212 protein-coding genes, 2 other RNA genes, 1 riboswitch and 1 other annotated feature (2 of these 216 running past the window's edge) are annotated in these 230,686 nt (G+C 36.9%); of the genes, 161 read left to right on the forward strand and 53 right to left on the reverse strand.

Going from position 1 to position 230,686, the window contains the following annotated elements:
• The 12 genes from FA707_RS01340 to FA707_RS01395 all read left to right on the forward strand — a co-directional run.
• Nucleotides 1-1,548 carry the 3' portion of a glycoside hydrolase family 2 protein gene (locus FA707_RS01340; RefSeq protein WP_136952537.1) on the forward strand. The gene continues 222 nt to the left of window position 1, outside the view, so 1,548 of the gene's 1,770 nt are visible here — the last part of the coding sequence; the start codon falls outside the window, past its left edge; its stop codon occupies nt 1,546-1,548.
• Nucleotides 1,549-1,612: 64 nt separating this feature from the next.
• Nucleotides 1,613-2,863, forward strand: coding sequence for a competence/damage-inducible protein A (locus FA707_RS01345; protein WP_136954142.1), 1,251 nt, complete (start codon nt 1,613-1,615; stop codon nt 2,861-2,863).
• Nucleotides 2,864-2,951: 88 nt separating this feature from the next.
• The gene (gene recA / locus FA707_RS01350; protein ID WP_136952538.1) at nt 2,952-4,001 is read left to right on the forward strand and encodes a recombinase RecA; all 1,050 of its coding nucleotides are present in this window, start codon (nt 2,952-2,954) and stop codon (nt 3,999-4,001) included.
• A 374-nt stretch (nt 4,002-4,375) separates the two neighbouring features.
• Nucleotides 4,376-5,314: a 2-dehydropantoate 2-reductase gene (locus tag FA707_RS01355; protein WP_136952539.1), complete on the forward strand. Its 939-nt coding sequence runs from the start codon at nt 4,376-4,378 to the stop codon at nt 5,312-5,314.
• Nucleotides 5,315-5,360: 46 nt separating this feature from the next.
• Nucleotides 5,361-6,404 carry a PTS sugar transporter subunit IIC gene (locus FA707_RS01360; protein ID WP_136952540.1) on the forward strand — a complete coding sequence of 348 codons (1,044 nt, stop codon included), beginning with the start codon at nt 5,361-5,363 and terminating at the stop codon, nt 6,402-6,404.
• 445 nt (nt 6,405-6,849) lie between these two features.
• The gene (rny, locus tag FA707_RS01365; protein WP_136952541.1) at nt 6,850-8,415 is read left to right on the forward strand and encodes a ribonuclease Y; all 1,566 of its coding nucleotides are present in this window, start codon (nt 6,850-6,852) and stop codon (nt 8,413-8,415) included.
• Nucleotides 8,416-8,557: 142 nt separating this feature from the next.
• The gene (locus FA707_RS01370; protein ID WP_136952542.1) at nt 8,558-9,238 is read left to right on the forward strand and encodes a metal ABC transporter ATP-binding protein; all 681 of its coding nucleotides are present in this window, start codon (nt 8,558-8,560) and stop codon (nt 9,236-9,238) included.
• Nucleotides 9,211-10,029: a metal ABC transporter permease gene (locus FA707_RS01375; protein WP_136952543.1), complete on the forward strand. Its 819-nt coding sequence runs from the start codon at nt 9,211-9,213 to the stop codon at nt 10,027-10,029. Before FA707_RS01370 ends, FA707_RS01375 begins: the two co-directional genes overlap by 28 nt.
• A gap of 144 nt (nt 10,030-10,173) precedes the next feature.
• Entirely contained in the window at nt 10,174-10,998 is an 825-nt protein-coding gene (gene purR, locus FA707_RS01380; protein WP_136952544.1) for a pur operon repressor, read from the forward strand.
• A gap of 26 nt (nt 10,999-11,024) precedes the next feature.
• Nucleotides 11,025-12,398, forward strand: coding sequence for a bifunctional UDP-N-acetylglucosamine diphosphorylase/glucosamine-1-phosphate N-acetyltransferase GlmU (gene glmU / locus FA707_RS01385; protein WP_136952545.1), 1,374 nt, complete (start codon nt 11,025-11,027; stop codon nt 12,396-12,398).
• Between the two features lie 103 nt (nt 12,399-12,501).
• Nucleotides 12,502-13,473, forward strand: coding sequence for a ribose-phosphate diphosphokinase (locus tag FA707_RS01390; RefSeq protein ID WP_136952546.1), 972 nt, complete (start codon nt 12,502-12,504; stop codon nt 13,471-13,473).
• A gap of 130 nt (nt 13,474-13,603) precedes the next feature.
• Nucleotides 13,604-14,116, forward strand: a complete 513-nt coding sequence (locus FA707_RS01395; protein ID WP_168177325.1) for a recombinase family protein — start codon at nt 13,604-13,606, stop codon at nt 14,114-14,116.
• Between the two features lie 50 nt (nt 14,117-14,166).
• Here the strand turns inward: FA707_RS01395 and mscL are convergent, their stop codons facing one another.
• Nucleotides 14,167-14,604, reverse strand: a complete 438-nt coding sequence (gene mscL, locus FA707_RS01400) for a large conductance mechanosensitive channel protein MscL (protein WP_136952548.1) — start codon at nt 14,602-14,604, stop codon at nt 14,167-14,169.
• A 222-nt stretch (nt 14,605-14,826) separates the two neighbouring features.
• Here mscL and yfmF point away from each other — a divergent pair, with 222 nt between their 5' ends.
• Genes yfmF through pgsA form a run of 5 tightly spaced genes read left to right on the forward strand, consistent with a single transcriptional unit; the run spans nt 14,827 to nt 19,684 of the window.
• Entirely contained in the window at nt 14,827-16,092 is a 1,266-nt protein-coding gene (yfmF, locus tag FA707_RS01405) for an EF-P 5-aminopentanol modification-associated protein YfmF (RefSeq protein WP_136952549.1), read from the forward strand.
• Entirely contained in the window at nt 16,092-17,390 is a 1,299-nt protein-coding gene (gene yfmH, locus FA707_RS01410) for an EF-P 5-aminopentanol modification-associated protein YfmH (RefSeq protein ID WP_136952550.1), read from the forward strand. The genes yfmF and yfmH overlap by 1 nt, the downstream gene beginning before the upstream one ends.
• A 6-nt stretch (nt 17,391-17,396) precedes the next feature.
• Nucleotides 17,397-18,122, forward strand: a complete 726-nt coding sequence (ymfI, locus tag FA707_RS01415) for an elongation factor P 5-aminopentanone reductase (protein WP_136952551.1) — start codon at nt 17,397-17,399, stop codon at nt 18,120-18,122.
• 31 nt (nt 18,123-18,153) lie between these two features.
• A complete protein-coding gene (locus FA707_RS01420) occupies nt 18,154-19,056 on the forward strand; it encodes a helix-turn-helix domain-containing protein (RefSeq protein ID WP_136952552.1) in 903 nt (300 codons plus the stop codon).
• Nucleotides 19,057-19,105: 49 nt separating this feature from the next.
• A complete protein-coding gene (gene pgsA, locus FA707_RS01425; protein WP_136954143.1) occupies nt 19,106-19,684 on the forward strand; it encodes a CDP-diacylglycerol--glycerol-3-phosphate 3-phosphatidyltransferase in 579 nt (192 codons plus the stop codon).
• A 32-nt stretch (nt 19,685-19,716) separates the two neighbouring features.
• On the opposite strand, the gene FA707_RS01430 is transcribed toward pgsA, so the two are convergent.
• The 3 genes from FA707_RS01430 to FA707_RS01440 form a co-directional block, all read right to left on the reverse strand.
• A complete protein-coding gene (locus FA707_RS01430; protein ID WP_136952553.1) occupies nt 19,717-20,007 on the reverse strand; it encodes a hypothetical protein in 291 nt (96 codons plus the stop codon).
• A gap of 152 nt (nt 20,008-20,159) precedes the next feature.
• Nucleotides 20,160-20,527: a transfer-messenger RNA gene (gene ssrA, locus FA707_RS01435) on the reverse strand.
• A 64-nt stretch (nt 20,528-20,591) separates the two neighbouring features.
• Entirely contained in the window at nt 20,592-21,365 is a 774-nt protein-coding gene (locus FA707_RS01440) for a Cof-type HAD-IIB family hydrolase (protein WP_168177326.1), read from the reverse strand.
• A gap of 174 nt (nt 21,366-21,539) precedes the next feature.
• Here FA707_RS01440 and FA707_RS01445 point away from each other — a divergent pair, with 174 nt between their 5' ends.
• The 5 genes from FA707_RS01445 (at nt 21,540) to typA (ending at nt 26,855) form a co-directional block, all read left to right on the forward strand.
• Entirely contained in the window at nt 21,540-22,262 is a 723-nt protein-coding gene (locus FA707_RS01445; protein ID WP_136952555.1) for a response regulator transcription factor, read from the forward strand.
• Nucleotides 22,259-23,707, forward strand: coding sequence for a sensor histidine kinase (locus FA707_RS01450; RefSeq protein WP_136952556.1), 1,449 nt, complete (start codon nt 22,259-22,261; stop codon nt 23,705-23,707). Before FA707_RS01445 ends, FA707_RS01450 begins: the two co-directional genes overlap by 4 nt.
• Nucleotides 23,708-23,850: 143 nt before the next feature.
• Entirely contained in the window at nt 23,851-24,123 is a 273-nt protein-coding gene (locus FA707_RS01455; RefSeq protein WP_136952557.1) for a UPF0223 family protein, read from the forward strand.
• Between the two features lie 7 nt (nt 24,124-24,130).
• On the forward strand, nt 24,131-24,904 hold the full coding sequence (locus FA707_RS01460; RefSeq protein ID WP_136952558.1) for an inositol monophosphatase family protein: 774 nt from the start codon (nt 24,131-24,133) through the stop codon (nt 24,902-24,904).
• Between the two features lie 106 nt (nt 24,905-25,010).
• Nucleotides 25,011-26,855, forward strand: coding sequence for a translational GTPase TypA (gene typA, locus FA707_RS01465; RefSeq protein WP_136952559.1), 1,845 nt, complete (start codon nt 25,011-25,013; stop codon nt 26,853-26,855).
• 151 nt (nt 26,856-27,006) lie between these two features.
• Here typA and agaR read toward each other — a convergent pair whose 3' ends face one another.
• On the reverse strand, nt 27,007-27,720 hold the full coding sequence (gene agaR, locus FA707_RS01470; protein WP_136952560.1) for a transcriptional regulator AgaR: 714 nt from the start codon (nt 27,718-27,720) through the stop codon (nt 27,007-27,009).
• 133 nt (nt 27,721-27,853) lie between these two features.
• Between agaR and FA707_RS01475 the strand changes: the two genes are divergently transcribed.
• From FA707_RS01475 to FA707_RS01510, 8 genes are all read left to right on the forward strand, one after another.
• Complete coding sequence (locus FA707_RS01475; protein ID WP_136952561.1) at nt 27,854-29,638, forward strand: glycoside hydrolase family 35 protein; 1,785 nt, start codon at nt 27,854-27,856, stop codon at nt 29,636-29,638.
• On the forward strand, nt 29,638-30,138 hold the full coding sequence (locus FA707_RS01480; RefSeq protein ID WP_136952562.1) for a PTS sugar transporter subunit IIB: 501 nt from the start codon (nt 29,638-29,640) through the stop codon (nt 30,136-30,138). Before FA707_RS01475 ends, FA707_RS01480 begins: the two co-directional genes overlap by 1 nt.
• Nucleotides 30,138-31,058 carry a PTS mannose/fructose/sorbose/N-acetylgalactosamine transporter subunit IIC gene (locus FA707_RS01485; protein WP_136952563.1) on the forward strand — a complete coding sequence of 307 codons (921 nt, stop codon included), beginning with the start codon at nt 30,138-30,140 and terminating at the stop codon, nt 31,056-31,058. The genes FA707_RS01480 and FA707_RS01485 overlap by 1 nt, the downstream gene beginning before the upstream one ends.
• Nucleotides 31,048-31,848 (forward strand): PTS system mannose/fructose/sorbose family transporter subunit IID, encoded by an 801-nt coding sequence (locus FA707_RS01490; protein ID WP_136952564.1) that lies wholly within the window; start codon nt 31,048-31,050, stop codon nt 31,846-31,848. The genes FA707_RS01485 and FA707_RS01490 overlap by 11 nt, the downstream gene beginning before the upstream one ends.
• A gap of 216 nt (nt 31,849-32,064) precedes the next feature.
• Complete coding sequence (locus FA707_RS01495; RefSeq protein WP_136952565.1) at nt 32,065-32,469, forward strand: PTS sugar transporter subunit IIA; 405 nt, start codon at nt 32,065-32,067, stop codon at nt 32,467-32,469.
• 39 nt (nt 32,470-32,508) lie between these two features.
• Nucleotides 32,509-33,672: an SIS domain-containing protein gene (locus FA707_RS01500; protein ID WP_136952566.1), complete on the forward strand. Its 1,164-nt coding sequence runs from the start codon at nt 32,509-32,511 to the stop codon at nt 33,670-33,672.
• A 16-nt stretch (nt 33,673-33,688) separates the two neighbouring features.
• Nucleotides 33,689-34,666 carry a tagatose-bisphosphate aldolase gene (lacD, locus tag FA707_RS01505; RefSeq protein WP_136952567.1) on the forward strand — a complete coding sequence of 326 codons (978 nt, stop codon included), beginning with the start codon at nt 33,689-33,691 and terminating at the stop codon, nt 34,664-34,666.
• A gap of 169 nt (nt 34,667-34,835) precedes the next feature.
• Nucleotides 34,836-35,705: a class II fructose-bisphosphate aldolase gene (locus FA707_RS01510; protein ID WP_136952568.1), complete on the forward strand. Its 870-nt coding sequence runs from the start codon at nt 34,836-34,838 to the stop codon at nt 35,703-35,705.
• Nucleotides 35,706-35,761: 56 nt separating this feature from the next.
• Here the strand turns inward: FA707_RS01510 and FA707_RS01515 are convergent, their stop codons facing one another.
• A complete protein-coding gene (locus FA707_RS01515) occupies nt 35,762-36,517 on the reverse strand; it encodes an AAC(3) family N-acetyltransferase (protein WP_136952569.1) in 756 nt (251 codons plus the stop codon).
• Between the two features lie 166 nt (nt 36,518-36,683).
• Between FA707_RS01515 and FA707_RS01520 the strand changes: the two genes are divergently transcribed.
• A complete protein-coding gene (locus FA707_RS01520; RefSeq protein ID WP_136952570.1) occupies nt 36,684-38,120 on the forward strand; it encodes a glycoside hydrolase family 1 protein in 1,437 nt (478 codons plus the stop codon).
• A 93-nt stretch (nt 38,121-38,213) separates the two neighbouring features.
• Here the strand turns inward: FA707_RS01520 and FA707_RS01525 are convergent, their stop codons facing one another.
• On the reverse strand, nt 38,214-40,013 hold the full coding sequence (locus FA707_RS01525) for a M3 family oligoendopeptidase (protein WP_136952571.1): 1,800 nt from the start codon (nt 40,011-40,013) through the stop codon (nt 38,214-38,216).
• 139 nt (nt 40,014-40,152) lie between these two features.
• Between FA707_RS01525 and FA707_RS01530 the strand changes: the two genes are divergently transcribed.
• The 22 genes from FA707_RS01530 to FA707_RS01635 all read left to right on the forward strand — a co-directional run bounded on the left by FA707_RS01530 (nt 40,153) and on the right by FA707_RS01635 (nt 60,188).
• Nucleotides 40,153-40,650, forward strand: coding sequence for a VanZ family protein (locus tag FA707_RS01530; RefSeq protein WP_136952572.1), 498 nt, complete (start codon nt 40,153-40,155; stop codon nt 40,648-40,650).
• A gap of 71 nt (nt 40,651-40,721) precedes the next feature.
• Entirely contained in the window at nt 40,722-41,657 is a 936-nt protein-coding gene (gene comGA, locus FA707_RS01535; protein WP_136952573.1) for a competence type IV pilus ATPase ComGA, read from the forward strand.
• Nucleotides 41,654-42,718, forward strand: a complete 1,065-nt coding sequence (gene comGB / locus FA707_RS01540; RefSeq protein WP_136952574.1) for a competence type IV pilus assembly protein ComGB — start codon at nt 41,654-41,656, stop codon at nt 42,716-42,718. The genes comGA and comGB overlap by 4 nt, the downstream gene beginning before the upstream one ends.
• Nucleotides 42,715-43,002, forward strand: a complete 288-nt coding sequence (gene comGC / locus FA707_RS01545) for a competence type IV pilus major pilin ComGC (protein WP_136952575.1) — start codon at nt 42,715-42,717, stop codon at nt 43,000-43,002. The genes comGB and comGC overlap by 4 nt, the downstream gene beginning before the upstream one ends.
• Entirely contained in the window at nt 42,975-43,454 is a 480-nt protein-coding gene (gene comGD / locus FA707_RS01550) for a competence type IV pilus minor pilin ComGD (RefSeq protein ID WP_138420961.1), read from the forward strand. Before comGC ends, comGD begins: the two co-directional genes overlap by 28 nt.
• Nucleotides 43,429-43,764 carry a hypothetical protein gene (locus FA707_RS01555; protein WP_136952577.1) on the forward strand — a complete coding sequence of 112 codons (336 nt, stop codon included), beginning with the start codon at nt 43,429-43,431 and terminating at the stop codon, nt 43,762-43,764. Before comGD ends, FA707_RS01555 begins: the two co-directional genes overlap by 26 nt.
• Complete coding sequence (comGF, locus tag FA707_RS01560; RefSeq protein ID WP_136952578.1) at nt 43,751-44,206, forward strand: competence type IV pilus minor pilin ComGF; 456 nt, start codon at nt 43,751-43,753, stop codon at nt 44,204-44,206. Before FA707_RS01555 ends, comGF begins: the two co-directional genes overlap by 14 nt.
• A complete protein-coding gene (comGG, locus tag FA707_RS01565) occupies nt 44,190-44,540 on the forward strand; it encodes a competence type IV pilus minor pilin ComGG (RefSeq protein ID WP_136952579.1) in 351 nt (116 codons plus the stop codon). Before comGF ends, comGG begins: the two co-directional genes overlap by 17 nt.
• Nucleotides 44,541-44,685: 145 nt before the next feature.
• Nucleotides 44,686-46,686, forward strand: coding sequence for a methionine--tRNA ligase (gene metG, locus FA707_RS01570; RefSeq protein ID WP_136952580.1), 2,001 nt, complete (start codon nt 44,686-44,688; stop codon nt 46,684-46,686).
• Between the two features lie 84 nt (nt 46,687-46,770).
• Nucleotides 46,771-47,541, forward strand: a complete 771-nt coding sequence (locus FA707_RS01575; RefSeq protein WP_136952581.1) for a TatD family hydrolase — start codon at nt 46,771-46,773, stop codon at nt 47,539-47,541.
• 1 nt (nt 47,542) lies between these two features.
• Nucleotides 47,543-48,124, forward strand: a complete 582-nt coding sequence (rnmV, locus tag FA707_RS01580; protein ID WP_136952582.1) for a ribonuclease M5 — start codon at nt 47,543-47,545, stop codon at nt 48,122-48,124.
• A complete protein-coding gene (gene rsmA, locus FA707_RS01585; RefSeq protein ID WP_136952583.1) occupies nt 48,121-49,002 on the forward strand; it encodes a 16S rRNA (adenine(1518)-N(6)/adenine(1519)-N(6))-dimethyltransferase RsmA in 882 nt (293 codons plus the stop codon). Before rnmV ends, rsmA begins: the two co-directional genes overlap by 4 nt.
• Nucleotides 49,003-49,223: 221 nt before the next feature.
• Nucleotides 49,224-50,426 carry an acyl-CoA dehydrogenase FadE gene (gene fadE, locus FA707_RS01590; RefSeq protein WP_136952584.1) on the forward strand — a complete coding sequence of 401 codons (1,203 nt, stop codon included), beginning with the start codon at nt 49,224-49,226 and terminating at the stop codon, nt 50,424-50,426.
• 208 nt (nt 50,427-50,634) lie between these two features.
• Nucleotides 50,635-51,540, forward strand: coding sequence for a LysR family transcriptional regulator (locus tag FA707_RS01595; protein ID WP_136952585.1), 906 nt, complete (start codon nt 50,635-50,637; stop codon nt 51,538-51,540).
• 225 nt (nt 51,541-51,765) lie between these two features.
• A complete protein-coding gene (locus tag FA707_RS01600; protein WP_136952586.1) occupies nt 51,766-52,947 on the forward strand; it encodes an acetyl-CoA C-acetyltransferase in 1,182 nt (393 codons plus the stop codon).
• Nucleotides 52,948-52,974: 27 nt separating this feature from the next.
• Nucleotides 52,975-54,075: an acyl-CoA dehydrogenase family protein gene (locus FA707_RS01605; RefSeq protein WP_136952587.1), complete on the forward strand. Its 1,101-nt coding sequence runs from the start codon at nt 52,975-52,977 to the stop codon at nt 54,073-54,075.
• Nucleotides 54,076-54,141: 66 nt separating this feature from the next.
• Nucleotides 54,142-54,996: a 3-hydroxybutyryl-CoA dehydrogenase gene (locus FA707_RS01610; RefSeq protein WP_136952588.1), complete on the forward strand. Its 855-nt coding sequence runs from the start codon at nt 54,142-54,144 to the stop codon at nt 54,994-54,996.
• On the forward strand, nt 54,986-55,780 hold the full coding sequence (locus tag FA707_RS01615) for an enoyl-CoA hydratase-related protein (RefSeq protein WP_136954144.1): 795 nt from the start codon (nt 54,986-54,988) through the stop codon (nt 55,778-55,780). Before FA707_RS01610 ends, FA707_RS01615 begins: the two co-directional genes overlap by 11 nt.
• Nucleotides 55,781-55,821: 41 nt before the next feature.
• A complete protein-coding gene (locus tag FA707_RS01620) occupies nt 55,822-57,141 on the forward strand; it encodes an acetyl-CoA hydrolase/transferase family protein (protein WP_246032331.1) in 1,320 nt (439 codons plus the stop codon).
• A 27-nt stretch (nt 57,142-57,168) separates the two neighbouring features.
• On the forward strand, nt 57,169-58,035 hold the full coding sequence (locus tag FA707_RS01625; protein ID WP_210409626.1) for a YtnP family quorum-quenching lactonase: 867 nt from the start codon (nt 57,169-57,171) through the stop codon (nt 58,033-58,035).
• A 375-nt stretch (nt 58,036-58,410) separates the two neighbouring features.
• Nucleotides 58,411-59,514 (forward strand): ABC transporter ATP-binding protein, encoded by a 1,104-nt coding sequence (locus FA707_RS01630; RefSeq protein WP_136952589.1) that lies wholly within the window; start codon nt 58,411-58,413, stop codon nt 59,512-59,514.
• Nucleotides 59,515-59,645: 131 nt separating this feature from the next.
• Entirely contained in the window at nt 59,646-60,188 is a 543-nt protein-coding gene (locus FA707_RS01635; protein ID WP_168177328.1) for a P-loop nucleotide/nucleoside kinase family protein, read from the forward strand.
• A gap of 42 nt (nt 60,189-60,230) precedes the next feature.
• Here FA707_RS01635 and FA707_RS01640 read toward each other — a convergent pair whose 3' ends face one another.
• Both FA707_RS01640 and FA707_RS01645 read right to left on the reverse strand, forming a co-directional pair.
• Nucleotides 60,231-61,061, reverse strand: coding sequence for an endonuclease/exonuclease/phosphatase family protein (locus FA707_RS01640; RefSeq protein ID WP_136952591.1), 831 nt, complete (start codon nt 61,059-61,061; stop codon nt 60,231-60,233).
• 87 nt (nt 61,062-61,148) lie between these two features.
• Complete coding sequence (locus FA707_RS01645) at nt 61,149-63,323, reverse strand: PTS transporter subunit IIBC (RefSeq protein WP_136952592.1); 2,175 nt, start codon at nt 63,321-63,323, stop codon at nt 61,149-61,151.
• A 252-nt stretch (nt 63,324-63,575) separates the two neighbouring features.
• Between FA707_RS01645 and mdxK the strand changes: the two genes are divergently transcribed.
• Genes mdxK through FA707_RS01665 form a run of 4 tightly spaced genes read left to right on the forward strand, consistent with a single transcriptional unit; the run spans nt 63,576 to nt 68,531 of the window.
• Complete coding sequence (gene mdxK / locus FA707_RS01650) at nt 63,576-65,852, forward strand: maltose phosphorylase MdxK (protein ID WP_136954147.1); 2,277 nt, start codon at nt 63,576-63,578, stop codon at nt 65,850-65,852.
• A gap of 1 nt (nt 65,853) precedes the next feature.
• Nucleotides 65,854-66,525: a beta-phosphoglucomutase gene (pgmB, locus tag FA707_RS01655; RefSeq protein ID WP_136952593.1), complete on the forward strand. Its 672-nt coding sequence runs from the start codon at nt 65,854-65,856 to the stop codon at nt 66,523-66,525.
• A complete protein-coding gene (locus tag FA707_RS01660; protein WP_136952594.1) occupies nt 66,515-67,492 on the forward strand; it encodes an aldose epimerase family protein in 978 nt (325 codons plus the stop codon). Before pgmB ends, FA707_RS01660 begins: the two co-directional genes overlap by 11 nt.
• 22 nt (nt 67,493-67,514) lie before the next feature.
• Complete coding sequence (locus FA707_RS01665; RefSeq protein ID WP_136952595.1) at nt 67,515-68,531, forward strand: LacI family DNA-binding transcriptional regulator; 1,017 nt, start codon at nt 67,515-67,517, stop codon at nt 68,529-68,531.
• A gap of 103 nt (nt 68,532-68,634) precedes the next feature.
• On the opposite strand, the gene FA707_RS01670 is transcribed toward FA707_RS01665, so the two are convergent.
• Genes FA707_RS01670 through FA707_RS01680 form a run of 3 tightly spaced genes read right to left on the reverse strand, consistent with a single transcriptional unit; the run spans nt 68,635 to nt 73,700 of the window.
• On the reverse strand, nt 68,635-70,296 hold the full coding sequence (locus tag FA707_RS01670; RefSeq protein WP_136952596.1) for a glycoside hydrolase family 13 protein: 1,662 nt from the start codon (nt 70,294-70,296) through the stop codon (nt 68,635-68,637).
• 3 nt (nt 70,297-70,299) lie between these two features.
• The gene (locus FA707_RS01675) at nt 70,300-71,928 is read right to left on the reverse strand and encodes a glycoside hydrolase family 13 protein (RefSeq protein WP_136952597.1); all 1,629 of its coding nucleotides are present in this window, start codon (nt 71,926-71,928) and stop codon (nt 70,300-70,302) included.
• Nucleotides 71,929-71,930: 2 nt separating this feature from the next.
• Nucleotides 71,931-73,700, reverse strand: coding sequence for a glycoside hydrolase family 13 protein (locus tag FA707_RS01680; RefSeq protein ID WP_136952598.1), 1,770 nt, complete (start codon nt 73,698-73,700; stop codon nt 71,931-71,933).
• 372 nt (nt 73,701-74,072) lie between these two features.
• On the opposite strand from FA707_RS01680, the gene FA707_RS01685 reads away from it, so the two are divergent.
• The 3 genes from FA707_RS01685 to FA707_RS01695 all read left to right on the forward strand — a co-directional run bounded on the left by FA707_RS01685 (nt 74,073) and on the right by FA707_RS01695 (nt 77,607).
• Nucleotides 74,073-75,308 carry an extracellular solute-binding protein gene (locus tag FA707_RS01685; RefSeq protein ID WP_136952599.1) on the forward strand — a complete coding sequence of 412 codons (1,236 nt, stop codon included), beginning with the start codon at nt 74,073-74,075 and terminating at the stop codon, nt 75,306-75,308.
• A 101-nt stretch (nt 75,309-75,409) separates the two neighbouring features.
• Nucleotides 75,410-76,762, forward strand: a complete 1,353-nt coding sequence (locus FA707_RS01690) for a carbohydrate ABC transporter permease (protein ID WP_136952600.1) — start codon at nt 75,410-75,412, stop codon at nt 76,760-76,762.
• A gap of 5 nt (nt 76,763-76,767) precedes the next feature.
• Complete coding sequence (locus FA707_RS01695) at nt 76,768-77,607, forward strand: sugar ABC transporter permease (protein ID WP_136952601.1); 840 nt, start codon at nt 76,768-76,770, stop codon at nt 77,605-77,607.
• A 51-nt stretch (nt 77,608-77,658) separates the two neighbouring features.
• Here the strand turns inward: FA707_RS01695 and yjeM are convergent, their stop codons facing one another.
• Nucleotides 77,659-79,149: a glutamate/gamma-aminobutyrate family transporter YjeM gene (gene yjeM, locus FA707_RS01700; RefSeq protein ID WP_136952602.1), complete on the reverse strand. Its 1,491-nt coding sequence runs from the start codon at nt 79,147-79,149 to the stop codon at nt 77,659-77,661.
• A gap of 266 nt (nt 79,150-79,415) precedes the next feature.
• Here yjeM and FA707_RS01705 point away from each other — a divergent pair, with 266 nt between their 5' ends.
• Together FA707_RS01705 and FA707_RS01710 are read left to right on the forward strand one after the other, a co-directional pair.
• Nucleotides 79,416-80,471 (forward strand): DUF3114 domain-containing protein, encoded by a 1,056-nt coding sequence (locus tag FA707_RS01705; protein WP_136952603.1) that lies wholly within the window; start codon nt 79,416-79,418, stop codon nt 80,469-80,471.
• Nucleotides 80,472-80,492: 21 nt separating this feature from the next.
• Nucleotides 80,493-80,849, forward strand: a complete 357-nt coding sequence (locus tag FA707_RS01710) for an iron-sulfur cluster biosynthesis family protein (RefSeq protein ID WP_136952604.1) — start codon at nt 80,493-80,495, stop codon at nt 80,847-80,849.
• Nucleotides 80,850-80,910: 61 nt separating this feature from the next.
• Here FA707_RS01710 and FA707_RS01715 read toward each other — a convergent pair whose 3' ends face one another.
• The 4 genes from FA707_RS01715 to FA707_RS01730 all read right to left on the reverse strand — a co-directional run bounded on the left by FA707_RS01715 (nt 80,911) and on the right by FA707_RS01730 (nt 85,744).
• Nucleotides 80,911-81,894, reverse strand: coding sequence for a LacI family DNA-binding transcriptional regulator (locus tag FA707_RS01715; protein ID WP_342776075.1), 984 nt, complete (start codon nt 81,892-81,894; stop codon nt 80,911-80,913).
• 25 nt (nt 81,895-81,919) lie between these two features.
• Nucleotides 81,920-83,395, reverse strand: a complete 1,476-nt coding sequence (gene galT / locus FA707_RS01720) for a UDP-glucose--hexose-1-phosphate uridylyltransferase (protein ID WP_136952605.1) — start codon at nt 83,393-83,395, stop codon at nt 81,920-81,922.
• A 15-nt stretch (nt 83,396-83,410) separates the two neighbouring features.
• Nucleotides 83,411-84,577 carry a galactokinase gene (locus FA707_RS01725; protein WP_136952606.1) on the reverse strand — a complete coding sequence of 389 codons (1,167 nt, stop codon included), beginning with the start codon at nt 84,575-84,577 and terminating at the stop codon, nt 83,411-83,413.
• 141 nt (nt 84,578-84,718) lie between these two features.
• Nucleotides 84,719-85,744 (reverse strand): lactonase family protein, encoded by a 1,026-nt coding sequence (locus FA707_RS01730; protein ID WP_136952607.1) that lies wholly within the window; start codon nt 85,742-85,744, stop codon nt 84,719-84,721.
• 120 nt (nt 85,745-85,864) lie between these two features.
• Here FA707_RS01730 and FA707_RS01735 point away from each other — a divergent pair, with 120 nt between their 5' ends.
• Both FA707_RS01735 and FA707_RS01740 read left to right on the forward strand, forming a co-directional pair.
• A complete protein-coding gene (locus tag FA707_RS01735) occupies nt 85,865-86,221 on the forward strand; it encodes a PTS glucitol/sorbitol transporter subunit IIA (RefSeq protein ID WP_136952608.1) in 357 nt (118 codons plus the stop codon).
• Nucleotides 86,222-86,234: 13 nt separating this feature from the next.
• Entirely contained in the window at nt 86,235-87,407 is a 1,173-nt protein-coding gene (locus FA707_RS01740) for an AI-2E family transporter (RefSeq protein WP_136952609.1), read from the forward strand.
• Between the two features lie 24 nt (nt 87,408-87,431).
• On the opposite strand, the gene FA707_RS01745 is transcribed toward FA707_RS01740, so the two are convergent.
• Nucleotides 87,432-88,052 carry an FMN-dependent NADH-azoreductase gene (locus FA707_RS01745; RefSeq protein WP_136952610.1) on the reverse strand — a complete coding sequence of 207 codons (621 nt, stop codon included), beginning with the start codon at nt 88,050-88,052 and terminating at the stop codon, nt 87,432-87,434.
• Between the two features lie 288 nt (nt 88,053-88,340).
• Here FA707_RS01745 and FA707_RS01750 point away from each other — a divergent pair, with 288 nt between their 5' ends.
• Together FA707_RS01750 and FA707_RS01755 are read left to right on the forward strand one after the other, a co-directional pair.
• Nucleotides 88,341-88,895 carry a recombinase family protein gene (locus FA707_RS01750; protein ID WP_136952611.1) on the forward strand — a complete coding sequence of 185 codons (555 nt, stop codon included), beginning with the start codon at nt 88,341-88,343 and terminating at the stop codon, nt 88,893-88,895.
• A gap of 299 nt (nt 88,896-89,194) precedes the next feature.
• Nucleotides 89,195-91,351, forward strand: a complete 2,157-nt coding sequence (locus tag FA707_RS01755) for a glucosaminidase domain-containing protein (RefSeq protein WP_136952612.1) — start codon at nt 89,195-89,197, stop codon at nt 91,349-91,351.
• Nucleotides 91,352-91,469: 118 nt separating this feature from the next.
• Here FA707_RS01755 and FA707_RS01760 read toward each other — a convergent pair whose 3' ends face one another.
• Nucleotides 91,470-93,608 carry an LTA synthase family protein gene (locus FA707_RS01760; RefSeq protein WP_425471312.1) on the reverse strand — a complete coding sequence of 713 codons (2,139 nt, stop codon included), beginning with the start codon at nt 93,606-93,608 and terminating at the stop codon, nt 91,470-91,472.
• Between the two features lie 223 nt (nt 93,609-93,831).
• Between FA707_RS01760 and FA707_RS01765 the strand changes: the two genes are divergently transcribed.
• Nucleotides 93,832-95,010, forward strand: coding sequence for a class I SAM-dependent rRNA methyltransferase (locus FA707_RS01765; protein ID WP_136952614.1), 1,179 nt, complete (start codon nt 93,832-93,834; stop codon nt 95,008-95,010).
• A gap of 19 nt (nt 95,011-95,029) precedes the next feature.
• Complete coding sequence (gene ybaK, locus FA707_RS01770; protein ID WP_136952615.1) at nt 95,030-95,518, forward strand: Cys-tRNA(Pro) deacylase; 489 nt, start codon at nt 95,030-95,032, stop codon at nt 95,516-95,518.
• A gap of 59 nt (nt 95,519-95,577) precedes the next feature.
• Here the strand turns inward: ybaK and FA707_RS01775 are convergent, their stop codons facing one another.
• The gene (locus FA707_RS01775) at nt 95,578-97,347 is read right to left on the reverse strand and encodes an oleate hydratase (protein ID WP_136952616.1); all 1,770 of its coding nucleotides are present in this window, start codon (nt 97,345-97,347) and stop codon (nt 95,578-95,580) included.
• Between the two features lie 142 nt (nt 97,348-97,489).
• Here FA707_RS01775 and FA707_RS01780 point away from each other — a divergent pair, with 142 nt between their 5' ends.
• On the forward strand, nt 97,490-98,020 hold the full coding sequence (locus FA707_RS01780; RefSeq protein WP_136952617.1) for a TetR/AcrR family transcriptional regulator C-terminal domain-containing protein: 531 nt from the start codon (nt 97,490-97,492) through the stop codon (nt 98,018-98,020).
• 17 nt (nt 98,021-98,037) lie between these two features.
• Here FA707_RS01780 and FA707_RS01785 read toward each other — a convergent pair whose 3' ends face one another.
• Nucleotides 98,038-98,571 carry a hypothetical protein gene (locus FA707_RS01785; RefSeq protein ID WP_136952618.1) on the reverse strand — a complete coding sequence of 178 codons (534 nt, stop codon included), beginning with the start codon at nt 98,569-98,571 and terminating at the stop codon, nt 98,038-98,040.
• A 116-nt stretch (nt 98,572-98,687) separates the two neighbouring features.
• The gene (locus tag FA707_RS01790) at nt 98,688-99,995 is read right to left on the reverse strand and encodes a BaiN/RdsA family NAD(P)/FAD-dependent oxidoreductase (protein WP_136952619.1); all 1,308 of its coding nucleotides are present in this window, start codon (nt 99,993-99,995) and stop codon (nt 98,688-98,690) included.
• A 90-nt stretch (nt 99,996-100,085) separates the two neighbouring features.
• Between FA707_RS01790 and gdhA the strand changes: the two genes are divergently transcribed.
• The 4 genes from gdhA to FA707_RS01810 all read left to right on the forward strand — a co-directional run bounded on the left by gdhA (nt 100,086) and on the right by FA707_RS01810 (nt 104,255).
• Entirely contained in the window at nt 100,086-101,435 is a 1,350-nt protein-coding gene (gdhA, locus tag FA707_RS01795) for an NADP-specific glutamate dehydrogenase (protein WP_136952620.1), read from the forward strand.
• 71 nt (nt 101,436-101,506) lie between these two features.
• Complete coding sequence (locus FA707_RS01800; RefSeq protein WP_136952621.1) at nt 101,507-102,484, forward strand: ABC transporter substrate-binding protein; 978 nt, start codon at nt 101,507-101,509, stop codon at nt 102,482-102,484.
• Complete coding sequence (locus tag FA707_RS01805; RefSeq protein ID WP_136952622.1) at nt 102,477-103,484, forward strand: FecCD family ABC transporter permease; 1,008 nt, start codon at nt 102,477-102,479, stop codon at nt 103,482-103,484. The genes FA707_RS01800 and FA707_RS01805 overlap by 8 nt, the downstream gene beginning before the upstream one ends.
• Nucleotides 103,485-104,255 carry an ABC transporter ATP-binding protein gene (locus tag FA707_RS01810; RefSeq protein ID WP_136952623.1) on the forward strand — a complete coding sequence of 257 codons (771 nt, stop codon included), beginning with the start codon at nt 103,485-103,487 and terminating at the stop codon, nt 104,253-104,255.
• A gap of 50 nt (nt 104,256-104,305) precedes the next feature.
• Here the strand turns inward: FA707_RS01810 and FA707_RS01815 are convergent, their stop codons facing one another.
• Entirely contained in the window at nt 104,306-104,698 is a 393-nt protein-coding gene (locus FA707_RS01815) for a DUF2500 domain-containing protein (protein ID WP_171028920.1), read from the reverse strand.
• Nucleotides 104,699-104,958: 260 nt separating this feature from the next.
• Here FA707_RS01815 and FA707_RS01820 point away from each other — a divergent pair, with 260 nt between their 5' ends.
• The 3 genes from FA707_RS01820 to FA707_RS01830 all read left to right on the forward strand — a co-directional run bounded on the left by FA707_RS01820 (nt 104,959) and on the right by FA707_RS01830 (nt 108,715).
• Nucleotides 104,959-106,308, forward strand: a complete 1,350-nt coding sequence (locus FA707_RS01820; protein ID WP_136952624.1) for a glucose-6-phosphate isomerase — start codon at nt 104,959-104,961, stop codon at nt 106,306-106,308.
• Nucleotides 106,309-106,370: 62 nt separating this feature from the next.
• Nucleotides 106,371-107,108: a tRNA pseudouridine(38-40) synthase TruA gene (truA, locus tag FA707_RS01825; RefSeq protein ID WP_136952625.1), complete on the forward strand. Its 738-nt coding sequence runs from the start codon at nt 106,371-106,373 to the stop codon at nt 107,106-107,108.
• A gap of 245 nt (nt 107,109-107,353) precedes the next feature.
• The gene (locus tag FA707_RS01830) at nt 107,354-108,715 is read left to right on the forward strand and encodes an APC family permease (RefSeq protein ID WP_136952626.1); all 1,362 of its coding nucleotides are present in this window, start codon (nt 107,354-107,356) and stop codon (nt 108,713-108,715) included.
• Between the two features lie 417 nt (nt 108,716-109,132).
• On the opposite strand, the gene FA707_RS01835 is transcribed toward FA707_RS01830, so the two are convergent.
• A complete protein-coding gene (locus FA707_RS01835; RefSeq protein WP_136952627.1) occupies nt 109,133-109,399 on the reverse strand; it encodes a hypothetical protein in 267 nt (88 codons plus the stop codon).
• A 172-nt stretch (nt 109,400-109,571) separates the two neighbouring features.
• Here FA707_RS01835 and FA707_RS01840 point away from each other — a divergent pair, with 172 nt between their 5' ends.
• The 22 genes from FA707_RS01840 (at nt 109,572) to FA707_RS01945 (ending at nt 131,157) form a co-directional block, all read left to right on the forward strand.
• Nucleotides 109,572-110,138 (forward strand): LOG family protein, encoded by a 567-nt coding sequence (locus FA707_RS01840; RefSeq protein WP_136952628.1) that lies wholly within the window; start codon nt 109,572-109,574, stop codon nt 110,136-110,138.
• 9 nt (nt 110,139-110,147) lie between these two features.
• Nucleotides 110,148-110,822: an NAD(P)H-dependent oxidoreductase gene (locus tag FA707_RS01845; RefSeq protein WP_136952629.1), complete on the forward strand. Its 675-nt coding sequence runs from the start codon at nt 110,148-110,150 to the stop codon at nt 110,820-110,822.
• Nucleotides 110,823-110,829: 7 nt separating this feature from the next.
• A complete protein-coding gene (locus FA707_RS01850; protein WP_136954150.1) occupies nt 110,830-111,015 on the forward strand; it encodes a hypothetical protein in 186 nt (61 codons plus the stop codon).
• 174 nt (nt 111,016-111,189) lie between these two features.
• The gene (locus FA707_RS01855) at nt 111,190-112,473 is read left to right on the forward strand and encodes a PTS sugar transporter subunit IIC (protein ID WP_136952630.1); all 1,284 of its coding nucleotides are present in this window, start codon (nt 111,190-111,192) and stop codon (nt 112,471-112,473) included.
• Between the two features lie 10 nt (nt 112,474-112,483).
• On the forward strand, nt 112,484-113,542 hold the full coding sequence (locus FA707_RS01860) for a MupG family TIM beta-alpha barrel fold protein (RefSeq protein ID WP_136952631.1): 1,059 nt from the start codon (nt 112,484-112,486) through the stop codon (nt 113,540-113,542).
• On the forward strand, nt 113,539-115,098 hold the full coding sequence (gene nagZ / locus FA707_RS01865) for a beta-N-acetylhexosaminidase (RefSeq protein WP_154299879.1): 1,560 nt from the start codon (nt 113,539-113,541) through the stop codon (nt 115,096-115,098). The genes FA707_RS01860 and nagZ overlap by 4 nt, the downstream gene beginning before the upstream one ends.
• A 133-nt stretch (nt 115,099-115,231) precedes the next feature.
• Complete coding sequence (locus FA707_RS01870; RefSeq protein ID WP_136952633.1) at nt 115,232-116,071, forward strand: MurR/RpiR family transcriptional regulator; 840 nt, start codon at nt 115,232-115,234, stop codon at nt 116,069-116,071.
• Nucleotides 116,072-116,257: 186 nt separating this feature from the next.
• Nucleotides 116,258-116,989 (forward strand): metal ABC transporter ATP-binding protein, encoded by a 732-nt coding sequence (locus FA707_RS01875; RefSeq protein WP_136954151.1) that lies wholly within the window; start codon nt 116,258-116,260, stop codon nt 116,987-116,989.
• Entirely contained in the window at nt 116,986-117,837 is an 852-nt protein-coding gene (locus FA707_RS01880; RefSeq protein ID WP_136952634.1) for a metal ABC transporter permease, read from the forward strand. Before FA707_RS01875 ends, FA707_RS01880 begins: the two co-directional genes overlap by 4 nt.
• Nucleotides 117,834-118,754 (forward strand): metal ABC transporter solute-binding protein, Zn/Mn family, encoded by a 921-nt coding sequence (locus FA707_RS01885; RefSeq protein ID WP_136952635.1) that lies wholly within the window; start codon nt 117,834-117,836, stop codon nt 118,752-118,754. Before FA707_RS01880 ends, FA707_RS01885 begins: the two co-directional genes overlap by 4 nt.
• Before the next feature lie 60 nt (nt 118,755-118,814).
• Nucleotides 118,815-118,946, forward strand: a sequence feature (ribosomal protein L20 leader region).
• Nucleotides 118,947-118,975: 29 nt separating this feature from the next.
• Nucleotides 118,976-119,497, forward strand: a complete 522-nt coding sequence (gene infC / locus FA707_RS01890) for a translation initiation factor IF-3 (protein WP_136952636.1) — start codon at nt 118,976-118,978, stop codon at nt 119,495-119,497.
• Between the two features lie 26 nt (nt 119,498-119,523).
• The gene (gene rpmI / locus FA707_RS01895) at nt 119,524-119,727 is read left to right on the forward strand and encodes a 50S ribosomal protein L35 (RefSeq protein ID WP_135254455.1); all 204 of its coding nucleotides are present in this window, start codon (nt 119,524-119,526) and stop codon (nt 119,725-119,727) included.
• Nucleotides 119,728-119,781: 54 nt separating this feature from the next.
• Nucleotides 119,782-120,141: a 50S ribosomal protein L20 gene (gene rplT, locus FA707_RS01900; RefSeq protein WP_135254456.1), complete on the forward strand. Its 360-nt coding sequence runs from the start codon at nt 119,782-119,784 to the stop codon at nt 120,139-120,141.
• 251 nt (nt 120,142-120,392) lie between these two features.
• Nucleotides 120,393-122,108: a phospho-sugar mutase gene (locus tag FA707_RS01905; protein WP_136952637.1), complete on the forward strand. Its 1,716-nt coding sequence runs from the start codon at nt 120,393-120,395 to the stop codon at nt 122,106-122,108.
• A gap of 60 nt (nt 122,109-122,168) precedes the next feature.
• The gene (locus FA707_RS01910; RefSeq protein ID WP_136952638.1) at nt 122,169-122,486 is read left to right on the forward strand and encodes an ArsR/SmtB family transcription factor; all 318 of its coding nucleotides are present in this window, start codon (nt 122,169-122,171) and stop codon (nt 122,484-122,486) included.
• A gap of 244 nt (nt 122,487-122,730) precedes the next feature.
• The gene (locus FA707_RS01915) at nt 122,731-124,308 is read left to right on the forward strand and encodes a peptide chain release factor 3 (RefSeq protein ID WP_136952639.1); all 1,578 of its coding nucleotides are present in this window, start codon (nt 122,731-122,733) and stop codon (nt 124,306-124,308) included.
• Nucleotides 124,309-124,575: 267 nt separating this feature from the next.
• Nucleotides 124,576-125,217, forward strand: coding sequence for a L,D-transpeptidase (locus FA707_RS01920; protein ID WP_246032333.1), 642 nt, complete (start codon nt 124,576-124,578; stop codon nt 125,215-125,217).
• A 187-nt stretch (nt 125,218-125,404) separates the two neighbouring features.
• Entirely contained in the window at nt 125,405-125,956 is a 552-nt protein-coding gene (locus FA707_RS01925) for an NADPH-dependent FMN reductase (RefSeq protein ID WP_136952640.1), read from the forward strand.
• Nucleotides 125,957-126,176: 220 nt separating this feature from the next.
• Nucleotides 126,177-127,409 (forward strand): hypothetical protein, encoded by a 1,233-nt coding sequence (locus tag FA707_RS01930; RefSeq protein WP_136952641.1) that lies wholly within the window; start codon nt 126,177-126,179, stop codon nt 127,407-127,409.
• A gap of 120 nt (nt 127,410-127,529) precedes the next feature.
• Nucleotides 127,530-128,735 carry a M20 metallopeptidase family protein gene (locus FA707_RS01935; protein WP_136952642.1) on the forward strand — a complete coding sequence of 402 codons (1,206 nt, stop codon included), beginning with the start codon at nt 127,530-127,532 and terminating at the stop codon, nt 128,733-128,735.
• Between the two features lie 299 nt (nt 128,736-129,034).
• Nucleotides 129,035-130,477 (forward strand): proline--tRNA ligase, encoded by a 1,443-nt coding sequence (gene proS, locus FA707_RS01940; RefSeq protein ID WP_136952643.1) that lies wholly within the window; start codon nt 129,035-129,037, stop codon nt 130,475-130,477.
• 140 nt (nt 130,478-130,617) lie between these two features.
• A complete protein-coding gene (locus FA707_RS01945; protein WP_136952644.1) occupies nt 130,618-131,157 on the forward strand; it encodes a hypothetical protein in 540 nt (179 codons plus the stop codon).
• Between the two features lie 61 nt (nt 131,158-131,218).
• Here FA707_RS01945 and rlmD read toward each other — a convergent pair whose 3' ends face one another.
• Nucleotides 131,219-132,592, reverse strand: coding sequence for a 23S rRNA (uracil(1939)-C(5))-methyltransferase RlmD (rlmD, locus tag FA707_RS01950; protein WP_136952645.1), 1,374 nt, complete (start codon nt 132,590-132,592; stop codon nt 131,219-131,221).
• Nucleotides 132,593-132,746: 154 nt separating this feature from the next.
• Here rlmD and FA707_RS01955 point away from each other — a divergent pair, with 154 nt between their 5' ends.
• The 9 genes from FA707_RS01955 to FA707_RS01995 all read left to right on the forward strand — a co-directional run bounded on the left by FA707_RS01955 (nt 132,747) and on the right by FA707_RS01995 (nt 141,781).
• Entirely contained in the window at nt 132,747-133,103 is a 357-nt protein-coding gene (locus tag FA707_RS01955) for a GntR family transcriptional regulator (RefSeq protein ID WP_210409627.1), read from the forward strand.
• A gap of 8 nt (nt 133,104-133,111) precedes the next feature.
• Entirely contained in the window at nt 133,112-133,810 is a 699-nt protein-coding gene (locus tag FA707_RS01960; RefSeq protein ID WP_136952646.1) for an ABC transporter ATP-binding protein, read from the forward strand.
• Between the two features lie 21 nt (nt 133,811-133,831).
• The gene (locus FA707_RS01965) at nt 133,832-134,545 is read left to right on the forward strand and encodes a hypothetical protein (protein ID WP_136952647.1); all 714 of its coding nucleotides are present in this window, start codon (nt 133,832-133,834) and stop codon (nt 134,543-134,545) included.
• Between the two features lie 303 nt (nt 134,546-134,848).
• Entirely contained in the window at nt 134,849-135,583 is a 735-nt protein-coding gene (locus FA707_RS01970; RefSeq protein ID WP_136952648.1) for a hypothetical protein, read from the forward strand.
• A gap of 109 nt (nt 135,584-135,692) precedes the next feature.
• The gene (locus FA707_RS01975) at nt 135,693-136,127 is read left to right on the forward strand and encodes a GNAT family N-acetyltransferase (RefSeq protein ID WP_246032334.1); all 435 of its coding nucleotides are present in this window, start codon (nt 135,693-135,695) and stop codon (nt 136,125-136,127) included.
• Between the two features lie 17 nt (nt 136,128-136,144).
• Nucleotides 136,145-136,864, forward strand: coding sequence for an AAA family ATPase (locus tag FA707_RS01980; RefSeq protein WP_136952649.1), 720 nt, complete (start codon nt 136,145-136,147; stop codon nt 136,862-136,864).
• 74 nt (nt 136,865-136,938) lie between these two features.
• Nucleotides 136,939-137,036: riboswitch (purine riboswitch) on the forward strand.
• A gap of 90 nt (nt 137,037-137,126) precedes the next feature.
• Nucleotides 137,127-137,708, forward strand: a complete 582-nt coding sequence (locus tag FA707_RS01985; protein WP_136952650.1) for a xanthine phosphoribosyltransferase — start codon at nt 137,127-137,129, stop codon at nt 137,706-137,708.
• Complete coding sequence (locus tag FA707_RS01990) at nt 137,709-139,043, forward strand: nucleobase:cation symporter-2 family protein (RefSeq protein ID WP_136952651.1); 1,335 nt, start codon at nt 137,709-137,711, stop codon at nt 139,041-139,043.
• A 161-nt stretch (nt 139,044-139,204) separates the two neighbouring features.
• A complete protein-coding gene (locus FA707_RS01995) occupies nt 139,205-141,781 on the forward strand; it encodes an HAD-IC family P-type ATPase (protein WP_136954155.1) in 2,577 nt (858 codons plus the stop codon).
• Here FA707_RS01995 and mafR read toward each other — a convergent pair.
• The 3 genes from mafR to FA707_RS02010 all read right to left on the reverse strand — a co-directional run bounded on the left by mafR (nt 141,778) and on the right by FA707_RS02010 (nt 145,196).
• Nucleotides 141,778-143,247, reverse strand: a complete 1,470-nt coding sequence (gene mafR, locus FA707_RS02000; RefSeq protein WP_136952652.1) for a global transcriptional activator MafR — start codon at nt 143,245-143,247, stop codon at nt 141,778-141,780. The genes FA707_RS01995 and mafR overlap by 4 nt on opposite strands.
• Before the next feature lie 127 nt (nt 143,248-143,374).
• Nucleotides 143,375-144,367, reverse strand: a complete 993-nt coding sequence (locus FA707_RS02005; protein WP_136952653.1) for an alpha/beta hydrolase — start codon at nt 144,365-144,367, stop codon at nt 143,375-143,377.
• Between the two features lie 70 nt (nt 144,368-144,437).
• Nucleotides 144,438-145,196: a MurR/RpiR family transcriptional regulator gene (locus FA707_RS02010; RefSeq protein WP_136952654.1), complete on the reverse strand. Its 759-nt coding sequence runs from the start codon at nt 145,194-145,196 to the stop codon at nt 144,438-144,440.
• Between the two features lie 223 nt (nt 145,197-145,419).
• On the opposite strand from FA707_RS02010, the gene FA707_RS02015 reads away from it, so the two are divergent.
• On the forward strand, nt 145,420-146,739 hold the full coding sequence (locus FA707_RS02015) for a 6-phospho-beta-glucosidase (RefSeq protein ID WP_136952655.1): 1,320 nt from the start codon (nt 145,420-145,422) through the stop codon (nt 146,737-146,739).
• A gap of 53 nt (nt 146,740-146,792) precedes the next feature.
• Here the strand turns inward: FA707_RS02015 and FA707_RS02020 are convergent, their stop codons facing one another.
• A complete protein-coding gene (locus FA707_RS02020) occupies nt 146,793-147,635 on the reverse strand; it encodes a YitT family protein (protein ID WP_136952656.1) in 843 nt (280 codons plus the stop codon).
• A gap of 120 nt (nt 147,636-147,755) precedes the next feature.
• The gene (locus FA707_RS02025) at nt 147,756-148,568 is read right to left on the reverse strand and encodes a LysR family transcriptional regulator (RefSeq protein ID WP_136952657.1); all 813 of its coding nucleotides are present in this window, start codon (nt 148,566-148,568) and stop codon (nt 147,756-147,758) included.
• A 113-nt stretch (nt 148,569-148,681) separates the two neighbouring features.
• On the opposite strand from FA707_RS02025, the gene FA707_RS02030 reads away from it, so the two are divergent.
• Nucleotides 148,682-149,650: a TDT family transporter gene (locus FA707_RS02030; protein ID WP_136952658.1), complete on the forward strand. Its 969-nt coding sequence runs from the start codon at nt 148,682-148,684 to the stop codon at nt 149,648-149,650.
• Here the strand turns inward: FA707_RS02030 and FA707_RS02035 are convergent.
• From FA707_RS02035 to FA707_RS02045, 3 genes are read right to left on the reverse strand one after another with little or no spacing between them, the layout of a single operon-like run.
• Complete coding sequence (locus FA707_RS02035; protein ID WP_136952659.1) at nt 149,647-151,071, reverse strand: ABC transporter ATP-binding protein; 1,425 nt, start codon at nt 151,069-151,071, stop codon at nt 149,647-149,649. The two genes, FA707_RS02030 and FA707_RS02035, sit on opposite strands and share 4 nt — an antisense overlap.
• Complete coding sequence (locus tag FA707_RS02040; protein ID WP_136952660.1) at nt 151,068-151,763, reverse strand: energy-coupling factor transporter transmembrane component T family protein; 696 nt, start codon at nt 151,761-151,763, stop codon at nt 151,068-151,070. The genes FA707_RS02035 and FA707_RS02040 overlap by 4 nt, the downstream gene beginning before the upstream one ends.
• On the reverse strand, nt 151,744-152,355 hold the full coding sequence (locus tag FA707_RS02045) for an MptD family putative ECF transporter S component (RefSeq protein ID WP_136952661.1): 612 nt from the start codon (nt 152,353-152,355) through the stop codon (nt 151,744-151,746). Before FA707_RS02045 ends, FA707_RS02040 begins: the two co-directional genes overlap by 20 nt.
• Before the next feature lie 299 nt (nt 152,356-152,654).
• Between FA707_RS02045 and FA707_RS02050 the strand changes: the two genes are divergently transcribed.
• From FA707_RS02050 to FA707_RS02090, 9 genes are all read left to right on the forward strand, one after another.
• Nucleotides 152,655-153,971 (forward strand): amino acid permease, encoded by a 1,317-nt coding sequence (locus tag FA707_RS02050; RefSeq protein WP_136952662.1) that lies wholly within the window; start codon nt 152,655-152,657, stop codon nt 153,969-153,971.
• Nucleotides 153,972-154,102: 131 nt separating this feature from the next.
• Nucleotides 154,103-155,119 carry a pirin family protein gene (locus tag FA707_RS02055; protein WP_136952663.1) on the forward strand — a complete coding sequence of 339 codons (1,017 nt, stop codon included), beginning with the start codon at nt 154,103-154,105 and terminating at the stop codon, nt 155,117-155,119.
• A 258-nt stretch (nt 155,120-155,377) separates the two neighbouring features.
• On the forward strand, nt 155,378-156,727 hold the full coding sequence (locus FA707_RS02060) for an FAD-dependent oxidoreductase (RefSeq protein WP_136952664.1): 1,350 nt from the start codon (nt 155,378-155,380) through the stop codon (nt 156,725-156,727).
• A gap of 189 nt (nt 156,728-156,916) precedes the next feature.
• A complete protein-coding gene (murQ, locus tag FA707_RS02065; RefSeq protein ID WP_136952665.1) occupies nt 156,917-157,807 on the forward strand; it encodes an N-acetylmuramic acid 6-phosphate etherase in 891 nt (296 codons plus the stop codon).
• Nucleotides 157,808-157,936: 129 nt separating this feature from the next.
• Complete coding sequence (locus tag FA707_RS02070; RefSeq protein ID WP_136952666.1) at nt 157,937-158,800, forward strand: MurR/RpiR family transcriptional regulator; 864 nt, start codon at nt 157,937-157,939, stop codon at nt 158,798-158,800.
• A 69-nt stretch (nt 158,801-158,869) separates the two neighbouring features.
• Nucleotides 158,870-159,430 (forward strand): TetR/AcrR family transcriptional regulator, encoded by a 561-nt coding sequence (locus tag FA707_RS02075; protein ID WP_136952667.1) that lies wholly within the window; start codon nt 158,870-158,872, stop codon nt 159,428-159,430.
• A gap of 177 nt (nt 159,431-159,607) precedes the next feature.
• Nucleotides 159,608-160,729, forward strand: a complete 1,122-nt coding sequence (locus FA707_RS02080) for an ABC transporter permease (protein ID WP_168177329.1) — start codon at nt 159,608-159,610, stop codon at nt 160,727-160,729.
• A complete protein-coding gene (locus FA707_RS02085) occupies nt 160,729-161,418 on the forward strand; it encodes an ABC transporter ATP-binding protein (protein ID WP_136952669.1) in 690 nt (229 codons plus the stop codon). Before FA707_RS02080 ends, FA707_RS02085 begins: the two co-directional genes overlap by 1 nt.
• A 56-nt stretch (nt 161,419-161,474) precedes the next feature.
• Nucleotides 161,475-161,792 (forward strand): hypothetical protein, encoded by a 318-nt coding sequence (locus tag FA707_RS02090; RefSeq protein ID WP_136952670.1) that lies wholly within the window; start codon nt 161,475-161,477, stop codon nt 161,790-161,792.
• Between the two features lie 41 nt (nt 161,793-161,833).
• On the opposite strand, the gene FA707_RS02095 is transcribed toward FA707_RS02090, so the two are convergent.
• The 3 genes from FA707_RS02095 to FA707_RS02105 form a co-directional block, all read right to left on the reverse strand.
• Nucleotides 161,834-162,553: a hypothetical protein gene (locus tag FA707_RS02095; RefSeq protein WP_136952671.1), complete on the reverse strand. Its 720-nt coding sequence runs from the start codon at nt 162,551-162,553 to the stop codon at nt 161,834-161,836.
• A 96-nt stretch (nt 162,554-162,649) separates the two neighbouring features.
• Complete coding sequence (locus tag FA707_RS02100) at nt 162,650-163,717, reverse strand: HAMP domain-containing sensor histidine kinase (RefSeq protein WP_136952672.1); 1,068 nt, start codon at nt 163,715-163,717, stop codon at nt 162,650-162,652.
• On the reverse strand, nt 163,717-164,388 hold the full coding sequence (locus FA707_RS02105) for a response regulator transcription factor (RefSeq protein WP_136952673.1): 672 nt from the start codon (nt 164,386-164,388) through the stop codon (nt 163,717-163,719). The genes FA707_RS02100 and FA707_RS02105 overlap by 1 nt, the downstream gene beginning before the upstream one ends.
• Nucleotides 164,389-164,530: 142 nt before the next feature.
• Between FA707_RS02105 and FA707_RS02110 the strand changes: the two genes are divergently transcribed.
• The 3 genes from FA707_RS02110 (at nt 164,531) to FA707_RS02120 (ending at nt 171,000) form a co-directional block, all read left to right on the forward strand.
• Nucleotides 164,531-166,288, forward strand: coding sequence for an ABC transporter ATP-binding protein (locus tag FA707_RS02110; protein ID WP_136952674.1), 1,758 nt, complete (start codon nt 164,531-164,533; stop codon nt 166,286-166,288).
• Between the two features lie 91 nt (nt 166,289-166,379).
• Nucleotides 166,380-168,080: an ABC transporter ATP-binding protein gene (locus FA707_RS02115; RefSeq protein ID WP_425471313.1), complete on the forward strand. Its 1,701-nt coding sequence runs from the start codon at nt 166,380-166,382 to the stop codon at nt 168,078-168,080.
• A gap of 241 nt (nt 168,081-168,321) precedes the next feature.
• Nucleotides 168,322-171,000 carry a cation-translocating P-type ATPase gene (locus FA707_RS02120; protein ID WP_136952676.1) on the forward strand — a complete coding sequence of 893 codons (2,679 nt, stop codon included), beginning with the start codon at nt 168,322-168,324 and terminating at the stop codon, nt 170,998-171,000.
• Between the two features lie 75 nt (nt 171,001-171,075).
• On the opposite strand, the gene FA707_RS02125 is transcribed toward FA707_RS02120, so the two are convergent.
• Nucleotides 171,076-171,789, reverse strand: coding sequence for an MIP/aquaporin family protein (locus FA707_RS02125; protein ID WP_136952677.1), 714 nt, complete (start codon nt 171,787-171,789; stop codon nt 171,076-171,078).
• Between the two features lie 97 nt (nt 171,790-171,886).
• The gene (glpK, locus tag FA707_RS02130) at nt 171,887-173,395 is read right to left on the reverse strand and encodes a glycerol kinase GlpK (RefSeq protein WP_136952678.1); all 1,509 of its coding nucleotides are present in this window, start codon (nt 173,393-173,395) and stop codon (nt 171,887-171,889) included.
• A 170-nt stretch (nt 173,396-173,565) separates the two neighbouring features.
• Between glpK and FA707_RS02135 the strand changes: the two genes are divergently transcribed.
• The 5 genes from FA707_RS02135 to FA707_RS02155 all read left to right on the forward strand — a co-directional run bounded on the left by FA707_RS02135 (nt 173,566) and on the right by FA707_RS02155 (nt 177,850).
• Nucleotides 173,566-174,135: a glycerol-3-phosphate responsive antiterminator gene (locus FA707_RS02135; protein ID WP_136952679.1), complete on the forward strand. Its 570-nt coding sequence runs from the start codon at nt 173,566-173,568 to the stop codon at nt 174,133-174,135.
• 137 nt (nt 174,136-174,272) lie between these two features.
• The gene (locus FA707_RS02140; protein WP_136952680.1) at nt 174,273-175,727 is read left to right on the forward strand and encodes an NAD(P)/FAD-dependent oxidoreductase; all 1,455 of its coding nucleotides are present in this window, start codon (nt 174,273-174,275) and stop codon (nt 175,725-175,727) included.
• Nucleotides 175,720-176,982, forward strand: a complete 1,263-nt coding sequence (locus FA707_RS02145; protein ID WP_136952681.1) for an NAD(P)/FAD-dependent oxidoreductase — start codon at nt 175,720-175,722, stop codon at nt 176,980-176,982. The genes FA707_RS02140 and FA707_RS02145 overlap by 8 nt, the downstream gene beginning before the upstream one ends.
• Entirely contained in the window at nt 176,982-177,338 is a 357-nt protein-coding gene (locus FA707_RS02150) for a DUF1667 domain-containing protein (protein ID WP_136952682.1), read from the forward strand. Before FA707_RS02145 ends, FA707_RS02150 begins: the two co-directional genes overlap by 1 nt.
• 62 nt (nt 177,339-177,400) lie before the next feature.
• Complete coding sequence (locus FA707_RS02155; protein ID WP_136952683.1) at nt 177,401-177,850, forward strand: flavodoxin; 450 nt, start codon at nt 177,401-177,403, stop codon at nt 177,848-177,850.
• A gap of 61 nt (nt 177,851-177,911) precedes the next feature.
• Here the strand turns inward: FA707_RS02155 and FA707_RS02160 are convergent, their stop codons facing one another.
• The 4 genes from FA707_RS02160 to FA707_RS02175 form a co-directional block, all read right to left on the reverse strand.
• Nucleotides 177,912-178,754, reverse strand: coding sequence for a Cof-type HAD-IIB family hydrolase (locus FA707_RS02160; protein ID WP_136952684.1), 843 nt, complete (start codon nt 178,752-178,754; stop codon nt 177,912-177,914).
• Between the two features lie 20 nt (nt 178,755-178,774).
• Nucleotides 178,775-179,158, reverse strand: a complete 384-nt coding sequence (locus FA707_RS02165) for a VOC family protein (protein ID WP_136952685.1) — start codon at nt 179,156-179,158, stop codon at nt 178,775-178,777.
• A 135-nt stretch (nt 179,159-179,293) separates the two neighbouring features.
• Nucleotides 179,294-180,586: a PTS sugar transporter subunit IIC gene (locus FA707_RS02170; RefSeq protein WP_136952686.1), complete on the reverse strand. Its 1,293-nt coding sequence runs from the start codon at nt 180,584-180,586 to the stop codon at nt 179,294-179,296.
• 28 nt (nt 180,587-180,614) lie between these two features.
• Nucleotides 180,615-180,920, reverse strand: coding sequence for a hypothetical protein (locus FA707_RS02175; protein WP_136952687.1), 306 nt, complete (start codon nt 180,918-180,920; stop codon nt 180,615-180,617).
• Between the two features lie 151 nt (nt 180,921-181,071).
• Here FA707_RS02175 and FA707_RS02180 point away from each other — a divergent pair, with 151 nt between their 5' ends.
• From FA707_RS02180 to anmK, 4 genes are read left to right on the forward strand one after another with little or no spacing between them, the layout of a single operon-like run.
• Nucleotides 181,072-182,505: a glycoside hydrolase family 1 protein gene (locus tag FA707_RS02180; protein ID WP_136952688.1), complete on the forward strand. Its 1,434-nt coding sequence runs from the start codon at nt 181,072-181,074 to the stop codon at nt 182,503-182,505.
• A 16-nt stretch (nt 182,506-182,521) separates the two neighbouring features.
• Nucleotides 182,522-183,421, forward strand: a complete 900-nt coding sequence (locus tag FA707_RS02185; protein ID WP_168177330.1) for an N-acetylglucosamine kinase — start codon at nt 182,522-182,524, stop codon at nt 183,419-183,421.
• Nucleotides 183,418-184,509: a DUF871 domain-containing protein gene (locus FA707_RS02190; RefSeq protein ID WP_136952690.1), complete on the forward strand. Its 1,092-nt coding sequence runs from the start codon at nt 183,418-183,420 to the stop codon at nt 184,507-184,509. The genes FA707_RS02185 and FA707_RS02190 overlap by 4 nt, the downstream gene beginning before the upstream one ends.
• Nucleotides 184,510-184,519: 10 nt before the next feature.
• Entirely contained in the window at nt 184,520-185,644 is a 1,125-nt protein-coding gene (anmK, locus tag FA707_RS02195; protein WP_136952691.1) for an anhydro-N-acetylmuramic acid kinase AnmK, read from the forward strand.
• Between the two features lie 62 nt (nt 185,645-185,706).
• On the opposite strand, the gene asnB is transcribed toward anmK, so the two are convergent.
• The gene (asnB, locus tag FA707_RS02200; RefSeq protein WP_136952692.1) at nt 185,707-187,614 is read right to left on the reverse strand and encodes an asparagine synthase (glutamine-hydrolyzing); all 1,908 of its coding nucleotides are present in this window, start codon (nt 187,612-187,614) and stop codon (nt 185,707-185,709) included.
• A 101-nt stretch (nt 187,615-187,715) separates the two neighbouring features.
• Nucleotides 187,716-188,153: a GNAT family N-acetyltransferase gene (locus FA707_RS02205; protein WP_136952693.1), complete on the reverse strand. Its 438-nt coding sequence runs from the start codon at nt 188,151-188,153 to the stop codon at nt 187,716-187,718.
• Between the two features lie 144 nt (nt 188,154-188,297).
• Here FA707_RS02205 and FA707_RS02210 point away from each other — a divergent pair, with 144 nt between their 5' ends.
• From FA707_RS02210 to FA707_RS02245, 8 genes are all read left to right on the forward strand, one after another.
• Complete coding sequence (locus FA707_RS02210; RefSeq protein ID WP_136952694.1) at nt 188,298-189,440, forward strand: AI-2E family transporter; 1,143 nt, start codon at nt 188,298-188,300, stop codon at nt 189,438-189,440.
• A 177-nt stretch (nt 189,441-189,617) separates the two neighbouring features.
• Nucleotides 189,618-190,958, forward strand: a complete 1,341-nt coding sequence (locus FA707_RS02215) for a hemolysin family protein (protein WP_136952695.1) — start codon at nt 189,618-189,620, stop codon at nt 190,956-190,958.
• A 336-nt stretch (nt 190,959-191,294) separates the two neighbouring features.
• On the forward strand, nt 191,295-193,487 hold the full coding sequence (nrdD, locus tag FA707_RS02220; RefSeq protein ID WP_136952696.1) for an anaerobic ribonucleoside-triphosphate reductase: 2,193 nt from the start codon (nt 191,295-191,297) through the stop codon (nt 193,485-193,487).
• Between the two features lie 8 nt (nt 193,488-193,495).
• Nucleotides 193,496-194,089 (forward strand): anaerobic ribonucleoside-triphosphate reductase activating protein, encoded by a 594-nt coding sequence (gene nrdG / locus FA707_RS02225; protein WP_136952697.1) that lies wholly within the window; start codon nt 193,496-193,498, stop codon nt 194,087-194,089.
• Between the two features lie 121 nt (nt 194,090-194,210).
• The gene (locus FA707_RS02230; RefSeq protein WP_488153799.1) at nt 194,211-195,299 is read left to right on the forward strand and encodes a M42 family metallopeptidase; all 1,089 of its coding nucleotides are present in this window, start codon (nt 194,211-194,213) and stop codon (nt 195,297-195,299) included.
• Between the two features lie 225 nt (nt 195,300-195,524).
• The gene (locus FA707_RS02235) at nt 195,525-196,262 is read left to right on the forward strand and encodes an MBL fold metallo-hydrolase (protein WP_136952698.1); all 738 of its coding nucleotides are present in this window, start codon (nt 195,525-195,527) and stop codon (nt 196,260-196,262) included.
• Nucleotides 196,263-196,284: 22 nt separating this feature from the next.
• Nucleotides 196,285-197,289 (forward strand): lipoate--protein ligase, encoded by a 1,005-nt coding sequence (gene lplA / locus FA707_RS02240; RefSeq protein ID WP_136952699.1) that lies wholly within the window; start codon nt 196,285-196,287, stop codon nt 197,287-197,289.
• Nucleotides 197,290-197,669: 380 nt separating this feature from the next.
• Nucleotides 197,670-200,171, forward strand: coding sequence for a hypothetical protein (locus tag FA707_RS02245; protein WP_136952700.1), 2,502 nt, complete (start codon nt 197,670-197,672; stop codon nt 200,169-200,171).
• 53 nt (nt 200,172-200,224) lie between these two features.
• Here FA707_RS02245 and trpS read toward each other — a convergent pair whose 3' ends face one another.
• Nucleotides 200,225-201,235, reverse strand: coding sequence for a tryptophan--tRNA ligase (gene trpS / locus FA707_RS02250; protein ID WP_136952701.1), 1,011 nt, complete (start codon nt 201,233-201,235; stop codon nt 200,225-200,227).
• A 279-nt stretch (nt 201,236-201,514) separates the two neighbouring features.
• On the opposite strand from trpS, the gene spxA reads away from it, so the two are divergent.
• The 3 genes from spxA to FA707_RS02265 all read left to right on the forward strand — a co-directional run bounded on the left by spxA (nt 201,515) and on the right by FA707_RS02265 (nt 203,465).
• The gene (gene spxA, locus FA707_RS02255; protein ID WP_136952702.1) at nt 201,515-201,913 is read left to right on the forward strand and encodes a transcriptional regulator SpxA; all 399 of its coding nucleotides are present in this window, start codon (nt 201,515-201,517) and stop codon (nt 201,911-201,913) included.
• A gap of 150 nt (nt 201,914-202,063) precedes the next feature.
• Complete coding sequence (locus FA707_RS02260; RefSeq protein ID WP_136952703.1) at nt 202,064-202,726, forward strand: adaptor protein MecA; 663 nt, start codon at nt 202,064-202,066, stop codon at nt 202,724-202,726.
• Between the two features lie 61 nt (nt 202,727-202,787).
• On the forward strand, nt 202,788-203,465 hold the full coding sequence (locus FA707_RS02265; protein WP_136952704.1) for a YjjG family noncanonical pyrimidine nucleotidase: 678 nt from the start codon (nt 202,788-202,790) through the stop codon (nt 203,463-203,465).
• Nucleotides 203,466-203,525: 60 nt separating this feature from the next.
• Here the strand turns inward: FA707_RS02265 and nrdF are convergent, their stop codons facing one another.
• The 4 genes from nrdF to nrdH are packed head-to-tail and all read right to left on the reverse strand — an operon-like array spanning nt 203,526 to nt 207,259.
• The gene (nrdF, locus tag FA707_RS02270; RefSeq protein WP_136952705.1) at nt 203,526-204,494 is read right to left on the reverse strand and encodes a class 1b ribonucleoside-diphosphate reductase subunit beta; all 969 of its coding nucleotides are present in this window, start codon (nt 204,492-204,494) and stop codon (nt 203,526-203,528) included.
• Nucleotides 204,495-204,509: 15 nt separating this feature from the next.
• Complete coding sequence (gene nrdE, locus FA707_RS02275; protein WP_136952706.1) at nt 204,510-206,672, reverse strand: class 1b ribonucleoside-diphosphate reductase subunit alpha; 2,163 nt, start codon at nt 206,670-206,672, stop codon at nt 204,510-204,512.
• Complete coding sequence (gene nrdI / locus FA707_RS02280) at nt 206,650-207,030, reverse strand: class Ib ribonucleoside-diphosphate reductase assembly flavoprotein NrdI (RefSeq protein WP_136952707.1); 381 nt, start codon at nt 207,028-207,030, stop codon at nt 206,650-206,652. Before nrdI ends, nrdE begins: the two co-directional genes overlap by 23 nt.
• 1 nt (nt 207,031) lies before the next feature.
• Entirely contained in the window at nt 207,032-207,259 is a 228-nt protein-coding gene (gene nrdH, locus FA707_RS02285) for a glutaredoxin-like protein NrdH (RefSeq protein ID WP_136952708.1), read from the reverse strand.
• A gap of 380 nt (nt 207,260-207,639) precedes the next feature.
• On the opposite strand from nrdH, the gene FA707_RS02290 reads away from it, so the two are divergent.
• Both FA707_RS02290 and FA707_RS02295 read left to right on the forward strand, forming a co-directional pair.
• Complete coding sequence (locus tag FA707_RS02290) at nt 207,640-208,110, forward strand: RrF2 family transcriptional regulator (protein ID WP_136952709.1); 471 nt, start codon at nt 207,640-207,642, stop codon at nt 208,108-208,110.
• A gap of 14 nt (nt 208,111-208,124) precedes the next feature.
• A complete protein-coding gene (locus FA707_RS02295) occupies nt 208,125-210,848 on the forward strand; it encodes a YhgE/Pip domain-containing protein (protein WP_136952710.1) in 2,724 nt (907 codons plus the stop codon).
• 207 nt (nt 210,849-211,055) lie between these two features.
• On the opposite strand, the gene FA707_RS02300 is transcribed toward FA707_RS02295, so the two are convergent.
• Nucleotides 211,056-211,745, reverse strand: coding sequence for a hypothetical protein (locus tag FA707_RS02300; protein WP_136952711.1), 690 nt, complete (start codon nt 211,743-211,745; stop codon nt 211,056-211,058).
• A 133-nt stretch (nt 211,746-211,878) separates the two neighbouring features.
• On the opposite strand from FA707_RS02300, the gene tadA reads away from it, so the two are divergent.
• Together tadA and ffs are read left to right on the forward strand one after the other, a co-directional pair.
• Nucleotides 211,879-212,424: a tRNA adenosine(34) deaminase TadA gene (gene tadA, locus FA707_RS02305; RefSeq protein ID WP_136952712.1), complete on the forward strand. Its 546-nt coding sequence runs from the start codon at nt 211,879-211,881 to the stop codon at nt 212,422-212,424.
• Nucleotides 212,425-212,448: 24 nt separating this feature from the next.
• Nucleotides 212,449-212,543, forward strand: an RNA gene (ffs, locus tag FA707_RS02310) — signal recognition particle sRNA small type.
• 350 nt (nt 212,544-212,893) lie between these two features.
• On the opposite strand, the gene FA707_RS02315 is transcribed toward ffs, so the two are convergent.
• From FA707_RS02315 to FA707_RS02325, 3 genes are read right to left on the reverse strand one after another with little or no spacing between them, the layout of a single operon-like run.
• Nucleotides 212,894-213,715, reverse strand: coding sequence for a TPM domain-containing protein (locus FA707_RS02315; protein WP_136952713.1), 822 nt, complete (start codon nt 213,713-213,715; stop codon nt 212,894-212,896).
• Nucleotides 213,712-214,797 carry a TFIIB-type zinc ribbon-containing protein gene (locus FA707_RS02320; RefSeq protein ID WP_136952714.1) on the reverse strand — a complete coding sequence of 362 codons (1,086 nt, stop codon included), beginning with the start codon at nt 214,795-214,797 and terminating at the stop codon, nt 213,712-213,714. Before FA707_RS02320 ends, FA707_RS02315 begins: the two co-directional genes overlap by 4 nt.
• A 35-nt stretch (nt 214,798-214,832) precedes the next feature.
• The gene (locus FA707_RS02325; RefSeq protein ID WP_136952715.1) at nt 214,833-216,074 is read right to left on the reverse strand and encodes an SPFH domain-containing protein; all 1,242 of its coding nucleotides are present in this window, start codon (nt 216,072-216,074) and stop codon (nt 214,833-214,835) included.
• A 211-nt stretch (nt 216,075-216,285) separates the two neighbouring features.
• On the opposite strand from FA707_RS02325, the gene dnaX reads away from it, so the two are divergent.
• From dnaX to FA707_RS02405, 16 genes are all read left to right on the forward strand, one after another.
• Nucleotides 216,286-218,022 carry a DNA polymerase III subunit gamma/tau gene (dnaX, locus tag FA707_RS02330; RefSeq protein ID WP_136952716.1) on the forward strand — a complete coding sequence of 579 codons (1,737 nt, stop codon included), beginning with the start codon at nt 216,286-216,288 and terminating at the stop codon, nt 218,020-218,022.
• Between the two features lie 37 nt (nt 218,023-218,059).
• Nucleotides 218,060-218,374, forward strand: a complete 315-nt coding sequence (locus FA707_RS02335; protein ID WP_171028923.1) for a YbaB/EbfC family nucleoid-associated protein — start codon at nt 218,060-218,062, stop codon at nt 218,372-218,374.
• A 284-nt stretch (nt 218,375-218,658) separates the two neighbouring features.
• Nucleotides 218,659-219,255, forward strand: coding sequence for a recombination mediator RecR (recR, locus tag FA707_RS02340; RefSeq protein ID WP_136952717.1), 597 nt, complete (start codon nt 218,659-218,661; stop codon nt 219,253-219,255).
• A gap of 71 nt (nt 219,256-219,326) precedes the next feature.
• A complete protein-coding gene (gene tmk, locus FA707_RS02345; protein ID WP_136952718.1) occupies nt 219,327-219,962 on the forward strand; it encodes a dTMP kinase in 636 nt (211 codons plus the stop codon).
• A gap of 29 nt (nt 219,963-219,991) precedes the next feature.
• On the forward strand, nt 219,992-220,324 hold the full coding sequence (darA, locus tag FA707_RS02350) for a cyclic di-AMP receptor DarA (RefSeq protein WP_136954158.1): 333 nt from the start codon (nt 219,992-219,994) through the stop codon (nt 220,322-220,324).
• Complete coding sequence (gene holB, locus FA707_RS02355; protein WP_136952719.1) at nt 220,324-221,262, forward strand: DNA polymerase III subunit delta'; 939 nt, start codon at nt 220,324-220,326, stop codon at nt 221,260-221,262. Before darA ends, holB begins: the two co-directional genes overlap by 1 nt.
• 10 nt (nt 221,263-221,272) lie before the next feature.
• On the forward strand, nt 221,273-222,091 hold the full coding sequence (locus tag FA707_RS02360) for a PSP1 domain-containing protein (RefSeq protein WP_136952720.1): 819 nt from the start codon (nt 221,273-221,275) through the stop codon (nt 222,089-222,091).
• Entirely contained in the window at nt 222,091-222,432 is a 342-nt protein-coding gene (locus FA707_RS02365; RefSeq protein WP_136952721.1) for a DNA replication initiation control protein YabA, read from the forward strand. The genes FA707_RS02360 and FA707_RS02365 overlap by 1 nt, the downstream gene beginning before the upstream one ends.
• A gap of 86 nt (nt 222,433-222,518) precedes the next feature.
• Nucleotides 222,519-223,394: a 16S rRNA (cytidine(1402)-2'-O)-methyltransferase gene (rsmI, locus tag FA707_RS02370; protein ID WP_136952722.1), complete on the forward strand. Its 876-nt coding sequence runs from the start codon at nt 222,519-222,521 to the stop codon at nt 223,392-223,394.
• A gap of 493 nt (nt 223,395-223,887) precedes the next feature.
• A complete protein-coding gene (locus tag FA707_RS02375; RefSeq protein WP_136952723.1) occupies nt 223,888-224,841 on the forward strand; it encodes a WxL domain-containing protein in 954 nt (317 codons plus the stop codon).
• Between the two features lie 228 nt (nt 224,842-225,069).
• A complete protein-coding gene (locus tag FA707_RS02380; RefSeq protein WP_136952724.1) occupies nt 225,070-225,399 on the forward strand; it encodes an EF2685/EF0750 family sortase-dependent surface protein in 330 nt (109 codons plus the stop codon).
• On the forward strand, nt 225,392-225,892 hold the full coding sequence (locus FA707_RS02385) for a hypothetical protein (protein WP_136952725.1): 501 nt from the start codon (nt 225,392-225,394) through the stop codon (nt 225,890-225,892). Before FA707_RS02380 ends, FA707_RS02385 begins: the two co-directional genes overlap by 8 nt.
• Before the next feature lie 34 nt (nt 225,893-225,926).
• A complete protein-coding gene (locus tag FA707_RS02390) occupies nt 225,927-226,973 on the forward strand; it encodes a DUF916 domain-containing protein (protein WP_136952726.1) in 1,047 nt (348 codons plus the stop codon).
• Nucleotides 226,974-227,003: 30 nt separating this feature from the next.
• A complete protein-coding gene (locus FA707_RS02395; RefSeq protein WP_136952727.1) occupies nt 227,004-227,990 on the forward strand; it encodes a DUF916 domain-containing protein in 987 nt (328 codons plus the stop codon).
• A gap of 24 nt (nt 227,991-228,014) precedes the next feature.
• Nucleotides 228,015-229,052, forward strand: a complete 1,038-nt coding sequence (locus FA707_RS02400) for a DUF916 domain-containing protein (RefSeq protein ID WP_136952728.1) — start codon at nt 228,015-228,017, stop codon at nt 229,050-229,052.
• A 47-nt stretch (nt 229,053-229,099) separates the two neighbouring features.
• Nucleotides 229,100-230,686 carry the 5' portion of an L-type lectin family protein gene (locus tag FA707_RS02405; protein WP_136952729.1) on the forward strand. Its footprint extends 885 nt past the window's final position, so only the first 1,587 of its 2,472 coding nucleotides appear in the window; it begins with the start codon at nt 229,100-229,102; its stop codon lies beyond the right edge, outside the window.

Raw genomic sequence — 230,686 nt, forward strand, 5'->3', positions numbered from 1 at the left:
CAACGTTTAGTGACGCCAGCAGATACATTGTGGTATCGTCGAAAGTTGACAGTTGAGCAGCAAGACGATAAGCGTGTCTTGTTACATTTCGGTGCGGTCGATCAAATATGTCAAGTGTGGCTAAATGGGCGACTAGTTGGTGAGCATGTCGGGGGCTACTGGCCGTTTACGTTTGACATCACTAATTATTTACAATCGGAAAATGAACTGTTGGTCAAAGTCAAAGACGCAAGTGATAATCCGATTTATGCGTACGGCAAGCAAAAACTACAGCACGGTCAAATTTGGTACACCCCTCAAAGTGGCATTTGGCAGACGGTCTGGTTAGAACAAGTGCCAAGTAACTATGTAGAAAATTTAACTGTCACGCCTAATTTTGACGAAAGTAGTGTGACGTTATCGATTGAAACAGCACATGCCTTTGAGCAAGCCAATATCGTGATTAGTAAAGATGGGCGTGAAGTAGTGCGAGCAACTGCGGCTCATTCTGAGATTACAATTGAGTTGCCAGAATTTGACGCATGGACGCCTGATACGCCGCATTTATATGACGTTGAGGTGACGTTAGCTGAAGACCGCGTTCAAAGTTATTTTGGCATGCGCAAATTTTCGATTGGCAAAAATGCACACGGTCAGACGGTGCCATTATTAAATAATCAGCCGATTTTTCACAATGGCTTGTTAGACCAAGGTTATTGGAGTGATGGTTTATATACGCCACCGAGTGATGAGGCGATGATATGGGATATTGAGCAAGTGAAGGCACTAGGTTTTAATATGTTACGTAAGCATATTAAGGTCGAGCCGCTTCGTTGGTATTATCACTGCGACCGTTTAGGGATGTTGGTGTGGCAGGACTTTGTCAGTGGCGGTGCACCAGAATATAGTCGTTGGTTAATTCAAATTTTACCGTTCATCAATATTCAACTGAAAGACAATAAGTACAAATGGTTCCGTCGCGAGTCGCTTGCGAGTCGTCAACAGTTTGAAACAGAGATGCATCAAACGGTGGCTACTCTGAAAAATGTTACGAGTCTAGCGACTTGGGTACCGTTTAATGAAGGGTGGGGCCAATTTGATAGTACGCGCATAGGTGATATGTTGCGAGATCTCGATCCAACGCGCTTAATTGACTATGTCAGTGGTTATCATGACCAAGGAGAAGGTGACTTCAAGAGTCCGCATATTTATTACAAAAAGTATCGCTTGAAGCCTGATAAACATGAGCGGATTCAAATTTTGAGCGAGTTTGGAGGCTATAGTTTACCGACTGAGCATCACATGGGAACGGACAAATTATTTGGTTACAAAATGTACCAAACACCCGCTGAATTTTCAGCTGCTTATGAAAAATTGTTCGTTGAAGAAATCTATCCCGCGATTGAACAAGGTTTATCTGGAACAGTTTACACGCAAGTTAGTGATGTTGAAGAAGAGATTAACGGTTTGTTTACGTATGATCGTCGCGTGATTAAAATTGACCAAGCATTAGTTAGACGGGTGAATCAAGAAATTTATCGTCGATTTGCGACGCAACAGTCAAAATAGGGTAAAATATAATTAACAGATTTTTCATTAAATGACGTAACTAATAGTGAAGAGGGCAATTGAGATGCGAGCGGAGATTATTGCAGTAGGAACAGAGTTGTTGATGGGACAGGTAGTCAATACGAATGCCACGTTTTTATCAGATCAATTAACCGGTTTAGGCTATGGTGTGTATTATCAAACGGTAGTTGGTGATAATGTTGGACGTTTACGCGAGTGCTTAGCGTTAGCGAGTCAGCGAAGTGAGTTGATTGTTTTAACTGGTGGCTTAGGGCCAACCGAAGACGATTTGACGCGTGAAACATTAGCGGATTTCTTAGGGGTTGACTTAGAGATTGACGAAGTAGGTCTAACCAAGATTGAACGTCATTTTACGTTGCAAAAACGCGTCGTAACGGAGAATAACCGCAAACAGGCGTTATCGCTAGTCGGTAGTCATACGCTACAAAATCCGACTGGTTTAGCGGTCGGTGATTTTTATCAACAAGCTGGACAGCCGGCGTATTTATTGTTGCCTGGTCCACCAAGTGAAATGAAACCGATGTTTTTAGAGGCAGCAGTGCCATTATTAAAAGAATATTTACCGCAATCAACGAGTCTGTATTCGCGGGTTGTGCGTTTCTTTGGAATTGGTGAATCGCAACTCGTGACCTTGTTATCGAATGAAATTACGCAACAAACGAATCCAACAATTGCCCCGTATGCAGCGCCAAATGAAGTGCGTTTACGTTTGACGGTGCAAGCATCTGACGAAGCGCAAGCTAATCAATTGTTAGATACACTTGAAGCGCGTATTATGGCAGTAGCAGGCAATTATTTTTACGGTTATGGTGAAGATAACAGCTTAGTGCAAGAAACAGTTAAAGCCTTGCGTGAGGCGCATGCAACGGTTGCAGTAGCTGAAAGTTTAACAGCCGGTCTTGTTCAAAGTTCGCTAGGTAAATTATCGGGTGTTTCTGAGGTGTTTGTCGGAGGATTTGTGACGTATTCAAATGAGATGAAAGAGCAGTTATTAGGGGTTAAGGCCGCAACCTTGGCTGAGCATGGGGCAGTGAGTCGCGAGTGTGCAATTGAGATGGCTAGTAACACGCGTCGTTTGACAGGCGCGGACTATGCCTTATCGTTAACGGGTGTCGCAGGTCCTAATGAAGTTGAAGGTCAGCCAGTTGGGACGACTTGGCTTGCGCTAGCTAAACCTGATGGCAGCATTATGAGCGAAGCCTTTCGTTTCACGCGTCATCGTGAATATATTCAACATAGCGCGATGATGAATGCGTTAAATATGTTGCGTTTGGAATTATTGAATAAAAAATAATCGAATGTTTGTTCGCTTTTTGCTTGCTTTTTTGTTTGGAAGAACGTATCATAATAATATAATCGTGAATTAGAAGGAGGATCATATTTTGGCAGATGATCGTAAAGTCGCCTTAGATGCGGCGTTAAAGAAGATAGAGAAAAACTTTGGTAAAGGTTCTATTATGAAGCTAGGTGAAAAAGTTGATACGCAAATTTCAACTGTTTCAAGTGGTTCTATTGCGTTAGACGTTGCATTAGGTGTAGGTGGCTACCCTCGTGGACGTATTATTGAAGTGTATGGCCCAGAAAGTTCTGGTAAAACAACGGTTGCCTTACATGCGATTGCAGAAGTGCAAAAACAAGGTGGAACAGCAGCCTTTATCGATGCTGAGCATGCCTTAGATCCTGCTTACGCGGCTAAATTAGGTGTAAATATTGATGAATTATTACTTTCTCAACCAGATACTGGTGAGCAAGGTTTAGAAATTGCGGAAGCGTTAGTAACAAGTGGTGCAATTGATATTATCATCATTGACTCGGTAGCGGCGTTGGTACCACGTGCTGAGATTGATGGTGAAATGGGTGACTCACACATGGGTCTACAAGCGCGTTTAATGTCACAAGCCTTACGTAAATTATCAGGTACTATTAATAAAACCAAAACAATTGCCATTTTTATTAACCAAATTCGTGAGAAAATTGGGGTAATGTTTGGTAATCCTGAAACAACACCAGGTGGACGTGCCTTGAAATTCTATTCAACTATTCGTTTAGAAGTGCGTCGTGCTGAACAAATCAAAAACGGGACTGATATTATCGGTAACCGCACACGTATTAAAGTGGTGAAAAATAAAGTAGCACCACCTTTCAAACAAATTGAAGTGGACATTATGTATGGTCAAGGGATTTCAATGGTCGGTGAATTATTAGATATGGCTGCGGACATTGACATTGTTGATAAGAGCGGGGCTTGGTACTCATACAAAGAAGAACGTATGGGGCAAGGACGCGAAAACGCTAAACAATTCTTAATCGATAATCCTGAAATTATGTCGGAAATCTATAACGCAGTTCGTACAGCTTTTGGAATCGGTAGCAGCACGGTAGCGGCAACTGAAGAAGTAGAAGATGGTTTAGATTTAGACTTAGAAGATTAATCTGAAATTTGAATCGATTGATAAGAGCGACGGTATTAGGCTGTCGCTCTTTTTTTGTGCTTAAAACACGGATAGTTATTTGGTAAATTCACGAAAAAAATAAAAAACAGACCTAAAAAATGTTGAGATGAACAAATTAGATGAGAAATTTCTAATTTATTTATGAGGATATAAAGTGAGAAATATTAATATAATTATTGAAAATAAAGTAATGAAAGCGCAATAAAATTAGGTTATTATTAATTGTTGTTACTTAAAATGAGCGTTATCTATATAAAATGATTAAAAAAATCTCATTTACAGACAAATCTTTGTGAAATGTTTTACAATGGGTTTTGTTAAAAAAATCACAATTGTTATGGAGGAAATATATTATGAAGATTGTTATCGCAGGAGCTGGCGCAATGGGTAGTCGTTTTGGCTTAATGTTACATCGTGCCGGAAATGAAGTTATTTTAGTGGATGGATGGGCGGACCATGTGAACGCTATTAACGAAAACGGCTTGAAAGCTAACCTTAATGGTGAAGAAGTTGTAGCGAGCTTACCTGCTTTTCATAAAGATTATTTAGAAAAAGAATTCGCTGCTGATTTAGTGATTGTTTTCACTAAGGCGATGCAATTAGAAGGTATGATGCAATCAATTAAAGAATTGCTATATGATGAAACAAAAGTATTATGTCTATTAAATGGTATCGGCCATGAAGAAGTCATAGAAAAATATGTACCGTTAAACAATATTTTATTAGGAAATACCATGTGGACAGCTGGAATGGTGGGTCCTGGTGAAGTGAAATTATTTGGTAACGGAAGTGTTGATTTACAAAACTTAGCACCAGGTCAAGAAGAAATTGCCAAAGAAGTCGCAACAGTCTTGACTGAAGCGGGGTTAAACGCTAAATACTCAGAAAATATTCTTTATTCAATTTATAAAAAAGCGTGTGTTAACGGTACAATGAATGGTCTATGTACAATCTTAGATGTTAACATGGCTGGATTTGGTGAAACAAAAGAAGCAGATGCAATTGTTGAAGCAATTGTTGCAGAATTTGCTTCTGTTGCTAAAGTTGAAGGGGTAGAATTAAACGTTCCGGAAGTGTTAGCACAAATCAAAGGCTGTTATAACCGCGAAACAATCGGTGAACACTTCCCTTCAATGCATCAAGATTTAATTACTAACAATCGTTTAACAGAAATTGATTACATCAATGGTGCAGTAGCTCGTAAAGGTCTAAAATATGACATTGCAACGCCATATTGCACATTCTTAACACAACTTGTTCACGTAAAAGAACAAATATTAGGAGCTAAATAAGTTTATGTAAATTAGATTAATAGAGTAGGTAAAGGAGATTTTTAACATGAATAATAGTGAAACATTAAGTCCAAAAGTATACTTGAACAAAGTATTAGCCGGTACAGCGACAGGGATTATCGTAGGGTTGATTCCCAATGCTGTTCTTGCAGCCATTTTAAAATTTTTCGGAGATAACGTATTTGCGGTGACATTAACACAAGTCGCAGTTATTTTTCAAATCGGTACACCGTTAATTATCGGCGCGTTAGTTGCCATGCAATTTGGGTTAAATCCAATGCAAATGATGGTAACTGGTGGCGCGTCATTTGTGGGTTCAGGTGTGGTGAAGTTTAATCCTGAAGCGGGCGCTTATATTGGCGCAGGTACAGGAGATATTATTAATACAATGATTACAGCCGCTTTAGCTGTAGGGCTGATTTTATTAATCGGTAATAAATTTGGTTCAGTTGCAATTGTTGCAACACCAATTGTTGTCGGTTGTGGTGCAGGGATTATTGGCGTATGGTTGCTTCCGTATGTAACAAAATTGACAACAGCTATTGGTAACGTGATTAATACATTTACAACATTACAACCGATTCTTATGAGTATTCTAATTGCCTGTTCTTTTGCTTTCTTGATTATTTCACCTATTTCAACCGTTGCTATTGGTATGGCGATTCAATTAGGTGGCGTATCAGCCGGTGCCGCAGCGATGGGAGTAGCCGCTACAACAATCGTTTTAGTTGTTAACTCATGGAAAGTAAATAAATCTGGTGTAACAATTGCCGTTGCCTTAGGTGCGATGAAAATGATGATGCCGAACTTATTTAGAACTCCTATTATTTTATTACCATGTTTGTTCACAGCAATTATTTCAGCTATTCCTGTTGCGTTATTCTCAATCGCGGGATCACCTGCTTCAGCTGGCTTTGGACTAGTTGGGTTAGTTGGACCGTTAGCCTCATTAGATAATGGCTTATCAATTATTCTAGTGGTAATTTGTTGGTTACTTGTGCCAATCGGAGCCTCACTGTTAGGTCAATTTTTATTTGAAAAAGTCTTCAAATTATATGACCGTCAAGAAGTCTTTGGATTTAAAGGGTAATTTTATTAATTAAAATAGCTGCGGCTCTTTAAAGGCTGCAGCTATTTTTATGCCAAGTAATTTTGTACGAGGGGGTATGCATTCAATCAATTGGCTATCAATTCATACAAAGGAAGCAATGATTTATGTGCGATGCTACCAGTGTTTATTTTTTATTTACTTAGAGAATTATGCTTATGTTAATCTATCGTTCATCTGATTATATTCTGTTCTTTTTGTGCATAGAGGATTGCTGATCTGTCATAAAGATAAAAAATAGCCAACTTTTAACAAAAAGCCTACAATATAAGAGGGATATGTAGCTGTCAAGGACATACTCTTGATTGACAGTCTACCCGATAAATATTAGAATTAAAAGTGTAAGTTTAGCTCTGCCTAAACTTACACAGTAAGTGATAAAACACTTACATTTACAATTAAAAATTTCCGGAGGTGCCACAGAATAATGAATTCACTAATTATTATCATTGTTCTCGGTATCATCGCGTTAATTGTCGGTCTACTTATCGGTTCAATTATTGCAAAAGCGAATCATCAAAAAGCAATACAAAATGCCAGTGTGACAGCCGAAAGCATTTTAGAAGATGCTAAGCGTCAAGCTGAAACTTTGAAGAAAGAAACGTTAATCGAGGCTAAAGAAGAGAATCAGAAGTATCGTTTAGAAATTGAAAGTGAGTTGAAACAAAGCCGCAACGAAGTTAAAGAACAAGAAAACCGTTTGTTACAGCGTGAAGCTAATATTGATCGCAAAGATCAAGCTTTAGTGCAACGCGAAAATTCACTAACAGAAAAAGAACAGAGACTAGATTCGAAAATACAATTGATAGGTGAACGAGAGCAAGAAGTTCAAGAGTTGATTAATCAGAAAGCCTTAGAGCTTGAAAAAGTTGCTTCATTAAGTCGCAACGAAGCAAAAGAAATTATTATGACGCAAACTCAAGAAGAATTAGAACATGAGTTAGCAGTTATGGTGAAAGACAATGAGCGAAAGGTGAAAGAAGATTCTGATCGAATTGCGAAGAACATGTTATCTTTAGCAATGCAACGATGTGCTGCAGATCAAGTGTCTGAATCAACTGTCTCAGTTGTCACATTACCAAATGACGAAATGAAGGGTCGTATTATCGGTCGTGAAGGTCGTAATATCCGTACGTTAGAAACGTTAACAGGTATTGATTTAATTATTGATGATACACCAGAAGCAGTCGTGTTATCAGGATTTGATCCAATTCGTCGTGAGATTGCCCGTATGGCACTTGAAAAATTAATTCAAGATGGTCGAATTCATCCAGCAAGAATCGAAGAAATGGTCGATAAAGCGCGCAAAGAAATGGATGAGCGTATTCGTGAATACGGTGAAAATGCTGCGTTTGAAGTAGGGATTCATACGTTACATCCAGACCTAATTAAAATTATGGGACGCATGCGTTTTAGAACCAGCTATGGTCAAAATGTCTTAAACCATTCAATTGAAGTGGCGAAGTTAACGGGCGTTTTAGCTGGTGAACTGGGAGAAGACGTTGAAATGGCTAAACGTGCTGGTTTCTTACATGATATTGGTAAAGCAATCGACCGTGAAGTCGAAGGGTCTCACGTTGAAGTGGGTGTTGAGCTTGCTAAGAAATACAAAGAACCTGAAATTGTTGTGAATGCTATTGCCTCACATCATGGTGATACAGAAGCGACATCAGTGATTGCTGTATTGGTTGCAGCAGCAGACGCTTTATCAGCCGCTCGTCCTGGAGCGCGTAGTGAGTCATTAGAAAACTACATTAAACGTTTAGAACGTTTAGAAGGTATCGCGAATGAATTTGAAGGGGTTGACTATAGCTTTGCTGTTCAAGCAGGACGCGAAGTTCGTATTATGGTTAAACCAGACCAAATTTCAGACGATCAAGCGACATTATTAGTTCGCGACATTCGCAAACGTATTGAAGATGAATTAGAATATCCAGGACATATCAAAGTAACCGTTGTTCGTGAGACACGAGCAGTTGATTATGCTAAGTAAAAAATAAAAGAGGTTGCAGCATTTAGGTGCTGCAACCTCTTTTTGAGTACAAAAGATTGACGAGTTATCCATTAAATGTTAAGATTTTAAAGTTAAAACGTAATGATTACGGTTTTGAGTGAGCTGATAAAGGAGGCACACAATGCGATATATAACAGTTAAAGATTTAACTTTTTACTATGGTAAAGAACCCGTTCTTGAAAATGTTTCTTACCATGTCGATTCAGGCGAATTTGTTATTTTGACCGGTGAAAATGGGGCAGCGAAGTCGACGCTTTTAAAAAATACTTTAGGTCTATTAAAACCTTCTTCAGGCGAAATTGAAATTTCAAAAGTCAACCTAGAAGGTCAGCCGATTAGTATTGGCTATATTCCACAACAAATTGCTTCTTATAATGCGGGATTTCCAAGTACAGTTTTAGAACTAGTACAATCAGGTCGTTTTCAACGTGGACGTTGGTTCAAGCGGTTAACAAAAAAAGATCACGAACATGTTGAACGTGCCTTAATGGCGGTTAACATGTGGGAGATGCGCCATAAAAAAGTAGGCGAATTATCTGGTGGTCAAAAACAGCGTATCTCGTTGGCGCGTGTCTTTGCCACAGACCCTGATTTATTTATCTTGGATGAGCCTACAACAGGTATGGACGAAACGTCACGTGGCGATTTTTATGAGCTATTGCGTCATAATGCTCACGTGCATAATAAAGGTATATTGATGATAACTCATGATCATGAAGATATCAAGCAGTATGCTGACCGTCATATCCGACTAATTAGAAAGGAGGATTCACGATGGAGATGTTTTCATATCCGTTCATGAGGATGGCTTTAATGGCTACTGTCTTAATGGCAATTATTGCCCCAATGCTAGGTGTATTTTTAGTCGTACGACGTCAATCGCTGTTAGCTGATACCTTATCTCATGTATCATTAGCAGGTGTCGCACTTGGCTTTTTGGTTAACGTCAATCCGACTTTGACAACGTTCTTAGTCGTGGTTATTGCAGCATGTTTATTAGAATATTTACGTATGATTTATCAAACTTATTCAGAAATCAGTACTGCCATTTTAATGTCTGGTGGTCTGGCTCTTGCGTTAATTATTATGAGCTTTAGTGATGGGAGTTCCGGGGTTAAAATTAATGAGTATTTGTTTGGTTCAATCGTCACAATCAATGAATCGCAATTATTTATTTTAGCGGTGTTAGCGTTGATTTTAGTCGTAGCATATATTTTATTCCGTCGTCCGATGTATGTCTTAACGTTCGATGAAGATACGGCACATGTGGATGGCTTACCAGTAACTCTAATGTCAATTTTATTTAATGTCTTAACGGGAATAGCGATTTCAGTGATGATTCCAATCGCAGGAGCGCTACTTATTTCAGCCATTATGGTATTGCCAGCTGCGATTGCTATGCGAATTGGTAAAGGATTCCAACAAGTTATTATTATTAGTGTAATCGTTGGTTTAGTTGGTATGTTGAGTGGTTTAGTCGCTTCCTATCAATTCGATACGCCAGCTGGTGCTACCATTACGATGTTATTTATCGGTATTTTTATGATTGTTAATTTGGTTAAATGGTCAGTGACAAAACTAAGACAAAAATAGAAATCAATATAAAATAGAGTATTTTAAGGAAAAGACGAACTTTCTTTTCCTTTTTTTGTGTAAAAAAGGTATAATGAGAGGGATAAATGGAATTTAAGACTAGTTATAGATGACTTAATTTGTAAATAAGAGGAGAGGTAAATAATGAAAGTTCGTAGAAGTGAACGATTAATTGACATGACGTATTACTTGATGGAACATCCCCATACTTTAGTAACCCTAACGTCATTTTCAAAAAAATACGGAGCGGCTAAATCGTCAATTAGTGAGGATTTAACTATTGTGAAACGCACCTTTAGTGAGCGTGGTATCGGTATTTTAGAAACATTACCAGGTGCTGCTGGTGGGGTACGTTTTATTCCGAAAATGAGTGAGGAGCAAGCCTTGGTGATTGTGGAAGAGTTATGTGCGCAATTATCTGAAAGTAATCGTTTATTGCCGGGTGGTTATGTTTATTTATCTGATATGCTAGGTACGCCAGATATCTTAAGGAAAGTGGGCTTAATGATTGCTTCTAAATTTTACGATAAAAAAGTGGATGCGGTTATGACTGTGGCGACGAAAGGTGTGCCGATTGCACAAGCAGTCGCCTACAACTTAAATGTACCGTTTGTCATCGTTCGTCGCGATTCTAAAATAACAGAAGGTTCAACCGTGAGTGTGAATTATGTTTCAGGCTCATCAGAACGTATCGAAAAAATGGAATTATCAAAGCGTAGCCTAAAACGTGGTGCACGCGTCTTGATTGTGGATGATTTCATGAAAGGCGGCGGAACTGTTAACGGAATGAAAGGCTTGATTGAAGAGTTTGAAGCTGAATTAGCTGGGACAGCAGTATTTGCCGAAACACGTCATTCAGGACCACGTGTAGTGGAAGATTATATTTCGTTATTATCAGTTGACCGTGTAAACACGGCCGAACGTACAATCAGTGTGACACCGGGCACCTATTTTGATAATAAAGATTAGTTGTTAATTATTGGGAGGAAGAAACAATGAATAAACGTTATGCAATTATTTTAGCAGCGGGACAAGGTTCTCGTATGAAATCAAAAAAATATAAAGTCTTACATGAGATTGCTGGAAAATCAATGGTCGACCATGTGTTAACACAAGTTGAAACATTGGCACCAGAAGAAGTGGTGACAATTGTGGGGTTTGGCGCTGAAATGGTCAAAGAAACCTTAGGTGAGCGTACTAAATATGCGTTACAATCAGAACAATTAGGTACTGGCCATGCGGTGATTCAAGCTAAAGACATCTTAGCTGATAAAGAAGGCACAACGTTAGTTATTTGTGGTGATACACCGTTATTACGTGCCGAAACATTACAAGAATTATTCGAAACGCATGAGCAAAGTGGAGCAAAAGCAACGGTTTTAACGGCACATGCTGATAATCCATTTGCTTATGGTCGTATTATTCGTGATGAAAACGGCGCAGTTTTAAAAATTGTTGAAGAAAAAGATGCAACGGATGAAGAACGTAAAGTTCAAGAAATCAACACAGGCACGTTCTGTTTTGACAATAAAGCCTTATTTGAGTCATTAGCAAAAGTTGGCAATGACAATGAGCAAAATGAGTATTACTTACCAGACGTTATCGGTATTTTACAAGCACAAGGTGAGATGGTAGCGGCTTATCAAATGTCTGAATTCGCAGAGTCAATAGGGGTTAATGATCGTAAAGCGTTAGCTGTTGCAACGGCAGCGATGCGTCGTCGTATTAATGAAAAACACATGGTAAATGGTGTGACGTTTGTTAATCCAGAGGCTACTTATATTGATGTAGACGTGGTTATCGGTAACGATACGCTTGTTGAAGCAGGTGTTAACATCAAAGGGAAAACAGTCATTGGTTCAGAATGTGTGATTGGTGCTAACAGTGAGATTGTTGATAGTGTAATTCAAGACAACGTAGTAATTCAATCGTCTTCTATCAAAAATGCTGAGATTGCTTCAGGTGCCGATGTTGGTCCGTATGCACATATTCGACCAAATTCAAAAGTAGGGGAAAATGTACATATCGGTAACTTCGTCGAAATCAAAAATGCAACGCTAGATAAGGGAACAAAAGTAGGTCATCTAACATATGTTGGCGATGCTGACCTAGGCAAAAATATCAATATTGGTTGTGGAACAGTCTTCGTTAACTATGATGGCAAAAATAAATTCCGCTCAGTGGTTGCAGATGATGTCTTCATCGGATGTAATGCCAACTTGATTGCACCGGTAAATGTTGGCGAGAATGCTTACATTGCGGCTGGTTCAACAATTACTGAAGATGTACCAAGCAAGAATATGGCAATTGCTCGTTCACGCCAAATTAACAAGCCTGGTTATGCAGATAAATTACCATTTTCTAAATAATGAAAAATAAGCGAAAATAGTTGTCAAACACTTGATTTTATGTTAGAAAATGACTACTATTAAAAGAGAATAAATAAAGTTATAAAAGAAAGCGGAGGTCCTCATGACAAATCATTACTTTGATCCAAAGTTAAAAATCTTTTCTTTAAATTCCAATAAACCTTTGGCTCAAAAAATCGCAAATGCTATCGGAGTAGAATTAGGAAAATCATCGGTTAAACAATTTAGTGACGGTGAAATTCAAATCAATATTGAAGAAAGTATCCGTGGTGATCATGTTTACTTAATCCAATCAACTAGCTTCCCAGTAAATGACAATTTAATGGAACTATTAATTATGATGGATGCTTTAAAACGTGCAAGTGCTAAAACAATCAACGTTGTATTACCTTACTATGGTTATGCTCGTCAAGAACGTAAAGCACGCTCACGTGAGCCAATCACAGCTAAATTAGTAGCTGATATGTTAACAGCTGCTGGTGCGGACCGCGTCTTAACATTAGATTTACATGCTGCACAAATCCAAGGATTCTTCAATATCCCTGTTGACCATTTAATGGCAGCACCATTATTAGCTGATTACTTCATGGATAAAGGTTATGAAGGTGACGATATCGTCGTTGTATCACCTGACCATGGTGGTGTAACCCGTGCTCGTAAATTAGCTGATTTCTTAAAAGCACCAATTGCGATTATTGATAAGAGAAGACCAAAAGCAAACGTTGCCGAAGTGATGAATATCATTGGTAAAGTGGAAGGCAAAAAATGTATCATTATCGATGATATGATTGATACTGCTGGGACTATTACTTTAGCGGCTCAAGCGTTAAAAGATGAAGGCGCAACAGAAGTTATTGCTTGCTGTACTCATCCAGTTTTATCAGGACCTGCTTTAGAAAGATTAGAACAATCTGTGATTGAAAAAGTTATCGTGACAGATTCAATCTACTTACCAGAAGAAAAAATGATTGAGAAAATCGAAAAAGTAAGTGTTGGGGAATTAATCGGAGATGCAATCAAACGTATCCACGAAAATAAACCAGTTAGTCCGCTATTCGAATCGAAACGTATGTAATGAAAGGTTAGTTGGCTTCAAGGATACCGGGCTCGGTCGGGTGTCCTTGCGGTCGGCTTTTTTGTGGGGTTATGAACTTGGTATATTGACAAAAAAATATAATAAAGTTCGAAAAAAGGAAGAAATAAAAATGAAACTATATGTGAATAATGAGTTGGAACAAACGTTGAGTATGGAAGAGCTACAAGACTATCAAGTCATTGAGTTAGGACCGTTGAACGAAAGAGTTAATTATTTAGAATTGCTAGCAAAATTAGGTGAAGAAAAAGAGTTTTATGTTTGGAAATATGAAGCGCTAGATCTTAATTTGTTGGCAGTAAAGCGTTTGTTAGATAATCTGAAAGAACAAGGAATTAGTTTGCGTTTTGTTAATGAGGAAGAAAATTTCTTAGCATATTTAATGGATATTGGCGAACGTGAAAAAAATTATTTAGCTACTCGTACTAAACGTGGGTTAAAACGCGCTAGAGAAAAAGGTAATTTTGGTGGTCGTCCACGTGTGAATGAAGAAATTATCGAAAAAGTACGTAGTTTATATTTTGAGAAACGTTTGACTTACCGTGAGATTGCGACTGAGTGTAACGTTTCAATTGGGACAGTACATAAATACTCTAAAATGCTTAAAGAAGCAGAAAATCAATAACAAATAAAGCGTGTGACCTTATAGGGCTCACACGCTTTTTGTTTTTAGGGTTATTCTTTTGTTTCGTTAGAATCTTTTTTCAGTAAGTTAACAATTTCTTGTAATAACTCTTCTTGTGTTGGTTCAGCTTCTTCTTCCACTTCTTCTTCGATCGGTAAGACAGCAGTTCCTAAATCTCGTAATTTATTGATTGTTTTTACGATGAAGAATAATACCACCATTGTGATTAAGAACTGAATAATGGCACCAATAAATGCACCAAAGTCAACTTTCAAACCTGTTTCGCCAAGTGGGATGGCTAAGCCTTCAATATTTGTGCCGTCGCTGTTACTTTTTGTGATGACACGAATGAAAAATGAAATTAGAGGTGTTAGGACACTATCAGTTAAAGCTTTTACAATATTGTTAAAAGCCCCCCCAACTAAAACACCAATAGCTAGGTCAAAAGCATTTCCCTTTGTGATAAATTCTTTAAACTCTTTAATCATCAATAATTCCTCCCAAAAATGTTATCAATTAGCATTATAACGATAATTATTTAACTCGTCTTTAAATTTGCTTAAAGATGATAATTAAAACTTAAAATATTCGTTTAATTTGCTATCCTATTAATTCAGAAAGCCGCTGAATTATGATATGATTAATAAGATAGCAAAATAGTTTTATCTAAACTATTTTGTGACAAATTATCGGAAAGGTAGGCTTGATTTATGAGTAACGTATTAGCTAAAAATGTTAATCTACACGTAATTCCTACTAAAAAATATAAAACAATTCACGTCTTAATTCGTTTTGCTTCAGAATTGACGCGAGAAAAAGCGAGTTTAAGAACGTTATTAAGCAGTATTTTAGAGACGAACAGTTTAAACTATCCCCAACAAACGGATATTAGTAAAAAATTATCAGATATGTACGGTGCAAAGATGGGAATTGGTTCAAGTAAAAAAGGCAATCGTCATTATTTGAATGCGGTTTTTTCAATGGTTAATCCTAAATATCTCCCTAATGAAGCAGGTTTATTAGCTGAAGGCTTCAATTTTATGCAAGAAATTTTGCTTAATCCGAATGCTGATGGTATGCAATTCGATGAAGAAACGTTTCATCGTGAGAAGAAAAATTTGATTTCTTATGTTCAATCAATTTATGATGACAAACAAAGTTTAGCGTCATTACGCTTGCAATCATTGTATTATTCTGAGGATGAAGCACAACAAACGCCTGGCTTTGGCCGTGTTGAAGATGTCGAAAAAATTGAAAATTCGGAGTTGTTTAATTATTATCAACAAATGCTCCAAGAAGATGAAATTGACATCGTTATTTTAGGGGATATTGATGAGCAAGATGTTTTACCGTTAGTTCAACAATTTAACTTTGTCGATCGTGAGGCATTGGTAGCTAGTCCGATGTATCAACGTCAACGTCAACTTACTGTGGCAGAACGAGTAGAGAAATTACCTGTTCAACAAGGAAAATTAAATTTAGCCTATCAAACAGATGCTTACTTCCATGACACTCATTATTTTGCTATGCAAGTATTCAACGGTATTTTTGGTGGATTTGCTCATTCTAAATTATTTATGAATGTGCGTGAGAAGGAGAGCATGGCGTATTATGCTTCAAGTTCGCTCGACACGTTTAGAGGAATGATGACAGTTCAAACAGGAATTGACAGTCAAAACAAAGAAAAAGTATTGGCATTGGTCTCAGAACAATTAGATGCGATTCGTGAGGGAAACATTAGTGAAGAAGAAATGCAACAAACTAAAGCAATGATTCGTAATCAATTTATGTTGTCTCAAGATAACCCAAGCGCTAGTATTGAGTCGCTTTATTTAGCCAAAAAATTCCCACAATCAGATATTAGCGATGATGAATGGTTGAATCGATTAGAGGCAGTAACAAAAGAAGAAGTCCAAGCAATGGCACAAAAGATGGAACTACAAGCTATTTATTTCATGGAAGGGGGAGTAGCTTAATGGAAAAAAAAGTTTACGAGCTAATTAACGAAACGCTTTATACAGAAACCCTTCCCAATGGTTTGAAAGTAGCGTTGCTACCAAAAGAGGGCTTCCATAAAACGTATTCCTTATTTACAACCGATTACGGTTCAATTGATGAGGAATTTAAACCGTTAGGACAAGATGAATTTGTTAAAGTGCCCGACGGAATTGCCCATTTCTTAGAGCATAAAATGTTTGAAAAGGAAGACGGCGATGTTTTTCAGTTATTTGGTAAACAAGGGGCATCCGCGAACGCTTTTACAAGTTTTACTAAAACAAGTTATTTATTTTCAAGTACCGATCAGGTGGAGAAAAATTTAACGACCTTATTAGACTTTGTGCAAGCGCCATACTTTACTGAAGACACGGTAGAAAAAGAAAAAGGCATTATCGGACAAGAAATTCAAATGTACGATGATGATCCAAATTGGCGTACTTTCTTTGGATTATTACAAGCAATGTATCCAAAACATCCGCTACATATTGATATTGCTGGAACGATTGATAGTATCGCTGAAATTACAGCTGAGGATTTATATCTATGTTATAACACCTTCTATCATCCGAGTAATATGAATCTTTTTGTGGTTGGGAAGATGGATCCAGAAGCAATGATGGCGTTAATTCGTGAGAATCAAGCGAGCAAAGAATTTACAGCAATGCCGCCAATTGAACGTAAATTCCCAGAAGAAACAGCCGCAGACATCGTAAAAGAATCGACGATTTATCTAGATGTGACACGTCCTAAAGCGTATGTTGGTATTAAAGGTTTAGAAGCCTTACCAACAGATGGCTATGAGTTGTTGCGTAATCGAACAGCGGCCTCATTACTATTCCAGATGTTAATTGGCACAACATCAGATAATTATTTGGCTATGTATAACGAAGAGTTAGTCGACGATAGCTTTGGTTTTGAGTTTAATATGGACCGTGGTTTCTACTTTGCTGATTTCGGTGGCGATACAGATCAACCCGTCGAATTAGCTGAAAGATTAAAAGAGATCTTATTAACTGCTAAAGATAGTCCAGAATTAACAGAGGAACGTTTAAGTTTACTTAAAAAACGCATGATGGGAAATTACTTACAGTCATTAAATTCATTGGAATATATTGCCAATCAATTTAGTAAAGATAGCTTTGGCGAAGCAACGTTATTTGATATGGTAGATGTTATTGATTCAATCATGTTAGAAGATATTCAAGGGGTTATCAATCACTTTATTAAAGAAGAAGCGATGGTCACTTTATATGTTTACCCGAAAAATAAGGAGTAGAAGTTGATGAAACATGCGTTAATTTTAGGAGCGAGCGGTGATATTGGCACAGCCTGCGCCCGTGTTTTAGCAGCGCAAGGTTGGTCACTATATCTACACTATTTTCGTAATCAAGATAAAATTAGTGCGCTACAACAACAGTTAATTGCTGATTATCCGACGCAAGAATTTTTTGTGATTCAAGCTGATTTGAATCAAGCGGGTGCAAGTGATAAAATAACTAAGTCGCTCTTTAATATAGATGGCGTAGTGGTCGCTAACGGCCAAACCATTTATCAGCTATTGACTGAAACAACCAGTCACGCGATGGATGATTTGTGGACAAGTATGTTGAAAAATCCAGTCGAAATATGTCAGCAAGTGCAGGCTAAATTAAGTCGAGAACATCAGGGGAAAATCGTCTTTATTGGCTCAGTCTATGGCTTACAAGGTAGTGCGATGGAAGTGATGTATAGTACAGTCAAAGGCGCGCAACATGCGTTTGTTAAAGCATACGCCCAAGAAGTAGCGAGCCTTGGAATTACGGTGAATGCCGTCGCGCCAGGTGCGGTTGCCACACAAATGAATACTGATTGGACAGCAGAAGAGATGCAAGAATTATTAAACGAAATACCGCTAAATCGCATGGCAAAACCTGAGGAAATCGGTGCTGCAGTAGGCTTTTTAATGAGTAAATCAGCAAATTATATAACAGGAACAATATTACCAGTTACAGGTGGCTGGAAAGTATAATTAGTATAAAGAGAACGAAGGTGACGAATAAATGGAAACAATTGGAGAAAGACTAAGAAAAGCAAGGCTATCTAAAGGTATAACGATTGAAGATTTACAAAAAATGACAAAAATTCAAGCACGCTATTTATCGGCGGTCGAAGATAATCAATTTGAATTGTTACCTGGTACATATTATGCTCGTAATTTTATTCGTCAATACGCTCAAGCAGTCGGATTGGATGATGAGGAGCTAATTAAGCTATATGAGAACGGTGGAGAAGCGATTAATCCCGTTGGTGAAAGTGCAGGTGCCTCACGAACAGAGTTAAATCGTAGAAAGCACCGCACGAGCAATATCAGTAAAGATAGATGGCCGATGATTTTACTTAGTTTAGCGTCTTTACTAATTATTGCAACGGTCTTTTGGTTGACATTAAGACAGTCAAATCCTAAACAAGTGATTAAACCAAATGATAATGTCGTAGTAGAGGGAAGCTTTGAAGAGTCAACTGATAAGCCAGACAAAAACAAAGAAACAGCAAGTTCTGAATCTAAAGAAGCAACTAGGGAAGAAGAATCTTCTGAATCTAAAGAAAAAGAAGAACTTAAAACAACCATTGACATAGGGGAAGAAATAGGTCGTGATACAGAAATTGCGGTGAAATCGTCTGAAAAACAAGCCACAGTCAAAATCAAAAGTACTGGTGGTCGTTGTTGGATCGGTATTACAGCCGATGGACAAAGTGCTTATAACGCGACTGTCGAGGCCAATCAAGAAGCAGAAGTTAAGTTAGATGAAAACGTGAAAAACGCCGTGATTACATTAGGCGCTGCGAATGCAGTGGAATTATTTGTTAATGGTGAAAAAGTTGACTTTAATAAAACAGGAACAAATCTAGATATGCGTAACTTGAATTTAGCGTTAAGCTATTTAGATAAAGAGAACGATTAAGACGTGATAATCAAAAGCGTCTGAGCGAAATTCGAAGGGTGTGTTTAAAATTAATTTACCAAATAAATTAACCGTATTGCGAATCCTTATGATTCCAATCTTTATTATTGTTGTAGGAGCGAACATGGACTGGGGAAGTTTCTCAGTTGGTGGCACAGAAGTTGAATGGACACAATTTGTTGCAATGATTATTTTTGCAATCGCTAGTTTAACGGATTGGTTAGACGGTAAAATTGCTCGTTCCCAAGGTTTGGTGACAAATTTTGGGAAGTTTGCTGATCCATTAGCCGATAAAATGTTAGTAATGACAGCCTTTATCATGCTAGTGGCACAAGGCAAAGCACCAGCTTGGGTAGTTGCAATCATTGTGTGTCGTGAGTTAGCTGTCACAGGTTTACGTTTGTTATTAGTGGAAGATGGTGAAGTGATGGCGGCTGCTTGGCCAGGAAAAGTCAAAACCGCTACGCAAATGTTAGCGATTATTTTCTTACTAATTAACAATGTTCCATTTGAAGGGTTAGGGATTCCAGTTGCAACTATCTTATTGTATGCTTGTTTAGTTTTCACCATTTATTCAGGTGTTGATTACTTTATCAAGAATTCTCATGTTTTTAAAGGGTCAATGTAAACAAAAAAGAAGCCTGTCAGGCTTCTTTTTTGTTATGTATTATCGGTTGTTTCTTCAATTGCCGATGTTGTTTCTTCCGGTAATTCTTCGGTAGTTGTGACGTCATCTTTATTAAAAATGCCATCTAATGTTTCGACTAATTCAGGTGTCGCTTCTTTTACTTTATTTATTAATTCTTCAGCTTGTCCACCTAAATCTTTTAAGTAACCAGTGATTTGTGTTTGTGCTTCATCAACCGTGCCATCTTTAACTAATGTTTTTGCTTTCTCAATTAATGCTTCTAATTCTTTTAAACCTGCTGTGACGACTTCTTTATTATCCATACCAGTAAACCATCCCTTTCTTTTTGTTATTTAATATATATCATGATAGCCCATAATAGGCAAAAAAAGTGATTTAACTATTATAGAAAAGTTTGAAAACAAAAAAACACCAATCTGATGATTGATGTTTTTTACAACTGATTGAATTCGAAAAATGGAGGCGAGGGGAGTCGAACCCCTGTCCAAACATATTGCCACAAAAGCTTCTACGCTCATAGTCATGCTATTGGAATTTCACTTGATAAGCTGCCACATGACAGGCGTCTTATCTTGCTAGTCTGATGATCTCTTTTAGCACTTACAGACGGAAAGAGCTAACGTATCCCACTAAGTTTGAGACCCTTACCTGAGCACATGGGCGATGCCAGGAGGATCTTCGCTAACAGGTTATTAAGCTGCTAAAGCGAAAGTGTTGTTTTTATTGTTTGCAGTTATATTTAACTGTAACGTTTTATTGTAGCCGTAACCTACAGAACGCTACTCAAGCTCAAACTATGCCTGTCGAATCCATAACGCCCCCGTTTTATAACGTTGCCCTTTATTATAACATAAAAATTATGCTTGTAAAAGACAACGATAGTTTTTTAAATTAGATGATAATAGTTTAGCGCTTCAACGATTCCTCCGTTATTATGGTCGCTAGTAATATAATTCGCAATACGTTTCAAGTCGTCGATGGCATTGCCCATTGCGATGCTATAGTCGCAAGCACGTAGCAAGTCTAAGTCATTTGGTCCGTCGCCAAACGCAAATGTTGTGACATTGTCCAATCCTAGATAATGTAGCATTTCATTTACGCCCGTCCCTTTAGAATGGCCGCATGTTACGACATCAATCGAATATGGTGTGTTGCGGTAAAACGTTAGTTCAGGAAACGCTTTTTGATAAATCTCATCATGTCCTTGTCCTAAAATTAACAACATATTGTAGGTGTCTTCATCAAATGTTGGGACTTCAATAGGTGGGACTGGTTGAGCTAAATGCTCGTAATGATGCTGAGCCATTGTTGAATCACTGGCTAAAATAATGCCTGAATGTTTATAAAAAGCTAGTTGATGATTTAATTCATTGGCTTTTTCATGTAAAGCGTGGGCTTGGTCAGCTGAGATTTTATGATTGATAATTTCTTGTCCTTCAAACACAGCATATTGCCCATTCATTGTAATAAAAGAATTAATCCCTGTTTTTTTAAGAATATCGGTGATTTCGGTGTTGGTGCGACCAGTTGCGATAAAGGGAATAATGCCATTTTCACGCATTTTTTTAAGTGATTGTGCCACATCATCTGTGATTTGTGATTGATCATTTAATAACGTACCGTCTAAGTCAAAAAAAACTAACGCCTGGATTTCTGTCATGGAGCGAATCATCCTTTCTGTTTGACTATCATGTTCTATTATCATCATATCAAAATAAGTAAGCGGATACTAATGATATGTGCTATAGACCGCTTGGATTTTAAAAAACTAGTAAAGAAAAAAATATATAGTATAATAGAAAAAAAGGAAAAATAACATGACGGAGGTAGCCTAATGAGAATTTTGATGATTGAAGATAACGAATCGGTATCAGAAATGATGAAAATATTTTTCATGAATGAGAAATGGGATGTTGAGTTTAAAAACGACGGGAAAGAAGGATTAGATGCTTTCCTAGAAAACCCAAAAAGTTGGGATATTATAACATTAGATTTAAATTTACCATCAATGGATGGTATCGCAATTTGCCAAGAAATTCGTAAAGTTTCAAGAGATGTTCCTATTATTATGTTATCCGCCCGTGATTCTGAAAGCGATCAAGTAATCGGTTTAGAATTGGGAGCAGATGACTACGTTACCAAACCATTTAGTCCATTAACGCTAATTGCGCGTATCAAAGCACTTTATCGCCGTTCTGAGCGTGTAGAAGTGATGGAAGAAGCTCCTCGATTGCATAAAACGTATGATGTCGAAACTAATCACGTAAAGATGAATATTAGCACGCGTGAAGCTTATGTTGATGGACAGTTAATTGAAGGTTTGACACTTAAAGAATTTGATTTATTGTTAACTTTGGCAGGCAAGCCTAAGCAAGTATTTTCTAGAGAGCAATTATTAGAATTAGTATGGGATTACCAATACTACGGTGATGAACGTACGGTAGATGCACATATAAAAAAATTACGTAAAAAAATGGAAACGATAGGTCCTAGCATTATTCATACCGTGTGGGGGATTGGCTATAAATTTGATGATAGCGGAGTCGTTGAAGAATGAAATATTTAGCCCAACAAATGATTGGGTTCTTCATCGTTATTTTGACGGTTATGATTGTAATTGGCCTGTCATTTAAATCGTTGACACGTCAAACCTTGGTGGGAAATTATTATGAGCAAATGCTTTCGTATGCACGAAGTCTTGTGACGATGACGCATCATAGAAATGGTGAGTTGCTTGATAATGTAGAGAACGCTGAAGAATTTTTGAAAAATCAAAAAATTGGCATGATTTATTTTGATGATGAAAGGCGTCTAGTCTATCCAGAAATTTCAGAGCATCAAGAACTCAGAAAACATCCACTATCAGAAAGTCAATGGAAACAATTATCAAACGGGGAAGAACTCTCGTTTACTCAAAAATATAAGATAGATGAACATCATGAAAAAGACTATGCGATTATCGTTTATCCAGTTTTTACCCGTGAACTTGATAATGAACTGATGGGAGCCCTAGTGATTTATCATCCTGTCAGTTTAATTAACGCCAGTATTAATGCGTTAACCCGTAATTTATTAACCGCCTTTTTAATCTCTAGTTTATTAGCGATAGTGTTTAGTTTTATTTTTTCTCAGTATCAAGTTAACCGAATTAATTTACTTAAAAAAGGTACAGCCAAAATAGCGAATGGTGAATTAGATGTCCAAATTCCTATTAGAACGGGAGATCACATAGATGAATTAGATGAACTTGCGATTTCATTTAACAAAATGGCTCACAAACTGCAAATATCTGACGAGGAAATTAAGTATCAAGAAGAGCAAAGGCGACGATTTATGGCCGATGCCGCACATGAAATGCGTACGCCCTTAACGACCATAAATGGGTTGCTTGAAGGAATCTCATACAACATGATTCCAGAAAGTCAAAAAGAGAAGACGTTTGAGTTAATGAGCAAAGAAACAAAACGTTTAATTCGATTGGTAAACGAAAATCTAGATTATGAAAAAATTAGAACTAATCAGATTCAGATGAAGCTAACAGTATTTAATGCTACTGATGTTTTATATTCTATTGCCACACAGTTATCGCAAAAAGCTCAAGAATTTGGAAATGAAATCATCGTTAGTGCTTCTAGGGAAATCGAGGTGCATGCAGATTACGATCGATTCGTTCAAATTTTGATAAATATTACTCAAAATGCGATTCAATTTACTCAAAATGGTAAAATCTATTTAAAAGCTTCTCGTGTTAATAATAGTACAGTTATTATGATTAAAGATACGGGTATTGGGATGACAGAAGAAGAAGTCCGTAATATTTGGGAACGTTACTATAAAGTTGATCCCTCACGTAAGCATAACAAGTACGGTGAATCAGGTCTTGGTTTAGCGATTGTGCAACAATTGGTTCGTTTACATGAAGGTAAGGTTGAGGTAACAAGTAAAAAAGGTCATGGGACAGCATTTATTTTAACATTCCCAGATCATCCAGATGAAATTTGAATAGTCAGTTAATATCAAAAACGAAAGGGGAACGTAGACGAATGGCGTTTATCCTTTCGTTTTTGTTTCTTTTCACATGAAAACTGCCTATAATAAACAGTAATAGATGATAAATGCAAAACGCAAATAGAAAAGGTGAGAAAATGTCAGAAAATTATAGTTATCCATTAAATGTGGACTGGTCACATGAGGAAATTACGAAAGTAGTAACAATGTGGGCGATGTTAGAAGAAGTTTATGAGCGTGGGGTTGACATAGAACAATTGCAAGCAGCTTATCGAGACTTTAAAAGTGTCGTTAAAAGTATAGGTGAGGAACGCACGTTAGGTCGTCACTATGAAGAGTTATCAGGTTACTCATTGTATCGTGTCATGCAGCAAGCTAAAACGATGACAAAAGGCAAGGTCAAAATGTAAGGAGTACATGATGGAGACAAATAGACTAAGCGAGCTCGTAAAAAGTTGGCTTTATGAGGCTGGGGATCGGATTAAACAGGCACTGAGCCAACCATTAGAAATGACAGAAAAAACAGATCGTACAGATATAGTGACCAATGTTGATCGTGAAATTGAACAATTTTTTGTAAATAAAATCGTTGAATATTTTCCAAATGATCGAGTCTTAGGAGAAGAAGGAACGAATCGTTATCTTGAACAAGAAACTGAACGGACATGGATTATTGATCCAATCGATGGCACACTTAATTTTTATAAGCAGCAAGACTATTTTTGTTTGATGTTGGCAATTGAGCAAGAATCGGGTGAGTCATTAGGATTTATTTATGAATTAATGCGGGATGAATTACTATGGGGTGGAGAAGCTTCGGGCGTTTATTTGAATGATGTGTTAGTTAAGCCTCCAGCGAATCAAACGTTAGTCGAAGGAATTGTTAGTCTGAATTCTGGGATGTTATTAGAGAATACATTCGCGTTACAAACGGTTGCTAAACAGGCAATCGGTGTGAGGATGGTGGGCTGTGCCGGCATAGGTATCAAGGAAGTTTTATTAGGTAAGCAAGCTGCTTATATTTCCTATTTACAACCGTGGGATTTTGCAGCCGGACGAATTATGGCAAAATCCTTAGGAATTGTTGTAGCAGAGATGAATGGACAAGAACTGACGATGACACAACGTCAGGCGGTTATTTTTGCAACGCCAGCTACCTATGAAGAGATAAAGAAAATGCAAGAATTGTAATTTTCTGAAAGTTTTTTATTGTCATGTTACCTTCTTTGTTGTTATAATAGAAAGTCGAGTAAATTAGTCGTGAAATAAAGACCTTGAAAAAGTAAGGAGCAATCAAGTGAAATTAAGAGAAGATATTAGAAACGTAGCGATTATCGCCCACGTTGACCATGGTAAAACAACATTAGTAGATGAATTATTACGCCAATCACACACATTAGACGAGCGTAAAGAATTGCAAGAGCGTGCAATGGACTCTAACGATATCGAGCGTGAGCGTGGTATCACTATTTTAGCGAAAAACACAGCGATTCAATACAACGGAACACGTATCAACATCATGGACACACCAGGTCACTCGGACTTCGGTGGAGAAGTAGAACGTATCATGAAAATGGTTGACGGTGTAGTTTTAGTCGTAGATGCTTATGAAGGAACAATGCCTCAAACACGTTTCGTATTGAAAAAAGCTTTAGAACAACACATTACGCCAATCGTAGTAGTAAACAAAATTGACAAACCATCAGCACGTCCTGAAGAGGTTGTTGATGAAGTATTAGAATTATTTATCGAATTAGGTGCAGATGATGATCAATTAGATTTCCCTGTTGTGTATGCGTCAGCGATTAACGGTACATCAAGTTTATCTGATGATCCAGCAGACCAAGAACATACAATGAACCCTATCTATGATCAAATTATCGAGCACATTCCCGCACCAGTTGATAACAGCGACGAGCCATTACAATTCCAAGTATCATTATTAGACTATAGTGATTACGTTGGACGTATCGGTATCGGACGTGTATTCCGTGGAACAATCAAAGTAGGGGATCAAGTATCATTAATGAAACTTGACGGTTCTGCTAAAAACTTCCGCGTTACTAAAATTTTTGGTTTCTTAGGACTAGACCGTGTCGAAATCCAAGAAGCAAAAGCTGGTGACTTAATTGCCGTTTCAGGTATGGAAGACATCTTCGTTGGGGAAACTGTGACACCAGTTGACCACCAAGATGCGTTACCGATTTTACATATTGATGAGCCAACTCTTCAAATGACATTCTTAGTAAACAACTCACCATTTGCTGGTCGCGAAGGTAAATTTGTTACGTCAAGAAAAATTGAAGAGCGCTTAATGAGTGAATTACAAACTGACGTGTCTTTACGTGTTGAAAACACCGATTCACCAGATGCTTGGATTGTTTCAGGTCGTGGGGAATTACATTTATCTATCTTAATCGAAAACATGCGTCGTGAAGGTTACGAATTACAAGTATCACGTCCAAAAGTTATTGAAAAAGAAGTGGATGGTATTCAATGTGAACCATTCGAACGTGTACAAATCGACACACCAGAAGAGTACATGGGTAGTGTTATCGAATCATTAGGTCAACGTAAAGGCGAAATGTTGGATATGATTAATTCTGGTAATGGCCAAGTAAGATTAATCTTCTTAGTACCAGCTCGTGGATTAATCGGTTACTCAACTGAGTTTATGTCAATGACACGTGGTTACGGTATTATGAACCACACATTCGATCAATACCTACCTAAGATTCAAACACAGTTAGGTGGCCGTCGTAACGGTGCCTTAGTGTCTATTGATACTGGTAAAGCAACCACTTACTCAATCATGAGTATCGAAGAACGTGGTACAGTTTTTGTTGAACCAACGACTGAAGTTTATGGTGGTATGATTGTTGGTGAAAACAGCCGTGAGAATGACTTAACGGTTAACATCACACGTGCTAAACAAATGACTAACGTTCGTTCTGCTAATAAAGACCAAACATCAGTTATCAAAAAACCAAAAATCTTAACATTAGAAGAATCATTACAATTCTTGAATGATGATGAATATTGTGAAGTAACACCAGAAAGCGTTCGTCTACGTAAACAATTGTTAGACAAAGGTGAACGTGAACGTGCGGCGAAGAAAAAGAAAAACGCTGAGCAAGAATAATTAAAAAAGCCAAGGCTCTTGGAACTGCCCCATCAAAGTGGGACAGTATCGAGAGCCTTGGCTTTTTTAGTGGAAATCAGTATCGTCAGACACTGGTAAGTGGCAAGAATATTCTTTTGATTTGAACGACAATTAGTTTAGGAAAACGCAATTACAAATGAACATTTGAGAATTCAATTTTGAAATATTCTAATTTTTTGTAAGATTGTACTAATTCGATGACCTCGTCACTTTCTTGTAAACAAGTAATTTTTTCTTGTTTAACGACAGGCGTATTTTCCGGTAATTCCAATAAAGCATTTACAAGCTTTGGAGGTGTCATGGCAATCTCGTTAATCTCTGTACTATCCTGGTCTAACATATTAAGATTGAAGTCTTTTTTTAGACGATGATAGACACTTTGGAAGTAGTTTAAGTCGTTTATCTTATTTTTATTGATATATTTTTCAGGTAAATAAGTATTTTGTAAAAAATAAGGAGTATCTTTATCACAACGCAAACGAGTGATTCTGTAGTAGGTTTGATCAGCTTTTAGGTTTAGTTTATTTAATATTTCTTGGTTGTGTTCGGGTGTTATTTCTAATACTTGGACCTTATCATTTTTAGATGGGAATAGTTCAATATCTGAAAATTCAACTAATTTTCTTTTTCTTGATCTGGAAATATAAGTGCCTTTTCCTTGAATACGAATTAAATATCCTTCGGTAGTTAACTCCTGAATCGCACGGATCACTGTAATAGAACTCACAGAATATTTTTCAATTAATTCTTTTTCACTATAAAATTTATCACCGCTCACAAATTTTCCAGAGTTAATCTCTTTTAGCAAATCTTCTTTGATTTTTAGGTATTTTGGGGTTCTCATTTTATCATCCTCATTATTCATCTCTTTAAATAATATAGTAACCTAAATTAACGAAAAAAGAAATGTTGACATCGCTATCATAATATAATAATATGTTAATATATTAAGTGTAAACGTTTTATAAGGAGAAGTTATGAAAAAATTTGAAATCAAAGAAGAGTTTTATTTAAACGGGGAACCACTCAAAATCTGGTCTGGTGCTATTCATTATTTTAGAATTCACCCGGATGATTGGTATCATTCATTATATAATTTGAAAGCACTAGGATTTAACACCGTGGAAACCTATGTCCCATGGAATATGCATGAAAAGAAGAAAGGTGAATTTGATTTTTCAGGGATTTTGGATTTGGAAAAGTTTATTCGACTAGCTGAATCCTTGGATTTACTAGTCATTGTTCGCCCGTCTCCTTATATTTGTGCAGAATGGGAATTTGGAGGTTTGCCGTATTGGTTGTTGAATGATAAAGAAATGCGTATTCGTTCTCGTGATGAAAGTTATCTAAAACATGTGGGCGATTACTATCATGAATTATTTAAGATACTAACGCCTTTACAAATTACCCAAAATGGCCCAATCATTATGATGCAGATAGAAAATGAATACGGTTCATTTGGGGGAGATAAAGAGTACTTGCGTAAGATAAAACATTTGATGCTTGAAAATGGTGTAGAAGTACCATTATTTACCTCTGATGGAGCTTGGGAAGCGACATTACAAGCAGGTAGTATGATTGAAGACGATATTTTGCCAACAGGTAATTTTGGTTCTAAAGGTGAAGAGAATTTTTCGAATTTGAAAGCTTTCCACGAATCACACGGTAAAAATTGGCCGTTAATGTGTATGGAATTTTGGGATGGTTGGTTCAACCGTTACCATGAGCCAATTGTGACTCGCGAAGTGGATGAATTAGTAGCGTCTATGAAAGAGGTTATGCTACTAGGAAGTATTAATCTTTATATGTTTCATGGTGGAACCAATTTTGGGTTTATGAATGGCTGTTCAGCTCGTGGTCCAAAAGATTTACCACAAATTACTTCTTACGATTATGGAGCACCACTAGACGAACAAGGGAATCCAACTGAAAAATATTATGCTATGCAACAAATGATAAAAGAAACATTCCCAGAGACGAAGCAATTATCACCTAAAATTAAAGCAACGATGAAACATGCGGGGATGAACCTTAAAGAGAAAGTAAGTTTATTTAACACTTTAGAGAGCATACCTAAAAAACAAACGAATGCTTATCCTCTTACGATGGAAAAACTTGAGCAACACTCTGGTTATGTTCTTTACCGTACAACTTACCGTAAAGATACTGATCAGGAAAAATTCAGAATAATCGACGGACGAGACCGTGCTCAATTTTTCTTGAATGAGCAATTGATTAGTACACAGTATCAAGAAGAAATTGGAGAAGACATTGAAGTGTTGATTACGGAAGAAATGAATACGGTCGATGTCTTAATTGAAAACATGGGACGCGTCAACTATGGTCATAAATTATTGACAGAAACGCAACGTAAAGGGCTAAGACAAGGTGTGATGTCTGATTTGCATTTCATGTTAGATTGGGAACATTATTCTTTAGATTTTGAAACGAGTGATTTTATCGACTTTTCAGGAGAATGGCAAGCTAATCAACCAGCTTTTTATCGATATAATTGTGAATTGACAACTATCGAAGACACGTTTCTTGATGTTTCCAAATTTGGTAAAGGAATTGTGTTAGTAAATGGTGTAAATATTGGCAGATTCTGGGAAACAAGTCCAATGCAAAGTTTATATATACCGAAACATTATTTGAAACAAGGTCATAATGATTTAATTATTTTTGAAACAGAAGGCAAGTATGCCGAGGAGATTCAATTGGTTGAACGACCAATTTATAAAGAAATGAAGGAGAATGTGTAATGAATATTGTGGGAACAAGAATTGATGGTAGGTTAGTCCATGGGCAAGTAGCAAATTTATGGATTCCTAAATTACAAGTTGAGCGCGTGATTGTAATTGATGAAAAAGTAGCCAATAGTGATATTGAAAAAAGTGGTCTACGTTTAGCAACACCAATGGGCGTTAAATTGAGTGTTTTATCACCTCAACGTGCAGCGGAACAGCTAGTAGGAGGACGTTATGGCAACCAACGCTTGTTTATTTTAGCTAAAGGCCCACAAGCTTTTGCGGAGTTAGTCAACAATGGTGTGAAATTAGACGCATTAAATGTTGGGAATATGTCAAAAAATGATCAAACACAAGCCATGACAAATTCAATTAATATCACAGGAGAAGACTATGAGGTGTTCCAAGAGCTAGCACAACAAGGCGTTAAGCTAACCGCTCAAATGGTACCAGGTACAAAGGAAGAATCATTTTTAGAAATAATGAAAAAATTTAATAAGGAGGGTAACAACTAATGACAATCGCACTTTGGCAAATTTTGTTATTGACACTTTATGCAGGGTATCAAATTCTTGATGATTTAGGAATTTGGAGTTCGCTGGCGCAACCGGTTTGGGCAGGTTTAATTTCCGGACTAATTATGGGGGATGTTGGTGCTGGATTATTAATTGGTGGAAGTATGCAGTTAACTGTTTTAGGGGTTGGAACGTTTGGAGGCGCCTCTAAAATTGATGCAAACTCAGGGACTGTTTTAGCAACGGCTTTTTCAGTTGGATTAGGGATGGAACCTGAACAAGCTTTAGCAGCAATTGCAGTGCCTGTAGCAAGTTTAATGATTCAAATGGATATTTTAGGAAGATTCTGTAACACTTTCTTTGCTCATAGAATTGACGCAAAAGTTGAAGAAATGGACTACCGAGGAATTGAAAGAAATTATTTAATGGGGTCAATGTCATGGTTCTTATCTCGTGCATTACCTGTTTTCTTAGCTTTAACTTTTGGTGGTGAAGTGGTAGATAAAATCGTAACAGTTTTAAATGGCGATTTAAAATGGTTAGGTGATGGTTTATCAGTAGCAGGTGCTGTATTACCAGCAGTCGGTTTTGCGATTTTATTACGATACTTACCGGTGAAAAAACACTTTGCTTATTTAATTCTAGGTTTCGTTGTAACGGCATTATTAACGACCGTATTTGGTAATGTACAATTAATTGGTGGGAACATGGCAGGTTTAGTCGAAGGATTCACAGGTAATTTCATCAGTTTACCAATGCTAGCGATTGCTTTAATTGGTTTTGCAATTGCATTGTTACAATACAAACGTTCAGGTGCTGATCTTACAACAACGGGTAGTAGCGTTGTTCGAGAAGAAGTATTAGGAAATAACGTGGTAACAAAACAAGAAGAAGGAGAGATTTTGGAAGATGAGCTATAAATTAGAGAAAAAAGACTTTAAGCAAATTAATCGTCGAAGCTTGATTGCTTTCCAATTTGGTTGGAACTATGAAAGAATGCAAGGCTCAGGTTACTTATATACTATTTTACCCCAATTAAGAAAAATGTATGGGGATGGCACTAAAGAACTAAAAGAAATGATGAAAATGCACACGCAAGTTTTTAATACCAGTAACTTTGTGAATACGCTAGTTACAGGGATTGATTTAGCTATTGAAGAAAAAGAAGGGGTTCGAGGTAAGGAAACGGTTCAAGGATTGAAAGTTGGTTTAATGGGTCCTTTTGCAGCCATTGGTGATTCTATTTTTGGTTCATTATTACCTACTATTTTAGGTGCTCTTGCAGCTAACATGGCGATTGAAGGGAACCCGTTAGGTTGTATTCTATGGTTAGCTGCATCAATAGGCGTGATGGTACTACGTTGGAAAATGTTAGAGTTATCTTATCGTGAAGGTGTGACATTAGTCACAACAATGCAACACAAGTTGTCTGCGTTGACAGATGCTGCTACTTTACTAGGTGTTTTCATGGTGGGTGCGCTGATTGCAACAATGATCAATGTTAAGGTTTCTTGGGCTCCACAAATAGGAGATTTAACCATAAATGTTCAGAATAATTTAGATATGATTTTACCAAGGTTATTTCCAGCGATGATTGTTGGTGTGGTTTATTGGATGTTAGGTAAGAAAAATATGACATCGACTATTGCTATTTTCATTGTCCTAGTGGTATCAGTTGCTTTATCTGCCCTAGGTGTCATTTCAAAATAACGTAGTCATTTCATATGAAGATGGTACTCAGAAATTAGTAACCTTTATGGTGAAATTAACCTGAGTACCATTTAACTTTGTTTTTTTTATAAATGAATGAGATCGTATAAATAAGGAGGTCTCTTTCAACTAGGTATCATTGTGGCGGAGAAGAGGATTGCTATTTTAAAGTTTTTAATAAATAGCTAGATTTTAATTGTATAGAAGGAGTAAGAGATGGCGGATATCATTATAACAGGACACGGTAATTTTGCACAGGGGATGAAGCATGCAGTTGAGATGATTATGGGTGAACAAGAAAAAATAAAAGAAATTCCTTTTATAGGGGAAGAACCTTTAGAAAGTTTTTCTAATAATCTTAAGCAATCAGTTAATACTTCTTTAGAAAACAATCAAGAAATAATTGTTTTTACTGATTTAAAGGGTGGCACACCATTTAATCAATCGATGTTATTGCATATGGAAAGTTCTGGAATTTATGTAGTGGGTGGTACCAATTTGGCAATGTTAATAGAGGCAATCAGTTTAAATATGTCAGAAATGAAAACTGAAATAATTCTTGAAAAAGTGATTAATTCTTCGAAAGATAGTATTTATTCCAGTTTAGATTTTAGTAAATAAAATAATTAATCAAATAAAATTTTTCAAGGAGGGGTTAATATGTTTTTTAAAACAGATGAAGAATTGACAGACTTAGGAGCACTCATCACGACAAGAGAGATTGAACAGCAGCCTAAATTATGGCAAGAAACTTTTGATATTTATCAAAAAAATCAAGAGGAAATTAATAAATTTATTAATGACTTTGCAAAAGAGTCACAACAGAAGGTGCGAGTTGTTTTTACTGGTGCCGGGACCTCAGCTTATGTGGGGGATGTTGTTAAACCGCATTTAGTTCGCTATGGGGATAACGAGCGTTTTATTTTTGAAGCGATTCCAACAACTGATATTGTAGCAGCTCCTTACGATTATTTAAAACCTGAAGAGCCAACTATTTTAGTGTCGTTTGCAAGAAGTGGGAATAGTCCGGAAAGTGTAGCGACGGTTGATATTGCGAATCAAGTGGTGAAAAACTTACGACACTTAATCATTACATGTGCTCCAGAAGGACAATTAGCTCAATCCGGTGCTCAAGATGACAAAGCGTTTGTGATGTTAATGCCAGCTTTATCAAATGATAAAGGCTTTGCGATGACAGGAAGTTTCACGTGTATGACTTTAGCAAGCTTATTAGTTTTTGATGATACACATACCAATAAAGCCGAAATGGTTGAGCAAATGAGTGCCATGGGTGAACAAGGGATTAAACTTGAAAATGAAATTAAATCGTTAGTTGATTTAGAGTTTAATCGTGTGGTTTATCTAGGGTCAGGTGCGTTGTCTGGGTTAACGCGTGAAGCGCAATTAAAATTATTAGAATTAACTGCAGGTCAAGTGACGACAGCATTCGATTCTTCGTTAGGTTTTCGACATGGACCTAAATCATTTGTTGATGAAAAAACGCTAGTATTTACTTTCATTAGCAATGATGCTTACACAGCACAATATGATGTGGATATTTTAGAAGAAATTAAAGGGAATGAAATCGCTGTTGCTACAGTGGGAATTGCGCAAAATACGACCACGTATTCAGGTCAATCGATGATAATCGAGAGTGAACAATTGTTACCGGATGCGTATCTTGCTTTACCATATATTGTAATTGCTCAGACGTTTGCTTTATTAACATCAGTAAAGGTTGAGAATAAGCCAGATACACCATCTCCAACAGGGACTGTAAACCGTGTTGTTCAAGGCGTTATCATTCACGAATTAAATAAATAGATAAGAGGGAAGAAAGATGAAAAATTTAACAGAAGCTCAAAGAAAACATATGGATAATTTGTCAACCGAAGCAGGAGTTATTGCTGCTTTAGCAATTGACCAACGTGGTGCTCTACGTAAAATGTTAGCAGCTGAAGGATATGAAGGTGATGTTGAACAAGCTGCGATTGAATTTAAAAAATTAGTATCAGAAGAATTAACCCCTTTTGCAAGCTCAATCTTATTGGATCCTGAGTACGGATTACCCGCTTCGGAGGTACGAGCAGAAGAAGCAGGGTTATTATTAGCATATGAGCAAACAGGTTATGATGCTACCGAAGCGGGACGTTTTCCGGATTTAATCACAAATATGTCGGCTAAACGTATTAAAGAAGCAGGCGCAGATGCTGTTAAATTCCTATTATACTATGATGTAGATGAACAGGCTGAAATTAACGAACGTAAGCATGCATTTGTTGAACGTATCGGTTCGGAATGTGTAGCAGAAGAAATTCCCTTCTATTTAGAGTTGTTATCATATGATGCTACTAATGAGGATAATGCAAGTGCAGCTTTTGCAAAAGTAAAACCTCATAAGGTTAACAAGATGATGGAAGAGTTTTCAAAACCTCGTTATAATGTGGATGTTTTAAAAGTTGAAGTACCAGTCAATATGAAATTTGTAGAAGGCTATGCTGAAGGAGAAGTTGTTTACACTCGTGAAGAAGCTTTAGCTGCTTTTAAAGAGCAAACAGAATCAACAGATTTACCATTTATCTTCTTAAGTGCGGGCGTTAGTGCGGAATTATTCCAAGAAACGTTACGTTTTGCTAAAGAAGCAGGTTCAACATTTAATGGCGTATTATGTGGTCGAGCAACTTGGAAAGATGGCGTGGCAATCTTCGTTAAAGAAGGAGAAACCGCAACTCGTGAATGGTTAAGAACACAAGGTAAAGCCAACATTGTGTCATTAAACGAAGTGTTAAACGAAACAGCTACTTCATGGCGTGAATAAAATTTCAGACATTATAGAATTGTTAGCTAATCTAAGTGGAAGTGTATACTAAAAATACGCTTTCGCTTTTTTATAGGTAGTATTTACTGTAATTTTCTGATAAAATGAAAGAGTCAGTTAAGTGTGAAAAGCTTAACCAAATCAATTTCCATTTAGGAGGAATTTTCAAATGGCATTAGTATCAGCAGCAGAAATGTTGAAAAAAGCACGTGAAGGTAAATACGCAGTAGGAGCTTTCAACACAAACAACTTAGAGTGGACAAAAGCAATCTTACAAGGTGCGCAAGAATCTAACGCTCCAGTTATGATCCAAACATCTATGGGTGCAGCTAAATACATGGGTGGCTACCAATTATGTGTTCACATGGTGGAAGATTTAATCGAATCAATGGGAATCACTGTTCCTGTTGCATTACACTTAGACCACGGTGAATATGAAGATGCATTAAAATGTATCGAAGTTGGTTACACTTCAGTAATGTACGATGGTTCTCATTTAGACTTCGACACAAACATTGAACAAGCTAAAGACGTAGTTGCGAAAGCTCACGCTAAAGGCGTTTCAGTTGAATGTGAAGTTGGATCAATCGGTGGGGAAGAAGACGGTATCATCGGTTCTGGTGAATTAGCTGATCCTCAAGAATGTAAAGCAATGGCTGATACAGGAATTGACTTCTTAGCAGCAGGTATTGGTAACATTCACGGTTCATACCCAGAAAACTGGACTGGATTATCATTTGAAACTTTAGCTGAAATCGCTGAAATCACTGGTGGTAACTTACCATTAGTATTACACGGTGGTTCAGGTATTCCTTTAGAGCAAGTTCAAAAAGCTATCTCTTTAGGCGTTTCAAAAATCAACGTTAACACTGAATGTCAAGAAGTATTTGCAGCTGCAACACGTAAATACATCGAAGAAGGTAAAGACTTAGAAGGTAAAGGTTTTGACCCTCGTAAATTATTAGCTCCAGGAACTGAAGCGGTTGTTGAATTAGTTAAACAACGTATCGAATGGTTCGGTTCAAAAGATAAAGCTTAATTTATCTTTATTAATGGATAATGAAAAACTCCCTGAATTTTTCAGGGAGTTTTTGTTTATTCTTTTTTATCGACAAAATAATAAATATCTTCTTTTAATTTTGCTAAAGCTTTTTCCCAAACAGCTTCGGCTTCCATGACATAACAGTCTGCGTCTATAACTTTTCCGTATTGGTACTCATCAGGTGATAGTAAGTCTAAGACACGGTCATAGCGTTGTGTATGTTGGCTGAAGTCATGACGTAAACTATCAATCGTAATCGTTTTATCAGGTAAAATGACATCATAACGAAATGTTCCGTGTTTACGAAATAAATAATCAGGTTGAATCATTTCTTCTACGCCATGCAGGCTCGTGTTACGAGCTAGTGGGGCACCCAGCATTACAATTTTTCCTTGGCGTCGTTTGACCTCACGAAAAGGCGAGTTAGCCCCGACTGGTGAAAAATCATATTGATGTTGTTGGGCGATTTTCTCAGCATCTTTTCCCCAAATGGTGACGCTGTGTGTAGGATGAAGGCTTCTAAAGGTATTTGGAACGTGGCGCATTGTTTCTGGAATAATACCAATACAAGCTGGTGTTTCGTTTAAATTAAAAATAGGTTCCTCAGGGCGAACGCTTTCATAACTTAAGGTAGGAATCATCAAAGTTCCTTCGCTGACCGTGCACTGTAACGCTTTAATAACGTCTAATGGTGTGATTTGTGAGTTATTTTTTCCGCGGATAGCATTAAATGAAGAATGTACGACAATAATGTCAGACTTTTTAATTCCTAGTTGAGATAAATCTTTAACGAGTTGTTGATAGCGCATTAATAAATCTCCTTCTGTATATGTAGTACCTCTACTATAGTCATAATCTGTTTGATTTGTAAACGATAAATGTAATCGTTTTAAATTTATAGTTAAAATGATTGCACATTTAACTTTAAAAGTATAGACTATATTTATAAAGTATCAGTTAATAGGAGGAGAAAAAATGGAACACAAACAATTAAAAGCGTTTCCTAAAGACTTTTTGTGGGGATCAGCATCAGCGGCGTATCAAGTAGAAGGCGCATGGAATGAGGATGGTAAAGGGCCATCAGTTTGGGATGAATTTGTAAAAATTCCTGGTAAAACGTTTAAAGCTACAAACGGTGAGTTAGCGGTTGATCATTATCATCGTTATAAAGAAGACATCGCGTTAATGAAAGAACAAGGTTTAAAAGCGTATCGCTTTTCAATTGCTTGGACACGTATTTTTCCTAACGGCCGTGGTGAGCTCAATCAAGCTGGCTTAGATTTTTATATTAATTTAGTAGATGAATTGATTGCGAATGGTATTGAACCGTTAGTGACGTTATATCATTGGGATTTACCACAAGCTTTGCAAGATGAATATATGGGATGGGAATCTCGTAAAGTGATTGATGATTTCGTCAACTACGCGTCAGTTTTATTTGAAACATTCCGTGGTAAAGTAAAGTATTGGATTAGCTTGAATGAACAAAATATTTTTATTCAGTTAGGTTACTTAATGGCCGTTCACCCACCAGCAGTTATTGATCCTAAACGTATGTATGAAGCGAATCATATTGCCAATTTAGCGAATGCATCAGTCATTAAAAAATTCCATGAAATGAATATGCCAGGTCAAATCGGTCCAAGTTTTGCCTATACACCAAACTATTCATTTGATAGTAACCCAATGAATGTACTGGCAGCTGAAGATACCGAAGATATTATGGCGAATTTTTGGCTAGATGTTTATGCATGGGGTGAGTATCCAATCTTTGCGATGAACTATTTGAAAGAACAAGGCATCGCACCAACGATTGAACCAGGTGATATGGAGTTATTAAAAGAAGGGAAACCTGACTTCTTAGGCGTTAACTACTATCAAACAGCGACACATGTTTTCAATCCATTAGATGGTGTTGGCATGGGTAAAATGAATACAAGTGGTAAAAAAGGCTCAAGTGAAGAAACTGGAATGCCTGGTGTTTCTAAGAAAGTCGCTAATCCATTTATCGACCGTACAAACTGGGATTGGGAAATTGACCCGCAAGGTTTACGTGTCGCGCTACGTCGTATGACAAGCCGTTATCGTATGCCAATTTTAATTACGGAAAATGGTTTAGGAGAATACGACAAAATTACTGAAACAAATGAAATTCATGATGATTACCGCATTGCTTACTTAAGTAGTCACGTTAAAGCGATTCAAGAGGCAATCACAGATGGTGTAACAGTGTTAGGATACTGCACATGGTCATACACTGACTTATTAAGTTGGTTAAATGGCTATCAAAAACGTTATGGTTTTGTCTATGTTGACCAAGATGAAACGCAAAATGGTAGTTTAACACGTTATAAAAAAGATAGTTATTATTGGTATCAAAACGTGATTGCAACTAATGGAGAAGAGTTATAATAAATAAATTAAACGTGTAGAAGGCTAAGACTTCTACACGTTTCTTTGTGAAAAAACAAGCCGCTAAACTTGTAGCGACTTGTTTTAAACAGATTAAATATACTTCTCAGTCAAACTCATAAACTCCTCAATATCAGCTTTCAAGATATTGATACCATTTTGCCAGAAGTCTGGTTCGGTTAAATCAACATTTAAGTGTTTTTGTGCTAATTCTTCAGTAGTCATTGAAGCAGTATCACGTAGTAGGGCGATGTAATCTTCCTCAAAGTTGCCTTCAGATTGTTGGGCGTACGCGTAGATACCTAGGCTGAATAAGTAACCGAATGTATAAGGGAAGTTATAAAATGGTACATCATCAATATAGAAATGTAATTTGCTTGCCCAGAAATGTGGGTGGTAAGAAGCTAATGAGTCTTGGTAAGATTCTTTTTGCGCATCCAACATTAATTGCGTGATTTCTTCATCAGATAACACGTGCGATTGACGCGCTTCATGGAAATTGTTCTCAAAAATAAAACGAGCATGAATATTCATAAACATCGCAATCGCATTTTGCATTTTTACATCTAATAAATTGATTTTTTCTAAATCAGATTGTGCTTGTTTTAAGGTAGCGTCAGCAACGATTAACTCGGCAAAGGTACTAGCTGTTTCAGCTACATTCATCGCATAATCTTGGCTCATACCTGGTAAATCCCACATAACATGGCTATGATAAGCATGACCTAATTCATGGGCCAAGGTTGCCACTTCATTAATAGAACCGCCGTATGTCATGAAAATACGTGATTCTTGGCTTTCAGCTAAACCAGTACAGTAACCACCAGGACGTTTGCCAGGACGGTCTTCAGCTTCAATCCAGCTCTTTTCAAATGCCATTTGGGCAAAGTCAGCCATTTTAGGACTAAATTTAGCAAAGTTTTCGATAATAAACTCAGCGGCATCATCAAACGTATAACGTGTTTCTTCTAAATCCCCTAAGACGATAGGCGCATCTTGATCTTGCCACTCCATTTTTTCTTTACCGAATAGTTGGGCTTTGCGTGTTAAAAAGTCGATGAATAGTTGTTTGTTTTCGGTAATCACTTGCCACATCATGTCTAGTGTTTCTTTTTGCATGCGATTATATTTTAATGGTGTTTCTAAGAAGTCAGTTGTGTTATGTAATTCATAATTAGCTAAACGGAACCCTTGTAAGTGGTTTAGAGTGTCAGCGAAAAGTGGTGCTTTTTCGGCCCAAGTTTTTTCCCACAGCTCAAATAATTCGGCACGAACGCTTGCGTCGTTATCGCCCATCATACGGTTGAAGGCTTGACCGGCTGATAATTTTTCGCCTTTATAATCAATGATAATACTTGCGACGATTGTATCGTAATGTGAACTCCAAGCATTGAAACCATCGATTGATAATTGGTTAATGATTTTTTCTTCTGGTTTAGACAATAATTTTTTTCCTTTTTCACGAACTTCAGCCAAGTTAAATAAAAGCCCTTGTTGGTTGGCTAAGGGACTTGCTTCTAGTGTTGTCCATTCGTCATCGGTTAAGTTTGAAACTTTTTCCATAAAGGTATTGTAAGCATTTTGGAATGTCGCGCTTAATTGTTGAAGGCTTCCAAAAAGCGTGCCAGCTTTTTTATCGTGAACGTCAGCAGATTGGATGGCATTAATGAAACTGCCAGTTTGCGAAAAACCCTTGCTGATCTCGTCAATCGTTGCGATGACGTTAGTTAATTCGTTAAACGTTGGGGCATCTTGATGAATATCCCATGTTTCGACTAATTCTGTAAAAGATGTGATTTGTGTGTTAAGTTTGTCTAAACGTGCTTGTAGCTGTGGTGATGAAGAACCTCCTGGAAAAATTGATTCTAAATCCCAATTAATAGCATATGTCATACTAACACTCCTTTCGTATTAAGATAATTATAATGCAAGAAACGATATTTGATAACCAATTTGGTTAAAAAATTATCATTATTTTTTAATGCTTATATTAGATGTGTTATGATAGAAAAGGTAAAAGTGAGGTGTTTTTATGAAACAGTTAATGAAATCAGGTTATATTTATTTAATAGCAGCGCTTGCTATTATGGGAATTCTATTTTTTAGTTCATCTCAAACGTATGAACAACAGTCACAAATTGGCTTGTTGTCTCGATTATTAAAAAATGAACCGTTCAAAGAATCGTTGATGAGCATTAATTTTAGCTATGCTGGGAATGAAATTAGTATCGCTGCTAAGGGATACTTTAGCTTTGTTGAATTTTTTATTCGCAAAGGTGCACATTTCTTTACCTATTTTGCACTAGGTATTAGTTGGTTTTTGATTTTGAATAGGCAGATAAAAAGTGTGTTGTTAGCGAGTATTGTGAGTTGGCTATCAGCAACTGGTTATGCTGGCTTGGATGAATTTCATCAAATGATAACAGGTGGTCGCACACCACTTGTTGAAGATATTATGTTAGATAGTATCGGTGCATTAACAGGCGTAGTCATTTGTTTATTAGTGTTTGCGATTAAACAGAAAAAATAAAAGCATGTGAAATTAATTTTTCACATGCTTTTTTTGTTGGTTTGCATACTTATTAGTGAAAGGGGGATGACATGAAAGACTTGATGTTGGAATTGTTTGAACAAGCGGTGAGAAAACAGGCCAGTGATCTCTATATTTTTCCCTCGAAGACAGAGTATGAGTTGACCTTGAGATGTCAAAATCAAAAAGAGTTACTTAAAACATTAAGTTTTGAAGAAGCCGAGAAATTTATTTTGTATTTGAAATATTTAGGCAATATGGATGTCGGAGAGCGGCGCAAAATCCAATTAGGATCAGCCGTGGTGACATTATCGACGGGGCCAGCACGCCATATTCGTTTATCTTCGGTGGGTGATTATCAAAATCGTGAAAGTTTAGTGGTGCGCTTTTTGAATGATTTAGAGAATGAACGAGATTTTAGAGTAGTAAATACAGAAGCTTATCAGAAAATTCAAACGCTAATGGCAGGTAAAGGGTTATTTGTTTTTTCAGGGGCGACGGGTTCAGGTAAAACGACGATGATGTATCACTTAGCAAGAGAATTTGCGTTAGCCGGGCAGCAAGTGATTACGATTGAAGATCCCGTCGAATTAGCGATGCCGATGTTTTTGCAATTACAGGTTAATGAGAAAATCGAATTGAATTATCAACGGTTGATTCAACTATGTTTACGTCATCGACCGGATATTTTAGTGATTGGTGAAATTAGAGATAGTCAAACAGCGCATGCCGTCGTAAGAGCCGCTTTAACGGGACATACCGTCTTAACGACGGTTCACGCGATGGATACGATTAATGTGGTGACACGCTTGCTTGAGTTGGGTGTATCAACACATGATTTAAAGCAAGTGCTAAAAGTGGTGGTCTTTCAAACGATGACGGTGTTAGAGCAAGAAGAAACAGAACTTGAAGGGAAAGAAGGTGTGCTATATCAAGCAGTTGAATTAGAGTTGCTAAGGCTAGATGCTGCGTATTGGCAGAGGAGAGATGTAGGTGAGAAGAGGTGAATGATAAAACTAAGTATAGGGCGTCTAATTCAGTATGGAAAACGACGTTGCGGGGGAAATCCAGCAAATTATCAATTCAATTGCAGTTAAATGTCATGCGCATGTTAGCAGATATGTTAAACAACGGTTTTTCTTTTCAAGAAAGTTTAGCATTTTTGGGGTTGATATATGAGAATAAGGCAATCTTGTTTCAACAAGTTGGGCAAAGGGTGATTGAAACAGGAGCGATTGCGCCAGGGTTTAAATTGTTAGGGCTTAAATCACAGTATTTAGCTCAAATCAACTTAAGTGAGCGTCATGGTGATTTAGCCGGGACGTTCTCACGTATCGCAGGTCAATTAGCTGATTATCAGAAACAAAAGAAAAGTTTGATTAAAGTTTTATTTTATCCATCAGTATTACTTTTATTTTTAGCCATGATGCTGTTATTAATGAAATTCTACTTGCTTCCTTCAATGGCTTTCGTTAGTAGTAATAAAAACTTTGGGATTTGGTTAGTAGAAATGAGTCCATATGTGATGTTGAGCTTGTTTGGAGGAGTGTTAGGGCTTTGGATAGCGTTAGCTTATCACAAAAAAACACAGACAGCACGGGCACATTATCGACTCTTAGCCAAATTGCCGTTAGTGGGACGGTTGACGAAAGTTTACACGACCTCTTATCTCGCACATGAATGGGGCAAGTTACTAGCGCAAGGGATTGAATTGACGGAGATTGTGATTATTATGAAAGAACAAGAAAATACGAAATTAATGCAAGAACTGGGCCTGGTTTTTCAAGAAGCCTCACAAAGAGGGGTGGCTATTTATGAAGTGTTAGCGGAGTTTTCGTTTTTTTTACCAGGTTTCGCTATCATTGTGAGGCAAGGCGAGCAAAAAGGAAAATTGGCGGAAGAGTTGCATCTATACAGTCAAAAATTATGGGAAGAGTTGCTTAACAAAATTGAACAACTCACCAACTATTTACAACCATTGATTTTTTTATTAGTTGCGGTGATGATTATTGCCATCTATGCGGCGATGTTGTTGCCAGTTTATCAAAATATTGAGGTGTTCACATGAAAAAAAGAAACTATCAAGGTTTTACATTGTTAGAAATGATGGTAGTGCTGTTTATTATTTCGGTTTTAGTTTTATTATTTGTTCCTAATTTAACTAAACAAAAAGATAACGTCGATAAAAATGGAAAGGAGGCCCTCCAATCAGTAGTTGTTTCACAGTCAACGTTATTTAATATGAATGAATCTGCTGAATTGACGTATGAAAATTTAGTCTCATCAGGCTATTTAACTGAAGATCAAGCCCAAAAGGCCCAAGATTGGGGGATCAGATTACCATCAAATTAATAAAAGCAATTAATTACGAAGCTTTTACTTTGATTGAAATGCTTGTGGTACTAATGGTCGCTAGTGTAATGGTGACGTTACCCGTATTGAGTTATCAAAAATGGCAGCAAAAAATAAGCAATCAACAAGTGATAAGTGATTTTGAAAATGGCTACTATCGCACGCAGTTGTCGGCGATTCAAGTATCAAAAAGATCTTATATTTATCTTGAAAAAGCAGGATGTGTAACGTTTGTTTATTTTGATTTAGATGAGAATCAACGAACAGAAGTTATAGAATGGCCGGCTTCGATTAAGACAAGTGACGAGGCGACGATTACTTTTTTGGCTAATAGTGGTGGCGTCACCAAGGCACTGACTTATTCGTTGGTCGATAGTCTGAATGAAATAAAAATAATCTACACCATTCAATTAGGAAGTGGAAAACTTGTCAAAAAAATCGAAAGCTTATAAAGGGGTTATTTTGTTAGAAAGTCTTATGGGACTCATGATAATCGTTGTATTGACCGTACTGATTATGCCGATAATTGTCCAATTGAAGTTATCGGAAAGTCAGGCTAATCAGCAACTGCAAGTTAACCGTTATTTATATGAGGCCACCCGTGATAAATGTTTGAATACCGAACTAGCCAATCAATCTTATCGTCAAGACAATGAGTTCTACCAAGTTAAGATTGAAACGAGTCATCAAGTGATTTCAAAATTATCATTAATCCGTGGTACAAATGAAGAAGAGTCGGTGATGTTAATTGAAGAGAGATAACTATCAAGGGTTTACCCTAATTGAAAGCTTATATACTTTATTGGTGTTAGCTTTTATTTTGTCTTTTTTTCAACCGTTTATTCGTTATCTGGCATTGTATCAGGAACAATCAGCCAATCAAGCAGAAATGGCGTGGCAAATATTTACGGATCAATTAGAAGAAGAATTATTAACGGGAAAATTAGTAGCTTGTAGTGAGACAACGATTGATTATCGCAATAGTGAAGACAGTTATTTTATTATTGAGAAATATAACTACCAAATTAGAAAAAAGACAGTTACTACTGGTCATCAACCATTGCTTTTAAATGTTGCAAGTTGGCATGTGACACAACGAAATTCGCAACAATTATATATTGAGGTAACTTTTTTAGACGGGACGGTTCGTAGTTGCTATCAAGGATTTAAACAGGTGGTGGGTTCAGATGAAGCAACACACTAGCAACTATAAAGGGAGTATTCTTGTATCGCTTTTAATCTTAATGTTGATGTATATGACCGTTTTTAATTTTATCATGCATCGATACGACCAACAACAAGCGCTTGTCTCAACTAGTATTAAACGTAACAAAATCGAAACATTGGCTAATTTAGCTCAATTTTATTTAGAAAACAACTCTCCCCCAGAGACTGGAACACTGGTATATTCAACGGGACAAGTAATGTATGAAAGAAAAACAACAGATAGCTTTAGAATTGAAATTAGTCTGACAACCGGTGAAAAAAGAGCACGTAATCTTGTGATTAACCCTAAAGAAGAGTCAACAGATAAATAAACCTTTATTAGTGGTTTGCGTAAATGGCCATTAATAAAGGTTTTATTGGTTTACACACCAAAATTTAAGGAAGTTTTGTTCAAATTATGATATACTAAGAGGAAAATTGAACTTTTATTTTAGGGATTATTTAGGAGGGTAAACAATGGCGGACAAAAAGCCTTTTTATATCACAACACCAATTTATTATCCAAGTGGCAGATTACATATCGGTAGCTCTTATACGACGCTATTTTGTGATGCGATGGCTCGCTATAAACGTTTGACAGGACATGAGGTTTTCTTTTTAACAGGTCTTGATGAGCATGGTCAAAAAATTGAGCAAAAAGCAGAAGAAAACGGCATTACACCTCAAGAGTATGTTGACAGTATGGCGGTTGATGTTAAAAAATTATGGAAACATTTAGAAATTAATTATGATCATTTTATTCGTACAACTGATAAACAACACGTTGAAGTGGTTCAAAAAACTTTTGAGCGTTTACTAGCACAAGGAGATATTTATTTAGGAGAATACCAAGGTTGGTATTCAGTATCAGATGAAGAATATTTCACTGAAACACAATTAATGGAAGTTTACAAAGATGACCAAGGAAATGTCATCGGTGGTAAAGCGCCGAGTGGACACGAAGTAGAATTAGTCACAGAAGAATGTTACTTCTTCAGAATGGGTAAATATGCCGATCGTTTGATTGAACATTACGCTGCCCACCCAGAATTTATTCAACCAGAATCTCGTAAAACAGAGATGTTAAATAACTTCATTATTCCTGGTTTAGAAGACTTAGCGTTAACACGTACGACGTTCAAATGGGGAATTGAAGTACCAAGCAATCCAAAACACGTTGTTTATGTGTGGATTGATGCATTAATGAACTATTTATCAGCGCTTGGCTATTCAACTGATAATGACGCGAATTTCCAAAAATTCTGGCCGGCTAGCGTCCAAGTTATTGGGAAAGAAATCGTACGTTTCCATACCATTTACTGGCCAATTATTTTAATGGCGTTAGACTTACCTTTACCTGAAAAAATCTATGCTCATGGCTGGATTGTGATGAAAGACGGGAAAATGTCTAAATCTAAAGGGAATGTCGTTTATCCAGAAATGTTAGTGGAACGTTATGGTTTAGATGCGCTACGTTACTACTTACTACGTTCAATGCCTTTTGGTAACGATAGTGTCTTCACACCAGAAGATTTTGTTGCGCGCGTTAACTACGACTTAGCAAATGATCTAGGCAACTTATTAAATCGTACGGTTGCGATGATTAACAAATATTGTGATGGTTTCGTACCTAAATATGCGTCACACGTAACAGAATTTGATAGTGGTTTATCAACAACTGCTGCAAATGTGATTGGTAACTACCGTAAAGCGATGGAAAACATGGAAGTAAGTGTTGCCTTGCAAGAAATTTGGAGTTTAGTTTCTCGAGCTAATAAATACATCGATGAAACAGAGCCTTGGGTTCTTGCTAAAGATGAAGAGCGTCGCGCTGAATTAAATAGTGTGATGGTTCATTTAGCTGAATCACTACGTATTGTTGGGGTGTTATTACAACCAATGTTAACGCAGACACCAGGAAAAATCTTTAAACAATTAGGAATCGACCAAGTAGAGTTTAATATGGAAAGTATCCGTTTTGGAGAATTCCCAAATGATTGCAAAGTTATTAGCAAAGGGACACCAATCTTCCCTCGTCAAGACGCGGAAGAAGAGATTGCCTATATACAAGAAAAAATGAATGAAAAAGCACCTGCTAACTCAGTGGTTTGGAATCCTGAAGAAACAACTTTAGTTTCTTCTAAAGAAAAACCAGCTAAATTCGAGGACTTTGAAAAAGTTGAGTTAAAAGTAGCGGAAATCATTGATTGTCAAAAAGTAGAAGGAGCGGATAAATTACTACAATTCCGTTTAGATGCTGGGGATGAAGGTCATCGTCAAATCTTATCAGGAATCGCAGAGTTTTATCCAGATCCAAGTGAATTAGTTGGTAAAAAAGTGGCAATCGTGGCTAACTTGAAACCAAGAAAAATTCGTGGCCTAATTAGCCAAGGGATGATTTTATCTGCTGAATATGACGGAAAATTAAAAATGATTGAAGTACCAAAATCAATTCCAAATGGCTCAGAATTAGCATAAAAAAGATAAAGGGAGTGTGACAGACTCGTGTCACACTCCTTTACTTATGTGATTTTTTAACGATGAAGAAAGGAAGCATAGACGATGATTTTTGATTCACATACTCATTTAAATGTCGAACAGTTTAAAGATGATTTAAAAGAAACCATTGAACGAGCGCATGAAAATGGTGTGACTGAAATGGCGGTAGTTGGTTTTGATGAGCCAACAATTGAAAAATCTTTAGAACTGAGCCAAGAATATGCTAATATCCATAGTATTATTGGTTGGCATCCAACTGAAGCAGGGAGCTATACTCCTCAAATTGAAAGTAAGTTACAGCAATTATTAACCACACCAAAAGTGGTGGCACTTGGGGAAATTGGTTTGGATTATTACTGGATGGAAGACCCAAAAGACGTGCAAGAAAAAGTTTTTCGTCGCCAATTAGCGATTTCGCGTGAGATGAATTTACCGTTTAGCATTCATACGCGTGATGCAATGGAAGATACTTATAACATTTTAAAAGATGAAAACGTCCATTTAACCGGTGGCATAATGCACAGTTTTAGTGGCGATATTGAGTGGATGAAACGTTTCTTAGACTTAGGGTTACATATTTCATTGAGTGGCGTGGTAACCTTTAAAAAAGCAATAGAACTACATGAAGTGGCAAAAGTGGTGCCGCTAGAATCACTATTAGTGGAAACTGATGCGCCATATTTAGCGCCGGTGCCATTTAGAGGGAAACGTAACGAACCCGCTTATACGCGTTATGTTGTAGAGAAAATCGCTGAATTACGTGGTGTATCAGTTGAAGAAATCGCGCAACAAACGACCCAAAACGCGCATCGTTTGTTTAGATTAGGTGAGTAAGATGACACAGATAAAACCAACTATTCAAGAAATTGTTGTGGTGGAAGGTAAAGATGATACGAAGCGTTTAAAGCAGTTTTTTGAAGTCGATACAATTGAAACAATTGGCTCAGCCATCGATGAAGAAATTCTTGAACGGATTGCACATGCTCAAGAAGTTCGTGGGGTGATTGTGTTCACTGATCCTGACTTTTCAGGTGAAAAAATCCGCAAAACGATTACTAATTATTTACCTGAAGTGAAGCATGCCTTTATTTCGCGTAAAGAAGGTGCACCAATGAAACGTGGCAATAGTTTAGGGGTGGAACATGCCAGTGAAGCAGCACTGAAAGAAGCCTTAGCGAATGTGATGACGCCAAGTTTGAGTGTCGAAGATGAGATTCCTATAATCGAGCAGAAAACTCTAGTCAGACTAGGTTTATTAGCGGGACAAGGTAGTCGTGAAAAGCGTGAAAAGCTCGGTGATTATCTAAGAATTGGCTACACGAATGGTAAACAATTGCTAAAACGTTTGAATATGTTTAGAATAACGGAAGAAGAGTTAGTCGCTGCAATGCGTGAATTAGAAAGGAATAATGAATGACAAGAGAAGTAGCTAATCCTACCAGAACGAAAGAATTATTAAAGAAATATGGTTTTTCATTTAAGAAAAGTTTAGGCCAAAATTTCTTAACAGATTTAAATATTTTGAGAAATATTGTGGATGTGGCTCAGTTAAACGAGCAAACAAATGTGATTGAAGTTGGACCTGGAATGGGGTCGTTAACTGAGTTTTTAGCTAGAAGTGCTAATCAAGTATTAGCGTTTGAAATTGACCAACGCTTAATGGAAGTGTTAGCCGAAACGATGGGCCCTTATCCCAATGTTACAGTAGTCAATGAAGATGTCTTGAAAGCTGATTTAGAAAAAGTAACGTCAGAAGTGTTTGAAAACCCTGAGTTACCGATTAAAGTCGTGGCCAACTTGCCTTATTACGTGACAACACCCATCATGATGCACTTTTTAGAAGCGTCACTTGAAATTGATGAAATGGTCGTTATGATGCAAAAAGAAGTAGCAGATCGTATTACCGCAGGACCAGGCACAAAAGCATACGGTTCATTATCAGTGGCCGTTCAATACTTTATGGAAGCTGAAACCGCCTTTATTGTACCGAAAACAGCTTTTGTTCCACAACCTAACGTTGATTCTGCGATTTTACATTTAACCAAACGTGAAACACCAGCTGTTGAGGTGTACAACGAAGATAAATTCTTTGCGTTAGTACGTGCATCATTCCAACAACGTCGTAAAACATTATGGAATAACTTAACGAGCTATTTTGGTAAAGATGAAGCAACCAAAGAACGTTTAGAAGCTGCTTTAGCAGCGTGTGCGATTGATCCTAAGCGTCGTGGTGAAACATTATCATTACAAGAATTTGCTGATTTAACGAATTACTTGTACCCTGCTAACAACTAAAAAGTAACAATCTAAGACGAGGTCATGGGCCTCGTTTTTTTCTTTGTCAAAAAAAATTTCGTTAAAAACTCGGAGAATTATAGCTGAGAAACGTTGTTTTGTAAGGGTTTTCTTTTAGTATTAATTTTTCTAATACTTCTCATAATTTTTGTTAAGTATACGCTTTCATTTTCATAGTCTATCATGAAGATATCAAAAACAAACCAAAGGGGAGAAACAAAATGGCAAGAAGCGAAAAATTAAAAGAAATGTATCCTTTCGATATGTATGCGTTTGCAAACGGATTAACTGAAGGGGAACTAACTGTTTTACAAAATGTTCGCAACTTTTTAGAAAACGATATGAAGCCAGTTGTTAATGAACATTGGGAAAAAGCAGAATTCCCATTTGAAGCGTTCAAAGGGATTGCTGAAACTGGTATTATGAATAGCCCGTTATTATTTGAAGGGCGTGAAGGAGCTAGAAAACCTAGCGAATTATATAACGCGTTCTTATACTTTGAATTAGCAAAAGTGGATGCATCATTAGCAACTTTCTATACAGTACATGGTGGTTTATGTTATAACACGATTTTATTAGGTGGTAGCGAAGCCCAAATCGAAAAATATGCGCCAAAAATTGCGTCATGGGAATGGCAAGGTTGCTTCGGTTTAACTGAACCTGATCATGGTTCTGATATTGCAGGTGGATTAGCAACAACAGCTGAAAAAGTTGGAGATAAATGGGTTATCAATGGTGAAAAACGTTGGATCGGTGGCGCGTCAACTGCCGATGTTCTACCTATTTTTGCTCGTGATAAAGCCGATGGTAAAATTAAATGTTTCATCGTTAAAGGTGGCTCACCTGGTTTATCAGTTGAAAATATCAAACACAAAGTGGCATTACGTCAAGTTCAAAACGGACATATCACATTAGAAAATGTCGAAGTGCCTGATGAAGATCGTTTAGAAAATGTTAACGGCTTTAAAGATGTCGCAAGAATTTTACGTTCAACGCGTGCTGACATTGCTCATTTAGCAACAGGGATGACTATCGGCGCAACTGAAGCTGCTTTGAAATATATTAAAGAACGTGATCAATTTGGTCGTAAATTATCAGGTTTCCAATTAGTACAAGAAAAAGTTGCTCGCATGCAAGCTAACGTAGTAGCAACAATGGCTTACTCAATCCAATTAGCAAATATGCAGGAGCAAGGTCACTTCTTAGAAGAAAACTCAGCTTTAGCTAAAATGCATAACGCGATGAGAATGCGTGAAACAGTTGCTTGGGGACGTGAAGTTTGTGGTGGTAATGGTATTACGCTTGAAACAGATGTGGCCCGCTTCTTCGCTGATGGTGAAGCTATCTACTCTTACGAAGGAACACACGAAATCAATGCCTTAATCGTTGGTCGTTTCTTAACAGGCGTGGGGGCTTTCGTATAATCAAGTAACACATGAGTTAACATACAAAACATTCATTCAAACATTAAATAAAAACAACCTCTTTAGACATTTGTAAAAATTTGACATTCACACATAAAAAACCGCTGCTTAGTCACCAGCGGTTTTTTTGTATGAGCGCAATTTTATGAAAACGTATGCATTTATAGTAAGATGAGAGTATATAAACGCAATAGGGGAGTTTTGTCAGATGGATATTCAGCAGTTATATTATTTTATGAACATAGTCGAATGTGGGTGTAATTTATCGCTGGCCGCTAAGAAAATACATATCACGCAATCAGCGTTGAGTCAGTTGATTATTAATTTTGAAGCAAACGAAGAGTTGACACTTTTTTACCGTAAGAATGGTCGTTTAGACTCGTTGACACCGAGTGGGGAGAAGCTATATGCGTACGCACAGCAAATTACGAAATTACATGAACAGATGAATGAGATGGTCCGTAAAGAAGCGGCTAAACAAAAAGGGACGATTCGTATCGGGTTGCCGTCGCTTATTTTAAGGATTTTCTTTTCGTCGTTCTTTCCTAAGTTGATGATGGATAATCCTAATATTCAGCTAGAAATTGTCGAAGGTGGTAGTAATTATTTAAGAAAAATGTTGTTTCAAAACGATTTAGATTATGCGATATTAATTGAACCAACGAGTCTTGATCCGAAAAGTTTTGAGGAGCATGTCATTCAAATTGATGAAATGACGGCCTTCGTCTACCATACCCATCCGCTAGCGCATAAGAAAAAATTAGCGTGGCGTGATTTAGAGCCATTTCCAATTGCGACGTTTAATGAAACCTATACAACGTATGAATTAGTTACCGAAAAATTAGCAGCCGAAAAGAGTGAGGCTCAAATTAAATTAACTTCTTCATCGTGGGACTATTTAGTAGAGGCCACTCAAGAATCGAATATTGTAGCGGTGTTACCGTCACCAATTGAACGGACGATTGATCCAAACTTATTTGTCGAAATTCCGTTTAAAGACCCGATTCCATTTAACGTCTTATTATGTCGCCCAATTAAAGGAACCTATAACGATGTGGAAGGGTTAGTTTATGAGTCGATTTTAAGTTATTTTTATCAACCGATCGTCGATTAACACGTGCAATTTTTTCACAAACTTTATTTAGCAAAAAAATTAACCTTGAAATAGAAAACGTTTTCTTGTGGACGTTGCTATTTCAAGGTTTTTAAGTAACTATTAAATTTGCTAATAGTTTTGATAATATTTACTTGTTAGATTTTTTGTGAAAATGGCTTTATGATAAGAGTGTCAAAAGAAATAAAACGTTTTCATAAATATAAATCAGGGGGAAACATTAACATGAAAGAAGTAGTCATTGTAGCAGCAAGAAGAAGTCCAATTGGAAGTTTTGGCGGAAGTTTAAAGAATTTATCAGCCGTTGAATTAGGTCAAAAAGTGGTTGAAAAAACCTTAGCTGATCTTAAGTTGGATCCAAATTTAGTCGATGAAGTCATTTTAGGGAATGTTTTATCAGCCGGTTTAGGGCAAAATGTTGCGCGCCAAGTTGCGTTGAAGTCAGGTTTACCACAATCTTCATCTGCTTTAACGATTAATAAAGTTTGTGGTTCAGGATTGAAAGCGGTTATATTGGCAGCCCAATCGATTATGTTAGAAGAAAACGAAATCGTGATTGCCGGTGGAACTGAAAGCATGAGCCAAGCTGCTTATGTCTTACCAAATCATCGTTGGGGTGGCCGCATGGGCAATGGTGAAATCGTGGATACCTTATTAAAAGATGGTCTAACAGATGCATTTGATGGGATTCACATGGGAATTACAGCTGAAAATATTGCAGAAAAATTTGGCTTTACGCGTGAAGCACAGGATGCTTTTGCGGCAAGTAGTCAAAACAAAGCTGAAGCTGCCGTAACGTCAGGTCGCTTTAATGATGAAATCGTTGAAATTGAAATTCCCGTTAGAAAAGGTGACCCAATCAAATTTAATCAAGATGAGTTTCCACGATTCGGCTCAACGGCAGAAGGATTAGGAAAATTACGTCCGGCTTTCAAAAAAGATGGTACGGTAACAGCTGGTAACGCATCAGGTGTGAATGATGGGGCAGCGATTTTAGTGTTAATGAGTCGCGAAAAAGCTGAAGAACTAGGAATGGAAATTTTAGGAACAATTGCTTCTTATGCAACAGCAGGTGTTGATCCGACGATTATGGGGACAGGGCCAATTCCATCAACGAAACGTGCGTTGACAAGAGCAGGCTTAGAAGTAGCTGATTTAGATTTAGTGGAAGCTAACGAAGCTTTTGCTGCCCAAGCAATGAGCGTAGTCCAAGAGTTGGGTCTAGATGAAAGTATTACCAATGTTAACGGTGGTGCAATTGCTCTAGGACATCCAATCGGAGCAAGTGGGGCACGTGTCTTAGTGACGTTACTACATGAGATGAAAAAACGTGAAGCTAAAAATGGTTTAGCAACGTTATGTATCGGCGGAGGCCAAGGGATTTCATTAATTATTAAACGTGATTAAGCTTAAATAAAGCTAAGGGGGAAAACGATGATGAATGACACAGTTGATAAGATTGAAAAATATGCAGATGAGGTATTAGTTGGAGCAGCCAGATATTATGACCAAGTTGAAGAATTTCCAGAAGAACACGTAAAAAAATTGTTTGACCTAGGTTTTTTCGAATCATTATATCCCAATAATACGGTCACTAATTACCAAGCATATTTAGCAAACCTAAGCAATGTGAGTCATCATTTTCCTGCTTTAGCAAGCATCATGTTGACGCAAGAAAGCCACGCTCTATGGCCATTTAGTCAATTCGGTACGGAAGAGCAACAAGCGGACTATTTCAATCAATTACTGACCGGTCAACAATTTGGAGCCTTTGCTTTAAATGAAGAACATTCAGGGAGCGATTATACTGAAATGGAAACAGTCGCTCGTAAAGTTGAAGGGGGCTGGCAATTAACGGGTGCTAAACAATATATATCGAATGCACCAGTAGCCGAAGTTTTTTTAATCGCGGCTCGGATCGAACAAATAAATGAAGAAGATACTTATGGTGTGTTTATTGTTAGGCGTCAGGTTAAGGGGTTTGAAATAGGACTTACAGAAGAAAAAATGGGGATAAAAGCTTTGCCAGTTGCGAGCTTAGTCTTAAACGAAGTCTTTGTGGCAGAGAGTGCTTTACTAGGTGGGCAATTAAATGGTGAACAACAAATTCGCTCGATTTTAAATCGTAACCGTTTAGCCGTTACTGCCCAAGCCATCGGCATTTCCGAAGGGGCCATGAAACGAGCGTTAGGTTACGTGTCACGCAAGCGAAATATCGGTAAACGTCTAATTGATTTACAAAATACGCAATACAAATTAGCCGAGATTGAAACAAAGTTATTTGCAGCCAATGCGCTACTAAACCAAGTGGTGATGACTAATCCTGATGATGAGCGCTTAGTTGCAATGGCTAAATTAACAGCGTCAAACGACGCAATTGAGACGACGGAAACCATTATTAGTTTAGTCGGTGGCTATGGTTATATGAAACACAATGACATTGAACGTCTAATTAGAGACGCGAAAATTACTGCTATATATGGTAGTTCGTCAAATCGTTTGAGAAAAATTATTGCCGATCCTTGGACGAAATAAGGAGAATCATGAAGATGATTTAGGCAAAGGAAACTTAATTTAGGGAATATAAGAAAGGTGAAGAATATGACAATTGAAAAAGTAATGGTAATCGGATCAGGACAAATGGGTAGTGGTATTGTCCAAGAATTAGCAACAGCTGGCTACCATGTTTATATGAATGATATTAAAGAAGAGTTTGTGACACGTGCTTACGACAAAATTGAAAGCGCATTAAATCGCTTAGTTGAAAAGGGCAAGAAATCAGCCGAAGAGGTTCAAACGATTTTAGCCAATATTCAAACATCGGTTTCTTATGAAGATGCTAAACAAGTTGATTTAGTCATTGAAGCGGCGACTGAGAACAAAAACATTAAGTTAGATATTTTCCGTCAATTAGACGAGTTAACACCTGAACATGCGATTTTAGCAACGAATACTTCATCATTATCGATTACTGAGATAGCAGCAGTGACGAAACGACCAAACCAAGTCGTAGGGATGCACTTCTTTAATCCAGTGCCAGTGATGAAATTAGTCGAAATTAATCACGGTCTAGCAACGGATGAGGCAACGATTGCGACCATTAAAGAAGTCGCTGACAAAATGAACAAAGTGTCAATCGAGATTAAAGACTCACCAGGTTTTGCGGTTAACCGTATTTTAATTCCGATGCTAAACGAAGCCATTTTCGTGTTAGGTGAAGGCGTCGCAACGGTTGAAGAGATTGATAAATCAATGAAACTAGGCGCGAATCATCCAATGGGACCATTAGCTTTGGCTGATTATATCGGATTAGATACTGTGTTAGCGATTATGAATGTATTATACGATGGCTTCAATGATCCAAAATATCGACCAGCACCATTACTTAAAAAGTACGTTGAAGCAGGTTGGTTAGGTAAGAAATCAGGGAAAGGGTTTTATGACTATGGAAATTAATCAAACATATAACTATCTTTCGTTAGCGATTGAACAAGGAATTGGGACGTTAACAATTGAACGCCCAAAAGTGTTAAATGCTTTAAGTACCGAAGTATTAGAAGAATTAGAGTTGATGTTAGACGATATCGCGATGATGGAGACAATCGATGTCTTATTAGTAACTGGTGCAGGGGAAAAAGCCTTTGTAGCAGGAGCCGATATTGCTGAGATGAAAGAAAAACGCGTGTTTGAAGGCCGTGCCTTTTCAGAAGTTGGGAATCGCGTCTTCAGTAAATTAGCGAACTTGAGACAGCCAACGATTGCGTGTGTGAATGGTTTTGCTTTGGGTGGTGGTTGCGAGTTAGCTTTAGCGTGTGATATGCGTCTAGGAGCTGAAAATGCGAAATTTGGACAACCTGAAGTTGGTTTAGGCATTATCCCAGGCTTTGGTGGGACACAACGTTTAGCGCGTTTAGTTGGGACAGGTATGGCAAAAGAATTAATTTTTACAGGCAATATCATCGATGCCAAAGAGGCACATCGCATTGGATTATTAAATCGTGTGGTACCGGCTGAAGAATTAATAACTGAAGCCCAAAATTTAGCTAATCAAATTCGTAAAAATGCGCCATTAGCAGTTGAATTGAGCAAAGAAGTAATCGATCGTGGGTTAGAAATGCCAATCGAACACGGATTACGTTTAGAAGCGGAAGTATTTGGTTCACTCTTTTCAACGGAAGATCAAACCGAGGGGATGGACGCCTTTTTAAACCGTCGCAAAGCCTCATTTACTAAACAATAAAAAACTTAATGATAAAAATAATTTAAAGGAAGTGTACGAACATGATGAATGGAACATTAGTTGCTGATAGAGTAGATTTACAAGGATTATATCAAGAAAAATTGATGACGGCTGAAGAAGCAGTACGTTTAGTTAAACCAGGACAAGGAATTATTTTTCCGATTATGCCAGGTGAGCCTAAAGCGTTATTAGATGGTATTCGTGGATTAGAAACATTAGAGGATAATCGTTTATATCGTATGCTACCAAGTTTCCCTGTCGTTGATGCACCTAAAGATAAATTACGCCAAATCTCGATTTTCTTATCAGGGATGGACCGCAAAGCGATGAACTCAGGAACAGTTGATTTATTACCTAACCATTTTTCTGACATTCCTTCTATTTTATTAGAGCGTGAAGAAGGTCGGATGGTTATCATGGCAACCGTTGCGCCAATGGATGAAGACGGATATTTCTCATTAGGTACAAGTCCTTCTTACGTGGCATCATTAATTGATAAAGCTGATACGATTATTTTAGAAGTGAATGAATGCATGCCGCGTACGTTTGGTATCAATAACGGCATTCATATTAGTCAAGTCGCAGCGTTAATTGAAAATAATATCGATTTGCCAGAATTAGGTAGTCCATCTTTAAATGACAAAGATTTAGCGATTGGTAAAGAAATTGCCGCTAAAGTGAAAGATGGCGACACGTTACAAATTGGTTTTGGTGCCATGCCTAATGCGGTAATGGAGTACTTAGTCGACAAACGCCACCTAGGCTTACATACGGAGATGCTACCGGAAAGATTAGTTGATTTAGCTGAAAAAGGTGTAATTGATAACAGTCAAAAAGAAATCGATACTGGTAAGTCTGTGGCAACTTTTGCGATTGGGTCTAAACGTTTATATGAATTCATGGATAATAACCCAGATATTTTAATGAACCCATGTGACTACACAAATAGTTTTGAAGTTATCAGTAAGTTAGATAACTTAGTAGCCATCAATTCATCAGTTGAAGTCGATTTCTTAGGTCAATGTAATTCAGAACGTGTGAAGAGTACGTATTATTCTTCAACAGGTGGACAGTCTGACTTCATGAAAGGTGTACGTTTAACAAAAAATGGAACCGGTATTATCTGCTTGTATTCAACTGCTAAAAATGATGAAATCTCTACGATTGTTTCACATTTATTCAGTGGCGCACCGGTTGCAACCTCAAAAAATGATATTGATACGGTTGTCACAGAATTTGGAAGTGCTAAACTAAAAGGGAAAACAATTTCAGAACGTACTGAGAGCTTAATTAAGATTGCTCATCCTAAGTTCCGTGATGAATTAACGGAACAAGCTAAAGCGATGGGTTACTTAGCTTAGCCAGACGTCTAAGAAAAGAGGGGAACCATGAAGTTAGATCAATTAGTTTTTGGCGAGATGACACTGACATGGTTAGAAGGTGGTACAACCGCAATGGATGGTGGTGCAATGTTTGGTGTCGTACCCAAACCATTGTGGAGTCGTAAGTATCCTTTTAACGAAAAAAATCAAATTGAATTACCAACTGATCCGATGCTGATTCAATATCAAGGACAAAATATGTTGATTGATGCTGGAATAGGTAAGGGAAAGCTCACGGATAAACAACGTATGATTTTTGGTGTCTCTAGAGAGTCAGAAGTCGAGGAGAGTTTAGCGACGTTAGGCTTAACGCTAGCCGATATTGATGCCGTGTTAATGACCCATTTGCATTTTGATCATGCGAGTGGCTTAACGGCACAAGTCGGAGTAGGAGAGTATCGTTCAGTATTTCCGAATGCAACTATTATCGTCAATGAAATGGAATGGCAAGAAATGCAGCATCCTAATATTCGTTCTAAGAGTACGTATTGGGAATATAACTGGCAACCAATTGTTGAACAAGTGCAAACCTATCAGGAGAGTTTTGAATATTTACCAGGAATTGAATTAATTCATACGGGAGGTCATAGTGAAGGCCATGCGCTAATTAAACTGACGCAAGGAGACCAAGTGCTACTCCACATGGCAGACATTATGCCAACCCATGCGCACCAAAACCCATTATGGGTGCTAGCCTATGATGACTATCCAATGACATCCGTTTTTGCGAAAGAAAAATGGATGAAGGAAGCATATGAAAAAAATTATAGTTTTATTTTCTATCATGATGCATTTTATCGTATGGTGAAATGGGACACACAAGGCAAAGAAATAGTAGAATCACTGAAACGAACAAGAGCACGTGAAATTTAGGGAAAAAACTTATAATACCAGGAATTAAATCTGAAGTCGTAACTAGTAATAGTTGCGGCTTTTTATATGTCTAGGTAATTTTATTTAAATTATTTACTAAAAAAAAAGAAACTTTTGTGAAAAAGGACAAATTTTATATACAGCCAAATGAAAACGTTTTATAATCGAGTTATAAGTTAGTTATATTAAGCGAAAATAGGAGGGGAAACTAAGGTAGGTAAGCACTTTGTTGGTAGGTTTATCACGGTTTAACAAGTTAGAAGCAAGGAGCTGATTGTTAGAACGTTGTTTTATTTATTGGAAATGTAAGCGTATTATTTTTGATGGTGGATATATTAGCAATAAAAAATATAATGAGGAAGTAGGAAAGTCAACATGGTAGATATTAAATTAAAACACATTCAAAAAAAATATGAAGGAAATGATAAATATTCAGTAACAGATTTTAATCTGGATATTAAAGATAAAGAGTTCATCGTTTTTGTAGGACCATCTGGTTGTGGTAAATCAACAACTTTACGTATGGTGGCTGGTTTAGAAGACATTACAGAAGGTGAATTATGGATTGGCGACACATTAATGAATGATGTGGCCCCTAAAGACCGTGATATCGCGATGGTATTCCAAAACTATGCGTTATACCCACATATGTCAGTTTATGACAACATGGCATTTGGTTTGAAATTACGTAAATATGACAAAGCTGAAATTGAACGTCGTGTAAAAGATGCGGCTGAAATTTTAGGATTATCTGACTACTTACAACGTAAACCGGCAGCTTTATCAGGTGGACAACGTCAGCGTGTGGCGTTAGGACGTGCCATCGTTCGTGATGCGAAAGTATTCTTAATGGATGAGCCATTATCAAACTTAGATGCGAAATTACGTGTGGCGATGCGTGCTGAAATCGCTAAATTACACCAACGATTGGAAACAACAACTATTTACGTTACCCATGACCAAACAGAAGCGATGACAATGGCAGATCGTATCGTTATTATGAAAGACGGTATCGTCCAACAAATTGGTTCGCCAAAAGAAGTGTATGACACGCCAAACAACGTCTTCGTAGCTGGCTTCATCGGCTCACCAGCGATGAACTTCTTTGATGCACGTATTGAAAACGGGTATGTGGTAAATAATGATGGCTTAAACTTACGTATTCCAGAAGGTCAATACAATATGTTGAAAGCGAAAGGATACGAAGGAAAATCAGTAACATTTGGTATTCGTCCGGAAGATATTCATACTGAGCCAATCGCTTTAGATACCTACAACGAATCAATCGTTAACTCTAAAGTAGTCGTATCCGAATTGCTTGGTGCGGAAACAATGCTTTATACAACATTAGGCAACACTGAGTTTATCTCACGTGTCGATGCTCGTTCTGCTTATGTGCCAGGTCAAGAGGTTAAATTAGGCTTTAATGTAACAAAAGGTCACTTCTTTGATAAAGAAACTGAGCAAGTGATTCGCTAATAGTACCCCTAAATGAAAATATCCTCTTGATCAATCGAGAGGGTATTTTTTTATGAACTAAGAGTTCCGCTAGTGTTAAATATTTGTTTTAGTTATAATAAGTTAACACTTTTATAAAGGAGCGTATGCCTATGATTACGATTATCACCGGCAGTACACATGCTGGTAAGACAGCGCTAGCTCAAGCGTTACTTGAGCGTGAGCAAACCCCGTATTTGTCGATTGATCATCTGAAAATGGGGCTCATTCGTGCAGGCCATACGTCATTAACCCCATTGTCAGAAGATTCAGAATTAACGGCGTATTTATGGCCGATTGTGGCAGAGATGATAAAAACAGCTAGTGAGAATCGACAAGATTTAATCGTTGAAGGTTGCTACGTGCCAGCTGATTGGAAAAGTTATTTTACGACAGCGTATTTAAATGATATTCGTTTTGTCTGTTTAATATTATCTGAATCCTATATCAAGCAATCGTTTGACCAAATTGTTCAACAAGCATCGGTTATAGAGCAACGCCTGGATGATGAGTGGTTGACCCCAGAGTTATTAATTCAGGATAACAGACAGTGGTTAGAAGACTGTCAAATACACCAGTTACCATATATTTTAATTGAAGAGGTATATGATCAAGCGATGATTATTGAACAACTTATTCAACAGTCGGATAAATGAAAGAAGGAGATGACCGTTTTCAGACATCTCCTTCTTTTATTTTTATATAATAAACTCGCTTTCAATCCCGAAATGATCGCTAACTACGGGACTATCTTTACCGTCAAATTTGATTTGATAAGTATTGAATTTGATGTTGTGCCCAAAAATAAAATCGATACGTAATTGTTGCGTATTATTTTGCCAACCGTCGATGTTCTTTTCAACAGTAAATTCACCATAGGTTGCGGGGGCTTCGATAAAGGCGTCCGTAAGGGTTAAAGGGCTAGCCATTATTAATTCATAACCTTCATCAGGTAGGTGGGCGGGATTATTGAAATCACCAGCTAAAAGTAGACAATCGCTAGTTGGAAGCTGATTTGTTAAGGTTTGCCATTCATAAGCAAAGCCAGTGTGTTCATCTAACCACCAAGAATAATGACCGCTGACAATCGTTAAAGAATGATTGTCTAGTTCTGTTTGTCCGATTAAAACCGTACGTGTGCGGTAATCAGTTGGCTCGTGACTCTCAGAAATAGTGAGTTGTTGGGTAGTAAGTGGTGTTTTGGAAAGAAGCGCCACACCTTCTTCGTATTTGTCATAACCGATATGATTATACGCCCAGCCCCAGTAATAGTGCTGACCTAATTCTTTCAGACGTTCGACTAATAAGAGAGCGAAATTATCTGTTTTAATCATCATTTGTGCCTCATCAGTCGGGCAGAAGTACTCATCTGTTTTGGCAAGTGGTGACGTGATTAACTGATTGACTTCTTGTAACGCCACCAGTGAGTAATTTTGTTTGCTGATTACTTGAGCAAGTTGTTGGAGTTTTTTAAGTGGTTCTGTTTCCAACCAACTATGGATGTTTAGGGTAAGTAAGGTGTGCGTCATGGTTAAACTCCTTTAATTCAGTTGTGTTTATTATAGCAAGAAAAAGAGATGTGAGCACCATTGCCACATCTCTTTTTTTTTAGTAAGTTAAATGTGTAATGTTCCAACCGTTTGACCAGCAATGACTGGCGTGTTTACTTGTTCAATTGCTACGTGATTAACTTTGTCACTATTAGTGAAGACCACAATCATTGTGACTTGCTTACCTTCTGCTTTAATCGCGTTTAAATCAGCAATCGCAATTTGTTCGCCAGCTGTCACGTGTTGTCCTTCTTTGACCGTCACGCCAAATGAGTTGTTTTTAAGTGACACAGTATCGATACCCATGTGAACTAAGACTTCAATTCCATCCTCTGTTAATAAACCAATCGCGTGTTGCGTTGGGAAGATGCTAGTAACAGTACCAGAAACTGGGGCAACGATGTGGCCGTTAATAGGCTCTACGGCAAAACCTTCGCCCATCATTTTAGTTGAGAAAACAGGATCGTTAACTTGTTCAAGTGGTAAAACTTCCCCTTCAGCTACTGCTACTAAAGCAACAGCTTTGTTTACAAAGTTAGTTGTTGGTTCTTCAATGGATGAACTAACGGTTGTTGTCACACCAGTAACTGGTATTTCAACGTTTGAATCTAAGACATCTTGAATATCTGATTTTAAAATATCAGCTTTAGGACCGTATACGGCTTGAACACCGTTGTCTTTAACGATTAAACCTAAAGCGCCAGCTAATTTCCAAGCGTCTTCGTTGCCGACTTTCGTTTTGTCTTTAACGGAAACGCGCAAACGTGTCATACAAGCATCAACGTCTTCAATATTTTCTTTTCCGCCTAATAGATTGATGATTGAGACTACTTGACTGTCTAATTGATCGTTTGAAGTTGCTTGTTCAGTAGTATCACTACCATTATCGTAGTTACCGTTACGACCAGGTGTGGCAAAATTGAACTTTTTGATTAAGAAGTTTGCTAAGAAATAAGTTAAGACAGCAAAAGCAAGTGTAACTAAGACGAAATTTAATACATCGCCGCTTAGTCCGGCTTTGAAAGAAATAGGTAGGCGAGTGGCTAATTCGATGTTACCGAACGAGTGTAAACGTAATGGTAAAATATCTGCCATCGCAAAGGCAGCCCCTTGAATTACTGCGTAAACAGCGTATAAAGGAATCGCTGCGAACATAAACATGAATTCTAAAGGCTCCGTTACACCAGTTAAGAAAACAGCTAAAGCAGCTGAGAAGTACATTGATTTGTATTGTGCACGTTTGTCAGCATCCACGTTACGATACATAGCTAAGGCCATTCCCATTAAAATACCTGAAGCACCAATCATTTGTCCGACTTTGAAACGAGCAGGTGTCCAGCCGTTTAAGACTTCTTTATACTGTGCTAAATCACCAGCGCCTTTGAAGTTTACTAAGTCAGTCGCCCAAGCTAACCATAATGGATCTTGTCCGAATACTTGTGTCCCAGCTTGTGCGCCTGAAAGAATTGTGTAGCTACCACCTAATTGGGTGTAGTTAATAGGAATCGTTAACATATGGTGTAATCCAAATGGTAATAATAGACGTTCTAAAGTTCCGTATAAGAACGGTGCTAAAATTGGTGCAGTGTCTTGTGATTCAGCAATCCATAACCCGAAGTTATTAATACCTGCTTGAATATAAGGCCAAACAAGAGCTAAAACGATTGAAACAATCGCAGACCATAGAATAACGACAAATGGTACGAAGCGCTTACCGTTAAAGAATGATAAAGCTTCAGGTAGTTTACGGAAGTTGTAGTATTTGTTGAAGGCATTAGCTCCAACGAAACCAGCGATAATCCCCACAAAAACGCCCATGTTTAAAGCAGGTGCTTCTAATACGCTAGTAAAGAATCCGTTTACCATAATTTTTGTTCCAAACAAGGTATGAGTGAATGCTTCTGGATCTTTTAGCATATCACCAGTTACACCAAAAATTGAACCAGTAATACGGTTGATTAAGACGAAGGCAATCCCTGCAGCGAAAGCTCCACCAGCACGTTCTTTAGCCCAGCTACCTCCAATAGCTAAAGCGAATAATAGATGCAAGTTTCCGATAATTGCCCAACCGATATTTTCGATAACGCCTCCTGTTGTAACTAAAGCGGCCACGTCGGGGTTAATTAAGGGTAATGATTTCCCGATACTTACCATTAAACCAGCGGCAGGCATTACTGCGATAACAACCATCAAGGCTTTCCCAAATTTTTGCCAAAACTCGAAACTGAATAATTTTTTCATAAATAATTCCTCCTAAGTAAAAATTTAATCCACTGCATAATGTTGTGCAATCGATTTCGCTTATTGGAGTATAATATAATTTTTTTTTTTTGTAAACCCTTAAATTTAAAAGATAAAGATATTAGCACTTTATATAAGTAAAATAAGACTTCTTTTGGTTTGGGAAATAATTTTTATTAAAAAGATTGACTTTCGCAATCGGTTGCGTTTATTATTAAAGCAACAAGATATTTATAGCAGGAGGAGAACATGATGCAACATATAAAAAGATTATTTGATATTAACCCTTGGAAAATTAGTACAACACAGTTACACAAAGAAGATTTACGTTTACAAGAATCGCTAACATCTATAGGTAACGGTTATATGGGGATGCGTGGTAATTTTGAGGAAGATTATTCGGGTGACCATCATTCAGGTTCTTATTTAGCAGGTGTTTGGTATCCAGACAAAACGCGTGTTGGTTGGTGGAAAAATGGCTATCCGGAATACTTTGGTAAAGTGATTAATGCGGTAAACTTTATCGCAATGGATATTTTTGTTGATGGAATAAAAGTTGACTTAGCAACACAAGACGCAGAAGACTTCTATTTAGAATTAGACATGCAAAATGGTTTATTAACTCGTCAATACACATTAAAAACAGCGAATGCTACCTTAGCTTTTACCTTCAGACGTTTCTTAAGTTTGGCAACAAAAGAGCTAGGCGTGATGTCACTTGAAGTTAAAGCGTTAGCTGGTGAGGCAGTCGTTAAAGTGGTGTCTAAATTGGACGGCGATGTGCGTAACGAAGATAGTAACTATGATGAAATGTTCTGGGAACATAAAACAAGTAGCGTTGAAGGTGGCGTAGGTTTATTAACAACTGAAACGATTCCAAATAACTTTGGTATCGAGCGTTTTGCAGTGACAGCAGTGATGAAAAATGAAACAACTGCGGCTTTAATGTCAGAAACAGCAGAAGACTACTTAGTAACGCAAACGTATGAAGCACACGTAACACCTGATACTAGCTTCAACTTAACAAAAAAAGTCGTGATTGTCACAAGTCGTGATATTGAAGCACCGAATCAAGCTGAAAAAGCCATGACATTATTAAACGAGGTAACGGAAGATTTTGACACTTTGTTAGTAGAACAAACAAACGAATGGGCAAAACGTTGGGCGTTAGCAGATGTCGTGATTGATGGCGATGATGAAGCACAACAAGGTATTCGTTTTAACTTATTCCAATTGTTCTCGACTTACTACGGCGAAGACGCACGATTAAACATCGGACCAAAAGGCTTTACCGGTGAAAAATATGGTGGCGCTACTTATTGGGATACAGAAGCGTATGCTGTGCCATTATACTTAGCGCTAGCTGATCCAGAAGTAACGAAAAACTTATTAACTTACCGTCACAATCAATTACCGCAAGCACAACACAATGCGCGTCAACAAGGTTTAGCAGGTGCATTATATCCAATGGTAACCTTTACGGGTGTGGAGTGTCATAACGAATGGGAAATTACGTTTGAAGAAATCCATCGTAATGGCGCGATTGCTTATGCGATTTATAACTATACAAATTACACAGGCGACGAAAGTTATGTGAAAGCAGAAGGGTTAGAAGTGTTAACGGAGATTGCACGTTTCTGGGCAGACCGCGTTCACTATTCTAAACGCAAAGATGCATATATGATGCACGGAGTAACTGGTCCTAACGAATATGAAAACAATGTTAACAACAACTGGTACACGAACTACATCGCAGCTTGGGTCTTAAAATACACAGCTGAAATGTATGGGAAATTCCACGCTGAAGCAACGGTGACAATTTCAGATGACGAATTAGCGAAATGGTCTGAAATCGTGGAAAAAATGTACTACCCACAAGATGAAGAACTAGGTGTGTTCGTTCAACATGATACGTTCTTAGACAAAGATTTAATGCCAGTCGCTGACTTAGAGGCAGAACATTTACCATTAAACCAAAATTGGTCATGGGACCGTATTTTACGTTCATGCTTCATCAAACAAGCGGATGTGTTACAAGGCTTATATTTCTTTAACGACCAATTTACACGTGAGCAAAAACAAAAGAACTTTGAGTTTTACGAGCCAATGACGGTTCATGAATCATCATTATCACCATGTATCCACTCGATTTTAGCAGCGGAATTAGGCATGGAAGAAAAAGCGGTTGAAATGTATCAACGTACAGCGCGTTTAGACTTAGATAACTACAACAACGATACAGAAGATGGGTTACATATTACGTCAATGACGGGTAGCTGGTTAGCGATTGTGCAAGGTTTTGCGCAAATGAAAACAGCTAACGATACCCTAAGTTTCGCACCATTCTTACCATCGATTTGGAACGGCTATGCTTTCCACATTAACTACCGTGGTAGCTTGTTAGAAATCAATGTATCTAAAGCAGGTGTGGTGATGAACTTAGTATCTGGACCTAGTCTAGAAGTAACAGTTTATGACCAAGTGTATACATTAACTGATACTTTAACCGTTACGTTGAAGGAGGCATAAGATGTTTAAAGCAGTCTTATTTGATTTAGATGGTGTCATCACTGACACAGCCGAGTATCATTATCGTGCGTGGAAAAAATTAGGTGAAGAATTAGGGGTTTCAATTGATCGTGAATTTAATGAACGCTTAAAAGGTGTTAGTCGTGAAGATTCCTTGCAATTGATTTTAGAACATGGCGGGCGTGGTGCGGATTTTTCAGCAGAAGAATTCGCAGCGCTAGCTAAAAAGAAAAATGATAACTACGTTCAAATGATTGAAGAAGTATCACCGGCTGATGTCTATCCAGGTATCTTAGCGTTATTGCAAACCTTGAAAGCGCGCGATATTAAAATCGCGTTAGCTTCAGCTAGCAAAAATGGACCAAGTTTATTAGAAAAAATGGCGTTGACAGATTACTTTGATGCGATTGCGGATCCAGCTAAAGTCGCACAAGGTAAACCAGCGCCGGATATATTTGAACTAGCGGCAAAAGAAGTTGGTGTAGCAATTACTGAAGCGATTGGTGTTGAAGATGCTCAAGCTGGTATCGCTGCGATTAAAGCGAGTCGTGCGTTACCAGTCGGTGTCGGCCAATCGGAAGATTTAGGTGAGGATATTGCGCTTGTTGCCACCACAGCGGAATTGACTTTTGACTATTTAGTTGAGGTTTGGCAAGCAGCAAATGCGAATTAAAGAAGAACAACATGGTAAGCTAAACGTTGTGACACTGGATAACGGTGTCATAACGGCTAGCTTTGTTAATTATGGTGCGCGTATGCATACGTTATACGCTCCAGATAAGTTAGGAAAAAAAGAAAACGTTTTACTTTCGTTTGACTCATTAGAGGCACTCGAAGCTGATACGAGTTTTTTTGGAGCAGTTGTCGGACCGGTGGCAGGTCGAATTCGTCAAGGACAATGGCAGGACGTCGCACTTGAAAAAAATAACGGTGAACATCACATTCACGGTGGTTCAAATGGTTGGAGTTTTCGTTATTGGGAAACCCAAACGCAAGCTGAGGGTGAAAATCTAAGTGTAACTTTTCGTTTGAAAGATGAAATCTCGGGATATCCTGGTCCAATCGAAGTGAGCGTAACTTATCGTTTGATGGGGAATTGTTTGGAAATGAGTATGACCGGGCAATCAGAGCAATTGACGCTATTTAATCCAACCAGTCATACCTATTTCAATTTGTCAGGCGATGGTAAACGAGATTTAGATAGTCACAGTCTCCAAATTCAAACAGCTCAACAGTTAGTATTAGATGTGGATAAATTACCAACAGGCGATGTCATGATCCCTAAATTGGACTTTACTTGTCCTAAAGATTTCAATGATATTTTCAATGTTTATCCTCAAGGGTTGGATGATTATTTTATTTTTAATGAAGAAACGAAAGAAAGTCCACAATTAATTTTGTCAGAAAAAAATTCGGGAAGACAACTGGCGATAGTCACAGAACGTCAAGGTGTGGTATTATTTTCTACGACAGGGTTTGATGCTGATATTGATTTGAATGGTCGCAAGATGCATTCAAATTATGGTCTAGCAATTGAACCGCAAGCCGCTCCAGATAGTGTCCATTTTAAAAAATGGCCTTCAATTGAACTGGAAGCGAATCAAGAAAAAACATTAATCACTCGTTATTATTTTAATTAAACGAGTAGAAAGGGATGACAAGATGACAGTTACAGTAAAAGATGTGGCAAAAAAGGCTGGCGTAGCGACGTCAACTGTGTCGCGAGTTATTAACGATCATCCAAGTATTTCAGATGCTACCAAAAAACGTGTCATGAAAGTGATGGAAGAATTAGGTTATGTCCCTAACATCGCTGCTCAAAATTTAGGGAAACGTAAATCAAATGCAATTGGTGTTATTTTGCCGCCGCTTGATTCTAAAGAACGAATGGGGAATCCTTTCTTTTTAGAAATCATTGAAGCAATCAATGAAGAAGCGTTAACCCATAATTTAACCACGGCGGTTGCGACTGCGACTAATTATGAAAAACTGTTAGATAATGTAAAAAAAATGCACTCTCAACGGCAAGTTGACGGGTTTGTTTTAATTTATTCTGATAAAGATGATCCCGTTATTGCGTATTTATGTGAGAAAAACATTCCCTTCTCGTTAATCGGGCAACCGTATCGACAAGAAGATAATATTGTTTATGTCGATAATGATAATCAATTATTAGGAAAGCATGCGACGGACTTTTTGATTGAAAATGGCCATCAAGAGATTTTGTTTATTACCAATACGATTCATGAAAACATCTTTTTTGAGCGCTATTTTGGTTATCAAAAATCCATGATGATGAATGGATTACCACACCATCAGTCATTAAACTTAATTAAACCTGAAGATTATGAAGCGTTTGGCGATATGTTAGCAGAAAAAAAATATACGGCTGCGGTTGTGATTGATGATATGTTTGCGGTCCGAGTGATTCAATTGGTGCAAATGTATGGTTATAAAGTACCAGAAGACTTTTCGGTTGTGAGCTTTAATAATTCAATTATCGCCACGATGGTTCATCCTTATTTAACGAGCATGGACATTTCGGTTCAAGAATTAGGAAAACTTGGTCTACGTCAATTAGTGAAATCATTAGGTGATGAAGAAGCTTCAAGTTTACGCATGGTAATTCCGCATAAATTGATTCGTCGTGAAACGGTCATTGATTTAAATCAGGTATAACTGAATAATGAAAAAAATAGTTAGCAAAGTTCAGCTTGCTAACTATTTTTTGTGTACGATAAGACACCCCTGAGCTGTCATCCTTACTCAGGGGTGTCTTATCTTATGCTTGACGATAAATATGTAAATCGAAGCCATCAAGTGTCATTTCTTGAGTTAATGGTAGTGGCTCCGTGTTGCTTAAAATAGGTTGCCATGTTGGAACTAGTAATTCATCAGCTATAGTAACGGTCGTTGCGTCACTGGCTAAATTAGCGATAATGAACCATTTATCGTTGTCGGTAGTACGGGTAAACGCAAAAACAGTCGGGTGTTCTTCCAACAATAGGTCATAATGTCCGTAAATTAAGGCTTCATGCGCTTTTTTAAGCCGAATTAATTGTTGATAAAAGGCGAAAACTGAGTCGGAATTTTCTTGGGCTAGCTCGGCGTTGATCGTTTGGTAATTCGGGTTAACTGCTAGCCAAGGTGTAGTGTTAGAAAAACCACCAAATGACTCTTGGCTCCATTGGAACGGCGTACGACTGTGATCGCGTGACCAATTCATCGTGATTTTTAGCGCCTCATCAGGTGATAATGCGGGTTGTTCTTCTAATAACGCATGATAAGCGTAAAGAGTATCTTTTCCGTCAACTTGTTCTATTGAAGTAAACGGGAAGTTGGTCATCCCTAATTCTTGTCCTTGATAAATAAACGGAGTCCCTTTTAACATTAATAAAATTCCTGCCAATGCTTTAGCGGATTTTGGTGAGTCATCCCCATAAACCGATATGCTACGTGGCGTGTCATGGTTTTCGAGGTAAAGAGCGTTCCAGCCGTTATCGGCTAAACTATTTTGCCAACGGGTTAACGTTTCTTTGAGATGCGGAATAGAACCTTTTTGTTCACCAAGTTCGCCGATACGGCCACAATGTTCAAGTTCGAAAATCATGTTGACATAGCCATCAGTTCCAGTCCAAGCGACTGCTTCATCAGATGAAACGCCACTGGCTTCACCGACTGTTAACACATGATATTCATTGAAAAGAGCCTTTAGTTCGGTCATGTACGTTTCGATACCGTTGACATTCATGAAAGGTGCCCACTGATTGTCAGTAATTTTGAAATCCCATGGTTCTTTTTGGATATGGCTAATGGCATCAATTCGGAAACCATCGATCCCTAAATCCAACCACCAACGAATCATGTCGTAAATTTCGGCACGCATTTTCGGATTTTTCCAGTTTAAATCTGGTTGTTCTTTGGCAAATACATGGAAGTAAGCTTGCTCAGTTGTTTCATCATATGTCCAAGTCGAGCCACCAAAGAACGATTGCCAGTCGTTTGGTAAGTCTTCAGGTGTGGCATCGGCCCATAAATAGTAATCGCGGTAAGGGTTATCCTTACTTTTTTTTGATTCGATAAACCAAGGATGTTGGTCGCTCGTATGATTCACGACCAAATCCATTATAATTTTTATATTTAACGCATGTGCTTCATTTAGTAGTTCTTCAAACTCGGCCATTGTCCCAAAATCAGGATGAATTGCCTGATAGTCGGAGATGTCATAGCCGTTATCGACATTGGGTGACGCGTAAATAGGGTTCAGCCAAATAAAATCAATGCCTAATTCTTTTAAATAAGGCAATTTTTGACGAATACCGTTTAAATCTCCAATCCCGTCGTCATTACTATCATAAAAACTACGAGGATAAATTTGATAACCGATGGCTTGTTGCCACCATTCAACGTTATTCGTGTGACGTTCAACAATAAGATTGCTCATAGATTATGCTCCTAACTTCACGACAAAAGCTGCGTAAGGTGCTAAGTGATTGTCGCCTGTTACTAATTCAGTTTGTGGATAATTACGAATAATCGTGTTATCCACAACATGATTATTAGTGAAAAGTTGTTCTTGATCTGAGAAGTTCGCAACGACTAACCACGTTTCGCCTTGATAACGACGATAATAAGCGAAGACTTCAGCAGACGTATCTGTTAATAACTCAAAGTCTCCCCAAACCATTAATGGATGATCTTTACGTAGTTGTACTAACTGTTGATAAGTGTAGAAAATCGAATCTGGATTAGCTAAAGCATCTGCGACATTAATCTCGGTGTGATTCGGATTCACACTTAACCAAGGCGTACCTGTTGTAAAGCCAGCATGTTTGCTAGCATCCCATTGCATTGGCGTACGGGCGTTATCACGTCCTTTCGCATTAATAGATGTGAAGATTTCAGCTTCGCTATAACCTTTTTCAAGACGATTATGATAAAAATTACGACTTTCAATGTCTTCAATTTCTTCATAAGAGCTAATGGGTTTATTGGTCATGCCGATTTCTTCGCCTTGATAAATGTAAGGTGTTCCTTTCATCATATGCAGTAAAATGGCCAACATTTTCGCGCTTTCAACGCGGTAGTGTTGATCATTTCCCCAGCGTGAAACGATGCGTGGTAAGTCGTGATTGTTCCAAAATAGGGAATTCCAGCCATCGTTGCCAAGTTCCGTTTGCCACTTGTTGAAAACTTCCTTTAATTCTTGGATAACTAGTGGACGTAGGTCCCATTTGCTTTTGCCAGGGACTTCATCTAGGCCAACGTGTTCAAATTGGAAGACCATGGATAATTCTTTACGGTCAGGGTGTGAATAAAGTTTCGCAATTTCAGGTGTTGCCCCCCATGTTTCCCCAACTGTTAATAAGTCGTGTTTGCCAAAGGTTTGTTGGTTCATTTCTTGTAAATACTCATGTAATTTTGGACCATTACCGGTAATTTCTTGATCAGGAATTTTTCCAACTAGATCAATAACGTCCATGCGGAAACCGCCGATCCCTTTATCAATCCAGAAATTCATCATGTCATAGACGGCTTGGCGCATTTCGGGGTTTTCCCAGTTTAAATCGGGTTGTTTTTTACTGAATAAATGCAAGTAGTATTCGCCAGTTGTTTCATCGAATTCCCAAGCGGGTCCTAAGAAAGTTGATTGTAGGTTGTTAGGTACTTGACCATTAACGGGTTTGCGCCAAACATAGAAGTCGCGATACTTGCTGTCAATTGAAGATTTAGCTTCAACGAACCACGCGTGCTCATCGCTAGTGTGATTGACCACTAAGTCCATAATAATTTGAATACCACGTTTTTTGGCTTCAGCGATTAATAAATCCATTTCCGCCATCGTGCCGAATTCGTCCATAATCGCTTCATAATCAGAAATATCGTAGCCGTTGTCATCGTTCGGTGATTGGTAAACAGGGCTTAACCAAATAGCCCCGATACCAAGTTTTTCTAAATAATCTAATTTTTCGATAATGCCGTTTAAATCACCAATCCCATCGCCGTTGCTGTCTTTAAAGCTACGAGGATAGATTTGGTAAACAACGACTTCTTGCCACCAATGTGTTTGTTTCATGATTAGTTGTCCTTTCTTGTGTTGATTACACTAATGTTAAAGCCGTATGGTTCAATGATTGTTTGCGTCTCAGTTGAACGCGTAAGCTGAGTTAAGACGCCTGTTGGTTCGTTTAAGGTAATCGCCTCATTTCCAGAGTTGAAAGTCGCGCGTAATTCGCCTGACTTCGTTTGGTAGACGTATTCTACTAATCCGGTTATTTCATCGGCTTGTGTCCAAATTAATTTTCCTTCAGATAATAATGGTTGATACGCTTTACGTGTGTCGATTAACGCTTTGATAAATTCAAACATATCACGGTCTTGTTGTTCTTCCTTCCAAACCATACATTTACGACAGTCCGGATCTGGTCCGCCAGTCATGCTAAACTCATCACCGTAATACAAGCATGGCACACCTTTTTGTAAATAGGTGAAGGCTAAAACCTGTTTCATTAAGGCTTTGTTGTTGTTCGCCAATGTCAATAAGCGGGGCGTATCGTGTGAATCTAAGACGTTGAACATCACTTGATTCGTTTGTTCACGATACAACATTAACTGCGCGTTAATATTTTCCATCATACGTGGTAATGAAACGGTTTTGTGCAAGAAATAAGCCGTGATTGCGTCAGTAAATGGGTAGTTCATAACGGCATGGAATTCATCGCCTTCTAACCAACGCTGAGATGAGTGCCAAATTTCACCTAAAATGTATAAGTCGGGTTTGACTTCAGTGCACGCATCATAAAATTTCTTCCAAAAACGATGATCGACTTCGTTTGCCACATCTAAACGCCAAGCGTCGATGTCAAATTCTTTAATCCAATAGGTTGCGATGTTTAGTAAATGTTTTTGCACGTCTGGATGAGCTGTGTTTAATTTTGGCATGTGTGGCGTGAATGCAAACGTGTCATAGTTGATGTCGTTTGAAAATTCAAAATCTTCCGTTTCAGTATAAGAAACTGGGAACTCGTGAATATGGAACCATTCAGCATATGGCGAATTTTCGCCGTTTTCGATGACATCTTGCCATTGTGGTGAGATGTCTCCCATATGATTGAATACCGCATCAAGCATGACTTTGATACCACGAGCATGACATTCATCCACTAATTGTTTGAACAACGCTTTATCACCAAAGTCAGGATCGATTTCTAAATAATCAATCGTGTCATATTTATGGTTGCTATGTGCTTTAAAAATCGGACAGAAATAGATACCGTTAATGCCTAATTCGACTAAATGATCTAAATGATCGATAACACCTTGTAAGTCACCCCCAAAGAAATCTTCGCGGTCAGGATGTTCTTTGCTGCCCCAAGGTAAAGTACCTTCAGGGTCGTTAGTCGTGTCACCATTTGCAAAACGTTCTGGAAAAATTTGATACCACACAGTTTCCTTGACCCACTCAGGCGCCTTGAAACGATCGGCTTCGTGGAAGTAAGGTAAGCGGAAATAGTTGTTCGCAGCTTTAATCGTTTCTTCGTTAAAGTCTGAAAAACCAAATTCTCCAAATAATAAGGTAGAATCATCTAGCCCAGTAATTTTAAAAGCATAACTTAAACGACGATGAGTTGCTCCAATCTCGATTTCCCAGTAATCATGAGTGCTAGTCGTCAATCCTTTATTCATGGGAGTCATCACGAGTTGATCTAATTGATAGGGGTCTCCGTGAAGTAATTCAATTTGTTTAACATCATTACACGCAGTTCTAATGCGAATGTGCATCGTGTCTTTTTTGTAAAGGTAAGCATATTCGCTCTCTGGTCGATGTAAAATAGCAGCTGTATTCATATTTATTCCTCCTAAAGGCTTTCTGATTTTTATGATTAGTAATGTATGTAGTGAATTCACTTATTATTATGACATAACATAAAAACGGTTTCAACAATAATATCGCAATCGGTTGCGTTTAAACTATTAAAGAATTAGGTTGAGGATGTGAAGAAAAATTAAGTTGATAGATAAATAGCTTTAAATCAGTATTTACAAGATTTTTTTATTAATATCACTTGTTTTATTTTGTGTTTTCAGATGGTGTTAAAAGTGGTTCAGACCATTTTTTTGTAAAAAAAATAAGCTTTCGAGAAAAAGTAGTTGACATTTTAGACAAACGGTTGCACAATAGGTTTATAGAATTTAATAAAAGTTTTAGGGGAGGATATTATGAAAAAGCAAACAAAAAGATTTTTAGGTGTAGGTGCAACATTAGGTTTATCAGCGCTATTGTTAGCAGGTTGTAGTGGAGAAAAGGAAACGGAACAAGCGACAGATACTTCGAAAGTAAATGAAAACGCTTCTATTAAACTTTGGGTAGATGCGGCTCAAGTTGAAACATATCAAGGGATTGTTGATGAGTTCCAAAAAGAAAATCCTAATTGGAAAGTGACGATTAAACCAAGTGAATCAGCAACTGCTCAAGAAAACATTAAGAAAGATCCAAGTGCAGCAGCCGATGTCTTCATGTTCCCACATGACCATATTGGACAAATGGTTGAAGCGGGTATGATCTATCCAAATACAAAATATGAAGAAACTGTTAAAGCTAACAATATTGAAAGCGCTGTAGACGCGGCATCATATGACGGTAAATTATATGGTTATCCATACGGTGTTGAAACACAAATTCTTTATTATAATAAATCAAAACTTAGCGAAGACGATGTGAAATCTTGGAATACGTTAACATCTAAAGGTAAATTGGGTACAAACTTTGGTGAAGCAGGTGCTAACTACATCTTTACACCGCTATTCATGTCTAACGGAAACGTTTTATACGGTGAAAACGGTGAAGACTTGAAAGGGACAAACTTTAACAACGATAAAGGGGTTCAAGTATTAGAGTGGATTCGCGCTCAAAAAGACAATAAAGGCGTAGTTCAATCAAACGCTGAAGCATTGTCTAACTTAGAAAGTGGCAAAGTAGATGCGTTCTTATCTGGACCATGGTCTAAAAACGATGTTGAAAAAGCTTTAGGTGACAACTTTGCAGCAGCACCTTATCCAACAGTAGACTTTGGCGATGGCGAAGTACAACAAAAAGCATTCCTAGGGGTTAAATTATTCGGTGTTAATGCAGCGACTAAGAGCCCAGTAGCAGCGATGGCTTTAGCAGATTACATCACAAGTAAAGAAAGTCAATTAACTGTTTTTGAAGGTCATGGAACTATTCCATCAAACATTGAAGCACAAGCAGATGAGAATGTTCAAGCTGATGCTGTAACGCAAGCTGTTATGACCATGAGTGATGCTGATCATTCATTCGTAATGCCTAAATTACCTGCAATGGTAACATTCTGGGGTCCATCAGATGCGGTAATCAATGATACTTACAATGACAAAATTTCTGCTGATGAGTACCAAGCAAAATTAGACAAATTAGTTGAAGATACAAGTAAATAAGCAATAAATTGTAAAATTTAAGTAGGAAGGAAGTTGTTATTCCTTCCTACTTTCTACATTAATAGGGTAGAAGTCAAGAAAAGAATGGGATGTGAAAAGTTATGGATACGACTCATGTGAAAGGAAAATTATCATTTAGACAGTTGTTTAAAGAAGGCGATTTAGCGACAAAACTTTCTTATTTCGTAATGGGAAGTGCTAACTTTGCTAATAAACAATTTGTTAAGGGATTAGGATTTTTAGCATTAGAAGTTGGGTTTATTGCTTGGTTAGCAATGAATGGTATTAAGGCGTTATCAATGTTACAAACATTAGGAACAAAGACACAGGGCTGGATATTGGATGAGGAACTAGGAATTGAAATTCAACAACCTGGTGACAATTCAATGCTGTTATTATTATTTGGAATCGCTGCACTTATTGTTATCGCCATGTTCTTAGTAATGTATGTGATGAATTTAAAAAGCGCTCGCAAAATCCATTTATTAAAACAAGAAGGTAAAGCATTACCAACATTAAAAGAAGATTTACGTTCGTTACTAAATGAAAACTTCCACATCACATTGATGACTATTCCGTTACTTGGTGTTTTAATGTTCACGGTCTTACCATTGATTTATATGGTGTCTATTGCGTTTACAAGCTATGATCATAATCACTTGCCACCAAAAAATTTATTTAGTTGGGTAGGATTTGAGAATTTCGGTAAAGTGATTACCGGTGACATCGCCAGTACCTTCTTCCCAGTTTTTGGATGGACGATGGTGTGGGCTGTTTTAGCAACGGCTACAACGTTCTTCTTTGGAATTTTATTAGCGTTATTAATTAATGCTAAAGGCGTAAAAGGTAAAAAAGTTTGGCGTACAATTTTTGTGATTACAATGGCAGTGCCGCAATTTGTTAGCTTACTATTAATGGCTAATATGTTTAACGGAGCGGGTCCGGTTAATGCTCTATTGCAAAATTGGGGGCTGATTAGCGAGCCGATTCCGTTTTTAACAGATGGGTTACTAGCTAAAATTACGATTATCTTTGTTAATATGTGGGTTGGGATTCCTGTTACGATGCTAGTTGCAACGGGGATTATTACTAACTTGCCAACGGATCAAATCGAAGCGGCAGAAATTGATGGCGCAACGAAATTACAAGTTTTCAAAAACATTACGTTCCCACAAATTTTATTTGTGATGGCACCAAGTTTGATTCAACAATTTATTGGAAACATCAATAACTTTAACGTTATTTTCTTATTAACAGGTGGACAACCAGCCAACAGTAATTTTTATAATGCTGGGGAAACAGATTTATTAGTGACATGGTTATACAAATTAACGGTGTCCGCAGCTGACTACAACTTAGCGTCAGTAATCGGTATCTTAATCTTTGTTTTATCAGCAGTGTTCTCATTAATTGCGTATACACGCAGTGGTTCATACAATACGGAAGGGGCGTAATCATTATGCAAAAACAAAAACGAAATACCGCAATCTGGCAACATGCTTTATTAACTGTTTTAGCAATCGTCTGGATTTTCCCCATTGTATGGATTGTATTAACCAGTTTTAGGGGAGAAGGTGGGGCATTTGTCACTTACTTCATTCCCAAGGATTTTACGTTAGAAAACTATAAAATGTTGTTAACAAGTAATACGTATCCGTTTGTTAGATGGTTCTTCAATACCTTATTTGTCGCAATTTGTAGCTGTATTCTTTCAACGTTGATTACCATCGCTATGGCTTACTCGCTTAGCCGCTTACGTTTCAGAATGAGAAAACCATTCTTGAAAGTCGCGTTAGTCTTAAATATGTTCCCAGGTTTCATGAGTATGATTGCTGTTTACTACATCTTAAAAGCGATGAACCTAACAGGTAGTTTACTAGCGTTAATCATTGTCTATTCTTCAGGAGCAGCATTAGGGTTCTATATTGCTAAAGGTTTCTTTGATACGATTCCAATGGCGCTTGATGAGTCAGCGATGATTGATGGCGCAAGCAAATTTGAAATTTTTACTAAAATTACATTGCCATTAAGTAAACCAATCATTGTTTACACCGCTTTAATGGCCTTTATGGCACCGTGGATGGACTTTATTTTCGCCAAAATCATCTTAGGTGATAATGTTGAAAAATACACCGTCGCGATTGGTCTATTCACCATGCAGACCAAAGATAAAATCAACGAATATTTCATGGCCTTTACAGCTGGTTGTGTTTTAATTGCTATTCCGATCACTCTACTATTTATCTTCATGCAAAAATACTATGTTGAAGGTATCACAAATGGTTCGGTTAAAGGTTAAACAAAAAATCCGAAAACAGAGAGGATGAGCCCTCTCTGTTTTCGGATTTTTTTATTTAAGTTGTTGTTTTTTTTCGTAGTTTCCAAATAATATTAAAGCAACAACACTAAAGAAGACCGGTCCAACAATTGACCAAATTGTTTCGCTGAGATTACCATTCATAGCGGGATTGATAATCGTAAAGACGTTTGCAAAACCAACCACAAAAATTACCATGTACGCTGCTGCTTTAGCCTTTCCGGTTGATTTATACATTTCAAAAGGTTTGTTTATTGTTTGATTGTTTTTAAAACCAATAAATGCGATAGCTAAGAACATGTTAGGAATGGTCATCGATACATTAGTCATAGCAGTTAAAATTTGGAAAAATTTTGCGGCACTGTCACCACCAAATGATACAAATGCAATGATAACAGAGACAATTAGTGCTTGAATCCACATGGCATAAGTGGGCATGTCGTTTTTAGTTTGTGACCATTTAGCTGGCCAAATTTCACTAGGTGTGCCTTCAATGATTTGTTTTAATGGTGAGAAGATTAAAGTGAAGAACGCACCAGATAATGCTAAAAACATTGATAGGCCCATGTAACGACTGAACCAGTTACCAATTGTCATTGCAGTAGCATCTGATAAATTCAGAGCTAAACCTAGTTGATAGCCCATATTATTCATCGTGATGTAAGCAACATTTCCAAGTGTTGTTTCAGCTTCGCTAAATTGTGTATAGGCAAATGTCCAGTTAGTAAACGATCCGACAATGAAAATACCAATCGCATAACCAACAGCAATCACTATCGCTGAAATCGTTACTGCTTTAGGGAAAGTTACTTCCGCGTTTTCTGTTTGATCGACTAAACCACCAACAGCTTCAATACCGCCAAAAGCAAAAATTGCAAAAACTAAAAAGCTGAAAATCGAAATCATTGATTGATAACTCTCGTTGGGTGAGCTAATAAACGCTTTAGCACTGACAGGTTGCAGCATTTCGCCACCGTTAAGTGCTAAAATGATTAAACCACCAACGATTAATAAGACATTTAACAAAGCAATTGCAGTTCCGCCAACCGATGTGACTTTTTTGACTTTATCTAAGCCTTTTGAAGAAACAATTGTGATAAGTAAAATCCATAAAATAGCTAGTACACCTAATGTTTGGACCCCATTAAGGCCAAATAAGCTCCAAGACTGTGTTTTGTCTACACCAAAAATAAAATTTGAAAGAGGAATCCAAATGCCAGACCCTACATTAACCATCCAAATAATAAATGAGGCGTACCACATGAACGTTCCAACGAACGCGAATTTGGGGCTGATTGATTCCGCCATCCATGAGTAAATGCCACCTTTTGAATTTTTAAAAGCTGCACCAAACTCAGCCAACATAAAAGCGAATGGTAGGAAAAAAGTCAATGCTGCTAAAATATACCAAGGAATTGATGCGTATCCCATTAAGTAATAAGCTCGTGGTATATTAGTGAAGCCAAAAACTGATGTGAAAATCATTAATATAAGTGTAACAAGGGTTAGTTTTTTCTTTGCCAATATAAAAATACCTCCATTTTTATTTTTATTGTTATTTTACTTTTTTAGTATATAGTTTGCATGAGTGAATAAGTCGATTATTAAAAAAAATTAATTCGAATTTTTAATGAATAATTTGTTAATACTAATTGGCAGTATAACTAAAATGATTATTGTTAAAAGTGAAAATAAAGAGGACAGAGATAAAAGTAGTATGCGTGATAAAAATCAAGTTTTAGAGATTTTTTAGTATTTGTAATATAATAAAGTCAAAAGGAGGGAGCGAGATGATGGGGAGATGGATCCGGCAATATCTTTTGGGAACGTTTTGGTATCGTTATCGTTTGTCCGAAGATGATGAAGCAAGTCTCGCGCAACAACTTCCAACAATTGAACAGGTGTTAAAGCAACGAGATGGTTGGGATCAAAAAGCTACTAGCCGTTTTATCAATGAGATGGCAAAACGCTATTTGAAACAATCACCGGAGATAAAGTTTGATCACGTTATCTTAACAGGCTTAAAAGAAACCGAGCTAGTGGGCGGAGAACTTTATGAGAAAATGTTTCGTGCTGTAAAACGACCGCCAGCTAAAAAAATAGCCTTATTATTGGATCAAATGGGAGCGCAATTTGATGAGAATGGTATGTTGCAATTAGTCGGGCCCCATACGTTTGATGTGAAAATGGCTCCTCATGGGAAGTTTTTACATTATTTTGCTAAATTAGTCCAACGAGCGTATGGAAGTGAACTATTACAGGATAAGCGTCTTCATCAGTTTAGAATGTATCTTGATGAGCATAATATACGTTATATTCGTGTATATTTTAAATTACCACGAATGACCGATGAGCAAGCCTTACAACTATATGTGAAAACAGCACGTAAAAATGGTGGGCTAGGTGGTCGTCGATTAATTGCCGAACGTGGTCGATTTCATAATAAGTCTAAACCTAACGTACCACGAACGAGTGAAAATCGGAAACGTCTTTGTCCTAATTTTCACGGGGAGTTCATTATAGATGATGAGGGAGAATTTGTGAGCCAGTGGAATGTGCTACATCGTGATAATGAACACCGAGTCATCAGTGATTGGTCGTACTATCAAAGGATTTATCGTGATAAAATTGACTATTTTGAGGAGCAAATAATTAATGGTGAGTCATTTAATTATGCTAGTTGGAATGGTAAAATTCATCGGCATTTAGATGTATATCCAACTAGAAGACTAGATTATCCGATTAGAAGGAAAATTGCGAAGAAATGGCGTAGTCCAGGTTTAAAAGAGTATAAGTGGCGTCAGAAAGATCGTCAACGTACGAAGTATTATCGTCGTGGTTTATAATAAATTGAGAGGTGATTTGAGATGAGATTAACTATTACAGAAGCAGTTTTAGAAAAATTGGGTGAAAAAATAACACCGGACGCAGCATTATACTTGGATTTTATTGATGGTGATAGTCCCGGTTATCAAGGAGCGATTAGTTGTACATTAGCAGTTGCTTTTCGTTTCTTAATTGTAACGGAAGACAAAGAGCAACCAGCGTTTGATTTATATCAAACAAAATTAACGAGTAACGTAGGCGAAATTGGTGTCAAAGCTAGTTCTCTACGCTATTTAGAAGACGAAATGCGTCTAGATTTCAATCCATCAACTTATCGTTACCAATTAAAAGGGGATAGTGGTATTCTAGCAGATCAAGTGGCAATCGAATGTATGTAGCCATTGATAGAACGAAAAATAAGCCGACACATAATGTGTTGGCTTATTTTAGTTGTGGCTATTATAACGAATCTCGTTTAATTAATTCGGTTGCTACTTGCATTCGAACGGCAATCGCATCATCGTCTAAATGAATAGAACGAATTAAATCGATAGCTTGTTTCCCCATCCATTCGGTAGGGACTTTAATGGTAGTTAAAGCAGGGGTTAAATATTTAGCTGTGCTAATATCATTAAAACTAATAAGTTTGACATCTTCAGGTACGCGAATATTGACGTCTTTAAAGGCTTTTAAGGCACCAATAGCAATCGCATCACTGGAACAAAAGAAAGCTTCAGGTAAGGCAACATCCATCGCTAAAAAGGACATGATTTGTTGATAACTATCTTCGACAGAAAAGCGAGAGGTTAAATGCCATTCGCGGTAGAAACAACGATTTTCAATTAGTTTACGTTTCAAATGACGAAAACGTAAATCTTCTAATAAACGTTCATCGGTCTTCGTATATTCAGCACCGGAAATAATGCCTATTTTTTTTATATTTTCTTTGGTAAGCGTCTCATAAACTTGATGAATGGCGTATTCGAAATCGACAACGATAGAAGAATAGCCGTAAGGAAACCCATCGAAATCGACAAATACAAGATTTTCGTGATGTTCTTTTAATAGTGTGATTTCCGTTGCATCAAATTTACCAAGCGCAATAACTCCGTGAGATTTTTCATCTGAAAGTTGATGTAAACTTTCTTTGATTAAACTAATCCCTAATTCTTCCGCACGCTTTTCAATTCCTAAGCGAATCGATAAATAATACAAGTCTTCTAATTCTTCATGCTCATCAAACCATTGGATAAGTTTGAAGGTCAGACGTTGTTTTTGTAATTTTTTATGATGTTTTGTATAGTTTAACGCTTCAGCTGCTTCAAAAATCCTTTTTTTTGTTTCTTCACCAACCGAGATATCGTGGTCGTGGTTCAAAACGCGTGATACGGTAGCGGGGGAAACGCCAGCTTGGAGCGCGATATCTTTAATCGTCGCCATCATGTTACCTCCGTTCTGTTGTTCTACGTTAGCTCAGTGTTTGAATGAAACGCTCAAAGCCTGCTAAACCTGTTTCAGTTTGTTTGAAGACACCAGCGTCTTCTAGAACTTTCAAGAAGACCTTGCCAACACCTTGTTCAACAATGTTGCTAACATTTTTCTCTGTGATTTCTTCTGTTGCTTTTAATTTTTCTGCCCATGTTCTATGGTAGTCGGCAATCGGTTGTTGGTCATCTAAAAGATAGGCTTTCACCTCGTCTAATTCGTGTTTTAAACGTGGCGGTAAAATCGCTAGTCCCATTACTTCAATTAAACCGATATTTTCTTTTTTAATATGATGCAGTTCTTTGTGCGGATGGAAAATACCATCAGGATGTTCTTCTGATACATTGTTATCACGCAAGACTAAATCAAGCTGGTAGACCTGCTCTTTCATACGTGCGATTGGTGTTACCGTATGGTGTGGCGTACCATCTTCTGAAAAGGCAATGATGTCTAAACTTGGGGCAGAATACTGTTTCCAAGCGGCCAAAATAAATTCAGCACTACGTACTAAATCTTGTTTGTTGTTACTTTCTAGACGAATTACTGACATTGGCCATTTAACAATTCCTGCTTTAACCGTGGGGAAACCTAGTAAATCAAAGGTTTTAATCAAAGGTGCTTTAGCCATTGGGAATTCATGGCGGCCCCCTTGATAGTGATCATGACTTAAAATGGACCCCCCGACAATTGGTAAATCAGCATTTGATCCAACAAAGTAATGTGGGAAAATTTCAACAATTCGTAATAAATTTTCAAATAATTGGCGGTCGATTTTCATCGGACGATGTTCATCTGATAAGAAAATACAATGTTCATTGTAATAAGCGTAAGGAGAGTATTGTAAGCCCCATGCTTGATTATCTAAATTCAATCGGATAATACGGTGGTTCGATCGTGCAGGATGATTGATACGTCCGCGATAGCCTTCGTTTTCCATGCATAATAAACATTTTGGATAACCGCCGGCGGGAGCATTTTTTTCGGCCGCAATTTGTTTTGGATCTTTTTCAGGTTTGGATAAATTAATCGTAATTTCTAAATCTCCATAGTCAGTTGGTGTATGGAATTCAACGTTTTTTGCGATATCACGTGTTTTGATATAGTCGTTAATTTTAGATAATTCGTAAAAATAATCTGTCGCTAACTTCGGTTCCTTGTCATAGTATTTGGCAAAGAAGGCATTAATGACTGAAGGAGGTGGTGTAATGAGATCCATCAATTGCGATGCCAATAACTCCATTTCGTTAGCTGTTTGAGCGTGAGGAGCAGCTGCGACTAAGTCATCGACTAATTCGATTGCGGTTGCGTTAGTTTCAGCTAGTGCTTCATCCTCTGATAAGGTGTCTAAGCCAATTAAGGCTAAGACACGATTTTCTAAATAAATGCGATCTAATTCAGTCCAACCACCGTGTTGAATCGCGATGGTCACAAAGTGTTTGATGGTGTTTGTAAGTGTCATGTTATCGTCCTCTTTTTATGATAATACACGGGCGCCGTCGTCAACAGATGCAATATAGAAGTCTGCAGCGTAGCCGATTGTGTCTAAGTATACAGTATTAACAGCTTCTTTGAACGCTTCAACGTTATCTTTGTTAACTAAAGCAATTGCACAGCCACCAAAACCAGCACCAGTCATACGAGCGCCGTAAACGCCTGGTTGATTTTGAGCGGTAGCGACTAATGTATCTAGTTCAATCCCGGTTACCTCATAGTCCATTTTAAGTGATTCATGTGAGGCATTCAATAGGCGACCAAAAGTTTCTAGGTCGTTACGTACAAGCGCTTCTTTGGCTTTTAGCGTGCGTTGATTTTCTGTGACCGCATGTTTAGCACGGCGTTCTAGGATGTCATCGTTGATTAAGTGACGATTTGCTTCAAATGTCTCTTCGTCTAGTTCACCTAGAGATTGAATCGCTAGGTGTGTTTGCAAGCGTCGCAATGCTTCTTCACATTCAGCGCGACGTTCGTTATATTTAGAGTCGGCCAATTCACGGCGTTTGTTGGTATTCATAATAACAATCACGTTGTCACCAAAAACAGCCGGTACTAACTCATAGTTTAATGTATTAGTATCTAACAACATAGCTTGGTCTTTTTTTCCCATCCCAATAGCAAATTGATCCATGATACCAGAATTAACACCAATGAATTCATTTTCTGTTTTTTTTCCATATTTGACTAACTCTAATTGAGGAATACCCAAATCAAAGTGATGGTTAACGATTACTCCGGTTAAAAGTTCGATTGAGGCTGAAGAAGAAAGGCCAGCGCCGTTAGGAATATTACCGTAGAAGAAGATGTCTAAACCATGCGTTAATTTGTGCCCATCTTCTTGTATATACTTCATCATGCCTTTAGGATAGTTCGTCCAGTTGTCTGTTTTTTTATAGTCTAAGTCGTCAAGTGATACCGTAATGATACCTAAATCTGGGAAATTACCTGAATAAAAACGTAAAAGTTGGTCATCGCGTTTTTTTGTTAGACCATAGGTACCGATAGTAATGGCAGCGGGAAAAACGTGGCCGCCATTGTAGTCAGTGTGCTCACCGATTAAGTTGATACGACCAGGCGAGAAGAAAACGCCTTCATTTTTTGTGCCGAAAATTGTTTCAAATTGAGAAGTTAGTTGTTTCAAGTTCATGTGTAAAGCCTCCTATTAATTAATTTAGTAAATTAATTATAAAATATTTACTAAATAATTTCAATCCCAAATGCTAAATAAAAAGTGTCACAACCTGAAAACGGCTGTGACACTAAAAATATTGGTCTTAATGGTTTGTGATTAAATCATGTAGGTGCAAACACATTCAGGAGCTAATGTGTCTTGACTGATCATCGTTAACTTACCTGTTTCTTTTGAACGGCTGAATAAGACTAAATTATCTGACTCTTGGTGAGAACAAATTAAGAAATCTTCCGTTTTATTTAGAGTGAAGTCTCGTGGGAAATCGCCTGCTGAAGCAACCACGTCCACTAACGACAACTCTTCACCGTTTTCGCTAATTGAGAAGATTGCAATAGAGTTATGGCCACGGTTTGAGGCGTATAGGAAACGACCATCGCTAGAAATACGAATCGCACCGCCACTACTTTCAACATCAGTATTTGGTAACGTAGAAATAGTTTGTTTAGCAGTCATTTCACCAGTTTCACGATTATAAGTCACGACTGTGATAGTATTATTTAACTCACCGATAATGTAGGCTAAATTTAGTGTTGGATGGAAGACGATGTGACGAGGTCCTGCACCTACTTCGGTTTTAAATACTGCTGCTTCGGTTAAATGACCTTCTTCGCTCACGTCATAGACATGTACTTCATCCGTTCCTAAGTCACAAGAAACTAGGCGTTTGTCAGGTGTTAAGTCTGCGTAATGAGCATGAGGAGCATTTTGGTTTGGATGTGGACCTTGACCGCTATGGATTGCAGTATCGCGCAGTTCTAATGTACCGTCTTCTAAAATTTTGTAGGCATGAACTAAGCCACGATGATAATTAGCATCGAAAATTAAACCGCGCTCGTTATCAACACCAATATAGCAAGGAGGTGCCCCTTCTTCTAATAGTTGTTGACGTAAGTGATAGTCGCCTTCGACTAATTCATAGACAGCGACGCCACCGAACGTATCTTCTTTAGTTACAGCATATAAAAAGTTTTGATTACTAACTCCTAAATAAGTAGGGGAATCCGCAACCGCTATCAATTTGACATCTTTAATTAATTGGTTATCGGTATCAAGTGTTGCTTGGTAAATACCTTCACTCGTTCTTTTTGTATAGGTTCCTAAGAGAATTGTTTCCATTAACATAACCTGCCTTTCGTATCGTAGTTTTATTATAACATAAGCGAATTGAGTTGAGAGGTATTATTAAGCAGACCTTTTATGATACAATGGGGATAGTAACTTTAAGTAGGAAAGAGGGATTTTATGGTAGAAAATTCAATCGTTTCAATTGGCGAACAGGCCGTTTCAAGTCAAGATAATATGTTGATTTTATTTGATGAATCAGCAACGAAGGACATTAATAATGTAGCAGTTATTCACGTTAATAAACAAGAGCAATCGACTTATCAATTAGAAGTAGGTCACACATTGACATTTGGTGATCAAGATTACACAGTGATAGAGTTGGGTGAACGAGTGAATGCATCTTTAGAGATGATGGGGCATGCTACACTTTTCTTTAAAGAGAGAACCGATGAAGATTTATTAGCAAATGCGATTTATTTATCACCGGCTACGCTGCCAACTTTAGAAGTTGGTATGAAATTAACTTTTAACTAAGTGAGGTGTCGATATGGAAAAGTTTAAACGTCCAACGCCATCTTGGTTTTGGAAATTATTTTTAAATAGTAAAACAGTGACAGGGTTAGTTATTCTAATTTTAGTGTTGATTGCTATTTTCTTATTTAACAAGGTGTCATACTTGTTTACACCAATTTTACAATTTATTGGGATTATTGGTGCGCCGTTAGTATTTGCAGGAATTCTTTATTACTTGCTTGATCCTGTCGTCAACTGGTTAGAGAAAAAAGGTTTGTCGCGCGTTTGGGGAATTTCGCTAATTTTTGTCGCGATTATTGCCTTAATTGTTTGGGGAGTCGTAATCTTGGTGCCAATGTTACAGGATCAAATAATTAGTTTTAGTAATAACTGGCCAGGTTACTGGGAAACAATTCAGAATAAAGGTAGTGATATTTTAAAACATCCACTACTGGCGCAATATGCTGATCAAATTGAAAAAGTTAGCAAAAATTTCTTTGATTCATTTGGTTCTATGATTAAAGATTTTTCAAAAAATACAGTTTCTGGCATTGGTAGCTTTATTGGTGTGATGACGACGGTCTTTTTAACAGTTGCAACGGGTCCAATTATTCTTTTCTATTTACTTAAGGACGGTAATGAACTGAGTCACTACATTGAAAAGTTTTTACCAAGTAAATCTAGAAAGCCTATCATGCAAATATTAATGGATATTAATGAAAAAGTCTCTAGTTATATTCGTGGGCAATTATTAGTCGCGTTTGTGGTGGCTATTTTATTCATGGTTGGGTTTAAAATCGTTGGTTTAGAGTATGGCGTGACATTGGGGATATTAGCAGGATTTATGAACTTAATCCCATATTTAGGATCGTTCTTAGCGATGATTCCAGCAATCATTTTAGCGATTGTTGCAGGTCCGATGATGATTGTCAATGTGCTAATTGTTTTTTCAGTTGAGCAGTTTATTGAGGGACGTTTTGTTTCACCTTTAATTTTAGGAAATCAATTGGAAATTCATCCGATAACGATTATTTTTGTGTTGTTAACAGCAGGAAAAGTTTTTGGGGTAGCTGGTGTCATCTTAGGAGTTCCGGGATATGCAGCCGTAAAAGTTATTGCGACTCACTTATTTAATTGGTACGTTGAACGTTCTAAATTGTATGATCAAGAAGATAAAGAAAGATTAATTAAAAAACCAGAAGCATAGCTTCTGGTTTTTTTGTATCAATGATTAGAATTTAGCTGCAACTTCTTCAGCATTAGCTTTAGCTGCATTCATGATTTCTTCTTTTTGTTCTGGATGGTGATCGATACCTTCAACAGGAATCAATGTGTGATCCATTACACCAACGAAATTCATCATTGCTTTAACATATTGGCTAGCAAAGTCAGCGCCATCGTAGTTACCGCCACCTGATTGGATGTGAACGATTTTTTTACCTTCAGTCATAGGAACTGGACCAGTTTCAGTGTAACGGAAAGTTTTACCAGCTACGTTGATTGCGTCGAACCATGCTTTTAATTTTGTTGGAATGTTTAAGTTCCACAAAGCGTTAGCGATAACGATTTTATCTGCTGCTAAGAATTGATCTGTTAACTCACCAAAACGAGTGATAGCTTTTTGTTGATCAGCAGTTAAAGCTGAGAATTCAGTGCCGCCACCTAACGCGTACATTGCTGTTAACAATGTGTTGTCTAATTCTGGAATATATGAATCAAATAAATCCAAGACTTCAATAGTATCTGTTGGATTTAATTCTGTGTATTTATTTAAGAATACATCAGTTACTTCTAAAGTTTTTGATTGCGCACCAGTTAATGGGTGAGCTTTAACGAATAAAACATTTGCCATAAAATTTTTTACCACCTTACTTTTTGATAGTTATTATTATACTAAAAAAAAATAAGTGTCACAATTAAAAAAAGTCTAAATTAACAAATTTTTGTTTAATGTATGTAATTTAAACGGAGGTAACTTCTCAATAACAGATGGTAATAGAACGCTTTTATAGAGTCGCGTTTTCATATTTTTCATATCAACATGCAATTAGTGAACTAGTATTTTTATTATACATTAATTATAATTTATTTATAATAAAAGAAACGTTAATTGTAGTTCACTTTAAAGGAGAAGATTGGTATGACAAAATATGGTTACGCTTATTCAGCTACGGGAGATAGCTTGGAGAAGCAAGTGGAAACATTGAAAAAGTATGGGGTAGAAGACATTATCGTTGAAAGTGCTACGGAAGGTGTAGATAACGTACATGCAGATTTATATAATTTAGTTGAAAATTTAGCTGCTGGCGATCAAATTGTGGTGCAACGTCTAATTTGTATTGGCAAATCAATCATTCAATTGGCAGATTTCTTAACTGTTCTAGAAGAAAAAGGCGCTAGTTTAATCGTTGTTGAAAAAGCGACTGAATTAAGTGGACTAAGTGATGAAGCTTACGCACAATCAATTAAAAGTTTTGCAAAAATGGAAAAAGACATTATCCGTGAACGTACGTCTCGTGGGTTAGAATTTGCTCGTAAAAACGGTCGTATCGGTGGACGTCCAAAAATTTCTCAAGAAACAGTGGAAAAAATTCAATTCTTATATAATAACAACAAGTATACATTAAGACAAATCGCTGAAGAGTGCCAAATTTCTTTAGGTACTGCTTACAAGTATACGCAAGAACAAAAGTAGTCTTTAAAAATTTATCTCAATAAGTTAATAAAAAACATGAAGTGAAAGTTGATTCTTTTACTTCATGTTTTTTTGTTTATTCTTTATAGTTATTAAATTTTAGAAGGTGATATATCCCTCCCTTTTTTCTATTAAATGGGGTATAATAGAACCGTATGGATAATTCGTTTAAGAATATCTGAAACATTAATAATCATTTGTAAGACTACTTGATATAAATAATTTGAGTATGTGGGTAGTCGATAGGGAAATTAAGCGTAGCGAGTTTACGAAGAGAAAATTTTGGAGGAGGAAATCACATGAAAAAAACGATGAACACATTTTTGGTGTTCACAGTAGGGCTATATAGTACGTTTACATTTGGCAGTCCGGCAACGGTGGTGTTAGCTGCTACTCAACAATATGAAGCAAACGTGTCAGTAAGTGAAGAGGGCGTTAATGTGACATCGGATGAAGAAACCGAAGAAACGACCGATGAAACCAGTCAGGTAGTCCCTGAGGAACCACAAGAGCCACAAATTCCAGAAGAATCACAAGAACCTCAAATACCAGAAGAATCACAAGAACCACAAATTCCGGAAGAATCACAGGAACCAGAAACAACTCCTGAGGAACCACAAACTTCAGAATCTACCCCTGAAGAGAGTCAAGAGAAACCGACGCAACCGTCAAAACCAGTTGAAACAACTGATTCAAGTCAAGTAAGCAGTGAATCAAGTACAACGGAGACAACCTCGAATACTCCGACACAACCGGTACCAAGTACAAAACCAAGTACTGAGCCATCAACAGAAACAACTACCAGCTCAGAATCCAAAGCACCTAATTTTAAGCCAAGTAAAAAACCAGCTGAAAAACCAGCTCAATCAATTATAGCTAAAGAACAGTCTGGAGTAGATGCTACTCCAACGATTCAACAACCAATTTCAAATGCAATCATTGATTTAGGTGAAACGACAAAAGACTTTACTGCGTCTAATTTGTTAAATTATCGTTTGCCTTTATTATCAGAATTAAAAACAGATAAAGAAGCTGTTTTAATTTACGGTAGCTTATTATTAGTTGGTAAAGAGCGATTTGAAGATGAAAATAATCAAGATAAAAAAACAGGTGATCAAACAAATAAACAAGCACAAAAAGATAAAAAAGCTGAAAAAAATAAGCCGATTACTTCAAAAGAGTTAGTGACTTGGTTAGGCAAACAATATTTCAATCAAGATTTATTAAGTGAAAATGCACGTAAATTAACGGATAAAGACACCATACAAGTGGGTGACATTGTTGTTTGGACCAATTATCTAGGCCAAACCCAATATGGTTTATATATCGGAGATGATTTATTAATCACAGTTGAAAATGTTGATGATGAGCGCTTTGAAGTGGTGACACAATATTACGTTGAAAATGATGACCAAACGATTTATCGTAATGATAAACTTGAGTTAAACAAAGCAGGACAAGCGTTATTGAAACAATATCCGGCTTCAATGGATTTTAAAGCGAATCCTTTGACTGAAAAATTTATTCAATCAATTGGAGAAAACGCCCGTGAATTAGGTCTTAAATATGATGTGTTTGCTTCAGTGATGATTGCTCAAGCCTTATTAGAGAGTGCTTCAGGCACTAGTGGTTTAGCGCAAGCACCAAATCATAATTTATTTGGGATTAAAGGTCAATATCAAAATCAAAGTATTTCAATGGCAACGAGTGAAGATGATGGTAAAGGTAATCTTTATACTATTCAATCAGCCTTCAGAAAATACCCAAGTTATCAAGAATCGTTAAAAGACTATGTTTCGTTAATTAAAAACGGAACAGCTTGGAAAGATGATTTCTATAAAGACGCTTGGCGTTCAGAAGCCAATAACTATCTGACTGCTGCTCAAAGTTTAAAAGGTAAGTATGCAACGGATACACAATATGATAAGAAAGTTATTAGCTTAATTGCTACTTATAATTTAACGCAATATGACGAACCTAAATTAGATACATCCGTAACAGGAAAAACATCAGGTATCTTAACCTCACGAACTGAGATTCCAAAAGAATACCGTGACTTAATGAAATTCCCTGATTATAACCAAAAGAACTACAATACTTCAGGTTCTTATCCTGTGGGTCAATGTACATGGTATGCCTTTAACCGTGTCGCACAGCTAGGTATGTCAGTGGATGATTACATGGGAAATGGTGGCGAATGGGGTGCTAAGGGTAAACGTTTAGGCTACACAGTCACAAGCACACCTAAGGCAGGTTATCTCGTGTCTTTCCTACCAGGTGTCGCTGGTTCAAGTAGTCAGTACGGTCACGTCGCTTTCGTGGAAGCAGTGACTAAAGATGGCATCTTAATATCAGAAGGGAATGTAGTTGGAGGAACTCGTGTTTCTTACCGCGTTATTTCTAATGAGATTGCTCGTTCAAGTCAAGTGAACTATATAGTTGCAAAACAAAAATAAAACGTCTAACAGGCTTGTCTGATGCCCTCGATTGAGGTGATTGGTAAGCCTGTTTTTTCATGATAAGTAATGATAAATGATAAAAAAACCTCACTTGTTTTTTCAAGTGAGGTTTTGGTTATTTATTTTCGCTTACTTCAGTTGATTCAGTTGATTCAGTTGTTTTTTCATCCACTAAATCAGTTCTAACGTATTGATCAACCGTTGATTTATTCCCGTTTTTTGAGTAAAGGCTAGTTGAATTTTTGCCTTTTTCTTTTTCAATCGTTTCAAGTTGTTGTAACTGGTCACGATAGTTAACGGTAGTTGTATCGATTTCTTGAAGACCACTTGTACTATAGTAGCGCATTAGGTCACCGTTGTTGATAGCATCAGAAGTAGCTAATTGTAACTGAACTTTTTCTTTCAAACCATCAATGGTTTGTTGCTCGCTCTCACTGATGTTTGTTTTAAGCGCTCCAGTTTGATTGTCATAAACATTATCTCCAACAATAGTATAATCAGGTGTCATGACATCACCATTACGGAAAGCAACGACTTGATCATGCCCTTTAGAGAATAAGTCTTGGCCTAACATTAAATATTTAGAGTTATCAATCCCTAATAAATGTAATAATGTTGGTAACATGTCGACTTGGCCACCATAAGTGTGACTAATACCACCATCTGTTTCGCCAGGAATGTGATACATTAACGGCACACGTTGTAATTGTGCGTTATCGTATTCGTTCCAAGTTTCTTTGTCTTTGCCTAGTAACTCAGCTAATTCAGGGTTACGAGAGTTAGAAATACCATAATGATCACCGTATAACACAATGATTGAATTATCATATAGCCCTGTTGCTTTTAAGTAGTTGAAAAATTGTTCAATTGCTTGGTCAGCATAGTGAGCTGTTGCAAAGTAACCATTGATGGTTTCATCCGCTGTTTCTGGAAGAGGCAACTCATCATCAGAACCTTGGATTTTAGCATATGGATAATGGTTAGAAACAGCTAACATCTTAGCGTAAAACGGTTGTTGTAAATGCTCTAAGTATTGGACAGATTGGTCAAAGAATTCTTTGTCATGTAAACCATATTGGAATGAATTTTCATCGGTTACATCGTAGTAGCTTGAATCAAAGAAGTATTCATAACCAAAGTTTTTGTATGTATCATTACGGTTCCAGAATGAGCCTACATTACCGTGGAAGGCTGCTGTTGTGTAACCAGCAGTTTGGCTTAAAATATCTGGTGCCGCTTGGAAGGTGTTTTTGCCACCTAGTTGTGTAAATAGCGCGCCTTGAGTCAAACCAAACAATGAGTTTTCAATCAAGGTTTCCGCATCACTGGTTTTACCAGCACTTACTTGGTGGAAAACATTGTCAAAGCTGTAAGTTTGTTGATCATGGAATAGACTGTTTAAGAAAGGTGTTACTTCATGTTCGACACCGTCTTTATCGGTCAATTTATAATCAATCATAAACTGTTGTAAACTTTCTAAATGGATATAGATGACGTTACGACCAGCTGCTTTCCCAAACATTTCTGGATTTTTATCAGCGTGGTGTTTGTTGACATATTCTTCAACGGATACCAAATCATTTTCACTCGCTTGAGCGCGAATTTGGTTGGTTTGGTAGGTTTGAACCCCATCATAAGCCATAAAGAAGTTCAAGCCTAAATATTTCACGATATGGTCTTTAGAGAACGTACGTGATAATAATTGAGGGCGATCTGCTTCAGCTAAGGTTAAGTTCACAGCGAACATTAAAACGGAAAAAGAGGTCACCGCAAAAGCAAAACGACCTTTCACTGGTTGTTTATCCAGTTTGATTTTCTTCGCTGCTAAGCATCCCCCAATTGCGAATAAATCAACTAAATAAATTAAATCAGTGATTGAGAAAAGTTTCAACGCACTTTGGCCTAAGCCAGAAGAAACCTTTCCTGCTCCTAAAATGGTATTAATGGTGATAAAATCAGAAAATTCTCGGTAGTATACGACATTTGAAAATAGTAACAGGGTCATTAAAAAGTACAGAATTAAAGTGGTTGCATACGCTCTTTTTTCATTTCTTACGTATAAGCCAATTGACAAAATAAAAATAGTCGTTGCAATTGGGTTAATAAGCAAGATTAAATATTGTGTAATACTCTCAATTCCAAGGTTAAATGCTGTAATGTAAGCAAGAATGGTTTTTAGCCAAAATAAAATGGCAAGTAGAGAGAAAAAGCCCATACGTGTGTTAATCCATGATTCTTTGTAGGATTTTTTCAACATTATGACTTCCTTTCATGGTTGTTTTCATAAGTTTATATTCTAAAAAATGTTTATTAATGAACTATCGAAAATATTTTACCGATATTTTGAGGTAAAGTCAATCGAAAACGGCATAAATCAGTCTAAAGGAGTACGAATTATTAAGATATCGTGAGAAAGAGTTTTATGAAAAAAAATATGTTAAAATAGGAAAGCATATAATAGTAGAAAGGTGTTCAACATGAAAATCAAAATTAAAAAACAAGCGGCTCGTAAGATGATGTCAGGTTACCCTCTGATTATTGAAGGAGACTTAGTCAAAACACAAGACCAATTAAAAACAAAAGAATGGCATCAATTTGTCACCGATTCAGGTCAGTTTATCGGAACGGGCTATTTAGGGAAGCAAAATAAAGGTGTCGGTTGGGTTGTTTCTCAAAATGAAAACACAAAAATGGACGAAGCTTTTTTTACACAATTATTTTCAAAAGCTGGCGAGAAGCGTCAACAATTTGCAGACAATGAGTTGACCAATGCTTATCGTTTATTTAATGGTGAGGGCGATGGTTTAGGTGGCATGACTGTGGATATCTATGCGGATTTTGCAGTGGTTTCGTGGTATAACGAAACGATTAATACTTTTAAAACAGTATTAATCGCTGCGTTAGTCCAAGCTTTCCCAATGATTAAAGGGATTTATGAAAAAAATCGTTTCGAGCAAACTGGCTTACCAGAAACACAACTTATTTATGGACAAGAAGCACCCGAGCCGCTACTGGTGAAAGAAAACGGTGTATCGTTTGCGACTTATTTAAATGAAGGTATGATGACGGGGATTTTCTTGGATCAAAAACATGTTCGTGGTCGCCTGGCAGACGGTCTAGCGAGCGGTTTAGACGTGTTGAATACGTTTAGTTATACAGGAGCCTTTTCAGTGGCGGCCGCTATGGGTGGCGCTGCTAGTACGGTCAGTGTCGATTTAGCGAAGCGTAGTCTTGAAAAAACAAAAGAAATGTTTGACATCAATCAATTATCGTTGGACAACAATAAGATTGTTGTGATGGATATTTTTGATTACATTCGCTATGCTAATCGTAAAGAACTGGCATTTGATATGGTCATTTTAGACCCACCAGGTTTTGCTCGTAACAAAAAGCGTACGTTCTCAGTTGTTAAAAATTATGGTGAGTTAGTGGCGGAAGTCACACCGTTAATTCGAACTGACGGCTATTTGATTGCGTCAACCAACGTTGCCAATTTGCCTTATGACAAGTTTAAAGAAATGGTTGAAGACGGCATTCGTAGTGAAGGCCGCCGTTTCAAAAAAGTCGAAGAGTATCGTTTGCCAAGCGACTATGTAACAGCTAGCTCCTTTAAAGAAGGAAACTATTTGAAAGTTTTAATTTATCAAATTTTTTAACGAAAGAGTTGTGAGCTAAATGAAAAAGAAAAAAGTAACGAAAACGAACGCGTTACGCACACTTGATCAAAAGAAAATAGCTTATGAAGAACGCGCTTTTGCTATTGAAGAATTCGCCCACATGAGTGCGATAGATGTCGCAAATCAATTAGGGACACCTTTGGAATTAATTTATAAAACATTAGTTGCAATTGGTAATAAGACAGGGCCGATTGTGGCGGTAATACCAAGTAATGAAACGGTAGATTTGAAAAAACTTGCAAAAGTTAGTGGGAATAAAAAAGTTGAAATGTTGCATTTAAAAGATTTGGAAAGCACCACCGGCTACATTCGTGGAGGTTGTTCACCAATTGGCATGAAAAAACAGTTCCCGACCTATATCGAACAAGCGGCAGATGGGTTAGAATATTTTTATATTTCAGCAGGTAAACGTGGCTTACAAATGAAAGTTGATCCACATGAAGTGAAACAATTAGTGCATGCTGAGTTTGTGGATATTATAGAGTAGATAATAAAAAGTAGCAGTGATCAATTAATGGTCACCGCTACTTTTTTGCTATATTCTTGTTACCACAATTTATATTCTTTAATCAAGTCATAAATCACGGTATCTTCCAATTTATGTACGCCTTTATTCAATAACGTTTTCTTCAAGAATGATAGTTTCAAGTCGCTTAATTTAGCGCCATCCATCATTTTTTCTGTAGAATCTAATAACACGCGGATGTCATACGCTGACGCAAAGACTTCTGGTACGCCACGGTCGATATCAAGTAACGTATAAACAGCTTCCATAGCGGTTCTTACTGAGTATTCCGTTGTGAAGACTGTATCGCGAGGTGTTTCAGCAAAGTTACCGATAAAGGCTGCATTGGCACAGTTTTCAGGTACTACAAGTGGACGATCACCTGGTTTTCTTGGCATGAAGTAAGAAGTGACAAATGGCATCATACATGGAATACAACGGGCACTATTTTTCGCCATCTCATCGATTTCTTCAACAGGAACCCCAATATGATATAAAAATTCTTGGGTTATTTCTTCGCCGGTACAATCTTTTAAGGCTTTGTTAACGTAATTGCCTGGCACATCACAATTTAAACCATAAATCCAAACGACTAATTGATCTTTTGGTTGGGCCTTAAAGTGTGGTTGACGGTTTAAGGTAAAGCTCATTAACCAGTTAGAATCTTTAACACTGACAATCCCACCCGTCACGACTTTTCCACTGAACGGATCGCGTTTGCAAATTTTTTCGATGTAAGGTGGAATTTTATCGTCTAATGTAGTTAACGTTGCAGATTCCCAGCTACTTTCTTTGATATTACCGCAGAAGACTTCTGGATGACCGAAGGCTGAATCTTGCATGGCAATATTTTTCCAAAGGTTCCAGCTACCACCTAAATTAACGTTTAGTTTAGCAGGTGTATGATGATCACCTTCATCAGCGCTTTCTACGTTACTACCATTTGTGATGAAGACCAAGTCATTTTCGGTTAAATTTAAAACTTGTTGGCTATTGTTGATTGTGTATTCGATTTGTTTTGCTACTTTTTTATCAGGTGTAATATCAAATAACACATTGGTTACTGTAGTATTGTATTGAATAGTCACACCATGGGCTTCTAAATAGTTTTTTAGTGGTAACACTAATGATTCATATTGATTGTATTTAGTAAATTTCAAAGCTGAGAAGTCTGGTAGTCCACCAATATGGTGAATGAAACGAGCGATGTAACGACGCATTTCCATTGCACTGTGCCAAGGTTCGAAGGCAAACATCGTGCACCAGTATAACCAAAAATTAGATTCAAAAAATTCTTCAGTGAAGACATCTTGAATTGTTAAATCTGCCAGTTTTTCTTCAGGAGTGAAGAAAAGCTTGATAATTTCTTCTGAAGCGGTTTGTGACAAGGTGAATTTTCCGTCAGTATGTGCATCCTCTCCGCGATTAACAATGGCACGTTGTAGAGAATAGTTAGGGTCGCGTTTATTTAACCAATAAAATTCATCTAAAACAGAAGCGTCTTCTTCTTCAAGTGAAGGGATTGAACGGAATAAGTCCCATAGACATTCGAAATGATTTTCCATTTCACGCCCACCGCGAATGATAAAGCCTTTGCCGTCATCGTAAATACCGTCTAAGGCACCACCAGCAATATCACGTTCTTCTAAGATGGTGATGTGAGAACCTTTCATTTGACCATCACGAATTAAAAAGGCAGCGGCCGCTAGCGATGCTAAACCTGATCCAATTAAATAAGCATGTTTGTTTTCAACGCCTTCAGGTTTCACTGGACGTGCAAAAGCTTCATAATTTCCGTTACTATAGTACATAAAAAAATCCTCCTCTAATATTTCGAATTTTGTGACAAATTTATTGTATTATTGTTATAATAAAAGAACCATAAACAATCTTAATGATATGTTTAAAAAATAGACATTAAACGCAAATTGTCTAAAAAATAGGAGTGAACAGATGTCAAATTTCACAAGAGATGCTTTAGCCAGAACCTTGAAAGAAATGATCAAAACCCGACCATTAGAGAAAATCACTGTGACTGATTTAGCGGAAAAGTGTCAGGTGAATCGCCAAACATTCTATTACCATTTTCGTGATATTTATGAATTAGTAGATTGGATTATTGAAGAGGATTTTCTTAATAAAATTGAGCAAGTCATCGAATACGACTCGTTATCTCAACGAGTGAAGCAAGTTAGTGATTATGTTGATGAGCATAAAGCTTTTTGTTTGAATGTTTATCGTTCAGTGGGAAAGGAAAAAGCAGAACGCTATTTGAATAGCCAAATCGAGAAATGGTTATTAAGTTTTTTATTTTTTTCTAGTTCAGAAGAGTATGAAGAATATAATGAAGTGCAGTTAAAGTTTTATGTATTCGGATTAACCGGTTTGTTTACGGATTGGTTAGAAGAGAAAGTTGATATCTCAACAGAAAATTTATGTGGACAACTTATTTATATAGTAAAAAGCGAATTAATCGAAAAATGATTAATTCGCTTTTATATTTATCTACGAAAAACGTTTTTGGTTGGTAAAGGATAGTCTTCTAAATCATAGCCATCAAAAGCTAGTGTTTCTTTGAAATTATTGATGGAAAGATCTAAACGACGTGACAAGTCAAAGACGCTATGAAGGACGTCATGGAAATACATGGCATTACCTTGTTCAAAGTAATCTTTGTAGTCGCTACTTGTTTTGTTTAAACCGGTCTGTTCTTCGAATCGTTCGTATTCATGTTGATAGTCATGATAATGATTGGCTGTATAGTCCGCAAAGGCATTGAATATCTCAATGGACAAGACTAAATCATGGTGCCAATCAGCGTAAGGCTTCTTAGCAAGTCCATCTTGAGTTTGAATCAATTTGAACTCATCATTACGGATGTTTTGGGTCATTAACATGTCTAAGTTCAAGTTCAGTCCAGTGTAAGAAACCTCGTCAAAGTTTTGTTCCTTTAATAAGGCTAACTCATGAGCGAGTGTTTCTGCTGTGTAGTCACGATTTTTTTCAACTTTAAAAATTTTCTTTTGTGGAAACATAGTTCTCACCTCATTTAATTGATACGTCTATTATAGCCATAAGTATGTGCTTTCATCAATTGTTTTCGTACTTATATGTTTTATTACGGGTAATATATAACGATTGAAAGACATCGTTAGTAATGAAAGTAGCTAGCGATTTGGGCACTATTTTTACCTGCCACATAACCAGTTACAAATGCGGCCGTAATATTATAGCCACCGGTGTAGCCGTTAATATCTAACAATTCTCCAACAAAGAATAAACCTTCAACAAGTTTACTTTCTAACGTTTTTGGGTCAATCTCTTTCAAATTAACTCCACCACCGGTTACAAATGATTTTTCGATTGGATACGTGCCGATAGCGGACATTCTGAAATCTTTAATTAACTCCGCAAAACGTTCTAATTCGCTGGCTTCAACTTGACGGAATGGTCTGGCACCATCAATTTGTGCCTTTTCCAATAAAAATTCTAAATAACGCTCAGGTAACAAGCCTTTCAGCGCATTTTTAATGGCTTTATCACGTTGTTGTTCTTTGACTGTTGTCAGTTCATGAACTAATTGTTTAAAAGATTTATTGGGTAGCGCGTCTAAACTAAGGGTAGCGTTGTTATGTTTTTCGAGTGCTTGATTGACAAACATGCTGCAACGCAAAGCCGCTGGACCTGATACGCCAAAATGTGTGAACAACATGTCCATCGTATGACTCACGCGGATTTTACCTTTTTCATTTAGGACCGATAACGTCACGTCTTGTAATGATAGACCTTGTAAGACTTTCTTTTGGACAAAGGTATCAGCTAATTTGATCGGTGATTCTGTCGCGAAAAGTGGGGTGACGGTGTGACCAGCTTTTTTGGCTAGACGATAGCCAATCCCAGTTGAACCTGTGTAAGGATACGTTTTGCCACCTGTTGCGATAATCACGCAGTGCGCGGTGAATTCGCGTCCGTCTTTTAAACGAATCCCAATAATACGATTATCTTCTTTTAAGAGTTTTTCCACTTCAGCGTCTAATTCAATTTGTACTTTTTGTTTGTTTAATTCGCTCGTTAAGGCCTCAACAATCGTTTTAGAACGATTCGTTACTGGAAACATGCGCCCATGATCTTCTTCTTTTAATTTGACCCCTTTATCTTCAAAAAAGCGAATAATATCGTGATTATCAAACTGTGAAAACGCGCTGTATAAGAACCTACCATTACCAGGAATGTGTTGAATCACATCGTCACTCGGACGGTTATTGGTCACATTACAACGACCCCCGCCAGTTAGTAATAATTTCTTTCCTAAGCGTTTGTTTTTTTCGACTAACATGACGCTTGCACCATGTGTAGCAGCCGATATTGCGGCCATCATCCCACTAGTACCAGCACCAATTACGATGACATCTTTATCTACGTTCATTTTTATACCTCCAATTCTTAAGTAGTGTACCATATTTTTTTTGAAAGTTCTTTGTTTATGAGTTGGTATTTTTAAGAGAATAACGTATACTTTTATTATTATTTATGAAAGAAGGATGAGAAAATGGGTGTAGCCAATCAATATATTGAAGCCATTCGTCAAAAAGTTCAAACATTAAATGAAGGTCAAACTGAATATATTCAGGCAGTCGAGGAGTTTTTACCAACGATTGCGGCTTATTTAGAGCAAAATCCACAAGTTGAAGCCCATAATTTGTTGGATGTCTTACTAGAACCTGAACGTATTATCCAATTCCGTGTGCCTTGGCAAGATGATCAAGGAAAATGGCAAGTCAATCGTGGTTACCGTGTCCAATATAATTCAGCGATTGGTCCATACAAAGGCGGATTAAGATTCCATCCAACTGTAAATTTAAGTATTATGAAATTTTTAGCTTTCGAGCAAATTTTTAAAAATAGCTTAACTGGCCTACCAATTGGTGGTGGTAAAGGCGGTAGTGACTTTGATCCTAAAGGTAAATCAGATGCCGAAATCATGCGTTTTTGTCAAAGTTTCATGACCGAATTACAAAAATATATTGGAGCAGATACCGACGTTCCTGCGGGGGATATCGGTGTAGGCCATCGTGAAATTGGCTACTTATACGGTCAATACAAACGTCTAAATCAATTTAGTGCTGGCGTATTAACCGGTAAACCCGTTGATATGTGGGGAAGTTTAGCGCGTACGGAAGCTACTGGTTATGGTTTAGTGTACTTTGTTAAACATTTATTAGCCGACCGTGGTGATTCATTTGAAGGGAAAAAAGTCGTGGTGTCTGGTAGCGGAAATGTGGCGATTTATGCGATTCAAAAAGCACAAGCCTTAGGAGCGACTGTTTTAGCATGTAGTGATTCAAGTGGTTATATTTATGATCCAGAAGGTTTAGACTTAGCGATTATCAAAGAATTAAAAGAAGTGAAACGTGTCCGTATTTCTGAGTATATTAACGATCGTCCAAATGCTACTTTCTTTGAAGGACAATCTATTTGGTCAATTGATACAAAGTATGATATTGCCTTGCCATGTGCGACCCAAAATGAAATCAATGCTGAATTGGCGCAAACAATGATAACTAATGGTGTCTTTTTAGTCGCAGAAGGGGCGAACATGCCATCAGATTTAGCGGCCATTGAGATGTACCGAGAACACGGTATTTTATTTGGGCCAGCTAAAGCGGCTAATGCCGGTGGAGTCGCTGTTTCAGCACTTGAAATGAGCCAAAACTCACAACGTTTACCATGGACCTTTGAAGAAGTAGATACTAAATTAGATAATATCATGAAAAATATTTATGAAAACTGTCGCGATACCGCGGCTCAATATGGTGCAGAGGGAGATTTAGTAACTGGTGCTAATATTGCTGGGTTCTCTAAAGTAGCTGGTAACATGCTGGCGCAAGGGCTAGTCTAAAAAAGTCAACTGTTTAGGCAAATAAAACGACTCTAATCATTAGAGTCGTTTTTTGTAGATAAGGAGTAACAATGAAAAAAAATATTTTATTAGGTGTGTGCCTCTGTGTAGTTGGAGGACTGTTAGCTAGTTGTTCAATATCTTCTTCAACTATGGACGAAACAAGTCTCTCATCAACCAAAACAAATACAACAATTAGTTCGTTGCCAACAACCGACCGGGCCGGTGAAACCATCGTGATTCCGGAAAATTTAACAAAAATTGTATCGTTAGTGCCGTCAGTTACCCAAGTGTTGGAGGATTTAGGCAAAAGCCAAAAATTAATTGGTATCGACAATCAAAGTCAGTTAAAAAATACGAAACAAGAAGTGACACAATTCGATATGATGGCGATTGATCAAGAAACCTTGTTAGCGTTGGAGGCACAGGTTGTATTTGTGAGTGATATCAATCTATATGCCGATACAGAAATTTGGGACAAATTAAAAAAAGCTGGTGTAACAATTATTAATATTCCGACAAGTGACACGCTTGAGGCTATCGAAGAAGATGTTCAATTTATCGCTGATTGCGTCGGCCAACATGAACAAGGCGCGACCCTTGTCCAAAAGATGCAAGCTGATATTGAGCAACTAAAAACAATGGGTGAAAGCATTAAACAGAAAAAAACTGTTTCATTTGAAGTGGCAGCTTTACCAGGTATCTACTCATTCGGTAAAGATGTATTTTTAGATGATATGTTAGTGACTATTGGTGCCAAAAATGTTTATCACGATCAAACAGGATGGTTGGCAATTACCGAAGAATCAGCGATTGAACGCAATCCGGATGTGATTTTTACTAACGTAACGTATATCGACGATCCGGTTACTGAAATTTTAAGTCGTAAAGGTTGGTCAGAAGTAACAGCTGTTAAAGACAAAGCGATTTATCCCATTGATAATGCGGCAAGCTCGATACCGAATCATCATGTGGTTGAAGCAATGAAAGAGATGGCAAAAACTCTTTATCCAGAAGAATTTGCCAAATTGACTTTTAGCCATGACTAAAGGATTGAAATTAAGTGGGTTGGTTGTATTAGCCGTCGTTGTGATGGTGTTGGGTGTAGGAGTCGGTAGTGCATCGGCTAGTTTTTTAGAAGTGTTTCAAATCATGATCAATCGCTTATTAGGACATCCAAATGAAGGGATACTTGCCATGATTATTTTAGAAGTGCGCTTGCCACGCGTGTTGATGAGTTTTATTGTTGGGGCCATCATTGCCTTGTCAGGAACAGTTATGCAGTCGTTATTAAATAATCCTTTGGCCTCCACCTATACGCTAGGCATTTCGTCAGGTGCCTCATTTGGAGCGGCCTTGATGTTAACGATTGGCGTGCCTATTCTAGGATTATCGAGTTATTTCGTCCCAGTTAACGGTTTTGTTTTTGGCTGTTTAACGGTGTTATTAGTCTTGCTGTTTGCTAAAAAATCTAATCAGCAATTGGATAATCAAACAATCGTATTGGTCGGGATGATTGTTGGGTTATTCGTAAATGCATTATTAACGTTGCTATCGGTGTTTTCTGATGATTATTTAAAAGCCATTGTCTACTGGCAACTGGGGAGCTTTGCAAGTAGTCACTATGGTCAGGTACTGTTATTAATAGTCCTTTTAGTGTTCGGTTTATTAACGTTCATGCGCTTTGCAAGCGAATTAGATATTTTGACCCTCGGAGATGAGCAGGCACAAGCAACAGGTCTAGCCACTCAGCAATTAAAAGTTTTCTTCATTATCGTTTGTTGTTTACTAACAGGTTCAGCGATTTCATTTGTCGGGATTATTGGCTTTGTTGATTTGGTTGCTCCTCACTTAGTTCGAAAAGCGTTTGGTCATCATCATCGTTTGGTCATTCCATCGTCAGCTCTCGTTGGAGGAATTTTGATGGTGTTAGCGGATCTTTTATCTCGGACCTTAATTGCGCCTAAAGAAATTCCTGTAGGAGCTGTAACAGCTTTAATCGGGGCACCGTTCTTTACGTATTTATTCTTAAAGAAGGGGCGTGATTAAATGATTGATATCCAACAAGTTTCCGTTCAATACGGTCAGCATCAAGTCTTACACAATGTTTCTCTCCAACTAGCAGATAACGAGATGTTGTGTGTGTTGGGGCCAAATGGCAGCGGTAAGTCAACGCTTTTAAAAACGATTTTAAACGTTGTCCCGTTTAGTGGCGATGTATTGATCAATGGACAGTCGGTAAAAAAATATTCTCGAAAAACGTTAGCTAAAGAAGTGGCATTACTTAGTCAACATCAACACGTTCAAGCTGGTTATAGTGTTAAAGACATTGTGATGATGGGGTGCTTTGCTCGTCAAAAAACAGGCTTATTTACTAGCTATAAAAAAGAAGATGTTGCCTATGTTGAGAACATACTCGCTGATTTAGGTTTGTGGGAACTAAAAGACCAAGAAGTTCTCAAACTTTCTGGTGGGCAAAAACAATTAGTTTTCCTAGCTAAAACCATGGCGCAAGCTCCTAATTTACTATTATTAGATGAACCGAGCAATCATTTAGATATTAAATATCAATTGCAGATGATTGCTTTTCTTAAGAAATGGCAAGTTCAGCATCAATCACAAATTATCGGTGTCTTTCATGATGTTAATTTAGCTCTTAACTTATCAGATAATTTATTAATGATGAAACAAGGGGAGATTGTAGTTAAGGGTAACTTTTCTGAGATTGGCACGCAAAATAATTTTCAAACCCTGTATGATACTGAATTAGTCGAATATTACTTAGCAAGTTTAGAGAAATGGCAACAACTACTAAAATAACCCTAACCAATCACTTTCCTATAAACGAAAGTGATTGGTCGGGGTTATTTTTATGTGCGATTTCTTTCAAAGGCGACAAAGCGTGTGCCTTGAAAAGTGAGGTAGCCGTTATCGCCTTCTGCTAACTGACCGTAAACGTTCCCTTTAACTGTCAATTCTAAGCGCTCACCATTTTGAAATTCAAAGGTCGCGTAATAAGTCGTGGAACTACGTGAGCTTCCAACTGTATCGTTATTATTCGTGTTACTCATATGATGATTTACTTCTGTTCGTTTAGTGACGATAGTGGCTTTTTGAGTCTCTCGAGGCGCTTGATTGTTACGGTGCCATTGTCGAATATTTTTAAATACTTGGAATAAGATGAATAGCAGGGCCAAAGTGAAAAAGATACCGAAAATTAAAAAGATGGGATTCATCCCCATTTCAAAATATAATTCGCTCATTTACAAGTCTCCTTTTTTTGATGACTAATGTTGGATAATCATCGTCCTTATTATCGTTCGTTAAAACTACGTTAGCATATTTAACGTCTCTTTTCAAACGCTTTCTTATGAATGGTATAGAGGGGTTTCCGCTAGTTTATAAAGGTTCAGATAATTAATCGTAAATATTCCGATTAATTCATCTGTTTACTTGAAAAATATTGAAAAAAAACGTAAAGTAGAGGGGAAAGAAAAAAGTATCACAATCAGGAGGAAACATCATGACACATATTCAATTTGACTACTCTAAAGTAGTTGGCAAATTCATTGGTGAAAATGAATTAGGTTACATGCAAAGCCAAGTAACAGCTGCTCACAACGATTTACGTAATGGGACTGGCGCTGGTAGCGACTTTATCGGTTGGGTAGACCTACCAGAAAACTATGACAAAGAAGAATTTGCACGTATTCAACAAGCTGCTGAAAAAATCAAATCAGATTCAGAAGTATTAGTAGTAATTGGTATTGGTGGTTCTTATTTAGGCGCGAAAGCTGCTCTAGATTTCTTAAACAATACTTTCTACAACTTACAAAGCAACGAAGATCGTAAAGCACCACAAATTTTCTTTGCAGGTAACAGCATTAGTTCAACTTACTTAACAGACTTAATCGACATTATTGGTGAGCGTGATTTCTCTGTTAACGTGATTTCTAAATCAGGAACAACAACGGAGCCAGCGATTGCATTCCGTGTGTTCAAAGAATTATTAATTAACAAATATGGTAAAGAAGAAGCGAACAAACGTATCTACGCAACAACTGATAAAGCAAAAGGTGCGGTGAAAGTAGAAGCTGACGAAGAAGGTTGGGAAACATTTGTGATTCCTGATGACGTTGGTGGACGTTTCTCAGTATTAACAGCCGTAGGTTTATTACCAATTGCAGCAAGTGGTGCTGATATTACTGGTTTAATGGAAGGTGCTAACCAAGCACGTAAAGATTTCGCTAGTGATAAATTAGAAGAAAACGCTGCTTACCAATACGCAGCATTACGTAATATTTTATACCGTAAAGGTAAAGTCACTGAATTATTAATCAACTATGAGCCAAGTTTACAATACTTCTCAGAGTGGTGGAAACAATTATTCGGTGAATCAGAAGGTAAAAATCAAAAAGGTATCTACCCTTCAAGTGCTAACTTCTCAACTGACTTACACTCGCTAGGACAATACATCCAAGAAGGTCAACGCAATATTTTTGAGACAGTTATCAAATTAGACAAACCTCGTCGCAATATCAACATCCCAACAATGGATAAAGATTTAGACGGTCTAGGTTACTTAGAAGGTAAAGATGTTGACTTCGTTAACACTAAAGCTTTCCAAGGAACATTATTAGCACATACTGATGGCGATGTACCAAACTTCGTGGTAACTATCCCAGAACAAAATGCTTACACATTAGGTTACTTAATGTACTTCTTCGAAATCGCTTGTGGTATCTCAGGTTACTTAAACGGGGTTAACCCATTTGACCAACCAGGTGTTGAAGCTTACAAGAAAAATATGTTTGCATTATTAGGCAAACCTGGATTTGAAGAGTTAGCGCAAGAATTAAACGCGCGTCTATAATCAATAAATGAAAAGAATGAAGTCTTTTTAGGCTTCATTCTTTTTTAACTAAAGGAGTTCATATGAGAAATATTAAATTAACGATCGAATATGACGGTCGTCGCTACTTAGGTTGGCAACGTCTAGGCGATTCTGATAAAACCATTCAAGGGAAAATCGAGAGTACCTTGAAACAAATGACCGGTGAAACAATTGAAATTATTGGCTCAGGTCGAACAGACGCTGGGACACATGCTCGTGGTCAAGTCGCGAACTTCAAGACGACTTCAGACTTAACCCGTGAACAAATGTTGTCGTTTTTAAATCGTTATTTACCAAATGACATGGTCATTACTAAAGTCGAAGAGATGCCAGAACGTTTTCATGCCCGTTATAACGTCAAAGGAAAGCAATATTCATATTATGTTTGGAATAGCGAAGTACCAACAGCATTAGAACGCCACACTAGTTTTCATGTTAAGCAAGCACTCGATCTTGAAAAAATGCAGCTAGCTTGTCAAAAATTAACAGGTCAACATGATTTTATCGGTTTTTCTTCTCTGAAAAAAACTAAAAAATCAACGGTTCGCACGATTGAAGCTATCAACGTTAATCAGTATGGCAATTTGTTAGAATTTCAGTTTGTGGGGGATGGTTTCCTTTATAACATGGTTCGTATCATGATGGGCACGATTATCGAAATTGGTTTAGGAAAGTTACCAGTTGAAGTAATTGATGAAATTTTTGCAAAGAAAGTCCGTCAACAAGCCGGTGAAACTGTACCAGCCCACGCTTTATTTTTAGATGAAGTGTATTATTAAATAATTAAACATAAACCTTGCTGGATTCTTTTTAAGATAAGCAAGGTTATTTTATATCGTTGTAAACTTGCCTGATAGATGACGAGGAAACCTTGAGCCTCATTAATAATTTATTAAAAAGACGAATATGTCACGTTATGGCTATTAAGATACGTTATAATTGAATTATATATGGATGTATAGAGAAATCAGTATTTATATGTATAAAAGTTAAGAAAAATGAAGGTGTCTCTCAGGGGTGAAATATGTCAGAAAATAGTCATCAGTTAAAAAGAACATTAGGATTTACCGTTGCTTTAACCACTATCATTGGAATTGTTATCGGATCGGGAATATTTTTCAAACCTTATGCGATATTTCGAGCAACAGGTGGAGAACCGGGTTTAGGGATTTTAGCTTGGATCTTGGCGGGGCTACTGTCTTTAGCTGGCGCATTAACCGCGTCAGAAATTGCAGCCATGATTCCTAAAACAGGCGGAATGGTTACTTATTTACACGATATTTTTGGACCGAAAATTGGCTTCTTATCAGGATGGGTGGATTCATCGTTGTATCAAACAGGTTCCATCGCTGCTGTAGCAGTTGTTTTTGGCGTCCAAGCATCGAGTTTGCTCGGTCTTGATCCGAATGCCTACTGGCCTAAAGTCGTGATTTCCATTGTGACGATAGTTTTTTTAGGCTATTTATGTAATTTAGGTGCTGAGGCAAGTGGTCGCTTACAAATGGTCTTAACGCTATGTAAAATGATACCGATTACATTGATTGTGGTGGTGAGTTTTGTGAAAGGAACAGGACACGATGTGTTAACCCCACTCGTAGGACCAGAAATTGACCCAGGAAAAGCTTTTTCATTAGCGCTTTTAGCTGCCTTATTTGCCTTTGATGGTTGGATAAGTGTCGGTATGTTAGCGGGAGAAATGAAAAATCCCAGTAAAGATTTACCGCGAGCATTAATTCTTGGTTTAACCATCGTGTCATTAATTTATGTGGTCATTAATATCGCTTATTTATGGGTAATGCCAGCAAATCAATTGATGTTAACAGAAACGCCAGCTGCGGATGTTTCTAGAGTGTTATTTGGACGTTCAGGTGGACAACTTGTATCCATTGGCATTTTAATTTCTGTGTTTGGTAGTTTAAATGGTTTTATTATGACAGCTGCACGTTCCACGTATACGTTTGCTGAAACAAGAAAAATTCCTTTTAGTGAGGCATTGATGAAAGTCAATGATAACGGGTCACCAGTAAATGCGACGTGGTTTGTTGTTATCGTCTCAAGTATTTATTGCTTAACGGGCAAGTTTGATTTATTAACTGATTTATCTACCTTTATGGTATGGATTTTTTACTGCTTAACTTTTTATGGCGTGATTAAATGGCGTCGCGAACGACCAGATGCTATTCGACCTTACAAAGTGCCACTATATCCGGTGATACCAATAATTGCGATTATGGGAGGCGGCTATGTCGTTATTAGCACCTTGATTACGCAGTTTACTTATGCTATTTCAGGTATTATCATCATGCTGGCAGGTTTGCCAATTTATTATTATTACACCATGAAAGAAACGAAAGCAAGTGGCTACCCAGTGAAATCTGAAGATTAAGTAAAAACCTCGGGAACGTTTCTCGAGGTTTTATTGATGTTAAATAGGAGCTCTAATCAATGAACGACCATAGCTCTCAGCTGAAGATGATTAAGTTTTTTTATTAAAAAAGAAGTTAGTGAGGTGCCAAATATGACGAGTATAGTGATACGTTCGCCACGCCATGAAAATAAATAGTGCTAATAGGATGATGACTGGAAAAAGGGTACTTACCTTAAAATTATTAGCGTATGAAATTTTTAAGGTGCCAAAAAAAATAAGGCCGATAAGGCAAAAGAATATCAAATTTAGTAGATAGAGTAAACAAGAGGAGATATACTGCCTTTTTTTCCTTTTGTCGTATTCAGCTCTAAAAAATAGTTCATCTCCTAGAAATAACAAGAAATCGCCAATTAATTCGATAAGTATTGCCATTTGTTATTCTCCTTCGGTATAGTTATCATGTTTAGCAGCAAATGTACGCCCACGAAAATCAAGCATCATTAAGATGAATGTGATAATGGTGAAAACTGGTAAGACAACCCAATTAATTAATACAAGCCAACCACTCGTCGTGTTTGAGAAAGTGGCAAATGAAACAATAACTAACAGTGTTTCGATGACTTCAGCAATTTTACTTGCAGTCGTATAACGACTATGATAATTTTGATAGACATTTTTATGATAATTTCTATTTTTAAACATCTGATCTCCTTTTTATTCGTTCCTTTTTTGATAGGTTAACACGATTTCTTTGAGTATTCAACATTATCAATTTCTAAATTTTGTTAAACTAATGATTATTGGCTCGTCTTTTATTTGCCTTTTACTTTGACTATGGCTTATGCTATATAAGAAGAAAATAGGGGGTATTATGATGAATATTGCAGTATACTGTGCTTCAGCGATGGGGATTAACCCAATTTATGCTGAAAAATCCCGTGAGCTTGGCCAATGGATGGCAAGCGAAGGGTATGATTTAGTTTACGGCGGCTCAAAATTAGGGTTGATGGGTGTCTTAGCTAGAGAACTAATTGAAGCTAAGCGTCAAACAATCGGTGTCATGCCACATTTTTTGGCAGATAATGAGATTACGCAAGAGGGATTGACCGAATTGCTATATGTTGACACAATGCATGAGCGTAAACAAAAGATGATTGACTTGGCGGATGTCTTTATAGCGATGCCAGGTGGTCCGGGAACATTAGAGGAAATCAGTGAAGTCGTTTCGTGGAGTCGTATTGGCCAACATGATAAACCATGTATTTTTTATAATGTGAATGGTTATTACGATTTATTGGCGCAGTTTTTTGATCAGATGGTAACAGAAGGTTTTCTTTTTGCCAGTGATCGTGAAGCGCTCTTGTTCTCAGATTCGTTAATAGAGATTCAAGCATTTATAACAAATTATACCCCACCAACTAAACGGGTTTATGATAAATAAGGAGTCTCTATGAAAACATTAATTATTTTATCGCATCCAGATGTTAGTGGTTCAAGTACGCAACAATTTTTGATGGCGGCAACTCAGACATTAGAAAACGTCACACTGCATCATTTAGAAAAATACTATCCACAAGGAAATATCAATCGTGAGTATGAACAAACATTGATAGCTGACCATGACCGGATTATCTTCCAATTCCCATTGTACTGGTATAGTTCACCCGCCACGTTGAAAGAATGGCAAGATGTTGTACTAGATGAGAAAAAAATTGACGACTGGCAAGGTAAAGAATTCGGCATCGTTGTGATTGCGGGAGTGGCTAAAAAAGAATACCAAGCGGGTGGTCGTGAGATTTTTACCATGGATGAATTGATGCGTCCGTACCAAGCTGTTGCCAATAAATTTAAGTGGCAATATTTACCGATTTTTGGCATTTATCAGTTCGCCTATATGACGGAAAGCTGTAAGCAAAAATTATTGATTCGTTATCAACAATATATTATGTTAGGGAATTCGCAAAGTTTAGCAGATCGTATGGCTTGGTTTCAACATCAGCTAACTGAGGTTTCTAGAACTAAAGAAGCAAGTGTGCAACACAAAATTGACTTAATTAAAGAACAGCTACAAGCAAATCAAGAAGAACTAGAGATGTTGCGTTTTACCTTAGATGAATTGGAGTAGACCTGGTATGGAAGAAAAAAATTGGCTATTAACAGAGATTGATGATTTGTTGACACAAGTGACCTCTTATGAGGAAAAGGCGTTATATTTATCCTTAAAAAAATTAATTGCAGAGCAATACAATCGATTAGAACAACTAGAAGGCCAACTAGATGGAACACTTTGGAGCCCCAAAGAATGGGGCGGGAATTAATATTAGATTGATGGACTATAACTAATGCTTTCTCGATAATTGAGAAGCTAGTTATAGTTTTTTTAATCTTCGTTATGAAATGTTTTTTTAGTTTTTTCAAATAAAACTTGAAAAAACGTTTTACAATCTTTATAATGAAAGCGTAAACAAAAATATTATTTAAGGAGAAGGAAAATGGATAAAATTACACAATTTGTCGAAACTAAAATAGCACCACCATTAATTAAATTTTCACAGTTAAAATATGTACAGGTAATTCAGCGAACTGGTTTAGGGATTATGAGTCTTTTAGTTATCGGTTCATTATTTTTATTATTAGCATCATTTCCTAATGATACGTATTTAAATTTCTTAGGTGAGTTCAGATGGACATTAGCGGCAGCATCTGGGGTGGGTACGTCGTTTATTGCACTTTTTACTGTTATTACGACTTCATATGCTTTAGTTGAATGGTACAACCAAAATAAGAATGAGAAAATGGACATAGTTCAACCGATGATTTTAGCTGTTGCATCATTTTTATTAATCAATCCTGCTCAAACAGTCTCAACTATTGTTGAAGGTTCTAAAGAGCCTGGTAGTTTTTCAGGAGTGCCTTCAGCAGCATTAGGTGCTTTAGGGGTTTTCTCAGCTATTTTAGTGGGTATTGTAACAGTCGAAATGTATCGATTCTTTATTCGTAAAAAAATAGTAATGAAACTACCTGAAGGTGTACCAGCAATGGTATCAAATGCTTTTACAGCTTTAATTCCTTCATTCTTCGTTATTGTGTTTTGGTGGTTGATTAGTGCAGTATTACATATTAACATTAACGAATTGATTACATCAGTTTTCGAACCATTAGTAAAAGTTGGAGATAGCTCGATTGCAGTAATCATTGTCACTTTACTAAATCGAATCTTATGGTCAGTTGGTATTCATGGTAGTAATATTGTTTCGGGTGTTGCTGGTACATTCTGGACTCAAATGATGACAGCTAACCAAACAGCTATGCAAGCTGGAGAGCCGCTACCTTATACCTTTACAAGCGTCTTTATGGATAATTACATTTGGACTGGTTTATTCCCGTTAGCATTAATGCTAACACGTTCCAAAGTAGCACGTCTAAAAGGGATGGGGGCGTTAGCTCTACCTGCCGCTGTTTTTAATATCGGAGAACCATTGATTTTTGGTTTACCTATTATGATGAATCCGATTTTAATGATTCCATTTACTCTATCTTCATTAGTTTTAGCGATTACTTCTGTTATCGGTCGAGTATTAGGCTGGATTCCAGTTCCTGTTCTGAATGTTCCATGGATAACTCCCGCACCAATTAAGGCATTTTTAGCTGCTAATGGTAGTTGGGCAGCTTTAATCTTTGTTGTATTTGGTTGGGTTGTTTCATATTTTATATATTTACCATTTGTAAAAGCTTTAGAGAAACAAGAACTTGTTGTTGAAGAAACAATGGAGTAGAGGGGAAATCATGACATCAAAATTATTTGGAATTTCAGTTTATTTGCAAGATCTATCAGAGGAGTATATTAGAAGTGCTTCAGAAAATGGGGCTCGTTATATCTTTACTTCGTTACATATTCCCGAAGAGGATTTATCCCGGGCAACAGAACAGCTTGATGAGTTAATAACATATTGTCATCAATATAATATGTTATTAGTTCCCGATGTATCCCCCGTAACATTTGAAAAATTAAAAATTCCTGCGGGAGATTTCAAAGAATTAAAAGAGATGGGGATTAAAGCAATCAGGCTAGATTATGGTTTTGATGACATTGATCGTATAAAATCATTGCAAGAAGATTTTGAAATTATTTTAAATGCTAGCACATTGAATGAAACATTCATTACAGAAGCCTTGGCTTACGGCGTGGATTTACAAAGAATTATTGCTATTCATAATTTTTATCCTAAAAATGAAACAGGTCTATCACTACAATCAGTCAAACTTATGAATGAGATATTTTTAAAATATGAGATTCCAGTGATGGCTTTTGTGACAGGAGATGCATTGAAACGCTTTCCTTTGTTCGAAGGATTACCAACTGTTGAAAGTCACCGAACGAAACACCCTTACGTTGCAACAGTTGAATTAATTGAATGCACGAATTCTTCTGGTGTGATGATTGGTGATAGCCAAGCTTATGCCAGCACATTACGTTTTATTAGAGATTATCTTCAAAATAAAGTTATCACCTTACCTATTTATTTAGATAAACGTTATCATGACCTATTTAGTCAAACATTAACAAGTCGCCGTGATGTCTCTGAAAAGATTGTTCGTTTGACTACACCAAGATGCTCAGGGATTAGACCAGAAAATAATGGTGACCGTCAATTTGGCGATATTATTCTGTTAAATGATTTATCTAATCGTTACGGAGGAGAAATCCAACTTTGTAAAATGTCTTTACCATTTTATTCAGGCGGAAATAAAATTGGCTTTGTTCATCCTGATTTTAAAGAATTATTACATTTTATTGATGGATCCCATGTCATTAAATTTGTACCTTTGGAGGTGCTAGATTGATAGAGTTAAGTAAAAAAGTCGGTTCATTGTTTGTAATAGGATTTGAAGGAACCTCTGTTAGTCCGGAATTACGCCAATTAATGACTGATTATCATATCGGTAGTGTGATTTTATTTAGTCGAAATATTACATCGGCTGAACAATTAAAAAAATTAACTACTGAAATACAAGCGACTGCTCAAGAAGTTGGATATGAACATCCTGTATTAATTTGTCTAGATCAAGAGAACGGTGTGATTCGTAGGATAACAGAAGATATCACACTGTTTCCTGGACAAATGTCTCAAGCAGCTACTAATGATCCGAGTATAGCAAGAAAAATAGCAGAAGCAACGGCGATTGAATTGAAAAATCTAGGTATAAATTGGAATTTAGCGCCTGTTGCGGATATTAATAACAATCCTGAAAATCCAATTATCGGTGTGCGTTCTTTTGGTGACCAACCAGAAAAAGTTGCACAATATGTTGGAGAAGCACTAGCAGGCTACCAAGCGCAGCATATGATTAGTTCAGTTAAACATTTTCCAGGTCATGGTGATACAATGGTAGATTCACACTTGGCAGTGCCAGTGATTGAAAAAAGCTTGGACGAGTTAAAGCAAATGGAGTTAGTGCCTTTTGAACGAGCTATTACGTTGAATTGTGATACGATTATGATTTCTCATATAATATTCTCTTCATTAGATAGTCAACCCGCTAGTATCTCAAAGCTCTTAATTACTGATTTACTGCGCGATGAGTTAGGTTATAAAGGTGTGGTTGTTTCAGATTGTTTAGAGATGGACGCAATTAGTCAGACGGTAGGCGTTGTTGAAGGAAGTTATCAAGCGTTTAATGCGGGAGCAGATTTATTGATGATTTCGCATACATACGAAAAACAGATAGCTGCTATGGACCATCTAATTGCTAAAATCAAGCAAGGTGAAATTAGCGAGCAACGGCTAGAAAAATCACTAGAGCGTATGGAACAATTAATTTCTAAACACTCAATCGATTTTGATTTTGAGTTAAGTTCATTCGAAAAAAAAGAACATGAGGAATTAGCTGAAAAGGCTTATCAAATGGGATGTGTGAATATGGTACCATCATCTATTACATCTCCATTGATCACTGAAGATGATAAAATAGTGGTATTGTTCCCTGATGAGAAAAATTTATTGCGTGTGGAAGATATTCATAATGCGTATGATTTCGATAAAATTTTTAAGGAACTCACAAATGATACCACCTTTGTAACATACAATCACCAAGGTTTAATTGATTGTAAACATGAGGAATTATTAACAACTCTCGGTCAAAATGACAAAATAATGTTGTTCACAGTGAATGTTAACATGAATGACTGGTTGGTTAATTTTTCAAGTCAACTAATCTTACCAACTGTTCATTTCGTTATGAGAAATCCGTATGATCTTGATAAGTTATCTTTACCTAATCGCTTGGCAGGTGTAGTAATGTTTGAACCAACTCAAGCAGTGATAACTCAAGCGATGAACCATTTAGATGATTTGACCTATTTTACTGGCGAAATGCCTATTAGACTGCAAGATAATTAATTAGAAGTGATAAATGATAACGTAATGAGACTAGGTATCTATGAAGTCTTATAAATTCGTTACATTTATCACTTTTTTTGTACAAATAGCTTATAATGAAAGATAGAAAAACAGGAAACAGGAGTGGGTTGTAATGAGTGTTATAAAAAAAATAAACGTAATGATTGATGAAATGTCAAATTCTGAAAGGAAAGTTGCAGAATATATTTGTCAATTTCCAGAACAAGTAACAATGTTAACAACAACGGAATTAGCAAATTTAGCTGATACTAGTGCCGCTGCAGTGATTAGAATGTTAAAAAAAATTGGCCTTACTAGTTTTAGCGAGATGAAAATGGCTCTCTCTCTAGAGATCAGTAAGGGAGTAGAAGAGGGATACTCTGATATTACAGGTTCTGAATCATTAGAAGATATTAAGTACAAGCTGTTGGGAAATTCTTATCAAACTATGTTAGATACCGTTGAAAATATCGAGGGTAAAATGATTAGCCAAGCTATTGAGATAATTAAACAAGCCCCGGTTATCTATTTGTATGGCGTAGGCGCGTCCAAATTAGTCGCGATTAATTTACAACAAAAGTTTAGTCGAATCGGAAAAATTGTTATTTTTGAAGAAGATTTTCATTCGTTGCTCCCTATGATAATAAGTTCTTCGCCGGATAATTTGTTTATAGGTATTTCTAATTCAGGCGAGAATGATGAAGTGATTAAATTATTGAATCATGCTAAGAACAATCAGCTTAAACGAATAGGGGTTTCGAAATTTGGAAAACATCGTCTTAATGAGTTAGTTGATATCAATTTACAAATTATGAAACCAAATGAAGCGACCATAAGAAGTGGGGCGACAACTTCATTACATGCGTATTATATACTGATAGACATCTTGTTCTTTATGTATATGAACACGGATTTTGAAGGAAACTATCAATTAATAAAGCGTAGCTTTGAGGTGGGGAAAGGGAATTATTAACTTGATTTGCGTTGTTTGAAATTTATTTATAAAAAGTAGCTTAAAGAATCTTTTTGCTACTTTTTATTTTTTTGACAAAAAGTTTAGGGTTGCCTAAAACTTTTTTGTGGTATACAATTCAATTAAGAAGAGGAGGTGGTTTGATTGTTAGAAATCAAACACTTAACAGTGGCGTATCAAGGGAATATGATATTAAATCGTGTTTCAACTAATATTCCTTTAAATCAAATGATCGGTATTATCGGGCCAAACGGTTCAGGTAAATCAACATTCCTAAAAGGTCTTTTATCTTTGATAAAAACGGAAAGTGGTAGAGTGACGGTCAATGGTAAAGATATTTTGGCGCCAGATACTCATGTCGCTTATGTGCCACAAAAGGCAGAAGTTGATACAACGTTTCCGATAACCGTCTTTGAAACGGTTCTGATGGGGACCTATCCGACGTTAAAAAAATGGCAACGACTAGGTAAAGAACAAAAAGCTATTGCACAAGCGTGTATTGAACGACTGGGGTTAGAAGATTTCACCAAACGAGGATTGAATGAATTGTCTGGAGGCCAATTACAACGCGTTTTTATCGCTAGAGCTTTAGCACAACAGGCCGATTTATTATTATTAGATGAACCATTTGTAGGAATCGACATTGTTAGTGAGCAAGTCATCATGGAAGTTCTAAAAGAATTGGTTTCTCAAGATAAAACCATTTTGATGGTTCATCATGACTTGGCCAAAGTGCCTCAATATTTTGACTATGTCTTACTTATTAATCAAGGGATTGTCGCGCAAGGCCCGGTCGCTGATACCTTTACGAGTGAAACGTTGCAACAAGTTTATGGTACGTGGATGGGGGATATGATACCAACTAATGATGTTCCGACACTAAACGTCAAGCAAGCAGAAAGGAAGGTAGCAGGATGAGTGTTATTTTTAGTTTAGCAGATTTCTTTAATGTGCCAGTCAGTATGATGACGGCCTTGATTGCTTCGACGCTGATTGGTTTAACGAGTGGCATGTTGGGAAGTTTTATTGTCCTTAGAAGATTATCGTTGATGGGCGATGCGTTATCACATGCGGTCTTGCCAGGAGTGGCCATTTCCTATTTATTGGGACTTCCAATGATGATTGGTGCCACTTTCTTTGGTGTATTGGCAGCGGCTTTGATTGAGTTCATTACGAAGAAAAGCACGATTAAAACCGATAGTTCAATTGGCATTATCTTGAGCAGTTTTTTCGCTTTAGGAGTTATTTTGATTAGTAAAGCTCAGAGCGGCACAGACTTAAACCACATTTTGTTTGGGAATGTCTTAGCCGTAACCCCTCAAGAATTATTACAGTCACTTATTATTTTAGTTGTGGTACTAGCCTTAGTCATAGTGTTTTACCAAGGATTCTTTATTAGTTCATTTGATCCGGTAATTGCGCAAAGTTACGGGATTAACACTAACTTTTATCATTATTTACTGATGGTGTTGTTAACGATTTTTACGGTTTCTGCTTTATCGCAAGTTGGGATTGTGATGGTGATTGCGTTACTTGTGACTCCAGCAGCGACTATGTATTTATGGGTTAAAAATTTAAAACAGATGATGATTGGAGCCTCTCTTTTAGGCGTATTAATGGGCGTGTTGGGGGTCTTTGTTAGTTTCAACTATGACTTGCCAACTAGTTCAACAATCGTGTTAGTTGGGGCAGTTTTTTTCATCGTCTCATTTATTTTTTCTCCCAAAAATAACTTTATTAGAAGAAAGGAAACCATTGTCTCATGAAAAAACTTATAGGAATACTGAGTTTAGTTGCGCTGTTACTTATGGTGACGGCTTGTGGTAAAGAGTCAGATAGTGCAGATAAAAATAAATTAGAAGTTGTTGCCAGTTATTCGGTGATTGCGGATATGGTTCAAGAAGTAGGTGGGGATAAAGTCACAGTAACGAGTCTTGTAACGCGTGGTACGGATCCGCATAGCTATGAGCCAACGCCCCAGGATACGTTAGCAGTTGAAAAGGCCGATATTGTTTTATCTAATGGTTTGAATTTAGAAACAGGAAAAGGTTGGTATCAGAAATTAATCGAGAATAGTCGTAAAGAAGAGGTTAGCTTTGTTGTATCAGAAGGGGTGGCACCTAAATTTTTAACGACTAAGGGTGAAGAAGGGCAAGAAGATCCGCATGCTTGGTTGTCACTAAGCAATGGTCAACTGTATGTTGAAAATATTACCAAGTATTTAGGGCAAGTGGATCCTGACAATCAGGCTTATTATGAAGAAAATGCAAAAAATTATAACCAAACCCTACAAGAATTGTACGAAACAGGTAAGGAAAAGTTTGCGCAGATACCTGAAAAACAACGCGTATTAGTTACAAGTGAAGGGGCCTTTAAATATTTTGCGGAAGCCTTTAATTTGCAAGCAGAATTTATTTGGGAAATTAATACCGATACCCAAGGCACGCCGGAGCAAATTCAGCGCGTTGCTTCTATTATTAAAGAAAACAAGGTGCCGGCATTGTTTATTGAGACCAGTGTTTCACCCAAAACAATGGAAGCGGTCAGTCGTGAAACACAAACGCCTATCGTTTCAACCGTTTTTACCGATTCATTAGCTAAAGAAGGTGAAGAGGGCGATACGTATTATGACATGATGGCTTGGAATATTGAACACATTTCAACTGGTTTATTAGGTGATTAGCAAAAAATAAAGAATTATCGTTGACAACCATCTAGGAATTTGATATTATAGGTAGGTCGAGAAATCAAGCAGAAGCTCCCGCTTCTCGCCTTAGTGATTATTATTGCTGGGCTAGATAATTCTTTTGATAGGTAACTATCTATATGGAATAAATGGGGGTTCTTTGCGAAAAGAACTCTTTTTTTCTGCCATTTTCTCTAAAAAATATTATTAAGAGGTGAATGACCATAGCTAAAGATATGATGGTGAACGACGGCATTCGTGCACGTGAGTTACGATTAATTTCTCAAGATGGTGATCAATTAGGAGTTAAAACAAAAGCAGAGGCCTTAGCAATCGCTGAAGCAGCTAACTTAGATGTTGTGCTTGTGTCCCCTAATGCTAAACCACCAGTTGCTCGTATCATGGACTACGGAAAATTCCGTTTTGAGCAACAAAAGAAAGCCCGCGAAGCTCGCAAAAAACAAAAAGTAGTGAACGTTAAGGAAGTTAGATTAAGTCCAACGATTGAAGCTAATGACTTTAATACTAAACTACGTCAAGCACGTAAGTTTCTGGAAAGTGGAGATAAAGTTAAAGCATCTATCCGTTTTAGAGGTCGTGCCATTACGCATAAGCAGATTGGTCAGGACGTCTTAACACGCTTTGCAGAGGAAGCTAAAGATATTGCCGACATCGAAGTTAAACCTAAGATGGAAGGCCGTAGCATGTTTCTAATGCTGGCACCAAAAAACGAGAAGTAAGAATAGATTTTGAGGAGGAAATACCAATGCCAAAAATGAAAACTCACCGCGGATTAGCGAAACGTGTTAAACGTACAGGTGGTGGCGGATTGAAACGCTTCCGTGCATTTACAAGTCACCGTTTCCACGGAAAAACTAAAAAACAACGTCGTCAATTACGTCGTCCAAGTATGGTATCAAAAGGCGATTTCAAACGTATTCGTCAACAATTAACTTACTTGAAAAAATAGTAATCAGTAGAATAGTACAGAAAACAGAATTGAAAACCCGAGGAGGAATTTTACATGGCACGTGTTAAAGGTGGTTACACAACCCGTCAACGTCGTAAAAAAGTGCTTAAGTTAGCTAAAGGCTACTATGGCTCAAAACATACATTATACAAAACAGCAAAAGAACAAGTGATGAAATCTTACAGCTACGCTTACAGAGATCGTCGTCAGAAAAAACGTGATTTCCGTAAATTATGGATCGCACGTATCAACGCTGCTGCTCGCATGAACGGCTTAAGCTACAGCAAAATGATGCACGGTTTAAAATTAGCTGAGGTTGACATCAACCGTAAAATGTTAGCTGAATTAGCTGTTAACGATGCTGCTGCATTCACTGCATTAGCTGATACTGCTAAAGACGCTTTAGCTAAATAATTAAAAGATAGTTGATTTATCAACGTTTTAGGCTCTTCTCTTAATGAGAGGAGCCTTTTTGAATACCCTTTTGAATACCCCTTGACTCATTTTTCATAAAATTAGCAAACGTATGGGCAGTTTCCGCCTTTTCTCCTTGTTTTAGATGATAATGAATCATAGAATTATTAAGTAAATTAATAGAAATCGTTTTCTATAAGGTGTATTTAGTTTATAATAAAGGGTATAGAATCTAAATTGGAGTGTGTATAATGACAAATTATCAAGATGTATATCAACAATGGTTAGCTTACGATGAATTAGAGAACACATTAAAAATAGAATTAGCTGAAATGAATAATGATGAAGCAACGATTAAAGAAGCGTTCTATGCGCCTTTAGAATTTGGAACAGCAGGTATGCGTGGTATTTTAGGGGCAGGTATTAACCGCATGAACATCTATACAGTACGTCAAGCGACAGCTGGTTTAGCACAGTTAATTAAAGATAAAGGCGAGCGTGCGATGGCGCGTGGTGTCGTGATTGCTTATGATTCACGTCATCAATCACCAGAATTTGCACTTGAATCAGCTCGTGTTTTAGCAAAAGCTGGCATTAAAGCGTATGTTTTTGAAGGGTTACGTCCAACGCCAGAATTATCATTTGGTGTCCGTGAATTAAACGCTGTGGCAGGTATTATGATCACAGCAAGTCACAATCCTAAAGAATACAATGGTTATAAAGTTTATGGTGAAGATGGCGGCCAAATGCCACCACATGATGCCAATACAGTGATTAACTATATTCGTAAAATCGACAATCCATTAACCGTTGCAGTAGCTGCAGAAGATGATCAATTAATCGAAATGATTGGTTCAGAAATCGATCAGCGTTATTTAGCTGAAATGACAGCTGTTACGATTGATCACGAATTAATCGCCCGTATGTCTGAAGATTTACAAATCGTCTACACGCCATTACATGGTACAGGAAAAATGTTAGTGGAACGTGGTTTAGCACAAGCTGGTTTTGAAAATGTGACAATTGTACCAGAACAGGCTAATCCAGATCCTGATTTTTCAACAGTTATATCGCCAAATCCAGAAGAATATTCAGCGTTTGAAAAAGCGATTGAATTAGCTGAACGCGTCGGTGCAGATGTTTTAATGGCAACGGACCCTGATGCTGACCGTGTGGGGGCTGCTGTCCGTTTAGCTAACGGAGAGTATCAAATTTTGAGTGGTAACCAATTAGGCGTGCTAATGTTAGATTATATCTTAAATGCGCTGAAGGAAGAAGGCACCTTACCAATTAACGGTGTCGCGTTAAAATCAATCGTGTCAACTGAAATGGCGCGTGCTGTTGCGCAAAGCTATGATGTTGAAATGGTAGATGTCTTAACAGGTTTCAAATTTATCGCTGAAAAAATTCAACAATATGAAGATGATAAGAGTAAAACATTCTTATTCGGTTTTGAAGAAAGCTATGGTTATTTAGTAAAAGACTTTGCTCGTGATAAAGATGCGGTTCAAGCAGTTGTTTTATTAGCCGAAGTAGCAGCGTACTATAAAGAAAAGGGCCAAACATTACATGATGGCTTAATGGACTTATATACTAAATATGGCACATATCTAGAAGAAACGATTTCTGTTACGATGCCTGGTGTTGAAGGTGTTGAGAAAATTAAAAACTTAATGAGATCTGTTCGTGAATTGGGAATGGAAGGTTTTGGCGGGATTGGTGTAACAGTGACAGAAGACTTCTTAACTGGTACACGTACACACTTAGATGGAAAAGTTGAAACAATGGACTATCCAAGTTCAGATGTCTTGAAATACTTCCTAGTTGACGGTAGTTGGGTAGCCATTCGTCCGTCAGGTACCGAGCCAAAAATTAAATTCTATATTGCAGCAAAAGCGGGTAATCACGAAGAAGCATCAAATAAGATAGCTAAAATTAAAGAGACGATTCAAGAATTACAAAAATAGTCGTTTCATATGATGTTAGACAGTTTTTAGACGTTTATCTAGACAAAGGAAGTGATGATGATGTCTAAACAAGTACCACCACATTCTTTAGCAGAATGGATTCCGAATGTTAGTCAACTCTATAAAGTATTAGGAGATAACACACGATTAAGGATATTAACGTTGTTGCTTAAGCGAGAACTAAACGTTTCGGAAATTTGTGCGCAATTGGGGTTAGAACAATCAACGGTTTCTCATCAACTACGCGTATTAAGAGAAAATCATATTGTCACTAATCGACGTGAAGGAAAAATTGTTTACTATTCACTTGAAGATCAACATGTGAGAGATATTTTAGTTGAAACCTTCACCCATGTGGCTCATACAGCTCAAGAATAATTAGCCCAATTATTACTATCTACTGAACGATTTGTTTGGTAGGTAGTTTTTTGTTGTGGTTTTTGGGGGGAACAAAGAGAAAATCTTTATCCAAACGCTACTTCATGCTATACTAGGAAGGATGAAAATTTTATCAAACCGATGAAAATTAAAGGAAAAGGTGCCGTCTCATGTAAAATAACAAGCTTTGCAAGGACAGTTAGATAAAATATTACGTGTATAAAGATAAAGGAGCAAGCAATTAATGACAGAACAATTAAAACAAGCCGTTGACACGCGTCGTACGTTTGCGATTATTTCCCATCCGGATGCGGGTAAAACAACGATTACAGAACAATTACTTTTATTTGGTGGCGCGATTCGTAACGCTGGAACAGTTAAAGGGAAAAAAACAGGAAACTTCGCAAAATCTGACTGGATGGAAATTGAGAAACAACGTGGTATCTCAGTAACAAGTTCGGTTATGCAATTTGATTTTGATGGTAAACGCGTCAACATCTTGGACACACCAGGGCATGAGGATTTCTCAGAAGATACTTACCGTACGTTAATGGCGGTAGATGCGGCCGTGATGGTAGTTGATACGGCTAAAGGTATCGAAGCACAAACGAAAAAACTTTTCCAAGTTTGTCGTATGCGTGGCATTCCAATTTTTACCTTCATGAACAAATTAGACCGTGATGGACGTGAACCGTTAGACTTATTAGAAGAACTAGAAGAAGTCTTAGAAATTGATTCGTATCCAATGAACTGGCCAATTGGGATGGGGAAAGGCTTAGAAGGGATTTACGATTTATTCCATAATCGTATTGAGTTATATCACCCAGAAAAATATGATGGTGAACGTTTCATTCCACTAAATGAAGACGGTGAAATTGAAGGTGAGCATGCATTAGCGCAAGACAGCATTTATTCACAAGTGTTAGAAGAAGTTGAACTAGTAAGAGAAGCTGGTAATGAATTTGATGAAGAAGCCATTGCAGCTGGCGAATTAACGCCAGTATTCTTTGGATCAGCCCTAACCAACTTTGGGGTAGAAACTTTCTTAGAAACTTTCTTACAATTTGCACCAAAACCTTCTGAGCATAAGACTCAAGCAGGTGAAGAAGTAAGCCCCTATGAGGAAGAGTTTTCAGGCTTTGTTTTCAAAATCCAAGCAAACATGAATCCGGCTCACCGTGATCGTATCGCATTTGTCCGTATTTGTTCGGGTGAATTTGAGCGTGGTATGGATGTCTTCTTAGAGCGTACAGGTAAGAAAATCAAATTAGCGAATGTAACGCAATTTATGGCGGATACGCGTGAGAATGTTGAAAATGCTGTAGCTGGAGATATTATTGGTCTTTACGATACAGGGAACTATCAAATTGGTGATACTATTTTCACAGGTAAACTGAAAGTTGCTTATGAAGAATTACCACAATTTACGCCAGAGATGTTTATGAAAGTAACAGCGAAAAATGTCTTGAAACAAAAGTCATTCCACAAAGGGATGGAACAGTTGGTTCAAGAAGGTGCAATTCAAATGTATAAAACGTACCATACTGGCGATTATATTATTGGTGCCGTTGGTCAACTACAGTTTGAAGTATTCCAACATCGTATGTTGAATGAATACAATACAGAAGTGATTATGACACCGATGGGCAAAAAAACGGCTCGTTGGATTGATCCAGAAATTTTAGATGAAAAAATGAGCTCAAGTCGTAACATTTTAGTACGTGACCGCTTTGATCAACCTTTATTCTTATTCGAAAATGAATTTGCGATGCGTTGGTTTAATGATAAGTACCCGGATGTTGAATTAAAAGCTTTATTATAAGAAATGAGGAATGGTATGGCGATTTAGCCATACCATTTTTTATATGTTTTTTCGTAAAAAGGTGGATTTTTGGTGTGAAGTGCTATTATAATGAGCTTAGGGAAACAACTATTTGTTGAGGGAGTTGCTTGTTCAACTATCGAACATTAACGGTCTTGTTAGGAAGATAATAATGATTATGTGAATGAACAGTAAAGGAGTGGAGGAACTATTAAAGAAAGTCAAAAAAGAATAATAGGAAGTTTAAGCTTAGTTGTAGTCGTACTCATGGCAATATCGGTTTATTTTTTTAAGGAACATCGAGATCCGATGCAAAATGCCAAAGCGATGATAAGTAAAGCAGAAAAAAATAATAAGGGTACCAAGCAAAAAGCAAGTAAACATAATTCAAGTGAAAATAATAAAGAATCGTTAACAACTGATACAACACAATCAACCGTTGAAACAATTGATCAACTGAAAGAGACAGTGCACCCATGGAATGAACCGTCAGAGCCAGCTTATCCCAATATTCAACATCCAGAAGCTATAAGTATTGAGGTATCAATCGCAGATCAACGGGTCTATATAAAAGAACAAGATAAGACAATATATACAATGATTTGTTCAACTGGTGACAGTAAAGCAGGAACACCAACACCGACAGGAGAATTTGTGATTGAACCAGAGCGAGGGGATAAATTTTATTGGGCAGATGACGATGACTGGGCCTATAATTGGGTTTCTTTTTCAGGACATGGTATCTATTTGTTTCATAGTGTCTTAATGTGGAATGAACATGAAGTGGAAGAAAAAGAAGCTGTTCGACTAGGACAAGAAGCTTCTCATGGTTGTATAAGACTGCCACTTCCGGATTCAAAATGGTTTTATGATAATATCACAACAGGAACTCCGGTGACGATTAGTTAAAGATTTTTGTGAGTGAGATGAGGTAGAAAACTATAAAACAAACCGATTTTCAAAAATACTGACAAAAAGTAAGCATATCTTTCGACTTATTTTTTGTAAGGTGTTAAGATGAATTTAAGTTGTTACTCAGTAACAATTGTTAGGGAATCATAACCATAAAAAAACAAAATTCAAGGAGTGTATTTATATGTCAAAAAAAATTGGTATTTTAGTAGGTAGTTTAAGAGAAGGTTCATACAATCGTATCGTTGCTAACAAATTTGTAGAGTTATTACCAGAAGGATACGAAGCAAAATTTATCGAATTTGGTGATGTTGAATACTTCAATGAAGATATTGATACACCTGAAAAAACACCTGCATCATGGACACGTTTACGTGAAGAGATTCAATCAGTAGATGGTGTATTCTTCTTTACACCAGAATATAACCGTTCAGTACCTGCTGCATTAAAAAATGCGTTAGATGTCGGTTCTCGTCCTTATGGCCAAAATAGCTGGGCGAAAAAACCTGCATTAGTTGTGAGTGTTTCAATGGGAGCAATCGCTGGTTTCGGTGCAAACCATCATTTACGTCAAACCTTAGCATTCTTAGATATGCCAACACTACAACAACCAGAAGCTTACATCGGTTCAGTTCATGAATTAATTGATGAGAATGGTGAATTCAATGAAGGAACAACTGGATTCTTCCAAACAATTATTGATTCATACTTAGATTTCTTCAACAAATTAGTTTAATAATTAAATAAAATATTACGTATGAGATAAAGTGGGTCTTTGGACTCACTTTTTTGTTTTTTTATAAGTCAAGTGTTCTTGATTATTAAAAATACTAATAGTTTGTCTAATTTTTATTAATTTGTAAACGGTTACAACGGATGTTAAGTTTAAGTTGTTATTAGCGCAAGTAACGTATCAGAAAAAGTATAAAAAACAATATGGTTAAGGGAGAAGGGTTATGGAGCAATATAAGACAGTTAAAAGGTTTAAAAATCCGTTAATAAGCGGGGGAGTCTCGGTTATTTTATTACTGATAATTGCCTCAGTAGGCTGGGTTGTTTGGTCAACGATTTGGAAGGCGATTATTTTAGCGATTGGTGGAGAGACGATAACAATGCTTTCTGCCGAAACACAAGGACATTTCATGAAAGAAGCGGTGGAAGGTACGTTCTTTTGGTTTATCATTTCACCATGGGTTTGGTTTACGTTAAATTTAGGCAACTATGGAAAGAATAAAAAAACGTTAAAACAACCTCAAGCAGGTATTCGCTATTTACTATTAGCAATATTAGTTGGAATGTTAGGATTTGTGCTTTTTGTTGGGATGATGGGGATTTGGTGGGAACCTTTTAATTGGCAAGTATTACTACGACCTGCTAGCGAGGAACAAGCTTTATTAGCTATTAAAGGTTGGGGAGCGTTGAACTTTTTCACATTATCGGTGATCTTAGCGCAAATTCCTTTAGTGAGCTTATTTGAGAAATATCCTTTTAGAAAACACACGCAAGATTCTTGGGCTAGCGCTTTTGGAACGTTATTTTTAGGCTTATTTTTGGCATTATTTAATTGGATTATTTTTATTTTACCCAGCTTTATTCCGTTACAAACAGGTGGTCAAGCGATTACGGGTGTTCCGTTTGATGGCTGGTCAACTGCGATTGCGTGGTGTCAGTTATTTATTTTCTTCTTTTTGTTACCTGCAGAAGGAATGGGCGGTTATCCGCAAAAATTCTTTACAACTAGACAACCATGGGCTGGCTTAATTGGACTAGTTATTGCGATTAGTGCAGCTTTAGTGGCGTTGCCGTTACTAAGAACCGTTTTAACGCCGTTAGCTGAATCAGTAGGGATTGTGCCAGATATTGCGGTGGCATCATTTGCGTTAACTATCATTAATGTGTTATTAACGTGGCATCATCACTTTGATGATTATCCAAGCCAAACGTTGATATCCTCAACATTTGCAAGAAATCTCGTGCAACTACTAATTGTTTTAGTCATTGGTACAGTGCTTGGGATTTTGTGGATTAAAACCTTACATATTTGGCCGTTTGGAGGCAATGATTTAGGATTGGGTCATCCGATGTTAGGTATTTTAGGCGGACAATTCGTTTATATGATGCCAATGTTATATATGAATACGTTCTTTGACAAATGGCCAATGGCGAAAAGTGAAAGAGTCGCGGAGTAATTTAATTAGGTGTATAATACAAAACAGGGACGTTTCCATCAGGTGGAGCGTCTTTTTTCGGTTGACCGTTCGCTTAATAATCGCTACACTTAAATTACGTACATTAAAGGAGGATATTACATGCTATTAGAAGAAACGATTTTGAAAGAAGCACAAGCTTTATTTAATGAAATGGTTACAAATCGTCATCATTTACACAAACATCCAGAAACTGGGATGGATTTGGAACAGACCGTTGCCTTTGTATCGGAGAAATTGTCTGAAATGGGCTATGATAATATCAAACACGTAGGGCAAGCTGGTTTAACTGTAACAGTAGGGACAGGTGAAGGTAAGGTCATGTTACTACGCGGTGATATGGATGCTTTACCAATTCAGGAAGAATCAGGTGTCGACTATGCCTCACAAGTTCCTGGTAAAATGCATGCATGTGGTCATGACATGCACACAACTATGATGTTAGCAGCAGCGAAAATTCTTAAGAAGTACGAACAAGAAATTCCAGGAACAGTTAAGTTAATGTTCCAACCGGGTGAAGAAATCATGAAAGGTTCAAAAGATATGATCGATCATGGTGTCTTAGAAAATCCAAGACCTGATGCAGCCGTAATGCTTCATGTTTTCCCAGGCAATCCAGTTGACGTTGGGACAGTTGGGGTGATGAATCCTGGTAAAGCGATGGCATCAGTTGACTGGTTCACGATTACAATTAAAGGACGTGGCGGACATGGTTCAATGCCGTATTTGGCAATTGATCCGTTAGTTCCGATGGCGGCGATTCAAAATGCGCTTCATACGTTTCAATCACGCGAATTACCACCCAACGCGGTAGTTTCAGTGACAATTGGTGATATTAAAGGCTGCGAAACAGCCAATGTCATTCCTGATGAAATCTCTATGAGTGGGACCATTCGTGCTTACGATGAAGAACAACGTGCGCTGATTAAATCACGTATGGTAGAGTTATCAGAACATATTGCACAAGCGTATCGTTGTGAAGCCGAAGTAACATTTCCTGCAGGAGCTCCTTATTTTGAATCTAATCCTGAATTAGTACAACATATTGCTGATGTATTACCGCACTATTTAGGAAAAGAGAAAGTGTTACCTGTTATGATGCCAACGATTCCAACAATGGGGTCAGAAGATTTTGCGTATATCTCACATGAAGTACCTAGCACGTCCTTAATGTTAATGACGCGTGACTCTAGAGTTCATCCTGCGTATAACTTGCATCATCCTAAACTAGTGATGGATGATGAAGCTATGCCTTATGGTGCGGCAGCTTATGTCGCAGTAGCATTAAGTTGGTTAGAAGCTAATTAATGATGGTTGCCATTTGACACGATATTTTTTTGGTGATATAGTGAAGTGGATTAATGATACCAATTGAATATTTTTGTGGAATAGTAAAGGACAATGCTTGATTCAGAGAGAAAATCGTTAGCTGAGAGATTTTTATCAATGCTCCCTTGAACCTGCCCGTATGAATAGGTTTCGCTACCTTTATCAGCGACTAAAGACGTAAAGTGAAGCATACTTTAAAGCAAGGTGGTACCGCCAATATTGGTCCTTGCATTAAAGTATGTTTTTTTGTATAAAAAATTAAAAGTGAGGAATGCTAAATGGGAAAACAAGAATTTGTAAAAGAAATTACCAGTCGTGATGTTGATTTTGCACAATGGTACACGGATGTTGTCGTGAAAGGTGAATTAGCTGCCTATTCAGGTGTGAAAGGAAGCATGATTTTACGCCCGACTGCTACAGCAATTTGGGAAAATATCCGTAATGAATTTAATAAACACTTAGAGCGTTTAGACCACGAAAACGTGATGATGCCGTTATTAATTCCAGAAAGTTTATTATTAAAAGAAGCAGAACATGTTGAAGGTTTTGCACCAGAAGTTGCTTGGGTAACGGAAGGTGGTAACAATAAATTAGCTGAAAGACTAGCGATTCGTCCAACATCGGAAGTATTATTTGCAGAACACTTCCGTGATATTATCAAGTCTTACCGTGATTTACCTGTTTTGTATAATCAATGGGCAAATGTTATTCGTTGGGAAAAAACAACTCGTCCATTTTTAAGAACGACAGAATTCCATTGGCAAGAAGGACATACTTGTCATGAAACATTTGAAGATGCAGATATTGAAGCACGTCAAATGTTAACTGTTTACCGTGATTTGGTAGGAGATTTATTGGCAATACCAGTCGTATCAGGTATTAAAACACAAAGTGAAAAATTTGCAGGAGCATATGAAACTTACACAAATGAAACGTTGATGTATGATGGAAAAGCTCTACAATTAGCGACTTCTCACCATTTAGGCGATAATTTTGCCAAAGCAGCAGAAATTAAATTCTTAGACCGTGAAGGAAAAGAGCAATATGTTCAACAAACTTCATGGGGAATTACGACGCGCTCAATTGGTGCGATGATTATGGTTCATAGTGATGATCGTGGGTTAGTATTACCTCCACGTGTTGCGCCAACACAAATTATGATTGTTCCAATCATGCAACATAAAGAAGGCGTATTAGAAGCAGCAAATGAATTAAAAGCACAATTAAAAGCTGACTTTAAAGTGAAGTTGGATGATTCAGATAAAAAACCAGGTTGGAAATTCAATGAAACTGAAATGAAGGGTATTCCAGTACGTATTGAATTAGGACCTCGTGATATCGAAAATAAAGTCGTGACAGTTTGTCGTCGTGATACATTAGAAAAATCAACTTTACCATTAGACGAAAACTTGAACGAAAACTTAATGGCATTATTAGATGAAATTCATGAAAATCTTTATGAAACAGCTAAGAAACGTCAAAAAGAAAAAACACGTCATGCTTCAACGAAAGAAGAATTTATCGAAATGATTAAAGAGGGTGGCTTTGTCATTGCACCTTATTCAGGTTCTGAACAAGTTGAAGATGAAATCAAAGAACTAACAGGTGCAACGCCTCGTTGTATCGCATTTGAGAATATTGATTTAGATTTAACAGGTGTTAAAGATATTTGGAATGGCGAAGATGCTAAGTTAATGGTTCATTGGGCACGTGCGTATTAAAAATTCATAATTTTTTCACATCCTTGTTTTATTATTAAGACAAGGATGTTTTTTTCATACAAAATTCTCGAATCTATCATGGAGTATGCGAGTTTATCCTATATAATATACTTAAAATATGATGAAGGAGATTAAATATAATGCCGAAAAAAACGTTCCAATCAATTAAACAATTTGAATTGATGCAGTGTATCTTATTAGTTTTTCTAGGCTTAATATTCTTAGTACCGTTAATCCAGAAAGAAGAAACAGCTTATGTTATCATATCGCTATATTTTTTTTGGGTTGGTCTAACCTCAATGATACGTGGTAAAAAGTATCAAAAAGATGAAAATATTTTTCAAGTGACGGTTACAGGAGGGTTTATCTATATAATTTTAGCACTAATTATTGGAGTGTTAACCCAAATCGGGCCAACGTTGATTTCAATTGTTTTAGGATTATTTATCATTATCTATGCTTTTACGAGAGGTTTTTTTTATCAAGAAATAGCCAATATGCATGGAATAAGTCTATATAATTTAGTTTATGCTGGTTTGGGATTAATAGTGCTGTTTATACCAGATGAGCGTTTTGAATTAGTAAAACTATTATTTGGGGTGATAGTAATCTTAATGGGTATTATGAACTATTTTGTTATAGTAAAACAATTAACAAAAAACAGCCGAGAAGCAATATAAGCTTTAGGCTGTTTTTTATTATAGTTAAGTTAGAAGAGTTAGACATTTAGTCTCTAACTTTTTATTTTAGCGTTAATTTAGCCACCACTTCGGCACGTGCTGTTTGTGGGAACATATCGACTGATTGTAGATACTCGACGTTATACTTCTTAGTTAAGGTAACTAAATCACGAGCCAGTGTCGAAGGATTACAAGACACATATACTAGTTTTTTACTAGGATATTTTAGTAAGGTATTGACTAATTTCTTGTCCAATCCAGTTCTTGGTGGATCGACGATAATACCATCAGGGCGGAAGCCGTTCTCTAACCACTTCGGAATTAAGTCTTCAGCTGTACCTGCTTCATAATGCGTGTTAGTGACGCCTAAACGCTTGGCATTTTCTTTCGCGTCTTCAATGGCACTTGGAATGGTATCCATCCCACGAACTTCACCGACAAGATTCGCGACACTTAACCCAATTGTTCCAACGCCACAATAGGCATCGATAATCTTATCGCCAGGTTGCGCGTCTAAGGCTTTGCGTGCTTCTTCGTATAGTACAGCTGTTTGCTCAGGGTTCAATTGGAAGAAGGCACGTGGGGATAGATTAAAATGAACGTCTTCTAGTTGTTCGGCAATGCTTTCTTTGCCCCATAAGTGAATCGTTTGGTCACCCATAATAACGGAACTCTTAGTGGGCTGGACATTTTGCATAATAGAAACCAGCTGTGGGAATTCGTGTCTTAATTCGTTAATCATTTGATTTTTTTGTGGCAACTTGGGACTGTGGGTAATAAAGACCAGTTGGGTTTCACCTGTTTTCAGACCGGTTCGAATCATTAAGGTTTTGACAATACCGCTATTGCGACGTTCATCGTAGATTGGTACGTTATATTTTTCTAAAATACGTACGGCACCATTTAAAATGTTCATCGTAATCGGCTGTTGCACCACGCAGTCATCAATGCCGACTAAACGGTGTGAGTTGGGTTGATAAAGACCCGCCATCACGCCATGTTCATCTTTGCGAATTTGGAATTGTAACTTGTTACGATAATGCCATGGATTGTCCATGCCGATTGCTGGACGCATTTTGTAGTGTTGGTAGCCAGTTGGTTTGTGTTTTTCTAAAGATTGTTTTACGACGTCGTTTTTAAAGACGAGTTGCGCTTCGTAAGCTAAATGTTGTAGTTGGCAACCGCCACATGCTTCGTAAACAGCACAACGGGGTTGCACGCGTTCGCTTGAAGCTTTATTAACTTTATTCAAGGTAGCTTCAGCAAATTTTGGTGCGACATTTGAAATAGTTGCGGTTACTGTTTCATCTGGTAAGGCACCTGGTATGAAGACAATCGTTTTTTTGAAATAACCAATACCTTCACCGTTAATGCCTAAACGTTTAATTGGTAAGGTAATCTTTTGGCCGATTTTTAAATTATGTTGAGTTTTCATGTTCATCGTTCCTTTTTAGGTAGTCACTTGATTTTAGCATAGTTTGAAGATTAACGATAGGAACAAGTGGTTCACTAAATAATCGTTTAGTGTTGACAGGTTATGTGTGTCGGTGTATTATAACGGTAACACACCTAGACAGGAGGCGTCGCCGGTGGAATTTAATAATTCAGAGCCGATTTATTTACAAATAACCCGCTATATTATGTTTCAAATTATGTCGGGTGAATTAGTTTCTGGGCAAAAACTACCGTCAGTGCGCGAGTTGGCAGTTGCGTTACAAACTAATCCCAATACAATTCAGCGCGCGTTTGCTGAATTGGAAGCAAAAGATGTTGTTTATACCAAAAAAGGCTTAGGCCGTTTTGTTACGGAGGATGAGACAGTGATTACTTATTTGCGCAAACAAATGATTCAAGGTGAGGTTAGTGCCTTTATTCAGAAATTATTAGGACTGGGATTCACCAAAGAAGAAATTATCGCGTTAATTGAAGACTATCAAGGGGAGTAGGGAGCAGGATGATGACAAATATTGTAGAACTAAATAACGTGACGTACCGTTATGGGCGTAAAGTCTTTTTCAAAAATCTATCGTTAAATTTAGAACGTGGGAAAATTATTGCTTTATTGGGTGAAAATGGGGCGGGTAAGACGACCTTAATGCGTTTGTTGGCAGGTTTAAGTAAAAATTTTACTGGTGAGGTTAGCATTAACGGTGAGCAGGCATCTGAGAAAATAAAAGCATCGATTAGTTTTTTAGAAAGTGGGTTAGGCTTTGATAAAAGTGAAAAGTTAACACGGATTATTCAATTTTACGTCAATTTATATTCAGACTTTGATTTAGAGAAACAAACGGAATTGATGAAGTTCATGGAATTAGAGGCTAGCGAAAAAATTGGCAATTTATCGAAAGGACAACTTGAGAAGTTCATGTTGACGATTGCTTTATCACGACAAGTACCATTATATATTTTGGATGAGCCATTAAGTGGCGTTGATATTATGGCGCGGGAGAAAATTATTCAAGCCTTAGTTTCGTGGGTTGATGAAGACGCAACGGTCTTAGTTTCAACCCATCATATTGGTGAGATGGAGCGCTTAGTCGATGAGGTAGTGTTATTGAAAGAACAAGAAGTGATTGCGCAAATGAGTGCTGATGATATTCGCGAAGATTATCAATTGTCACTTGAGGATTATTATCGCAAAATGTACCGCTAATATGAAAGAAGAGTGAGTAAGATGTTGGCATTAATAAAAAGGTTATATATAGAGCGTGTAGGCTATATCAAAAAAATATTTCTGCTTAATTTGTTGGCTATTAACGGAATAATCATATCCTTATATATGATAAATAGTGGCAAATTAAGTGGACGTGAAATGATGGAAATCGTCTTTGGTTTTGGAATATCTTCTGTTATAGGCACGTCCTTACTATTAATCATTCGACAAAACTTTGTTTGGTACAAAGCTCGTTATCGTTTAATTCCACTAAAAGATTGGCAGTTGTTTATGGTTAATCTCATTGCAACGTTTTTATTAGTATGTTCGAATGTGGGATTGTTCTATTTGTTACTCGGTTTTGAAAATGTGGGTCTTTCTTTGATTGGTAAGAAGGTCTATTCAGTTAGGTGGCTTATAGAGAATATCCCAACATCAGGATGGTTTTATTTAGGATTTCTTTATATTATCTTATTTATTGTTTTATGTGTTTTTTTACTATTTCTACTTTCTTATATCATTTCGAAAACTTACATACCACCAAGAGCTCAAGGAGTGAGTATTGGGATTCTATTTGTTGTCTTATATAAACTTTATAACTGGATAGTTAGTAGTCAAACGTTGTCATTTGAACTTTCCAATCGTTCACTGTCGGTAGCTACTAATGTTTTGATCTTGGCGTGTATGTGTGGTTTTGCCATTATTTTATTAAGTCGAGTTGAGGTGCGTGAATAATCAATGAGTTTATGAGGGAAGATTAGACTATCTTGTTTTGTTTGTAGTAGATGGACTATTTGTCAATGATAAAGTGTCTAGGAGCGAGAAAACTAGTGGCTTTGAGTTATTACTTAGTTTTTAACTTATTAAAGGACGTTAGATATAGCCGATAAAGCAAAAACTTTATTGAAAAAACAAACAATTATTAGTCAAATGAGTGCAAATGATATTCGTGAAGATTATCAATTACCATTGGAGGAATACTACCGCAAGATGTATCGTTAAAATGGTGAATTTAATAAAATTTAGGAGTGATGATCTGTGATAAGTTTAATAAAAGAGATGTGGTGTGATCGAAAAAAATCGTGGCTTCTTGAGCTAGGCATTGCGCTAATTGCGAATATTGCTTTGTTATCGTTTTATTTGATTAGTAATAAAATGACTAATAATGATTTAATGATGATAACGTTAGTCTATGGCATAGTGTTTCTGTTTTTCTTGTTGATTCAACAAGTAGTTTATAGCACCAAAGTGTGGTTTTCAACTAGATATCGTTTAAGCTCTTTTAGAGAAAATAAGTTGTATCTTGCTAATTTAATTTGTTCGATTGGCATGATGATAGCAAGCGTCTTTTCAATTATTATAATCAATGTGATTAACTATTTTATTCTTCAACCTAAAGACTTTTTTATCTACGAAGGAGAGCCGTACAGTTTATTGGATTCGCTATTTGTTCAAGCGGGTTTTGTCATATTTGTGACTACTTTTCTAATATATGCTAGTTTTATTGTGTTGGTAGCTAATTGGATTTCATCTTATTTCCCAAAAAATTTCCAAAAGTTAGCAATTGTCCTATTTATTTTTTTCAGTTTTCAGTTTTTTAATTTAGTTTTTGGGTTACTCGGCTTATTTTCAAGTGGAATGTTAACATCTATCACATCATTTGTTAATGGACCGGGTAGTTTAGCGATTGTGTTAATTATTGGAGATGTATTAATGGGTTTGGTATCATTATATTTATTAAAAAATAAAATAGAAGTGAAAAATAAACAATGAAATTTTTAGAGGGCTGAAATGAGAATATCAGGCCTCTTTTTGTATGATAACTTGAATGTTGTTAAAAACCAACGTATAATGCGAGTAATAAATTCAACTGGAGGTTGAGATGATGATTCGAGAGGCTATGAAGTGTGATGGGCTAGCGCTTAATGAAATCAATGAGTTTGCTTTAGGTTATCCATGTGAATTAGAATTAACCAATCGTTTATTGTCAAAAGTGCTGATGCATCCTGACCATGTGTTACTAGTGTTTGAATTAGATCAACAAGTAGTGGGTTATGTTCATGCAGAACGATATTTAACGTTATATGAAGAGGAACTCTATAATTTGTTGGGAGTGGCAGTTCACCCGGATTATCAAGGACAAGGCATTGGAGGCGCACTATTAAGAGCTATTGAAAACTGTGCTAAAGACCAAGGTGTGGCTGGCGTTCGTTTGAATTCAGGGAGTCAACGTGTAAAGGCCCATCGCTTTTATGAAAATATGGGATATGATGGCAATAAATTACAAAAACGTTTTGTTAAATGGTTTGAGGATTAATTGATAAGGAGTAAAGGATGTCATTTATTAAGCGAGTGAGGATGAAAACCTCTGACAAATTTGAAGTGGAATACTATCATGAATTACCCGTTATTAAGTGGTTTAAACAAAATGAAGGGCTGGTTTTATCAGATAAGTTGACCATTATTTCTGGTGAGAATGGGCAAGGGAAGTCAACGTTTATTGAGGCGTTAGCAGTAGCGATGGGGATGAATGCCGAAGGAGGGAGTCAACAGTTTAATTTTGCGACGAAAGCAACCCATAGTCAGTTGTCAGAACAACTAGTTGTTCACAAGACGGGGCGTTTGCCACGTTTGAAGTATTTTTTACGGGCGGAGAGTTATTACAATTTAGCGAGTGAAATTGAAAAGCTAGCTGTTGGTGGCTATGGTGATAAAAGTTTACATCAGCAGTCGCATGGTGAAGGGGTGATGGCCTTAATTGAACACCGTTTTGAAGCGCAGGGGTTGTATTTCTTTGACGAGCCAGAAGCCGGCCTTTCACCAGCTAGACAGATGACCTTGTTGCGGGTCTTTGATGAGTTGTTGAAAGAAGGCAGTCAGTTAGTCGTTGCGACGCATTCACCGATTTTGCTTGCTCATCCAGAGGCGTTGATTTATCAGTTCGGGGAAGAGGGGATTAGTGAAGTGGGTTATCGCGAGACGTCTTGCTTTGACGATATGCGCGTTTTTATCGAAAATCCCGAACGAATGGTACATTATTTGCTAGAAGATTAGTCGTTTTATGAAAAAAATATGAGTATTTTAAAAATTTCACTTGTTTTTTTCGTTTTTTCATTCATAATAGAGATACAATCCAATTTGATACAACTTATATATGGTCATAATACGGTTGACCGTTTCTACCTAACCCCGTAAAGGTTAGACTATAAGTGGAAAATTCGTCGACGTTTAGGAGACCTTTTTTTGCTTATACGCAAGAAGAGGTCTCTTTTCTTTTATAGTTGTCATCAGTTGGGCAAAGGAAAGGAAGTTATACATGGAAGCATTAGTTAACAAAATTAAACAAGATGGACGCGTATTAAATCAAGGAGTGTTAAAGGTCGATAGTTTCTTAACGCACCAAGTAGATCCGTTATTGATGGCACAAATTGGCGAAAGTTTTGGTGAGTTCTTTAAAGAAGCAGGGATTACTAAAATTGTAACGGTGGAAACGTCAGGGATTGCACCTTCTATTTTTGCGGCTAAAGAATTAGATGTACCGTTAATTGTTGCCCGTAAATCAAAGAGTGTGACGATGGATGAGGAGTTATTAACAGCTCCTGTGTATTCATTTACTAAACAAGAAACGAATCAAGTTTCTATTTCTAAAAAATTTATTACTGATGAGGATCACATTTTAATTATTGATGACTTCTTAGCAAATGGACAAGCGGCCAAAGGCTTAATTGAATTGTGCGAACAAGCTGGAGCTACTGTTGCGGCGGTTGGGATCGTAATTGAAAAATCATTCCAAGAAGGTCGTCAATTGTTAGAAGAGATGGGCGTGCAAGTAGTATCTTTAGCGCGTGTTGCTTCGTTAGAAGATAATTCAGTCACATTTTTAGAAGGAGACGCTTAAATGGAAAATTCAGTAAACATCAAAACGAAAGCAAATCAAGGTTCTCAATCATCGGCTCAAACAGATGTTTCAAATGGTCAAGCAGCTGTTTTAGGTTTACAGCATTTATTAGCCATGTACGCAGGAGCGGTTGCCGTTCCGTTATTAATTGGACAGGCACTTAATTTTACGCCTGAGCAAATGACGTACTTAATTTCAATTGATATTTTCATGTGTGGGGTAGCCACTATTTTACAATTAGTCGTGACGAAATTCTTCGGTATCGGCTTACCAGTCGTATTAGGTTGCGCGATTCAAGCAGTTTCACCATTAATTATGATTGGTAGCAATAAAGGCATTGGTGCAATTTATGGGTCAATTATTGCAGCGGGTGTGTTTATCGTTTTGATTGCGGGAGTCTTCTCGAAAGTCAAAAAATTATTCCCGTCACTTGTTACAGGGACAGTTATTACCACCATTGGTTTAACATTGATTCCTGTTGCAATTGAAAAAATGGGTGGTGGTTCAGCAGCTGCACCAACCTTTGGGAGTTCACAAAACTTGATTTTGGCGTTCTTTACGATTGTCTTAATTTTAGTGACACAAATGTTTTGTAAAGGATTTGTTCGTTCGATTTCAGTTTTAATTGGCTTAGTCGGCGGGACGTTATTAGCGGCAGCGATGGGCTTAGTGTCAACAGAGATTGTATCGGACTCTCAGTGGGTACATGTGCCAACCCCATTTTACTTTGGGGCACCTATTTTCGATGTGTCGTCAATTTTATTAATGATTATTATCTCAATTGTGAGCATGGTGGAATCAACAGGTGTGTATTTCGCGTTAGGTGATATTACTGGTAAGAAAATTGGTCAAGATGAGTTGAAACGTGGTTACCGTGCAGAAGGATTAGCCGTTATTTTAGGTGGTATTTTCAATACGTTCCCGTATACTGGTTTTTCTCAAAATGTTGGGCTAGTACAACTTTCAGGGATTAAAACACGTAAGCCAGTTGTGTTCTCAGCGATTTTCTTGATTATTTTAGGTCTGTTGCCTAAGATGGGGGCTATTGCCCAAATGATTCCAGAACCAGTACTTGGTGGTGGAATGTTAGTCATGTTCGGGATGGTTGCTGTTCAAGGTATTAAGATGTTAACGAGGGTTGACTTCAATAACGACAAGAACTTATTAATCGTAGCGGTGTCAATCGGATTAGGTTTAGGTTTTGCGATTAAACCCGAATTATTCCAATTTATGCCAGAAACAGTTAAAATGTTCGCAAGTAATGGAATTGTCGTTAGTAGCTTAGTAGCAATTGTCTTAAATTTAGCGTTAAATGGTTTGAAAGAAGAAAAATAATTAATTAATAAGAAATGGAAGGTATGGCGTATGTGTCATACCTTTTTTTATACGTTTTTTTGTTAATTTTTTCAGAGTGTTGTGAAAAAAATGACCGTAAAATAATCGTTTTATTATTTATACTATTATTTGTAAGAACGAGTAGAGGAGTGATGAAAATGATGAAGTGGTACACATATTCAATTAATCAAGTAATGGAAAAATTAGCAGTCGATGCGAATGGTTTGAATGAGGCGCATCGTCAAGAACGTTTAACAACATATGGTCAAAATAATTTAACTGAAACCTTACAACTTCCTTTGTGGAAAAAAATTGGCAAGCATTTTGTTGATTTGTTAATGATTATTTTAATTGTAGCAGGAATTCTAAAAGGAATGACTGGTGATTATGTCGAGATGGGCATTATTTTTGCGGTTGTAATTATCAATGGTTTAATCGGTTATCTACAAGAACGTAAAGCTGAAGAGTCATTGAATGGCTTAAAGCAAATGATGGGACAAGAAACGACTATTTTAGTCAAAGGGTTGAAGCAAACGATTGATAATCAACAATTGGTTCCAGGTGATGTGGTCTTTTTACAGTCTGGTGATATAGTCCCAGCTGATTTGATGTTGATGGAGGTACATGATTTAGCAATTGAAGAATCAGTCTTAACGGGTGAGTCATTGCCCGTTGAAAAAGAAGTCAGTATCTTAGCTGATAATACGCCACTAGGTGACCGTCTGAATATGGCTTTTTCGGGAACTTTAGTCCAGTCAGGAACCGGTTTGGGTATTGTGGTTGAAACGGGTGACCGTACAGAAATTGGTCAAATTAATCAAGCATTACAGACTGTTGAAAAGCAAGAAACACCGTTGATTAAAAAAATGAATCAATTGAATCATCAAATTTTTAAAGGCTTGATATTTTTAGTTGTTTTCTTATTATTTTTTACAACGCTACGCTTTGGAATGGATGTTAAGACGCTAACCTCAGCTGTTATTGCGTTAATTGTGGCAGTTGTACCGGAAGGCTTACCAGCTGTTTTGACTATGATTTTATCGATGGGTGTTAATGAAATGGCTAAAGAACAGGCGATTGTAAAGAGTATGCCAGCTGTGGAAACACTAGGTGCGATGACGGTTATCTGTTCTGATAAAACAGGAACATTAACAAAAAATCAAATGTCAGTAGTAGAGGTCATTACAGCAAAAGGCGCGATGACAATCGATGAGTTAGCAAGTAGTGATGAAGCCATTTTGACTATCATGGCTAATTGTCAGGAGTTACGCTTAGACGCGACACAAAGTATTGACGCATTATCTGGCAACCCTACTGAGTTAGCTTTACTAACATATGCAGAGCAAGTAGACACATCGTTTTTACCAATTGAGCAAAAAATTCCATTTAGCTCGGACTATAAGTACATGGCGACGACGCATATGGTTGCTGGTAATAAGGAAATCATGTACATCAAGGGAGCGCCGGAAGTTTTGTTAGCGAAAGCTCAGTTAACGGCTATTCAACGTGATTATTGGTTAGCTCAAGCAGCTACATTAGCACAAAAAGGTCAGCGCGTATTAGGCTTGGCGAAGAAAAACATGGTATTAGGTACTGAGTTAACTCATGATGAAGTGGTAGATATTGAATTAATTGGGTTAGCTGGTATTATTGATCCACCGAAAGCTTCGGCAATCCAAGCGGTGAAAGAAGCAAGAGAAGCTGGGATTTCAGTTAAGATGATTACTGGAGATCATCGTGACACGGCACAAGCAATTGGACGAGAAATTGGTCTGGCACACACCTCGCAAGCACTTGAAGGCAAGGATATTGAAGCGATGGATGATGCAGCGTTACGCGAAATAGTTTCTAAGATTGATGTTTATGCCCGAACAACACCTGAGCATAAGTTGCGTATCGTTAAAGCTTTACAGGCAAATGGAGAAATTGTTGGAATGACCGGTGATGGAGTCAATGATGCACCAGCCTTAAAGAAAGCCGATATTGGGATTGCGATGGGAATTAAGGGGAGTGAAGTGAGTAAGCAAGCCGCTGACATGGTATTGGCGGATGATAACTTTGCGACAATTACGAAAGCTGTAAAAGAAGGTCGTCGTATTTTTGATAATTTAAAGAAGACGATTAATTTCTTCTTGCCAACGGCTTTAGCACAAGGGTTGATTGTTATTGTGGCACTATTAACGAATCATCCGTTACCATTAACACCTGTTCAGATTTTATGGGTGAACATGGTAACAACGATCACATTATCTTATGCGTTAGGTTTTGAGCCAGCGCATGAAGAGGTTATGAAGCGTCAACCACGCAATCCAGCTGAGTCAATTCTATCGAAGTATGCCTTGTTTAGAATTATCTATGTGTCATTGTTAATTACAATACCTTCCTACTTAATAGCAATGAATATCCAAGATATTGCGGTTCAACAGACCGTCTTATTACAGAGTATTGTGTTGTCACAAGCAGTGTACATGATTAACTGTCGTGAGTTACTAGATTTTTCATTAACAAGAAAAGTGTTAACTAATAAAGCATTATGGATTTCACTAGGAGCTCTAGCTATTGTTCAAGGAACAGTATTGTTTGTTCCATTTGCTCAACAACTAGTTGGAACAGCGCGTCTAAGTGGAGCGCAACATCTATTAGTTATTGCTATTGCTGCAATGGTCTTCATTCTCGTTGAAGTAGAAAAGTCAGTCACTAAGAAAATGATGGACAAAAAAGAAGAAGTAGTCGCTTAATGCGCTACTTCTTTTCCTTTTTCTAAAATACTAGGTTGAACAGTTTCTTTTATTGTTTGGAGCTCAGAGGGAGTTGGGATTAGCGATAAATAAATGACTTGTGTATGGTTGATGGGATGATTGGCAATAATGATATCATCACTGTCTAAATTTAAAGACGCTAATTCTGAGAGATTGGTTTCAATCAAGTTAATATGTGCATCGAATAGGTTGCTTAATTCGCGGTAGACGAAAATTTTCCAAGAAGGCTCGGATTGAAAAATAAAATAAGCATTTTTCTTTTTAAGTTTTATGGTTGATAGAGCTTCATTAATTAATAATATGAGATTATCAACGATATGCTCACTTAAATTCCATTCTGAATACGGGGCTTCCCGAGAAAAGGTCTCTCTTAATAAGTCTTTTAGTGTTTCAGAATGATTGAGTTCCATATTTAAGAGTTCAGGGTATTCACTTAAAAATTGTTGAAACAGTTCAGCTGATTCATAATACTTTAAGAACAAAAGCGCTATATTACGAGATAAATCTGTGTCGTTTAAAGCTGGAATTTGTAATGAATGGCTAATCTTTTTAGTAAGCGCAACGCTATGGTCAAAAATTTCGCCATAATTTTTTTTCAAAATATTCTTAACAGTGGGGTTAAAGGAATTGTAGTAATTCCAACTTTCTAAATAACAAAAGAAGGCAAAGAAGCTTTCAGTTGTATCAAGTGTTACACCTTCAGATTGATAGAGTTGGTGTAAATTGATTTGATAAGTATTACGTAATTCATCATGTTCGTTAGGAATGGTAATGACTATCGGACAATTAGCTTTAATGCGAATTGTATTGATAAAAAACCAACACAGTCCAAATGTTTCTTCGTTTTTGATACCCAACCCCTGACGCTCTAAACGTGCCAAAAATCGTTGATAGTTACTCGCATGGATAACGTAATCATCAAAGAAGAAATTGTTTGTTGTGAAAGGCAAAAGTAAGCGGTGGAAAAATAATCTAATAGATAATTCGCTGCTTGTTATTTGGATAATTCGTGAACTTATATGGAGTTTTAATTTAAATTCTTTAAGCGCTCGGTTTAATCTTTGAACATGCCTTTTCAGGGTCTCTTTGGAAATACCTACTTTTTGAAGAAACATTTGAACGTTGACTTCATTTGAATAGAGAAGTTCCTTCATTAATTGAGTGCCAATGGACATTTCAAAAAAATGCTCCCAAACATCATTTAAGGGCATGGAGTAGTCTGTTATAACTTTAAAGCCTGTTCGTTGTCCGGAGTCAATTGCCCAACCGTTTGGAAGCATGAATCGTAAAGATTGTATATCACTGAAAACCGTTCGTTCAGATGCGTTAATCATTTTAGCTAATTCTTTTCCAGACAATTCTTCATGTTGAACGAGTAATTCAAATAGATTTATTTGACGTAATAAGTCTTTTTCAATAACTAATTTTTTTGCCACTACGTACATTAAGAAGCACCTCTTTTATACGTTTATTTTAATGGTAGTATAACAAATTGATTAGTTGATGTATGTATTTTTGTATAAATTGTTGTAAAAAAACTAAAGACAAGCGAGCTTTTTCACTCGCTTGTCTTTAGTTTTTTATTTGCTTATTAATAAATTGGACCACTTGTTCAAATGCTACTTGCGCCTCTGGTTTAGTAAAGTCAAATTGATATTCATGACCTAGCTCTTTATTTTCTTCAAAAAATAGTGATTGATTCTCTATACCTAAGGCTTCTAAACGATCAATCAATGTTTTAGCATGATCAGGGAAAGATAGTTTGTTGCCGTCAGTAATAAAACTAGGTGGGAAATCCTCTGTTAAGTGAGCAGAGATTGACGCCTCATCGATTTGTGGTTCATTTTGCCAATCTTTTTTACCAATTAAGGCCCAGGCGACTGTTCGGTATAAAAACTTAGCTAATACTGATTTGCCATCTGTCTTTTTTAGTTGATTAATTTCATACGGACCACAAAATAGTAAGGCGCCTTTTAGCTGTGAATTATCGATTAGTTTGGGTACCCCTAGTTGTTTGCCGTAAACTAAATTTGTTTGGGTTAGGAGATATTGCGCTGCAATTTGCCCACCAGCAGAATCACCACCCACAAAAATTTTCTCAAGGTCTAGCATGGGAAACTCTTGTGCATTTTCAATAAAATAGCGTGCCATTTGACTAGTTTGGAGTAGCTGACTAGGATAGGGGGCACTTGGAGCTAATTCATAGTTCATAGAAATAATTGCGACTTGAGCACTATCCGCCAAATTAGCAGCATATTCAGCCACACTGTCTTTACTACTAGCAACATAAGCCCCACCATGTATCCAAAAAACAACGGGATATTTTCCGGGCGTTTTTGGGTAATAAATATCAGCGATATTGTTGTCATAGTCCGATGTATATTCGATATCTTTTAGTATATTTATTCTTGTTTGAACGTCTTTCAAGCGTTTTTCATCTGTTACTTCAGGCGTCAGTGAAAAAATATATTGAATGGCGTTGACGGATAATCCAAGGGAATTAACTGCGATAAAGGGTACTAGAATTATTAAGGGGATTAAGCCCCACTTTAGAAGCTTTAACATGATAGGTATCTCCTGTTACATTAGTTTTTTTTATTATAACGTAAATGATTAGAATCATCCGTTTGTTTGATTATTGACTGTCTCGAGTGATAAGATGATTAGCATATCTTCCAATCATTTCGATAATATAGGTCACCGGTAGTTGGGACGTGATATTTGTGTTTTTGTACATTTCAGTATTCGTATAGTAGGGGATATTAACCGTCGATAACTTTGAGATTGTTGAGTTACCACTATTTGTAATCGAGACAATGGTCGTGTTGGTCAAGCTTAATTGATTGATATATTCGATAATGTCACGATTTTCCCCAGAAACTGAGATAATCAGCAGACAAACTTTTTTATTTAATTGAGCTGAGATATTTTCAATTGGTAAATTCATGGGGTCAGTAATGGGTAAAGCCAAATTGAACAATGAGCTAAACAACATCGAAGCATAGCTAGCCATGACACCAGATGTGCCGATACCAATACATAGAATAAGATCGGAATCAGCTAAGATATTGGCTGCTTCTTCAATAGGTTGTTGAAAATCAAGCGAATTAGTTCGCTTTAAAAACTCAATATAAGGTAATTCGTCAGCTAACTGAATCGCCTCACTACGCTCTTGCTGTTCAGCGACGTACATTTGTAATTTTAATTTAAAATCAGCAAATCCTTGGCAACCAAATTTTTTACAAAATCGTAAAATGGTGGTGGTACTAACATGCGTCGCACTAGCTAAATCACGAATGCGCATGTAAATGACTTTATCAATATTTTGGGTGATGTAATGATAAATATCGATTTCTAATTGATTCAACTCAACTTGATGAGATAAAAATAACATCTTGTTACCTCCCTATTAAATATAACAACTTGTTTTATTATAAATGAGAGGAAAGAAGAGGTCAAATAAAGGCACAATTCGCCTGTTTAGTGTTGTAACAAGATGTTTTTTGTTTGTAACAAATTACAACTAATGTGACTTGTTAGTAAAAGGTTGCAAACGGTTTACTTTTGGTACATAACTTCATATAGTAGAGATAGCAGAACAACTAGGAGGTAAGCACATGGCAAAAAAATTAAAAATTGTCACAATTGGTGGAGGATCAAGTTATACACCGGAATTAGTGGAAGGGTTTATTAATCGTTATGAACAATTACCGTTAAGTGAATTATGGTTAGTCGATGTTGAAGCCGGAAAAGAAAAATTAGAAATCGTTGGTGAGATGGCCAAACGTATGGTTAAAGCGGCTGGCTTACCAATTGAGGTACATTTAACATTAGACCGTCGTGAAGCCTTAAAGGACGCGGACTTTGTTACCACTCAAATGCGTGTTGGGTTACTTGATGCACGTATTTTGGATGAACGTATTCCATTAAGTCATGGTCTAATCGGTCAAGAAACCAATGGAGCAGGCGGAATTTTTAAAGCGTTAAGAACGGTTCCGGTTATTTTAGAAATTGTGGAAGATATGAAAGAATTATGCCCGGATGCGTGGTTAGTTAACTTCACAAATCCAGCAGGTATGGTGACTGAAGCAGTGTTACGTTACGGTAACTGGGATAAAGTGATTGGCTTATGTAATATTCCAGTTAATGCCGTTTACCAAGAGACGGAATTATTGGGCGAACAACTAGGCGATGTTTTCTTCCAATTCGCAGGGATTAATCATTTACACTGGCATACGGCGGTGGATAAAAACGGCGTGGACCGTACCCAAGAGTTAATTAAAAAAATGTACGGTAACGATGAAAACCAATCAATTGTTGCCAATATTAAAGATAACAGCTTGATTTATGAACAAGTGGAAAACTTAGAAATGATCCCATGTCCATATCATAACTACTACTACTACACCGATAAAATGTTAGCCGAAGAATTAGAAGACTTCAAAGCAAATGGTACCCGTGCCGAAAAAGTGAAACAAATTGAGCATGAATTGTTTGAACTTTACAAAGATCCTAATTTAGATTACAAACCACAACAATTAGCTGAACGTGGAGGTGCACGCTATTCAGAAGCTGCGTGCGAAGTAATCAATTCTATTTACAATGACACACGTAAAGTGATGACCGTTAGCACACGTAATAACGGCACAATTAAAGACTTACCAGATGAGTCAGCCGTAGAAGTAACGTGTATGATGACCGGAAATGGTCCTGTGCCATTTAACTTTGGGCACTTCAGTCCAAAACAACGCGGCTTACTTCAAGTGATGAAGTCAATGGAAGAGTTAACACTTGAAGCAGCGGTAACGGGTGACCGTGGTACGCTACTACAAGCGTTCACGATGAATCCTTTAATTACAAGTGGTGATGTGGCAAAACAAGTCATGGATGAAATGTTAGAAGCACACAAACAATATTTACCAGCTTTTTTCAAATAAAATAAAAAGTAGCGCGGCTCGTTTAGCCGCGCTACTTTGCATTTTACTGTGAATTAAATATCGCTTGGGTGATAGGTTAAACCTAAATCACTGACTTCTGAAACATTGTAAGCCATCACGAAGGCTTGTGGATCGATTTGACTAATCGCTTGTTTCAAGACAGGATACTCTTTGTCTGATGTAACAATTAATTTCATCGTGTCGCGTTTGTTTTCTTCACCGGATTGGACGGTAAACATCACTAATGTCTGAACAGTGATGGCGTCCATTTTTTCACGGAATTCAGTTGGATCCATGCTAGTAACGATAATAATCGCTTTTTTGCGGTTAATCCCGGTTTCTAAATAGGTCATCACAACTGACGTAATCGCAATCGAAATAAGGGCGAAGAAGAACGATTCAATCCCGAAAATATATAAGCTTAGACAAACGACAATGGCATCTGATACTAATAGGCCAATTGATGGGCTAATATGGAAGAATTTTTCAAGAATTAGTGGTGGAATGGTTGTTCCGCCAATTGAGGCTTGAATGTTATACAAAATGGATACACCAATAGCCCAACCGATACTTCCAATAATAATTGATAAAAATCGATCACTAACGACCATATATTCCGGCAACATTCCTAAGAATACTGGGAAAGCAATCGCTCCAATTAAGGTATTAAAAAAGTATTCTTTTCCTAAAAAGAGTGCTGCAAGTACTAATACCACAATGTTGAAAATTAATACTGTAATGGAGCGGTCAATATTTAACGCATATTCTATGATAACCCCCAAACCACTTGCGCCACCTGCTGCTACATGATGCGGGCTCATAAATAAGTTAACACTGGCTGCTAAAATTAGCGCACTGATTAAAATCAAACCTACTCTTTTAATTTGTTTTACCATCTACTCATCCTTTATATGTTTATTTTTTGACACTTAAAGGTAAATTATACATTAACTTAAGAGTACTTGTTATTTATTTTTATTAATTGCTAAGAAAATTTAATAAATGGATGAGTGATTTTATTTTTCATGAGCTAAAACAGCGTTCTTAATTTGATGAACCAATGATTCCGTTTCATTTTGGCGTGTGATGAGATAAAGCGGTCGTTGTGCTACAACATGATTGATAGGGATTGTACTATCAGTTGGGATAAAAAGTTTTGAAAGAACCGTTTGTCCAATCCCTTCTTTTAGTAAGGCGAGCATCATCTCGTTACTATTGACGTGGATAAATTCGGGTTGTAAGTTATTTTTTTTTAAGTAATCATTTTGATAACGGTAAGTGCCTGAACTAGGTTCACGCAGTAGCCAATAAGGTGAGTGCACTTGACCACAATGGACTAATTGATCTTCATAAAAAAATTCGCGCTTAATCGCTGAATCAAGCAAGTCATCTTCAATAAAGCCAATATCCGCTTGATAGTGTTTAATCATTTTTTGAGCGGATTGTGAGTTTGTTTCAACTAAATGGAAATTAACTTGTGGAAATTTCTCGAGCAAACGAGTTAATAGTTTTGGAAAAACTTTCAGGGCATGGGTATTTGAAAGGGCTATGGTAATGTCTTGCTTAGTTAAAGGCATGTCCTTTGCTTCTAGTTCGAGTTGGTGCCAGGTCTGTTTTAAGACTTGGAGTTTTGGGTATAAATAATCGGCTTGTTCAGTTGGTATTAATTGATGATTACCTCCTCGCGTGAAGAGGGTGACATCGAAGTGCTGTTCTAATTTTTTGATATGGACCGAGACAGCCGGTTGAGAAATGAATAGTTGTTCAGCAGCTTTCGTAAAACTTCTTGTTTCGTATACAGCTAGGAACGTATCAATTAATGCAAACATGGGTAGACGCCTCCTATTATTAATAAATGTAATAATGATTATCGTAATTATTTTCTTTAATAATAACTCTCCTACTTTTATACTTCAAGTATACAGAAAAGGAAGTGAGCGGCATGAAAGAGTTATTAAAAATTATTCCGATACCAATGGGCGGCTTGATGTTGGGAATGGCCTCTTTAAGTTCGTTGTTAATGTCTGGGCCATTGAAAATATTAGCAGAATTATTACTTGTCTTTGCAACGTTAGGTTGTGCATTACTATGGTTAAAAATATTTTGGCTATTACCTGATGTGAGAGCAAGTTTAAAAAATCCAGTGATTGCGTCAGTTTTCCCCACGATTATTATGGCATCGATGATTCTAGTTTCACTCTGGGGAAAAGTCTTGTTAGTAACTACTCAGCCACTAATGAAAAATTTATGGCTAATACTTATAGTAGGGCACTATGTGTGGTTGCTGGCTTTTTTTTATCAACAAGTTATTAAGAAACAAGTTAAGATAAATGCGATTATGCCAAGTTGGTTTATTGTTTTTGTGGGAATCGGAGTAGCAGCCAGTACAGGCATGGTTTTTTATCCACTAGTTGCCAAAATAAGTTTAATCAGCGCTTTAATGGGTTATGTCCTATTGTTACCAGTGATGATAGTAAGAATTTTTAAAATAAAAACATTTGAACCAGAGCAATGGCCACTAGTTACGATTTTAGCGGCACCAGGTTCGTTATGTTTAGTAGGCTTACTGACGGTTTATGGCGCTCAATATACGAAGTTAGCGTTAGCGCTATTAGTTATTTCTCAAGGTTTATATGTTGTCGCATTATGCTTGCTACGTCTAAAATTTCAACCGACTTTTTATCCAAGTTACGCGGCGTATACATTTCCTTTAGTCATTTCGGCGATAGCTTTAACCAAATATACAGACTGTTTTCTACAAGGTAGTCGTTATTATTCGTTGATGAGAGTGTGTAGTTTGCTTGAACAAAGTCTAGCAATCGTGGCAGTTATTTTTGTGGCAGCTTGTTATGTTAATTATCTAAAAAAACAGTTACGAATAAATAAAAAAACGAAGGTGTCCTATCATTAGGCACCTTCGTTTTTGGTTTGAATAAGTTGACCATTTTCAAAATGTAACAAACGATCACAAGCTAGGGACATAAATTCTTGGTCGTGACTGATCACTAGGACGAAGACACCACGGTCACGGAGCCAGGTCAGTGTTTCACTAAATTCTTTCATGTGACGATAATCAAGTCCACTCGTTGGTTCGTCAAAAATAATCAGTTGTTTACCAGAAAGAAGTGCGCTAGCAATTGCGACACGCTGTTTTTCCCCACCTGACAAGGTTTGAGGGTGACGTGTTAACAAGTGAACCAAATTTAATTTTTCCACAACTTGGTCAAATAAATTCCCGTCAACTGGTGTCAGCGTAAGTTCTTTTTCCACAGTTTCAAAGAATAATTGTAAATTGACATCTTGCATAACTAAGAAACTTTGATTAATTAAGGCTTTTTTTGACAATTTTTTACCATTTAGGGAAATTTTCCCAGACTTAGGTTTTAATAGACCTGTTAATAACTTTGAAAATGTAGATTTTCCAGCCCCGTTATGCCCAACAATCCCGATGATTTCTTGGTTACTAAATTCTAAGAAGGGAATAGAAAGTGATCGTTCGCTCTTAGCGTGATAACGATAGCTAATGCTTTCTAACTGGATAACTTGGGCTTTTTTAGTCTCATTTGTTAGAGCTATATCATCTGTATTGTTTGAAGTAAAGGGATGAATGGCACGTAAGCCAAGCATATGTAGCTCATGATTGCTTAATTGTTGAAAGTTTTGAGCTGAGAATTCTTTTGTTATTTTTCCATGTTCCATCAAAATAAAACGATCCGCTAAGGGGAGCAAATAATCCAAGCGATGTTCCGCAATGATGATGGTGACACCAGCAGCTTTCATTTGTTGAAGCGCTACTAGTAGTTTTTGTTGCGTTTGGCTATCAAGATTACTTGAGGGCTCATCTAGTAAAAACAGTGAATGTGGCATCATACTACTAGAAGTAAAGGCAATTAATTGCTTTTCCCCACCGGATAAGTTTAACATCTGACGGTCAATAAACGGCTCTAATCCTAATTCAGCTGTTTTATCAGCTAGACGTTGTAACATGTCCACTCGTTCCATTCCATAATTCTCCATTGGAAAAGCCAGTTCTGAATATACATCGCTCGTAAAAAATTGTGTTTTTGGATTTTGAAAAACAACCCCAAGCTGTTCGACATAAGCATAAAAATCAGTTGGTGGAACAGTTTGTTTGCCAACTGTTAGTTTACCTGTTAGTTGCCCGTCATATAATTCTGGAATTAAGCCGGCCAATAGGTTGATTAGCGTAGATTTACCACTACCACTCGGACCGGTTATGATGACACATTCGCCCGGTGTAATAGCCAAATTCAGGTCATCTAATATCTTTGTGTTATTCATTGTAACGGAGAGATTGTGAGCGTTAATCATAAAGTAAATCCTCCAATCCCTAATAAAATAATGACTAGGCACAGCAGGTAGTCATACCAGGCGAATTTAATGGGATAAATACTTGATTGCGGCGCTGGATTTCCTAGACCTCGCGTTAAAGAAGCAGCCGATAAATCGAGTGAAATATTCTCAGTCGACATTAGTAACGGGACGACTAAATGTTCAATTGTACGAAACGGATGGCGAATCAAGTCCCAATAAGAATGAACAATCCCTCTAAATTTCATCGCGTTGTGTAGATGTTTGAAATCTTGCATAAAGGTTGGAAAAAATCGGAATAATACCGCTAGCGGGACAATAATTGAAAAAGGGAAGTGCCATTTTTTTAAAGTGGCAATCCACTGACTGGTTTTGGTCTTGTTAGCGGCAAACCCAGCGGCCATAATCGTCGGGAAGAAACGTCTTAAGACGATAAATCCAAACGAAATAAAGGTGATAAAGGGTTGGTTAATATAGTTCAACAACCAGTCACTAAACCATAGGATAAATAAACAACTCAGGTAGTAAAAAAGCCCTCGTTTCCAGCTACCTTCTAAACAGAATAATAGAAAGAGTAGGGTCATAAAGGCTAGTTCGATTGTTAAGTCAAAGCGAAACATCAAAAGTAAGCTAGCAAATAAAACAGTCACTAGCTTACTGCGGGGATCAAATTTAACGGATAATGTTCTCATTTTTTTGTCCTTTTGTTTTGGCAAAATGTTTTTGGTAAATTTTGTTAGCAAACCATAAACCAATCACGCTACATACAATAATAGATAAAATAATTAAGATAAACGTTGTCGTGTTAACAGGTTTCAAAATTTCAACAATGTAACTCGCATCTTTTCCTTTGTTTGCTAAGGCTTCTTTGTAAGCATCCTGCATGAACCACATTGGCAAAATAGGGCCCGTTAAGCTGAAGTTGAAAATAGTATAGCCTAAAAGAGTACGTGCTTTTTCAGGTAAAGTTGTTTTGTGTTGAATGATATCAGCTAAGAAACCACAAACAATACTTGGAATAAATGACAAGGCAAAATAACCAGAAAACATGAAGAAAGCGGCATTGACTAACCCTAAAATCGTAATGGCACCAAATTTAGGAATACGGTGAGTCATTAACAAATAAACAATTCCTGCTACAAGTGCTGTGCCACTAGGGATGAAGATGTAACTAAAAATACCAAATCCCATGTGTAAAGCAAAAACGGCTAGAGCCATTAATAAATAATAAATAGCGGCATAAATACCAACTGAGATTAAATCTTGAACTTTAAAGTGTTTCATAAATAAGTGTTCTCCTTTAACAAAATAAATAGTGCACAATCTGTAGTTTAACATAAATCATAAAAAGATAGGCAGTAAAAACGATTGAAATACGAAAAAAATATGAACAAAAAAAGTTTTTTTAGTGAACTCAGATGGATAAATCAACTTTTTTTTCAAATATGTCGTTTATAGTTATTAGAAAACCTTGATATCACGGTGCTTTATTAAAAAGTAATGTGCAAAAAGGTTTGATTTGCACAAAATTGCCATTAACGTTTAATTTTGATAGAATAACATATCGTTTAAGGGGGAAATCAATGGATAAAAAATTAGAAAAGAAAATGTCTACTAAACATATAACGATGCTCGCATTAGGAGGGGCAATTGGTGCTGGTTTATTTAAAGGGAGTGGTGAAGCAATTGGAATTGCTGGTCCTGCAGTATTAATTAGTTATTTATTAGGTGGCTTATTATTATTTGTTGTGATGTATGGCTTAGGCCAAATGGTTGTGCACAATAAAAACGGTGAAGGTGGCTTATCGGGTATCCTGAAACCATATTTAGGTGAGCGAACAGGCGACTTCATCGACTGGACGTATTGGATTGTTTGGATGGTAAATATTATCGCTGAAGCAGTCGCTGCTTCAAGTTTCTTGCAATTATGGTTTCCAAGCATTCCAACCTGGGTATTTGTCTTAATCATTGCTTTATTGACGACCATGATTAATTTGTATTCAGTTAGAGTATTTGCAGAGACAGAGTACTGGTTAGCAGTCGCTAAAATTTCGGTTATTATTGTCTTAATTGCTCTAGCTATTATCTTAGTGGTGGGTCAAGTATTCGATGTTGGCGTTCAATCAGCCTTTAGTAATTTGACGAATAATGGTGGCTTTATGCCAACTGGCTTCAAAGGAATCTTAAGCTCAATGCTGGTCGTGATTTATTCATATGCCGGTTCAGAGATGTTAGCTATTACAGTCAGTGAAACCGAAAATCCTAAAAAAGCTATTCCACAAGCTATTCGTGGGGTAATGGGACGTATCGTTTCATTTTATATTTTACCGTTATTATTCTTATTAGTTATTTACCCATGGGAAACATTGGCCACAAGTCCAGAAAGCCCGTTTGTCTTAGTCTTTGAAAAAATGCGTGTACCGTTTGCAGGTGATTTTGTTAACTTTGTTATTATTTTGGCATTGTTTTCATCAATCAATTCAGGTGTCTATGCCACGTCACGAACGTTATATTTCCGATTGAAAGATCAAACAGGATTTGGTGGAAAACTAGCACAATTAAACAAACAAAATGTGCCACAGCGTGCAGTGTTATTTTGTTCTAGTATCTTATATGCTGGTGTTATCTTATCAATGATTGTTGGCGATAACTTATTCAATTATTTAGTAAGTTCGATTTCATATTCAATGATCATTGTTTGGTTAATTATTACTGCAGCAAGTTTTAAATTATTTAGCGAATTAAAAGCAACCGCTAAACAATGGATGTCGGGGATTGTCATTTTAGTATTGTTTGGTTTATTAATTTCAGTTATTTTGACTAATCCAATCGCTATTACGATTTTCACTACAGCTTTATATATTCTTATTTTAGTTCGTTATCAATTGAATCGAAAATAAGAAGAAGATCGCATTTTTTTATGCGGTCTTTTTTGTTATTTTTTAATGAGCTTTAAAGTTGTTTAAAAAGCATGAATCACTTATACTTACTTTAAGTTAGTTACCTCTTAAAAAGAAAGTAGGAAAATAAGATGATTAAAGGTAAAGTTTATCCAGTTGAAGGTGCAAGAATCCCTGTTCAAAATCCGTATATTTTAGCGGCGCATCATTTAGATGCCTATCCAGCAGGTAATGGTGAAATGGCACCTATTGAGTTCCCTATTGATTGGGAAAAAGGCAATGATTTTAGTTCAACAAGAGGTTGGAAAATGTATCATGGTGAATATGTACCAGGATTTCCAGCTCATCCACACCGAGGTTTTCAAACGATTACTTATGCGAAAACAGGTTATATAGATCATTTTGATTCACATGGGAATTATGGTCGTTATGGTAATGGGGATGTTCAGTGGATGGTTGCAGGTAAAGGCATGCAACATGCTGAGATGTTTCCGTTAGTAAATACAGATCAACCGAATCCGTTTGAAATTGTCCAAATTTGGCTTAATTTACCGGCGAAAATGAAAATGGTTGAAGGTTCTTACGAGATGCACTGGCGAGAAGAGTTGCCAACTGTAGTATTGGATAAAGAAAAGCCAAGTGAGAATTATTTAAAAGTATTAGCTGGATCATATTTGGATGCGAGTGCACCCAAACCAAGCGAGGTGTCATACGGACATGATGAAAATCATTACGTTAATATTTGGGAAGGACAATTGGAACAGGGCAAAACCTTAACTATTCCACAATTTCCAGAAGAAGTACCGGTTCAATTATTCATCCGTTCAGGTGAAGTAAGCGTTGATGGTAATAAAATTACTGCCCCATCTTTATTGGTTTATACATCGGATAGTGATGTCGATTTTACAGTAACAGAGGCGCTTGACTTCATGGTGTTTACTGGCAAAACGATTGACGAAGAAGTATTTGCTTATGGTCCATTTGTTATGACAACACGTGAAGAAGTCGTTGAAGCGTATAATGATTTTGAGCGTACAGAATTTGGTGGTTGGCTGTGGGAAAGTGGTGCGCCGATTATTCCCGCCGATGAAGGAAGATTTTCAGTTAATAACCATGGACAAGAAAGAAGGACACCTCCTACACAATAAAGGGTAGTAATTTAATAAAAATAAAAAAAGTTTGTGATTTTTATTACACAAACTTTTTTTATTTGCTTTTATATAGGAAGAGTTAAATTAAACTTCTACGCTTGTGAAGAAAATCGTCAATTATAGTCTATTTTTTCTGCTGAATGAGCAAGCATCATCGATGAATCGTTTTTTTTATTTTGTTATAGTCAAGCTCGTTGGGGGAATTCAAAAAATATTTGAGGGAATTCAACTAATAAATATAAGGAGGTAAACAAAATGAAAGTAGTAGTAGTCGGCTGTACCCATGCTGGAACAGCAGCAGTCAAAAATATTTTAGCAAATAATCCAGAAGCAGATGTTACCGTTTTCGAACGTAATGACAATGTTTCGTTTTTATCATGCGGTATCGCATTATATGTTGGGGGTGTTGTGAAGAACGCTCAAGATTTATTTTATTCAAGTCCAGAAGAATTAGCTTCTTTAGGTGCCAAACTTCACATGGAGCATGAAGTAACAGCAATTGATGTGGAGCAAAAAGTTGTCACATCAAAAGATTTAACTACTGGAGAGGTATCGGAAACAGCATATGATAAATTAGTCATGACAACAGGCTCATGGCCAATCACACCGCCAATTCCAGGACGTGAATTGGACAATGTCTTACTATGTAAAAACTACAATCAGGCTAAAGAAATCATCGCCAAAGCTGATAACGCACAAAAAGTCGTCGTTGTTGGTGGGGGTTATATTGGGATTGAGCTTGTGGAGGCTTTTGTAGAATCGGATAAAGAAGTGACGTTAGTTGATGGTTTAGATCGTATTTTAAACAAATATTTAGATGCGGGTCATACAAATATTTTGGAAGAGTTCTTACGTGAAAAAGGTGTAAAGGTCGCGTTGAATGAAACAGTTTCAGAATTTGTAGCAGGCGAGAAAGGGCAATTAACAGCCGTAAAAACCAATGAGGGTGCTTATGAGGCGGATTTGGCGATTTTATGTGTAGGTTTCCGCCCACAAACAGAATTATTAAAAGATAAAGTGGAGATGTTACCAAACGGTGCGATTATCGTTGATGAATTTATGAAAACGAGCCAGCCAGATATTTTTGCAGCTGGAGATAGTGCTGTTGTGAATTACAATCCAACGAATAAGTCAAATTATATTCCGCTGGCAACTAATGCTGTTCGACAAGGAATGATTGTTGGCGCTAATATTAGTGGTGATCATTTAGCCTATCGTGGTACGCAAGGAACGTCGGGCTTGTACTTATTTGGTTGGACAATCGGTTCAACCGGAATGACTTTAGGTAATGCGTTACAAGCAGGGATAAATGCAGAAGCGGTTTGGTTTGAAGATAACTATCGTCCGGAATTCATGCCAACCACCGAAAAAGTTTACATGCAATTAGTGTATGACAAAGACACGTATGTGATTTTGGGTGGGCAATTAATGTCTAAATATGATATTACGCAATCAGCCAATACCTTATCAGTTGTTGTTCAAAATAAAATGACGGTAGAAGATTTGGCGTTACAAGATTTCTTCTTCCAACCACATTTTGATCGTCCGTGGAATTACTTAAATTTGTTGGCACAAGCAGCATTAAAGCAACTGTCAGAAGCATAATTTAGTCGTTAACCAATATTAAAGTGCCTGTTCTAAACGATGAACAGGCACTTTTTATGTCATTAATTATTTTTTTAAGTAGGTGGTTATTTTATGAAATATTATTTTCAAAACAATCTATTTATATTGAAATATTATTCCTTTTGTCTTATAATAAATGAAAAGAACGTTTTTATTAAGGAGACTAGGATGAATTTAGATAATTTAACAACTGAAAAAAGAAATTCACGAACCACTCATTTAGATGAAATGTCGACACAAGAGATTTTAATGATTATGAATGAAGAGGATGCTAAAGTACCATTAGCGATTAAAGAAAGCTTAGCTCAAATTGAACAAGTCGTACACAAAATTATTGAGTCTTTTAAACAAGGTGGGCGTCTAATTTATATTGGTGCAGGCACGAGTGGTCGACTAGGTATTTTGGATGCTGTAGAATGTGTGCCGACCTTTGGAACGAAGCCGGAACAAGTCCAAGGTTTAATTGCAGGTGGCTTAGATGCTATGATGGTTGCGGTTGAAGGAGCTGAAGATTCTGAATCTTTAGCACAAACTGATTTAGCAGCGATAGGATTGAATGAAACGGATATCGTAATTGGTATTGCAGCAAGTGGCCGTACTCCCTATGTCATCGGTGGTTTGGAATATGCCAAAGAAGTCGGCGCGACTCGAGCGACTGTAGCATGTAATAAAAATGCCAAAATCAGCCAATATGCGGAGTTCCCAATTGAAGTTGAAGTCGGCGCTGAAATCTTAACAGGTTCCACTCGTTTAAAATCTGGTACAGCTCAAAAATTAGTATTAAATATGTTATCAACTGCTTCTATGATAGGAATTGGAAAAGTCTATAAAAATCTGATGGTGGATGTCCAACCTACCAACGAGAAATTAGTTGAACGTGCTAAACGAATTATTATGGAAGCAACGGAATGTTCTTATGAAGTAGCGAGTCAAAAGTATCTTGAAGCTAATCAAGAGGTGAAATTAGCTATTGTGATGATTTTAACGGATAGTACGAAAGAAGTGGCGGCTGAAAAATTAATCGCGGGTCAAGGTTTTGTTAGAAAAGCGATCAACTAATTATTTTTGTTGTTAAAAAAAGTTTTTTTGTATTAATTTTTTTCGAATTTTAAGAGAAGTACGGTATAATGTTTAGGACTAAAACATTATACCGTTTTTTAGAATATAAATAGAACAAGGAGGGATTTTGTGAGTTTAGATGGTAAACATATCCATAATCGTGTACTAAGTGTCCAATCAACCTTATCAAAAGCAGAACGTAAAATTGCTGATTATATTTTGAATGAGCCACAAGCAGCGATTACGATGACTGCTAGTCAGCTAGCCAAAGCGTCTGATACATCACCAGCATCTGTTATTCGCTTTTGCCGTTCGATTGGGATTAGTAGTTTTACTGAATTAAAAGTAAAATTATCGGCTGAGCTAGATGCACCAAGCGTTTCATCCTATTCAGATATTACACCCAACGAATCACCTGATACCATTAAAAATAAATTATTGAACAATGCCATTCATACTTTGACCGAAACGGTCCAATTAATGGATGAGTCTGTGAATGCGACAGTTGATGCGCTTTATCAAACGGATATGTTATTTGTGTATGGGATTGGGGCATCTGGTATTGTAGCAGAAAATATTGCTCAAAAATTTAATCGTGTCGGCAAGACAGCAATGGCCTTTCAAGATCATCACTTACTATTAACGACAATGTCTTCGTTAGGTAAAAACGGCTTATTAATGGTCGTTTCTAATTCTGGTGAAACATCAGAGATTCTACACATTGTCAAAATCGCTAAACAAATAGGCTGTCAAACAGTAGGTGTCACACAATTTGGTAAAAGCCCACTAAATCAGCTAGTTGATTGGTCGTTACACACCTATAATGCTAACGAAGGAAACTTCAGAAGTGCCGCAACAAGTTCATTATTGAATCAATTTATGGTTATTGATATTTTGTTCTATAATTATGTGACGAAGTATTATCAGGAATTTGAAGAGAAAATTGTCAATTCACGTGAGATGATTCAATTATTTGAAGATTTAATTAAATAAGAATAAAGGAGTGGTTGTTGCCAAACGACCACTTTTTGCGTTAAGATTTAACTGAGAGGAGGGTTAAGTATGAAAATGACCAAGGAAGATATTCATCAAGCAACGAGAAATTTGCTTTTAATTGGAGGGTATGATTACTTAACCTTCGCTAAACTATCACAAGAGTTGGGAGTAACGCGTCCAGCTCTATATAAACATTATCCTACTAAAGATGAGTTGATTTTGGCGATGATGTCAGCTGAAATGACGTCATTTCTGGAGGATATGCCTGCTCTAATTGCTTCGAAGCCTACAGATATTTTGACAGTATTACTCAATAAGTTTTTAGAATTTGCGGATATTCACCGATTGTTAGAAAGCTTATACCGAATTGACTATGAAACGCGTCAAAAATTCCCTGATAGGATGTTAGCATTAAAACAGGCACATGAGATGTTTAAAGACTATTTAGATCAATTAATTGATCAAGCTAAAGCACAAAATGTCTTTAATAATGAGCTACCTAATGAATGGATTGTTAAGTTTTTAATGAACGCTATCCATATGATTGAAGACCGTCAAAACATTGAAGAAATTGATATTGTAAAAAAACTACTATTACATGGTCTAGCAAAACACGAAGATGAATAATATTAAGAAGTACAGTCTAAATGGGCTGTACTTTTTGTTTTTATAAGATGACTTGGCTGAAAAACTGTTGGCGAAAAAGTATATAACAGAAAAAACAAAATAATAGACAATGTTATCTTGCTTCTTTATAATAAAAGTTACGTTATAGTAACTTTTATTTTTATGAGGAGGAAAACAATGTATTTAGCATGGAACGAAATTAAACGCAACAAAGGCAAATATACCATGATTACCTTAATCGTCTTGTTGATCACGTGGTTAGTGTTCTTATTAACAGGGCTTGGTAATGGATTAAATGCTTTAAACGCGGCAGCAATTCAAAATATAAACGGGGATCATTTAGTATTTGCTAAAGATTCAGATAACAAATTCACCAAATCAACATTTTCTGGTGAAGACTTAACAGAGATTAAAGCAGTTAAGGGTATTGAAGATGCAACGTTAATGGGTTCACACATGTCTTCAGCTACTAATGAAACAAACGGTAGCGACAAAAAAGTCGATATAACGGTTGTAGGGATTACTAACAACTCATTTATCGAACCTAAGGTCACTGAAGGGGTAGCACTTAATAAAGCAAACCATAACGACGTGATTGTTGCGGATGCCATTAAAAACGAAGGCTACAAATTAGGCGATGAAATCAAAATTTCAGGTTCTGACGAGATTTTCACCATTGTCGGCTTTGTAGAAAAAAATACGTTCAACCATTTACCAACTGTTTGGTTACCGTTAGCAACATGGCAAGAAATGCGTTATGCAGCGCCAGGTTCTGATGATGGTCAAAAAAATCCAGTTAATACGGTTGTCTTACAAACAAATGACGACTTTAAACCTGAAAATTTAGAAAAAGAAGTAAAAGGTGTGCAAGTCGCTACAAGAAAACAAGCTGTAGCCTCAATGCCTGGTTATAAAGAAGAAAACGGGACCATCATGTTAATGTTAGCTTTCTTAGTTGCTATTTCTGCAGTGATTATCGGGGTATTCTTCTATGTGTTAACAATGCAAAAAATCCCACAATTTGGTGTCATGAAAGCTATCGGCGCAAGCAATGGCTTCATTTCAAAAATTGTGGTAGGGCAAGTAACCATCATTACCTTAATTGGTATTATCTTAGGTGCTTTAGCAACTTATGGTATCGCAGTGATTTTACCAGCCGGTATGCCATTTGCTTTAGATAACAAAATGGTCTTATTATATGGTTTACTATTGTTTGCTATCAGCTTAATTAGTACGCTATTTTCTGTTAGACAAATTGTCAAAGTCGATCCTTTAATCGCATTGGGGAGAGTGGAATAATGTCAAAATCATTAGAATTAATCAATGTAAGTAAAATTTATCAAGAAGATAATCAAGAACAAGTTATCGCGTTAGATAACGTGTCAATCGAAGTGGAGCCAGGTGAGTTAGTCGCATTAGTTGGTCCTTCAGGTTCAGGTAAAAGTACCTTCTTGTCAATTGCAGGTGCGTTATTACAACCAACAACGGGTGATGTTAAAATCGATGGTCAAAGTTTAACCAGCTTAAATGCTAAACAATTATCAACTTTACGTTTAGATAAAATTGGTTTCATCTTACAATCTTCAAACTTAGTACCTTACTTAACAGTCTTAGACCAATTATTAGTGGTTAGCCGTATGAAAGGCAAAAAAGCCAAAGAAACGGAAGACTTAGCCAAAGAATTATTAAGTGAGCTAGGTTTAGAAAAGCAATTACATAAATTACCACATGAATTATCAGGTGGTCAAAAACAACGTGTTGCCATTGGGCGAGCGTTAATGAATGACCCAGAATTAATTTTAGCCGACGAACCAACGGCAAGCTTAGATTCTAAAAAAGCTTATGAAGTTGTTGAGTTATTAAGAAAAGAAACGAAAAATCGTAATAAAGCCGCGATTATGGTAACCCATGATGAGCGTATGCTAGCGTTTTGTGACCGTGTTTATTACATGAACGACGGTCAGTTATCAACAAAACCTTCACACTAAGCTGTTTAAATCGCCTCTTTTTGCTATAATATACATAGTAAAAGGGGGCGATTTTTTTGAAACAAACTCAAATTAATTGGTTAAAAGAGCATTTTTCTGAAACAAGTGAATACCTAGGGGATGGCTATTATCGTTTTCGTAAGAGTGATGAAGCAAGCTACGAGCTAGCATTCCTAGTGCCATGCGCTTGTGGGTCTAATAATGTCCATCCACAAATTACGTTAGAAAATCACGGGAGTGAATATATTGCGACTAAGCTCATTGATATGGAAGTGACACCACCGATTGTTTTAACACGAAATGGTGAAACCAGTGAGGAAATCGATCAAGCTTTAGCTGACTTGTTGAAAAAATTTGAAGACGTAAAAAAATAAACCGTTGGGACTATAAATGTCCAACGGTTTTTTCTATTCTTTTAGTTATTAAAGGCTTCTTCATATAAGCCAGGTAAGGCTTCAAAATAGGTATCGTAAACTAAGTTAGCGCGGTCCACTAAATTTTCATCGGTTAGCGTCGTATCTGCTTGGTCAAAACGTAACCAACGATAATCACCAGTTTCTTGATCTTTTAAATAAATCATATGCATCATACTTGGTACGGCAATTTTATCTAATTTATAGCCGCTGTTGATAATAAAAACAGTCAACCAATCGGGTAATTGTCCATCATCCTGAACTTCAAACCACATTGTTTGATGGAAATCTTCACCAAAACTACGATTGATTCGGCCATCAGTCGCTTCTAATAATTCAGCAGCAACAGTCGGTTCTAATCGATGACAGTTAGTGCAGCCATGTTTACTAATGACTAATGTCACCACACGTGGTAATTCTGCGGGTAATTCCGGATTATCTTTAAAATTTACATCTAAGGCGTCACTTAATTTTTCTGGATCATAAGAGATATTCCCATAATTAGCGTGTGTGGTTGCATATTCTTCAACTGATTGAATTACGTGTTGGATATTATCAGTTTTATTTAATTGTTGGTAAGTTGCGGCAACTTTTACTTCAGATGTACTGGTGTCTGTTGCTGTAACACTTGATTCAGTAGTTGTTTCAACAGCGGTAGCACAACCGGTTAATAAAACGGTAATTGTTGCTAAGCTTAGGTACCCTATCCATTTCTTTTTCATTATTTGTTCTCACTTTCTAACTGTTAGTGTCCCGTTATTTAAATAACTTCTATTTTAGAATACCAAATTTGTCAATGGTGTCAATAAATCAGTTTCCTAAAGGTTAGGTTGTGATTTTATAACAGCTTGTTCGAACGGAAGAAGAATGGTAAAGGTTGTTCCGACGTGTTCGGCTGATTCTAAAGAAATCGTTCCATATGACATATCAATTATGCGTTTTACTAACGCTAGACCTAGACCATTTCCGAAAGTGTGACGAGTCCTATCACCTTGATAAAATTTATCAAAGGCTTTTTGTCTGACACTATCACTCATGCCAATGCCAGTGTCCCGAATCACGACTTTTATTTGCTCGTTTTCGGTGGTTAATTGCACGTAAATCGAGTCATTTTCTTCAGAAAATTTAATGGCGTTACTAATTAGGTTATTCCAAACTTGAAAAAGAAGAGATTTATTTCCGTAGTAATCGAGGCGGTCCAATTCAAGTTGCAAATCAATTTGTTTTGCGGACCATTCTGGTTCAAGAAAAACAATGACTTGTCGCAGTTGTTCATCCAAACGGAAAAATTCTTTGTCCAGTGGCATCGTGTTGTTTTCAATTTTTGATAATTGTAAAATGTTGCCGGTAAGTGTGGATAATTGATGGACGCTTTGAATAATCATTTGTGTATAATCTTGGCGTTCATAATCTTCAATATGTTCATCTTGCAAAAGTGTTGCATAGCCTTCGATCGCTGTTAAGGGTGTCTTGAACTCATGTGAGACATTGACGATAAAGTCATCGCGCAATGTTTCGATGCTACTTAATTCTTTGGTCATTTTGTTGAAATTCGTGTACAGTTCACGAATTTCCTTTGTATGTTGGTGCTCGTTTAATGCTACATCGAAATCACCTTGAGTGACCTTAGCTAAAGCCGCATTAAAATCTGTTAGCGGTTTTAGAATTTTACGGGCACTACCCGCAGATAAGACAGTCCCTATTAGCACACTGATCGTTAAGATTAACGCGATGGGTAAGTAAGGATGCTGTTTATCAGGGTTGAAAACCTCAATCTGATATAAGAAAATAGCAATCGCGCCCACAATAACAGAGGTCATAATTAATAGTAGAAAAGTGATGAGCGTATAGTGTAACCAAAGAAATGATCGTGTATTTTTTTTCATTAGTGCTTCACCGCCTTATAACCAAGTCCGCGAACCGTTAGAATGTCAAAATCTGTAACATCTTTTAGACGCTCACGAATTCGATTAACATGAACATCAATCGTACGCTCATCGCTGTGACTTTCTAGTCCCCAAAATTCATCCATCAACTGTTGACGAGTGAAAATTTTATTTGGATAAGAAATTAATTTATATAGTATTTGAAATTCTTTTTGGGGTAAAATAATGGCTTCTCCATTAAAATGAACGGTTAAAGAATCATATTCTAGAACAGTGTGTTCTAACTCTATTTTTTTCTCTACTGCAATTTTAGCGCGTTTAAGTAGTGCGCGTACGCGTAAGACGAGTTCGTTGACGTTGATTGGTTTGACCATATAGTCGTCAGCGCCGATGTCAAATCCTTTTTCTAACATTTGATAGGAATCTTTAGCAGTAATCATCAGTACCGGCGTTTCATATTTTGCATCACGTAAGCTTTCAACTAACTCATAACCATCAATTTTTGGCATCATGATATCTGATATGATGAGATCAATGTGCTGGTTTTCAAGAATAGATAACGCTTCCTCACCGTTAAATGCTGAATAGACGTTATATTGATGACGTGTTAGAACTGTGCTAAAGAGCTTATTAAGTTGGGTGTCATCTTCCACAATTAAGATTGAATTCATAATGGTGCGCTCCTTTTATGTATATTTTAATAAAATTAAGATAACAAATCGCAATATTGTTAATAAAGTTTATATTCAGTTAATATTATAGGCGTATAGTATAGGATATGCAAAAGCTATGAAAAAGAAGAGGAGGCCTCGCATGTTTAAAGTATTAAGAAAATTTAAACCGGCTGAATATTTAATCGCCTTGATTTCGACAGCCTTTATTGTCGCACAAGTATGGTTAGATTTGAAGCTACCTGACTACATGTCAGAAATTACGATGGTGATGCAAACACCAGGAAGTAAATTATCAGATTTAAAAGAACCAGGAATGTATATGGTGCTATGTGCCCTTGCAAGTTTAGTGGCAGCTATTATCGTTGGTTACTTTGCTTCTAAGTTAGCTACTAACTTAGCGCATCGTTTACGTCAAGAAGTCTTCGAAAAAGTTAATGCTTTTTCAATGGAAGAGATGCAACATTTTTCAATTGCAAGTTTAATCACACGTACGACCAATGATACCAGCCAAGTGCAAATGATTATCGCAATGGGGATGCAAGTGATGATCAAAGCGCCAATTATGGCGGTTTGGGCAATTAGCAAAATCGCTGGTAAAAACAGTGAGTGGTCAATTGCGACAGCGGTAGCCGTAGTGGTGTTATTAATGTTAGTGGGTAGCATTGTCGTCTTTGCTTTACCAAAATTCAAAATTATTCAAACATTAACAGATAACTTAAACCGTGTCATGCGTGAAGGGCTAACGGGTGTCCGAGTTGTCCGTGCGTATAACGCGGAAAAATATCAAGAAGATAAATTTGAAGTAGCTAATGAAGACGTAACGAAAACGAACCTGTTCGTTGGTCGTATGATGGCCTTAATGATGCCAGGGATGAGCTTAATCATGAGTGGTTTATCATTATCGATTTACTGGATTGGGGCGTACTTAATTGATGCTGCTAAAGCAATGCCAGAAAGAATGCAGTTGTTCTCAGATATGATTGTATATTCATCTTATGCAATGCAAGTCGTGATGTCATTTATGATGTTAGTGATGATTTTCATCATGTTACCACGTGCCATGGTATCGGCTAACCGTATCAATGAAGTACTAGATACAGAGACTAAAATTATAGATGGTACCTTAACACAACAACCATGGGAAATGGGCGAAGTGGAATTTAGAAACGTTGATTTCCAATACCCAGATGCGGAAGAAAAAGTGTTAGAAAACATCTCATTTACTGCTTCACCAGGTGAAACAGTTGCCTTTATTGGTTCAACTGGTTCAGGTAAGAGTACCTTAATTAATTTATTAGCTCGTTTCTATGATGTAACAGCAGGTGGAATTTTAATTAATGGTAAAAACATTAAAGAATATAAATTAGAAGATTTATACAATAAAATTGGATATGTTTCTCAAAAAGCAACGATTTTCTCAGGTACCATTGAATCTAATGTCGCGTTTGGTGATAGTAAGTCAACTGAACCACATAGTGTTGAGGAAGCTTTACGCACAGCGAAAGGATTAGAGTTCGTTGAAAACATGGAAGGCGGCATCGAAGCCAAAGTGGAACAAGGGGGTTCAAACCTTTCAGGTGGTCAAAAACAACGTTTAGCGATTGCTAGAGCGATTCATAAAAACCCGGAAATCTTTATTTTTGATGATTCATTCTCAGCCTTAGATTACAAAACAGATAAAGAATTACGTGCGGAACTTGATTCACAACGTCGTGGGGCAACAACATTTATCGTGGCACAACGTATTGGAACCATCCGTAATGCCAACAAAATTATCGTATTAGATGAGGGCAAAATTGTTGGAATGGGTACTCATGATGAATTAATGGAAAACTGTTCAGTGTACCAAGAAATTGCTTACTCACAATTATCGAAGGAGGAATTGACTAATGGCTAGACCCATGCATGGTGGCGGAAGACCCGCTGAAAAAATAGACGCTAGTTTCTCCGATACGTGGGGAAAATTAATAAATTATTGTAAACAGTATATGCCAGCTATTTCGGTCGCGTTAATTGCGGCAATTGGCGGGGCAATCTTAACATTAATTGGTCCTAATAAATTAAGTGAATTGACAGACATTATTACTGAAGGCATGATGACCGAGGTTGATATGCCAGGTATTAAAAAAATTGCCATGACACTTTTAATGATTTACGTAGCAAGTGTGGTCCTATCTTATCTACAAGGTTTCATTATGACGACTATTACGCAACGTGTTTCTAAAAAAATGCGTGGTGATATTGCGACTAAAATCAATCGTTTGCCATTAAAATATTTAGATCAAACAAGTTATGGAGATACTTTATCCCGTGTAACAAATGATGTGGATACTATTTCCCAAACATTGAACCAAGGGATTGGTTCATTAGTGGCAGCTATCGCTCAGTTTTTAGGTGCGATAGTGATGATGTATTATACCGATTGGAGAATGGCAACAGTAGGGATTCTTTCTTCATTACTAGGCTTCGTCTTCATGATTACCATTATTTCTAAATCACAAGGTTATTTTGCCAAACAACAAAATTTACTAGGTGAATTAAATGGTCAAATTGAAGAAAGCTACAACGGTCATACTAATATCAAAGCCTACAATGCTCAACCAGAATTTATCCAAAACTTCACTCAAGTTAATGACAAGTTACGTAACTCTGCTCAAATGGCACAGTTCTTATCAGGTTTAATGATGCCATTAATGAATTTCATTGGAAATATTGGCTATGTAGCAGTCTGTGTAACAGGGGCTAGCTTAGTAATCGATGGTAAAATTACTATTGGGGTTATTGTAGCGTTTATGTTATATATTCGCTTGTTTACTCAACCTTTATCAAATATCGCACAATCAATGACAAGTTTACAATCAACGGGTGCTGCTAGTTACCGTGTCTTCGGCTTATTAGAAGAAGCGGAGATGACAGATGAGTCTGACTTGATGCAACACATTGATAACGTCAAAGGTGATGTGACGTTTGAACATGTTTCATTTGGTTATGACGAAGATAAAATGATTATCAAAGATTTCTCAGCTAATGTTAAATCGGGTCAAAAAATTGCGATAGTAGGGCCAACAGGAGCTGGTAAATCAACACTGGTTAATTTATTGATGAAATTCTATGAAGTCAATGAGGGTGAAATCACCATTGACGGTTATCCATTATCAACATTATCACGTAAAGCCATTCATGATGCATTTTGTATGGTACTACAAGATACATGGATGTTTGAAGGAACGATTCGTGAGAATTTGATTTACTCAGAAGAAGGCGCGACGGAAGAACGCATGCGTGAAGTATGTAAAGCGGTCGGTGTAGAGCACTTCATCAAAACGTTATCGAAAGGTTATGACACAGTCTTAGATGACAATACGTCATTATCAGCGGGTCAAAAACAATTAGTAACGATAGCGCGTGCGATGTTGAAAGATTCACCAATGTTGATTTTGGATGAAGCAACAAGTTCCGTTGATACACGTACAGAAATCTTAATTCAACAAGCCATGGATAAATTAATGGAAGGCCGTACATCGTTTGTTATTGCCCATCGTTTATCAACGATTAAAGATGCCGATTTGATTTTAGTCATGAAAGATGGTCAAATCATCGAACAAGGTAATCATGATGAATTGATTGAACAAAAAGGCTTCTATGAAGAGTTGTATAACAGCCAATTTACCGAAACAGAAATGGCGTAAGTTTTATTCTTGCATATTATTAGGGAATAAGTTACACTAGTAATATCTTAAATGAACACGTCCTTTAGGGGAGTAACCAGCATATTCGTGCGATGTTATCAACAGTAAGTAAGTTTTTAAACAAAACTTTCTGGTAGCATATTAAATGGTGAGACCTAAAACAAGCAGAAGCTTGTTTTAGGTCTCACTTTTTTTGCGTGTAAATGGGACATTCTTGAGGACGATAGAAAGGGAAGACAGAATGGAAAAAAAGTATTATCAACAATCACTTGAGGAAGTAATTCAAAATACTCAAGCTAGTATATCAGGCTTAACGAAAGAAGAGGTACAAAAACGCCAAGAATTAAGTGGGTTTAATGAGTTAGCAGGTAAGAAAAAAAAGAGTAGTTTAGCGCTTTTTATCGATACCTTTAAAGACGCGATGGTTATTGTATTATTAGTGGTGACACTAGTTCAAGTTATCATGGGGGCGCATATTGAAGCGATAGTTATTTTTTCTGTTTTAATGCTAAACTCAATTGTTAGTGTTATCCAAGCAAAAAAAGCAGAAGGTTCTCTTGATGCTTTAAAAAATTTATCAGCACCTGAAGCTAAAGTATTAAGAGATGGGCAAGAAGTGACGATCCCTGCTAAAGACATTGTTGTGGGTGATATTGTTTTATTAGATGCGGGAGACTATGTACCAGCAGATGGGCGTTTAATAGAAGCAGCCTCTTTGAAAGTTGATGAGGGTATGTTGACGGGTGAATCAGTTCCTGCAGAAAAGGAAGTGACTGTTATAAATCAGACTGCTCCGATTGGAGATCGTATCAATAGCGTGTACAGCGGAACGATTGTCACTTATGGTCGTGGTCAGTTTGTCGTAACGGGTATTGCTAATCAAACGGAAATTGGTCAAGTAGCAGATATGTTAGAGTCGACTGATGAACACAAAACACCTTTGCAACGTGGTTTAGATAAATTCAGCCATAAGTTAAGCTTTGCAATTTTAGGGTTGTCTTTAGTTATTTTAGCTGTGCAAGTGGCACGTATTTTCTTAGGTAGTGGTTCAGGTAACTTAGTACAAGATATCGTGAATGCCTTCATGTTTGCCGTTGCAGTCGCTGTTGCGGCTATTCCAGAAGCTCTGCAATCCATTGTGACAATTGTATTATCAATTGGAACCAAAAAAATGGCCAAGAAAAATGCCATTATTCGTCAATTGCCAGCAGTTGAAACGTTAGGCTCAGCAAGTGTGATTTGTACAGATAAAACAGGCACACTAACGCAAAATAAAATGACAGTAGTCGATTACTATTTAGCTAATGGTGAACAGAATGGCTTGGAAGGGTCGTTTGAAACATCATCAGTAGATGAAGCTAAATTAATGCAAATTAGTTTATTAGTTAATGATGCCAAAGTAACGGCTGATGGTAAAAAATTAGGTGATCCAACTGAAATTGCTTTAATTGATTATGGTTTGAAACAGCAAGCAGATATTGGAAAGTTGTTAACAACATTTCCTCGATTGGCTGAATTACCGTTCGACTCAGAGCGTAAACTAATGTCTACTTCGCATGAAATTAACGGAGAAAGACAATTATTAACAAAAGGTGCCCCTGATGTTTTATTGAACCGCTCAACCCAAGCATTAGTCAATGGTGAAGTGGTCCCAATGACTAAAGAGCGTTTAACTGCCATTAAGAAGCAAAATGAAGCATTCGCTGAGCGTGCGTTACGTGTATTGGCTTTTGGCTATAAAGTATTAGAAAATCAAAATGAACTTGATTTAGAAGATGAGTCGGACTTTGTGTTTGTAGGGTTACTAGCAATGATAGATCCGCCGCGTGAAGAAGTTTATGGTGCGATTCAAGAAGCTAAAGAAGCTGGAATTAAAACGGTAATGATTACTGGTGACCACAAAACAACGGCAGTTGCCATTGCCAAAGACATCGGTATATTTGCTAAAGGTGACATGGCGTTAACAGGGACAGAACTAGATTTGTTGAATGATAAAGAGTTAGCTAATTATTTAGAAAAAATTAGTGTCTATGCACGTGTTTCTCCAGAAAACAAAATTAGAATTGTTCGTGCTTGGCAAGAAAAAGGTCATGTCTCAGCGATGACGGGTGACGGTGTAAACGATGCACCTGCACTTAAACAAGCGGATATTGGTATTGCCATGGGAACAGGAACAGATGTTGCAAAAGATGCAGCCGCAATGGTTTTAACAGATGATAACTTTGCTTCAATTATTAGTGCAGTTTCAGTTGGACGTAATGTCTTTGACAATATTAAAAAAGCTATTGCTTATCTATTTGCCGGAAATCTAGGGGCCATTTTAGCAATTATTTTTGCTTTAATTGTTGGATGGGATAGTCCGTTTACGGCGTTACAGTTATTGTTTATTAACTTAGTGAATGATTCCTTGCCAGCAATTGCCTTAGGGATGGAAAAAGCGGAGCCAACGATTATGAAGCGTGCCCCTCGTAATCCAAACGAAGGGATCTTCTCAGGCGATACCTTTGTCTCGGTTGCTTACCGAGGTGCTTTAATTGGTGTTATGGTTGTGATTGCCCAGTATATTGGGATGCAAACATCAGCTCAGCTAGGTGTTGCTATGGCCTTTTCAACATTAATTTGGGCTCGTACGTTGCAAACTTTTGCTGCACGTAGTAATACTGAAACTACAATTCAAGCTGGTTTCTTTAAAAACAAAGTAGTTGTATGGGCAGTAGTCATTTGTAGCTTATTGTACTTTGTGACATTATTACCGGTGATGCGTCCGATTTTTGCAATTCCTGGTAATTTTGGCTTTATGCAAGTTGGAATTAGTTTAGGTTTAGCTCTAGCAGCTGTTTTATTAATGGAAACAACTAAGTATGTATTAAATAAAAAAGAACATAACGTTTCTGTTAACTCTGCTGTGATGGAAAAATAATTTTGTATATAAAAAAAGGAACTTTCCCCTCAATCAATAAGAGGGGAGAGTTCCTTTTAGTTTGTTCCTAATTAATTAAAACATCTTAAATACTAATACCGCAATTATTGCGCCGATAATTGGTCCAATGATTGGAACTAAAGCATAGCCCCAGTCAGAGTCTCCTTTGTTTTTGATTGGTAAAAATGCATGAGCAATTCTTGGGCCTAGGTCACGGGCCGGGTTAATCGCATAACCAGTTGGTCCTCCTAATGAAAGACCAACGGCTAAGATAACAGCACCAACGGCAAAGACATTGTTACCAAATTGTAAGTCGTTGTTGCCAAACGCTAATAAAGCTAATACTAACACGAAGGTTCCAATCGCTTCGGTAATCATATTCGCTGGTAAATTGCGAATAGCAGGACCAGTTGCAAATGTACCTAAAATAGCGCCTTGATCTTCCGTTTCATCCCAATGTGGTAAATATGCTAACCAAACTAAAATGGCACCAACAATCGCCCCTAAGACTTGCGCAATAATAAATGGTATCACTAATCCCCACGAAATATTACCATTCATTGCCATGGCGATTGTCACTGCTGGATTTAAATGAGCAGGCCCCATGAAACCTGAAATAAAGACTGCGATGGTTACGGCCATTGCCCAACCAAATGCAATGACGATCCAACCGGCATTTTGCGCTTTACTTTTGTTTAAATTACAGGCCGCACAAACGCCGCCCCCTAATAAAATTAAAATTGCAGTTCCAATAAATTCACCCATAATTTGTGTCATATCTGCTGACATATTTCTTCGCCTCTTTCTTTAAATGAGTACAGGTTCAAAGAGACTAACCACTAATTGACGTACTCTTTGAACCTGCTGTTGCTTGTAAAAAAATTTTTTATGCTTCGTTAGGTTTAAAAGCACGCGTCGCTGTTACCGCGTTTTGCCAACCATTATATAACTTGTTGCGACGTTCTGTGGTCATTTCTGGTTCAAAACGTCCACCTTCGCTATAACTTTCTTTGATTTCATCGATATCTTTCCAGTAACCAACGGCTAGACCGGCTAAGAAAGCAGCACCCAAGGCAGTTGTTTCTAAGTTAGACGCACGTTGAATTGGTTTGTCTAGAATGTCAGATTGGAATTGCATTAAGTAGCCATTATTAGCGGCACCGCCATCCACTTTCAAGACAGGGATTTCGATACCTGTATCATCTTCCATCGTGTCGATAATATCTTTTACTTGATAAGCAATCGATTGTAAGGTTGCTTTCACTAAATCATTTTGAGTAGTACCACGTGTTAGACCAAACATCGCCCCCCGAGCATCTTGATCCCAATAAGGTGCGCCTAATCCTACGAAAGCGGGCACAACATAGACTTCATCATCATTAGTTGAAGCCAAAGCCATAGCTTCAGATTCTTTTGAATCGGTCATCATTTTAAGACCGTCACGTAACCATTGAATCGATGAGCCAGCTACAAAAATACTACCTTCAAGCGCATAATAAACTTTGCCATTAATACCATAACCGATAGTTGTTAATAAATTATTTTTTGATAATTGTGGTTTTTCGCCAGTATTCATGACGATAAACGAGCCGGTACCGTAAGTGTTTTTAACCATACCAGGTTCAAAAGCCATTTGACCGAATAGGGCAGCTTGTTGGTCTCCAGCCATTCCCGCAATGGGTGCATTGTTTCCGTAAAAATGATAATCTTCCGTATAGCCGTAAATTTCAGAGTTTGAACAAACTTTAGGCAACATTGAATTAGGAATATTTAATAAATCAAGAATTTCTTGATCCCATTGTAATTCGTGGATGTTAAACATCATCGTACGACTTGCGTTTGAGTAGTCTGTTACATGCGTTTTACCACCTGATAATTTCCAAGTTAGCCAAGTATCGATTGTTCCGAATAGTAATTCGCCTTTATCCGCTTGTTCTTGTGCGCCTTCGACGTTATCCAAAATCCAACGAACTTTAGTAGCTGAAAAATAAGAATCGATAATCAAACCAGTTTTTTTATGGAAAAATTCACTTTTGCCGTCAGCTTTCAACTGGTCGGCGATGCCTGCTGATTGACGAGACTGCCAAACGATGGCGTTGTAAATTGGTTTGCCGGTTTTTTTCTCCCAAACAACCGTTGTTTCACGTTGGTTCGTAATACCTATACCTGCAATTTGATCTGGTTTAATGCCACTTTCGATAAATACACCAGCGATAACGGATTGAACAGAGTTCCAAATTTCATTCGGATTGTGTTCTACCCAACCTTCAACTGGGAAATACTGAGTGAATTCTTTTTGTGAACTGGCAATTTGCTCCCCGGCGCGATTATAAATGATCGCTCTTGAACTTGTGGTACCTTGATCGATGGCCATGATAAACATATTTTCGTGCATGTAACTTCCTCCTTCAAATTTAGGTAAGCGTTTTCTTTTGTGAAACTATCTTAATTCTAAAGATAAATCATTAGTTTTTCAAGCTAAAAATAAGAGAACATTTATTTTTATTAGAAAAGTGAATTTTTAGGTGAATAATGTTTTATAATAGATTGTAAAGGAGGGAGAACATGAAAGAGCCATCGATTTATGAAAGACTGTCTGATAACCCCATTATCGCAGCAATTAAAGAAGAAAGTGAATTGGACTTGCTACTTGATTCAGAGGTTGAAGTTATTTTTATTTTACAATCGACTATCTTTAATATTGCCCATATTTCTGAAAAAATTAAGGAGAGTGGCAAGGTAGGTTTTATACATTTTGGTTTTGTTAAAGGGTTGAGTGAAGATGAAATGGGTTTGAGATATTTGAGAGAACATACACAGTTTCAAGGAATTATTTTAACAAAAGTGAATCAAATAAAAGCAGCTAAATCTTTAGGATTTTTAACTGTTCATCGTATTTTCATGTTAGATTCGATTTCACTAGAATCCCTTAAACATTTGAAACAAGATACTTCCCCTGATTTTGTAGAAATTTTACCCAACAGTAGTGGGAAAGTTATCAAATTAGTACAAGGTGTTATTAAGCGGCCATTAATTGTAAGCGGTTTGATACTAGATAAAGAAGACATTATTAATGCCTTAAGTTTTGGAGCCATCGCGATTTCTTCAACTAATCGTCAAGTCTGGGGAATGTAATAAAGCGCTTGCATAGTTGCTTCAATCGTTTTATAATTAAGTCAATCAAATAAGATGCAAGAGAGAGCGTGCACTGAAAAAAGTCTCATTAACGTGAGGCCTGTTCAGTGCACGCTTTTTGCAATAGGAGGATAGCGATGTATGATATAACCATTATCGGAGCGGGGATTACGGGTGCTTCGATTGCGTATGAATTAAGTAAATACGACGTAAAAGTATGCGTGCTAGAAGCTGAAAATGATGTTGCGATGAAGACTACCAAAGCTAATAGTGCGATTCTACACGCTGGGTATGACCCGAAATCAGGTTCATTAAACGCTAAACTAAATGTTAAAGGAGCAGCGTTAGCAAAAGAGTTGTGTCGAAAGTTAGATGTCCCAAGAAAACAAATCGGGTCACTTGTGGTAGCTTTTTCAGAAGAAGATTTGGCGACTATTCAAGACTTATATGAACGTGGTGTTGCTAATGGTGTACCAGCTATTCAATTATTATCCAAAGAAGAAACATTAGCAAAAGAACCAAATTTAAATGAAGAAATTTATGGTGCACTCTATGCACCATCTGCGGCAGTTGTTAATCCATGGGAGTTTACGATTGCTTTAGCCGAAGTGGCAATTAAAAACGGGGTGATGTTCCATTTTAATCAAAAAGTCAATGATATCGTTTCTGATAAATCAGGTTTTAGTATCCAAACTCAGAACCAAACCTTCCAGACAAAATGGGTTATTAACGCAGCTGGCGTGACGGCAGGAGATATTCATGAAATGGTTGCACCGCCAACGTTTAAAATAATTCCCTGTCGTGGAGAGTACTACTTATTAGACTTACAAGAGCAAGGGACAGTCAATCATATTGTGTTTCAATGTCCAACTAAGGTCGGTAAAGGGATATTGGTTGCACCAACTACTCATGGCAATATTATAGTCGGACCAAATGCCGAAGATATTGCTAGTGAGCTAGTCAACACGGGGGAAGATGTGGCAAATACGCGTCACGGTTTAGCCGAAGTGGCAGAGGGCGCACGCAAAAGTGTTCCCAATATTAATCTTGCCAATTCAATTCGGAATTTTTCAGGTGTGCGTGCTAATACAGACAGAGAAGATTTTATTATCGAAAAAGTCATTGACCAGTTTTACGATGTGGCGGGCATTAAATCGCCAGGTTTAACAGCAGCTCCAGCAATTGCGTTGCATTTATTGAGATTGATGGTTGATGATGGCCTATTGTTACCAAAAAAAGACGACTACGTGGATTCTCGTTCGCGTATTCATTTTAATGAAGCGACAATTGAAGAAAAGCAAACCTTGATAAAAGAGAACCCTGATTACGGCCGAATTATTTGTCGCTGTGAAAATATAACAGAAGGTGATATACGTCACGCTTTACATCAAACGCTACCCGCTGTATCAGTTGAAGGTGTTAAGCGTCGGACTATCGCAGGTATGGGGCGTTGCCAAGGTGGTTTTTGTGGGCCACGGGTGGTTGAAATTATCGCAGATGAGTTGAATATTTCACCATTAGAAGTTGACTTAGATCGCTTTAATAGTCATATTTTAACGGCACCATCTAAGGAGGAAAAGCAATATGTATGATTTAATAGTCGTCGGAGGTGGACCAGCCGGTTTAGCAGCCGCTTTAAGTGCTTACGAAAATGGCTGTGACAATATATTAATTATTGAGCGTGATTTAGAGTTGGGTGGTATATTAAATCAATGTATTCACAACGGTTTTGGCTTACATTATTTCAAAGAAGAGTTGACAGGTCCTGAGTATGCAGCGCGTTTTATTGAAAAGGTCAATCAAACATCGATTCAAACCCTACTGGATACTATTGTGTTAAAAATAACCGAAGATAAATCAGTCCATGTGATGAATAAAACAGATGGTTATCAAATTTTACAAGCTAAAGCGATTGTATTGGCGATGGGCTGTCGTGAACGTACAAGAGGGGCGATTCAATTACCAGGTGCTCGTCCAGCTGGGATTATGACAGCCGGTGCTGCCCAACGTTACGTCAATATGGAAGGGTACATGGTGGGAAAAAAAGTCGTGATTCTAGGTTCAGGTGATATTGGGTTGATTATGGCTCGTCGGATGACACTTGAAGGGGCTAAAGTCTTGGCGTGTATTGAAGTTATGCCATATTCAGGCGGATTAAATCGTAATATTGTTCAATGTTTAAATGACTTTGAAATTCCACTATATCTATCACACAGTATTATTGATATTAAAGGTAAGGAACGACTAGAGTCGATTACCATGGCAGCGCTTGATGAGCAACGTCAAGTGATCTCAGGAACCGAACAAGAAATTGCTTGTGATACGTTGCTCTTATCGGTGGGATTAATTCCTGAAAATGAATTATCTCGTCAAGTCGGTATTGAAATCGATAGCAAAACCAAAGGGCCATTAGTATTTGAAAATCGCGAAACGTCGATACCTGGTATCTTTGCCTGTGGGAATGTCTTACATGTTCATGATTTAGTTGATCATGTGAGTGCTGAAAGCCAATTAGCCGGTGAAGCTGCTGCGCACTATATTAGAGGAATAAATGAAGAACCCCAGCAGCAAACCATTTCAGTTACGAATGGTGAGGGAATTTCATATGTCTTACCCCAAAAACTTCGTCCAGAGCAATTGGATAAAAAAGTTGAAATATATTTTAGAGTGAATCGTATCATAGAAAATGGTGAGATTATTGTGTCATATCAAGGGCAAGAATTAACCACATTTAAGAAAAAAGATTTAGCACCAGGCGAGATGGAAACCATCAAACTTAGGAAAAAACATTTAGGCAACACGCCAATTGATGAACTAACGTTAACAGTGAAGGAGGTAGTAAACTAATGGCGGATATCATTTGTATCGTCTGTCCTAAAGGTTGTCACCTACAAGTCGATGAAGAAAACGGTTATAAAGTGACAGGAAATAATTGTAAAAAAGGGGTTGTCTATGGTCAACAAGAATTAATTAATCCTGTGCGCACGATTACTTCAACATGTAAAATAACGCATGCCATGTTACCACGTGTGCCAGTCAAAACAACGGAAGCTATACCAAAAGGGAAAATGATGGATGTGATGCATCAAATTAATCATATCGAACTTGAAGCACCGGTTCATATTGGTGATGTAATTATCGAAAATGTTTCAGATACTGGCATTAATGTGGTTGCATGTCGTGATATGGAAGCCGTACAATAGAGATAACTAGAAATAGTAACAAAAAAAGAGTTCACACAAGGAAAAATTAGGAGGAAATTAATATGACATTAGTAAAAATCGCTTACGCATCAAATACTGGGAATACGGAAGGCATCTCAGAACATTTAGAAGAAGCCTTTGAAGCATTAGAAATGGAAGTTGTTAGAGAAATCGCTGATGATATCGATGAAGATTTCTTTGAGGATGCAGATATTGCCGTGGTTGCTACATTCACTGATGGTGACGGTGAATTACCAACTGATTTTGAAGAATTTTATGAAGATATCGAAGAGGTTGATTTAAGTGGGAAAGTCTTTGGCGTTGTTGGTAGTGGAGATAGCGAACTGTATGCAGATTACTTCTGTGAGGCAGCAAATATGTTTGAACAAATGTTAGTCAAGACAGGTGCTAAAAAAGGTGCTGAAACGTTAAAAATAGAAAACGATGCCGATGATGATGATATCGAAGCAATTAAAGCTTTTGCTAAACAATTAGTTGAAGCTACTAATTAAAAGATAAAAAGTTAAAAGCCCATGACGTTAGCGTGAAAGCGAAGCGTCATGGGCTATTTTGTTAGTTAAGAAATTTTTCCAAAGCGTGGGCAATGCCGTCCTCATCGTTAGATTGGGTAATATATTGTGCAACGGCTTTTACTTCTTCTTTGGCGTTACCCATAGCCACACCAATACCAGCATATTCTAGCATGGTTAAATCATTTAATCCATCACCAAAAGCTATCACTTCGTGTCGTTTAATGTCTAATGGTTCTAAAACAGCAGCTAGAGCGGCAGCTTTATCAATGTTTTTAGCAGTAAATTCAAAATAAAATGGTGCGGAAAAAGTACCAGTAACTTGCTCTAAAAACGGTGCATAGATGTCTTGGTGATGTTGTGCTAAGTAGTCCGGATCACCAGCAATTAACAGTTTATTCACGGGGAAGTTTACAAAGTCGGCTAAGCTAGATTTCTCAGCTAATAAGAAATTACCACCGCGTGCTTCATATTGAATGATATTAAACAGTTCTCCATCTTCCATTGTAATGGTGTGATTGAAGACATCATGAACATACATTGTCGTGTCGTCATTAATCATCGGAATAACATCAAATGTTTCTAAATGCTTAAGAATTTCTTTGGCTATTGTAATCTCAATCGCGCGATCAAAAACCACTTCTTCGTTGGTCATATCAATCACCCGTGAACCATTATAAGAAGCTAGAAAGCCGTGGTGCTTGGCTAACTCTAATTCTTTTGCAATGTGACGCATACCATTGGTTGGTCGACCAGAAGCCACAATCACTTTGATTCCTTGGGATTGAGCGTCTAATAAGGTTTGTTTAGTTTTGGCTGAAATCTGACGGTCGCTTGTAAATAACGTCCCGTCAATATCGAGGACAATCGCTTTAATAGTGGTCATATATGTGAACTCCTTTTAGATTAATAACTTGCCATAATTTCGATTAAATTGTTTTCTGGATCGGCAATCACCGCTTCATAATAGCCATCACCGGTTGTTCGCGGACCGTTTAATAGCGAATAACCAGCCGCGACTAACTGTTGCACCTTTTGATCCACTGCTTGTTGATCACCGACTTCGAGTGCCAAGTGAGCGTACCCTAATGCTTCAGAAGCAGGCGATGTGATATCTTCACGGTTCATAATTTCTAAACGGCCACCTGTTTCAAAAGATAAGAAATAAGAGCGGAAACCCGTCGTTTGATTATGATATAGTTCGCCAACTTGGGCATTAAAGAACGTTTCGTAAAAGTGCTTCATTTTTTCTAAATCAGCGACCCATAGGCCAATGTGTTCTATTTTCATAAGTAAAAACTCCTTTTAAATGTGATGAATGGTAATGCTTTCATTATAACATATCTTGAGTTGGACACATGTTTTGTTAAGAGATAATAAAAAACCAGTACCGTTATAACGAACGGTACTGGTTTAAATTTAAAATTATTGTGCTGTTCCGTTTTCTTTGGCTAATTCGTTACGATCGTAAATTTTAACGAATGGGTAGTAACAAATTACAGAAACGATAATTAAGACAATGTTTAGGACGGCTGCACGCCAGTCACCACCAGTTGCTAAGAAAGCACCGATTGGTCCAGGTAAAGTCCAAGGAGCTGTGACTGTTACGGGGTTAACTAAACCAGCTTTTGTAACAAACCAAGCGATGGTCGCACAAATCATTGGTGTTATCATGAATGGAATCATTAAGACGGGGTTTAATACAATCGGCACACCAAAGATAACCGGTTCGTTGATGTTGAAAATTGATGGCATAATAACGGCTTTACCAAGTTTAGAACCATATTTTGATTTCGCAACGAAGGCTAATAAAATAGCTAAACCGATGGTACAACCAGAACCACCAATCCAGATGAACCATTGGAAGAAAGGCTCAGCCGCAATATTTGGTAATGTTTCACCCGCTGCTTGAGCAGCTGTATTACCATCCAATAATTGTAACCATAAAGGACGAGCGACTGATCCGATAATTGATACACCATGAATCCCAAATACCCAGAAGAAAGTAATTAAGAAAATTAATAGTAACACACTTGGTAAGCTATCCGCAGCACTAACTAATGGTGTAACGACTTTCGCAATTGCTGTATGCCAGTCGAAACCTAAGAAGTAAGTGATAGTAGCCATACCTAAAATAACAACTAAAGTCGGTGTTAATGATTCAAATGAACGTGCAACTGAAGGCGGTACTTGTTCAGGCATCGTAATTTTGAATTTAGATTTGTCCATGATGCGATAAATTTCAACGGCGATGATTGAAGTAATAATCGCTACGAACATACCGCCACCACCTAAGTTAGCCATCGGTAAAACAAAACCAACAGCACCAGCAGCATCAGCAGCTTCAGCTGGAATGTTAACTGGAACAAAGGTTAATAAGAAAGCAATTGTCGCTAGGATACCACCAGAGATAACATCTAAGCCATATGTTTTAGATAAGCTAGCCCCAATTCCAAAGGTTGCATATAGTGACATGATATACATCGTCATACGATAAGGTAATAAAATAGTTGCTGCATTTTCTTGTAAGAATTGTGTGATTCCCCATGATTCAGGAAGTGGTGGGAAAGCGACAATTAAGAAAAATGATCCGATAATAATTAAGGGTAAAGTAGCGATAATCCCGTCACGAATCGCTCTTAAGTGACGTTGATTCGCTAATTTTGCCATCGGCCCAGCTAGATTCGTTTCGATAAAAGCTGTAAATTTGTCTAACATTTTTTTCTCTCCTATTTAATATATTTTTTTAAAAAATAACCCCGACAAATAACCATAGATAAGAAGCAATTTCTAAGACAAGTGTCATCGCCACTAACGAGATGACAAATTGTTTGTTGAATCCGCGGTTAGTTTCAATGAAATATTGTCCGTAAGTAACTGCTAGTGCGACCAAAAGTGGCAAGAATAACATCACAGCTAATTTTAAATTTAATCCAATTAAATAGAAAAGGTACGGAAGTAAGATACCTCCGACAATGATAGCTAAGAATAGCAGTAATGAACTCTTCCATGAAAAGCGTGGAATGTAGTGACTTGGTGTTTCCGGTTTCATTTTTTGGCCTCCTATAGAATTTAGTGAAATCATTTTCATAACTAGAGTATAGTATCTTGGGAATAAAATTTCAAGTATTTTTTTACGCGTTTGAAAAATAATTTCTGAAATGGTATGATGGAGTCAAAATAAAACGGAAAAGGAGTAAGTTATGAATAGAATTTATTGGGGTGGTGCGACTGCCTCTAGTCAATATGAAGGCGCTTATGAAGAGGGAAAAGGGTTAGACACACAAGATTGTCGTCCTTATTTACCGAGAACTTCCAATGCAACAACGACCACTCGTTTATTAACGCAAGCCGTTATTGATGAAGCAAAGGCGTCTACTGACCAGTTTTATCCTTTTAGAAAAGGAAGTTTAGGGGTTGAGCATTGTCAGGAAGATATCGAACTATTAGCAGAGTTAGGTTTAGATATCTATCGTTTTTCAATCAGTTGGGCACGTTTATTTCCAACCGGTGAAGAATCAACTCCTAATCAAGCTGGCGTCGACTATTATGATCAAGTCTTTAAGTTATTAAAAGAAAAAAACATCAAAGTATTTTTAACAATGAATCACTACGCAGTGCCGTTAGCGATTGTTGAAAATTATCGTGGATGGACGAACAAAAAAACGATTGCGTTATATGTTAAATTTGCTGAGTTTGTCTTTAAGCGTTGGGGCGATTATGTTGATTTCTGGTTGCCGTTTAATGAAATCAATGCAGGGTATTTTAGTCCTTATAATGGGGTAGGCTTAGTTAAGCTTGAAGAAGCAGGTTATAAATTTCAAGATGTCTTCCAAAGTCTTCATCATCAATTCGTAGCGAGTGCGCGTGTGATAAAATTAGGACGTGAGCTAGGATTACGCGGTGAATTTGGCGCAATGGTGTCATGTTTTTGCTATTATCCTAATACAACTAAACCTGAAGATAATTTGAAAATGGTTCAAGATGAACAAGTCAATCAATGGTTTTGCATGGATGTGTTATCAAATGGCGTTTATCCTTATTATATGCAACCATTCTTCAAGCAACATGACGTTGTCCTAGAAACAACGGAAGAAGAATTAGCTTTATTAAAAGAGCATACGTGTGATTTTGTGTCCTTCTCGTATTACTCTTCAGCTATTAGCTCAGTGACAGAAGAGGGGCAACAAACAGCTGGTAATCTGGTGGTGACCACAAAGAACCCCCATCTAAAAGCTAGCGAGTGGGGATGGCAAATCGATCCGATTGGTTTAAGAACAACCTTACACAAAGTCTACGATCGTTATCAAAAGCCGGTTATGATTGCCGAAAATGGCTTTGGTGCACATGATGAATTAACCACTACTGGTGAAATTCACGACGATTACCGAATTGCTTACTTTAAAGAGCATTTTGATGAAATTTTAGCGGCTCAATCTGAAGGCGTAGATATTCGAGCTTACTTTGCTTGGGGAATCATTGATATTGTTTCAGCAGGAAGTTGTGAGATGGGTAAACGTTACGGCGTTATTTATGTCGATGCTGATAATCAAGGTCATGGCACGTATAATCGTTACAAGAAAGATAGTTTCTATTGGTATCAAAACTTTATTAAAGAACAACATCAGTCTGAATAAGACAGGGAGTGAAACGATGAAGTACATAATGGGCGTTGACTGTGGTGGTACGAAAACCGAAGCGATTGCTTATGATAAAAAGGGCCACGTCCTAAAACAAACGGTGACAGGGTTTGGCAATTTAGTAATTGCTTACGAACAAGCGTTGGGACATATTAAAGAAGCAGTCACCACTTTGTTTCAAGAACTAGGACAAGAAAATTGTCAGCATATTGTGTTAGGGATTGCGGGTATTGATGCGGGTGGCTTAAAAGAACGTGTACAAGCTGATTTACAAGGTTGGCCATGTCCAGTGACTTTAATGAATGATGGACAATTAGCGCAATATGCGATTTTAAAAGGAGCTAACGGTGCGATTATTATTGCTGGAACAGGTTCGGTCATGATTGGTCGAGTTGAAAATCAGTGGTATCGTGTTGGTGGTTGGGGTCATTTATTTGGTGATGACGGTAGTGCTTACGGCATTGCCCGAGCTGCAATACAGCAGTGCTTAGCTGAATATGATCAGGGACAAGAGCCTAGTGCTTTGAGTCAAGCCGTCTTAAATTTTTTCAAAGTGGGGGATGTGTTGGCGTTAACCCGTCAAGTCTATGCAATGAACAAAGGGCAAATTGCTGAAGTTGCGGTCGTAGTGGCTGATTTGGCTGCAACTAATCAAGATGCTCAACGACTGCTAGTTGAAGCGGGCCAAGCATTAGCACAACAAGTCAGTCAATTAGCTAGCAAAATGTCAGACAATCAGGGCCCTTTTAATATTGGCTTAAATGGCTCAGTTATCGAAAAAAATCCGCTAGTTTACCAAGCATTTAATGACTATTTAGCGGAGCACTTTAATCAAGACTATCAATTAATTAAAAAAACTGCCTCATGTGCTAGTGGGGCATACTATTATCAAAAAAGGATGGAAGCAAAATGAGAAAATTAGGTGTATCAATTTATCCGAATCACAGCAGTGTTGAAGAAATTAAAGCATATTTAGATTTAGCGGCTAGCTATCAATTTAAACGTGTGTTTACGTGTTTATTATCAGTTGACGCCGAGAAGAAAGATAAAATTGTAGAAGAATTTACTGAAACTATCAACTATGCAACCAGTTTGGGGATGGAAGTCATTGCCGATGTGAGTCCGAAAGTTTTTAATGAATTAGGAATTAGCTACAATGATTTGTCCTTCTTTAAAGAAATTGGCGCTGATGGTATTCGTTTAGATATGGGCTTCACTGGTAATGAAGAATCGATTATGACGTTTAACCCACAAGACTTATTAATTGAGTTAAATATTAGTTCGGGGACTAGATATTTAGAAAATATTATTAGTTATCAAGCTAATACGTCTAATTTATTAGGTTGTCATAATTTTTATCCACATCGCTACACGGGTCTAAGCTATAAACATTTTATTGAGACAACAAAAGTTTATAAAGAACATGGTATTCGTACGGCGGCGTTTGTTAATTCACCAAGTGCTTCGATTGGACCTTGGCCAGTTGAGGAAGGGTTATGTACGCTAGAGATGCACCGTGAGTGGCCGATTACCACTCAGGCGAAGCATTTATGGGCAACTGAATTAATTGATGATGTGATTATTGCCAATGCGTTTGCTTCTGAAGAAGAATTAAAGGCCTTGAGTGAAATTTCGCCTTACCAATTGACGTTAGATTGTATTCTTAATGAAGAAACGCCTGAATTAGAGCGTAAGATTGTCTTAGAAGAATTTCACTTTAACCGTGGAGACGTGTCGGATTATGTGATTCGTTCGACTCAAAGTCGTGTGAAATATAAAGGCCATCATTTTGCACCGTTCAACACACCGAATATGCAAACAGGTGACATTATTGTGGAAACATCTTTATATGCTCATTATGCAGGTGAATTGCAAGTGGCACTTTTACCTATGGAAAACTCAGGTAAAACCAATGTGGTCGGTCAAATTACTAAAGCGGACCAACAATTATTGCCGTATATTAAACCATGGCAAAAATTTCAATTTAGAGAAGTGAAGTAAGGTGAGCGTCATGGAATATGCGATTGGCTTAATGTCAGGCACTTCATTAGATGGAATTGACGTGGCATTAGTTGAAATTAAACCAGATGACTTAACGTTTTATCGTTTGCATGATTTTATTTCGGTGCCGTTGACTCTGGAGATGAAACAATCTATTAAAGAAGCACTCGCACCGGAAACATCCGATGTACGTCAATTATGTAGCTTAAATTTTGAATTAGGCTATTTATTTGCAGATGCGGTTAAGACATTATGTGATAAACATGGATTAGCGACCGCCTCTCTGAATTTTATTGCGTCTCATGGGCAAACGGTCTATCATTTACCAGACGCGTTGCCAGGTTTGATTCCCTCCACCTTGCAAATTGGTGAATCAAGCGTGATTGCTGAAATGACAGGAACAATGGTTGTGTCTGATTTTCGTTATCGAGATATGGCGGCTAATGGTCAGGGAGCACCAATTGTACCATTTTCTGAATATATTTTGTATCGGACAGAGAATACACAGCGTATCTTACAAAATATTGGCGGTATTTCGAATGCAACCATTATTCCAGCAGGTGCGAGTCTTGAACAGGTCCTGGCGTTTGATACGGGACCGGGTAATATGATTATAGATGAACTCTGTCGTCATTTTTATCAAACCGAGTATGATGCAGACGGAGCGTATGCAGCAGCAGGACAAGTGAATCAAGCATTACTGGCTACTTTTATGTCGCATCCATTCATCCAAAAAGTTGGACCTAAAACTACGGGGCGTGAAGAATTTGGGCAACAGTATGTTGAAGAATTACTTCAAACATTCCCGAATGTCTCAGCCAACGATTGGTTACATACGGCAACACTTTTTACGGCGAAAGCGATTAGTACCTCATTAGCACCGTTAATTGAGGGGCAGTGTGAGTTGATTGTTGGTGGTGGGGGTAGTTATAATGCGACCTTAATCGCCATGTTACAGGCAGAATTACCAAATGTGAAGGTGATGATTCAAGAAGATTTAGGCCACTCTTCTGAAGCTAAAGAAGCGATGGCGATGGTGGTATTAGGTCATCATACCTTACACCGTTTGCCAAGTAATGTTCCTAGCGCAACGGGCGCTAGTCATCCAGTTATTTTAGGAAAAGTTACGTATTAAACATTCATAAATATCATAAAAAACCTCTGAAATCTTAATAATTTCAGAGGTTTTGTTTGTTCTTAATATTCGTTTAAATCTAAGTTGCTTGTATCCGTATATGGTAAGCCTTCGTTTTCGAAGTAAACATTATACCAAACTAAGAACGTATAGATTGTCCAAATTTTACGTTGAACGTCCGCTTGATTATTGTAGTGATCATCTAATAATTTAACAATCGCAGCGGTGTTGAAAAACTCAGCGGCTGTGTCTGATGTGAATAATGATTTTAATTCATTATAAATTTTTTCTTCACGTAACCATTGTTTAATAGGAACCGGGAAGCCTAATTTTTCACGGTTACCCCAGTCGGTTGGAATATGTTTATTGGCTGCTTCACGGAAAACTTCTTTACTGTTATGTTGGTTAATTAAATACTTATCAGGAATCACTTGCGCCACTTCTAATAATTTTGTATCTAATAATGGTACACGTAGTTCTAAGGAATGCGCCATTGACATTTTATCTGCTTTTAGCAAGATATCTTTTGCCATGAATTGATGGAAGTCAACATATTGCATTTTATTGATTTCACTCTTAATAGGTCTAGCAGCTTTGAAGTGAACGGCCATAATATCGTTAACCGTTGGACCGTTTAAGTAATCATCTTGTAAATAGTCAGCCACTTCATTTTCATCGAAAATTTTAGCTTGGCCAATAAAGTGTTTACTTGCATCACCTAGTGACGTTACGACATGAGCTTTACCTGGGAAATTGCCAGCTTTTTCTAACACATTAGATAAAGAATAGCGCGCGTTTCTTGGTAATTTTTTCAAGACTTGTGTGGCTACACGAATCGCTTTTGATTTGGTTAAGAAACCATAAGATTGATAACCCGCAAATAATTCATCCGCACCTTCACCTGATAACACCACGCGATGTTTCTTAGACGCTAAGTGTGATAAGAAGTAAAGAGGAACACATGACGGATTTGAATCAGGCTCATCTAAATGATATTGAATGGCTGGGAAATACTTGAAAGCCATATCGCCATCAATAACGGCCGCTGTGTTATTCAATCCTAAGGCATCGGTTAAACGACGAGCTTCACTTGCTTCATTATAAGTTTTGTCATCAAAACCGATTGAGTACGTCATACTTGGACGTAGAACAGAAGCAACGTAACTTGAGTCAACCCCACTTGATAGGAATGAAGCGACTTCAACGTCACTAACGGTGTGCGTTTGAATTGATTCATGAACGGCTTCGTCGATGGTTTCAATCCATTCTTGACGTGATTTTTTTTCTTTTTTAGTAAAATCAGCATCCCAGTATTTTTTAATTGTTAATTCATTGTTGTATAAAATGAAGAAATGGCCTTCAGGTAATTTGAAGACATTTTTGAAAAACGTTTCATCATTTAGCGCTGGATATTGGAAGGTTAAATAAGAACGTAATGCACGTTTATTTAATTCTTTTTTAAACGCTGGATGAGGTAAGAAACTCTTGATTTCTGAACCATAAATAAACGTTTCATTTTCATGATAGTAGTAAAAGGGTTTAATCCCAAAATGGTCACGCGCGCCAAATAATTCGTTTGTTTCTTTGTCCCAAATGACAAAGGCAAACATTCCGCGTAATTTTTTAACCACGTTAGTTCCCCATTCTTCATAACCGTGTAAAATAACTTCGGTATCGGCAGAAGTTGAGAAGACGTGTCCCGCTGCAATTAATTGTTCACGTAATGCTTGGTAGTTATAAATTTCTCCGTTAAAAGTAATAACTTTTGTATTTGTTTCATTATAGATAGGCTGTGTTCCACCTTCTAAGTCAATGATACTTAGACGTCGGAATCCTAGAGCTGCTTGGTCATCAATATATTCACCCTCGCTATTAGGTCCGCGATGGATAATTCTATTTTTCATTTCAGTTAAAACGGCATCTTGATCATAGTTTATTTTTGGGCTAACAAAGCCGACAATACCACACATACTTTTTCATCCTCCTTGGATTTTCCTTACCCTCCTATTAAAACAAATCGCGAACAAAAAAACAAATTCCAGAGCAATAAAATGAAGATATTTAGTAAGATTTAATTTAGTAAGCGTTTCATTGCTTGGTGTGGGATCCCTGCTTCCGAAAAAACTTCTCCGTATGTTTGATAACCAAGAGCTTGGTAAAAACCAATAGAAGGTTGTTGGGCGTTGAGTGTTAAGCACGTAATTCCTTGTTCGTATGCTAAATCAGTGATGGACTGTAGTAGTTGTTGCCCCATTGTTTGTCCGCGCCATGCTTTTTTTACTGCAACACGCTGAATTTTCCAAGTCGTTTCATCCAGTGGGAGAATTCTTGTGGTTGCAATCGGTTGATGATCATCTGAGTATAGCACCACATGTTGGCATAACGTTTCCAAGTGATCAATTTCAATTGTTTCGGGTATGTGTTGTTCTTCGACAAAAACATCACGCCTAATGGATAAGGCATCTTGATAGGTTTGAGAATGCGTATTTTGGGTTATGATAATGTTCATTTCATGCTCACTTTCTTGATTTAGTTAAATTTATGTTCAAACTTTGCGCATTTTTTTGACAAATCTTTTAAAAAAAAGGATACTATTCTATAATTAGTAGTATAACGATAAATATAAATAATATGAAGTTAAAGGAGTTAGTGAATGTTTGAAAAAATGAAAAATTCAAAAGTAATGTTTTGGTCATTAGAATTATTGATTTTGGCGACGTTAGTATTTGTCTCAACCAAAATAGATTTCTTGTTTTCTCCTATTTTTACCTTTGTTAGTACCTTGTTTGCGCCAATTTTAATTGCAGGATTTTTATTTTATATCTTAAATCCGATTGTCGGTTTTATTGAAAAGAAGGGGAACATTAAGCGGATTTGGGCGATTATTATTGTGCTAATTTTATTAGTCGGAATTTTAGCATTAAGTATTGGCATTTTACTGCCAGCCTTACTCAACCAAATCAAGGCCCTGGTCGAAAATTTACCACAGTTTATTAAATCAGTAGAGGATTGGACCAATCAATTATTGGCACATCCTAAATTACAAGGATTAGACTTATCTGAAACACTTGAAAAATTAAACCTCGATTTTGGGACAATGGCGAAAAAATTTGTGGATAACTTATATAATGGTGTTGGATCAATCATCGGTAAAATTGTCGGTGCAGCACTCTTAATTATTACCGTACCATTTATATTATTCTACATGTTGAAAGATGGTCATCGTTTGATGCCAACTTTGAAGAAGGTCATGCCGGAAAACTATCGTGATGAGATGAGTGAATTAGTTGAAAAGATGAACAAAACGATTTCAAAATACATTTCAGGTCAAACGATTGAGTGTTTATTTGTCGGTGCTGCAACGGCAATTGGCTATGCTTTATTAGGCGTTGATTATGCGATTTTATTTGGAACTATTGCCGGAATAACTAATATGATTCCTTATTTAGGCCCTTATCTAGGCTTGGCACCAGCTATTGTGGCAACACTTTTTAGCGGTCAAGAAGATGCGGTACTTAAAGCGATTCTGTGCTGTGTATTAGTGTTAGTCGTTCAACAAATTGATGGTAATATTATTTACCCTAATATTATCGGTAAAAGTTTAGATATTCATCCGTTAACTATTATTATCATCCTATTAGTAGCGGGTAACATTGCGGGACTTTTAGGAATGATTTTAGGAGTACCATTTTATGCCATCGTTAAGACGATTGTCGTTCATATTTATCACATGGTGAAGCTAAATCGGACGGAAAAAAGTTTATTGGAAATTACTGAAGGTGAGAAAAAAGATTAACGGTAATATCATATATCTAGAACACGAGAAATAAATCTGTGAATGGTTTAGTTCTCGTGTTTTTTTATCATTTTAATAACTAGTAAATCGCTTTGACTCTATATATTGCCTAATAAACCCTTTTGTGATACGATTTGAATTGACTAAATATTTTATACAACAAGGAGAGAATAGCTTATGAACGCTGACCCTGAAAGTCAGTCTTTAGTGATTTTAATTTTAACACTGGTTGTACTGACCTTATTAAACGCGTTTTTTGCTGCAGCGGAGATTGCCGTTGTATCATTGAACAAAAACCGAGTACAACAAAAGGCTGATAATGGTGACAAGTCTGCCATCAAATTAGCCAAATTATTGAAAAACACAGGTAACTTTTTATCGACTATCCAAGTAGGGATTACTTTGGTAAACATCTTATCAGGTGCCTCTTTAGCCGATAGCTTTGCACAAAAATTAGCGCCAGTATTTGGTGGCCAACCATGGGCATTAAAAGTTGCGAATATTATTGTGTTGATTATGTTAACGTATGTTTCAATCGTCTTTGGGGAGTTATATCCAAAACGAATTGCGATTGCGAAATCTGAAGAGGTCGCTAAATTTGCGGTAGGACCGATTCAAGCCATTGGTGTGATTGCTCGACCATTTGTTTGGTTGTTGTCAGTTTCGACTGATATTTTAGGTAAATTAACGCCGATGAAATTTGATGATGAAGATAACCGCATGACGCGTGATGAAATGCGTTATATTTTGGAATCTGAAGGTGTGTTAGAAGAGGATGAACTTGGCATGGTTCAAGGAGTTTTCTCATTAGACACAACGGTAGCACGTGAAGTCATGGTGCCTCGTACGGATGCATTCATGATTGATATGACGACACCGATTGAAGAAAACTATGAAAAAATTATGGCACAAAACTACTCACGTATCCCTGTCTATGAAGTAGATAAAGATAAAGTGATTGGTGTGCTGCATCTTAAAAACTTACTAAAAGCTGCTTTTGAAAAAGGCTTTGATCAAATTGATTTAATGGACATTATACAAGAGCCATTATTTGTTCCAGAAACAATTTTTACGGATGATTTGTTATTAGAATTACGTCGTACGCAAAATCAAATGGCGATTTTATTAGACGAATATGGTGGTGTCGTTGGTTTAGTTACGTTAGAAGATTTATTAGAAGAAATCGTGGGCGAAATCGATGATGAATCTGATGAAGTCGAAAATTTAGTACTGAAAGCATCAGAAACAGAATATTTTGTTCAAGGTCGTATGTTGATTGATGAATTCAATGAGATGTTTGAAACAAATTTAGAGATGAATGATGTGGATTCGATTGCTGGTTACTTAATTACAGCTTTAGGAACAATTCCTGATGAAGGTGAAAAATTAAGTTACCATGTTGAAAATCTGACATTGATTTCTGAAGAGATGGAAGGTTCACGAGTGTTGACAGTTCGCGTTATTTTTGATAACCCAATTGTCGATGATATGAATGAAGAATTAGCTGAAGAAGAATAATTTAGAATGATAATAAAGAGTTGTGAGTAATTCACGGCTCTTTTTTTTGCTTATTATTTGAAAAGTGTCTGTATAATTTTTATAGGGAGAATTTATCGTACAATTTTTAAAAATGATTTATTGGCAAAAAAAATAAAATTATTTATAGTCTTACAAAACAAGGTAGGACAAAGCTTAAGCGTTTTACTGATTGGTTTTATTTGTGAAAACATGTTTAAAATGTACTGTAAAAATCTATATATTGTGGTATATTGTTATAAGTAGTCGCAAAAAAAACTATATATTGATTGGTTTTATTTGTGAATTTTAGATATAAAGATGGAGGTCAGGGTTATCATGTTAAGCGATATTGGGGTAATTAAAGAAGTAACAGCAAACTATGATGCATTGAAGAAAGTGAAAGTAGTTAAGCGTGATGGCCGCATGGTAGAATTTAACGATCAAAAGATTTACGAAGCGTTACTAAAAGCTGATAAAAAAATTCATGGTGAATTACGTCCCTTCATTGAGCAGAAAATAAAAGAGGTCGTTTTTAAAGTCGATCAAGAAATTATGGCGCGTTTCCCAGTCGATATTAAAATTTCGGAAATTCAAAATATTGTTGAACAAACATTATTAGATGAACGTGAATATGAGTTAGCCGAAGAATACATTAATTATCGTACGAAACGTGATTTCGAACGACGCAAAGCAACGGATATCAATTTTACGATTGGAAAGTTGATTAATAAGGATCAAACGGTCGTAAATGAAAACGCTAATAAAGACAGTGATGTGTTTAATACGCAGCGTGATTTAACAGCTGGGATTGTTGGGAAGTCAATCGGATTAGAGATGTTGCCACCACATGTAGCAAACGCGCATCAAAAAGGTGATATTCACTATCATGATCTTGATTATCATCCCTATACTCCGATGACTAACTGCTGTTTAATTGATTTTGACGGCATGTTAAATAATGGCTTTAAAATTGGTAATGCCGATGTTGAACCGGCTAAATCTATTCAGACAGCGACTGCTCAAATATCGCAAATTATTGCGAATGTGGCGTCAAGTCAATATGGTGGTTGTTCTGCTGACCGCATTGATGAATTACTTGCACCATTTGCTAAGAAGAACTATCAAAAACATTTAATGGATGCGCGTGAGTGGATTGAGGATGAAAGTAAACACGAAGCCTATGCTGAGAAGAAAACGGCAAAAGACATATACGATGCGATGCAAAGTTTAGAATATGAAATCAACACATTATTTACTTCAAATGGTCAAACACCTTTTACCTCAATTGGTTTTGGTTTGGGAACGAACTGGTTTGAGCGTGAAATTCAACGCGCGATTTTTAATATCCGCATTAAAGGATTAGGAAAAGAAAAACGTACAGCGATTTTCCCTAAATTAATCTTTACGATTAAGCGTGGTGTGAACCTATCACCAGCAGATCCGAACTACGATATTAAGCAATTAGCGTTAGAATGTGCTACTAAACGTATGTATCCAGATATTTTAAGCTACGATAAAATTGTTGAGTTAACGGGTAGTTTCAAGGTGCCAATGGGGTGTCGTTCATTCCTTCAAGGATGGAAAAATGAAGCAGGCGAAGATGTGACAGCTGGACGTATGAATTTAGGCGTTGTGACGCTTAATATGCCACGTATTGCTTTAGAAGCGGAAGGAAACAAGGAGAAGTTCTGGACGCTGTTAGAGGAACGTTTAGAGATTATGAAGGATGCGTTAGTTTATCGTGTCGAACGATGTCGACAAGCAAAACCTGAAAACGCACCGATTCTTTATCAATACGGAGCGTTTGGTGAGCGCTTGAAAAAAGGTGAGGATGTTGATCAGTTATTTAGAAATAAACGTGCCACGATTTCAATGGGCTATATCGGTTTATACGAAGTCGCAACGAGCTTCTATGGACCAAATTGGGAAAATAAACCTGAAGCGAAAGCTTTTACGTTAGAGATTATGAAATTTATGAAAAAACATGCAGATGACTGGGGAAATCAATACGGTTATCACTTTAGTGTCTATTCAACGCCAAGTGAAAGTTTAACCGATCGTTTCTGTCGCATGGATAAGGAAAAATTTGGAGAAGTGGCGGATATTACCGATAAAGATTACTACACTAACAGTTTTCATTATGATGTCCGTAAAGACCCAACACCGTTTGAAAAATTAGATTTTGAAAAAGATTATCCACAATATTGTTCAGGGGGGTTCATCCATTACTGTGAATACCCAGTGATTCAACAAAATCCGAAAGCCTTAGAAGCCGTTTGGGATTACGCCTATGACCGTGTTGGGTACTTAGGGACTAATACGCCAATTGATCATTGTTACGAGTGTGGATTTGAAGGGGATTTTGAACCGACTGAACGAGGCTTTAAGTGTCCTAACTGTGGCAATACGAATCCGAAAACAAGTGACGTCGTGAAACGTACCTGTGGCTATTTAGGAAATCCTCAAGCTCGTCCAATGGTACATGGTCGTCATAAAGAAATTTCAGCACGTGTTAAACATATGAAATAGGTGATTAAATGAGAAATCCGCAGCCTAAAGAATGGCTATCTTCCGATTATAGTCAGTGTTATTATGCCGATTACAAACCGTTTAACTTTGTGGATGGTGAAGGTGTTCGTTGCAGTTTGTATGTGAGCGGCTGTTTATTTGCTTGCGAAGGTTGCTACAACAAAGCCGTCCAAAGTTTTCGCTACGGCCAGCCATACACCGCAGAAGTTGAAGTCCAAATTTTGTCCGACTTAGAGCAAACATATTGTCAGGGGCTAACTTTGTTAGGTGGTGAACCGTTCTTGAACACGGATATTTGCTTGCCGTTAGTCAAAAAAGTTCGTGAGCAGTTTGGAACAAGCAAAGATATTTGGGCGTGGTCTGGCTATACGTTTGAAGAACTAATGAAGGAGTCAGATGATAAACTAGCGTTACTATCTGAAATTGACGTTTTAGTCGATGGACGCTTTGAACTAAGTAAGAAAGATTTGAAGCTACAATTTAGAGGAAGTAGCAACCAACGAATTATTGATGTCCCTAAGTCACTAGCCCAAAAGCAAGTGGTCATTTGGGAGAAGTGTTTCGATGCTAACGAAAATTATGAACAAATTAAACGAGTATAAATAACAATAAAGAGTAATAAAATCAAGTGATTTTATTACTCTTTTATTTTTGTTTTATGTATAAACAACCTCGCATTAGTGCTATACTAATAGGTATAAAAATAATTAGGAGGGTATTCATTTGTTAGATAATAAAGAAGAAAAAATGTTAAAAGAATTAACAGATGCGCGTGGCGTTCCTGGTAATGAAGATGAAGTGAGAGAACTATTTGTTAAATATGCAACGCCTCATGCTGATCGTATGATGTTTGATGGTTTAGGTGGGGTAATGGCTCGCCGTAATGGTGATTTAGAAGGTCCGCGTGTGATGATTATGGGACACATGGATGAAGTTGGTTTCATGGTTACTCAAATTACTGACAAAGGTTTCTTAAAATTCCAAACGCTAGGTGGTTGGTGGAACCAAGTCATGTTAGCACAACAAGTGCAAATCAAAACAGCTAAAGGCGAAATTATTCATGGGGTAATTGGTTGCAAACCACCACACGTTTTATCTGCTGAAGCACGCAAGAAACCTTACGAAATCTCAGATATGTTCATTGATATCGGTGCGACAAGTGAAGAAGAAGTGAAAGCTTGGGGCGTACGTCCTGGCGACATGGTAACACCATACACTGAATACCGTCGTTTAAATGGTTCTAAATACTTATTAGCAAAAGCATGGGATAACCGTATTGGAACGGCTGTTTCACTAAAAGTTTTAGAAAACTTAGCAGCTGAAGGCCATCCAAATGTCTTGTTTGCAGGTAGCAACGTCCAAGAAGAAGTTGGCTTACGTGGTTCACGCACAAGTACACACTTAGCAAATCCTGATATCGCATTTGCTTTAGATACAGGGACAGCCGGTGATACACCAGGTATGACAGCTAAAGAATCAATGTCTGAACTAGGTAAAGGACCACAAATTTTAATCTTTGATGCGTCAATGATTCCACATCGTAAATTACGTGATTTCGTGATTGATGTAGCGGATGAATTAAATATCCCTTACCAATTAGAAGTAGTAGCCGGTGGCGGGACAGATGCTGGAACAGCACACATTACACGTGATGGTATTCCATCATTAGCAATCACTGTTTCAACACGTTACTTACATTCTCACACTTCAGTTATTCACGAAGATGACTATTTAAACACAGTTAAATTAGTGACAGAAGTTGTGAAACGATTAGATAAAGAAACAGTAGAAAAAATTCGTTCATACGAATAAATAGTCATCAAAAAATCCTCTCTGTTAATTGAGAGGATTTTTTTAGCCGATATAAAATAAAAACAATTAGGGACAATAAAACCAAACAATATTGTATGTTAATTGATTGTTAAATAAGCATTTTTTTAAGAAATACGTTATGATGAGTGTATAAAAAATTTAATAATAGTCAGATAAACGAAAGAAGTGTAAATTATTATATGTAGAACTGAAAGGAGCTTTATCATGGAATTAACAGTTTTAGGTTATTGGGGAGCGTATCCTTGGAATGATGAAGGCACGTCAAGTTACCTCTTAACTTCGGGCGATTTTTCTTTATTAATTGATGCAGGTAGTGGCACATTCAATCAATTAAGAAAACACATCGATCCCTTAACATTAGACGCGGTGATTTTATCGCATTATCATCATGATCATATTGCTGATTTAGGCGTTTTACAATTTTATCGTCAGTTGAATCAGCAAGTAGATCAACCACTTTTACCAATTTATGGCCATACGGAGCATGAGTTTTATTATTCATCGCTTACGATGCCTAACGTTAGTGAAGGTCATGCGTATGCCGAAGGAGATACGACTGAAATTGGCCCATTTAGTATTACTTATTTAAGAACGAAACATCCCGTTCCGTGTTTTGCGATGCGGATTACTGAAAAGGAAACAGGTAAGTCGTTAGTTTATACCGCGGATTCTGGTTGGATGGATGCTTTTGATGAGTTTGTTAAAGACACCGATTTATTAATTGCCGATAGCTATTTTTTAAGTGGCACGGAAAATCATCCCGTCCATTTTAGTGTCAAAGAAGTCGCTGAAATGACCGTTCGTGGGAACATTCCAACGGTGATTTTAAGTCACTTGCAACAACGTATTGACTTAGAGGAATTATTACGACAAGCGAAAGCCATTACTCAAGAGCAGGCGCAAGCGCTACTAGCTAAAACAGGTTTAACCCTAACTATTTAATGAGACTAAAGGAGAATGTCAAATGATTTATGTACCTAACGAAAACAATGACCCACGTGTTAACCTAGCAATCGAAACGTTTTTATTACAAGAGATGAAAGTCGATGAGCCTATTTTATTATTCTATATTAACGAGCCATCAATTATTATCGGTCGTAACCAAAATACGATTGAGGAAATAAACTTAGATTATGTGGAAGAAAATAATATTCATGTTGTGCGCCGCTTAAGTGGTGGTGGTGCGGTTTACCATGATTTTGGTAACTTGAACTTCAGCTTTATTATGCCAGATGATGGTGAGTCATTCCGTGATTTCAAAAAATTAACAAGCCCAATTATCGAAGCGCTACATTCAATGGGGGTAACGGGCGCTGAATTAAAAGGTCGTAATGACTTAGTAATCGGCGATAAAAAATTCTCTGGTAACGCGATGTACGCAACAAATGGTCGCATGTTCGCTCACGGTACGATTATGTTAGACAGTGACGTGAATGAAGTCGTTAAAGCGTTAAAAGTGCGTAAAGATAAAATCGAATCTAAAGGAATTAAATCGATTCGTTCACGCGTAACTAACATTAAACCTTACTTAGATGACGTTTATCAAAATCTTTCAACTAAAGATTTCCGTGATGATATTTTATTACGTATCTTTAACGTTGACTCAATCGATCAAGTGACAACTTACGAGCTAACTGAAGCTGATTGGGCAAGAATAAATGAAATTTCTGATAAATATTATCGCAACTGGGATTGGAACTTCGGTAAATCTCCAGAGTTTGATAAAGTTCGTCGTGAACGTTTCCCAATCGGTTCAGTCGAAGTGCGCTTAAATGTTGCAGAAGGTAAAATTCAGGCAGCGAAAATTTTTGGCGATTTCTTTGGTTTAGGTGAAATTGCCGATGTTGAACAAATGTTAGTGGGGACACGTTATACAAAAGAAGATTTACAGCAAGTAGTTAGTCAAATTGATATTAAGAAATATTTTGGCAATATTACTGAAGAAGATTTATTAGGATTGTTATATTAACAGGAAATAACATAATATAAAAATGGATTTACGATTGATAAAATCGTAAATCCATTTTTTTGCGATGTTTGATACATAAATATACAAATATTAATATTAAGCGCAAAAATTTATTATTTTCTTAAGAAGGTGATAAGATTTAAATAACAAGTATTTGAATAAATTATTCGAAGGGGGATTTATAGCGAAACTAGTGACCTATTTATCTGTAAACATTACTTGTACATGATAAGTCAGATAAGATAACGTAACTTAAGTGTTGTACTTGTTATTAACAAGTGTCAAATGTCTGTTGAGTGACTGATGTTATTATTGGTATGTAGCGTGATAGGGATTCATTATATAGGCGAATATAAAATAAATGTTAGGGGAGAGTAGATATGGTAGATGATAAAAAAATGATTCAAGAAAAGGTAATTAATCGTTTTCAACAGTTATTTAATGATAAAGATTATGCCAAGGCAATTGCTTATTTAGAAAGTCGTAAAGAGTATTTAGGTGACAAGTTTGAAGAAATGATTCAATGGTTCATTACTAATCGCATGTTGAAAATTAGCCAAGCCTCTGATTTAGAAGATAATTCACTATTTAAAGATGTATTAGGATTAATCACAACGAATGATTTTAAAAAAGCGAACGCTTTAGTGGATACTAATAAGAACTTACTAGGCAATCAGTATTTTGATATGAAAAATTTACTGGCATTCGCTCGTAATCAAGCATTGAAGTTAGCTTTACCAGAAGAAGATCATGGTATTGTAGCTGATATCAATAAGTTAGTTTCAACTAATCGTTTTGCAGAAGCTAATATTTTAGTCGATGGCTATAAAGATAAATTAGGTAACTTCTATGAAGATATCAAAGATTGGCTAGCATTTGGTAAAGCAAATCCTGATTATAATACTTACGACATTAAATCGACATTTGATAAAGTAACTGACGCTGTGACTGATAAAGTGTCAGATGCAGTTGATACAACAGAAAATACGCTTGATAAAGTAGTAGATGTTGTATCAGATAAGTTCACTACAAACACTCCTAACTTCAAATTTGATTTTGATGGCATTAGTAACTTATTCACAAAAATTGCTAAACCAGATTTAACCGATAAATTAGCAGGATTATTGATGGATAAAAACTACAATCAAGCGAATCTATTAGTTGACCGTAACAAAAAAGATTTTGGTGACTATGTGAATGATGTGAGAGCGTTAATTAACACGGCGAAAACACCAGGATTTAACATAAATTGGACTAAATTAGTCCCAGGTTTAGGTGTAGCCACAGCGGCCGGTAAAATGGCTAATAAATTAACAGGTAGCACGCCAGACATTAAATTTGATTTTGACGGCGTAAAAAACTTATTTGCAAAAATTGGTAAACCAAATTTAACCGATAAATTAGCAGGGTTCTTGATGGACAAAAATTACAATCAAGCTAACTTATTAGTTGACCGTAACGAAAAAGATTTCGGCGACTATGTGAAAGATGTTAAAGGTTTAATCAATTTCGCTAAAGGAACACCAGACTTTAACTTAGACTGGACAAAATTAGTCTCAGGTTTAGGTGTAGCCACAGCGGCCGGTAAAATGGCTAATAAATTAACAGGTAGCACGCCAGACATTAAATTTGATTTTGACGGTGTGAAAAACTTATTCACAAAAATTGGTAAACCAGATTTAACCAATAAATTAGGTGGTTTCTTAATGGATAAGAAATATAACGAAGCTAATTTATTGGTTGATCGTAACGAAAAAGATTTTGGAGATTACGCAAATGATGTAAGAGCTTTAATTAGTAAGGCGAAATTGACACCAAACTTTGATTTGGACTGGACAAAATTAATTCCTAGTTTAGGTGCAGCCGCAGCTTTACCAAAAGTTGGTTTAGTTGATGGTAAAGATACAAAAGTAAAAGTTGAAGCAACACCAGAGATCGCTAGCTTAAAAACTGAAGAAAAACCTAAAAAATCATTATTAGGTAGCTGGTTACCATGGGTATTAGGTTTAGGTGCTTTAGGTTTATTAGGCGGTTTACTTGGATTGTTCAATCCAAAAGATGATGAAGTGGCATTAAATACAGCAACATCATCATCTGAAACAGCGGTAGTGGAAGAAAGTTCAAGTGAAAAAGTTGTAGTTGAAGATAGTTCAGAAGCAGATAAAGCTAATTCATTATTAGATCCAGCCAAAATTACTTCGGTTTTCCCAGCAATTGATTTAGGCAGCAAAGTTAAAATTCAAGACTTTGCCACTAAATTTGCAGATGGGACAGATTTAGGCGACATCGATTTAACCAAAGAATATACGGTTGACAAAGTAGAAGAAAAAGCAGATGGAGATGCTAAACGTTCTTACTTCTTACCAGAACTTAACAAATGGATTAGTGAAAAAGACTTATTCCCAGAATTACCAACGGTTGACGTTGACCCAATTAGTATCGCATCTAAATTTCCAGCTCTAGCAAAAGGTGCTAAAGTGAAATTACAAGATTTTGCGGACAAATTTACAGATGGTTTAGCTATTCCAGATGCAGACTTTGGTAAGGAATTTACAATTGCAGGCATTAAAGAAGTAGCAGATGGTGATTCAACTCGTGCTTACTACTTAGAAGAAGCGCGTCAATGGATTAGCGAACATAACTTATTTTCTAAAGAAGCGGTTAATGATAAATTAAAAGAAGCAACATTTGCAATCGGTCAAACAGTTAAAGTTGCAGAACATGCGACTCACTACGAAGAACGTAATGAAATTCCAGCAGATGTTAAAGGTAAAGAATATATTGTAGAAGATATTCATGTTATCGATATTGATGATTCTAATATTGCCTATAAACTACAAGGTTTAGATTACTGGGTAATTCAACAAGATATCATTAAGTAATTAAGCAATAAAAAGAGCCATGACGATTGAAGTCATGGCTCTTTTTGCGATAGTTATTTACGTGGTTTACGTCCTAAACCAACTGCGTTTTTCATTTTTTGTAACGTTTTATTTGCAACGCGACGAGCTTGTTCTGCCCCTTCATCAAGAATTAAATCAAGTTCCCCTGATTCTAGTAACTCAGCTTGACGTTGTTGAATAGGCTCAATTACATTAACAATTGCTTCAGCTAGGTCAGCTTTAAATTGTCCGTAACCAGCGCCTTGATATTGAGCCACTAATTCGTCAATATTTTGGCCAGAGAAGGCCGAATAAATTGTTAATAAGTTCGAGATGCCGGGTTTTTCAGCCACATCATATTCAATAATACCGCTTGAATCCGTTACGGCTGATTTGATTTTTTTACGAATACTATCAGGTGTATCCATCATTGAAATAAAGTTCTTTTGGTTAGTATCTGATTTACTCATTTTTTTGGTAGGTTCTTGCAAGCTCATAATGCGTGCCCCTTGTTCAGGAATGTGAACTTCAGGTTTGGTTAAAATCGTTTGATTTTTAGCTGCATAACGGTTATTAAAGCGGTCAACAAAATCACGAGTTAACTCCAAATGTTGTTTTTGATCTTCACCAACAGGAACTAAGTCAGTATTGTATAAGACAATATCAGCAACCATTAATGGTGGATAAGTTAAAAGAGCGGCTGAAACGCCAGCTGTGTTATTTTTCTGTGATTTATCCTTGAATTGCGTCATACGTTCAAGTTCACCGACGTATGTGTTACATTGAACAATCCACCCAGCTTCGGCATGTGCTGGTACTTCAGATTGAATAAAAATTGCCGCTTTTTTAGGATCAATTCCGACTGCTACATATAGTGCGGCTAGTTGTAAAATTTGTTCACGTAATTTTAAACGGTCTTGAGGAACCGTAATCGCATGCTCATCAACGACACAGAAGAAACATTGATAGTCATCTTGTAACTTAATAAATTGTTGCATAGCCCCGATATAGTTACCAATTGTCGGGATACCACTAGGCTGGATACCAGAAAAGATTGTTTTCATATATCAAATTCCTTTCAAATCATTCTTTTTTGATTATACTCCAAAAACACAAAAAAAAATACCATAGTGATTGAAACAATTCCTAGAATTATCAATAAAAAAAGCACAAGTGACTATTTTATGCAGTAATTGAGCTTGTTAAGAACTTCGTTAATTATCATTTTTTTATCATAACCTCTTAATAAAACGCTAGTAATTCGCAATATTATAAGGTATAATAAAGTGTATATAAAAGTTTTGTTTGTTGGTAAAGGTTTTGGAAAAAGGGGTTGATATTTAATGTTGACATTATACACTTCTCCTAGTTGTACTTCATGTCGTAAGGCACGTGCTTGGTTGGTTGAGCACGAGATTCCATTCAAGGAGCGTAATATTTTTTCTGATCCATTAAATATTACAGAGCTGAAGGCAATTTTGAGATTAACAGAAGATGGTACTGAGGAAATTATTTCTACAAGGTCAAAAGTGTTTCAAAAATTAGAAATGGATCTGGATGACTTGCCATTAGATGAATTATTAAAGCTAGTTCAAGAAAATCCTGGTCTATTAAGACGTCCGATAATGTTGGATGAGAAACGTCTGCAAGTAGGCTTTAACGAAGACGAAATTCGTCGTTTCTTACCAAGAGAAGTAAGAGCTTTAGAATTAAGACATGCTCAATTAATGGCGGGCCTGTAGTTCTAAAGGGTTAATTATTTAAATGCTAAGGGAGGGACAGGTGACTGTTACCAGCCCTTTTTTGCGTTTAGCTTGATTTTATAGCGAGAATTGTAGATAATATAATGAATAATGTAGTATAATTAGGTTAGAGAAAAGAGGTGTCGGCCTATGGAAATGGAACGTATAAATGAAAACACCATTCGTGTATTAATTGAAAATGCAGATTTAGAAGCAAGAGGGGTTAGCTTTCTTGATTTATTAGGTAATCATAAAGAAATTGAAAACTTTTTTTATAGTATTTTAGAAGAAGTGGATATCGATGAGCAGTTTCAAGAAACTGATGCGGTGACTTTTCAAGTGTTACCAAATCGTAATGGTTTAGAACTGTTTATCAGTAAAAATATGATGATGTCAGAGCCTGATTCAGATGAAGATGAATTAGATGATGAATATAATGAAGAATCATCGTTTACTGATTTTATCAAAAAGCAGTTTGATGCCGCTCAAGATATTAAAAATGTACATACCCAAGATAATCCAGCAGTGTTAGACTATGTTTTTGAATTTTCTTCCTTTGAAAACTTAATTAAAATGGTGGATACCTATCATTTTGAAGACAATTTGACTGACTTGTATGTATTGAATAAACGTTACTATTTATCAATGAAATTTTTAACTAAACTAAAATCAGATCGTGCTATTAAAAATGATGTGGCATGTATTTTGGAATTTGGACAAATGAGCCAAAAGTCGCCAGAGGTTTTAAAAGAGTATGGAGAACTCATCATGGCGGACGATACATTAGATCAAATTAAACATTATTTTAAATAAGCAAAAAGTCGTCCAAATATCTTGGACGACTTTTTTAAAATGAATAAGAAAAGAGGCCTTTATGAGTTACTCAACCCTATTACTAGATTTAGATAATACGATATTAAGTTTTGATCAGGCTGAAAAATATGCCTTACGAAAGTTATTAGAAGAACAGGCCATAGATTGGGATGAATCACTTTTTGAAAGTTATCATCAAAAAAACAAAGCCTTATGGCAAGCGCTGGAAAAAGGGAAAGTAGCACGTGATTATGTCTTATCACAACGTTTTGTTGAATTATTCCATCAACTTGATGTAGAGGTAGATGGTCACGCCATGGATCAATTATTTCGCTCGTACTTGGCTGAGGAAATCTTTTTTATGCCACGTGCTAAAGAAGTGCTAACGGAATTGAAAAAAGATAAACAGCTATACGTTGTGACCAACGGCGTGGCTGATACCCAAAAAAAACGCATTGAAAAAGCGGGATTAGCGTCATATTTTGATGAGTTATTTATCTCAGAAGAAATAGGGCATCAAAAACCATCGCCATTGTTCTTTGATCACGTTTTAGCTAATGTTGAGGAACAGAATCAGGCAGAGATTTTAGTGGTCGGAGACAGCCTCTCAGCGGATATTTTAGGTGGTAATCAAGCGGGCCTAGATACGTGTTGGTACTCACCAGGTAAAGCAAATGAAGTCATTCAACCAACGTATCAGATTAAAGCATTAGATGAATTATTAACATTAGCTAACTAATTTCTTTCATAAAATCAAAAGCCCCGTGTCCAACTATTTGGACATGGGGCTTTTGTGTAATTACATACCAATTAAATAATCATCATCTTTCATGGCTTCTACGCTTCCAAGTAAGTAACCATTACCAACTTGTGAGAAGAAGTCATGGTTAGAAGTACCCGTTGAAATCCCGTTCATGACAATTGGGTTAACGTCGTTCGCTGTATCTGGGAATAACGCATTAAATCCTAAGTTCATTAAAGCTTTGTTGGCATTGTAACGTAAGAAAGTTTTTACTTCTTCTGTCCAACCAACACCATCATATAATAACTCAGTATAACGTTCTTCATTTTCATAAAGATCATATAATAAGTTGTAAACCCAATCTTCCATTTGTTGTTGTTCTTCTTCAGATAGCTCGTTGAACCCTAATTGGAATTTATAACCAATGTAAGTGCCGTGAACTGATTCATCACGAATAATCAATTTAATGATTTCAGCGACGTTAGGTAATTTGTTGTTACCTAAGTAGTAAAGTGGTGTATAGAAACCTGAATAGAATAAGAAAGTTTCTAAGAACACACTTGCGACTTTTTTTTCTAAGGCTGAACCGTTTCGATAAATCTCGTTAATCATTTCAGCTTTTTTTTGTAGAAATTCATTAGTGTTTGTCCATTCAAAAATTTCATCGATTTCAGATTTAGTATTTAACGTACTGAAAATTGATGAATAGCTTTTAGCATGAACAGATTCCATGAATTGAATATTGTTTAAAACCGCTTCTTCATGAGGGGTGCGGCAGTCGTTACGAATCGCTTCCACACCACTTTCAGATTGTACTGTATCTAAAAGGGTTAGCCCACCAAATACGTAGCCGACTAAATCTTTTTCTTGTTGCGATAGTTTGCGCCAGTCGTCTAAATCATTTGAAAGAGGGATACGCGTATCTAACCAAAATTGCTCGGTTAATTTTTCCCAAGTTGATTTATCAATAACGTCTTCAATGGCGTTCCAGTTTATCGCAGCGTAATAAGTTTCTTCACGACTCATTGTCCAATTCCTCCTCTAAATGACACAGCTTTCACATTGATTGCTTCCGATTTCCTCTTCGTCTTCAGTGAAAGTACGGACATAATAAATTGATTTAATTCCTTGATGGAAGGCGTAGTGACGTAAAATGTTTAAGTCACGTGTCGTTTGTTTATTTGTATCAGTTTTCCATTCGTATAATCCTTCTGGTAATTCAGAACGCATGAATAAGGTCATACTCATCCCTTGATCAACGTGTTTTTGCGCAGCTGCATAAACATCGATGACACGACGCATATCCATATCATAAGCTGATGTATAGTAAGGCAATGTTTCATTGCTTAAGTATGGGGCAGGGTAGTAAATCTTCCCAATTTTTTTCTCTTGGCGCTCTTCGATTAAACGCGTAATTGGATGAATACTTGCACTTGTATCATTGATATATGAAATCGAACCATTAGGTGCAACAGCTAAGCGGTTTTGGTGGTATAAACCATCCGTTTGGACCGCTTCACTTAAAGCTTGCCATGCCTCAGCATCAGGAATAAAGATTCCTTCAAATAGTTCTTTGACTTTGTCTGATTGTGGTAAAACTGGCGCATTAATGTAGCGTTCAAAGTACTTACCTGATGCATAGTCAGATTTTTCAAAATTGTTGAATGATTGACCACGTTCTTTAGCGATTTGGTTACTTTCAACTAAAGTCCAGTAGTTTAATAAGCTAAAGTAAACATCAGTAAATTCAATGGATTCTGGTGAGCCATAAGCCATTTGGTTTTTAGCAAAGTACGAGTGTAAGCCCATCGCACCTAAACCAATCGTATGATTTAAGGCATTTCCGTTTTGGATTGAAGGCACAGCGTCAATACTTGAAGCATCCGTGATAAACGTTAAAGCACGCGTCATTGTACGCACTGATTTACCAAAGTCTTGGCTGTTCATTAAGTTTGGAATATTAGTTGAACCTAAGTTACAGCTAATATCAGTTCCCATGACTTCGTATTCTTGACGGTCGTTCAATACAGAAGGGGTTTGCACTTGTAAAATTTCAGAACATAAGTTACTCATGATGATTTTACCATCGATTGGATTTTGACGGTTTGCTTCATCGATGTTGATAATATACGGATAACCTGATTCTTGTTGTAATTTACTAATTTCGTTTTCTAAATCACGAGCTTTGATTTTAGTTTTACGAATGTTAGGGTTAGCGACTAATTCGTCGTATTTTTCAGTAATGTCGATATATGAGTAGGGAACACCATATTCACGTTCAATACTGTACGGACTAAATAAGTACATGTCTTCATTTTTACGTGTTAATTCGTAAAACTTATCAGGGACTGTTAAACCTAAAGAAAGTGTTTTAACGCGCACTTTTTCGTCGGCGTTTTCTTTTTTAGTTGATAGGAACATTTCGATATCAGGATGGAAAACATCTAAGTAAACCACGCCGGCACCTTGACGTTGACCTAATTGATTTGAGTAGCTGAAGCTATCTTCAAATAATTTCATAACGGGAACAACGCCACTAGCTGCACCTTCAAAGCCTTTGATTGGTGCGCCAGCTTCACGTAAGTTAGAAAGTGAAATTCCAACCCCACCGCCAATACGTGATAATTGAAGGGCACTGTTGATACCACGTCCGATACTGTTCATATCATCAGTTAATTGTAATAAGAAACAAGAAACTAATTCACCACGACGTTTACGACCAGCATTTAAGAATGATGGTGTGGCTGGTTGATAGCGTTGGTAAATCATTTCTTCTGCTAAGCTCATTGCTAAGTCTTCGTTACCATCAGCGAAGTACAACGCGTTAAAAGCCACACGGTCTTCGTAACGTTCTAAATACATTGAGCCATCGTTGCTCTTTAAAGCGTATTGAGAGTAAAATTTATAGGCAGCCATAAATGACTTGAACGTAAAGTTTTGTGCAAATAGATAGTCATATAATGAAGCAATGAAGTCCATTGAATACTTCTCGATAAATTCAGACTCAATGAAGTCGTGCTCGATTAAATAGTTGATTTTTTCAGCAACTGTATTGAATGTCATCGTATTTGGTTCAACATTTTCTTTAAAGAAAGCATCCAAAGCTTCTTTATCCTTATTTAATGGGATTTGACCATTAACAGGACGATTGATTTCGTTATTCAGTTCAAAATAAGTAACGTTATTCAGTTCTTTTAGACTCAATTTCCTTCACTACTTTCTTAAAGTTTTTGACATCCTCGTCTGTTCCACTAAATTCGAACTCGAATAGGAGCGGGATGTTGTAATCTCGTGCCAAATCTTTGGCGGTAAAAATAAAAAGGTCCGCAAAGTTTCGGTTACCACCACCTGCGACACCAAGAATATTTTGACGATTGCTTTTGTACTCAATAAAATCGTTCACTACTTCCGTAACGTCTTCGTCATAAGTAGGAACGACTATAATATAAGGTTCATTCAATTCTGTAAATGGGTTGGTCGGATCAATTTCAAATGAAGGAAAGTCTAGTTTCTTAATGAAGCGACGTGTTTGCCCAGTTAAGGTAAAATAGACAAGTTTCATTTTAAACCGCCAATGCGCGTAATTGATCAGGTCGGAAACCAACGATTGTTACAGCATTGTTAGTTAATACTGGGACTGAACGATGTCCTTGTTCTTTCAACCAATCAATATATTGTGGTTCGTCATCGATATTGATTTCGTTATATGATAAACGTTGTTCGCTTAAGAAACGTTTTGTCATTTTACATTGAGGACAGTTATTTTTAGTATATAAAGTTAATTCATTCATGTGTGGTTACCTCCGCGCTTTTTTCTTTTGATAATAATAAGTATACCGCCTTTAGAATAAAAGTCAAAGGAAAAACACAACATATTGTGTTCCGAACGTTCGGTAAATACTATGTTTTGTGTTTTGTGGATAATGTGGAAAAGTCCCGTAAAAGGTAAGATAGCGTGCTTTCTTGTCGATTTACATGGGGATAAGTGAATGAGATTAATCTAAAAATGGTAATAAATGAGTCGGAAAATTGTACAAAATATGACACATGACCCCAAGATGTTGTTGTTGAAAATAAAAAATGAATTTTTCTTGAAAATAAACAGTTGCATTGTGGATAAAAAAAGTCTATAATCATTGTAGATAAAAAAATCTATAATGAAGGCGAGAAAATGAAATTAACATCTGCAACTGAACAAGCTATTGCAGTGGTAGCCTTACTTGCTACACAAGAACCTGAAATAGCATTGTCATCGGAAAGTATTTATCAAAAATTAAATTTATCTAAAAGTTATGTTCAAAAATTGTTGAGAAAACTAGTGGTAGCTAAACTCATATCAGGCGCAACGGGTAATAGTGGTGGTTTTAGGTTAGACAAGTCTTTAGCTGACATTAGTTTATATGATGTCGTATCAGCAATTGAGGGGGACTTTTGCTCATTAACAAACTCTGGGTTACTAGAAAATACCTTTGATAACTTTGGGGAACAAGCGCAAGAAGGTCATCAAGTTATTGCAAAATATTTTCGTGAAGCTGATTTCAAGTGGATTTTATATTTAAAAACGATTAGTGTTGAAAAAATAATGAGTGAAGTATTTGGTGATGGGAAAACAGTGGCTTTCCATGATTGGAATATAGAGTAAGGGAAGGATTTTGTATGAAGCGATTGAAAAAAGTATTTGAATTGTATCGCCTAGATTGGCATCGTGTTTATCAAAATAAATTAACGTTAATGTTGATCATGGCTTTAATGGTTATTCCTTCATTATATGCATGGTTTAATATTGCAGCTTTATGGGATCCGTATTCAAGTACGGGAGATATTAAAGTAGCGATTTACTCAGAAGATAAACGTGCAGAGGTAATGGACAAATCGGTCAATATTGGCGATGAAATGCTGAAAAATTTGAAAGAAAATGATAATTTTTCCTGGCAATTTGTTAAATCAGAAGCTGAGTTAGATAAGGGTGTTAAAAGTGGAAAATATTATGCAGGAATTGTCATTCCTAGCGACTTTTCCAAAAACTTGGTTAGTTTTGTCAATGGTGACATTAAAAAACCTGAAATTGATTATCGTGTGAATCAAAAAATTAATGCGATTGCGCCAAAAGTAACAGAAAAAGGAGCGAGTGCTATTCAGTCAACGATTGCCACTCAGTTCATTGATACAGTTAGCAAAACCGTTTTTGAGACCTTGAATCAAGCAGGTTACAAAATCGATGAAGGACTGCCTACCTTAAATAAGGTGACAAGTAAAATATTATTGGCAGATGAGCATTTAGATGAAATTGATGGCTACACTAAAAAAATTACGGAACTAAATGATAAGTTTCCAGAATATAAAGAAAAACTAGATAAAGCCAATGAAGTGGTGGATTATTTACCAAAAGTAAATGAAGTAGGCGATAAGTTAGTCGAATTAAATAAAAAATTGCCAGAACTAAAAAAAGTTGGAGAATTAGTTGTCACCCTTCAAGGCAAAACTGACCAAATAAAAGAGGCTGGTAAGCAAATTAAAACGATTGACGAAGAGTTTGACAAGATCGTCGAAACGTTAAATAAAGCAGTTGATACATCTAAAAAAGGCTTAAAGATTATTGGAGAAGCGCAAGAAATGTTGCCTGATGTTCAAAGATTTGTTGATCAAGCGAATGGTACGTTACCGACAGTTATTGATGAAGTAGGAAAAATTCAAACCGCCTTACCACAAATTGGTGACGGCTTGACGTCTGGTTTAAACGTGGTTGTGTTAGTCGCTCAAAATGTTATGACAACAACCGATAATTTGAATGCATTTCTAGATAAAACTGAGTTAGACGATGAAACAAGAGCTGCAATTAAACAAGTATTAGTCGTTCTTCAAACACAATCGGCCAAATTAGATCAAATGATTACAAATGTGATTAATACTCTAAATAAATTAATGGCGTTAGCTGGTGATAATAGTTTACAACCGGTTGTCGATCGTTTGAAAAATATCCAAACAGCTGGACAAGGCTTGAATCAATTTGTGACAAGTGTCGTGAATGGTTTCGATTCAATGAATACTGAAGAGATTAAAGATAGTATCTCTAAAATTAATCAAATAGCTGGAGAAATTGGTTCTCATGCAACGAACCTAGAAGGTGAATTACCTTCAATTCAGACAACTATTACGGGAATTTTGACCAATGTTTCAGCGATGCTTGATACAGCGAATAACCTGACACATAAAGTCGATGAACAAAATATGTTAGCACAACTAGATGATGTGATGTCAAATACGACCGAGACCATCAATACGGCACTTAAATTCTTTGACGAGTATCAAAGTGAATTGCCAAAAATTAAAGAAGAAATTCATACTGCCAATGTTTTATTGAATGACAATATGACGACAGTGATAGATGGTATCGATAAAGCGGCTAGTTTTTATCAAAATGACCTACCTAAGTTAGAAGAAAAGATGAATCAAGGCGTGGCGTTTTATCAAAAAGAATGGCCAGCAATTGAAGAAGAGTTGACCAAAACGTTAGGAACAGTTAATGAGAAAATGCCTGATATTGAGAAAGCTTTAACGCTATCAACAGGCTTTATTAACGACGAATGGCCAGAAGTGCGTAATGGTATTCAAAAAGCGGCTGATTTAGTTCGAAAAGGTCAAAATAATGTTGATTTAGGTTCTTTGATTAGTTTGCTTAAAAAAGATGCTAATGATGAGAGTGACTTCTTGTCAAATCCAGTTAAAATTAATGAGCAAGATATCTATCCAGTTCCTAACTATGGATCAGCAAGTGCCCCATTCTATACAGCGTTGTGTCTGTGGGTTGGATCGGTCTTGTTCTCAAGTATTGCGACAACAGTGGTGCACTTAGATGGTAAACAGAAGAAGCGTTACAGCATGCGTCAACAATATGTTTCTCGCTACATGACCTTTATAACAGTAGGATTGGCCCAAGCAGCTATCGTAGCATTAGGTAATCGTTTCTTATTGAATGCCTATATGGTTAATCCAGGATGGAACTTCTTATTTACTTTGTTGATTAGTTTAGTCTTCATGTCAATGGTTTATGCCTTAGTCCATTTATTTGGTAATTTAGGTAAAGGAATGGCGGTTATAATATTAGTGTTGTCTATTTCAGCAGGGGGTGGGAACTTCCCAATTCAAATGTCCGGTAAGTTCTTTAATATGATTCATCCATTCTTACCATTTACTTATGCGGTTAATTTGTTAAGAGAAACAACAGGTGGTATTTACTGGCCAAATGCGATAAAAAATATTATCGTATTAGCCGCAGTTGGGGCAACATTTGCTATAATAGGTTATATCCTAGCACCAAAAGTAACCACAATCTTTAGAAAATTAAATGCTAAATTAAAAGAAGGACATTTATTGCATTAGGAAAATGATCGATGCAAAGGAATAGGAGCATCAGTTATTTCAAGTTGAAAAGTAGCTAAAGGTAAATACAACTCAAATGATAAGATTACTTACTTAATTGAATAGTAGTTTTTTCAACGCTTTGAATGCTTATTTACTATTAGTTAGAGCGATGAATAAATAAAAAATTCCCACCAAAAGAAAGTTTTTTCTTTTGGTGGGAATTTTTTATCTAATCTCAGTAATAATCAAGTGGCCATTAGGCTTTCTTTTGAAATACCAGTCCTCATTAATGACGCCGCGTCTTTTCTTATCTCCAGAACTTATTTGTTTGTTATTGATAGTTATAATGTAATCAATCATGGTAGCACAAATGGTTACCTTAAATTGAGTATCATCAAGGGTGGTGTAATTATAGATACTTTCGATAGTTATTTTTTTGATAATATTTTTTTGTTGTCTTTTTTGCATATTTTGTATTAATTGTAGATGTTGGAGATATAACTCTTCACTATAATAATGTTGACAATTCGATAAAGTCTGATTAGACCAGTTTTTTTGAATAATAAGATAGAGTGAACTTATTTCTGTTTTTAGTGGTTCTTCCAGGGGGATAGCCCAATAAGGAATGCTTTCTTGTGGATCTATTGTTTCTTTATTATTTCGTTTCGCTATAATAAATAGACAGATACTACCAGAAAAAATAATTAGTTTATTAAATGATAGTGATGTACGAGCGTGAGGAGAGTTGTTTATCCGACCATAACTGTTTCGAGATGAGGTATGACCAGCGGAGCTATGATTGCTAGAACCATGACTAACATGACCACCACCAGCCGTTGCCATACTATGCGTTGGAAAGGCCAGTAGGCAATTTAAAGATAATGCTAAATAACTTAATAGTATGATTTTCTTCATTAGATAGGCACTCTTTTCTAGTATGATTGATATATAATAGCAGACGAATTTGAAGAAAGTATGACTAGTGCGAATTAGTAGCACAAAATTATGATAAAATAAAGATAAATAGAGAAGGTGAAAGGGTAAGTAGATGGCAGTAGAATTAAGGAACTATACATTAGTTGAAAAAGAGTTTTATATGGAAGAAGCGATTAAGGAAGCTTACCGCGCTCAGGCTAAAGGAGAAGTACCGATTGGCGCTGTGGTTGTTTATCAAGGGAAAATAGTTGGACGAGGGCATAACTTGCGAGAAACAACGCAAAATGCGATTACACATGCTGAGATGATGGCGATTCAAGAAGCGTGTCAATCACTTGGAAGTTGGCGTTTAGAAGAATGTGACTTGTTTGTAACGCTTGAGCCTTGTGTGATGTGTAGTGGTGCCATTGTCTTATCGCGTGTTGAGCAAGTGTTTTATGGGGCGGTTGATCCTAAAGGGGGCGCAACGGAAAGTTTATATCAATTATTAAGCGACGAGCGATTAAACCATCAAGTGGCAATTGAAACGGGAATCTTAGAAGAAGAATGTGGACAATTACTAAAAGACTTTTTTAAAAAGCTACGAGATAAAAAGAAAGCCAAGAAGCTAGCGGAGAGAGCAAAACTAAATAAAGAAGAAATCGTAAAAAAAGACTAGCATTTTTTTTGAAGATAGGTTAAAATAATATTTGGCAATGGTTAGGCTATGAATTGTGTCAGGTCCGGAAGGAAGCAGCACTAAGTAGTCTGGCCATGTGCCTTTTTTTGTATCTTAAAATAAAAGTTATTTATATAGAAGAAACAGGCTCCCGTAATGTATCAATTTGTACATTACGGGGGCCTGTTTTATTTGCATGTGAAGAAGCTAATCGTACCTTTCATCACTTTTTTATCCGAATTTCGGAAGTAGCTTCTGCGGAAATATAATGAGCTTCTCAAAAGGATTAAAAATTCTTTCGTCATCTCATGCATATTTCTTGAAGCTGAACACTTCCTCAATCACTTTATATAATCCGGATTTCAAGCGCAACTTCCTCGGTAATATGTCACGACTCTCAAAAATTATTGCATAATTTTCGTCGCCGTGCGCATATTACTCCGAAGTTAATCGCGCTTTCCATCACTTTTTAGAACCCTCGGCCACCGCCGCCGTGTGAGCGTCCGCTACTTGAGGTGAAAGAACCGCCACCTTTTGTAGTTGTACCACGTGTTGTAGTAGGGCGTGGAATGAAACGTCGTGTGACGCGAACGTCGACTAAATCATTTTTTTGTGTAGCTAAATTTAGTTGTCCTTGGCTAGCATATGGATAAGTATAGGTGCTTTTCTTCAACGCATATTTAGTATTCACACTTGCATAAGCTGCAATGGCTGCAATACTTGCAATCACAAAAGCGAATAAGAATTCTAGGCCAGTGATTTTTTTCTGCTTAATTAATTGACCAGTTTCTTCATTATATTTGTAACCATTAGGCATACCTTCGGCGTTAAACTGCGTAATATTATTAATTACAGCCTGACTTGCTTGGGCGTAGTTCCCGTTGCGCATATATGGTTCGGCGTTATCTAAAATCGTATCGATACGTGAATCACTGAGTAACGCATGGGTTTTCCCAGAGGTTACAACGTAAAATTCACGATTATCCATATCAATGATGAAAATAAAGCCATCATAGTTCTTTCCAATGCCGTAACCATTATAGTCATAAAAATCTGCCGCATAGTCACGAGTGGCATAACCTTCTGCATTGTTAATTGTTAGTACCACCGCATCCATGTTGGTGGTTTGGATAAAATCTTTAACGTCTTGCTCAACCGCCGCTTTCTCTTCAGCTGTAAAGAGCCCCGCATGATCTAATACTTTAACGTCATTAGCTTGGCTAAGTTGTGGAAAAAGAAATAACAGACAACTCGCAACTAATAGTAGTAAATATTTTAGCGATGTTCTCATATGAACCAGCCTCCAATCAGCAATAGAATGAAGACTAACCCAAATATCCAAGCAGAACGCATGAAGAGACGTTTTTTATCAACGGGTAATTTACCACTAATTTTGCCAGTTTCACCATTCATCGCATAGTAGAACGGTTCGTCAGGTGGGGTGTTTTTCCCGCGATAAGTCAAAATCCAAATAGGTAGTAACACGTATTGTTGTTTGTCACTAAAATTAGGATAACTAATATTCTCTTGATAAACTTGTGTGAAGCCTGTTACGGTATTTTTCATCATCGATGTCCCGTAAGATTGTAGTTCAGCTTGAACTTCTCCTTGAATCTCTTCGTAATCAACGTCACGTTTATCCGCTAAAAAGCCTGATAAATATTTGCTTGAAAATGGTTTGGCTTTGGTTAAATCAAATGGCTGTACCGAATCAATCATCGCGACTTTCGAATTTTTCTTCAAAGCGTTTTTGACTAAGTTTTTAAAAGAAATTTGCCCTTCGCGTACAACGTTGAAGTATTTGGTTTCGGTCATTTCCATATCACCAGCAATCCAAACGCGGATATTTTTAGCGTTCGCACGGTAAGTTCCATTCATATCACCATCAATGACCCAGTAAGGGAAGTAGACACCTGATATTTTTTCAACCTGTTCATTGTCAAAAAAATCTTTAGGGACAAATTTTTTCGACTTACCCCATTTTAAGAAAGACTCAATCGCTTCTTGGCGCTCAATTGTAAATGGTACAACGGATTCTGGCAAGTATTCACCACTAACTCGTCCGGATAATACGACGGGATTGTGACAGTAGTAGCAAAAAGTGGCGGCAGTTGTTGCTTCCGTCACCACTTCAGCGCCACAAGTTGGACAACTAAACAGTTCTAAGGTACTGAAGGTTGTATCATTTGGATCGTCAGTTGTTTCATCAGGGACTTCAACCTCAACGTGTTCGGATTTTGATGTGACAAGAGAAGTAATGTCTTCTTCTGTAAAATCACTCGAACAATACCCACAATGAAACATTTGAGTAGTTGGATTGAATGTTAATGGCCCATCACAGTTGGGACATTTGTGTATCATTACTTCACTCATAAAATCGCTCCTTTATTGCGTTGTTAGGTGAAGAGCTAAACGGCTGTTCCTGAGAATGGTTGGCCACATTCTGGACAGAATTTAGGCATTGAGCCGTTGATTGTCACGACTTCTTGACAAGCTCCACAACGCATTTGAATGCCAGCACCTGGTTCTGCAGGTTTAGCGCCACCACATTCAGAACAGAATTTACCTGTGTTGACTGCTCCGTCGTTAGGACATGTCCATTCGTTAGTGTTAGATTCTGTAGCGTTAGTTGAGGCATTATTTGCTGCTTGAGCAGCTGCCATTTCACGGTTTGTTTTAGAGGCTTCACCCATGAAACTACCACCCGCGTTCATGCCCATGCCCATACCCATGAAGGTAGTACCGGCACCCGCTGTGTTAGAACCTGCTGCTTCAATTCCGCTTGCAATAGAACCTTGAACGTAACCTTCACGAATGTTAGCATCGCCAAGCATCGCTCCTTTGTTACGCATGTTGATTAATTCTTTAGAGGTGTCATCATAAGAAATGCTAGCAACTGCTGCTGAAACAATTTCGATACCGCGTAGTGTTGTCCATTTGTCATCTAAGACATTGCCCATATGTTCGCTTAATTCAGTAGATTTAGAAATTAAATGACTCACTTGAGTGCCTTCTACCGACATTTGACCGATAGTTGTTTGTAAAGCGGTTAAGAATTCATCAGCATATTGTTCTGCTAAACCATCTGCTTCGATTTGTGGGCTTGATTTTGATGCAACGTTTCCATAGAACAAAATAGGGTCAGTGATTTTAATTGAGTAACTACCATGTGCACGAACAAATAATTCAGCATTATAGAAATTATCAAAATAGTTTAAGGCTGTTTTTGTCCCGAATTTAATATCAGTAATTTCTTGTAAGTTGATATAAACTACTTGTTGGTTTTGAGGTGAGACACCACCAAATTTGAAACGGCTAAATGATTCTTTAATCGCTTCTTTTAAATTACCGTTGAATAAAGAAGGAGCACTTTCATTTTTAACAGTATAATAACCTTCCTCAGCTGTGTAATCGATGATTTTTCCACCATCAATTAATAACATCATGGTATTAGGGTACACATGGATAACAGAGCCATCAGTAATGACACCATCAGAACGCTTGGTGTTAGAACCTTTACGATCTCTAACCATTAAAACGCCTTTTGTCATCAACGTACGATTGGTTAAATTATCCGGTTCGATGACCTCAAGCCATTGATCAGCTAGGCTACCAGAAATTGTTGAAACAGCTGCTTTAATTAATCCCATAAAATAAACACTCCATTCCTATTTTTATAACTACATTGTATCAACCTTGCAAGTTATTGGACAAATTAAAAGCATTGAAAACATCAATCTTTTGATAAATGGTAATGTTATTAAATAACCTGACAACATTAATGATAGTTTTTTAGGCAAAAATTTCGTATAATAGAAAGAGGTATGTTTTTATCTAATCAATTAAAGGAGAGAGGTCAAATTGGCATATCAAGCATTATACCGCGTTTGGCGTTCCCAACGTTTTGATGACATTGTGGGACAAAAAACGGTTACTCAAACATTAAAAAATGCACTATCGCAACATAAAACCTCTCATGCGTATCTGTTTACCGGACCACGAGGAACAGGTAAAACGAGTGCGGCAAAAATATTTGCCAAAGCGATTAACTGTCCGAATCAAGTGGACGGCGAGCCATGTAATGAATGCCATATTTGTAAAGCTATTACAGAAGGTCGTCTTAATGACGTTATTGAAATAGATGCGGCAAGTAATAACGGAGTGGATGAAATTCGTGAAATCCGTGAGAAAGTTAAATACGCGCCCACTCAAGTTTCTTACAAAGTTTATATTATTGATGAGGTCCATATGCTGTCGACAGGCGCATTTAATGCGTTATTAAAAACGTTGGAAGAACCACCTCAAAATGTATTATTTATTTTGGCTACAACCGAACCACATAAGATTCCGGCGACGATTATTTCTAGGACACAACGCTTTGATTTCAAACGAATTCAAACGGAAGATATCGTGGAACATTTAGGTTATATTTTAAATGATATGGACTATGCTTATGATGAGCAAAGTCTGTATATTATTGCACGCGCTGCTGAAGGTGGTATGCGTGATGCTTTGAGTTTGTTAGACCAGGCGTTATCGTTTAGTGATGAACGTTTAACCGAACAAGATGCCTTGCAAGTAACGGGGAGTTTAACTCATGAGATGATGGATCAATACTTAACTGATTGTGCTAATGGTGAAGTTGAAGCAGCGTTAGCAGGTGTACAGAAAATATTATCAGAAGGTAAGGAAGCCAATCGTTTTATTGAAGATGTCTTGTTGTATAGTCGTGATTTATTGATTTATAAACAAGCACCAGAATTTTTAAACTTACAACGTGGATATGTTTCGGAAGGATTTAAACAATTAGCGAGCGAGTTAACAAATGATAAAATTTACCGCTATATTGATTTGTTGAGCGAAACACAACAACAATTAAAAGTTAGTACCCACGCGACGGTTTATTTAGAAGTCGTAACGGTTAAGTTAGCAAAATTAAGAATCAACGTACCAAATGATGTGCCAGTAGCTAGTGGTCAAGTGGCGATTGCACCAGAACAATTGGTTCAGTTACAGCAACAATTGGAAGCATTACAACAAGAATTAGCCGAAGTTAAGCAAAATGGTGTGACACTAAGTAGCACAACCCCACAAGTCCAATCAGCTAAAACTAAACCAAGTCAGTTCAAATTACCAAAAGGTTTAGTTTATAATGTTTTGAAAGAAGCAACCCGTGAAAGTCTGCGAGAAACGCAAGACGTATGGGGCGATTTATTACAAATGTTGTCGACTCGTGAAAGAGGGATGATTCGTAATAGTCATCCGGTAGCGGCAAGTAATACTGAAGTGGTCGTAACGTTTGATAGTGATTTTGTTTGTCACATGTTGAACAATGATGACTCACTTCAACAAGCGATTCAAATGAACTTACAACGCTTAATTCAAAAGCCATTAAAAGCTGTCTTCATTCCAGAAGTCAGCTGGGCGATGTTACGTAATGACTACCTAAAAGAACATCCTTTCGAGAAGAAACAAGAAGCAACGATTAGTCCGGATGTACAAGTAGCAGAAATAGATCAACAGCAAGCGAGTCAAGAAGTGGTCGAAAAAGCCATTGAATTTTTTGGTGAAGAATTAGTTGAAATATCAGAAGAGTAAAATAATTATTATTATAGAAGAAAGTAGGAATTAAATTATGATGCGTGGAATGGGAAATATGCAAGGTATGATGAAACAAATGCAAAAAATGCAAAAAGAAATGGCAACAGCTCAAGAAGCTTTAGAAGCTAAAACATATACAGGAACAACAACTGGTGATTTAGTAACTGTGACATTTAACGGTAAAAAAGAAATGTTAAGCTTAGATATTAAACCAGAAGTCATCGATCCAGAAGATCCAGAAATGTTACAAGATTTAATCATCACAGCCGTGAATGACGCTATCAAAAAAGTAACAGTCGATTCAGAAGCAACAATGGGCAAATACACAAAAGGCCTACCAGGGTTCTAAAAAAAAGGTGCTTGAAAGAGTGCTTAGCTCTGAAAAATAAGATGAATTACGCAAAAAATTTGTTTTTTAATTTTTGGAGTAAGGGAACTTATTTTGGCAAGAGCTACTCTTGAAAGCCCGTATATAAATTGATTGAAGGCGCGTTTAGCTTCAAGTATATGCGCACGCTGACAGAAGTATTCAAATACTTTAATAATCTTTACCTAAAATTATACAAGGAAAGCGGCTGTGATAATTTGTCACAGCTCTTTTTAAAAGTTCAACAGATAGAAATGAGGAAGAACATGCATTATCCAACACCGATAGCTAAGTTGATTGAAAGCTATATGAAATTACCGGGCATTGGGGCAAAAACAGCGGCTCGTTTAGCCTTTTATACGATTGATATGAAAGAAGATGATGTAACAGAATTTGCGAAAGCGTTAATTAGTGTTAAACGCGATTTACACTATTGCGATGTTTGCGGCAATATTACCGAAAGTGCTGTTTGTTCAATTTGTCAGGATACATCTCGTGATAAGTCAGTTGTGTTAGTTGTTGAAGAGTCTAAAGATGTCATGTCGATGGAAAAAATGCGTGAATATCGTGGTCAATATCATGTTTTACATGGGGTATTATCACCGATGGATGGCACAGGTCCTGATGATATTAATATTACGAGTCTTATCCAACGTTTGCATAATGATGAAATAAATGAAGTCATTATTGCTACTAACGCAACAACTGAGGGTGAAGCGACTGCTATGTATTTATCACGCTTAATTAAGCCTGCCGGTATTAAAGTGACACGTTTAGCTCATGGTTTATCAGTCGGAAGCGACATTGAGTATGCCGATGAAGTGACCTTGCTTAAAGCCGTTGAAGGTCGTCGTGAAATGTAGGAATCAAATAGACAAGTGACGAGTTATCAAGTAAAATTAAAGTAGTAACATATTGGATAGGAGCGAGCAATTTGAGAGGTATTTTTATCACCATAGAAGGTCCAGATGGCGCAGGTAAGACAAGTGTTGTCAAACGATTGGAAACCTTATTAAAAAATGAATTGGGTGCTGATAAAGTTGTGTTAACTAGAGAACCTGGTGGCATTCCAATCGCCGAAGAAATTAGAAAAGTTATTTTAGACCCTAAAAATGTTGAAATGGATGAGCGCACAGAAGCATTGTTGTATGCCGCAGCTCGTCGCCAGCATTTAGTTGAACGAATCATTCCTGCGTTAAACGAAGGAAAAGTTATTTTGTGTGACCGTTTTGTGGATAGTTCGCTAGCTTATCAAGGAGCAGGACGTAAAATTGGAATGGAGCCTGTTTTGTCAATTAATGAATTTGCGACTGAAGGCCTTTTACCTGATTTAACTTTATATTTAGATGTTGATTCTGATACTGGTTTAGAACGTATCCGTCGTGGAAGAAGCGCTGATGAGTTAGATCGTTTAGACCAAGAAAGTGCCGTTTTCCATCAACGTGTCCAACATGGTTATATTAAACTAGCAGAAAATGACCCAGAGCGTATCGTAACGATTAATGCTCGTAAGGATTTGAATACGGTTGTTTCAGAAAGTCTTAAAGCAATTAAAGAACGCTTTTTCTAGAAGTAACCTCACAGAAAGGTGGAAAGATGATGAAAATAGTACTAGCGATTATACAAGATCAAGATACCCATCGTTTATCAAAAAAGTTTACAGAAAATAATGTTCGTGCGACTAAGTTATCGACAACTGGAAGTTTTTTAAAGTCAGGTAACACGACCTTTATTATCGGGATTGAAGACGAACGTGTGGACGAAGTGTTGGAAATTATCAAAGAAACGTGTGAGTCACGTGAACAATATATGCCTAACCCTACGACAAGTATTGATCCGACGATTGATACCTTTATTGGGGCAACGATTAAGGTGCCAATCGGTGGCGCAACGGTCTTTGTCTTGCCAGTCGATAGTTTTCATCAATTCTAATGATAGACATTCAAACAAAGCAACCTAATATATATCGTTTTTTTAAAAAAGTTCTTGAAAAAGAACAATTAGTTCATGCCTACTTATTTGAAGGAGGCACCGGCACTGGTAAATTGGAGACAGCTATTTGGTTAGCACAGTGCTATTTTTGTGAAGAAGCAACGCTAGCTTGTGGGCATTGTTCGGATTGCTTAAGAATAGAAGAAGGCAATCATCCTGACGTTCATTTAGTCGAGCCAGATGGTCAAAGCATTAAAATCGATCAAATAGCTCAAATTAAATCGTATTTTGGAAAAAGCGGGTTAGAACGTTCAAAACAGTTTTTAATGATTTCTCAAGCTGAAAAAATGACGATTCAAGCGGCGAATAGTTTGTTGAAGTTCATTGAAGAACCAAGTGGCTCATTAGAAATCGTATTTATTACCGAGAATAAAGAGCGTGTTATTTCAACCATTCAATCACGTTGTCAGGTGATTTTCTTTGAACCATTACCAAAAGCTGTTTTTCGACAATCCTTGATTGAAGAAGGTGTCAGTGAGTCTAAAGTCGACATCCTCGGCAATATGACCACTGATAAAAAAACAGTGCTTGCATTATCAGACGATGAGTGGTTCAATGAATTACAAGAGATGGTAGAAAAGTGGTTACATTATTTGATTAAACGGGACGCCTATAGTTTTGTCTATGTTCAGCAATATTTGGTCCGTCATTGTAAAGATAAACAGCAACAAGCGCAGTGTTATCAACTGTTAGTTGCCTATTTAACGTTACTAATTGAAGGACAAAAAACATCGCTATTTAAAGAATTAAGTAGGTGGTCAAAAGCTGAGTTAGCTAATTTGACTGCGGAAGTGTTACAAGCTGAACAGCATTGGCAAGCAAATGTTTCTTTTCAAGTAACGTTAGAGCAAATGGTATTACATGTCTTAAGAAAATGAGGTGAGCGCCATGGTAAAAGTTGTCGGAGTTCGATTTAGAGTAGCAGGACAAGTTTACTATTATTTAGGAGAACCTAACAAAACTTACTCATATAATGAGCGCGTCTTAGTTGAAGCGGATAAAAATCAGCAATTAGGCTATGTCGCGATTGCAGAGCGTGAATTATCAAAAGAAGAATTACCTGAAGGATTAAAAACAATCATTCGTAGTGCTACTGATAAAGATTTAGCACAAGAAGCACGAAATATAGAAGATGCTAAACAAGCGTTGGCTTTAGCTAAAGCTAAAATCAGAGAGCACGGCTTAGAAATGAAATTATCAAAAGTCGACTATTCGTTTGATCGTGCTAAATTAATGTTTCAATTCACATCAGATGGTCGCGTTGATTTTCGCGATTTAGTTCGTGATTTAGCATCTGAATTTAGAACACGCATTGAATTACGTCAAATTGGGATTCGTGATGAGGCAAAAATACTTGGTGGTATCGGTCCTTGTGGTCGTCCACTATGTTGTTCAACTTTTTTAGGTGATTTTATGCCTGTATCAATTAAAATGGCAAAAGATCAAAATTTATCGTTAAACCAAACGAAAATTTCAGGTCTGTGTGGCCGTTTAATGTGTTGTTTAAAATATGAGAACGATATGTATGAAGAGGCACGTCGTGAATTGCCTGATTATGGCTATGAAGTTGAAACACCAGAAGGTAAAGGTCGAGTAATTGGCTTGAATTTATTGGACAGGGTAGTAAAAGTAAAACTGTTTGGAAAAGAAATGCCGATTGATTATGATCATGAGGAAATAAAAGTTTTAGCAAAAGGAAGAGTTTAATGGACAAAAGAACCTTGCATGATGAATTTTCAAATATTGAAAATGATTTGAAACAAATGATTCTTCGTTTGAGTGAAATGAAGAGCACCGTTGAAAGTTTGACTGAAAAAAATGTCCATCTAGAAGTAGAAAACAAACATTTACGTTCACGCCTAATTGAATTAGAAAAAGAAACATCTGCGACAGCAACAGGTAAGAACGAGTTATCAAAATCACGTATGAACTTAGAAAAAATTTATGAAGATGGCTTCCATGTTTGTAATATTTACTACGGTTCAAGACGTGAGAATGATGAAGAATGTGCCTTTTGTTTGGACGTTATCTACGGCGAACGTAAGTAAGGAAGTTGGGAGACAGGTAGAAACTGATCCCAACTTTTTTACTTAATTAAAGTGGAACAAATAATATAGTTGTAAGGAGTAACGTCGTGAATAGACAAAAAAGTTATAAAGAATTAGATGGTAGAGGCTGTTTGTATTTAGTCCCAACCCCTATTGGTAATTTAGAAGACATTAGCTATCGCGCCCTTAAAATATTGAATGAAGTGGACTGGGTGGCAAGTGAAGATACACGTAATACACAAAAATTATTGAATCATTTTGAAATCAAAGTCAATCAAATTAGTTTTCATGAACATAATAGTCAACAACGTATTCCGGAATTAATTGCCTATTTACAAGCGGGTCAATCGATTGCTCAGGTTAGTGATGCTGGCATGCCTTCTATTAGTGACCCGGGTCATGATTTAGTCCAGGCGTGTATTGTTGAGAATATTCGCGTGGTGTCTTTACCAGGAGCAACTGCTGGCGTGACTGCCTTGATTGCATCAGGGTTACCCTCGGATCAATTTACTTTTGTCGGCTTTTTACCTCGTAAAAAAGGAGAACAAAAAGCGATTTTTGAAAAACTAATGGGGCGAGAAGAAACACAAATAATCTATGAATCACCCTATCGTGTTAAGTCAACATTAGAAAATATGCTCGATGTTTATCCAGAGACGCATCCGGTTGTTTTATGCCGTGAGTTGACAAAAATCCACGAAGAGTACTTACGTGGTAGCATTCGTGAATTGTTAGATTACTTGTCAGAGAACGATATTAAAGGAGAATGTTGTTTACTAATTGGTGGCGGAACTGAGCAACTGGCGCAAGAACAAGCTGAGCAACTAACTTTAACAATTAAAGAGCATGTCGATACTTTAATGACAGAACAGCAATTATCTTCTAAGGCTGCGATTAAAGAAGTGGCGAAAATTAGAGGGTTGAAAAAGCAAGAGGTTTATAAAGAATATCATGAGATATAAGGATACCATGATAGTTTTTAAATACAGATTCTATTATTAATTTTTCACTATTGAAAATATTTTTGACTAAAAAAAGAAAAATATTTAGTTAATATTTAATTATTTCTCATTATTTTTACTTTAAATTGTAAAATAGGGACATAATAGTTTGTATATATTGTTAATATCGTTGATTTTTTAAATTTAAATAATAAATAAAATTTTATTTTAAAAAGTTCAATTCAAAAATAATAATTTTTTGAATTGAACTTTATTTTTTTTTATAACTATTATAATTAAGGGTAAATAAGTGAAAAATCTATTGCATACTTTATTTTTTATTAAGAAAGGAGGCATGCACTAGAAAAAGTTAAAATAAACGATTTTTCACTTAGATACTAGTTGATAAGATAGTCTAGTTTATATAAATCACTATCAAGGGATCGATTAGTTTTTAGAAGAATTATCATCTAGTTTATAAGATGATAAAAAATAATGAAGGTAGGGGAAACTAATGAAAAAAGTAACACTATTTACAGTACTAGCAAGCTCTATGATTTTTGGAGGAGCCGTTCATGCGGAAGGATTACCTGGTTCGGAAATTAGTGAACAAGGTGAAATTACTAATCCTGCAGGGTTTGACTCACAAGGGAAAGTTATTATTAATGAATATACTCCAGATCCAACCGATCCAGAAACGACTAATCCGGTAGATCCATTGATTCCAGCGCCAACTGATCCAACTGATCCTGAAAATCCAGGGACTGGCGATAAACATCCATTAAGTATCGACCAAATCGCTAACTTTACATTTACAAAGGCAAAACAAGATGGACCTGTTGGTATTTATAATGATAGCAAAATATTCAGCTATAATGATGGTACTACTAATAATAAACAGCTAGTTTTACAGGATGGTTGGTACTTAAATGCTGAAAATAAATTGATGAAAAAAGTGAAAAAAACAGTTGAAGGAGAATCAGAACCTACTGAAATAGAAGTTTATATAGATGAGTCTGGACAAGAATTAGCGGATCAAACAGGTGCTAGTTCAACTGTTTATACAGATGCGAAGGCTTATGCTAAACGTATCCAAGTGTCTGACCGTCGTAAAGAAGGACAAACTTATGGTTGGAATTTAACTTTAAAAACATCTCCATTTGAAAATGCTGGTAAAGTTTTAGATTCTACAATTTTTAATATTCCTATGCAACAAGTAAGTGAAGAAACAGAATTTGGTAGTCCTATTAGCAGTGTTAATGCTAATCCACAAACTTTTATCGGAGATGCTACTGCGGGTACCACTCAAACAATCGCAAATGTAACCGGTGACAATACTTCTCGTGGTACATGGGTATTTTCTGTAGCTGATGCTACCATGGATGTAAAAGATCCTAATGCTAAAGGTACCTACACAAGTACTTTTAACTGGACTATTACGGAAGAAACTCCTTCTGAAACACTGTAGTATTTTTATTTATAGTTTAATAAAAGGATAGTAGTATCACCAATTTAAGTATTCTATAGTATGTTAAGTTATGAGGACATGATCCATGTTCAAGACTATATCTTTCATTAAGCATATAGTGACATAATTTTCCTCAATCGTCTTTTTACTTTATAGAATGACGATTGAGGTTTTTTGGTCTTTAGAATAGTTAAAAAATAAAGCGATACGTAAAGGAGGGAAAAAGAATTGCTGAAGAAATATCGCTACAAGTTATTCATAGTAATTATGACATTGCATTTGTTTATCATTAATCCAATTTCACAACAAGCTTCAACTTATGATCATACGGATGTTAGTGTTTCAATTAAAGCACCTTCTGCATCATCAGAAGAAAGTAATGATAACAAACTACCATTGCCTTCAGATGGACAAGCAACGATTTCTACCACAAATAATGAGAGATTTCCGCAAACAAATGAAATCACTAGTCAAAACATGTCTTTGTTTGGAGTCTTGATACTATTATGTTCAATCGTGATTTTATTGAGGGAAAAGGAGGTGTTTGATAATGAATAAGTCACTATTCAAAGTAATTGGGATAATTTTCTTGAGCTTTTTAATAGTAACGAGTCCCAAGTTATTAGCTACTGAGTTGTCCGGTGAAGGGTATGTTTCAACGGGAACCGTCATGATTCCACCAGGTAACTTATCTCTGAACTGCGTTGATAAATCTTTAAACTTTGGTGAAATTACTTTGTCTGATAAAACCCAAGTATTATCTAAAACAGGTCAACTAATTATTTCAGATTACACAACCCAGTTTGAAGGTTGGAATGTTCAGGTTAAAAAAGTGGATAATCATTGGGATGATTCACTCAAATTAGCCATTAATGATAAAAAAAACAAATTGAATAACGAATTTCAACCTGTTGCTAATCAATTACCTGGAGACTACGATGTTTATCAGTCACGAGAATTTTTAGCCTATTTAACGATTTCGCCGAAAGTAATACCAGATAATTATTCCACTAAAGTGATATGGAGCTTAGTACAAGGACCAGAAAGCTAGAATTAAATTTGTAAAAAAGGACGTGAATTTAAAGATGAGTAAAATGATAAAAAAAACAGTTATGCTGTTGGTTAGTTTAGTATGTCTGATAGCAACGAAACAAATGGTATTTGCCGAACAAGAGGCTGAAGGAATGCTTTCATATATTGTCGAACCAATCTTTTCAGAAACGCAAGTAAATCCGAATGTTAGTTATTTTGATTTATTATCGAGACCTGGTAACGTAGAGGAATTTAAAATGAAAATTAGTAACACAAGCAATCATCCAATCAAAGTCAACGTTACTCCATATACTGCTAGAACTGCTACTTCAGGAACAGTTGATTATATGGATGATAATCTACCACTCACTAAGAATCTACCAGTTGAATTTTCAACAATTGTCTCTAAAAAACAAACGGTCTCATTGAAAAAATTTGAAGAAAAAGTAATTACGTTTGAAATGACACTGCCTGAAAAAGAGTTTGATGGTTCAATTGTGGGGAGCTTTGTATTTCAAGAAGAAAAAAGTTCAGATGAAAAAGAAAAGGATACGAATAAAAAGGGAAATATTATAATAAAAAATGTTTTTTCTACTTATATTGCAGCAATTGTTAGAGAAACAGATGTCGTAACCAACCTTGAGTTTGAGCTAGGTAAAGTTGGAATTTCAAATAATAGTGGGAGTTTTTCGCTAACAAGTGAGATAAAAAATATGTCGCCTAAGTTATTTTCAGATTATTCATTAGAAGGTTCTGTTACTAATAAAAAAGGTGAAAAAGTTGCTGATATTAAAAATAAATCATTTGCCATGGCACCCAATTCAATTTTTAATTTCTCATCAGCGGTCGATCCGAATAAGTTCGTAACAGGCAATTACGAATTAAAAATGCGTATTTATAATAAAAATAAGACTGAACATTGGGATTTGTCTAAAAAATTTAGTGTTACTAGGAAAGAACGAGAAGCGATTATAGAGGAAACTTATGGTGAGGTTAAATCAGACATCAACTGGTTATTAATTATATTATTAGGATCTATCATCGTTATCTTAATAACTATTTTAATTTACTTAATAGTTAAAAGAAAAAACAATGATTAGTATGAATTACTCAGAACGGATGATGACAGTATGTCGAATAAATTAGTTCGCTTAGTGCTGGTTTTGTTAGGTATGATTCTCTTCTCTAATAAGAAAGAGGCTACAGATACCGACTTTTCAGTTAGGATATTACCTGCAGCCCACCAATTAGAAGAATATCATAAGTATTTTAATTTATTATTGGCACCGGGTGAAACAGATGCATTACCTATTGCTATTTCAAATGAGAGTCAACAAGCTAAAGTATTTACAATAACTATTTGTGACGCTTCAACTAATAGTCACGGCATTGTTGATTATTCCAAGGATATCCCTACATTTTACGATGACAAGCGTGTGAAAGTAACCGACCTTTTTGATAAAACAAAGATGCAGGTAACGGTTCCAGCATGGAGTGAACATCAACTTGAAATTCCTATTAAAATGGTATCTCAAAATTTTGATGGCGTTATCTTGGGTGGGGTAACGATTAGCGAAAAGAAGGAATCAGAAGAGATGGTCGCAAATTTATATGCGTATACTTTTGCTATTCAAATCCGTCAAAATTCTCATGAAGTCATACCAAAGATTCACTATCAAAAAATAGAAGTGGAGCGCTTTGGTTCCGATTATGCGATTGCCATGACACTAAATAACCCAACACAAACTTTAGTCGCACATTTAAAAGGAGAGTTTAAACTGTCTGATATTCAGTCAAAAAAAGTTATATATAAAGAAACTCGAGATAATCTTAGTATAGCTCCAAACAATCGTTTTAAATTGCCAATTTATTTGGATGAGAATCTAAAGAAAGGGCATTACCGTTACGAAATTATTCTTAAAAATACAGAGGATGAGTGGCGTTTTGTAGATGATATTCTAATTACTTCCAAAGAGGAAAATCAGCTTCACGAATTGGAAGAAAGAAAGAAAATTAATGATAAATTGGTATTTTATATATTATTAACCGTCGTTTTTATCTTATTTTTAATCATAATGAAGGAATTACGAGGTAGGAGTAAAATGAAAAATAATTAAGTCGTTGAAAAAAGGGTGAAATAAATGAAATATAAACATTTAATTGGTTGCTTTATTTTGTTTCTAGTAGTTTTCTTTAATTCCATGATGACGTATGGAGAGGAAATAGAAGGGGGAATGCCCTATGATGTGCGAATCAATGTACCACAAAGTCAGAAAGAAAAAAATTTAGGTTATTTTGATGTCATTGTTCCACCAGATAAAGAACAAGAGTTATCTATTAAGGTTAGAAATATTAGCCCCCAAAAAATAACACTTATATTAACACCATATACAGCCACTACTAATGAAAATGGTGATATTGATTATGTAGGCAATCGCCATCAATTAAGTGATAGTATTCCTACAAAATTCAGTGATATTATTTCAAAAAAACAAACAGTTACACTGGAAAAAGATGAACAAAAAGATGTAGTTTTTACACTCAAAACACCAACTGAAAAATTTGATGGTGTGTTATTAGGTTGTATAGATATTCACCAAGAACTAAAAGAACAGCTTGCCGGAGAGAAAGCAGTAAATCAGCAAGTAGGGATTCAAGTAAAAAATATCTTATCACAAACTATAGGTGTTGTCGTAAGAAATAGTAGAGAAGATGTCAAAGAAGATTTTGGGTTACTTGATGCGACATTGGTCAAAAATGATGAAAATCAAACGTTATCTTTTTCTATAGAAAATAAAGTGAGTAAAATCCTTAAAGGTTACTCATACGAAGCAAAGCTTTATGATGAAAAAGAGCAACTTATTTTTACGATGAATAAAGAAGAATTCGACATGGCACCGAACAGTCTCTATAGAAATTTAGAAAAAATAACTAGTCAGCAACTTAATGAAGAAAGCTATACATTGAAGCTTAAAATTTATAATAAGAAAAAAAGTCAACAGTGGGAATTGTCAAAAGACATCAAAGTCAAAAAAAATCAAGATGATCGAAATCTTAGTGTTAAAATATCTAAATTGATGCCTAATAATGACAAAAATTCGCTTATTTTAATGGCAGCAAGTGGTTTTGCTATTGTATTGCTTATTGCAATAAGTACCGTATTAAGAAAAAAACATTAAATAATGATGTATGTTGTTTAGGCACTTGATGAAAGGAGTGTATGGTAATGAAAAAAAAATTTGTTAAACCTATCATTCAGGGCATTGCTATTTCATTAGTGGGTTTGTGTTTTAATCCCTTAACTAATAATGCAGCAGAAGAAAAAGCTATTGAAAAAGTCGATATTGATTCGGTTTTTGATATACCAACGATATCAGGTAAAACAAATGCAGCGTTTGTAGAAAATAATGAAGCGGTATTAACGAATAGTGGAAACTATCAAGTGGGAGCACTGTGGTGTAAACCGGGTTATGAAATTGATCTAAGTAAAGATTTTCATATGATCGCACACATTAGTCAAGAATCTATAGATAAGACGGATGCAACTGCTGCAGATGGAATGGTATTTGTTATACAAGGGGTAGAAGATGGTAAGAATCCTGTTTGGTTCACATATCCTGGAGGGTCATTAGGCGCATTGAGAGGAAGCAAAATGGATACCAACCTAGCTGGAAGTTCTAAAGAACCTGGGATTCCAAATTCGATTGGCATTGAATTTGATAATTATTTTAATCATCCTAATAATTCAGGAGTTACATACAATAATGATAACTATATGGATAAAAAGCTAGGGAAAAGTAGTAACACTAAATTACCCCATTCAGCAGTTGTATATCCAAATGGAGGGGTTGACGCAGGGCTAAGTAAACCCAATGTACCAACCTATGAAGCCTATTGGGATGGAGGATTAATTGTAGGGAAATGGCAATTGGCTGTTAACCATTATAATACGCAATTTTATTATAATAATGAATTATCAAATGGTCGTTACAATCGTTTTGAAGTTATATACAGTGGTGGAAATTTATCATATAAAATCAATGATTTACCGATGCAAACGGTAGATAAAAATATGTTTATGTATCATGTTGCAAATACATCAAATAGTAGAGCCTACTGGGGCTTTACGGCTTCTACAGGACCTAGTAATGATAAATTAACTTCTACTCAAAAAGTTTGGTTTGAACAAGTTCCTAATTTAGTAAATGCTGATACTACCGTTACGCTCCTAGATGAAGTCGGTAAACCAATTTCAGAAGGTCAAACAATTCAAGGAGGAGAAGAGGTTACAGTCAAAGCTAAAGCAAACTGGATAGGTGGAAATCAAAATTGGCAGAATTTAGTGATATCGACCGAGTTGCCTGATTCTTTAGAATTAGTGGCGGATACTACAACACTAGATGGAGAAAAATTGGACGATTCAAAAGTTTGGTCTAGAGGTAATTTTACTTCGCCCACGATAGCAAAACTAGGGTCTAATGATGGCAATACGCAAACAGATAGTGAAGTTGTCTTTAAAGTTAAGGCTAAAAATGATAAGAAATACGAAGACCAATTCTTTACTTTTAATTTTCAAGGAGATAATGCCTTATATAATGACATCAAAAGCACCTCTTTTATTGTAGATATTGCTGATTTATGGATAAATATCGTGACACCAAAAGAGGGTGATGTTATGTATTACACTCCTTATACTGAAGAACAAGAGCCAATTAATGTTCACGTAAATTGGGGAGAAGAATCAGGTAATGGTGGAAAGCAAACATTAAAAATCAAACAGGAAGGACAAGCGGATATCATAGTTGAAGAAGCC

It is taken from the genome of Vagococcus zengguangii (assembly GCF_005145005.1).
Lineage (GTDB): Bacteria > Bacillota > Bacilli > Lactobacillales > Vagococcaceae > Vagococcus_A > Vagococcus_A zengguangii.

Coding starts and splice junctions, on each gene's coding strand:
- FA707_RS02035 (WP_136952659.1), bottom strand. CDS start 151,071: ATGATTAACGCTCACAATCTCTCCGTTACAATGAATAACACAAAGATA.
- FA707_RS01355 (WP_136952539.1), top strand. CDS start 4,376: ATGAAGATTGTTATCGCAGGAGCTGGCGCAATGGGTAGTCGTTTTGGC.
- FA707_RS01615 (WP_136954144.1), top strand. CDS start 54,986: ATGGAAATTAATCAAACATATAACTATCTTTCGTTAGCGATTGAACAA.
- FA707_RS01780 (WP_136952617.1), top strand. CDS start 97,490: ATGTCAAATTTCACAAGAGATGCTTTAGCCAGAACCTTGAAAGAAATG.
- FA707_RS02300 (WP_136952711.1), bottom strand. CDS start 211,745: ATGAAGAAAATCATACTATTAAGTTATTTAGCATTATCTTTAAATTGC.
- FA707_RS01665 (WP_136952595.1), top strand. CDS start 67,515: ATGACAGTTACAGTAAAAGATGTGGCAAAAAAGGCTGGCGTAGCGACG.
- FA707_RS02245 (WP_136952700.1), top strand. CDS start 197,670: ATGGTAGATGATAAAAAAATGATTCAAGAAAAGGTAATTAATCGTTTT.
- FA707_RS01975 (WP_246032334.1), top strand. CDS start 135,693: ATGATGATTCGAGAGGCTATGAAGTGTGATGGGCTAGCGCTTAATGAA.
- FA707_RS02360 (WP_136952720.1), top strand. CDS start 221,273: ATGGTAAAAGTTGTCGGAGTTCGATTTAGAGTAGCAGGACAAGTTTAC.
- FA707_RS01500 (WP_136952566.1), top strand. CDS start 32,509: ATGTTTTTTAAAACAGATGAAGAATTGACAGACTTAGGAGCACTCATC.
- FA707_RS01945 (WP_136952644.1), top strand. CDS start 130,618: ATGCCGAAAAAAACGTTCCAATCAATTAAACAATTTGAATTGATGCAG.
- FA707_RS01595 (WP_136952585.1), top strand. CDS start 50,635: ATGGATATTCAGCAGTTATATTATTTTATGAACATAGTCGAATGTGGG.
- nrdD (WP_136952696.1), top strand. CDS start 191,295: ATGTTAAGCGATATTGGGGTAATTAAAGAAGTAACAGCAAACTATGAT.
- FA707_RS01725 (WP_136952606.1), bottom strand. CDS start 84,577: ATGAACTTGAAACAACTAACTTCTCAATTTGAAACAATTTTCGGCACA.
- FA707_RS02040 (WP_136952660.1), bottom strand. CDS start 151,763: ATGAGAACATTATCCGTTAAATTTGATCCCCGCAGTAAGCTAGTGACT.
- FA707_RS01345 (WP_136954142.1), top strand. CDS start 1,613: ATGCGAGCGGAGATTATTGCAGTAGGAACAGAGTTGTTGATGGGACAG.
- FA707_RS01530 (WP_136952572.1), top strand. CDS start 40,153: ATGAAACAGTTAATGAAATCAGGTTATATTTATTTAATAGCAGCGCTT.
- FA707_RS01620 (WP_246032331.1), top strand. CDS start 55,822: ATGATGAATGGAACATTAGTTGCTGATAGAGTAGATTTACAAGGATTA.
- FA707_RS01640 (WP_136952591.1), bottom strand. CDS start 61,061: ATGACGCACACCTTACTTACCCTAAACATCCATAGTTGGTTGGAAACA.
- FA707_RS02075 (WP_136952667.1), top strand. CDS start 158,870: ATGAAAATGACCAAGGAAGATATTCATCAAGCAACGAGAAATTTGCTT.
- FA707_RS02395 (WP_136952727.1), top strand. CDS start 227,004: ATGTCGAATAAATTAGTTCGCTTAGTGCTGGTTTTGTTAGGTATGATT.
- nrdI (WP_136952707.1), bottom strand. CDS start 207,030: ATGAAACTTGTCTATTTTACCTTAACTGGGCAAACACGTCGCTTCATT.
- FA707_RS01625 (WP_210409626.1), top strand. CDS start 57,169: ATGAAGTTAGATCAATTAGTTTTTGGCGAGATGACACTGACATGGTTA.
- FA707_RS01885 (WP_136952635.1), top strand. CDS start 117,834: ATGAAAAAACTTATAGGAATACTGAGTTTAGTTGCGCTGTTACTTATG.
- FA707_RS01495 (WP_136952565.1), top strand. CDS start 32,065: ATGGCGGATATCATTATAACAGGACACGGTAATTTTGCACAGGGGATG.
- FA707_RS02190 (WP_136952690.1), top strand. CDS start 183,418: ATGAGAAAATTAGGTGTATCAATTTATCCGAATCACAGCAGTGTTGAA.
- yfmH (WP_136952550.1), top strand. CDS start 16,092: ATGGAAAAAAAAGTTTACGAGCTAATTAACGAAACGCTTTATACAGAA.
- FA707_RS02400 (WP_136952728.1), top strand. CDS start 228,015: ATGAAATATAAACATTTAATTGGTTGCTTTATTTTGTTTCTAGTAGTT.
- FA707_RS02325 (WP_136952715.1), bottom strand. CDS start 216,074: ATGGGATTAATTAAAGCAGCTGTTTCAACAATTTCTGGTAGCCTAGCT.
- FA707_RS02045 (WP_136952661.1), bottom strand. CDS start 152,355: ATGAAACACTTTAAAGTTCAAGATTTAATCTCAGTTGGTATTTATGCC.
- darA (WP_136954158.1), top strand. CDS start 219,992: ATGAAAATAGTACTAGCGATTATACAAGATCAAGATACCCATCGTTTA.
- infC (WP_136952636.1), top strand. CDS start 118,976: ATGACCATAGCTAAAGATATGATGGTGAACGACGGCATTCGTGCACGT.
- spxA (WP_136952702.1), top strand. CDS start 201,515: ATGTTGACATTATACACTTCTCCTAGTTGTACTTCATGTCGTAAGGCA.
- fadE (WP_136952584.1), top strand. CDS start 49,224: ATGGCAAGAAGCGAAAAATTAAAAGAAATGTATCCTTTCGATATGTAT.
- FA707_RS02005 (WP_136952653.1), bottom strand. CDS start 144,367: ATGTTAAAGCTTCTAAAGTGGGGCTTAATCCCCTTAATAATTCTAGTA.
- FA707_RS02150 (WP_136952682.1), top strand. CDS start 176,982: ATGGCGGATATCATTTGTATCGTCTGTCCTAAAGGTTGTCACCTACAA.
- pgmB (WP_136952593.1), top strand. CDS start 65,854: ATGTTTAAAGCAGTCTTATTTGATTTAGATGGTGTCATCACTGACACA.
- truA (WP_136952625.1), top strand. CDS start 106,371: ATGAGAAATATTAAATTAACGATCGAATATGACGGTCGTCGCTACTTA.
- trpS (WP_136952701.1), bottom strand. CDS start 201,235: ATGAAAACAATCTTTTCTGGTATCCAGCCTAGTGGTATCCCGACAATT.
- FA707_RS02385 (WP_136952725.1), top strand. CDS start 225,392: ATGAATAAGTCACTATTCAAAGTAATTGGGATAATTTTCTTGAGCTTT.
- FA707_RS01630 (WP_136952589.1), top strand. CDS start 58,411: ATGGTAGATATTAAATTAAAACACATTCAAAAAAAATATGAAGGAAAT.
- rplT (WP_135254456.1), top strand. CDS start 119,782: ATGGCACGTGTTAAAGGTGGTTACACAACCCGTCAACGTCGTAAAAAA.
- FA707_RS01915 (WP_136952639.1), top strand. CDS start 122,731: ATGACAGAACAATTAAAACAAGCCGTTGACACGCGTCGTACGTTTGCG.
- FA707_RS02010 (WP_136952654.1), bottom strand. CDS start 145,196: ATGTTATTTTTATCTCATCAAGTTGAGTTGAATCAATTAGAAATCGAT.
- anmK (WP_136952691.1), top strand. CDS start 184,520: ATGGAATATGCGATTGGCTTAATGTCAGGCACTTCATTAGATGGAATT.
- FA707_RS01960 (WP_136952646.1), top strand. CDS start 133,112: ATGATGACAAATATTGTAGAACTAAATAACGTGACGTACCGTTATGGG.
- nrdF (WP_136952705.1), bottom strand. CDS start 204,494: ATGAGTCGTGAAGAAACTTATTACGCTGCGATAAACTGGAACGCCATT.
- nrdG (WP_136952697.1), top strand. CDS start 193,496: ATGAGAAATCCGCAGCCTAAAGAATGGCTATCTTCCGATTATAGTCAG.
- FA707_RS02115 (WP_425471313.1), top strand. CDS start 166,380: ATGCCAGCTATTTCGGTCGCGTTAATTGCGGCAATTGGCGGGGCAATC.
- FA707_RS02025 (WP_136952657.1), bottom strand. CDS start 148,568: ATGTTTGCATTAATTGATACGTTCCTAGCTGTATACGAAACAAGAAGT.
- FA707_RS01370 (WP_136952542.1), top strand. CDS start 8,558: ATGCGATATATAACAGTTAAAGATTTAACTTTTTACTATGGTAAAGAA.
- FA707_RS01695 (WP_136952601.1), top strand. CDS start 76,768: ATGCAAAAACAAAAACGAAATACCGCAATCTGGCAACATGCTTTATTA.
- FA707_RS01845 (WP_136952629.1), top strand. CDS start 110,148: ATGAAAACATTAATTATTTTATCGCATCCAGATGTTAGTGGTTCAAGT.
- FA707_RS01800 (WP_136952621.1), top strand. CDS start 101,507: ATGAAAAAAAATATTTTATTAGGTGTGTGCCTCTGTGTAGTTGGAGGA.
- FA707_RS01930 (WP_136952641.1), top strand. CDS start 126,177: ATGGAGCAATATAAGACAGTTAAAAGGTTTAAAAATCCGTTAATAAGC.
- FA707_RS01460 (WP_136952558.1), top strand. CDS start 24,131: ATGATGGAGACAAATAGACTAAGCGAGCTCGTAAAAAGTTGGCTTTAT.
- FA707_RS01860 (WP_136952631.1), top strand. CDS start 112,484: ATGACATCAAAATTATTTGGAATTTCAGTTTATTTGCAAGATCTATCA.
- proS (WP_136952643.1), top strand. CDS start 129,035: ATGGGAAAACAAGAATTTGTAAAAGAAATTACCAGTCGTGATGTTGAT.
- FA707_RS01475 (WP_136952561.1), top strand. CDS start 27,854: ATGAAAAAATTTGAAATCAAAGAAGAGTTTTATTTAAACGGGGAACCA.
- FA707_RS01490 (WP_136952564.1), top strand. CDS start 31,048: ATGAGCTATAAATTAGAGAAAAAAGACTTTAAGCAAATTAATCGTCGA.
- rnmV (WP_136952582.1), top strand. CDS start 47,543: ATGACACAGATAAAACCAACTATTCAAGAAATTGTTGTGGTGGAAGGT.
- FA707_RS01730 (WP_136952607.1), bottom strand. CDS start 85,744: ATGTTAATGGAAACAATTCTCTTAGGAACCTATACAAAAAGAACGAGT.
- FA707_RS02290 (WP_136952709.1), top strand. CDS start 207,640: ATGAAATTAACATCTGCAACTGAACAAGCTATTGCAGTGGTAGCCTTA.
- FA707_RS02140 (WP_136952680.1), top strand. CDS start 174,273: ATGTATGATATAACCATTATCGGAGCGGGGATTACGGGTGCTTCGATT.
- comGA (WP_136952573.1), top strand. CDS start 40,722: ATGAAAGACTTGATGTTGGAATTGTTTGAACAAGCGGTGAGAAAACAG.
- FA707_RS02210 (WP_136952694.1), top strand. CDS start 188,298: ATGTTTGAAAAAATGAAAAATTCAAAAGTAATGTTTTGGTCATTAGAA.
- FA707_RS02105 (WP_136952673.1), bottom strand. CDS start 164,388: ATGAATTCAATCTTAATTGTGGAAGATGACACCCAACTTAATAAGCTC.
- FA707_RS02170 (WP_136952686.1), bottom strand. CDS start 180,586: ATGTTAGACAAATTTACAGCTTTTATCGAAACGAATCTAGCTGGGCCG.
- FA707_RS01705 (WP_136952603.1), top strand. CDS start 79,416: ATGATGGGGAGATGGATCCGGCAATATCTTTTGGGAACGTTTTGGTAT.
- glpK (WP_136952678.1), bottom strand. CDS start 173,395: ATGCACGAAAATATGTTTATCATGGCCATCGATCAAGGTACCACAAGT.
- FA707_RS02175 (WP_136952687.1), bottom strand. CDS start 180,920: ATGAAACCGGAAACACCAAGTCACTACATTCCACGCTTTTCATGGAAG.
- purR (WP_136952544.1), top strand. CDS start 10,174: ATGAAAGTTCGTAGAAGTGAACGATTAATTGACATGACGTATTACTTG.
- FA707_RS01420 (WP_136952552.1), top strand. CDS start 18,154: ATGGAAACAATTGGAGAAAGACTAAGAAAAGCAAGGCTATCTAAAGGT.
- FA707_RS02265 (WP_136952704.1), top strand. CDS start 202,788: ATGAGTTACTCAACCCTATTACTAGATTTAGATAATACGATATTAAGT.
- FA707_RS01875 (WP_136954151.1), top strand. CDS start 116,258: ATGATATTAAATCGTGTTTCAACTAATATTCCTTTAAATCAAATGATC.
- FA707_RS02125 (WP_136952677.1), bottom strand. CDS start 171,789: ATGTCAGCAGATATGACACAAATTATGGGTGAATTTATTGGAACTGCA.
- FA707_RS02260 (WP_136952703.1), top strand. CDS start 202,064: ATGGAAATGGAACGTATAAATGAAAACACCATTCGTGTATTAATTGAA.
- FA707_RS02335 (WP_171028923.1), top strand. CDS start 218,060: ATGATGCGTGGAATGGGAAATATGCAAGGTATGATGAAACAAATGCAA.
- metG (WP_136952580.1), top strand. CDS start 44,686: ATGGCGGACAAAAAGCCTTTTTATATCACAACACCAATTTATTATCCA.
- FA707_RS01920 (WP_246032333.1), top strand. CDS start 124,576: ATGGCAATATCGGTTTATTTTTTTAAGGAACATCGAGATCCGATGCAA.
- mdxK (WP_136954147.1), top strand. CDS start 63,576: ATGCAACATATAAAAAGATTATTTGATATTAACCCTTGGAAAATTAGT.
- FA707_RS01675 (WP_136952597.1), bottom strand. CDS start 71,928: ATGAAACAAACACATTGGTGGCAAGAAGTCGTTGTTTACCAAATCTAT.
- FA707_RS01820 (WP_136952624.1), top strand. CDS start 104,959: ATGACACATATTCAATTTGACTACTCTAAAGTAGTTGGCAAATTCATT.
- lacD (WP_136952567.1), top strand. CDS start 33,689: ATGAAAAATTTAACAGAAGCTCAAAGAAAACATATGGATAATTTGTCA.
- FA707_RS02060 (WP_136952664.1), top strand. CDS start 155,378: ATGAAAGTAGTAGTAGTCGGCTGTACCCATGCTGGAACAGCAGCAGTC.
- FA707_RS01395 (WP_168177325.1), top strand. CDS start 13,604: ATGAAACTATATGTGAATAATGAGTTGGAACAAACGTTGAGTATGGAA.
- FA707_RS02160 (WP_136952684.1), bottom strand. CDS start 178,754: ATGACCACTATTAAAGCGATTGTCCTCGATATTGACGGGACGTTATTT.
- FA707_RS01810 (WP_136952623.1), top strand. CDS start 103,485: ATGATTGATATCCAACAAGTTTCCGTTCAATACGGTCAGCATCAAGTC.
- FA707_RS02320 (WP_136952714.1), bottom strand. CDS start 214,797: ATGAGTGAAGTAATGATACACAAATGTCCCAACTGTGATGGGCCATTA.
- ymfI (WP_136952551.1), top strand. CDS start 17,397: ATGAAACATGCGTTAATTTTAGGAGCGAGCGGTGATATTGGCACAGCC.
- FA707_RS02030 (WP_136952658.1), top strand. CDS start 148,682: ATGAAAGAGTTATTAAAAATTATTCCGATACCAATGGGCGGCTTGATG.
- FA707_RS01990 (WP_136952651.1), top strand. CDS start 137,709: ATGGAAAATTCAGTAAACATCAAAACGAAAGCAAATCAAGGTTCTCAA.
- FA707_RS01510 (WP_136952568.1), top strand. CDS start 34,836: ATGGCATTAGTATCAGCAGCAGAAATGTTGAAAAAAGCACGTGAAGGT.
- FA707_RS01775 (WP_136952616.1), bottom strand. CDS start 97,347: ATGTACTATAGTAACGGAAATTATGAAGCTTTTGCACGTCCAGTGAAA.
- FA707_RS02145 (WP_136952681.1), top strand. CDS start 175,720: ATGTATGATTTAATAGTCGTCGGAGGTGGACCAGCCGGTTTAGCAGCC.
- FA707_RS02095 (WP_136952671.1), bottom strand. CDS start 162,553: ATGAAAAAGAAATGGATAGGGTACCTAAGCTTAGCAACAATTACCGTT.
- FA707_RS01965 (WP_136952647.1), top strand. CDS start 133,832: ATGTTGGCATTAATAAAAAGGTTATATATAGAGCGTGTAGGCTATATC.
- rsmA (WP_136952583.1), top strand. CDS start 48,121: ATGACAAGAGAAGTAGCTAATCCTACCAGAACGAAAGAATTATTAAAG.
- FA707_RS01740 (WP_136952609.1), top strand. CDS start 86,235: ATGGAAAAGTTTAAACGTCCAACGCCATCTTGGTTTTGGAAATTATTT.
- nrdH (WP_136952708.1), bottom strand. CDS start 207,259: ATGAATGAATTAACTTTATATACTAAAAATAACTGTCCTCAATGTAAA.
- FA707_RS01880 (WP_136952634.1), top strand. CDS start 116,986: ATGAGTGTTATTTTTAGTTTAGCAGATTTCTTTAATGTGCCAGTCAGT.
- FA707_RS01755 (WP_136952612.1), top strand. CDS start 89,195: ATGAAAAAAACGATGAACACATTTTTGGTGTTCACAGTAGGGCTATAT.
- FA707_RS01455 (WP_136952557.1), top strand. CDS start 23,851: ATGTCAGAAAATTATAGTTATCCATTAAATGTGGACTGGTCACATGAG.
- FA707_RS02215 (WP_136952695.1), top strand. CDS start 189,618: ATGAACGCTGACCCTGAAAGTCAGTCTTTAGTGATTTTAATTTTAACA.
- galT (WP_136952605.1), bottom strand. CDS start 83,395: ATGACACTTACAAACACCATCAAACACTTTGTGACCATCGCGATTCAA.
- FA707_RS01830 (WP_136952626.1), top strand. CDS start 107,354: ATGTCAGAAAATAGTCATCAGTTAAAAAGAACATTAGGATTTACCGTT.
- FA707_RS01735 (WP_136952608.1), top strand. CDS start 85,865: ATGGTAGAAAATTCAATCGTTTCAATTGGCGAACAGGCCGTTTCAAGT.
- FA707_RS02155 (WP_136952683.1), top strand. CDS start 177,401: ATGACATTAGTAAAAATCGCTTACGCATCAAATACTGGGAATACGGAA.
- FA707_RS01850 (WP_136954150.1), top strand. CDS start 110,830: ATGGAAGAAAAAAATTGGCTATTAACAGAGATTGATGATTTGTTGACA.
- asnB (WP_136952692.1), bottom strand. CDS start 187,614: ATGTGTGGTATTGTCGGCTTTGTTAGCCCAAAAATAAACTATGATCAA.
- FA707_RS01515 (WP_136952569.1), bottom strand. CDS start 36,517: ATGCGCTATCAACAACTCGTTAAAGATTTATCTCAACTAGGAATTAAA.
- FA707_RS01635 (WP_168177328.1), top strand. CDS start 59,646: ATGATTACGATTATCACCGGCAGTACACATGCTGGTAAGACAGCGCTA.
- FA707_RS01840 (WP_136952628.1), top strand. CDS start 109,572: ATGAATATTGCAGTATACTGTGCTTCAGCGATGGGGATTAACCCAATT.
- rpmI (WP_135254455.1), top strand. CDS start 119,524: ATGCCAAAAATGAAAACTCACCGCGGATTAGCGAAACGTGTTAAACGT.
- FA707_RS01935 (WP_136952642.1), top strand. CDS start 127,530: ATGCTATTAGAAGAAACGATTTTGAAAGAAGCACAAGCTTTATTTAAT.
- FA707_RS02015 (WP_136952655.1), top strand. CDS start 145,420: ATGGCAAAAAAATTAAAAATTGTCACAATTGGTGGAGGATCAAGTTAT.
- FA707_RS01925 (WP_136952640.1), top strand. CDS start 125,405: ATGTCAAAAAAAATTGGTATTTTAGTAGGTAGTTTAAGAGAAGGTTCA.
- FA707_RS02020 (WP_136952656.1), bottom strand. CDS start 147,635: ATGGTAAAACAAATTAAAAGAGTAGGTTTGATTTTAATCAGTGCGCTA.
- FA707_RS01520 (WP_136952570.1), top strand. CDS start 36,684: ATGGAACACAAACAATTAAAAGCGTTTCCTAAAGACTTTTTGTGGGGA.
- FA707_RS01750 (WP_136952611.1), top strand. CDS start 88,341: ATGACAAAATATGGTTACGCTTATTCAGCTACGGGAGATAGCTTGGAG.
- FA707_RS01600 (WP_136952586.1), top strand. CDS start 51,766: ATGAAAGAAGTAGTCATTGTAGCAGCAAGAAGAAGTCCAATTGGAAGT.
- FA707_RS01610 (WP_136952588.1), top strand. CDS start 54,142: ATGACAATTGAAAAAGTAATGGTAATCGGATCAGGACAAATGGGTAGT.
- comGC (WP_136952575.1), top strand. CDS start 42,715: ATGAAAAAAAGAAACTATCAAGGTTTTACATTGTTAGAAATGATGGTA.
- FA707_RS01390 (WP_136952546.1), top strand. CDS start 12,502: ATGACAAATCATTACTTTGATCCAAAGTTAAAAATCTTTTCTTTAAAT.
- FA707_RS02135 (WP_136952679.1), top strand. CDS start 173,566: ATGAAAGAGCCATCGATTTATGAAAGACTGTCTGATAACCCCATTATC.
- FA707_RS01785 (WP_136952618.1), bottom strand. CDS start 98,571: ATGTTTCCACAAAAGAAAATTTTTAAAGTTGAAAAAAATCGTGACTAC.
- mafR (WP_136952652.1), bottom strand. CDS start 143,247: ATGTACGTAGTGGCAAAAAAATTAGTTATTGAAAAAGACTTATTACGT.
- FA707_RS01855 (WP_136952630.1), top strand. CDS start 111,190: ATGGATAAAATTACACAATTTGTCGAAACTAAAATAGCACCACCATTA.
- FA707_RS01645 (WP_136952592.1), bottom strand. CDS start 63,323: ATGAAAAAATTATTCAGTTTCGAGTTTTGGCAAAAATTTGGGAAAGCC.
- FA707_RS01710 (WP_136952604.1), top strand. CDS start 80,493: ATGAGATTAACTATTACAGAAGCAGTTTTAGAAAAATTGGGTGAAAAA.
- FA707_RS01685 (WP_136952599.1), top strand. CDS start 74,073: ATGAAAAAGCAAACAAAAAGATTTTTAGGTGTAGGTGCAACATTAGGT.
- FA707_RS02100 (WP_136952672.1), bottom strand. CDS start 163,717: ATGAAAAAAAATACACGATCATTTCTTTGGTTACACTATACGCTCATC.
- FA707_RS02055 (WP_136952663.1), top strand. CDS start 154,103: ATGATTAAAGGTAAAGTTTATCCAGTTGAAGGTGCAAGAATCCCTGTT.
- yfmF (WP_136952549.1), top strand. CDS start 14,827: ATGAGTAACGTATTAGCTAAAAATGTTAATCTACACGTAATTCCTACT.
- FA707_RS01445 (WP_136952555.1), top strand. CDS start 21,540: ATGAGAATTTTGATGATTGAAGATAACGAATCGGTATCAGAAATGATG.
- FA707_RS01690 (WP_136952600.1), top strand. CDS start 75,410: ATGGATACGACTCATGTGAAAGGAAAATTATCATTTAGACAGTTGTTT.
- FA707_RS02050 (WP_136952662.1), top strand. CDS start 152,655: ATGGATAAAAAATTAGAAAAGAAAATGTCTACTAAACATATAACGATG.
- FA707_RS01575 (WP_136952581.1), top strand. CDS start 46,771: ATGATTTTTGATTCACATACTCATTTAAATGTCGAACAGTTTAAAGAT.
- FA707_RS01660 (WP_136952594.1), top strand. CDS start 66,515: ATGCGAATTAAAGAAGAACAACATGGTAAGCTAAACGTTGTGACACTG.
- FA707_RS02165 (WP_136952685.1), bottom strand. CDS start 179,158: ATGAAAATAGAACACATTGGCCTATGGGTCGCTGATTTAGAAAAAATG.
- FA707_RS01905 (WP_136952637.1), top strand. CDS start 120,393: ATGACAAATTATCAAGATGTATATCAACAATGGTTAGCTTACGATGAA.
- FA707_RS01480 (WP_136952562.1), top strand. CDS start 29,638: ATGAATATTGTGGGAACAAGAATTGATGGTAGGTTAGTCCATGGGCAA.
- FA707_RS02185 (WP_168177330.1), top strand. CDS start 182,522: ATGAAGTACATAATGGGCGTTGACTGTGGTGGTACGAAAACCGAAGCG.
- FA707_RS01525 (WP_136952571.1), bottom strand. CDS start 40,013: ATGACATATGCTATTAATTGGGATTTAGAATCAATTTTTCCAGGAGGT.
- FA707_RS01670 (WP_136952596.1), bottom strand. CDS start 70,296: ATGAGCAATCTTATTGTTGAACGTCACACGAATAACGTTGAATGGTGG.
- murQ (WP_136952665.1), top strand. CDS start 156,917: ATGAATTTAGATAATTTAACAACTGAAAAAAGAAATTCACGAACCACT.
- FA707_RS02120 (WP_136952676.1), top strand. CDS start 168,322: ATGGAAAAAAAGTATTATCAACAATCACTTGAGGAAGTAATTCAAAAT.
- FA707_RS02110 (WP_136952674.1), top strand. CDS start 164,531: ATGTTTAAAGTATTAAGAAAATTTAAACCGGCTGAATATTTAATCGCC.
- gdhA (WP_136952620.1), top strand. CDS start 100,086: ATGGGTGTAGCCAATCAATATATTGAAGCCATTCGTCAAAAAGTTCAA.
- lplA (WP_136952699.1), top strand. CDS start 196,285: ATGATTTATGTACCTAACGAAAACAATGACCCACGTGTTAACCTAGCA.
- FA707_RS01745 (WP_136952610.1), bottom strand. CDS start 88,052: ATGGCAAATGTTTTATTCGTTAAAGCTCACCCATTAACTGGTGCGCAA.
- FA707_RS02315 (WP_136952713.1), bottom strand. CDS start 213,715: ATGAGAACATCGCTAAAATATTTACTACTATTAGTTGCGAGTTGTCTG.
- rny (WP_136952541.1), top strand. CDS start 6,850: ATGAATTCACTAATTATTATCATTGTTCTCGGTATCATCGCGTTAATT.
- FA707_RS01485 (WP_136952563.1), top strand. CDS start 30,138: ATGACAATCGCACTTTGGCAAATTTTGTTATTGACACTTTATGCAGGG.
- FA707_RS02390 (WP_136952726.1), top strand. CDS start 225,927: ATGAGTAAAATGATAAAAAAAACAGTTATGCTGTTGGTTAGTTTAGTA.
- FA707_RS01680 (WP_136952598.1), bottom strand. CDS start 73,700: ATGAATACAGCTGCTATTTTACATCGACCAGAGAGCGAATATGCTTAC.
- FA707_RS02365 (WP_136952721.1), top strand. CDS start 222,091: ATGGACAAAAGAACCTTGCATGATGAATTTTCAAATATTGAAAATGAT.
- FA707_RS02080 (WP_168177329.1), top strand. CDS start 159,608: ATGTATTTAGCATGGAACGAAATTAAACGCAACAAAGGCAAATATACC.
- FA707_RS01835 (WP_136952627.1), bottom strand. CDS start 109,399: ATGTTTAAAAATAGAAATTATCATAAAAATGTCTATCAAAATTATCAT.
- FA707_RS01985 (WP_136952650.1), top strand. CDS start 137,127: ATGGAAGCATTAGTTAACAAAATTAAACAAGATGGACGCGTATTAAAT.
- FA707_RS01815 (WP_171028920.1), bottom strand. CDS start 104,698: ATGAGCGAATTATATTTTGAAATGGGGATGAATCCCATCTTTTTAATT.
- FA707_RS02295 (WP_136952710.1), top strand. CDS start 208,125: ATGAAGCGATTGAAAAAAGTATTTGAATTGTATCGCCTAGATTGGCAT.
- holB (WP_136952719.1), top strand. CDS start 220,324: ATGATAGACATTCAAACAAAGCAACCTAATATATATCGTTTTTTTAAA.
- FA707_RS01805 (WP_136952622.1), top strand. CDS start 102,477: ATGACTAAAGGATTGAAATTAAGTGGGTTGGTTGTATTAGCCGTCGTT.
- FA707_RS01375 (WP_136952543.1), top strand. CDS start 9,211: ATGGAGATGTTTTCATATCCGTTCATGAGGATGGCTTTAATGGCTACT.
- FA707_RS02235 (WP_136952698.1), top strand. CDS start 195,525: ATGGAATTAACAGTTTTAGGTTATTGGGGAGCGTATCCTTGGAATGAT.
- tadA (WP_136952712.1), top strand. CDS start 211,879: ATGGCAGTAGAATTAAGGAACTATACATTAGTTGAAAAAGAGTTTTAT.
- FA707_RS01995 (WP_136954155.1), top strand. CDS start 139,205: ATGAAGTGGTACACATATTCAATTAATCAAGTAATGGAAAAATTAGCA.
- glmU (WP_136952545.1), top strand. CDS start 11,025: ATGAATAAACGTTATGCAATTATTTTAGCAGCGGGACAAGGTTCTCGT.
- recR (WP_136952717.1), top strand. CDS start 218,659: ATGCATTATCCAACACCGATAGCTAAGTTGATTGAAAGCTATATGAAA.
- FA707_RS02180 (WP_136952688.1), top strand. CDS start 181,072: ATGAATAGAATTTATTGGGGTGGTGCGACTGCCTCTAGTCAATATGAA.
- FA707_RS02205 (WP_136952693.1), bottom strand. CDS start 188,153: ATGAACATTATCATAACCCAAAATACGCATTCTCAAACCTATCAAGAT.
- FA707_RS01605 (WP_136952587.1), top strand. CDS start 52,975: ATGATGAATGACACAGTTGATAAGATTGAAAAATATGCAGATGAGGTA.
- FA707_RS02085 (WP_136952669.1), top strand. CDS start 160,729: ATGTCAAAATCATTAGAATTAATCAATGTAAGTAAAATTTATCAAGAA.
- FA707_RS01430 (WP_136952553.1), bottom strand. CDS start 20,007: ATGGATAATAAAGAAGTCGTCACAGCAGGTTTAAAAGAATTAGAAGCA.
- comGG (WP_136952579.1), top strand. CDS start 44,190: ATGAAGCAACACACTAGCAACTATAAAGGGAGTATTCTTGTATCGCTT.
- FA707_RS01980 (WP_136952649.1), top strand. CDS start 136,145: ATGTCATTTATTAAGCGAGTGAGGATGAAAACCTCTGACAAATTTGAA.
- agaR (WP_136952560.1), bottom strand. CDS start 27,720: ATGAGAACCCCAAAATACCTAAAAATCAAAGAAGATTTGCTAAAAGAG.
- FA707_RS01870 (WP_136952633.1), top strand. CDS start 115,232: ATGAGTGTTATAAAAAAAATAAACGTAATGATTGATGAAATGTCAAAT.
- FA707_RS01715 (WP_342776075.1), bottom strand. CDS start 81,894: ATGATGGCGACGATTAAAGATATCGCGCTCCAAGCTGGCGTTTCCCCC.
- FA707_RS01765 (WP_136952614.1), top strand. CDS start 93,832: ATGAAAATCAAAATTAAAAAACAAGCGGCTCGTAAGATGATGTCAGGT.
- FA707_RS01450 (WP_136952556.1), top strand. CDS start 22,259: ATGAAATATTTAGCCCAACAAATGATTGGGTTCTTCATCGTTATTTTG.
- FA707_RS01910 (WP_136952638.1), top strand. CDS start 122,169: ATGTCTAAACAAGTACCACCACATTCTTTAGCAGAATGGATTCCGAAT.
- FA707_RS01440 (WP_168177326.1), bottom strand. CDS start 21,365: ATGACAGAAATCCAGGCGTTAGTTTTTTTTGACTTAGACGGTACGTTA.
- ybaK (WP_136952615.1), top strand. CDS start 95,030: ATGAAAAAGAAAAAAGTAACGAAAACGAACGCGTTACGCACACTTGAT.
- FA707_RS02375 (WP_136952723.1), top strand. CDS start 223,888: ATGAAAAAAGTAACACTATTTACAGTACTAGCAAGCTCTATGATTTTT.
- FA707_RS01790 (WP_136952619.1), bottom strand. CDS start 99,995: ATGGTACACTACTTAAGAATTGGAGGTATAAAAATGAACGTAGATAAA.
- FA707_RS01360 (WP_136952540.1), top strand. CDS start 5,361: ATGAATAATAGTGAAACATTAAGTCCAAAAGTATACTTGAACAAAGTA.
- mscL (WP_136952548.1), bottom strand. CDS start 14,604: ATGATTAAAGAGTTTAAAGAATTTATCACAAAGGGAAATGCTTTTGAC.
- rlmD (WP_136952645.1), bottom strand. CDS start 132,592: ATGAAAACTCAACATAATTTAAAAATCGGCCAAAAGATTACCTTACCA.